A 230686-nucleotide genomic window follows, 5' to 3' on the forward strand; every position below is an offset into this window, starting at 1 on the left:
AGTCGGTCGACAGCGAGGCCTTCGTGATACCCAGCAGCACGTTGTCGTAGGTAGCCGGGATACGCTCTTCGGCAGTCATACGATCGTTGGCGTTCAGCAGTTCGGAGCGCTCAACTTGCTCGCCCGGGATGAACTCGGTATCGCCAGCATCAACGATGTTCACACGACGCAGCATCTGACGAACAATCACTTCGATGTGCTTGTCGTTGATCTTCACGCCCTGCAGACGGTAAACGTCCTGCACTTCGTCGACGATGTACGTCGCCAGCTTCTCGATGCCTTGCAGGCGCAGGATGTCGTGGGGATCGGCCGGGCCGTCCACGATCATTTCGCCCTTGTTCACCACTTGGCCGTCGTGCACCAGAACCTGCTTTTCCTTCGGAATCAGGAACTCGTGGCTCACGCCTTCCAGGTCGGTGATGACCAGACGCTGCTTGCCCTTCGTATCCTTACCGAACGACACCGTACCGGTGACGTCGGCGAGCATGCCGGCATCCTTCGGCGAACGGGCTTCGAACAGCTCGGCCACACGCGGCAGACCGCCGGTAATGTCGCGGGTCTTTTGCGATTCTTGCGGAATACGCGCCAGAACTTCACCCACGGCAACCTGCTGGCCGTCGCGCACGGTAATCAGCGCGCCCACCGGGAACGAGATGTTCACCGAGTGATCGGTGCCGGCGATCTTGACGTCTTCGCCGCTTTCGTTGACCAGCTTGATCTGCGGACGCATGACGATCTTGCCGCCACGAGTCTTCGGCGTGATGACGACGAGCGTCGACAGGCCCGTGACTTCGTCCACCTGCTTGGCAACGGTCACGCCTTCTTCGATGTTCTCGAAGCGGACGGCGCCACCGTATTCCGACACGATCGGACGGGTCAGCGGATCCCACGTCGCCAGACGCGCGCCAGCCTTCACGGCTTCGCCATCGCCCACCAGCACGGTCGCGCCGTACGGGATCTTGTGGCGTTCGCGTTCGCGGCCGTTGTCGTCGAAGATCGCCAGTTCGCCCGAGCGCGAAATCGCCACACGTTCGCCCTTGGCGTTCGTGACATAGCGCATCGTGCTGGCAAAACCGACCTGACCGCTGGACTTGGTTTCCACCGCGCTGGCCAGAGCCGAACGCGACGCCGCGCCACCGATGTGGAACGTACGCATCGTGAGCTGCGTGCCCGGTTCACCGATGGACTGAGCAGCGATAACGCCGACGGCTTCGCCCTGGTTGACCGGCGAACCACGACCCAGATCGCGGCCGTAGCAGTGTGCGCACAGACCGTGGCGCGTTTCGCACGTCAGCGGGGTGCGGACCTTGACTTCGTCCACGCCGATGCGGTCGATGGTGTCGACCAGATCTTCGTCCAGCAAGGTACCGGCAACGATGGCCGTTTCCTGCGTGTCCGGGTTGATGATGTCCACGGCGGCAACACGACCCAGGATGCGGTCGCGCAGCGGTTCGATGACTTCACCACCTTCCACCAGGGCCTTCATGTTGTAGCCCAGCGACGTACCGCAATCGTCCTCGGTGATCACCAAGTCTTGCGTCACGTCGACCAGACGACGAGTCAGGTAACCCGAGTTTGCCGTCTTCAGTGCCGTATCAGCCAGACCCTTACGCGCGCCGTGAGTCGAGATGAAGTACTGAAGCACGTTCAGACCTTCACGGAAGTTCGCGGTAATGGGCGTTTCGATAATCGAGCCGTCCGGCTTGGCCATCAGGCCGCGCATACCAGCCAACTGACGGATCTGGGCGGCCGAACCGCGGGCGCCCGAGTCAGCCATCATGTAGATCGAGTTGAACGATTCCTGGCGAACTTCTTCGCCGTGACGGTTCACAACCGGCTCGGTGGCCAGTTGTTCCATCATCGCCTTGCCGACCTTGTCCCCAGCCTTGCCCCAGATGTCCACAACGTTGTTGTAGCGCTCTTGGGACGTGACCAGACCCGACGAGTACTGCTTGTCGATTTCCTTCACTTCGCGGCTGGCTTCAGCCAGGATGCCTTCCTTGGCGGTCGGGATCAGCATGTCGCCCATGGCGATCGAGATACCGCCGCGCGTGGCCAGCTTGAAGCCGGACTGCATCAGCTTGTCGGCGAAGATCACCGTGTCGCGCAGGCCGCAACGACGGAACGACTGGTTGATCAGGCGCGAGATTTCCTTCTTCTTCAGTGCCTTGTTCAGCACCGTGAAGGGCAGGCCCTTCGGCAGAATTTCCGACAGCAGCGCGCGGCCGACCGTCGTCTCGTGACGGCGGATAACCGGTTGCCATTCGCCAGCCTCGTCGCGCTCGTGCTCTTTCAGACGCACGGTCACGCGGGATTGCAGCTCGACTTCGCCGTTGTCATACGCACGTTGCACTTCAGCGACGTCGGTGAAGAAGATGCCTTCGCCGCGGCCGTTGATGCGCTCGCGCGTCGTGTAGTACAGACCCAGCACGATATCCTGGGACGGCACGATCGACGGTTCGCCGTTGGCCGGGAACAGTACGTTGTTCGACGCCAGCATCAGCGTACGCGCTTCCAGCTGGGCTTCCAGCGACAGCGGCACGTGAACAGCCATCTGGTCACCGTCGAAGTCGGCGTTGAACGCCGCGCAAACCAGCGGGTGCAGCTGGATGGCCTTGCCTTCGATCAGGACCGGTTCGAACGCCTGGATGCCCAAACGGTGCAGCGTAGGCGCACGGTTCAGCATGACCGGGTGTTCGCGGATGACTTCTTCCAGGATGTCCCAAACCACCGGTTCCTGGCTTTCCACCAGCTTCTTGGCAGCCTTGATGGTCGTGGCCAGGCCCATCATCTCCAGACGATTGAAGATGAACGGCTTGAACAGTTCCAGGGCCATCAGCTTGGGCAGACCGCACTGATGCAGTTTCAGCTGCGGACCCACCACGATGACCGAACGGCCCGAGTAGTCGACGCGCTTGCCCAGCAGGTTCTGACGGAAACGACCGCTCTTGCCCTTGATCATGTCGGCCAGGGACTTCAACTGGCGCTTGTTGGCGCCCGTCATGGCCTTGCCACGGCGACCGTTGTCCAGCAGCGAGTCAACGGCTTCCTGCAGCATCCGCTTTTCGTTGCGCAGGATGATTTCCGGCGCCTTGAGCTCCAGAAGGCGCTTCAAGCGGTTGTTGCGGTTGATGACGCGGCGGTACAGGTCGTTCAGGTCGGAGGTCGCGAAGCGACCGCCGTCCAGCGGCACCAGCGGACGCAGGTCCGGCGGCAGCACGGGCAGCACTTCCATGACCATCCACTCGGCCTTGATGCCCGACTTCTGGAAGCCTTCCAGCACCTTCAGGCGCTTGGAAATCTTCTTGATCTTGGCTTCCGAGCTGGTGGCCTTCAACTCGCCGCGCAGCGTTTCCACTTCGCGGTCGATGTCGATGGTACGCAGCAGTTCGCGCACGGCTTCCGCGCCCATCAGGGCACGGAAATCGTCGCCGTACTCTTCGGTCTTGGCGAGGAAATCGTCATCCGACATGATCTGGCCGCGCTTGAGCGGCGTCATGCCAGGTTCGATCACGCACCAGGCTTCGAAGTACAGAACGCGTTCGATGTCGCGCAGGGTCATGTCGAGCACCATGCCCAGACGCGACGGCAGGCTCTTCAGGAACCAGATGTGCGCGACGGGGCTGGCCAGCTCGATGTGGCCCATGCGTTCACGGCGAACCTTGGCAACGGTAACTTCAACGCCGCACTTTTCGCAGATCACGCCACGATGCTTCAGGCGCTTGTACTTGCCGCACAAGCACTCGTAGTCTTTGATCGGGCCAAAGATCTTGGAGCAGAACAGACCGTCACGTTCAGGCTTGAACGTGCGGTAGTTGATGGTCTCGGGCTTGCGAACTTCGCCGTAAGACCACGAACGGATCTTCTCGGGCGAGGCGATGCCGATCTTGATGGCATCGAATTGCTCGTCTTGCGAGACTTGCTTAAATAGGTCGAGTAGCGCTTTCATTAGTTACGCTCCAAATCCATGTCCAGGGCCAACGAGCGGATTTCCTTCACCAGCACGTTGAACGATTCCGGCATGCCGGCGTCGATGACGTGGTCGCCCTTGACGATGTTTTCGTATACCTTCGTACGGCCAGTGATGTCATCCGACTTCACCGTCAGCATTTCTTGCAGGGTGTACGCGGCGCCGTATGCTTCCAGCGCCCACACTTCCATTTCCCCGAAACGCTGACCACCGAACTGCGCCTTACCACCCAGCGGCTGCTGCGTGACCAGCGAGTACGGACCCGTCGAACGCGCGTGCATCTTGTCGTCGACCAAGTGGTGCAGCTTCAGGTAGTGCATGTAGCCGACAGTCACGGGGCGCTCGAATTTCTCGCCCGTGCGGCCGTCAAACAGCCATGCCTGCGTACGCGAAGGCGTCAGTGCCATGCGCTCGGCGACGTCGTCCGGATAGGCCAGCTCCAGCATCGTGGTGATTTCCTCTTCGGTCGCGCCGTCAAAGACGGGCGTCGCGAACGGCACGCCGTTCTTGAGGTTCTGGGCCATTTCCATGACTTCTTCGTCGGTCAGCTCGTCGATGCGGGCGCCGGAACCGGTCGTGTTGTAGACCTTGTCCAGGTAGGCACGGACGTTCTTGACCTGCGCAGTGCGCTCGTCGCGCAGCAGATCGGCAATGCGGTGGCCCACGCCCTTGGCAGCCCAGCCCAAGTGCACTTCCAGCACCTGACCGACGTTCATCCGCGAGGGCACGCCCAGCGGGTTCAGAACGATGTCGGCCGGCGTGCCGTCAGCCATGTGCGGCATGTCTTCCACCGGGGTGATACGCGAAACCACACCCTTGTTACCGTGACGGCCTGCCATCTTGTCGCCAGGTTGCAGACGACGCTTCACGGCCAGGTAGACCTTGATCATCTTCAGCACGCCCGGGGGCAGCTCGTCGCCCTGCGTCAGCTTCTTGCGCTTCTCTTCGAAGGCCAGATCAAACTGGTGACGCTTCTGTTCCAGCGATTCCTTGGCTTGTTCCAGCACGACAGCGTGCGGCTCATCGGCCAGACGGATGTCGAACCACTGCCAGCGGTCCAGATCAGCCAGGTAAGCCTTGGTGATCGTGGCGCCCTTGGCCAGCTTGCGCGGGCCGCCGTTGACGGTCTTGTTGACCAGCATCTTTTCGATACGGTCGAACTGGTCGTTTTCAACGATGCGCAGCTGGTCGTTCAGGTCTTGGCGATAGCGGCGCAGTTCATCGTCAATGATGGACTGGGCGCGCTTGTCGCGCACGATGCCTTCACGCGTGAACACTTGCACGTCGATCACGGTGCCGGTCATGCCCGAAGGCACGCGCAGCGAGGTGTCCTTAACGTCGGACGCCTTTTCACCGAAGATGGCGCGCAGCAGCTTTTCTTCCGGCGTCAGCTGGGTTTCGCCCTTGGGCGTAACCTTGCCGACCAGCACGTCGTCAGCGCTGACTTCGGCGCCGATGTACGTGATGCCCGAATCGTCCAGACGGTTCAGTTGCGTCTCAGCCAGGTTGCTGATGTCGCGCGTGATTTCTTCCGGACCCAGCTTCGTGTCGCGGGCAACAACCGTCAGTTCCTCGATGTGCACCGAGGTGTAGCGGTCATCGGCAACAACCTTCTCGGAGATCAAGATCGAGTCTTCGAAGTTGTAGCCGTTCCACGGCATGAACGCGATCAGCATGTTCTGACCCAGGGCGAGTTCGCCCAGGTCGGTCGATGCGCCGTCAGCCAGCACGTCGCCCTTGGCGACCTTGTCGCCACGCTTGACGATAGGACGCTGGTTGATGTTCGTGTTCTGGTTGGAACGGGTGTACTTGATCAGGTTGTAGATATCGACACCGACTTCGCCGGCGACGTTTTCTTCGTCATTCACGCGAATCACGACGCGCTCGGCATCAACGTGGTCGACCAGGCCGCCACGCAGTGCTTGCACGGTCGTGCCCGAGTCAACGGCCACGGTGCGCTCGATACCCGTACCCACGACCGGCTTTTCCGGACGCAGGCAAGGCACGGCCTGACGTTGCATGTTGGCGCCCATCAGTGCGCGGTTCGCGTCGTCGTGCTCAAGGAACGGAATCAGCGAAGCAGCCACCGACACGATCTGCGACGGGGCAACGTCCATGTAATGCACGTTGGCCGGCGAGGTCAGCATCGTTTCGCCTGCTTCACGGCAAGCGACCAGGTCGTCGACGAAGGCGCCTTGCTCGTCCAGCGCGGCGTTAGCCTGTGCAATGACGTAGTGGCTTTCTTCGATGGCCGACAGGTAATCGATCTGCTCGCTGACTCGGCCGTCGATAATCTTGCGGTAAGGCGTTTCCAGGAAGCCGTACTCGTTCAAGCGAGCGTACAGCGCCATGGAGTTGATCAGACCGATGTTCGGGCCTTCCGGCGTTTCGATCGGGCAGACTCGGCCATAGTGGGTCGGGTGCACGTCGCGGACTTCAAAGCCGGCGCGCTCGCGGGTCAGACCGCCCGGGCCCAGTGCGGAAACGCGACGCTTGTGCGTGATTTCCGACAGCGGGTTGGTTTGGTCCATGAACTGCGACAGCTGGCTCGAACCGAAGAACTCCTTGATGGCAGCCGAGATCGGCTTGGAGTTGATCAGGTCGTGCGGCATCAGGTTTTCGGTCTCGGCCTGGCCCAGACGTTCCTTGACGGCGCGTTCGACACGCACCAAGCCGGCGCGGAACTGGTTTTCGGCCAGTTCGCCAACGCAACGCACGCGTCGGTTGCCCAAGTGATCGATGTCATCGATCTGGCCACGGCCGTTACGCAGTTCAACCAGCACCTTGATGGTTTCAAGGATGTCTTCGTTGGTCAGCGTCATCGGGCCGGTGATGTCTTCACCACGGCCCAGACGGCTGTTGACCTTCATGCGGCCCACGCGCGACAGATCGTACGTCTCTTCGCTGTAGAACAGACGTTGGAACAGCGCTTCCACCGCTTCTTCGGTGGGCGGCTCGCCAGGACGCATCATGCGGTAGATGGCGACGCGCGCGGCCATCTGGTCGGCGGTTTCATCGGTACGCAACGTTTGCGAGATGTACGGACCACGGTCCAGATCGTTCGTGTAGAGCGTCTGGATGTCGTAGACGTTCGAGGCGCGCAGGGCGCCCAGCACGCTTTCCGTGATCTCGTCGTTGGCGTTGGCGATGACTTCGCCGGTATCTTCGTCAACGATGTTCTTGGCCAGCACGCGGCCGTACAGGAAATCTTCCGGCACGGAGATGCGCTGGATGCCACCGGCAGCCAGGTCGCGCAAATGCTTGGCATTGATGCGCTTGTCTTTTTCGACGATGACCTTGCCATCGCGGTCCGAGATGTCGAAACGGGCCATTTCGCCCTTCCAACGCTCGGGCACGAACTCCATCATCGCGCCTTCGCTCTTCAATTCGAAGTTATCGAAGTCGAAGAAGTTGGCCAGGATGGATTCCGGCGTCATGCCGATGGCCTTGCACAGGATCGTGACAGGCATCTTGCGACGGCGGTCGACGCGGAAGAACAGAACGTCCTTCGGGTCGAATTCGAAGTCCAGCCACGAGCCGCGGTAAGGAATCACGCGGGCCGAGAACAGGAGCTTGCCGGAGCTGTGCGTTTTGCCGCGGTCGTGTTCGAAGAACACGCCAGGCGAACGGTGCAGCTGCGACACGATGACACGCTCGGTGCCATTGATGACAAAGGAACCCGTGCCCGTCATGAGCGGAATTTCGCCCATGTAGACTTCCTGTTCCTTCACTTCCTTCACGGTCGGCTTGCTGACTTCGCGGTCAAGCAGCACCAGGCGGACCTTGGCTCGCAGGGGCGAGGCATAGGTCAGACCACGTTGCTGACATTCCTTGACATCGAACACCGGTTCGCCGAGCACGTAGCTCACGAACTCCAAGCGCGCCATACCGTTGTGACTAACGATCGGGAAAATCGACGAGAACGCCGCCTGCAAACCGTCGGCTACGCGATCGGACGGGGCGGTATCCGCCTGCAGGAAAGTTAGGTAGGATTGAAGCTGTGTCGCCAAAAGGAAAGGAACGTTTTGAACGTCTTCACGCTTGGCGAAGCTTTTGCGGATGCGCTTTTTTTCGGTGTACGAGTAAGGCATGAGCACTCCGACTCGAGGTTGCATGGGCCGTCAACCACGGCCCTAGGTGATACGACTCCAGGAAACCCCCCTGAAAGGGCATACCCCCAGTAGGGGTTTCCTGGAAACGCAAAAGCCCGGGGACTGCAAACTGTGCTGTCCCCGGGCAGTTGACGCAGGTCTTACTTGACTTCGACCTTGGCGCCAGCTTCTTCCAGCTTCTTCTTGGCGGCTTCGGCGTCAGCCTTGGCCACAGCTTCCTTGACGGGCTTCGGAGCGCCGTCAACCAGGTCCTTGGCTTCCTTCAGACCCAGACCGGTCAGCTCGCGCACGGCCTTGATGACGCTGACCTTGTTCGCGCCGGCTTCCAGCAGGACGACGTTGAACTCGGTTTGCTCTTCAGCAGCGGCGGCAGCGCCACCGGCGGCGGGAGCAGCAACAGCGACAGCAGCGGCAGCAGCCGACACGCCGAACTTCTCTTCCATTTCCTTGATCAGCTCGGACAGCTCGAGCACGGTCATGCCAGCGATGGCGTCAAGGATTTCAGCTTTGTTAAGTGCCATTTTTAAGAACTCCAAATATTTTGGTAATGCCAGGGTTTGGGTGTCGCTTCGTCGTTCAGCGAATTCCGGACAGCAGGGCGATTAGGCCGCTGCCTTTTGGTCGCGCACAGCCGCGAGGCCACGGGCGAACTTGGTCGGAACTTCGTTGAGCGTACGCACGAATTGCGCGATCGGGGCTTGCATGGTGCCAAGCAGTTTCGACAGCAACTCTTCGCGGGACGGCATGGTGGCCAAGGCCTTCACACCATCTTGAGTCAGCAGGCTGTTGGGCAATGCGCCCGCCTTGATGACCAGCTTGTCGTTGCTTTTCGCGAAACCAGCGATAACCTTGGCCGCCGAAACCGGATCAGTGCTGATGCCATAGATCAGCGGACCGGTCAGTTGCTCAGCCAACGGCTCGAAAGCCGTGCCGGCAACAGCACGACGGGCCAGCGAGTTCTTCAGAACTCGCAGATACACGCCCGATTCACGCGCAGTTTTGCGCAGTACGGTGACAGAGGCGACGTCCAGACCACGGTACTCAGCGATAACAATCGATTGTGCCTTGGCGACTTCTGCCGAGACTTCCTCGATTACCACCGCTTTCTCTTGACGATTGAGACTCACGGTTTGAACACTCCATCAAAAGACGCCTGGGGCCTGAGCCTTGCGCGTCAACCGAATGCGGCGCCTGGTCGAGTTCTTCGTGTAAAGAAATCTTCCTGGGGACGCCGTCTACGCTGGATCCGAACTAGATGAGCTTCGGGATTAAGCGGGGCACCGGGGGTGTCAGACACCGATCCACCACCCTGCTCCAGCGGTCTTTGACAGCAACATCCGGAGGAATCCGGATGCAGCCCAAAGTACGTTTACTGCTGTTGGCTTAGTTGGAAGCCGACAGCGAGGCAATTTCAACGCGAGCACCGCCGCCCATCGTGGACGAAACGGCCAGCTTGCGCAGGTAAATGCCCTTGGCAGCTGCGGGACGGGCCTTTTGCAGGGCGTCGACCAGAGCAGCCAGGTTGGTTTGCAGCTGTTCCACGCCGAACGACGCGCGGCCGATCGTTGCGTGGATGATGCCAGCCTTGTCGGTACGGTACTGAACCTGACCGGCCTTGGCGTTCTTGACAGCGGTTGCGACGTCAGGCGTCACGGTGCCGACCTTCGGGTTCGGCATCAGGCCACGGGGACCCAGGATCTGGCCCAGGGCACCCACGACACGCATCGTGTCGGGCGAAGCGATGACCACGTCAAAGTCCATTTGACCGGCCTTGATCTGGTCAGCCAGGTCGTCCAGGCCAACGATGTCGGCGCCGGCGGCCTTGGCGGCTTCAGCCTTGTCGCCTTGGGCGAACACGGCAACGCGAACCGACTTGCCGGTGCCGGCGGGCAGAACGACCGAACCGCGAACCAGTTGGTCCGACTTCTTCGGGTCGATGCCGAGCTGCACGGCCACGTCAATGGATTCATTGAACTTGGCGACGGCGGTTTCCTTGACCAGGGTCAGGGCTTCAGCGACCGGGTACAGCTTGGTGCGGTCGATCTTTTGCGCAATAGCGGCTGCGCGCTTGGACAGTTTTGCCATGATTAGATCCCCTCAACCGTGATGCCCATGCTGCGGGCGCTGCCAGCGATCGTGCGCACAGCGGCGTCCAGATCAGCGGCGGTCAGATCGGGGCCCTTGGCCTTGGCGATTTCTTCAGCTTGAGCGCGCGTCAGCGTGCCGACCTTATCGGTATGCGGCTTGGGCGAACCCTTTTGTACGCCGGCGGCCTTCTTGATGAGGACCGTCGCGGGCGGGGTCTTCATGATGAAGGTGAAGCTCTTGTCCGCGAAGGCGGTGATCACCACCGGAATCGGCAGACCAGGCTCCATGCCTTGGGTCTTGGCGTTGAACGCCTTGCAGAATTCCATGATGTTCAGGCCGCGTTGACCCAGTGCCGGGCCAATCGGGGGGAGGGGTTAGCTTTACCAGCCGGTACTTGCAGCTTGATAAAGCCGACGATCTTTTTCGCCATGCTTTGCTCCTTGCGGGTTATATCGCCCCGGCGTTTTCAGCCTGGGCTCCCCGGGGGTTGAAATCAGGTCTTTTCGACCTGGCTGAAATCGAGTTCGACGGGTGTGGCACGACCAAAAATGGTGACCGACACGCGCACCTTGCTCTTTTCGTAATTGACTTCTTCGACGTTGCCGTTGAAGTCTGCAAACGGACCTTCCTTGACCCGAACCATCTCGCCCACTTCGAAAAGAATCTTGGGGCGGGGTTTCTCGACACCCTCTTCCATTTGGGAGAGGATCTTCTCGACTTCCTTCTCGGAAATCGGGGTCGGACGGTTGCCCGAGCCACCCAAAAAACCGGTGACGCGGTTCGTGTTCTTGACCAAATGCCACGTTTCGTCAGTCAGGTCCATTTCAACCAGGACATAACCAGGGAAAATGCGGCGTTCGGTGATCGATTTCTGACCACCCTTGACCTCGACGACTTCCTCGGAGGGCACAAGAATGCGGCCAAAAGACGTCTGCAAGGCCGCGCGCTCAATGCGCTCTACCAGGGCCTTGTGGACACTCTTTTCCATGCCGGAGTACACATGGACGACATACCAACGCTTACTCATTCGCCGTCCTTATTTCCAGCCCAACAACAGGCCGTAAAGAATCCATTCGATGCCCTTGTCGAGCACCCACATGAAAATGCCCATGACAGCCACGAACGCAAAAACGATACCCGTCATCTGGGTCGTTTCCTTGCGGGTGGGCCATGCGACACGCTTGACTTCGTTGTAGGACTCGCTGGCAAAGCTCAGGGTGCGGCGGCCGGGTTCGCTGAACCAGGCGATTACAGCTGCGATCACTAGGCCGCCGACGAACACGCCGATACGAGCAGGCATCGGCTGTGCGCTAAGCACGGAAAACCCGACGATGCCAGCAATAACGACGAGAACCGCCAGCCCGAGCTTGACCCGGTCGGCGGTACTGGTTACGGTTTCTACGCTGGTATTAGACATATTGCGACGCGAGCCGCCGTGAATGCGTAACTCGCGATGATCTCCCGCGGGTTTATCCTGGCGGTGGCAGGGGCAGTAGGAATCGAACCTACAACCTTCGGTTTTGGAGACCGACGCTCTGCCAATTGAGCTATGCCCCTAAAACACTACTGGCTTGCACTACATTCACTGACTTTCCCGGCCTTCGCATGATCAGCCTCTTGGGCTGTTCACTGCTTAAGGTTACGGAGCCAAACATCATAACACTTTTACGGCAAAAATGGGTAGAGGGACTTTTCGTCCTCTCTACCCACTTGGGTATTGCTTACTTCAGGATCTTGGCGACGACGCCGGCGCCGACGGTACGACCGCCTTCACGGATGGCGAAACGCAGGCCTTCTTCCATGGCGATCGGAGCCAACAGCTTGACCGTCATGGCCACGTTGTCGCCCGGCAGAACCATTTCCTTGTCGGCCGGCAGCTCGATCGTGCCCGTCACGTCCGTCGTGCGGAAGTAGAACTGGGGACGATAGCCTTGGAAGAACGGCGTGTGACGGCCGCCTTCTTCCTTGGACAGGATGTACACCTCGGACGTGAAGTCCGTGTGCGGCGTGATCGAGCCCGGCTTGGCCAGAACTTGGCCACGCTGGACGTCTTCACGCTTGGTGCCGCGCAGCAGAATGCCCACGTTGTCGCCAGCTTGACCTTGGTCCAGCAGCTTGCGGAACATTTCAACGCCCGTGCAAGTCGTCTTGACCGTCGGCACCAGGCCCACGATTTCGATTTCTTCGCCGACCTTCACGATGCCGCGTTCGATACGGCCGGTAACCACCGTGCCACGACCCGAGATCGAGAACACGTCTTCAACCGGCATCAGGAACGTGCCGTCCACGGCGCGCTCGGGCGTCGGGATGTACGAATCCAGTGCAGCGGCCAGAGCCATGATGGCTTGCTCGCCCAGTTCGCCCTTGTCGCCTTCCAGCGCCAGCTTGGCCGAACCCTTGACGATCGGGGTGTCATCACCCGGGAAGTCGTACTTCGACAGAAGTTCGCGAACTTCCATTTCCACCAGCTCGAGCAGCTCGGCGTCGTCAACCATGTCAGCCTTGTTCAGGAAGACGATGATGTACGGCACGCCAACCTGACGGCTCAGCAGAATGTGTTCACGCGTTTGCGGCATCGGGCCGTCAGCGGCCGACACAACCAGGATCGCGCCGTCCATTTGCGCCGCGCCCGTGATCATGTTCTTCACATAGTCAGCGTGGCCCGGGCAGTCAACGTGAGCGTAGTGACGCGCTTCCGTTTCGTACTCGACGTGGGCGGTGTTGATCGTGATGCCGCGAGCCTTTTCTTCAGGAGTCGCATCGATCTGGTCGTAGCCCTTGGCTTCGCCACCGAACTTGTTCGACAGAACGGTCGTGATAGCTGCCGTCAACGTCGTTTTGCCGTGGTCAACGTGACCAATCGTACCCACGTTCACGTGCGGCTTGGTACGTTCAAACTTGCCTTTTGCCATGGCTGACTCCTGACCTGGATTGCGCTTCAGACTGAAGAAAAGAACTTGGAAATTTGTGGTGCCCATGGCGCGGATCGAACGCGCGACCTCTCCCTTACCAAGGGAGTGCTCTACCACTGAGCCACATGGGCATTTAAAAATCTTGGAGCGGGTGAAGGGAATCGAACCCTCGTCGTAAGCTTGGAAGGCTTCTGCTCTACCATTGAGCTACACCCGCGGCATACCCATTCACCATCTCTATTTCCCAAACCCTCAAAATCAAGGCCCGGGGAACCTTACAACCTTCTTTGCGAAGGCCGCCCAGTTCCCTAGGCCTAATTTTAAAATCCAGGCAGACATCGCCTGGATTAAGAGTTGGGTCTCTGGTGGAGGAGATTGGATTCGAACCAATGTAGGCGCAAGGCCAACAGATTTACAGTCTGCCCCCTTTAACCACTCGGGCACCCCTCCAGCGGAGAACTTGAGATTATGAACACTTTCGAATCCGGTGTCAAACCTTCCGGCTGAAAATATTCAAAAACTTTTGTTCGACCACTCGCGTTTCCGCGCAGAGGGGGCGAAGTTTACAGGTTTCCGCGAATTGATGCTCGCAAAAGTTGCGAATAGTCGTCGGCGGTGAAATTTACCGGGTTAGCCGCGCCTGATGGATCTACGCTGGCCATGCGCCCTACCCGCTCGACCTGCCCCTCGTCGATGCCGATATCGGCCAACGTGTGCGGAATGCCGACGGCCTCGCGCAAGCGCAGCACCCAGTCAAGCACCGCGCCCGGCCCCGTGTCCGGCAGGTCCAGGTAACGCGCCAGCGCTTCCAACCTCGGCGCGACAGCATGCTGGTTCGCCTTGAGCACGTAAGGCATCAAGATGGCATTGAGCATGCCGTGATGTGCGTCGTACAGCGCCCCCAGGGGATGCGCCAGGGCGTGCATGGCGCCAAGGCCGCGCTGGAAGGCCGTGGCGCCCATGGTGGACGCCACAAGCATTTGCTGACGCGCCTGCACATTCGAGCCGTCCGCCACCACTTGCGGCAGGTATTCCTTGATCATCCGCATGCCTTCGATGGCGATGCCTGCGGCCATCGGGTGAAAGAACGGCGAGCAATACGCCTCGAGGTTGTGCGATAGCGCATCCATGCCGGTCGCGGCGGTGATTCTGGGCGGCAGGCCCAATGTCAGTTCGGCGTCCAGAATGACGATGGCCGGCAGCATCCGCGCGTGGAAGATGATGCGTTTGACCTCTGCGGCTTCATCCGTGATGACCGATGCTCGACCAACTTCCGACCCGGTGCCTGCTGTCGTTGGTACGGCGACCACCGGCGCCATGCCGGCCACGTTCACGCGCTGGTAGTTGTCGCCGATATCTTCGAAGTCCCACAAGGGACGATCCTGACCCACCATCAACGCGATTGCCTTGGCCGCATCCAACGCGGAACCGCCCCCGAAGGCAATGACACCGTCATGGCCGCCTTGCTGGTAGGCCACCACGCCATCTTCCACATTGCGACCGGTAGGATTTCCCTTGATCTCATGAAAGACCGCACACGCCAGGCCTGCCTGGTTGCACGCCTGCACGGCGTTTGCCACCATCGGCAAGGAGGCCAGGCCCGGATCGGTGACGAGCAGCGGACGCGTCATGCCAAGTTCGCGGCACCATTCGGGCAGTTCTTTCACGCGACCCGGGCCTGCCTTGATGGCAGTCGGATAGTTCCAGTTAACGCTGGGCACGGTCATGGTTAGATTCCTGAAGACGCCTTGGATCAGACGCTGCGCAGATGGAAGGATTTGGCCTGGGTAAGCTGTTCATAGCCAATGGCGGACAAGGACACACCGCGGCCCGTGTTCTTCACGCCCGTCCAGGCCAAGGCCGGATCCAGGTAGTCGCATCGATTCATGAAGAAGGTGCCAGTGCGCACTTGCGCACCAATCTCGAGCGCGGCCGCTTCATCTTGCGTGTACACCGCCGCCGTCAGGCCATAAGGACTGTCATTCATCAATGCGACGGCTTCGTCATCGCCCGAGACCGGCATGATGCCGACGACTGGCCCGAAGCACTCATCGCTCATGATGCGCATGCGATGGTTTACTCGCGTAAGAATGGCCGGCGCAACATAACACGAGCGTTCACTCGCATTATTGAAATGCGATGAATCCATCATATTCTGAGCACCTGCCGAAATGGCTTCGCCAATAACATCACGAATCTCCGCCGCGGCGCTGGCACGAACCACCGGTCCCAACGTCGTGGTTTCATGCAGCGGATTGCCCAGCACATAAGCCTTGGTCAGCGCCACGGCTTGTTCGACGAAATCGTCGTATCGCGCCTGCGCCACGTAGATGCGCTGAATACCGCAGCAGGACTGGCCAGAATTGAAGAACGCGCCGTCGACCAGGGATTCAACCGCGTGTTCCATATTGGCGTCGTCGCGCACATAGGCGGGATCGTTGCCCCCCAGCTCCAAGCCCACGCCGATGAACCGGCCCGCCGCGCTTTCCTCGACAATGCGGCCCCCGCGCACCGAACCCGTGAACGACACGTAGCCGATCTCCGGCGCGCGGATCAGCCTTTGCACCGTGTCATGGTTCGCATGCAGGTACTGGAATACGCCCTGCGGCACGCCGGCGTCGCGGAATGCGCGGTCAAGCAGTTCGGCGCACAAGGGCGTCTGATCGGAGTGCTTCAGGATCACGGTGTTGCCAGCCATCAAGGCCGGCACGATGCTGTTCACGGCGGTCAGCAGCGGATAATTCCAAGGCGCAATGGTCAATGCAACGCCAATCGGCTCGCGACGAATGAAGCGCGTGAAGCCGGTTTGCTCGGGCACCTGTATGGGCGCCAGCGCTTCGTCGGCAATCGAGATCATGTGGCGGGCGCGAGCCTCGAAGCCATCCACTTCGCCTGGCGTGTAACGCAACGGCCGACCCATCTGAATCGTGATGGCCCGGGCGATTTCATCTCTGGCCCCGACAAGCTGGTCAACGGCAGCTGATACGATGCGCCCCCGCTGAGCAATGCCCAGCGCCTGCCAGGCCGGTTGCGCGGACTGCGCCTGTGCCAGCGTTCGCGCGATTTGCGCCTCACTGGCGTAGGCACGCCGGACGACCTCGCGCCCGTCGATGGGACTGATGGTGATAAGTTCCTCGGTCATGGTGGCCCTATGCAAACAGTTGGACGCGGATCAGATGATCTCGAAATAGCGCGCCAGCTCCCAGTCGGTGACATGGCGCCGGAACTGCCGCTCTTCCCATTCCCGGGTTGCAGCAAAGTGTTCGACAAAGGCGTCGCCAAACAGGCGGCGCGCGGCCTCGGATTCGCGCAGGCGTTGCGCGGCTTCCCAAAGCGTGGTGGGCAAGCGCAAATGCGCGGGGAACTGCTGCGTGTAGGCGTTGCCCTGCACCATCGGTTCCGGCACCAAACCCAACTGAATGCCGTACAGCCCGGACGCCAAGGCGGCGGAAAGCGCCAGATACGGATTGGCATCAGCCGAACCGATGCGCACTTCCACACGCTGTGACTTGTCGCTGCCGGGGATGAGGCGCAACGCGGTGGTGCGGTTCTCCATGCCCCATGTCGCGTCCAGCGGCGCCCAATACCCCGGCACCAGCCGCGAATAACTGTTGATGGTTTGCGCGTACAGCGCCATGAACTCCGGCAGATAGCGCTGCACACCCGCCATGAACGACACCTGCACCGCGCTCATGCCATGCGGCTGCGATTCATCGTAGAAGGCCGAGCGGCCACTTTTCGTGTCGCGCAAGGACAGATGAATGTGGCCGCTTTGGCCGGGATGGTCGTGCGACCACTTGGCCATGAACGTCGCCATCAAGCCGTTCTGTTGGGCCAGCGCCTTGGTGAAGGTCTTGAACAGGAAAGCTTTGTCGCCAGCGGCCGCGGCCTTGTCCACCGCAATGGCCGCTTCCAACACCCCCGGCCCGGTTTCCGTGTGCAGGCCTTCGATGGGCATGTCCATGCGTTCGCACATGTCCAGAAGCTTGCGATAGAAGTCGCCTTCGACCGTGCTGCGCAGCATGGAATAGCCGAAGTTGCCCGGCGTCCAGTTCTCCATGTTGCGATAGTGCTTCGCGCGCACGGAGTGCGGCGTTTCACGGAACATGAAGAACTCATATTCCAGCGCGGCGTAGACGTCGTAGCCCATGCCCTCGGCAAGGTCCAGGGTACGTTGCAGCAAGCGGCGCGGGCAGATGGCGGCAGCATCGCCTTCGAACTCGGCCAGGAACAACAGCATGTCTTCGCCCCCCGGCCCTTGCTCCAGCGGCAGTCGGCGGCCGGTGTGGGGCAGGATGCGCAGTTGGGCGTCGGGATAGGCCGTGTGCCAACCGGTGTACTTGGTGTTGTCGTAGAGTTGGTCGTCCAGGTCCCAACCTAACACCACGTCGCAAAACGCCAGGCCCGAGCGCAACGCCCCCAGGAACTTGTCGCGCCGCAGGTACTTGCCCAGCATGACGCCGTCGACGTCGGACAAGCCCACCTTGATATGCGAAAGCGAACTGGCTTGCACCAGACGTTCCGCGTCTTCCACCGTTGCTACCCCTAGTGAATGCATGCTCGTTCACCTTGTGGCTAAAGCCTTGCGTTGGGCTGCGGGCAAACGCCGGGGCGTCCCTTGCCGGACAAGGGAATATCGCGTGGCGTGCTCTCAGGGTTTCTCCGAGTCTAGACACCTTGCGGTGAATTTGCAGCCTTGGGCATGCAGTAGTTTCCCTAGGTAGATCGCAAGCGATTCCCGCAGCGCATGGCCAACGCAGCAAGCAAAACAGGCAGCACATGGCCGCCTGTCGCTGACACCGCAAGCAAGTCTTAGTCCAGCGACACTCCCGCCGTCTTCACCATGTCGGCCCAGTACACCGTGTCTTCCTGCAGGCGCGTCTTGAACGCATCAGGCTGGCTGCCCACCGGCCAACTGCCACCGCTGTTGATTTTTGCAATCACCTTGGGCGACTTCATGGCCTGGCTCACTGCTTGCGCCAGATAGGCGACACGCTCGGGCGGCGTGCCCGCGGGCGCGAACAGGCCGTACCAATCGTCAGCCGTGATGCCGTCCAGGCCGCTTTGCTTCAGCGTGGGTGCGCCCTTGAAAATGCCGACACTGTTCTCATGGCTCAATGCCAGAATGCGCAGCTTGCCGGCGGCCACCATGGGTTCGGCCGAGGCCGGCGAGGTAATCAGCATGTCAACCGTGCCGCCCATCAGGTCGGTGATGGCCGGCGCCGCGCCGCGGTACGGCACATGCACCAGGGTCACGCCTGCTTTCTTGGACACCAGCGCCCCCATCAGATGGCTCATGGTGCCGTTGCCCGGCGTGGCGTAGGTGATGATGCCCGGTTGCTTGCGCGCGGCCTCCAGGTAGTCGGCCATGGTCTTGTACGGACTCTCGGTGCGCGCCACCAGCACAAGCGGCGCGGACGTGATCTGCGAGATCGGCATGAAATCCTTGACGGGATCAAAGCCCACGTTCTTGTACAGGCGCGGATTGACGGCCATGACGCTCGTCTGCGACATCACCAAGGTGTAGCCGTCGGGCTTGGCGCGCGAGACCTGCGCCGTGCCCACATTGCCCCCCGCGCCAGAACGGTTTTCCACGACGACGCTTTGGCCTGTGATGGCGCCCAATTCTTGCGCGATCAGGCGGGACACATTGTCGTTGCCGCCCCCAGGCGGAAACGGCGAAACCACCGTAATGGCCTGCTTCGGATAGTCGGCCGGCGCCTGCAGGGTCTGGGCTTGGGCCTGGACGCTCGCGCCCCCCATCACGGCGGCAACGGCCAACGCGGCGGCGCCGCAAGTGTGCAATGCGTGGTGCTTCATCTGGATTTCCCCTTGTCGTGAAGGCCGGATCCCCGGCCATCCTTTGCATTCCGGTTCGCCATGAACCGTCCGCACCCCGTCGGCACCTGCCGCCGGAGCGTATTAATCGGGTGATGCATCTGGTGTGCCGCGTAGTCTCTGTGGACCGTTGCGGCGTCGGCGCAATGTGGTGCGTTGTGGCGCTATTCGGCGTGCCGTGGCGCGTTCGCGTCAGCTCGCCGGGAAGCGGTACGTTGCCAACTCGCGTTCATCAATCTGCTTGACCAGGTTGGTCTCCCACGCCAGATACTGGCGCGCCGCAGCCTTGTTGCCGTCGTGGCGGTCATGCACGAAGAACAGGTAGTCGATGCACGCTTCGTCCGAGGGCACGGTGGGCGTGGCTTCAAGCGCGATGCCCGCCGCCGACCAACTTGCTGGCGTGCCGGTGTTGACCTTGATGTCCCGCACACCCAAGACACGCAGGTCCTCGGCGGCCCATGCGGCCAGGTCGGCGTCATCGGCCAGCAAGACGACGGGACGCGCCAGGTCCAGATTCAGGTGGTCCAGACGCGGGCGTATGGACCACTGTGCGCCGGCGATATGCCCGGCGCGATATCGCATGCCGGCGCGGATATCGACAGCCTGCGCTCCCTGCGACAAGCCTGCCGCCAGCGCCGCGTCGGTCAAGACGGAGAGGTGCGGCGTCCGCGGCTTCGGCGCCTCATGCGACAAGGCGGCATGAACGCCCTCTTCCAGCACGCTGGCGTCCCACCCCATCTGCCGCAGCCAGCTTGCCACGACCGGCGCGCGCACACCTTCGGCGTCAAACACCACGATGCGCGCGCCACGCACGGCCAGGTACTGGTCGGTGGCCTGCACCAGTTGTCCACCGGGCGTGTGTTGCGCCCCCGGCAAGGAGCCTTGCGCGAATTCTTCGGCGCTGCGCACGTCGCACAGGAACGTCGTGCGGGTGGGGTCGAGCAACCACGCCTGCACCGTGGGGGCGTCCACCACCGGCACATCATGGCGCTTGGCCAGTTGTGCGGATCGTGCAGCCAGCTCGGGCAACGCTTCCGGCGACACGCCATCGTCGTAGCGGCGGCGCGCACCGTGTTCCAGTTGCAGGTCTTCCAGATACCAGCCCTGCGTGCCGTTCTCCAGCGCGTAGACGGGGTTGGGCACCCCCAGGTTGATCAGCGTCTGGGCGCCGATGATGCTGCGAGTGCGGCCCGCGCAGTTGATGACGATGGTTGTGTTCGGATCCTTGACCAGCGTGTGCGCGCGCAGCGCCAACTCACCGTTCGGGCAGCAGATGCCGCCAGGGATGCTCATTTTCTGGTATTCGGCGTAAGGCCTGCCGTCCAGCACAATCAGATCGTCGCCACGCCGTTGGCGCTCTGCCAGTTCGCGGGCGCCGATGCGGGGGGTGTGGAAAACTTCTTCGGCCAATTCGCCGAAGGTTTTGCTGGGCACGTTCACACCGGCGAAAGCGGCGTAGCCGTCGCGCTGCCATTGGGCAATGCCGCCCGCCAGGCGGTGCACGTTGCCGTAGCCAAGCCGGGCCAAGGCGCGGGCGGCGCGTTCCGCTGTACTGTCGTCGCCGCCATTGTCGTAGACCACCACGCGCACGTCGGGGCGCGGGGCCAGACGCACGATGTCCACCTCCAGCCGGCTATATGGAACGGGTGCCGCGAAAAACAGATGAGACTCGCCGTACTGCCCGTGTTCGCGCACATCCAGCAAGGCAATCTCGCGGCCATCGTGCAGCCACTGCTTGAGCGTGTGAGGATCAACAGCTGCGATGGAAGGGACGGTAGTGGGATGCGTCATGGAATTCAAAGGGATCCGGGTAGATAAGTTCAGAACTGACAGGCCTTGGTCCAAATCATCGATCAGGTCTTGGGGGTCTTCCAGGCCGATATGCAGGCGCAGCATCACACCGCGCGGCGTCGGATCCGGCAGCGCGCGGGATGCAAGCTGCACCGGGATCACAAGACTTTCAAAGCCGCCCCACGACGCGCCGATGCCGAACAGGCGCAAGCTGTCGATCAGCCGTTCGGCGTCCTTGGCGCTGTAAGCGCCATCCAGTTCCACCGTCAGCAGACCATTGGCGCCGTTGCAGTCGCGCAGCCACACCGCGTGCGACGGGTCGCCAGGCAAGGCGGGGCACAGCACGCGAGCCACTTCGGGACGTCCCTGCAAAAAGTGCGCGACCTGCATTGCGTTCTTTTCGTGCTGCGCCATGCGCAGGGGCAGCGAGCGCATCCCGCGCAACACCAGGAAAGCGTCGTCGGCGCCTACGGTCTGGCCGAAGTCAATGGTGGCACGCTCAAGCGGGCGCCAGGCGTGCGCATTGACCACGACGGCGCCCATCATCACGTCGGCATGTCCACCGAGATACTTGGTGGCGGCCAGGATGGAAATATCAGCGCCTAGCGTGAGCGGTTTGTATATCAAGCCCGACGCCCACGTGTTATCCACAGCCAGCCAGCATCCGTGTTTTTTCGCGGCTGTGGATAACTCGCAAAGGTCCGGCATCTCGTAAGTCAGCGAGCCCGGCGTTTCGGCGTAGATCATTCGCGTATTGGGCTGGATCAGGGCGTCGATGCCGCGACCGTCGGGGCGATAGAACGTATGTTCGATACCCAGCCGCGTCAGGTGCTCCGCGCAGAATCGGCGCACCGGCTCGTATACCGCGTCGGTGATCAGGACGTGATCGCCCGTGCGCAGGTACGCGAGCAATACCGTGGTGATCGCCGCTTGGCCGGTGGGATACAGCGCGGCGCGAAAGCCCTGTTCCAGTTCCACCAGGGCGTCTTCCAGCGCATGCGTGCTGTCGGTGCCGCGCGCGCCATAGGACGGCAGACGCTCTTGTTCGCGGCGCTCGCGCGTGTCACGCCAGGCAGCAACGCTGTCGAAAACATAGGTGCTGGCGCGCGTAACGGGGGTATTCACCCACCCTTGGTGGGGACGCCCCGCACGCAGCAATCGCGTCGCGGACTGGTAGGGCTTGTTCATGATCAGCGGCGGGTCTTCACGCCAATCGGCATGATCTTGCAGGTGCCGGCGTCCAGGTCGAAGCCCAGGCGTTCGTCCAGCGTTTCCAGTGCGCGGCCATACATGTGCAGATGGCGGATGACGCTGTCGCCCTGGATTTCAACGGCATGGATATCGTCGGGCATCAACGCGATGCCGGCGCCCGGCCCCACCACCACGGTGCCCGTCTTTTGCAGGCGGCCCACGCCCGGCACGGAGCCGTCGTCGAGGCGGTCGTAGACGTAGTTGTATTCAACGCCTTCCACGGCGGCGATACAGGCCCAGGTGGTGTGGTTGTGCGGCACGATCTTGTTGCCAGGGCGCATGACGTTCAAGTAGAGCGCGTAGCTTTTGTCGTCGTCTTCGGCAATCAGGTAGCGGGCTTGGCGTTCGCCCTCTTCGGGCGCCGCATAGCGATCGCCCGTCCACCAGTCGGTATGCGCGGCCAGCCTCACCAGCTCTTGCAACACTTCGTCGAGGCTGTCTCGGTTCAGCTCCTTATTTCCTACAGTTTTTTTAATATTTCCGATGGCGGCATCGATACCGGTCTGATGAGGATGTGCAGTGCTCACGATAGTTTTCCCTCTTGTTTCACGAGTTATTAGGCTTAATGTATCGCCGTGATGTCGCGCCAACAATTTAAATTGCCTTAACATTCCATTAGCATCGCTAATACTTTGGGCACATCATGCGCAACCTGGACCTGGACCTGCTTCGGACACTGACGGCTATCGCGCGGCACGACACATTCTCGGAAGCCGCCAACCGGCTGCACAAGACGCAGTCGGCCATTACGCAACAGATGCAGCGGCTGGAAGCCAGTATCGGTTTGCCGCTATTCGAGAAGCAGGGGCGCAACAAAGTGCTGTCGTCGCATGGGCGCCGGCTGGTGGAATATGCGCGCCATATGCTGGCCATCAACGACGAGGCACTGCGTGCCCTGCAGGACGGCCCGCTGGAAGGAGATTTGCGCCTGGGCGCGCCGTTGGACGTGGCCGACACCATATTGCCGACGCTCTTGACGCACATCGCGCGTTCAGCCCCCCGCGTGAAACTCGAGATTCGCGTGGACCGCAGCCCTTTCCTGATGGATGCTCTGCGCGCCGGCGAGCTTGACCTGACGATCTCCACCCGCTTTGACCAGGATTTCGAGGGGGTTGCGCTACGCACCTCGCCCACCGTCTGGTTGGCATCCGCGGACTATATGCATGACCCGCACACCCCCGTGCCGCTGGTGCTGGCGGACGAGCCCAGCATCTTTCGCCGCCTGGCGTTAAATGCGCTGGAGCAGGCGCGGGTGCGCTGGCACACCAACTACGTGGCGCCGAACCTGGTGGGGATCAAGGCTGCGTTGCGCGCCGGACTGGGCGTGACGGCGCGCAGCGTGGAACTGCTGGGGCCGGAAATGCGTGTGCTGGGGGACAAGGAAGGCTTGCCGCCCTTGCCGGACGTCACCTACTTCCTGTGGATAAGGCGCGATCTGATCAATCCGCTGACGCGCCAGGTCTATGACATGTTGCGCAGCAACCTGGGACTGGCGCAGCAGGGTGATGCAGCGGCCGGACCGCCCGGCGCTCAGTAGCGGTCGAAAATGGCCTGTACCGCATCCGTATCGCGCGTGACGGACAGGGCCAGCATCAGCAAGATGCGCGCCTTCTGCGGATTCAGGTCACGCGCTGCAATAAAGCCCAGGCCGCCGTCATCCAATTCGACGTCGCGCGCGACGAAGCCGCTGCCCGTGCGGCTGGAACGCACCACCGCCACGCCATTCGTGGCGGCGCGGCTCAAGGCGTCGATGGCGACATCAGTGGCGTTGCCGTCACCCACACCGGCCAATACGATGCCGTCGGCCGAGTCGGCCAGGAAGCCAATCACGTCCGCCTGCAGGTTCGCATGGGCATAGACGATATCCACGCGCGGCCAGCCGGCCGATTCCAACAATGCGAGTGAAAACTCGCTTTGTGTCGAGTGCGTGGTGGTGTTGCGGGAATAGAAACATGGCACGCCGCCATGCATGACGCCTGCGCGGCCACGGTTGGGCGATGCGAACGCGCACAGCCCTGCGCTGGCGATTTTCTGAATCTCGCGCGCGTAGTGCATATCTTCGTTCATCACGACAAGCGGGCCTCGGCCGCGCGCGTCGGGATGGCGGGCAAGCGCCACCGCGTTGTAGAGATTCGCGGGGCCTTCGGCGCCCAGGGCTGTCGCCGGCCGCATGGCCCCAACCAGCACGACGGGCTTGTCGTGCTGCACAACCAGGCTTAGAAAATACGCGGTTTCTTCAAGCGTATCGGTGCCGTGCGTAATGACGATGCCGGCCACCGAGGCGTCCTGACAAAGCGTGCTGACACGTGCCGCCAGCGCGCGCCAGACCTCATGCGTCATGTTCTGGCTGCCCACGTTGGCAACCTGTTCAGCGCGGATCTCGGCAATGCGGGCCAATTGGGGTACGGCGTCCAGCAAGTCGTTGACGGAGAACGAGCCCGCTTTGTATCCCGCTGACGTGGCATCTGCCTGGGCGCCCGCGATGGTGCCGCCGGTGGCCAGTACCGCAATCACCGGCAATGCGCGATCAGGCATCGACCACTCCGGACAGGCCTTGGCGTTCAAGCAGCGAATTCAGGTGTTCCCAGCCGTGAAAGTCGATGACGATCTGGCCCTTTTCCTTGGCGCCCACCTTCAGGGCGACGCGCGTGCCCAAATGGTCGGAAAGCGCCTCTTCCAAGCGCGTCAGATCGCGCGAGACCCCATTGGCCTTCTTGCGCGGTGACGTGGCCGACTCCGCTTCCTTGGCGGTCTTGGCAACCAGCTTTTCCGCTTCGCGCACCGACAGGCGGCGCGCGATGATCTGGTTGGCCAGCTGGATTTGCGTGGCCGCATCCACGGCCAGCAGCGCACGCGCATGGCCCATGTCCACATCGCCGGCCAGCAACATCGTCTGCACAGGCGCGGCCAGGTTCAAAAGACGCAGCAGGTTGCTGGTAGCCGACCGCGACCGGCCGATCGCTTGCGCAGCCTGCTCATGCGTCAGACCGAATTCGTCCAGCAGGCGGCGCACGCCGTGCGCTTCTTCCAGCGGGTTCAGGTCTTCGCGCTGGATATTTTCAATCAGCGCCATCACGGCCGCATTTTCGTCGGCCACTTCGCGCACCAGCACCGGCACTTCTTTCAGGCCGGCCAGTTGGGCCGCGCGAAAACGGCGTTCTCCCGCGATGATCTCGTAATGGCCCGGCGCGGTTTCACCCAGTGCGCGCACAAGAATGGGTTGCATGATGCCTTGCGTGCGAATTGATTCGGCCAACTCACCCAGTGCGCCCTCGTCCATGCGCGTGCGCGGCTGATACTTGCCTGCGCGCATCTTCGAGAGAAGCAAGGTGGATGGCGGACCCTCGGGCTTGGCCGCGACGGCCTTGCCGATGTTGTCGATCGCAGGCGCATCCGCGCCCAGCAAGGCGTCCAGTCCGCGACCCAATCCCTTGGGTTTCTTGGTGGCCATAGTTAAATCCTCTTTCCTTCTGTTTTTGTATCCCGAGACAAAGCTCAGGCGCCCGGCTGCTCGGCAGGCAGCCGGTACCAATACGCGTAACAGTCTTTGAAACCGTAGCGGCCATACAAGGCACGCGCGGCTGTATTTTCCGGTTCGACCTGCAAATATGCCGTCTTGGCGCCGCCAGCGGCGCCCTCGCTCAATAGATATCGCACCAGGGCATCGGCATAGCCTTTACGCCGTTGGTCTGGGTCAGTGACGATGTCGAACAGGCCCAGCAGTTCATCGTCGCGGACGGCCAGGCCCGCGGCAACGCACTGCCCCGCCGCGTCGAAAGCCAGCACCGGCTGCTTATCCACAGCCAACCCTTGCAGACGCGCTTGATGCTCACCGATGTGCTCGAACGCCGAACCGCGCATGGCACCGACCGATTGCGCGAAGCGATCGGTATCGACCTTCCTGAAGGACAGGCCGCCCCGGACGCTGAGCGTGGGGGCGAGCGACATGCTCATGACTCGGGTCTCACCGGTGAAGGTATAACCACGGGCCTCCAGTTCGGCATCCAGGGAAAAATCGGGGCCGATGGAGGTGATGCGCAGCACCATGGGCAAACCATGGCGCGCATACAACGAAGAACAATACGCCAGCCGCTCGTCCAGCGGACGTGTGGATAACCCCAGCACATTCACACTGCGCGCGCGCTTGGCCGACGAATGCGCAAAGCGCACAAGCCAGCCATCATAGAGCACCTGTGCATTGACGGCCGTCGCGTTCAGCGCCGCTTCTTCCAGGCGCACGCGCAGGCGATCCCGCTCGTCCATGGACGGCGTATAAAAGGCCTGTGGCGCGGTGGGAGCAAGAAGCGTGGCTGCGGACATGAGTACGGCTTACTGGAAATCTTTCCTGACACGCTCGATCATTTCAGCGCCAAATGAAATATAGGCTTGCGCGCCGCGTGACGCGCGGTCATAGACAACGCCCGGCATGCCGTAACTGGGTGCTTCGGCCAAGCGCACGTTGCGCGGCACCACGGTCTTGAAGACCTTGTCGCCGAAGTGCGCTTCCAGTTGCGCGGATACTTGCTGTTGCAAGGTCATGCGCGGGTCGAACATCACACGCAGCAATCCGATGACACGCAGGTCGTCGTTGATGTTGCGATGCACGCGCTTGATGGTGTTGACCAGATCGGACAGGCCTTCCAGCGCGAAGTACTCACACTGCATCGGAATGATCACGCCATGGGCAGCAGCCAAGCCGTTGAGTGTCAGCAGCGACAGTGTCGGCGGGCAATCAATCAACACAAAATCGTACTGGCCGGAGACGGTGTCGATCGCCCGCTTCAACTGGCGCTCGCGTTCTTCCATCTGCACCAGGTCAATCTCGGCGCCAGAGAGTTCGCGGTTGGCAGGCAAGACATCGTAGCCACCGGACTCCGACTTCACACGGGCCTGCTCGATGGTAGCCTCGCCAATCAGCACTTGGTACAGATTCGATTCCAGTGCATTCTTGTCGATACCGCTGCCCATCGTGGCGTTGCCCTGCGGGTCCAGGTCCACCAGCAACACGCGCTGATTATGCGTGGCAAGGCCCGCCGCCAAATTGATGGCGGTGGTCGTCTTGCCCACACCGCCCTTTTGGTTGGCAATGCAGAAGACGCGGGCGTTTGTGCTGGGGGGTAAATTCTTCATAGGGTTCCTTGACTACGTCCTTCGCTGCGTTCTTCAGTGCGGCCTTCATTGCGGCGCATCCAGATCAGACAGCGTTCTGCTTGCAACTCCGGCACGCGAAGCGGCTGGATGTGGTCGACCTGCCATTCCCCGCGCGCATGCAACGCCTGAATTTCCTCTTCGGGGACCTTGCCCTTCATCGCGACGAGGGTACCATCGTTGCGCACGTGGCGACCCGCGAGCTGCGCAAAATCATCCAGGGAAGCGAAGGCTCGCGAGGTGACAATGTTGCATTCGGCCGGATCCAGCGTTTCGATACGCGCATGGCGCGCGTGCAGGTTCGGCAAGCTCAACGCGCCGCTCATCTGGCGCACGAATGCGGTCTTCTTTTCGACGGCGTCGATGCACGTCACGGACCATGCGGGTTGCATGATCGCCAGAACAACGCCAGGCAGGCCGCCGCCCGATCCCACGTCGAAGATCTTGGCCGATGCACCCGCGGCGCCCAGCGCTTCGCTGAACGGGGCGACGGCGGACAGGCTATCAAACAGATGCTGGATCAACATCTGCTGCGGGTCGCGAATCGCGGTGAGGTTGTACGTGCGATTCCAGCGCTGCATCTGCGCCAGGTAGTTCAGCAGCTTGACCTGGGCGGCAGCGTCAGCGTGCAGCCCCAGTTCCTCGCATGCACGAGAGAGACGGCCGGCCATGTCCGCGCCGGCCTGATGGGTAGTGGCGGTCATGCGGCTTGCTTGCGCGAGCCGTAGTGCAGGCGCTTCAGGTGGATAAGCAGCAACGAAATTGCAGCAGGCGTCACGCCAGAGATGCGCGCGGCTTGGCCGACGGTTTCCGGACGATGGGTCTTCAGCTTCTGCCGCACTTCAAACGACAGGCTAGTCACGGCGTCGTAGTCGACATCGGCTGGGATGGCTTGTTGTTCATGCGAGATCTGTTTCTGGACCTCGTCTTGCTGACGCGCGATGTACCCGGCGTACTTCACCTGGATCTCCACCTGTTCAGCCAGGATGTCGTCCGCGACCACGCCAGGACCTGCCAACAGAGAGCCTTCGGCGTTGCGCACGGCCATCAATGCTTCATAGGAAACATTCGGGCGCTTCAGCAGATCAGCTAGTGAGTACTCACGTTCAATCGCCTTGCCCAGCAAGGGCTCGGCAATTTCCACCGGCATGATGCGAGGATTCACCCACGACGATTTCAGGCGTTCGACTTCCGCCGCCACGGCGTCGCGCTTGCGGTTGAATGCATCCCAACGCGCGTCGTCCACGATACCCAATTGGCGGCCGATCTCGGTCAGGCGCAAATCCGCATTATCTTCGCGCAGGCTTAGCCGGTACTCGGCGCGCGAGGTGAACATGCGATAGGGCTCGGTCACGCCACGTGTAACCAGGTCGTCTACCAGTACACCCAGATAGGCTTCGTCGCGGCGCGGCGTCCATTGGTCGCGGCCCAGGGAAAGCAACGCTGCGTTCACACCCGCCAACAGTCCTTGGGCCGCAGCTTCTTCGTAGCCCGTCGTGCCGTTGATCTGACCGGCGAAGAAAAGCCCGCCGATCGCCTTGGTCTCAAGCGTGCTCTTCAATCCACGTGGATCAAAGTAGTCGTACTCGATGGCATAGCCGGGGCGCATGATGTGCGCATTTTCCAGGCCACGCAGCGAATGGATCAGATCAAGCTGGACATCGAACGGCAAGCTGGTCGACACGCCGTTCGGATAGACCTCGTGCGTATCCAGCCCTTCCGGCTCCAGGAAAACCTGGTGCGATTCCTTGTCCGCAAAGCGGTGGATCTTGTCTTCGATCGACGGGCAATATCGGGGGCCCACGCCTTCGATCACACCGCTGTACATCGGCGACCGGTCCAACCCGCCGCGAATGATGTCATGGGTACGGGCGTTTGTGTGGGTGATCCAGCACGGCAACTGCCGGGGGTGCATGGCCACATTGCCCATGTACGAGAACACGGGGATAGGATCCAGGTCGCCCGGTTGCTCTTCCAAGATGCTGTAGTTGATGGAGCGCCCATCAATACGCGGCGGCGTGCCGGTCTTCAGGCGCCCTTGGGGAAGCTTGAGTTCCTTCAAGCGCTGGCCCAATGAAATAGCCGGCGGATCTCCCGCGCGTCCGCCCGAATAGTTCTGCAAGCCCACGTGAATCAGGCCGTTCAAGAAGGTACCCGCAGTCAGGACAACCGTCTTGGCTCGGAACTTCAAGCCAACTTGCGTCACGGCACCTACTACCCGGTCCCCTTCCACCATCAGGTCTTCCACGGCCTGCTGGAACAGCCATAGGTTGGCTTGGTTCTCCAGCCGGCCCCGGATCGCTTGGCGATACAGCACCCGATCAGCTTGGGCGCGAGTCGCACGTACGGCCGGCCCCTTTGACCCGTTAAGAATGCGGAACTGAATACCCGCCTCGTCCGTAGCCAAAGCCATCGCGCCACCCAGGGCGTCGACTTCTTTGACCAGGTGGCCCTTGCCAATCCCTCCAATGGAGGGGTTGCAAGACATTTGGCCTAGGGTTTCGATGTTGTGCGTCAGCAGCAGCGTCCGGGCGCCGGCGCGCGCGGCAGCCAGTGCTGCTTCAGTGCCGGCGTGGCCGCCACCGACAACGATGACATCGAATTCGCGGGGATAGTCCATGATGGGGAGGATAGATAAGAAGGCGTTCGGTGCTCATTATAGAGGCAGGGATTGTATGTTTCACGTGAAACGTTCCGGACCCTGTGGACATGCCGCCATGGTCTGGGAAGCCGTAGGTAAATGGCAACGCCCCGCTAGAGCGGGAGCGAAATATGTCTGCATCTGCCGATGTCTTGAAGGTTTGTTCCACGTGAAACATCAACCGCAGCCTGCCGCGCGGACTATAGGTTAGACATGATCAACGTATGTTTCACGTGGAACATTCACTCTCTCAACACGGGTCAGCGTGTTTCACGTGAAACATAGCGCCCATGTTCGCATCCGGTAAGTCGGTCTGTAATGGGGCCACCATTGCATGTTTCACGTGGAACATCATCGCTGGCAGCGAGCGTTGAATCACTATCTCTGAAACTCTTAGGCATCCTAAATCGCAGTGTCGAAGAAGAATATCTATGTTTCACGTGAAACGCTCGATAGTAAGGAACGCACCGCGAGAGCGATCAGGATGAGAATATCTGTCCCCTTTCAACAAAAAGCCGGTTCAGAACACAGAAACGATGAAGCTCGCTGCGCACATCATGATTGGAAAAAAAGGCATTTTTTTACCCCTACCCTACCCCTTACCCAAAACAGACCTCAATTTCTAGAGTTTCACGTGAAACACGGTAAACGATGCCCGTACGGGGAACCGTCAACTTCACGTGCCAGGGATGTCTTTCAGGATTTGATGAGCCACCCAACTGCGGACCAACAAAATATCTGTAGTCTCGCCAACCCGATTCTGTTGATCCACGACAATGCAGACACTACTTATTCACAACTGTTCGTGGATATCTAGTGGGGCAATTTCTAGAACGCTGGCGTTTACGCAGCAAGCACTTATCAACAACGGATAGGCTAGAACGTCGGTCCGCGATTTCTCAAACTGCGCTGAATAACTTTGGGGATAACTTCTGAAATGCTGGCCCGGACGGGAGTCCGAAACGTGGGATCAGCCGTGCGTCCGCTCTTGGCGCATGGACCAGCACGCAGAGAAAGTTTCCCGTGCTTCTCATAGGAGAAAACACATTCTTAGGCAAAAAAAGGTGCCCAACTCCGTTGCGACAATCGCAACGACTCCGGCATACACCGACTCCATTTTTCACGTGGAGAACTTTGTGGATAAGATTAGAAAATCATCGCACTTAAGCTTCTCGAAACGACGCGGATGCCCAAATAGAATTGCCAATCAACACCGGGAACTCCGCAGCTTCGACACAGTCAAATTGCGACGAAATTCAGACCCAAAAATTGAGATCAGCGCTTATTCACACAGTGGCACCGCGCCACGCGTTTTTATCTCGCGTACTTCCCGCAGCGCGGGTCGCGATCTTTGACATCACAACTATCTTGCCCGGCAGCAAGCCAGCCCGCCATCATCCATATGGAGGAGGACATGGCTTCATGTGAAGGTTGTGGAAAAAGTGTGGGCAAGAATCCTGCACCAACCTGGGATACCTGTGCGGCCATGAATACAGCGCTTCGACGTTTGCGAAAACTCCACAAGCTTTCCTGCCGCCACATTGAAAACCCAAGATAAAGCCGCGCCCGGCATACCCTATCCCCATTTCTATCCACAGGCCAAGCGCCGCATTTTTAGGCCTTCAGCGGCAAATTCTGTGCATAACCAGGATGGGGATATCTTTGTGAACAACCACGAAGAGAAGCACAATGAACGGTATAAAACGCACAACGAAATGCGCTAAACGCCGGCTCACCGATCAGCCTTACCTCAATGGAATAAACCCTTAAACCCCCATTTTCACGGGGAAAACCTCAGGTTTCACAATAAGCACGCAGGTACAGGTAGCGCGCATGCCGGCGAAATGCCGCTCGCACCGACCTCAATGACGAAACCCATAAATCTGTGCAAAACCCTGTCTGAGCCAATGCCGCTGCTTCATTAATGAGCACATATTTCCTGATGCTCAAAAATAATTATCCACAGAGTTATCCAAGGCTGGAGGATATGTTAGTGAACACTAACAAAGGCACACGGAACGAGCCGGGCAAGCCTTCAGGCAGCGGCCTGCAACCGGCCCTCAAATGAAACAACGCCCCAGATCCGAGGATCTTGGGGCGTTGTAGCCAGGTTGAACCTGGCAGACGGGAAATTGGGATTTCCCGATTTAAAGCGGGCGAATTTCGGCCGCTTGAGGTCCTTTCGGACCATCCTTAACTTCGAATTCGACTTCCTGGCCTTCGTTCAGGCTGCGATAGCCGCGGCCCTGGATGGCGGAAAAGTGTGCGAAAACTTCGGTTCCGCCAACATCGGGGGTGATGAAGCCGTAACCCTTGTCGGCGTTGAACCACTTAACTTTGCCCTTCTGAGCCATTTTTTCTAGCGTCCTGTAATTAACTCGAAATGCAATGAATCAAGGACGCCGTGAGAACCGAACAACCGGTAGAAAACCCTGCGTTGCTGCTATGTTCCCGCTCGTCGTCAAGCAACAGAACGAGTCCGCGCTGCTTGAATCAACTGCGGAATCAGCATACTCATCCGGCATTGGCACCTCATATTGTTGTTTACCCCAATGTCGCATTTTTCAGACTCGGCCGAAGTACCGCCCTGCGGAATTAGGCTTGGCGGCGCGCCAGAAGCGCATAGATCGGACCCGTTACGATCACCACGAACACCATGCGCGTGACGTGAAACGCGGTCACCACGGGCACGCCTAGTTGAAGCACCTTGGCCGTGATGGCCATCTCGGCGATACCGCCCGGGGTCGTGCCCAGGATCAGCGTCGGTACGGGCGCCACCGACCAGTAAGACAGCAACGCGCCTAGCCCAAATGCCAGGCCCAACGAGGTCAAGGTAAAAACCGCCACGACCGAGATGAAGCGGGGCGCGGCGCGAAAGAAATCCGGACGGTAGCGGTCACCCAAGGACCAGCCGATAAGCAGTTGCCCCACCTTGGGCACGTAGTCCGGCAATGCCGACAATTCAAAGCTCCACGACGTCAACAACATGGCGATCAGCATCGGCCCCAATACCCAAGGATTCGGCAAGCGCAGCTTCATGAATGCCGTGCCACCCATACACGTCAGCACGACCAGCGCGGCCAGGCCAACGCCATCGACTGTCGTCGGACCCGGCACGGTCGGATCAAGGCCGGCTACGCCCCACCATTGAAAAATGAATGGCACCGTCACCACCACCAACAACACTCGCACGCTGTGAGCCGTCGCCACGCGGTCGATGCGTGCCCCATGGCGCTCCGCCAGGTTGGCCATTTCGCTGGCGCCACCGATGGCGGACGAAAACCAGGCGGTCTTGAGATCCGCGTCGGTGTAGCGGCGAAGCATCGCCGTTCCCATGAACGCAAGCCCTAGCGCAAACAGCATGCCGACGACGATGGGGCCTGCATTGCTGCCGATGTGGCCAATGACTTGCGGCGTGAAGTACAAGCCCAGCGACGTGCCAATCACCCATTGCCCACCATTGCGCGCCGGCCGCGGGCACACGGTGCCCACACCCGCGATCCGCGTGGCGGCGGTCACGAACAACGCGCCCAGCATCCACGGCAAAGGCAGGTGCATCCACACCGCCAACAGCGCACCGCCCAGCGCAAGCACCAATCCCCCAATTACCCTCAGCAACACGTTCTGACCCACCATTCCATCCACCTGCATCGCCCATGCGAAAACCGAATTATGAGTTAGTGGGATACTTACGAGAACTTACTCCGCCCATTGCGCACACCTTCGCGTTGACCATGATCCGATCCAAACTTCCCGACGTCGGCACCACCATCTTCACCGTCATGAGCCGCTTGGCCATCGAACACAAGGCCATCAACCTGGGCCAGGGCTTTCCTGACTTCGATCCCGACCCCGCGCTGTGTGCCTTGGTGACCCAAGCCATGGCCAACGGCCATAACCAGTATCCGTACATGCCTGGGGTCGCGCCCTTGCGCGAAGCCATCGCCGCCAAGACGCGCGAACTCTATGGCCACGCCTACGACCCGGAAACCGAGATCACGGTGACCAGCGGCGCCACCGAAGCCCTGATGGCCACGGTGCTGGCCGCCGTCAACAGCGGCGATGAAGTCGTCGTCATCGAACCCTGCTACGACTCCTACCTGCCCGCGATCCGGCTGGCGGGCGGCACGGCCGTGCCGGTGCCGCTACGCGCCCCCACGGAAGCCGACCCCTACTACCGCATCGACTGGCAGCGTGTGCGCGACGCCATCACGTCCAAGACGCGCTTGCTGATGTTGAACTTCCCGCATAACCCCACGGGTGCGGTGCTTGACGACAGCGACCTGGACGCGCTGGAAGCCATCGTGCGCGATACCGGTGTGCTGCTGGTGTCGGATGAGGTCTATGAGCACATCGTGTTTGATGGCAAGCCGCATGCCAGCGTGGCGCGCCGCCCGTTGCTGGCCGAGCACGCCTTCGTGATCTCGTCGTTCGGCAAGACTTATCACACCACCGGCTGGAAGATCGGCTACTGCTGCGCGCCACGGCAACTCAGCACCGAGCTGCGCAAGGTACACCAGTTCATGGTGTTCACGGTGCCCTCTCCGATGCAATTCGCGTTGGCCGAATTCATGCGCGATCCCAAGCCCTACCTGGATCTGCCGACGTTCTACCAAGCCAAGCGTGACCGCCTGTCGCAAGGCCTGGCCAACACGCGATTCCGCCCGCTACCGAGCCCAGGCACATTCTTCCTGCTGGCGGATTACAGCCAGATTTCCAAGCAGAATGAAGCCGACTTCGCGCGCGACCTGACGGTGAACCACGGCGTGACCGTGATCCCAGTTTCGGCCTTCTATCGCCAACCAGATGCTGCCGAATCCAACCACCATATCGTGCGCTTCTGCTTTGCAAAGAAGGATGCAACTCTGGATGCGGCGCTGGAAAGACTGGCGCAAGTTTGAGCCATTCATTAAATACGAGTAATTACTCATATTTATAAGATAAACACCGGGGCGCCTCCAAGCGCCCCGGTGCTTATCTACATGCCGCGCCACTTTTATTTACGAGGCATCAGCCACTTTCCTGGCCCGGCGAATCCGGCGCAGCACTTGCGGCACCACCACCACAGCCAACGCCGCGGCCCACAGCGACAACGAAACGGGGCTGGAGAACAGCACGACCACGTCGCCATCCGTGATCGACAGCGCACGGCGCAGGTTTTGTTCCATCATGTTGCCCAGCACCACGCCCAGCACCAACGGCGCCATCGGCACCCCGAACTTGCGCAGGAAGTATCCCAACGCGCCGATACCGGCAACCAGCAAGAGGTCAAACGTGCCCGAATTGATTGCATACACGCCGATATAGCTGATGCAGAGAATGCCGGGAACCATCAGCCAACCCGGCACCGACAGCACCTTCGAGAACAAGCGCACAAGCGGCACGTTCATGACGAACAACAGCACGTTCGCCACGAACAGCGACGCGATCAATCCCCATACCAACTCGGGCTTCGTGTCGAACAGGACCGGCCCCGGCGTGATGTTGTAGAGCGTCAGGGCGCCCATCATGACGGCCGTTGTACCCGACCCCGGCACGCCCAGCGTCAACATCGGCACAAAGGATCCGATGGCGGACGCCGTGGCGGCGGCTTCCGGCGCAACCAGACCCCGCATATCACCCTTGCCGAACTTGGCGTTCGGATCCTTCGCTTCGATGATGCGTTTTTCCTGGGAATACGCAACGGCCGCGGCCACGCTGGCCCCCGCCCCCGGCAACACGCCCACGCCAAAGCCAACCAGCGCGCTGCGCACCACGCTCCACCACGTGAACGCCAACTCTTTCAGGTTGAACAGTTTTCGACCGCTGGGCGTGACCTCAACGCTGTGCCCACGCACTACCTTTTCCAGCATCTCCAGCATTTCGCTGACCGCGAACAGGGCAATCACAATCACTACGAAATCAATGCCGTCAGCCAGATGCACCGATTCGAAGGTGTAGCGGTAAACACCCGAGTTCGCATCCACGCCCACCACCGAAATCGACAGGCCGATCATCGCGGCCAGCACACCCTTCACGGGCTGCTTTCCCAACAGGCTGGTCAAGCAGCAGAACGCGAAAATCATCAGCACGAAGTACTCGGCGGGACCGAAGGCCAACGCCCATTTCGCCAACAACGGCGCCAGCAAGATGATGCCCACTACCGACACGATGGCCCCAAAAAACGCCGACCACGCCGACAACGACAACGCAACGTTGGCCATGCCCTGACGTGCCAGGGGGTAGCCGTCCAACGTGGTCATGATGGCGCTGGCTTCGCCCGGTACGTTCAAGAGAATCGCCGTGATTCGCCCGCCATACTCCGCGCCCACGTAAACCGCCGCCAGCAAGATCAACGCGGTTTCTGGCGGCAGGTTCATGGCGAAGGCAATGGGTATCAGCATCGCCACGCCGTTGACCGGCCCCAGGCCGGGCAGCACGCCCACCATGGTGCCGATGAACGAGCCAATCATGGCCACCAGGATATTGGTGAGCGAAAACGCGACCCCGAAGCCGATTGAAAGATGATCAAGAATGCCGCTCATAGCAAGGTCTCCAGCAGGCCGCCGGGCAAGACAACGTCCAGCACTTTGTCGAACAACAAGAAAAACAGAACGCTCATGACGATGCCGCCGATGGCGCACTTGAGCCAGCCGCCGCCAAACAAGCGGCCCACAAAAACGGTCATCAGGCTGGTTGCGATGATGAAGCCCAACCATTGGAACAAAAAGGCATAGGCCACCGTGAATGCCATCATCAGCGCGATGCGTCCATTGGCCCCGGGCGGATTGGCTTCCACGGTGTGGCCGCCCTTGTAGACCAGCCACAAGCCGCATAGGCCGATGATTGCGGCCACCAGCAAGGGAAAGGCGCGCGGGCCGACGGGTTCGTAGGCGAACGGGGCTTCAATGCCCCATCCGGCCGCCGTCATGAAGGCAGCCAGCGCCAGCGCGCCGATGCCCAGTATTCGATCATTCATGATCCACTTTTCCGTTGTGTGGGAACGCGCGGGCGCAGCCGCCCCCGTCGCCACCTGCCAGGCCGGCGGCGCGGGGAACCCTTGCGGGGCGCGATAGAAAGGGAACGCCTTGCGGCGCGGCTTACTTCTTGGGCTTACTTCTTGATGAGGCCGAATGAATCCGCGAGCTCGCCGTAGACCTTGACGCGCTCTTTCACGTACGCATCCAGCTCAGGGCCTGTTTTGTTGAACGGAAACAGGCCCTGTTGCTGGCGCAACTTCTCGAATTCCGGCGACGCCGCGGTCTTGTTGAACGCATCGACCCAGAACTGGTAGTCCTTGTCGGAAACCTTCGGCCCCACATAGAAGCCGCGGATGATGGGCCAGACGATGTCATAGCCTTGCTCTTTGGCTGTCGGAACCGTATTCAGCTTGCCGGGCAGGCGCTGGTCGTTGAACACGGCCAGCACGCGGATGGGCGCGCCGCCTTCCAGCATCGTGAATGCTTCGGCCGCATCGCCCATGTAGGCCTGGATATGGCCGCCGCGCAGCGCGGTGACCGCTTCACCACCGCCTTCGAAGGCGACGAAGCGCATTTTCTTGAAGTCCACGCCGGCCGCCTTCGCGGTCAGGGCGGCCTTCATCCAATCCTGGCTGCCCACCGTGCCTCCCGCGCCCAGCACAATCTTGGTGGGATCCTGCTTGAAGGCCTCCATCAGGCTCTTCAGGTCGGTATAGGGCGAGTCGTTGCGGACCACGGCAACGCCGTAGTCGGTGCCGATGCCGGCCAGCCAGCGCACGTCGTTGACGTTGTACTTGCCAAATTTGCCCTGGGCCAGGTTCAGCAAAGATCCCCCGGAGAACGCGACGATGGTGCCGGGTTCATTGGGGTGCTGCGCCACGATGTTGTTGTAGGCCACGGCGCCGATGCCACCCGGCATGTAGACGATGCGCATCGAACTCTTGAGCGCACCGCTTTGCTTCAGCCCCTCGGTTGCCAAACGGCAGGTCAGGTCGAAACCGCCACCGGGCTGGGCCGGCGCGATGCATTCCGGGCGGCGAGGCTCATCAGCGGCCTGGGCCACGCCCAGGGACAAGGTCATCGCGCCGAGCGCCGCCAAGGCGGCCAGGCGCAGCTTCAGGCTGGTCTGCATTCTTGCGTCTCCGAGATTTATAGGTCTAGGTATGGCTGGTTGGCCGCGCCGGCGATGTCACGCCTGCACGAGCCCAGCGGACCCTACCGTACAAAATCGAAGCTTTCCAAACCCTTTCAAATCGCGCCCTTTTCATGACGCGGCGCAGCATTCGGCATGGGAGCCAGGGAAAACACCAGGGCCGCTCGCAATCCGGGTAAGGGGGCGCGGTTCTCCAGCACCAGCTTGGCGCCAAGGATTTCGGCAATGGTGCCCACAATGGCCAGGCCCAGCCCTGCCCCCGATGTGTTCTTGCCCGCCGCGCCCCGGCGAAAGCGCACACAGGCGCGGGCGATGTCCTCGGCCGACATGCCGGGGCCGTCGTCCTCCACCACCAACCTTGCCTCGCCCTCTTTCGCCTGTACGGTCACGGTGACCTCTCCGCCCGGCGACGCGTAACGGATCGCGTTGTCTACCAGGTTAGTGACCGCTTCGCGCAGCAACCACTCTGTACCGTTGACCGGCAACGGGCGTTGCGCGGCCTCCAGGCCTATGTCCAGTTGCCGGGCTCTTGCGGCCGGTAGCAGGTTGCGAATCACAGAGTCGGCCAATTCCGCCAGGTCGACGGGTTCCACCGTGAAACCGCTTTCGGCCAGGGAAGCGTCCTTGGCGCGCGCCAGGGCGAGCATTTGGTTGGTGGTGCGTACGGCCCTGTCCAGCCCCTCCTGCATCGCCAGAAGGGCTGTACGGACCTCCTGGGGGTCTGTTTCGCGCAGGGCATAGGCCGTTTGGGTCCGCAAAACCGACAGCGGGGTGCGCAATTGATGGGAGGCGTCGTCAAGGAACTGACTCTGCACCCTCGCCTGAGCCGCAAAACGGGCCATGTGGAGGTTTACGGCCGCAACCAAGGGCAGGACCTCACCTGGCATCTCCGAGTCGCTGACGGGGCTTAAATCGTCTCCAGAGCGCCCTTCCACTTCTTGCCTGAGCCGGGCAAGCGGGCGTAGCGCCATGAAAACCCCCAGGATGATGATGAGAACACTGATGACGATCACCGCCAGGTCACGTTCCACCGAGCGCAGCAGCACCTGGTGCAGGAACGCCTGACGGCCTTCCAGCCCCTCCGCGACCTGCACGATAACCCGTCCCCCTTTATTCGCGTACAGCGGCGGGTCCATGGGGCGCGCCAGTGCCGCCACCCGCACCGGCGTCCCTTGGTAAGTCGCGTAAAAAAAACGTGGTTCGCCGGATTTCAGCGGTTGATCGGGCATCGGCAGGTCCGGATGCCCTATTTCTGCCAGTCCGTCCTCGGTTGCTACTCGGTAAAACACGTTTCCATTGGCCGTCAGTTCAAAAAATTCCAGCATCAGGTAAGGCTGTTCCATGGCTAATCCACCGCTGGCTGTGGATATGTTGTGGTCGATTGCGCGCAGAGCTCCAGAAAGCGAACGGTCGTACGCAATGTCGATCTGGTTGCGCAGTTGATGGTTCGACAGCCATAACGCGCCCATCATCACCAAGACCAAGGTTGGAATCAGCCACCACAGCAACTGCGTCTTGAGCGTGTGATTGCGCTTTTTTGACGCGAAAAACCCGGTTTTTTTTGAACTTCTAGTTGTCAACAAGGTTCTCCAGGCAGTAGCCCATGCCACGCATGGTCACGATCTGCACACCGGTATTCGCCAATTTTTTGCGTAGACGGTGCACCAGTACCTCGATGGCTTCCAGGTTGATGTCCGCATCGTCCGACACGATGCGATCAAGAATCTGCTGCTTGTTGATGGGTTCGCCGCTTTTTTGGATCAGCACCCTCAGTACCGCGTGTTCACGTGGGGATAACTGCAAAGTCTGTCCAGAGACCGTGAATTTTTGAGCAGCAGTCTCAAAAACCAGGTTTCCCAGAGCCAAACGCGGATGTTCGCGACCACGGCTGCGCCGAATCAGTGCGATCAAACGCGCTTCCAACTCTTCCACAACAAACGGTTTGGGCAGGAAATCGTCTGCACCGAGGTGCAGCGTTCCGATTTTTTCGGCCAGTGAATCGCGCGCGGTCAAGACCAACACCGGCGTACGGTCGTCTCGCGCGCGAATTTTTGCCAGCAAGGCATGGCCATCCATGCCGGGAAGTCCCAAATCCAGGATGACCGCGTCGAATTCTTCGACTGCCAACCTTCTTTCGGCGACCAATCCGTCGTCAGCCCACTCAACGACAAAGCCCGCATGCCTGGCCAGGCTTCTGGAAAGCCAACGGGCAAGTTCGGCTTCGTCTTCTATCAGGAGGATGCGCATGGACGGAGTCCGGGGGGGAGTGGCTGGACGAAATGGGAAAGCATGTTTGGCTTTTCCTTTATTTCTCTTTATATAAAGACTAATGATTAATAAGGCCTGTGGATAACTACCTTAACCTTGAAAACCTGAATCTTTTCATCAGCTTGCAGCCGTTTTTGCCTGTGCAAGAACTCTGTGTGGGAAAAAAGTTGAAGTTGGACAACATTTCGGACACCCCCCAAAACCCCGGCTTGTTCAACTTGCCTCCACACAATGTGCACAACCTGGCTACTTAGGAGTTATCCACAGGCCTGTTTCTGCAAACGGGGTGGGAAAGCGGCACTTTTACCCTGAAAAACCGCCGCTTGCCTACCGGGTTTTTAGGCCTTGCAGGACCCCAAAAACGGCTCCAGGCGCGTTTGCCGAAGTGGCGATTCGAGGGGAGACCTCGTCTCGTTCTTGACGGTTGACTGAACAAAAAATGAGCAGTTTCAGCCGTAGAATTCGGCCATGGCTATCGAGATAAAAAACAGGAAATGGCGTTGGCTGAACGGTCTGCGAGACCGCTTTATTGCCGACAATTTGCCCGCCACCTTGTTCGCGGCGGCGTTGATGGGATTGTTCGGCGCACTCGCCACGGTGGTGTTTCGCGAGCTGTTGGGATGGGCGCAGATGGTGCTGGGCGGCGAAGATGCGCCGCATGGCATGGTGTCGCTGGCCCGGGGCCTGGACCCCTGGCAACGCTTTTTGATGCCTGCCATTGGTGGCGCAATTGCCGGCGTCATCCTGCAGATGGTCACCCGCTGGCTCCCCAAGCGCGGCGCCGCCGACTATATGGAAGCCATTTCCATCGGCCGTGGTGTCATCGGCTTGCGCCAGACACTTGCCCGCAGCCTGTCTTCCATTTTTTCCATCGGATCCGGGGCTTCCATCGGCCGTGAAGGCCCGATGGTGCAACTGGCGGCCATGTTTTCATCGCTGACGGGGCGGTTCCTGCTGTTGCCGCCCCGCCATCTGCGGCTATTGGTCGCTTGCGGGGCAACCGCGGGCATCACGTCCGCCTACAACGCGCCGATTGCGGGCGCGTTGTTCATCTCTGAAATCGTCTTCGGCGTGATTTCGTCCGCCACGCTGGTGCCGCTGGTGGTGTCGTCGGTGGTGGCCAATATCGTCACGCGCCAAATCCTGCACTACGACGCGGTGTTCCATATGCCGCACTTTGAATTCGTGTCCGGCTGGGAGGTGATCAATTACCTGGGGCTGGGTGTGGTCGCGGGCTTGGTGGCCCCCCAGTTCCTGCGCTTGCTGGACACGGCGCGCGCCACCGTTTCCTGCCTGCCCTTTCCGCTATGGGTACGCATGGCGCTGGGCGGATTGATCGTGGGGGCGCTATCGGTCATCAACCCCCAGGTATGGGGCAACGGCTACAGCGTGGTCAACAGCATGCTGCACACGCAATGGGCGTGGCAGGCGGTGGCGGCCATTTTGCTGATGAAGATCCTGGCCACGGCAGCAAGTGCGGGCTCGGGCGCGGTAGGGGGTGTTTTTACCCCCACATTGTTCGTGGGTGCGGCGTTGGGCGCGTTGTACGGCACTGGTTTGCAAAGCCTGATTCCGTTGGATGGTCTATCGCCGGTTTCCAGCTACGCCGTCGTAGGAATGGGCGCGTTACTGGCCGCCACGACGCATGCGCCGCTGATGTCGATCTTGATGATTTTTGAGATGACCTTGAGCTATGAAGTGATGCTTCCGTTGATGCTGGCTTGCATCACCGGCTACGTGATTGCGCACCAAATACGGCCGGAATCGGTGTATGCGAAGTCGCTTGCGAACAACCGCCGCGCGCAAAAAATCGTGGCAAAAACATCGCCGGATAAAGACGAGTAAATGCTCATATTTGTTGAGCGCTACATTGAAAGCAAGCTCTTGCGCATGAATATGCGACGCAACCCAAGCTCTTCAGCGCGGTGCGTTTCAACATAGCCATAGCGAAGGTAGATCGCTATGTTTTCCGTCATTTTTTCCTGCGTATAAAGACGGATATTTGCTAGCCCCGCTTCGCGCGCGCTGGTTTCCGCGAAGCGCATGAGGACGCGGCCAACCCCTTTTCCTTGCGCTGCCGGAGACACCGAAATGTTGTCCAACAGCAGGCAATCGGGTTCGGGAATCAAGACCAGCACCGCCTGGATGACGTCGGCCTCTTCCAGCACGTGGACCACCCCTTCGGCGACGCGCTTCGCGTAGTCGTCACGCATCGGACCCGGGACGGTTCCGATGCGCGCGATGTAGGGGGTGTAGGCGTCGGCAACGATTCGTTCAATGACGGGGATGTCGTTTGGGGTGGCAAGCCGGATCACGGATGGCATGGTGTGTGCGTCTTCTGAAGCGCGAGGTAAGCGGAAACTCCTCCTGAGACGAAGGATTAACCGAATCCTACTCCGGCCGTTATTTATGGCGCTTTTGGATGCAGAGCCAAGATCGTGCTCATCGCTCCATCAAATTGTTATGACCCCATTTTATGAAATGGGTGTAAATGGATGCGAATTTGGTGAACTGGTCTCGGTATTAATGGGTGTAAATGGGTTTACTATTGGGTGCATGATTCGTACAGGCTCCCTTCAGATCACCCCAGAGACTCTTAGCCTGATCTCCGGCATCGATGAGTTCAAGGGTGCGTGGCGTGCGCTCGGTACATTAGCCCCTGATCGGTTATCAGCGCTACGGCGTATTGCCACTATTGAGAGTATTGGTTCTTCTACTCGGATCGAGGGCAGCAGGCTGTCGGATCGGGAAGTCGAACGCTTGCTGTCCAACCTGCAGATCAAGTCGTTTGAAACTCGCGATGAACAGGAAGTGGCTGGGTATGCCGAGGTAATGGAACTGGTGTTCTCGTCTTGGCAGGACATCGCGCTGACAGAGAACCACATTCGGCAATTGCACCGTGACCTACTGACCCACAGTGACAAAGACGCCTGGCATCGCGGTAACTACAAGACCACCAGCAATAATGTGGTCGCGTTCGACGAACTCGGCAACCCATTGGGCGTGGTATTCGAAACCGCAGCCCCTTTCGATACGCCGCGGCTGTTATCCGAACTCGTGACTTGGTTCAACGAGCAACGCAGCGTTGGGCGTCTGCATCCCCTGTTGCTGATTGGCATCTGGGTTGTCGTGTTTCTGGAGATCCATCCTTTTCAGGATGGAAACGGTCGATTGAGCCGGGTCCTGACTACGCTGCTGTTGCTGCAATCGGGCTATGCCTACGTACCCTACAGTTCGCTCGAAAGTGTGATTGAGCAAAACAAGGAAGCCTACTATCTGGCGCTGCGTCAGACTCAAGGCAGCATACGCAGTGATGTTCCGGACTGGCAGCCTTGGCTCTTATTCTTCCTGCGCGCCCTGTCCCGCCAAGTCAGCCGGTTGGAGCGCAAGGTTGAGCGAGAGAAACTGGTATTGGCTAAGCTGCCAGACTTGGCACTGCAGATTGTTGACTTCACGCGCGACCATGGTCGGATCACCATGGCCGAAGCGATACGCCTGACCGGAAGCAACCGCAATACCCTCAAGCAGCACTTCCGCACGTTGGTGGAACAGGGGCATCTTATTCTGCATGGCAGCGGCCGCGGAACCTGGTACGAGCTGCGTTAAGACGTCTGCCGGCTGAGCGCTAGTGCTACTTCCCAATACAGAAACTGGAAAAAATCTCGCCCAGCAGATCGTCGCTGGTGAACTTGCCGGTGATGCTGGTCAGGCTGTCGTGCGCCAGGCGTAGCTCTTCTGCAAACAAATCCAGCACCCGGTCGTCCTGACCCGCGTGTTCACCCGCCAATTCCAGATGCTCGGCCGCTTGCTGCAGGGCGTGCAAATGGCGTTCGCGTGCCAGCCAGGGGGATTCGGCGCCGGGATTCCAACCCGCGATGTTCAGGAGCTCGGCGCGCAGCGCGTCCAGGCCCGCGCCGCGCTTGGCGGAGATGCCCAATTCGCCAGCGCCCGCCACGAAGCCTGTGGATAACAGGTCCACCTTGTTGAAAACCTTCAGCACCGGTGTGCGCGGCGGCAGACGCGCGGTGATCTGTGCGTCCAGCTCGTCGCCGGGTTGGGTGGCGTCTTGCAGATGCAAAATAACATCAGCGCGCTCGATTTCCTGCCAGGTACGGGCGATGCCGATGCTCTCGACGGTGTCCTCGGTTTCACGCAAGCCGGCCGTGTCCACAATGTGCAATGGAACGCCGTCTATATGGATTTCCTGCACCACTTTGTCGCGTGTGGTGCCCGCAATGGGGGTAACGATGGCGATATCGTCGCCCGCCAAGGCGTTCAGCAGGCTGGATTTTCCCACGTTGGGTTGGCCGGCCAGAACCACGTGCAAACCCTCGCGGAGGATAACCCCCTGGCGCGCTTGCGCGATCAGCCTGGAGAGGTCGGCGGTCAGTGCATCAAGCGTCGGCCGAGCATGATACTTTTCAAGAAAATCAATTTCTTCTTCGGGAAAATCCAGCGTTGCTTCGACCAGCATGCGCAGGTGGATGATGCGGTCGGACAGGTCGTTTACACGCGCCGAGAATTCGCCCGATAGCGAAGCCATGGCGCCGCGCGCGGCCGCTACCGATGAGGCATCGATCAGGTCCGCAACGGCCTCGGCTTGCGCCAGATCCATGCGGTCGTTGAGAAAGGCGCGTCGGGTGAATTCGCCGGGTTCGGCCAGGCGTACGCCAAGGTCACGGCCAGCGGCCAGGCAGCTTTCCAGCACCCGGCGCAACACGGCCGGACCGCCATGGCCTTGCAGCTCCAGCACGTCTTCACCGGTATAGGAATGCGGGGCGCGGAAGTAGATCGCGATGCCCTCATCCAGCAGCTCGCCGTCCACGGATTTGAACGGTAGATAGTGCGCGTGGCGCGGCGTGAGTTGGCGCTGGAACAGCCGGCGCACCAATTCGGACAAGTCCGCACCAGAAACGCGCACGACGCCGATGCCGCCTCTTCCGGGGGCGGTGGCAATGGCGGCAATGGGGGCGTAAGCGGACATATCTGAAGGGGACGGAAGCGAGAACAATAGGGGAATATAACTGTTGCGCAGCCCCTTGTTTGCTGGTTAATGTGGCCCCGAGGTTCAAAACCCGAATCTACTCAGGGAGATCACGATGGCATCTCGGTTTTCGCGTGTCTTGGCCTGCGGCTCAGCCGCGGTGATGTTGGCCTTTGGCACATTCAGTTCCGCAATGGCTCGCGATCTGGTGATCGCCCTGAAGACCGAGCCCTCGTCGATGGATCCGCAATATCACGCGCTGACGCCGAACACGCAGATCTCTCAAACCATTTTCGATACGCTGGTGGCTACCGACGCCCAGTTGAAGCCGAAGGCCGCACTGGCGGAATCCTGGACGGTGGATGGCAAGGTCTGGACCTTCAAGCTACGCCCCAACGTGAAGTTCTCGGATGGCACGCCGTTCACCGCCGAAGATGTGGTGTTCACGTATGACCGCGTGCCCAAGGTACCCAACAGTCCGTCTCCCTTCACGCTGTACCTGGGCTCGGTCGAGAAGACCGAAGCGGTCGACCCGATGACCGTGCGCATCACCACCAAACAGGCCGCCCCGAATTTGCTGGTGAACCTGGCGCAATTACCTATCTTGTCGAAAAAGGCCGCATCCGGTCCGGCGCCGGAAGGCAAGACGACAACCGAATTGAACAGCGGCGATGGCTTGATTGGCACGGGTCCGTACAAGTTCGTGTCGTGGAAACGCGGCGCCGAATTCGTGTTGGCGCGCAATGAAAACTACTGGGGCAAAAAGCCTGAGTGGGACCGTGTGGTGTACCGCCCGATCAGCAACGCCGCCGCACGCGTGGCCGCGCTGCTGGCCGGCGATGTCGACATGATCGAAGATCCCCCCACCGACGACCTGCCCAAGTTGAAGAGCGACAAAAAGCTCTTCGTGGAAGAGACGCCGTCGGTGCGTGTGGTGTATGTAGCGCTGGATCAGTACGCCGAGCCGTCGCCCGGCATCCAGGGCACCGACAAGAACCCGATGAAGGACAAGCGCGTGCGCGAAGCCTTGTCGCTCGCCATCAATCGCCAAGCGCTGGTTGAGCGGGTGATGGGCGGCGTGGCCCTGCCCGCCGGCAACATGCTGCCCTACCCCATGTTCGGCTCCAGCAAGGAACATTCCAAAGCGCCCAAGGCTGATGTTGAAAAGGCGAAGGCCTTGTTGAAGGAAGCTGGCTATCCCGACGGTTTCTCGATCACGTTGGGTTCGCCGTCGGGCCGCTACGTAAATGATTCAAAGGTGGCGCAAGCGATCGCATCGATGTGGACGCGCATCGGCGTGAAGACCAGTGTGGACGCGATGGCGCCCCCGGTGTTCTTCAAGAACCGCGACAGCTATGCGTTCTCGGCTTATCTGGCGGGCTGGTCGGTGACCAGCGGCGAGATGTCCAACGCGTTGACTTCACTGCTGGTGACGCGCAATCCGGAAGCGGGCCTGGGCACCACCAACCGCAGCCGCTATTCCAATCCGAAGATGGATGAGCTGGTGAAGGAAGCGTCGTCCACCATGGACGAGGCCAAGCGCGCCGAGTTGCTGTCCAAGGCCAGCAACATGGCAATGGACGACTACGCCATGCTGCCGATCCACTTCGAATTGTCGGTCTGGGCGATGAAGAACGACATCCGCTACCAGGGCCGTCCTGACCAGGTCACGCTTGCGCAGTTTGCAACCTTGAAGAAGTAACGCGCAACGCGGGCGGTTTCCAGTGCTGGCAACAATCGTAAGAAGGCTGCTGCAAACCATCGTCGTCATGCTTGTCATGTCGGCGTTGGTTTTTGCAGGCATATACATGGTGGGCGATCCAGTCTCGATGCTGGCCAGCCCGGAAGCAACCGAGGCGCAGCGCGCGGCCATCAGCGCGTCGCTGGGTTTGGACCTGCCGCTGTGGCGGCAGTACCTGATCTTCATGAGCCAGGCGGTTCAGGGCGATTTCGGCAACAGCTTTCTGACGGGCGAGCCGGCCATGCACCTGATCCTGGAGCGCATGCCGGCCACCGTCGAACTGGCCTGTGTGGCCATGCTGATGTCGGTACTGATTGGCGTACCGCTGGGCATCCTGGCGGGCTTGAAGCCGCAGGCGCCGGGTTCGCGCGCCATCATGACGGGGTCTGTGCTGGGCTTCTCCCTGCCCAACTTCTGGGTTGGCCTGATGCTGATCATGGTGTTCGCCGTGATGCTGGGCTGGGTGCCGGCGGGGGGGCGCGGCAAGACGGTCAGCATTGGTTCGCTTGAGCTGAGCGTGCTGACGCTCAGCGGCTGGATGAGCCTGGCCTTGCCCGCCGCCACGATCGCCATCGCCAAGTGCGCGATGATCATCCGCGTGACGCGGGCGGCCACGCGCGAAGCACTGCCCATGGATTACATCAAGTTCGCGCGCGCCAAGGGCCTGTCGGAAAAGCGGGTGTTGGGCGTACATCTGTTGAAAAACATTCTGATTCCGGTCGTGACGGTGGCGGGCCTGGAGTTCGGCCAGGTGATGGCGTTCGCCGTGGTCACCGAAACCGTGTTTTCGTGGCCAGGCATGGGCAAGTTGCTGATTGACTCCATCATCAATCTGGATCGTCCGGTGGTGGTGGCCTACCTGCTCTTGATCGTGTTTTTCCTGGTCATGTTGAACCTGGTGGTGGACATCATCTACACCGTGCTGGACCCCCGCGTACGTCTGGATAGCCGCCGATGAACACCAACGTCAATGCCCCAACCGTGCCGGACGCCGTGCGCAAGGAACAGACGCCCTGGCGCCGCTTCGTCACGGATTTCTTCGCCAGCAAGCTGGCCACCCTGGGCCTGGTGATGCTGGTGACGATTGTGGGCGCCGCCGTGTTGGCGCCCTGGATTGCGCCGCAAAATCCTTACGACCTGGCGGTGCTGGACATCATGGATTCCAAGTTGAAGCCAGGCAGCGAAAGCAGCGATGGCTCCATGCACCATTGGCTGGGCACTGACGGGCAGGCGCGCGACCTGCTGTCGGCCATTCTCTATGGCATGCGCACCAGTTTGATGGTGGCTACCGTGTCGGTGCTGGCGGCCTTTGGCATCGGCGCCACCGTGGGCTTGATCGCGGCCTATTTTGGCGGCCGGATCGACGCGCTGCTGATGCGGATTGTGGATATCCAGTTGTCGTTCCCCGCCATTCTTGTCGCGTTGATGCTCTTGGCGATTTTGGGCAAGGGTGTGGATAAGGTGATCATTGCGTTGATCGTTGTGCAATGGGCGTATTTTGCGCGTGCGGCGCGCGGCGCCGCGCTGGTGGAGCGTGGCAAGGAATACGTGGAAGCCGCGCGCTGTATGTCCCTGTCCTGGGGGCGCGTGCTGTTTCGCCATGTGCTGCCCAACTGTATGCCGCCGCTTATCGTGATCGCCACCATTGACCTGGCGCACGCCATTGCCTTGGAAGCCACGCTGTCGTTCCTGGGCGTGGGGGTGCCGGTGACCGAGCCGTCGCTGGGCATGCTGATCTACAACGGCTTCGAATACCTGTTGTCGGGCCAGTACTGGATATCGTTCTTTCCCGGCATTGCGTTGGCGCTGGCCATCATCGCCATCAACCTGGTGGGCGACCACCTGCGCGATGTGCTCAACCCGCGTCACGCGAATTAGGGGCGGACGCGATGCAGACAAACGCTGTGGAAACGCCCTTGGCCGAGCGCCCGAATGTTCTTGAGGTGCATGGACTGAAGACCCACTTCTTTACGCGCAATGGCGTGGTGAAGGCGGTGGATGGCGTGGACTTGACCTTGGCCGAAGGTGAAATCCTGGGTCTGGTGGGCGAATCAGGATCCGGCAAGAGCATCACCGGTTTTTCGCTGATGGGCCTGCTGGACGAGCCCGGCCGCATCGTTGAAGGAAACCTGCGGCTGAACGGTGAAGACCTGCGCGGTGCGACGCCGAACCGCTGGCGTCAGTTGCGGGGCCAGGAGATCGCGATGATCTTCCAGGACCCGATGATGACGCTGAACCCCGTGCTGCGCGTGGATACGCAGATGATCGAGGCGGTGCAGGCGCACCATAAGGTGTCGCGCGAACAAGCGCGACAGCGCGCCTTGCAGACGCTGACGATGGTGGGCATTCCGTCGCCGCAGGAACGCCTGCGCGCATATCCACACCAATTGTCTGGCGGCATGCGACAGCGCGTGGCCATTGCCATCGCACTCTTGAATTCACCGCGCCTGATCATCGCCGACGAGCCCACCACCGCGCTGGATGTCACGATTCAAGGGCAGATTCTTTTTGAAGTGCAGAAGCTGTGCCGCGAAACCGGTACCGGCTTGATATGGATCACGCACGATCTGGCGGTGGTGGCTGGCCTGGCCGACCGCGTGTCGGTGATGTATGCGGGCCGCGTAGTTGAAACGGGCAGCACGTATGACGTCATCACGCATCCCATGCATCCGTACACGCACGGGCTGATTGCATCGATCCCCACACCGGAATCGCGCGGCCGGCCGTTGGTGCCGATTCCCGGCATGACACCGTCGCTGTTGAATCTGCCGCAAGGCTGTGCGTTTCGCGGGCGCTGTCCCCGCGCCACCGACGCCTGTCTGATCGAACCGCAGCCTGTGGAAGTTCGCCCGGCGCAATGGGTGCGCTGCTGGCACGCCGGAGACCCAGACCCCAAATGAGCGCAGCAGAACGCGACGCCGCCACCCCCATCCTGTCCCTGCGTGACGTGGAACTGCGCTTCGTGCAGCCCGTGGACCTGGCCGGGCGCATTGCCAATTTGCTGGGGGCGGGCTTGAAGACACAGGTGGTGCACGCCGTGGCCGGCGTGGACCTGGATGTGCAGCCTGGCGAAGTCATTGGCATCGTGGGTGAATCAGGCTGTGGAAAATCCACGCTGGGCCGCGTCGTATCCGGCATTCTGCCGCCCTCGTCGGGCGATGTGCACTACCAGGGCAAGGCTGTACGGACGATGGCGGGGCCGGAGCGGCGCGCCTACGAGCTAGGCGTGCAGATGATTTTCCAAGACCCCTACGCCTCGCTCAACCCGCGCATGCGGGTGCGCGAAATCATCGGCGAGGCACCCGTGGCGCACGGCCTGATCCGCGCCCGCGACAAGGCGGAATACGTGGCCGGGCTGATGCGCCAAGTGGGCCTGGACCCGTCTTTCACGCAGCGCTACCCGCATCAGTTTTCAGGCGGGCAGCGCCAGCGCATCGGTATCGCTCGGGCGCTGGCGCTCAAGCCGTCCGTGATCGTTTGCGATGAAGCCGTGGCCGCTTTGGATGTGTCGATTCAGGCGCAGGTGCTGAACCTGTTTGAACAGTTGCGCGACGATCTGGACCTGACGTATCTGTTCATCAGCCACAACCTGAGCGTGGTCAGCCATATCTCGGACCGCGTGGCGATCATGTATCTGGGGCGCGTGGTGGAACTTGCGCCGACCGACACGGTTTTTCAGCGCGCCAACCATCCGTATACGCAGGCACTGTTGAAAGAGCTGCCGACCTTGACGCCCGGTCGACGCACGTATCAGCCGATCAAGGGCGAATTGCCGTCGCCGCTGGACCCACCCACTGGCTGCGCATTCCACCCACGTTGTCCCCATGCGATGGCGCGCTGCAAGGAGGAACGGCCTTTGCTGCGGGAAATCGCGCCCGGCCAGTTCAGCGCCTGCCACCTGAACGACACGCCCTGACTGGACGTTGTATCGGTAAAGAATGACACGCTCTGACTGGCGTTGTATCGGTAAAGAATGACACGCTCGGACTGGACGTAGGATGGGTGAAGCGCGAGAATCCCTTGACAAGAAAGCTGACACCAAGCGCGCGCAACCCATCAAGCAGAGCCGGAACCATGGCAGGAATAAAGAAGAACCTGACCGCGACTAAAGAAGCTTTTTTTGCGCATGCGCTTGTGGAAATTGAACCGTCGCTTGATGGGTTACGCGCATTTGGCACTCGCTTTTTTCTGACGTGCTGATCGCGCTTCACCCATCCTACGTCGCCTTGTGAATTCACTTAATTTGACTCTGACGCCATGAAAACCATTGCCGAAATCGAACGTGCGCATCCAGAACTGACCGCCTTGCGCCGCGACATCCACGCGCACCCGGAACTTGCCTTCCAGGAAACGCGCACGTCCAATCTGGTGGCGCAACGCTTGCGCGAATGGGGCCTGGAAGTGCATACGGGGCTGGGGAAAACCGGCGTGGTGGGCGTGCTGCGCGCAGGCAGCGGCAAGAAGATGATCGGCTTGCGCGCCGACATGGATGCGCTGCCCATGCCCGAGCACAACCGCTTTGCGCACAAGTCCACCATCAGCGGCCGCATGCACGGCTGTGGCCATGACGGCCATACCGCCATGCTGCTGGGCGCGGCGCAGTACTTGTCCACGCATCGCAACTTTGATGGCACGGTGGTGTTCATCTTCCAGCCGGCCGAAGAAGGCGGCAACGCCGGCGCGCGCGCCATGATGCAGGACGGCCTGTTCGACAAATTCCCCTGCGATGCGGTGTTCGGCATCCACAACATGCCTGGCATGCCGGTCAACCAGTTCGGCTTTCGTGCCGGCCCGACGATGGCATCCAGCAACCGCTGGGACATCGTCATCAAGGGCGTGGGCGGCCACGCGGCGCAGCCTCATGCCTCGGTCGACCCCATCATCGTGGCCGCCGACATGGTGCACGCCTTGCAGACCGTGATTTCGCGCAGCAAGAATCCGCTGGACCAGGCGGTGCTGTCGATCACGCAGATCCATGCGGGCGATGCCTACAACGTGATTCCCGGCGAGGCCGTGCTCCGTGGCACGGTACGCACGTATTCGGTGGAAACGCTGGACAAGATCGAAGCCGACATGCGCCGTATCGCCACCACCTTGCCGCAGGTATATGGCGGCACGGGCGAACTCGATTTTGTGCGTGCCTATCCGCCGCTGGTGAATTGGGAAAAGGAAACGGCCTTCGCGGCGAAGGTGGCCGAAGAGGCCTTCGGCGCTGAAAACGTGCTGCGCGATATGCCGCCCTTCATGGGCGCCGAAGATTTTTCCTTCTTCCTGGAAGCCATCCCGGGCGCGTATCTGTTCCTGGGCAATGGTGACGGCGATCACCGCATGGAAAGCTATCACGGCATGGGTCCGTGCCAGTTGCATAACCCGAACTACGATTTCAACGATGCGCTGTTGCCGGTGGGCGCCACATATTGGGTGAAGCTTGCCGAGGCCTTCTTGCCGGCCGCCTGATTGCCCGGCAACTACCGATAGGCTATATGCTTATTGGCGTTGTGGATGAAGCCGCGGGGGGTACTCCCGCGGCTTTTTCTATATGACGTACAGCTTTGATCAAACGCCGATAACTTCGTTTGAGATACCGGGCGTGGTTCCCATAATGGGTTGCTCCACAGCAAGCGGACACCCCAAGGATAAGGACTTATCCACAAGGAACACCATGCGCATGTCATCCGAACTCCAGGACCGGCTGGTCCAAACCGCTACCGCCACCGGCTTGGCGCTGGTGCTGGCCCTGTTGGCGCTGGCCTCGCCCACCCCCGCTTCGGCCGAAGCTGTGGATACCTTGTCTGCGTGCGTCGCCGCGTCGGCGAACTTGCCTTAAGCGTTGTTCGCGGCGCTGGCCAAACTGCTGCATTACATGACCAGCCCTGTGGATAACGTTGAAAACAGGCCACTTCCACGAGCTGTGGATAAGGTGAAGTACGAGGCTGACGGACGAAATCACCCACGAAATCACCCACGAAAGCACGTACGGAACACGGCGGATCCCGTACAAAAATACCGTTTCGCCTAGCGCGCAACCATGAAAAAAGGGCGGTTCCTGTTCGGAACCGCCCTTTTGCTATTCAGACTACGGGCATCCTCAGAGCTTCAGCCCCAGCGCCTTGGCCACGCCGGCCGCATAGGCCGGATCAGCCTTTCTGAAGTGTTCCAACTGACGGCGCTGGATCTCTTCCGGCACGCCCGCCATATGGCGGCCGATATTGCCGAACAGCAGTTCCTGTTTTTCCGGCGTCATCAAGCGGAACAAGTTGCCGGGCTGTGAATAATAGTCATCGTCCACGCGATGGTTCCAGCGCGCGGCGGCCTGGCCGTCCAGCGCCAGCGGCGGTTCGCCGGCGGACGGGGTTTCCTTCCACTCACCCGCGCTATTGGGCTCGTAGTTCAACGTGCCGCCCACATTGCCATCGACACGGCTTGCGCCGTCGCGGTGATAGCTGTGAAACGGGCAGCGCGGCGCGTTCACGGGGATCTGGTGATGATTGATTCCCAAGCGATACCGGTGTGTGTCGCCGTACGAGAACAAGCGCCCTTGCAGCATCTTGTCCGGCGAAAAATCGATGCCGGGCACCACGTTTGCCGGGGTGAAGGCGGCTTGCTCGACTTCGGCAAAGTAATTTTCGGGGTTCTTGTTCAGCTCCAGCACGCCCACTTCAATCAGCGGGTAGTCGCCATGGGGCCAGACCTTGGTCAGGTCGAACGGGTTGATGTGATAGGTCTCGGCTTCGGCCTCGGGCATGATCTGCACCTTCAGCGTCCACTTCGGGAAGTTCTTCTGTTCGATGTTCTCGAACAGGTCACGCTGCGAGCTCTCGCGGTCGTGCGCAACCACCTGGGCGGCTTCCTCGTCGCTCATACAGGCGACGCCCTGCTGCGACTTGAAGTGGAACTTCACGTAGAAACGTTCGCCGTCCTTGTTGACGAAGCTGAACGTGTGCGAGCCAAAACCGTGTTGCTGGCGCAGGTTCGCGGGAATGCCGCGGTCGCTCATCAAGATGGTGACCTGATGCAGCGATTCGGGGCTGAGTGACCAGAAGTCCCAGGCGGCGGTGGCGCTACGCAGGTTGGTCTTGGGGTCGCGCTTTTGCGTGTGGATGAAGTCGGGGAATTTCAGCGGGTCGCGAATGAAGAACACCGGGGTGTTGTTGCCGACCAGGTCCCAGTTGCCTTCATCGGTGTAGAACTTGATGGCGAAGCCGCGCACGTCACGTTCGGCATCCGCGGCGCCGCGTTCGCCGGCGACGGTGGAAAAGCGCAGAAACAGCGGGGTTTGCTTGCCAACCTGCGAAAAGATGCTGGCGCGGGTGTAGCGCGAGATGTCGTGAGTAACGGTGAAGGTGCCGTAGGCGCCGGACCCCTTGGCGTGGACGACCCGTTCCGGAATGCGTTCGCGGTCGAAGTGGGCCAGCTTTTCAATCAGCCAAAAATCTTGCAGCAGCGCCGGGCCGCGGGGGCCGGCGGTCAACGTGTTGTTGTTGTCCGGCACCGGCGCGCCCGAGGCGGTGGTCAAAGGCTTTTTGTCGGTCATAGCACACTCCGTACGTAATTCTGGAAGACGCGTGGCCGCTTGGGCCCCGCGCGGTGTTGTGAATATTCCCCGTGCGGTACCAGGGAATATGTCCGACACATCATAGGGGTCAAGGTTGCGTTTGTGAAGTTGATTGATATTTGTAAATCGATTGTCAAAAACTATCGAACGTTTTCCCGTTCAGGATGGAGGATCTGGATGGCGTGAACCTCGCACGCATAAAAAAACCGGCCGCTAGGGCCGGTTCTTGGAGGCTTGCAAGCGCAAGGCTTGACGATTGCCTTAACGGTTTGCCGCAGCTTCCGCCTTGCGCTGCATGGAGCGCGTAATGGACCACTGCTGGGCGATGGACAGGGTGTTGTTCACGCACCAGTACAGCACCAGGCCGGCCGGGAAGAAGAACATCATCCCGCCGAACACCAGCGGCATGATCATCATGACCTTGGCCTGGATGGGATCCGGAGGCGTCGGGTTCAGTTTGATCTGCAGGAACATGGTGGCCATCATGATGGCGGGCAAAATGAAGTACGGGTCGCGGATCGACAGGTCATGGACCCACAGAATCCAAGGCGCGCCGCGCATTTCCACGCTGGCCAGCAGTACCCAGTACAGCGAGATGAACACCGGAATCTGCACCACCATCGGCAAGCAGCCGCCCAGCGGGTTGATCTTCTCGGTGCGGTACATCTCCATCATGGCGGCGTTGAGCTTTTGCTTGTCGTCGCCGTATTTTTCCTTCAAGGCCTGCAGACGCGGGGCCACTTGCTTCATGCGGGCCATCGAGCGGTAGCTCGCGGCGGCCAGCGGGAAGAAGATGGCCTTGATCAGCACGGTCAGCGCAACAATGGTCCAGCCCCAGTTGCCCAGCAACGAGTGCAGCCAGGTCATCAGCGTGAACAGGGGCTTGGCGATGATGGTCAGCCAGCCGTAGTCCACCACCAGTTCCAGGCCGGGGGCGAGCGCCGCCATGGCCTTTTGATCTTGCGGACCCACCCACAGGTGCGAGTCGACACGCGACGCGGAGCCCGGGGCGATTTCACCCACGGCTTCGATGCTGCGGGCGGCGTACAGGTTCTTCTGCACTTCCAGCAGTTCGTTCGTGCGCGGCTTGCCTTGCGGCGGCACCCAGGCGGTGGCGAAGTAATGCTGCACCACGGCGATCCAGCCGTTGTCCGCCTGTTTGATGTAGTTGGCCTTCTTCTTCTCGATGTCGCTGAACGTGCTCTTCTGGAACTTGTCCTGCTCGGAGTAGACGGCGAAACCGGTGAACGTGTGATAGAAGCTGGACGTGTCGGCGGGGTCGTTGCCGTCGCGTTCCAGCTGCAGGTACAGCGCGGGCGTGACGGGGGCGGAACCGACGTTGGCCAGGTCGTGGCGCACGTCGATGTCGTAGCGACCCTTGTGCAGGGTGAACGTCTTGGTGACCTTCACGCCGCCCGACTCACCTTCGAAGGACACGACCAGGTTGTCGCCGGTCATCTGGCGTTCGGTGGACGTGACGCGGAAAGGCGTCTGGTGCGTGGGAAAGCTCTGGCCGTTGGGCGCGCCAACCACGCCGGACTGCACGACGTAGTTCAAACCAGCCGAACGGTCCAGCAGCACCGTGGGCTTGTCAGCCTGGCCGGTTGCCGGGTACTTCAACAGTTCGGCGCGCACCAGTTGGGCGCCCATCGTGTCGAAGGTCAGGCGCAGCACGTCGGTGGTGACAACGACTTCTTCCGAGCGGGCGGTAGCGGGCGCGGCGGCGCCAGGAACCGCCGACGGCGCGGTAGCCGTGGTGGTGGGCGCGCTGGGCACCGAAGGCGTGGCGTTATTGGCGCCGGCCTGCGGTTCAGCCGTGCTGGCCGCGGGCGTCGGGCCCCCGAACAGCGACGGCTTGCCGTTATGGATTTGCCAGTTGTTCCATAGGAGCAACAGCGAAAAGGAAAAAATCATCCAGAGGACGGTTCGTCGGATATCCATGGTGCCTACTGAAGTGAATACGGGCCAGCAAAGCCCGCCAGTTTAGCGTCAATCGTGCTCGGTGCGGTGGCTGTGGGAGCAGCACGGGGGGCCATTGGTTCCCTTGGACGGCGGAACCGGATCCCAGCCGCCCGGCGACCACGGGTGACAACGGCCAATACGCCGGACCGCCAACCAGAAGCCACGCCAGGCGCCGTGGCGTTCGATTGCTTCAATCGCGTACGCCGAGCATGTGGGGGTAAAGCGGCACTGCCTGCCGATCCAGGGACTCAGGAAGAACCTGTAGAAGCGGATCGGAAGAATAAGCAGTGCTTTGAAAATCATCGCGCAATCCGATCAAAGTGAGCGTCCACTTCGGCTCTGACCAAGCGTTTAAGCGAGGTGAGCGTGGCGGGAGCAACTTTGCTATGCAAGCGCACGACGTAATCCTTGGCCGGCAGCGCCAGACGCCGGTGGCGAAACGCTTCGCGGATGACCCGCTTGATGGCGTTGCGCGTACTGGCGTGGGCGGCGAACCGCTTGGCGATGATGAGCCCCAGACGGGCACAGGCATCCTGGCCGGGGGGCAGATCATTGGGAGCCGACGTCACAATGAATAACGCCCCTCGAGCAAGACGCCGGCCTTTTAGGGCAGCGGCGAACTCGGAGGGGCGATGCAACCGCGCCTCCGGGGGAAGCGTGGAGCGCGGCATGGACTGCGGGTCAGGCGTTTGCGCGGAACCAGAACGAGATTGCGAGAGGTCTTGCAATATGGCCGGTCCGTGCAAATAGTCACGGCTTTCCGGAAGAACCGGAAAACCAGAACTTAGACAGCCAGACGCTTGCGGCCCTTGGCGCGGCGGGCGTTCAGGATGGCGCGGCCAGCGCGGGTTTTCATGCGCACGCGAAAGCCATGGGTGCGCTTGCGGCGGGTGACGGAAGGTTGGTAGGTACGTTTCATGGACGATCCACAAAAAGAACAAAAGTCAGAAGGGACCTGCCCGGAGGGTTCCAGGACGCAAAATCAGAAGCGGGTATCTAGTGAGCTTTTTTGCAACAGGTGCAAAAAACAACTTATAGACGGGGCTCTGGACAAGGGATTTCTCCCCAGGCGACCTATTCAGCAAAGCTAAAAACCGGACAGTGCAGTAAGCGCCCAAACCTGTGAAAGGAGGGTACTTGCTACAACTCCGGCTAAGCTCTCTGTGAAACCTTCTGACAGACAGAATTCGGAAAAGCCCACCATTTCAGCAAGTTTTCCCTGTCTTGTCAAACAGTTAAGCCTGGGCAGTGTAGACGCTTATGTCCTGCCCTGTGGATAACCCCAGCCCAGGCAAGGTAGAATCGAGGTTTGAATAAGAGCGACATGAAAGAATTCTGGCAGACCTGCGTCAGTCGTCTTGAGCAGGAACTCCCCCCCCAACAAATCAGCGCGTGGATACGACCGCTGGTCCCGCTTGCGTACGACGAAACGCAGGCGGTGCTGCGCGTTGCCGCGCCCAACCGCTTCAAGCTGGATTGGGTGCGCAAGAACTTTTCCCACCAGATCGAAGCGTTGGCCGCGGAGTGGTTCAAGCGACCGGTACAGGTCTTGTTCGAGTTGCCCTCGCATGGAGCCGCCCCGCGCATGCCGGTCGCGCCCGTGCGTGCGCCGCAGCCCGACCAATCGCACCTGTCCGCTGCACAACCCTCAGGCGGCGCGCCGCCCATGCAGGCCCCGGCTCCGGCCGCCCCACCCCAGCCCGCCACGACGGTTGCGGCGCAGGCGGTGAACGCGGATGCCGCCAACATCGTGTACGAGCGTTCGCGCCTGAACACAGACCTTACCTTCGAGAATTTCGTGACGGGTAAGGCCAACCAGTTGGCGCGCGCCGCTGCGCTGCAGGTGGCCGAGAACCCTGGCACGTCCTACAACCCGCTGTTCCTGTATGGCGGCGTGGGCCTGGGCAAGACCCACCTGATCCACGCCATCGGCAACGCCATGGTCGCGGCGGGCACGGGCGTGCGGGTGCGCTACGTGCATGCCGACCAATACGTGTCCGACGTGGTGAAGGCGTACCAGCGCAAGGCGTTCGATGACTTCAAGCGCTATTACCATTCGCTGGACTTGCTGCTGATCGATGACATCCAGTTCTTTTCGGGCAAGAACCGCACGCAGGAAGAATTCTTCTATGCGTTCGAAGCGATGGTGGCCCAGCGCAAGCAGATCATCATCACCAGCGATACGTATCCGAAGGAACTGTCCGGCATCGACAGCCGCCTGATTTCGCGCTTTGACTCCGGCCTGACGGTGGCTATCGAGCCGCCGGAGCTGGAAATGCGCGTGGCGATTCTGCTGCGCAAGGCGGAATCCGAAGGCGTGCCCATGCCCGAGGAAGTGGCTTTCTTCATTGCCAAGCATCTGCGCAGCAACGTGCGCGAACTGGAAGGCGCGCTGCGCAAGGTTCTGGCTTACGCCCGCTTCCATGGTCGCGACGTGCTGACGGTGGATGTCTGCAAGGAAGCCCTGAAGGACCTGCTGTCCGTGTCCAACGGGCAGATCACTGTGGAAAACATCCAGAAGACGGTGGCGGATTTCTACAAGATCAAGGTCGCGGACATGTACTCGAAACGCCGGCCCGCCAATATCGCCTTGCCGCGTCAGGTCGCGATGTACCTGGCTAAAGAGCTGACGCAGAAAAGCCTGCCGGAAATCGGTGATCTGTTCGGGGGGCGCGATCACACCACCGTACTGCATGCCGTACGCAAGATTTCCGACGCCCGCGCAAAACAAGCGGAGCTCAACCATACCCTGCACGTGTTGGAACAAACTCTAAAAGGATGAACATGCAACTCGTACAAACCACACGCGATGCATTGCTGAAACCGCTGTCGACTGTGGCGGGCATCGTCGAAAGACGCCATACCCTGCCCATTCTTGCGAACATCCTGATGCGCAAGGAAGGCAATAAGGTTGCCTTCATTGCGACTGACCTGGAAGTACAGATCACCACCCATGCCGATTTCGGCGTGGGCCAGGACAACGAGTCCACCACGGTTGCCGCGCGCAAGCTGCTCGACATCCTGAAAGCGCTGCCGGACACCGGCGACGTGCGCCTGGCCCTGGCCAGCAACAAGCTGTCGGTGCAGTCGGCCAAGAGCCGCTTCGCGTTGCAGACGCTGGCCGCCAGCGAGTTCCCCACCGTGGCTCAGCCCGAGCAGTGGGACGTCTCGCTCACCATGCCGCAACGCACGCTGCGCCACCTGTTCAACATGGTGCACTTCGCCATGGCGCAACAAGATATCCGTTACTACCTGAACGGCATGCTGCTGGTGTTTGAACCGGGTCGTGTGCGCGCCGTCGCCACCGATGGTCACCGCCTGGCGCACTGCTCGACCGAAGCCGACGGCATCGCCGAGCGCCACGAAGTGATCGTGCCGCGCAAGACCGTGCTGGAAATGCAGCGCCTGCTGGAAGACTCCGACGAGGTGGTCTCCATTGATGTGGCGCCGGGCCAGATCCGTTTCCGCTTCGGCGATGTCGAACTGGTGTCCAAGCTGGTCGAAGGCAAGTTCCCCGATTTCACGCGTGTAATTCCCACGAACTACACGCGCCACTTCATGGTGGGCCGCGAAGCGCTTCAAGGCAGCTTGCAGCGCGCCGCCATTTTGACGACCGACAAGTTCAAGGGCGTGCGCCTGCAATTGGCGCAGAACCAGATGAAGATCTCGTCTTCCAACGCCGAGCAGGAAGAAGCGCAGGAAGAAATCGACATCGACTACGGCCATGAGGCCTTGGACGTGGGCTTTAACGTGGGCTATTTGCTTGATGTGCTGGCCAACGTGAAAGTCGACAGCATCCAGTGGTCGGTCATGCCCGATGCGAACGCATCGGCGCTCATCACCCTGCCCGAAGACGACCAGTTCAAATACGTCGTCATGCCCATGCGGATTTGATCCGCGTCCCACTCCTTTGTGGGTTTGTGCCGCTTGCGGGCCTGATGGCTCGCGGGCGGTCCGGCCGCCAGGCCGTTCTTTAAAGCGTTATCGAACCAGACATGTCAGATCAGCAGAACACCACTCCCGAGAACAGCGGCTACGGCGCAGACTCGATCAAGATGCTCAAGGGGCTGGAGGCCGTGCGCAAGCGCCCCGGCATGTACATCGGCGACACATCCGACGGCACCGGCTTGCACCACATGGTGTTTGAAGTCGTCGATAACGCCATCGACGAAGCCCTGGCCGGCCATTGCGACGACATCGTCGTCACCATCCACACCGACAACTCGATCTCGGTCACCGACAACGGCCGCGGTATCCCCACGGATATCCACAAGGACGACGAATTCCACCGCAGCGCGGCGGAAATCGTGATGACCGAACTGCACGCCGGCGGCAAGTTCGACCAGAACTCGTACAAGGTGTCCGGCGGCCTGCACGGCGTGGGCGTGTCTTGCGTGAACGCCCTATCCGAATGGCTGCGCCTGACCATCCGCCGCAACGGCCAGGTCCACCAGATGGAATTCCGCCAAGGCGCGCGCGTGGCGCCCCTGGCCGTGACGGGCACGACGGACATGCGGGGCACGGAAGTGCGCTTCCTGGCCGACCCGATCATCTTCAACAACATCGAATACCACTACGAGATTCTCTCCAAGCGCTTGCGCGAGCTCTCGTTCTTGAACAACGGCGTGAAGATCCGCCTGGTGGACCAACGCCACGGCAAGGAAGAGAACTTTGCGTTCTCGGGCGGTGTGAAGGGCTTTGTTGAATACATCAACCGCGCCAAGACCGTGCTGCACCCGAACGTGTTTTCGGTCAGCACCGAATCGGCCGCCGGTGGCGTGTCGGTGGGCGTGGAAGTGGCGATGCAGTGGAACGACAGCTACAGCGAAAGCGTGCTGTGCTTTACCAACAACATCCCGCAGCGCGACGGCGGCTCGCACCTGACCGGCCTGCGCGCGGCGATGACCCGCATCATCAACAAGTACATCGCCGATAACGAACTGGCCAAGAAGGCCAAGGTGGAAACGTCCGGTGACGACATGCGCGAAGGCCTGGCCTGCGTGCTGTCGGTGAAGGTGCCCGAGCCCAAGTTCAGCAGCCAGACGAAGGACAAGTTGGTGTCCAGCGAAGTGCGTCCGGCCGTGGAAGAAGCCGTGGCCCGCACGCTGGAAAGCTGGCTGCTTGAAAACCCCATCGACGCCAAGGCGCTGTGCAACAAGATCGTCGAAGCCGCTCGCGCGCGTGAAGCCGCGCGCAAGGCCCGCGAAATGACGCGGCGCAAGAGCGTGCTGGAAGGCGCCGGCCTGCCCGGCAAGCTGGCCGATTGCCAGGAAAAAGATCCGGCGCTGTGCGAGCTGTACATCGTTGAGGGTGACTCCGCAGGCGGCTCGGCCAAGCAAGGCCGCGACCGCAAGTTCCAGGCCATTCTGCCGCTGCGCGGCAAGGTGCTGAACGTGGAAAAGGCGCGCTTTGACCGCCTGATCGCCAGCGAACAGATCGCCACGCTGATCACGGCGCTGGGCACCAGCATCGGCCCCGATTTCAACGTGGAAAAGCTGCGCTACCACCGCCTCATCATCATGACTGACGCGGACGTTGACGGCGCGCACATCCGCACCCTGCTGCTGACGCTCCTGTATCGCCAGATGCCGGAACTGGTGCAGCGCGGCTATGTGTATATCGCCCAACCGCCGCTGTACAAGGTGAAGGTTGGCCGCGAAGAACGCTATCTGAAAGACGACCAGGAAGAAGCGCAGTTCATGCTGCAACAAGCCCTGAAGGATGCCGAGATCATCTCGGGCGGCAACATCATCCGCGGCGAAGAGCTGACCGACCTGGCCAGCCAGTACGTGGCGGCCGACGGCGTCATTGCGCGCCTGTCGAAGGTGTTCGACGTGGGCGCCTTGTCTGCCATGGCCGAAGGCGTGGAAATCAACCTGGAAACGGCCGAGTCGACCGCGGATTCCGCCAAGCGCCTGGCCGAGGCCATGCGCGACCCGATCAGCGGCAACGGCGTGGACGTGGTGCCGCAGTTTGACGAAGCCACCGAACGCCATCGCCTGTCGGTGCAGCGCATGCACCACGGCAACGTGCGCGTCAGCATCATCGACGCCGACTTCGTCAACGGCTCTGATTACGCCATCCTGTCCAAGGCCGCCAAGAGCTTCCTGGGCAAGGTGGGCTCGCGCTCGCTGGCCGCGCGTGGCGAAGGCGACAAGCGCAAGGAACAGACGGTGTCTGACTTCCGCGAAGCCATGCAATGGCTGCGCAGCGAGGCCGACCGCGGCATCTCCAAGCAGCGCTATAAGGGTCTGGGTGAAATGAACCCGGCACAGCTGTGGGAAACCACGATGGACCCGAAGGTGCGCCGCCTGTTGCGCGTGCAGATCGAAGACGCCATCGCGGCGGACGAAGTCTTCACGACCCTGATGGGCGACGACGTGGAACCACGCCGCGCGTTCATCGAGCGCAACGCGCTGTCGGCGGGCAATATCGACGCGTAAGCATTTTCCCCGCATGACCCGGGCCAGCCTGAAAGGGCTGGCCTTTGTTTTTTCTGACTGGTCGCACGCTGATCGTGCGGTGGCTGGCGTGCTTCAAGGATGCAGTGATGGGTAATCGCGCGTGGTTGTCGTTGCAGGCGGAACGGGATGGCCGCACGGTGTCATCGGAAGAAATCGCCGCCGCCAACGGCAACCTGCCCACGTTATGGCAGGTGTTGCTGGCCGACGGCAGCTTGCGGGATGCTGATGCGTCGCAGCGCGTGTTTGGCGATGCGGGCACGACGGCGCTGGCCGCTCCCGCGCAAGCCGCGCACGATCGCTTGCGCCAGGTGGCGGCATTCTTGCGGACGCATGCGGCAAGCGACGACGCGCCGCATTGCGTGCAGTGGGACGCGGCAGTGGCTTACCTGGCCGAACGGATCGATGCGCGGGGAGCGCGGGACGCGTCGGGCGAGCGGGACGATGCCGCCGGCTTGTGGATAAGCGCCAATCTTGATGAGCTGGCGTGGCTGCATGGGGATGGCGCGCAGGCGTATCTTGCCCACGCGTGCGCGCTGTGCACGGATCGCTGGAACGCTGTGCAGGACAGCATGCGCATGGGCGACGTGGTGGCCGTGTTGCGCTTGCTGGACGTACAGGACCCCGACGATGAATCGGGGTGGGCGTGGCGGGTCGGCCTGGGCGGTCTGGCGCATCCGTATTTCTTTCCGCAAGAACCCGCCCGGCGCGTTCGCTATGAAGACTTCGACGAAGACGAGGACGACAGCGGCGAAGACTATGCCGGCGACGAAGAAGATTCCGACGACGACACCGACAGCAATGGCGCCGCCCACGCCGCCCACACGTCCAAGCGCCGCGACACCCACCTGGGCGACGGCTTGCATCGCTTTGCTGTGGACAACTTGTGGGGCGTGCGCGAAGGACGCGGCGAAGACGGCCGCGTGGTGCTCGCCCCACAGTTCGATTCCATCTGGAGTTTCGAAGACGGCGTGGCGGCGGTTCTTAGGGACGACAAGTTTGGGCTGATCGATACCGACGGCCGCCTGTTGATGCCGTGCGAGCTGGACGAAGTGTGGAGTTATTCACAGGGTCTGGCGATGGCGCGGGTGGGCGATCGGATCGGCTTTGTGGATAGGTCGGGGGCGTGGGCGATACCCCCCGCATTTGAATCAGCGGGCGATTTTTCCCCCGGTGGCTTGGCGCCTGCATACGAGGCCGGGTGCTGGGGCTTGATCGACCGTAGCGGCGCCTGGGCAAGCGCGCCCGACTGGGACGACATCAATTGGGATAACGCGCTACATGCCTACGTGACGCAGCGCGGTGACCGTTGCGGCTTGATCGATGCGCAAGGTCGACTCGTGCTGGACGCCTTGTACTCGGCATTGGGGCCTGTGGACACGGAGTCCGATCCCGCCGGCCTGTGGATAAGCGGCCAGATGCAAATCCGGGTGCTGACCGGCGACGATCAGCGCGGCATTGTGAACGGCGAAGGCGAAGTCATCGTACCGGTGACCTATACCGATCTGGCCGACATCATCTGGCTACCCGCGCCCGATCCCGCCAACATCACGCCCCCGCCCGCGGGCCAGGCCGGCCGCTATCTGCGCGTGCTGCGCTGCGAGGAACACGGGGAATGGGACGAATGGTTCCAAGGCGCCTACGACATGCTCGAGCGCCGCGAGGCGCTGCCGTGCACGCAGCACATGGTGTTCGGCCTAATGTGGAAAGACACCTACGGCTGGCTGTGCGCCGTGGTGCCGGAACATGCCAGCGTATGCAGTCCGGATGGCCTGCACATCGGTATCGCACAAGCGGACGGCGCGTGGCTGCACGAACCGGTCTATGCCTGGATCGGCGTGCCGGCGTCGCTGCGTACCGGGGATGGCGTGCACGGCTGCCCGACGGCGATTGCGCAATGCTGGAGCCAGGGGCAGGCCGTGCCGGCCATGCATGCCGACGGCGCGATGCGCTATTTGCATGCGGACGGGCGGGTGCAAACCGAGCCGAAATAGCGCAGGCTGGGCTGTGCCGTTGGTCTTTTACTCTTCGCGCACGGCCAAGGATTTCATGTCAGCGGATCTGTAAAGAAGCAGCCCTTTTCTTGCTGCACTTGGCAGGCTTTACGTCGTTCAAGTTGCGAGCGGCCAAAGTGCGCGTCAGAATGCCCTTTTCTCCAAGCAGCGCATGCTTGGCTTGCACAAAATAGAAGTGGTCTTGCTGCGTGTCATGGATGATGAATTCGATACGTTCGCCACAGTGCGGATCCGGTTTGCAGGGGATGATGAACCAGTGTCAAACAATTGGAGGCTCCGATGAATGCCGAACTTGTGCTATATACAACGCAGGATGGAGACGCTCAGTTCTTCTTGCGTGCTGAAAACGGCACCGTTTGGCTGACCCAACTTGAGCTGGCCGAGTTATTCCAGACGACAAAGCAGAACATCAGCCTGCACGTGCGCAATGTGCTGGCAGAGGGGGAGCTTCAGGAGGGTTCAGTTGTCAAGCAAGACTTGACAACTGCCGCCGACGGCAAGCGCTACCGCACGCAGCAATACAACCTGGACATGATTCTGGCGATCGGCTACCGCGTGAAGTCGCCGCGAGGGACGCAGTTCCGTCAATGGGCCACCACCCATCTAAAGGAGTTCCTGGTCAAGGGCTTCGTTATGGACGACGAACGCCTGAAGGACGTGAGCCGCTGGGATTACTTTGATGAGCAGCTTGCACGCATCCGGGACATCCGAACGTCGGAGAAGCGCTTCTATCAGAAGATTCGGGATCTGTTTGCTCTGTCTGTGGACTACGCCGACGACCCAGCAGCGACGGGTCTGTTTTATGCGGAAGTGCAGAACAAGATGTTCTACGCGGTGACGCGGCACACGGCGGCCGAGCTAGTGGTTCGGCGTGCCGATCCCTCTCAGCCCAATATGGCGTTGCTGTCCTGGAAACAAGGGCGCGTGCGGAAGGCAGATGTGATCGTGGCGAAGAACTATCTGAATGCTGAAGAGCTGGACGACTTCAACCGCATCGCGAGCATGTTCATGGATTTTGCAGAGCTGCGCGCAAAAAAGCGGCAGAACCTGCGCATGGCCGATTGGCGTGCATATGTGGACAGCTTTATCGAGTTCAACGAGAGCCCGCTATTGAAGGGGGCGGGAAAGATGAGCCACAAGGCGATGACGACGATTGTTTATGACCGGTACGAGCAGTTCGATGCCGCGCGGCGGAAGGAAGAGGCTTTGGCGGCGGATCGGGAAGATTTGAGGGAGTTGGAACGGGTGGAGAAAATGTTGAATAGCCGGGAACGTGGTTCAAAAGGGACGACCGATGGTGCCTAGCGGTTGGGAATCACTGCCGCAGATGAACCTGGCGCAATGGCAGGCACTGAAGCAGTCTGGCGAAGCTGCCGACTATCTGGAAAGGTCCCTCATCTAGCAGGCGGCAAATGCCGGCCCCTTCACCGCGCCGCCCGCGCCTTCAAATCCGCCATCTCTTCATTCATCAGCTGATGCGCATACCTTGAAAACACGCTGACCAGCCGCGTGCGCGTGTGATACGGCGGATACAGCAATGCCACCGTCACCGGCACCGCGGGGCTGAACGGGCGGACCTCAACGCCGTTGGCCTCGTACTCTTCGCGCGCGGCCAAGGGGTTGATCAGCGCCACGCCCAGGCCCGCGCCCACCAGCGCGCATACCGATGATCCCAGCCCCGCTTCGGCCACCGTCTGCCGCTCCACCTTGGCCGACTTGAAGACGGCGTCGATCTTTTCGCGCAGCGGCGTGGCGCTGGGAAAGGCAACGAAGGGTTCGCCCGCGAAGTCGGCGGGTTTCAGCTTTTTCAGCTTGGTCAGGCGATGCCCCTTGGGCAGCACCGCCACGCAGTTCATCGTCATAACGGGTTCGACCTGAATGCCGGGGCTGTCGCCCGACAGCATGGCCAGCCCCGTGTCGCAAAAGCCCGAACTGATCCAGTTGTGCACCGCGCTGGCGTTGCCCGAATGGATGGACACCATCACGTCCGGGTACTCGGTCTTGAAGGCCGCGACGATGCGCGCGAGCATGCCGCCCGCCAGCCGTGGCATGGCCGCCACGCTCAGGCGGCTGGCGCTGAACGAGCGGATGCTGGCCGCCGCCGACTCCAGGCCTGCCAGGCCAATAAAGGTTTTTTCCACCTCTTGAAAGAAGCGCGAGCCGTCCTGCGTGGGGCTCAGGCGGCTGCCATTGCGGTCGAACAAGGGAAACTGGGTGATGGCTTCCAATTGCGCAATTAAGCGGCTAACGTGCGGCTGCGAGGTATGCACGCGCCGCGCGGCGGCCGTCATCGAGCCGGTCATCATGACGGCTCGGAAAGCCTCGATGTGTCTTAAGCCCATCCGTGGAATGGCCATATCAAATCCGTATAGAGGAATACCTGATTGGAACTGGATAAAACCATACTGCTAGTTGATACTTTTTGCCAGCCGCGGGGCTCATCGCGGGACGTGGCGGACGCCGGACAAACCGGCGCCGCCGATCGTGACTACAAACACGCGCCGGTTGCACGGCGCCAAGGGAATCAGATGAAAGCATTTGCCGCGATCTCCGTCGCTGCCGCCCTGCTGGGCAGCACGGCCACCGCCCACGCCGAAGGCACCAGCCGCCTGGACAAGATCCGCGAAACCGGCGTGATCACCCTGGGCCACCCCGAGACCTCGGTGCCCTTCGCCTATCTCGACGGCAACCAGAAGCCCATCGGCTATTCGGTCGAGATCTGCCAGGAAGTGGTGCAACACATCAAGACGGCACTGAAGCTGCCCAAGCTGGAAGTGCGCTACAACCCGACGACCTCCGCCACGCGTATCCCGCTGCTGGCCAATGGCACCATCGACCTGGAATGCGGCAACACCACCAACAAGCTCGACCGCCACAAGCTGGTGTCGTTCGCGCCCACGACCTTCGTGGCGCAGGTGGTGCTGGTGGCGCGCAAGGACGGCGGCGTGGACCCCAACAACCTGGAATCGTTCCGGGGCAAGACCATTGCCGCCCAAGCCGGCGGCCAGACTTTCCGCCTGATCTCGCAATTGAACGCCAAGGGTAACCTGGGCATCACGATGGCGCCCACCAAGGACACCGCCGAGACCATCCTGATGGTGGAATCGGGCCGAGCCGCCGGGTCGGCCAACGATGACGGCATCGCCTATGGCGCCGTGGCCTCGTCGAAGAATCCGGATGCGTTCGTGATCGGCACCAAGGGCCTGGAAATGGCGCCCTACGGCATCATGGAACCCAAGGACGACCCCGCATTCAAGAAGGTGGTGGACGATGCCGTGGTGGACCTGATGAAGAGCGGCAAGGTCGCGGCGATCTACAACAAGTACTTCAATTCGCCGATTCCCCCGAAGCAGATCAACCTGAAGTATCCGATGAGCGATGCGCTCAAGCGCGCGCTGGCCAACCCGACCGACTCGGGTGACCCGAAGGTGTACGAGTAAATAGCAAGTTGTCCGCGGGACGCCCAGGCGTCCCGCGGCGGTTTTGGGGCCAGGCGCCGCGAACGGCGCCGCCATCTAGGGCACGGGCATGAATTACAACTGGAGTTGGAGCGTCTTTCTGGAGATGTCGCCGGACGGCGTGCATAACTTCCTGGAAACGCTGCTGATCGGCGTGGGCTGGACGCTGGCGCTGGCGCTGACCGCGTGGGTCTTTTCGCTGTTGCTGGGATCCTGGCTGGGCGTGATGCGCACGGCGCAGTCTCGCGTGATGAATGTGCTGGGGGCGACCTACGTCGAGCTGTTCCGCAACGTACCACTGCTGGTGCAGATGTTCCTGTGGTATTTCGTGCTGCCAGAATTGCTGCCGCATGCCTGGGGCCTGGCGATGAAGCAGATGCCGCAGCCGTGGGGCCAGTTTGTGCCCGCCGTGCTGTGTCTGGGGTTTTATGGTTCGGCGCGCGTCGCCGAGCAACTGCGCGCCGGCATCCAGTCCTTGCCGCGTGGCCAGTTCCAGGCGGGGACCGCCCTGGGGCTGACCGAGGTGCAGGTGTACCGCTACATCATCCTGCCCGAAGCGTTTCGCATCGTGCTGCCGCCGCTGACGTCCGAGTTCATGGGCACCATCAAATATTCCTCGGTGGCGCTGACGATCGGCCTGCTGGAGCTGACCGGCCAGGCGCGTTCCATGCAGGAATTCAGCTTCCACATCTTCGAGGCGTTCTCCGCCGCGACGGTGATCTACCTGATCCTCAACGGCATGGTCGTGCTGGGCATGCGCCTGCTTGAACGGCATATCGCGGTGCCTGGCCTGATCGGCGCGGCCAGCAACGGCGCGGCCAGCAAAGCCGGTCCGGCCGCGGTCAAGACCGCCGCCCTGAGCCGATAGGGGATCGCGATGGGTAAATTTGATTTCGATGTGATCTGGACCGCGCTGCCCTATCTGTTCCAGACGGGCATGACGTTCACCTTGACGCTGACGGTGCTGGCCGCCGTGATGGGCCTGGCGCTGGGCACGCTGCTGGCCATGATGCGGCTGTCGCGCTTCAAGATTCTGTCGGTGCCGGCGGGCATCTACGTGAACGTGATGCGCTCGATTCCGCTGCTGCTGGTGATCTTCTGGTTCTACTTCCTGATGCCGTACATCGCCGCCTGGGTGGTGGGCTCGGCCACGCCCTTGCGCGTGGGGGCATTCAATTCGGCGGTCATCACCTTCACCTTGTTCGAAGCCGCGTACTTCTGCGAAATCATGCGGGCGGGGATTCAGTCGATTGCGCGCGGCCAGGTGTCGGCCAGCATGGCGATCGGCCTGACGCCGTGGCAGGGCATGCGCTACGTGGTCCTGCCGCAGGCGTTTCGCAACATGGTTCCCGCGTTGTTGACCCGCGTGATCATCCTGTTTCAGGACACGTCGCTGGTCTATGTGCTGTCGTTGACCGACTTCCTGGGCGCGGCGTCCAAGATCGGCCAGCGCGATGGCCGGCTGGTGGAGCTTTATCTATTCGTGGCGGTGGTGTATTTCGTGATCTGCTTCACGGCGTCCCGCCTGGTCAAACTACTGGAAAAGCGCACCCGTGTGCTGCGATAGGGTTTAACGATGCAACTATCTTCGACGCCTCCGATGATCGAGATCTCGCAGGTCAGCAAGTGGTATGGCGCCTTTCAGGTGCTGGATGAATGCACGACGACAGTCGGCAAGGGTGAAGTCGTGGTGGTGTGCGGGCCGTCGGGGTCCGGCAAGTCCACGCTGATCAAGACCGTGAACGCGCTGGAGCCCTTTCAAAAGGGCAACATCGTGGTCAACGGTATTTCGGTGGGTGACCCGCGCACCAACCTGCCCAAGCTGCGGTCGGTGGCCGGCATGGTGTTCCAGCACTTTGAACTGTTTCCGCATCTGTCGGTGACCGAAAACCTGTGCCTGGGCCAGACCAAGGTGCTGGGCCGGGGCAAGGAAGAAGCCCGCGCGCGGGCGCTGACGCTGCTTGAGCGCGTGGGCCTGTCGGCGCACAAGGACAAGCACCCGGGTGAACTCTCGGGCGGCCAGCAGCAGCGCGTGGCGATTGCGCGCGCGCTCTCGATGGACCCCGTGGTGATGCTGTTTGACGAGCCCACCTCAGCGCTGGACCCCGAGATGGTCAACGAGGTGCTGGACGTCATGACGGACCTGGCCAGCGAAGGCATGACGATGATGGTGGTGACCCACGAAATGGGGTTTGCCCGCCGCGTTGCCGACCGTGTGATCTTCATGGACGGCGGCAAGATTGTCGAAGACTGCGTCAAGGACGAATTCTTCGGCAATGTAGAGGAACGTGCTCCGCGCACGCGCCAGTTTCTTTCCAAGATTTTGCAGCATTGATACCCATGACCCAGCGGACTCCCGCCGACAATCCCGCCCTTCCCGTCGACCTGCGCAGCGACACGGTGACCCATCCGACGGCGGCCATGTACGAACGCATGCGCACCGCGCCGATCGGTGACGACGGCCTGGATGGCGACCCTTCCGTGCGCGCGCTGGAAGCCCATGTGGCGGCGCTGCTGGGCAAGGAAGCCGGGCTGTTCGTGCCCAGTTGCACGATGGCCAACCTGCTTGCCGTATTGGCGCAAACGCAGCGTAACGAGCAGGTGGTGCTGGAATCGTCCGCCCACATGTACACCTCGGAACGCGGCGCGGCCACGTTTACCGGGCTGTTCTACCAGGGCGTGTCCGGCACGGATGGCGCGATGGACCTGAACCGGCTGGACGAGGCCTTGCTGTCGGGCGGGCATCGGTTGAAGACGTCGCTGGTGGCGATGGAGACCTCGCACAACAACGCCGGGGGCGCCGTCCTGCCGCTGGAGCACATGCGTGCCGTGTACAGCATGGCCAACGCCGGTGGCATTCCCGTGCACCTGGACGGTGCGCGCTTGTTCAACGCGGCCGTGGCGCTGGGCGTGCCGGCGGCCGAGATCACGCAATATGCCGACACGGTGTCGCTGTGCCTGTCCAAGGGCTTGAGCGCACCCGTGGGCGCGGTGCTTGTGGGCACCAAGGCCGTGATGGCCCGTTCGCGCACGTTGCGCCGCATGCTGGGCGGCACGCAGCGCCAGTCGGGCATCATGGCGGCGGCCGGCCTGGAAGGCGTGCAGACGATGACCGGCCGGCTGGTCGAAGACCACGTCCGCGCGCGCCGCTTGAGCGATGGCATCAACCGCCTGGCGCCGGCCTTGTCGGCCACGGTGCCGCAGACCAATATCGTGCAGGTCGAGACCGCCGACTCCGGCATGACCAACACGCAGTGGGTGGCGGCCTTGCAAGCCGAAGGCCTGCTGACGCGCCCGTGGGGCCGCACGCGCCTGCGTTGCGTCACGCATCGCCACATCGAGGACGAGGACATCGACATCGCCGTGCAGGCCTTCGCGGCGGTGCTGGAAAAACGCTGAAAAGTGCTGAAAAAGTGCTGAACGCCAGCACTGAAAACTGGCCCTGAAACCCAGTGTTCATCGGCACCGCCGGCCCATTGCGGCGGTGCGATAATGCCGCATGTCCACGACTCACCTCACCCGAAAAGACTATTTCTGCGCGCTGGCGGTCGTGGTCATATGGGGTCTTAATTTTGTTGTCATGAAGGTCGGCATGCAGGGCCTGTCGCCCATGATGCTGGGCGCGCTGCGATTCGCGCTGGCGGCCTTTCCCCTGATCCTTGTCGTGCGCCGGCCGCAGCTGCCGTGGCAATGGATCGCGGCCTACGGACTGGTGCAGGGGCTGGGCCAATTCGGCCTGCTGTTCACCGCGCTGAAGTTCGGCATGCCGGCCGGCATGGCCTCGCTGGTCATCCAGACCCAGGCATTCTTCACCTTGCTGCTGGCGGCCCCCGTGCTGGGCGAACGCGCGCGGCGGCACCACTGGATTGGCTTGGGCGTGGCCGCGCTGGGGCTGGCCGTGATCGCGGGCGGCCGCGGCGAAGGCCCGGGCCAGATGACCATGCTGGGCTTTGTGCTGACGCTGGGCGCCGCGTTCATGTGGGCGGCGTCCAACATGATTGTGCGGCGTGCGAGCCGCAAGGCGCCCGGCTACGACCCCTTTGCCTTCATTGCCTGGAGCAGCGCCGCGCCGGTGCTGCCGTTCCTGCTGCTGGCCGTGCTGATCGACGGCTGGGAGCCCGTGGTGGGCATGATCACCGGCATCGGTTGGGGCGAGGCGCTGTCGGTGCTGTACCTGGCGGTGCTGGCGACGCTGGTGGCCTACACGCTGTGGACACGCTTGCTGACGCGCCATCCGGCGGCCAAGATCGCGCCGTTCTCGCTGCTGGTGCCGGTGGTGGGCCTGTGGGCGGCGTCCATGGCGTTTGGGGAACGGCTGCAACCGTTGCAGTGGCTGGGTGCGGGCTGCGTGTTGGCGGGCCTGATCATCAATCAGGTCGGCGGACGCTGGCTGCGCAGCCGCTGAGATAGCCGAAGAATTCGGCTTGCCAAGCTCGCCCGTGCCCCGCCTAAACCTCGCCTGGGGCCCCGCCTCAACCCCTCGGCTGACTGGACTACGGCTTAACGCCGAGGGCACTCTGCTTCTCAGACCCCGCCTACTCCCCGCCTACACCTGTTCGAAGCGGATGTAACGCTTGTCGGTGTATTCCCGGCGCGTCGTGATTTCTTGCACGGACGCGCCCGGCGGGCCGCGCCGCAGCCACTCAAGCATGTGGTCCACCTGGTCGGGCGTGCCCTGCACCAGGGCTTCGACCGTGCCGTCCAGCAGGTTCTGCACCCAGCCCGTCACACCCAGCATGTGGGCGCGCCGCACCGTGGCGTGGCGATACCCCACGCCTTGTACCGTGCCGCTGACTGACACGAGGACGGTTTCGATATGGGAGTCGGTTTTAGGGTCTTGCATGGATTTTTCCTTCGGATGATGCGCCGCCAATGGGATGAGTAGGCGGTTATGGCTACAGCGGATGGTCTATAGGCCCGGTGGGCATCGAAGCGATACGTTAGTGCTCATGTCAAAACGTGCCAACGGGAACACCCGCTACTAGAGCTTGGAGAAGCCATTATGGAAGAGACCAGTTTGTTGTCGGAAGCTGAGACAGCGCGCTACAGGGATCAGGGCTACCTGGCCTTGAAGGACATGTGCCCGCAGGATGAAGTTGGCTATATCCGTCGCACCCTGCTGGACTTGTTCGCGAACAAAACGGGATACAACGAAGGTGCGCAGTATGACTTCGTCAGCCGCGACGACCCGTCCAAGCCCGCGAAGTTTCCAAGCCTGCACGATCCGCGTCATTATGCCCCCGGTCTACTGAAGACGACTTACCACGAACGTACGCTGGACCTGGCGCGGCAGTTGCTGGGCGAAGAGGCGGCGCTCTATGGCGAGCACGCGCTGCTCAAGCCCGGTCCGTTCGGCCCGGAAACGCCGTGGCACCAGGACGAGGCGTTTCGCTCGCCCGACTTCGTCTACAACGAGCTGAGCATCTGGCTGGCGCTGCAACCCGCCACCGTGGAAAACGGCTGCATGCAGTTCATCCCCGGGTCCAACAAATGGGACGTGCTGGAGCATCGCTCGCCCGGCGGTGACAAGAGCCTGCATCCGCTGGAATGCTGCGGCGACTTTCAACGCGACCAGGCGGTGGCCGAACCGCTGGACCCGGGCGGCATCACCGTGCATGACGCCCGCACGCTGCATTTCACCGGGCCGAACACGTCGCCGTCGCCGCGGCTGGCGTACATCCTGATCTACAACACGCCGCCGGTCTACAAGCCGGGACGCCGCGAATTCCCGTGGCTGGAAGGCCGCTGGACCGACAGTCAGACGCGCAAGAAGCAGTGGCACAAGCGCGGCGGGCTGGCCGTGGACGTGATGCGCCGGCTGCCGGGTGCGCGGCTGACCAGCCCGCGTTGGGTAGCGTGGGCAACCATACGCGCGGTCAGCAAGGTCTGGCCGCGATAGCTCGGGCGACGGGGCCATAGAGCCCCAGTCAGAGGGGGGGCGAACGAGGCCGGCAAGCAACGCTTGCCGGCCTCGGCGCGTATACTGAGCGGCGCCGCAGGGCCTGTCGCCCACGCGTTGCGGCGCAGCCGCCCGCAGCCGGCGGCTCCAGATTCCAAGAATACGAAACGTAGCTGGCGCCCTTCCATCACTCCTCAGACCTCTCATGACCGCTAACCTTTCTACGATCACCTGCATCGAAGATCTGCGTGTCGTCGCGCAAAAGCGCGTGCCCCGCATGTTCTACGACTACGCCGATTCCGGCGCCTGGACCGAAGGCACCTACCGCGCCAATGAAAGCGATTTCCACAAGATCAAGCTGCGCCAGCGCGTGGCGGTGAACATGGAAGGCCGGTCGCTGCGCACCACGATGGTGGGCCACGACGTGGTGATGCCGCTGGCGATTTCGCCCACCGGCCTGACCGGCATGCAACATGCCGACGGCGAGATCCTGGCGGCCAAGGCCGCGGCGGATTTCGGCGTGCCGTTCACCTTGTCCACGATGAGCATCTGCTCGTTGGAAGACGTGGCCGAAGCCACCAGGAAGCCGTTCTGGTTCCAGCTCTACGTGATGCGCGACCGCGAGTTCGTGGCCAACCTGATCGACCGCGCCAAGGCCGCCGGCTGCACCGCGCTGGTGCTGACGCTGGACTTGCAGATCCTGGGCCAGCGCCACAAGGACATCAAGAACGGGTTGTCGACCCCGCCCAAGCCCACGCTGCGCAACCTGATCAACCTGGCGACCAAGCCGCGCTGGTGCATGGGCATGCTGGGCACCAAGCGCCGTACCTTCGGCAACATCGTCGGGCATGCCAAGGGCGTCAGCGATCTGTCGTCGCTGTCGGCCTGGACGGCCGAACAATTCGACCCGCGCCTGAGCTGGGACGACGTGGAATGGATCAAGCAGCGCTGGGGCGGCAAGCTCATCATCAAGGGCATCCTGGATGTGGAAGACGCGCAACTGGCCGCCAACAGCGGCGCCGACGCGCTGATCGTCAGCAACCACGGCGGACGCCAACTGGATGGCGCCATGTCGTCGATCGCCGCGCTGCCGGCGATTGCGGATGCGGTGGGTTCGAAGATTGAAGTCTGGATGGACGGCGGCATCCGTTCCGGGCAGGACATCCTGAAGGCGGTGTCGCTGGGCGCGCGCGGCACGATGATCGGCCGTGCCTTCCTGTACGGCCTGGGTGCGTATGGCCAGGCGGGCGTCACCCGCGCGCTGGAGCTGCTGTACAAGGAAATGGATACGACGATGGCGCTGTGCGGCCGCCGCAATATTGAAGTGGGCGACCGCAGCATTTTGCTGCCGGGTACGTATCCGACGTAATGGGGCAGGCCCGGCGATGTGGCTGGGTTGGTTCGGGTTCCGGCGTTGCTTGATGGGTTACGCGCGATCGTCATCTGCATTCTTGCCGCGAATCTTGCGCGCTTCACCCATCCTACGAGCTTCGTAGGATGGGTGAAGCGCGCGATGCTTTGCACAAGAACCCCATCGCCAATCGCGCGTAACCCATCACCCCCCCGCCAAGACACAGCCGGATTACTTCCGGTTCCACCGACGCCCACCCCCCAACATCACCCCCCGTTACCCGCGCCCAGGTACTGGCTGGGGCGGCGCAGAGCCGGGTCGAAGGGGTTGATCTGCGCGCCTACCGCGTCGGCCTCGCGGCGCAGCATTTCAACGATCAGCGGCAGGCGTTCGTCGTCGATGCGTTCGATGGGGGCGGCCACGCTTAGCGCCGCCACCGTGACGCCGTTGGGGTCGTAGACCGGCACCGCCAGCCCTGCGATGTTCGGGAACACGCCCTGCCCCTGGCTGCGCGCGTACCGCCGTTCCAGGCATTCCTTGATGCGTACCCGCATCGAAATCTCGTCCACAAACCCCAGATGGTGCAAGCGCGGAATGTTGAAGCGGATGACTTCTTCGCGCTCGGCTTCCGGCAGGCTGGCCAGCAACACCAGGCCGCCCTGGCCCATGCCCAGGGGCACGCGCCCGCCAATATCGCCGGTATGCGAACGCACCGGGAAAGCGCCATCCACGCGGTCCACGCAGACCGCGTCAAAGCCGCTGCGCACCAGCAGGAAGATGGTGTCGTTCAACATGCCCGACAGGCGCAGCATGGCCGGTCGGTACAGCGAGCGCAGGCTGGACTGGTGCGTGCCGGCCGCCGCGGCCAGTGAAAAGAACGCCACGCTCAGTTGATACCCCTTGCTTTGCGGGGGCTGCTCCACCACGCCTTCCTGCATCAAGCCCTGCAGCACGCGGTGCACCGTGGCCTGCGCCTGCCCGGTACGCGCCGCGATGTCGGTCAGGCGCAGCTTTTCCCCTTTTGCGTCTGCCAGCACGCGCAGCACGGCAAACGCCCGCTGCAACACGCCCTGGCCCCCAGATTCGTCCGCTGTCTCTGATTTCTTCATTATTGAATTCCGGTGATCAAAATACCTAACCGCATTTTTATCAGTAAATTCAGTCTAATGGAAATTTTAGATAAAAAATTCGATTCTTCGGAAAACCCTTATTGACCCGTCCTTTTCGCGAATCCTAGACTGCCCCATCAATAAGCCGCCGCGCCGGGAAACCGGTTCAACGGGCGGCACAACGCCCGCATCGGGCGACGGGGTTTGGAAAATGTCATTTCTGCGGCTGGACAACGTCTCGAAGAACTACGGCGACCTGCGCGTCGTTTCCGATCTGAACCTGACCGTTGAAAAAGGGGAATTCGTCTCGCTGCTGGGCCCCTCGGGCTGCGGCAAGACCACCACCTTGCAGATGATTGCCGGCTTTGCGGACGTGACGCAGGGCGTCATCACCCTGGACGGGCGCGACATCACCCATGCCAAGCCCAACACGCGCGGGCTGGGCATCGTGTTCCAAAGCTATGCGCTGTTCCCGCACCTGACCGTGACCGACAACGTGGCCTTCGGCTTGAAGATGCGCAAGGTCGAACGCGCCGAACGCCATGACCGCGTGCGTGAAGCGCTGGCGCTGGTGAAGCTGGACAAGCATGCCGACCGCTATCCGCGCGAGCTTTCCGGTGGCCAGCGGCAACGCGTGGCGCTGGCCCGCGCGCTGGTCATCCGCCCGCCCGTGTTGCTGCTGGACGAGCCCCTGTCCAACCTGGACGCCAAGCTGCGCGAAGACATGCAGTTTGAACTGCGCGGCATCCAGAAGAAGATCGGCACGACTACCGTGATGGTCACGCACGACCAGGCCGAAGCCTTGTCCATCAGCGATCGCGTGGTGGTCATGCAGGACGGCCGCGCCACGCAGGTCGACGCCCCATTCCGCATGTACGAACATCCGCAAAGCGAATTCATTTCGCGCTTTGTGGGCAAGACCAACCTGCTGCCCGGCCGCGTTACCCGCTGCGGCGAGCAAGCCGAAGTCGAGACCGGCGCGTTGCGCGTCCTGGTCGATGGCGAAGGCTTGCGCCACGGCGACAACGTGCAGTTGTCGCTGCGCCCGGAAAAGCTGGTGCCGGTGCCCCCGGGCCAGGGCAAGCTGGCCTGTGTGGTCAGCACGCGCTACTTCCTGGGCAGCCAGTGGATGTACGACCTGGATTCACCGGTGGGCACGCTGACCATCCTCACGCCCAACGACGGCCGCCGCCCGCACGACGACGGCGAGGCCATCGGGCTGGACTGGGCCGAGGGCGTGTTGCGCGTGCTGCGTGCCCCGGCCGCCTCGACCGTCCAAGAGGCCGCCTGACATGGCAACGCTGACGCACGCCGCGGCCGGCCCCAAGCCCCGCAACGACGGCCTGCTGGCCATCCTGGGCTCCATCCCGCTGACTATCGTTTTTTTGACGCTGGTGCTGACGCCGCTGGGGCTGACCCTGGTGCTGTCCTTCCGACCGTTCGACTACAGCACGGGTATCTTGCCGGGCCACACGTTCGAACACTATCTGGCGGTGGTCACCGACAGCTACTTCCTCGAGATCTTCTGGCGCACCTTCTGGATCGCCGGCGTGACCACGCTGATCTGCGTACTGATCGGCGCGCCCGAAGCCTACATCCTGTCGCGCATGGGCAAGCCCTGGCGCTCCATCTTCCTCTTGGTGGTGCTGTCGCCGCTATTGATCTCGCTGGTGGTGCGCGCCTTTGGCTGGAGCATGCTGCTGGGCCCGCACGGTGTCGTCGGCCGCGCCGCCGACGCCTTGGGGCTGGGGCCGCTGCTGTACACGCCCACCGCCGTCATCATTGGCCTGGTGCACGTGATGCTGCCCTTCATGGTGATCCCGGTGTGGACGTCGCTGCAAAAACTGGATCCCACCGTTGAGCACGCCGCGCTGTCCTTGAACGCCTCGCGCTTTCAGACGCTGACGCGCATTGTGCTGCCGCAGGCCATGCCGGGCATTCTGTCCGGCAGTTTGATCGTGTTCGGCCTGTCGGCAAGCTCATTCGCCATTCCCGCCTTGCTGGGCGGACGCCGTCTGAAGATGGTGGCCACCGTGGTGTACGACGAGTTCCTGACCGAGCTGAACTGGCCGCTGGGCGCGGCCATCGCCATCATCCTGCTGGTGGTCAACGTCGTGATCATGATGGCCTACAACCGCGTCGTTGAACGCTCTTACCGCCGCAGCCTGGGCTAAGGCGCCAAGGAACCAACATGCAGAAAAATGGCCCCTTCGCGCTCGCGTTCAACTTCCTGGTGGTGGTGTTCGTGCTGGCGCCGCTAGCCATCGTGTGCCTGGTGGCGTTCACGCCGGAATCGACCCTGACGGTGCCCACCACGAGCTTTTCGCTGCGCTGGTTCCGCGCGGTGTTCGAGCACCCCAACTTCATGCAGGCATTCCAGAACAGCCTGTGGCTGGCCTTCCTGTCGGCCACCATCGCCGTCTGCCTGGCCGTGCCCGCCGCCATCGCCATCACGCGCTACCGCTTTCCGGGGCGCGACGTGTTGAACGGTTTGTTCCTGTCGCCGCTGATGATTCCGCATCTGGTGCTGGGCGTCGCCCTGCTGCGCTTTTTCGCGCTGATGGGCATGGCGGGCAGCTTTCCCTGGCTGGTCGCCGCGCACGTCGTCGTCATCACCCCCTACGTGATGCGGCTGGTGATCGGCGCGCTGGTTGGCTTTGACCGTTCGATTGAACACGCCGCGCTGTCGCTGGGCGCCAGCCGCGCCACGGTGTTCTTCCAGATGACCTTGCCGCTCATCATTCCCGGCGTGTCGGGGGGCTGGCTGCTGGCCTTCATCAACAGCTTCGATGAGCTGACGATGTCAGTCTTCATCACTGCGCCGTCCACCATCACCCTGCCCGTGCGCATGTACATGTACGCCACCGAATCCATCGACCCGATGATGGCTGCCGTGTCCGCGCTGGTCATCGTGCTGACCGCCGTCACCATGCTGCTGCTGGACCGCGTGTATGGCCTGGACCGCGTGCTGGTGGGGCAAAAATGAAACCCTTGCCGATGGCGAATAGAGAGGCGCCGGCATCATGGCAATACTGAAACGCCTGGCCGAAACTGCCCGGCCCGCCGTGCCCTTCACGCTGGACGGGCAAGCCTGCCAGGCCTTGGCGGGCGACACCGTGCTGACCGCCGTGCTGACCCAAGCCGAAAGCCTGCGCCAATCCGAATTCAGCGGCGCGCCGCGCGCTGGCTTTTGCATGATGGGCGCCTGCCAGGACTGCTGGATGCAGTTGGAAAACGGCTCGCGCCTGCGCGCATGTTCCACCTTCATCGAACCCGGCATGCGCCTGCAAAGCGCGCCCCTGCCGCCCGCCGCCGTGCCCGGCACCTTGGCGGTGGCCGCCTGGCCCGAGGACGACATCGCATGAGCATCGTGATGCCCGTTATCGTCGGCGCCGGTCCTGCCGGCGTGCGCGCCGCCCAGGCGCTGGTGGCCCAGGGCCTGCGGCCTGTCATCCTGGATGAAGCCCCACGCGCCGGCGGCCAGATCTATCGCCAGCCGCCACCGGGGTTCCAACGCCACAAGCCCGCGCTGTATGGCTTCGAACATCGCAAGGCCGATGCCGTGCACCGCGCCATGAACGCCCTGCTGCCGCAGGTGGACTACCGCCCCGGCAGCCTGGTGTGGAACGTGGAAGGCAAGACGCTGGACGTGCTGCAAGACGGCGTCAGCACCGCCGTGCCGTATACGCACCTGATCCTGGCCACGGGCGCCACCGACCGCGTGCTGCCGTTTCCCGGTTGGCTGACACCCGGCGTCTACACCTTGGGCGGATCGCAAGTGGCCTTGAAGTTCCAGGGCTGCGCCATCGGGTCGCGCGTGGTGTTCATGGGCACCGGGCCGCTGCTGTATCTGGTGGCCTACCAATACGCCCGCGCCGGCGCGCAGGTGGCGGCCGTGCTGGATACGTCGCGCTTTGCCGACCGCCTGGCGGCCTTGCCCGGCATGCTGCGCGCGCCCGGCCTGTTGGCCAAGGGGCTGTACTACATGGCGTGGCTGCGCGCGCATGGCGTGCCGCTGCGTAGCGGCGTGCGACCAGTGGCCGTGCAAGGTCAGACGCGCGTCGCGGGCCTGAGCTACCGCCAGGGCGGCCGCGAACACAGCGTGGAATGCGATGCGCTGGCCTACGGGCTGGCCCTGCGTTCCGAAACCCAACTGGCCAGCCTGGTCGGCTGCGAATTCGAATTCAATGCGCGCGACCGTAACTGGACGCCTCGGCGTGACACAGCCGGGCGCGGCAGCGTGCCGGGCGTCTACGTGGCCGGCGACGGCGCGGCAATCGGCGGTGCGGACGCCGCTGAACTGGCGGGTGAGCGCGCGGCGCTGGCGCTGCTGGAAGACATCGGGCAGCCGGTCGATGCCCCGCGCGCGCGGCTGCTCGAAAGCCGCCTTGCCGCCAACAGCCGAATCCGGACAGCGCTGGAACGCGCCTTCCCCTTTCCGGAGGATTGGGCGGCAAGCATTGCCGATGACACCGTTATCTGCCGTTGCGAAGACGTCACCGCCGGGACCGTGCGGCGCGCGGTCCACGACACGGCGGCACAAGAGATGAACCGCTTGAAGGCGCTGACGCGCGTAGGCATGGGCCGCTGCCAAGGGCGCATGTGCGGCGCGGCGGCAGCCGAGGTGCTGGCGCAGGCCTGTGGCCGCACACCCGCCGAAGTCGGACGCTTGCGCAACCAACCACCGGTCAAGCCCGTGCCGGTGCGCGTGGTGTGCCTGGAGCGCCAGGAAAAGGTATCGGCATGACGCAGCGCATCGACACCGAAGTGGCCATCATCGGCGGCGGCATCGTTGGCGGCAGCGCCGCGCTGTTCCTGCGCCGCGCCGGCGTGCCCGTCGTGCTGTTGGAATCCGCGCTGTGCGGCGCGCGCGCAAGCGGCGTGAACTACGGCGGCGTGCGCCGCCAGGGACGCGGCCTGGAACAGATGCCCTTGACGCGGCGTGCACACGAACTCTGGGGCCAGTTGCCAGCGCTGATCGGCATCGACGGCGAATACGTGCGCTCCGGCCATTTGAAACTGGCGGCGTCCGACGCCGACATGGCGCTGCTGGAAGCGTATCGCGACCGCACGCGCGGCTTCGGCATGAACCTGCGGCTGCTTGGCCGCCACGACCTTGCCGACCGCTTCGGCTGGCTGGGCCAGGACGTGGTGGGCGGATCGCTCTGCCCGGAAGACGGCCATGCCAACCCCAGGTTGGTGTCGCCCGCCTTTGCGCGAGCCGCCGCCGCGCTGGGCGCCGACGTGCGCGAAGGCGTGCGCGTCACCACCGCTGAACATGATGGCTCGCGCTTCATCGTGCGCGCCGAAGGGCTGGAAGTGCGCTCGCGCTACCTGCTGAATTGCGCGGGCGCCTGGGCCGGACAGTTCGCCGACAGCTTTGGTGAAGCCGTGCCCGAAACTGCCATCCACCCCTTGATGATGGTGACCGAGCCGCTGCCCGTCTTCATGGACGTCAGCCTGGGCGTACAAGGCGGCGGCATCTATGCGCGCCAGGTGGCGCGTGGCAACTGCGTAATTGGCGGCGGGCGCGGCGTGTCATCCGGCGCCGACTACGCACGGCCCGGCCGCACCGGCCTGGGCGGGCTGATGGCCAACGCCATCAAGCTGCTGCCGGTGCTGCGCGGCGCGCAGGTCATCCGTTTCTGGACGGGCGTGGAAGGCAACATGCCCGACCACAATCCGGTGCTGGGACCCAGCGCCACCACGCCTGGCCTGTTCCACGCCTTCGGCCTGTCGGGCGCCGGCTTTCAGATTGGCCCCGCCGTGGGTGAAGTGTTGTCCGAACTGGTCGTGCGCGGCCAGTCCTCCATTCCTATCGATGCGTTTCGCATTGAACGATACGCGGTGGCCGCTCACGGCGCCGTGGCTCGGCCTGGACCTGTTCGTGAGCAAACGCTGGAGTCACCATGATGGATAAGAAACAGGGCGCATTGCGCCTGAGCAAGGGGAAGCGGTTGTTGGGCGCGGCGATGTTGATGATGCTGTCGGCAGGCGCGATGGCGGATCAGAAGACGCTGTACGTCGGCATGAACGGCGGCGACATGGAGCGCGCGTTCACGCAGTACGTGTTCCCGCCCTTTGAAAAAGCCAACAACGTGAAGATCGTCGTCGTGCCCGGCACCTCGACCGACGTGCTGGCCAAGGCGCAAGCCTACAAGGACAACCCGCAGATGCACGTCATGTTCCTGGACGACGGCATCATGGCGCGCGCCATTTCAATGGGCCTGTGCCAACAGCTTAACGACGACCCCGTCCTGAAAGAGCTCTACCCCACCGCCGTGATGAAGGACCGCATGGCGGCCGGCATCGACATCGGCATGACCGGCCTGGGCTACAACACCAAGATGTTCGCCGACAAGGGCTGGGCGCCGCCCACGTCCTGGATGGACCTGGCCGACCCCAAGTACAAGGGCAAGGTGGTGTTCCAGTCGGCCTCCAGCAGCACCTTCGGCCTGCATGGCTTCCTGATGTTCAACCGCATCCAGGGCGGCGACGACAAGAACTACGAGCCCGGCTTCAAGAAGTGGCCCGACACCATCGGCCCCAACGTGCTGGAATACATCCCCAACTCGGCCAAGCTTGCCGAGATGATCCAGTCCAACGAAGCCGCCATCTTCCCCCTGACGCCCACCGCCATCGCACGCCTGAAGAAGCGCGACATTCCGGTGGAATACGCGCAGCCCAAGGAAGGCTCGGTGATCCTGATGGTGGGGGAATGCGTCATCGCCAAGAACAGCGAGCCGGAACTGTCGCAGAAACTGGCGCTGTATCTGTTGTCCGCCAGCGCGCAAGCCAAGGCGCTGGAAATGGGCGGCCACTTCCCGTCGAACAAAAACGTGAAAGCACCGGCTGACACCGTCGACACGCTCAAGCGCTTTCAGGGCTACATGGAAAACGCCAAGATCCTGGATTGGGACGAAGTGAACAAGGCGCGCCCCGCCTTCAACGCCCGCTGGAACCGCACCGTCGAACGTTGATAAGATCTTGCGGCGCGGCGCCTGTGGATAAACCGCCGGCGCCGCGCGCAACCCGACCGGGCGACTCGCACGACTCGCCCGATGCGTTCGACACAAGGAAAGAGACCCATGCGGCTCATCATCAACTCCGGCGGCCCCCAGGCAATCGACGCCTGGCGCGCGCAGTTCCACACCTTTGCGCCCGGCCTGGACGTGGTGGGCTGGCATGAAGACGTCGATCCCGCCAGCGTGGACTACGCCCTGGTCTGGGCGCCCGACGCCGGCCGCCTGGCCACCTTTCCCAACCTGAAACTGATCATCAGCGCCGGCGCCGGCGTCGACCACATCCTGGCCGACCCGCAACTGCCACGCCACCTGCCCATCGCGCGCATGGTCACCGCCCGCACCCAGACGGAAATGGCCGAATTCGTGCTGACGTCCGCGCTGATGCTTACCCGCGATATCAAGCGCGTTGTGGATAACCAGGCACGCCGACACTGGGAGCTTTTCGATTCCCTGCGGGTGGCGGCCGATGTGCGCGTGGGCATCATGGGGCTGGGGCATCTGGGCGTGGCGGCGGCCCAATTGCTGTCGCGTGTGGGGTTTCAAGTCAGCGGCTGGTCACGCGGGGCCAGCAAGCTGGACGGTTTGCCGTCCTATGCGGGACAGGGGCAGTTTGGCGAATTTCTGGGCAATACCGATTTGTTGGTTTGTTTGTTGCCTGCGACCGAGGCGACGAAGGGCATATTGAACACCGCCACCTTGTCGCAGTTGCCGCGCGGCGCCAGCCTGATCAACGCGGGGCGGGGGGCGCACATGGTGACGCAGGATGTGATTGCGGCGTTGGATAGTGGCCAGTTGCATCAGGCGGTGTTGGATGTGTTTGAAGCCGAACCGTTGCCGGAGGAGTCACCGTTGTGGTCGCATCCGGGGGTGATTATTACGCCGCATTGCGCGGCGATTCCCGACCGCAAGGAACGCGCCCGTCATACGTCGTGGTTGATTGCGGCGAATGAGCGTGGGGAAGCGTTGCCGAATATTTATGATCCGGGGCGGGGGTATTGAGGTGGTGAGATGATGGGTTACGCGCGTTTGACGTTGTCGCCCTTGCGCAGACCCGGACGCGCTTCACCCATCCTACGATGTATGAGTCAGTCCAAGCATTGGCACATCGCGTAAGCCCCAAAAGGCCGCCCGCGCGGCCGGCCTGGGGCGGGCCCTGCAAGATCTTTCACGCCACCGCCATCGTGCGCAAAAATGCCAAGCACGCAGGCCTCCCCTGCTGACGCCAGATTGCCGCAATTCGAGCATGGTGGGGTGGTGGCTGGTGGGGGGCGGGGAGTCGATCAGCCCGAGGGAATCCGTAGGGAGCCGTAGGCGTACGAGGATGACGACGGGGGGGGCCGCCTAGGCGAGTCCGGAGCGAAGGCTCCGGACCGCAATCGTTGACCCGCTCCCCACCAGCCGCCGCCACGCCGTGCGCCACCAGAACGCACCACGCCGTGCGTCACCAGAATGTCGCCATTCGTGCAGCACGACACCGCCACCCACCCATCGTCAAAAATCCCCACACCCCCCCAAAAACCGCAAAATCCGCAAATCCACCAAAGCTACATTGCCCTCCAAGGAGCAAGCATGAAGCCCGAAACCCGAACCCTTTACATCGAACGCCTCGACCCCGTTTTGCGTTGGCTTGCCGCCCACCCTGACGCCGACCCTGATCTGCACCAGCTTGCCGACCTGGCTTGCCTGTCGCCGTATCACTTTCACCGGGTCTACCGCGCCATGATCGGCGAAACGGTCAACGCCACCGTCCAACGCCTCCGCATGCATCGTGCCGCGGCGGCCTTGGCGGATTCGCAGGCCTCGCTCAGGGACGTTGCACAACGCGCCGGCTACGACTCCGACGCTGCGTTCAACCGGGCCTTCGGTGCTTTATTCGGCATCCCGCCGGGCCGGTATCGCGCCGCGCGCTCCCAACCCCTAGCCTCCCAGGAGATTGCCATGTACCCCATCGTCATCGAAAACTTTCCCGGCGCCACCTTGGCCGTCCTGCCGCACCAAGGCAGCTACCAGGATATCGGACCCGTCTTCACCCGCGCCTTCCTGCTTGCCCTGGGCCGTGGCATCGCCAACCCCGAATCCACCGGCTTCGGTATCTACTTCGACGACCCCGAACAAGTGCCCGAACGCCAACTGCGTTCGCTGGCCGGCATGGTCGTTCAACCTGATGCCGACCTCGGCGACGAACTCGAACGCTTCGACATCCCCGCTACTCGCTGCGCCATCCTCACCTACACCGGCCCCTACAACGAAATGGCCAAGCCCTACCAATGGATGTTCTCGGAATGGCTGCCCGCCAGCGGCATGGTCCCCGCCGACATCCCCATGTTCGAGCAGTACCTGAACGACCCTCGCACCACCCCGCCCGCCCAGTTGCAAACCCGCATCTGCCTCCCGCTGAAATAGCACCCCACGCTACCCCAGCACGCCCGCCAGGTACTGCCTGAGCCAGGCGTGCGCGGGGTCGTCCTGATATCGCTCGTGCCAGTACAGCGACACCGCAATCGGCGGCAACGTCAGCGGCACCTTCTGCGTCACGATCCGCGCCGCGCCCGCCATCGCCCGCGCGATGCTGGCCGGCATCGTCGCAATCAGATCCGACCCTTCCACAATGAACGGGCAAACCAGATAACTGGACAGCGTCGCCACAATCTTGCGGCTGCGGTTTTGCCCCAACAGGATGCGATCGATCGCCGTACTGAAATAGCGCGTATGCGCCGCCAGATCCAGATGGCCATAGCGCAGGTACGCATCCAGATTCCAACGCTTGCGCAAACACGGATGGCCTTCCCGCACGATGCACACCGCCGGCTCCTGATACAAGAACCGCGTGCGCAGATCCGGCGCCGGATCCGGGAAATAACCCGCAATCAACTCCACATGATTCGTGTCCAGCATGCTCAAGCCATGCTGCGGCCGCGCCGGCACGATTTGCAACTGAAAATGCGGTGCGTCCACCGCCAGACGCGGAATCAGCTTGGGCAGCAAGGTGTATTGAACATAGTCCGTGGCATACAGCGACAGCGTGCGTGACGAATGCGCCGGGTCGAACGCCTCGCGCGTACGCGTCGCGCGATGCCAGCTTTCCAGCAAAGGCTTGAAGTTCTGATGCAGCTCCAGCGCGCGCGGCGTCGGCTGCCACGTGCCGCCCTCGCGCACCAACAAGGGGTCGCCAAACAATTGCCGCAGCCGGTTCATCGCCGCGCTCATCGCGGGCTGGCTGATGTTCAGCGTCTCGGCCGCGCGCGACACGTTGCGGCACGCCATCAAGGCGTCGAAATGCATCAGCAGATTCAAGTCCGGATTTTTCACGGCCGCGCACCTATAAATGGCATCTATACAAATATAAACCTGTAGGACTGCTGTCATTGAAGTCACAGGCCTAGGATGGCCCTGTTGTTGCAGCGAACCAGGACCGGACACGCATGATCCGGCCACCACGAAGTTCTATCAACAAGGGGAAACCAAGCCATGAACCAAGGGCTGATACGCAGTTGCTTCCGCATTGCCGCCGGGGTCGCGTTGTTTGCCGCCGCCGGCACCGCCACCGCCGCGTGGCCGGACAAGGTGATCCGCATCGTCGTGCCGTTTGCCGCGGGTGGGTCCACCGACCTCATCGCCCGCAAGATCGCCGACGGACTGGGCCAGCGCCTGTCCGCCAACGTCATCGTTGAAAACCGGCCCGGCGCGGGCGGCACCGTGGGCACCGAATACGTGGCCCGCCAGCCGGCCGACGGCTACACCATGCTGATGGGCTCGGTCAGCACGCACGGCAGCGCCCCGTGTATCTATTCCAAGCTGCCCTACGACGCCGTCAAGGACTTCACGCCCCTGACCGTGGTGGCCACCATTCCCAACGTGATGTCGGTGAACCAATCGGTGCCCGCCAACACCTTGAAGGAGTTCGTGGCGCTGCTGAAGAAGGAGCCCGAAAAATACTCGTTCGCCTCCAACGGCCAGGGCACGTCCAACCACCTGGCGGCTGAACTCTTCAAGTCCACCGCGGGCGTATCCATGGTGCACGTGCCGTATCGCGGCTCCGGCCCCGCCCTCATCGATCTGGTGGGCGGCCAGGTCAACATGATGATGGACGTGGTGATGACGTCGTATCCCTACATCAAGGACGGCAAGATCAAGGCGCTGGCCGTGACCTCGCCCGAGCGTTCGTCCCTGTTGCCCGATGTGCCCACCGTCGCGGAATCCGGTTATCCCGGTTACGAGGCCATGGTGTGGTTCGGCATGCTGGCCCCCGCCAACATGCCCGAGCCGCTGCGCCAGCAGCTCACGGACGGCCTGGTGCAGACCCTGCACGCGCCCGCCATGAAAACGTACCTGGAACAGCAGGGCGCGCAGGTGTCGGACGTGGCGGGCCCCGCGTTCGCCACGATGATCAAAAGCGAGATCAGCAAATGGTGCGGGGTGGTCAAGCAAGCCGGCATCCGCCTGGACTGATCTTCCCTGGCTCGACCTTTTCTTTGGAACACACGATATGTATCGCATAGGGATAGACGTCGGCGGCACGTTCACCGACTTCACGATGATCGACGAGGACGCGGGCGTGGTGCACTTCCACAAAGTGCCCTCAACCCCGCACGACCCGTCCGAGGCCATTGCCACCGGCATCGGCCAGATGCTGGCGGACCATGACGTGACGCCCTCGCAGGTGTCGCACGTGGGCCACGGCACCACCGTTGCCACCAACCTCATCATCGAACGCAAGGGCGCGCGTGTTGGCCTGATCACCACGCGCGGCTTTCGCGACGTGCTGGAGATCGGCCGGCAGACGCGGCCCCACCTGTACGACTACAGCGTAGGCAAGCCGCCCGTGGCCGTGCCGCGTGAGTTCCGCATTGAAGTGAGCGAGCGCGTGAGCGCGTCGGGAGACGTGCTCACGCCGCTGGATGAAGCCCAGGTGCTGGCCGCCGCGCGGCAATTCGAAGAAGCCGGCATCGAGGCCGTCACCGTCTGCTTTCTGCACGCCTACCGCAACCCCGCGCACGAGCGCCGCGCCGCGCAGATCGTGGCCGAGGTCATGCCGGACGCCTACATCAGCATGTCGTCCGATGTGCTGCCCGAGTTCCGCGAATACGAGCGCCTGTCCACCACGGTGCTGAACGCGGCGGTGGGGCCGAAGATGGCGCGCTATCTGGAACGCTTCCTGCAACGGGTGCGTGACCTGGACATCAGCCACGAGCCACACACCATCCATTCCAACGGCGGCTTGATGTCGATCGGCACCGTGCGCCAATACCCCGTGCGCACCTGCCTGTCGGGCCCGGCGGCGGGCGTGGTGGGCGCGGCGGCGGTGGGGCGCGCCATCGGCAGTCTGAACCTGGTCACCTTCGACGTCGGCGGCACCAGCACCGACGTGTCGCTGGTGTGCGACGGGCGTCCGCTGTTTACTTCCCATCGGCAGGTGGCGGGCTACCCCGTCAAAACGCCCATGGTCGACATCCACGTGATCGGCGCGGGCGGCGGCAGCATTGCCTGGCTGGACGACGCGGGCGCCTTGAAGGTGGGACCGCACAGCGCGGGCGCGGTGCCCGGGCCGGTCGGCTATGGCCGTGGCGGGCAGGAGCCCACCATTACCGATGCCGAAATCGCGCTACAGCGCCTGAACCCGATCGCCTTGCTCAACGGACGCATGCCCGTGCACGCCCAAGCCGCGCGCGACGTGATCGAGCAGCGTGTGGCGCAGCCACTGGGGCTGGAACCCGAGGCCGCGGCCGAAGGTATTCTGCGCATCGCGGCGGCCAACATGAGCCGCGCCATCCGCGCCGTATCCACCGAACGCGGCTACGACCTGTCCTGCTTCGCGCTCTACGCCTACGGCGGCGCGGGGCCCTTGCACGCGGTGGAAGTGGCCGAGGAATGCGGCATCCCCGTGGTCATCGTGCCGCAGGAGCCGGGCACCATGTGCGCGCGCGGCATCTTGCTGAGCGACATCTCGTTCGACTTCGTGCAAAGCGAAATCTCGCTTGCGTCCGACGACACCTGGCCCGCCATCGCCGCTATCTTCGACGGCTTGCGCCAGCAGGCCGAGCGCTGGCTTGAAACGGAGCGCGTGGACTCGGCGCTGCGTGTGTGCCACAGCGCCATCGATGCGCGCTATGAAGGACAGAATTTTGAAGTGCAGGTCAGCCTGGATGGCGTGGACATGGGCGCGAGCGGCCACGCGGAATTCGCGCGCCGCTTTGCCGAGGCGCACGAGCGCGAATACGGCTACACCGTTGATGACCGCAAGGTGCAGATCATCAATTGCCGCATGCAGGCCGTGGGCCAGGTGGTGAAGGCGCCACTTGCGCCGCGCTACATCGGCGGCGAGCTGGAAGACGCCAGCCTGGGGCGGCGCAAGGCCTACTTCGGCGCCGTGCACGGCTGGCGCGAGACGCCCGTCTACGACCGCGACCGTGTGCCCACCGGCGCATGCTTCACCGGCCCCGCCCTGCTTGAGGAAATGAGCTCGACCACGGTGGTGGGCGTGGGCCACGCAGCCAGCGTGGACGAGTACGGCAACCTGATCATCCGTTTGCAAGGAGGCTTGCATGACTAAGCCCGAAGACGCCAAGAGCGACACCGCCACGCCCGACAATGCCAACGCCGCTGTGGCGCTGGCCGACCCCATCGGCATGGAGGTCTTCTGCAACCGCCTGCTGTCCATTACCGAGGATATGAACAACACGCTGGTGCGCGCGTCGTTCTCCACCAACATCAAGGAACGCAAGGACTGCTCCGTGGCCTTGTTCGACGCGGCCGGCAGGCTGGTGGCGCAAGGCACGCAGATTCCGCTGCACCTGGGTTCGCTGGATGGGGCCATGGGCGCAATCTTGCGCACTTACGCCGTGGATGACATCCGCGAGGGCGACGTGTTCATCTGCAACGACCCCTATCTGGCCGATGGCAGCCACCTGCCCGACATCAACATCGTCACGCCCGTGTTCTGGGACGGCGTGCTGCGCTTCTTCGCCGCCAACATCGCGCACCATTCGGACGTGGGCGGCGCGGTGCCCGGGTCCATCGCAGGCGGCTTGAAGTCGATATTCGAAGAAGGCATCCGCATCCCTGCCTGCCGCATCGCGCGCCACGGCCAGAACGATGAAGACATGCTGCGCCTGATCTGCGCCAACACCCGCGACCCCGAAGAGCGCGTGCTGGACCTGCGTGTGCAAATGGCCACCAACCGCCGTGGCGCGGCCGCCGTGCAAGGCCTGATCCGCCAGATGGGGCTGGACGCCGTGCTGCGCTCAGTGGACGACGTCATTGCCTACACGCGGCGCCGCCTGCTCAACCGCATTGCCGAACTGCAAGCGGGCAGCTACACCTTTCGCAGCGATCTGGATGACGACGGCATGGGCGGCGATCCCGTGCCCATCCAGGTGACGCTGACCGTCAGCCACGACAACCTGCACTTTGATTTTGCAGGCTCCGGTAAGCAGGCGCGCGGCGCGATGAACCTGCCGATCAATGCCTTGCGCGCCTGCGTGTACTACGCCGTGAAGGCGCTGCTGGACCCCGACCTTGCCCCCAACGCCGGCTTGTTCGACCCCATTACGCTGTCGGCCCCGGTGGGCACGATCACCAATCCGGAACATCCCGCCGCCGTGGGCGCGCGGTCCATTACCGCGCAGAAAGTCGCGGGCGCCATCTTCGGTGCCTTTCGTGGCCTGCTGCCGCCGGAAAAGACCATGGCGTCCAGCAATGATTGCTGCCCCGCCATCGTGTTTTCAGGCCGCTGGCGCGAGCGCGCGGGCCACTTCGTGTACCTGGAAACACTGGGCGGCGGCGCGGGTGCGCGCTTCGATGCGGACGGCATGGACGCGGTGCACGTACACATGACCAACACGTCGAACCTGCCCGTGGAAGCGCTGGAAAACGAATACCCCTTGCTGATGGACGAGTACGCGATGATCCAGGACTCCGGCGGCCCCGGCCGCACGCGCGGCGGCATGGCGATTGCCAAGCAGATTCGCGCGGTGGGCCCCGGCATCGTGTTCTCGGCGCGGTCGGATAGCCATACGGTGGGCGTGGCAGCGGGTGTCGATGGTGGCGGCGACGGGCGGCGTGCCCGGCTGGTGCGCAACTTCGGCACGCCGCAAGAGGAAGAACTGTTTTCCAAGACCGCCAACATCGCGTTGGAAGCCGGTGAAAGCGTGCGTATCGAAACACCGGGCGGCGGGGGCTATGGGCCGCCCGCCGAACGCACCCAGGCACGCATCGCGCAGGACCTGGCCGACGGCAAGATCAGCTTGGATGCGGCCCGCGCGGCCTACGGCATGCCAGGCGTGCGCGCGGGGGCTGCTACCCCACGTTGAGGGTCATGGAGTACTTCATCTTGTCGTGCGGGAAGGTGGTGATGGTGGCCAGCAGCAGCAAGCCGCCATCACCGTAGTAGCGGCGGGTGATGACGAAGCCGGCCGTCTTGGGTTCCACCTTGAGCTGCTTGGCGATGGTGGCGTTGATGGGCGTGGCCGAGAACTCCTGGTTGACCTCGGTGATGCGGTCGCCGAAATGGTCTTCGATCAGGCGCAGCAGCGAAATGCGCGATTTGACGTCCACGCGCACGTCCGAATGCTCGGGGTCCGCGTAGATCAGCGTGCTGGCGGCGGCGGTTCCCTGGTCATCCAGCGTTTTGATGGAGTTGATATGCAGCCAGGACTTGTCGGCGGGGCAGCCGAGTGCTTCGGCCAGCCGCTTGGGCAGCTTGATGGTGCGCACGTCCTGTACCAGCAGGGCGGCATTGCGCGCGTACTGGAGCAGGTCGGGAAATTGCGAGATGCGTTGCGTGAAGCGCGTGCTGGCGCGTGCCGTTTCCACGCGGGTGCCGACGCCGGGGCGGCGCGACACCATGCCCGCCACGGTCAGCATGCGGATGGCTTCACGGATGGTGTGGCGGCTGGCGTCGAACTGGTCGCAAAGCTCGTGCTCGGTGGGCAGCAGGGTCATCACGGGATAGCGGCCGGCGCTGATGTCCTGCGACAAGGTTTGAAAAATGCTCTTGTAGCGGGGGCCGGCGTCAATATCCGGCGCTTGCGATTCGGGCTTGCCACGCGCTTGCCGTGCTCCACCGGGGCCGGTTGCGCGCTCGGAGGATCGGGTCATTGGGGAGGCTCCTTGACTTGTTATATGGGGTTTGTACGGACGATAACCCGATTGACAACGATGTCCGGTCGGATTCATTATTTGTCCGGACATTCATGTACGGACAAAGTGTACCAACAAATCGGGGGTTCTCATGAGCAAGGTACTTGCAGTACTCGCAGCGGCAACCGTGGCCGCAGGGCTCAGCGCCAACGCCATGGCGCAGCAGAAGTTGGTGGTGGCAGGTTATGGCGGCTCGTTCGAAGACATCATGCGCAAGGACATCTTCCCGCCCTTCGCCAAGCAGCACGGCGTTGAGCTGGACTATGTGGCCGGCAATTCCACCAACACGGTGGCACGCCTGCAGGCGCAGAAAAGCAACCAGCAGATAGACGTCGCCATCATTGATGACGGCCCCATGTACCAAGCCATTGCGCTGGGCTTTTGTGCCCCCATCAAGGGACTGCCCGCCGACGACCTCTACGCCACCGCGCGTTACAAGGACGACAAGGCGGTGGCCATCGGCATCGTGGCCACCGGCATCATGTACAACAAGAAGGCTTTCGAAGAGAAGAAGTGGGCCCCGCCCACGTCGTGGAAAGACCTGAAAGATCCCAAGTACAAGAAGCTGTTGGTGGTGCCGCCGTTGAACAACACCTACGGCTTGCACGCCGTGGTGGAATACGCCCGCGAAGGCGGTGGCGGCGAAAAGAACATCGACGCCGGCTTCACCACCTTCAAGAATGATATCGGCCCCAACGTGCTGGTCTATGAGCCCTCACCGGGCAAGATGACCGAGCTGTTCTCCAGCGGCCAGGCCTTGATCTCCGTCTGGGGCAGCGGCCGCGCCAAGTCGTTCGCCGATACCGGCTTCCCGGTGGGCTTCGTGTACCCCCAGGAAGGCGCCTACGCCTTGCTGTCATCCGTGTGCCCGGTGGCCAAGCCCAACGCCAACCCCGCCGCCCAGGCCTTCGTGCAGTACCTGGTGTCGCCCGAGGTGCAGGAAAAGCTGGCCTCCGCCTATGGCTACGGCCCGGTCAACAAGAAGGCCAAGGCGGTTGACGACCCGCGCGTGCCGCTGCCGATCGGCAAGCGCGCCGATGACCTCATCGTGATCGACTGGGACACCGTCAACCAGAATCGCGACGAATGGAACAAGCGCTGGACGCGGGAAGTCGAGCGCTGACGCGCAATCGCCGGTAGTGCAATACGGGGCGGCGCGGCGCGCCGCTCACGGGAGCCTTCATGACCTATCTAGTGTTGAACCGCCTTAGCAAGCGCTATGGCGAGACCACCGCTGTGCAAGAGCTGAGCCTGTCCGTGAACCGGGGCGAATTCATTTCGCTGCTGGGGCCCTCGGGTTGCGGCAAGACGACCACCCTGCAAATGATTGCGGGCTTTGTCGAACCCACGGGCGGCAGCATCGTGCTGGACGGCCGCGATGTCAGCCGCGTGCCGGCCAACAAGCGTGGCCTGGGCCTGGTGTTCCAGAACTACGCACTGTTTCCGCACATGACGGCGGCCGAGAACGTGTCGTTTGGTCTTGAGATGCAGCGGGTCAAGAAGGATGAACGCGAGTCGCGCGTGGCTGATGCGTTGAAGCTGGTGGGCTTGTCGCACCTGGCGGACCGCCATCCCGCGCAGATGTCGGGCGGGCAACAGCAGCGGGTGGCCTTGGCCCGCGCGCTGGTCATCCGGCCCAGTGTGTTGCTGCTGGACGAACCGCTGTCCAACCTGGACGCCAAGCTGCGCGAGGAGATGCAGCTGGAATTGCGCAGCATCCAACGCACCATCGGCACCACCACCATCCTGGTCACGCACGATCAGTCCGAGGCGCTGGCGCTGTCGGACCGCATCGTAGTCATGAACCAGGGCCGCGTGGAACAGGTGGCCGAACCCTTCCAGGCTTACGAAGGGCCGGCCAGCCATTTCGTGGGCGGCTTCCTGGGCAAGGCCAATGTGTTCACGCCCAAGTCCGAGCAGTACGAAAACGAAGCGCGCGCCCGCATCGGCGAGGCGCATATTCCGATGGCCGGCGCGCCGGTGCCGCAAGGCGCGGTGATCGTGCGGCCTGAAAAGATCCTGTTTTCCGAACCTGCCGCCTGTGCCCTGCCGGGCCGCATGAAGACTCGCGTCTTCCAGGGCAACCACTGGCTATGCCAGGTGGATACGTCGGTGGGCGAAGTGATGGTGATCCGCCAGAACGACGGCGTGCCGGTGCCCGCCGAGGGCGAGGCCGTGCATTTGCGCTGGCGCGCGCAAGACATGTGCGAGGTTGCGTCCGCGCCGCAGGGCCGCCCGTCATGAGTACGCGCACCAACCCCTGGGTGCTGAGCGCGCCGGCGCTGGTGGTGTATGCCACCTTCCTGGTGGTGCCGATGGCGCTGGTATTTCTCATCAGCTTTTTCGACTTCCAGTTCTACGGCGGAATGCAGGCCACGTTCACCTGGAAGAACTACTTCGAGATCTTCAGCGACGGCTATTACTACGAGATCTACGCGCGCACGTTCGGCGTGGCCGCCGCCGTGACCGTGGCCTGCCTGGTGCTGGGCACGGCCGAAGCGTATGTGTTGTCGCGCATGGCCAACCCATGGAAGGGCTTGTTCCTGATGGTGGTGCTGGGGCCGCTCTTGATTTCGGTGGTGGTCCGCACGCTGGGCTGGGCGCTGTTGTTCGGTTCCACCGGCCTGATCAACAAGGTGTTGATGGGCATCGGCCTGACCTCGACACCCGTGGACCTGATGTACAGCAACCTGGGCGTGGGCATCGCGCTGACGCACGTGCTGGTGCCCTTCATGGTGATTTCGGTGTGGGCGTCCTTGCAACGGATAAACCCGGCTACGGAAGCCGCCGCGCTGTCGTTGGGTGCGTCGCAGTTCACCGTGATCCGCCGCGTCATCGTGCCGCAGGTCATGCCAGGCATTCTGTCGGGCGCCATCATGGTGTTTGCGATGGCGGCAAGTTCCTTCGCCACGCCGGCCATCATCGGCGGGCGGCGGCTGAAGAACGTGGCGACCGCCGCCTACGACGAATTCCTGAATACGCTGAACTGGCCGCTGGGCGCGGCCCTGGCGGTAGTGCTGCTGCTGGCGACCGTGGTGGTGTTGCTGTCGGCCAACCGCATCATCGAACGCAAGTACGGCGCCGTCTTCAACCAGGCCGGAGGCTGAGATGCAATTTCGTAACGGCCCCATCGGCCTGGTATTCCACACGCTGTTCATCCTCTTCATCCTGGCGCCGATCGTCATGGTGTGCGCGGTGGCGTTCACCTCTGAAGGCTTTATCTCGCTGCCCACCAGCGGGCTGTCGCTGCGCTGGTTCCGCGCCATTCTGGACAATCCGCGCTTCATTGAAGCGTTCTGGTTCAGCCTGGGGCTGGGTACGCTGTCGGCAACGTTGGCCATCGGCCTGGCCGTGCCCAGTGCGCTGGCGCTGGCTCGCAACCGCTTCCCCGGCCGCGAGGCGCTGGTGGCCTTCTTCCTGTCGCCGCTGATGATTCCGCATGTGGTGCTGGGGTTGGCCTTCCTGAAGTTCTTCACCACGGTGGACCTGGCCGGCACCTATGTGGGCCTGGTGGTGGCGCACGTGATATTGGTGATGCCCTACGCGCTGCGCCTGGTGCTGGCGTCGGCCACCGGCATCGACCCCGCGCTGGAGCGCGCCGCGCAGTCGCTGGGCGCGTCCAACTGGACGGCGTTCCGGCGCGTGGTGCTGCCACTGCTGTTGCCGGGCGTGGTCAGCGGTTGGGTGATCGCCTTCATTACGAGCTTTGACGAATTGACCATGTCGATTTTCATTGCCTCACCGTCCACGACGACGTTGCCGGTGCGCATCTTCCTGCACATCGAAGACACGATCGACCCGCTGGTCACCGCCGTGTCGGCCGTGCTGATCTACGTGACCATCATCGCCATCTTCATCCTGGACCGCGTGGTCGGCCTGGAAAAGCTGTTTGTAGGAAAGGGACGCTAATGACGGACGAGAAAGAACTGGCGCCCCGCGCGCCCGTGCATCGCGGCATTTATGACGCCGTGGTGATCGGCGGGGGCTTGGTGGGTTCGGCCATCGCTTATGGCTTGCGGCGCGAACTGGATCACGTGGCCGTGCTGGACGAAGGCGACGTGGCTTACCGCGCGTCACGCGGGAACTTCGGGCTGGTGTGGGTGCAGAGCAAAGGCATGGGCCTGCCGCGCTACGGCGTGTGGACCATGACGTCCGCCTCGGGCTGGCCGCGCCTGGCCGCGCAACTGCTGGATGAGACCGGCGTGGACGTGCATCTGGAGCAACGCGGCGGCCTGCACGCACTGCTGAGCGACGAAGAGGTAGAGGCGCGCGGCACGTTCATGAAGACCCTGCTGGCACAGCCCGGCATGGCGCAGTACGACTGGAAGCTGTTGGACCGCGCCGAAGTGGCCGATCTTGTGCCGGGCATCGGCCCCGATGTGCGCGGCGCCACTTGGACGCCGGTGGACGGCATAGCCAACCCGCTCAAGCTGCTGCGCGCGCTGCATGCGAGTTTTGCACAGCGGGTTGTGGATTACCTGCCGCGCCGTCCGGCGCAAGGCATCAAGCAGCGCGATGGCGTGTTCGAGATCGCGACCCCGGGCGGCACGGTGCGCGCACATAAGCTGGTGCTGGCATCCGGCCTGTCCAACAAGGAGCTGGGCACGCAAGTTGGCCTGGACGTGCCCGTGCGCCCGCAGCGCGGCCAGATCGTGGTGCTGGAACGCACGCGCCGCATGCTGGAGACGCCGTTGTCCACCTTGCGCCAGACCGATGAAGGCACCTGGCTGATCGGCGATTCGCAGGAAGAAGCCGGCTATGTGGATAACCTGGTTGGCCTGCCCATCCTGGGTACGCTGGCCGACCGTGCCGTGCGCACGCTGCCGGCCCTGCGCGACGTGCGCGTGGTGCGCAGCTGGGCGGCGCTGCGCGTGATGTCCAAGGACGGCTTTCCCATTTATCAGCAATCCGAAACGTGCCCCGGCGCCTTCGTCGCCACCTGTCACAGCGGTGTGACGCTGGCCGCCGCGCACGCGCTCAATCTGGCGCCCATGATTGTGGCCGGCAAGCTTGCCGACGACATGGCGCCCTTCTCGACCCGGAGGTTCCATGTTCAAGAGGCTTGACGAGGCGCAGCGCCAGACGCAAAGCGCGCCCGTGCGCGTGACGGTCAATGGGGCCGAACTGCAATGCCGCCCGGGCGATACGGTGGCGGCGGCGTTGTTCGCGGGCGGCGTGTCGGCCTGTCGCGACACGGCGGTGAACGAAGTGCCGCGCGGCCCCTATTGCATGATGGGCGTGTGCTACGACTGCCTGGTCACCATTGATGGCCAGGCGAACCAGCAGGGCTGCATGACGGCCGTGCGCGAGGGCATGAAGATCGAGCGCCAGTTGGGCGCGCGCAAGGTGCAGGCATGATCGAAACAACGCAATGCGATTTGCTGGTGGTGGGCGCGGGCCCGGCGGGCCTGGCGGCGGCAACGCTGGCGGCCACGTTGGGCGTGGACACCGTGCTGTTGGATGAACAACCGGCGCCGGGCGGCCAGATCTATCGCGCCATCACCACCACGCCGGTCACCGACCGGGGCATCCTGGGCGAAGACTATTGGCATGGCGCGTCGCTAGTGGGGCCGTTCAAGCAATCGGGCGCGCGCTACGTGCCGGGCGCCACCGTCTGGGCCGTGGCTGAGCGCACGGCGCCGCAGCCCGATAAAGGGTTCGAGGTGGCGTATTCGGTGGCGGGCGAGGCGCGCATTGTGCACGCGCGCCGGCTGCTGCTGGCCACGGGCGCGCAAGAGCGGCCCTTCCCGATTCCGGGCTGGACGCTACCCGGCGTGATCACGGCGGGCGCGGCGCAGATTCTGCTGAAGTCGGCGGGTGTGGTGCCGGCCGACCGCACGGTGCTGGCGGGCAGCGGTCCGCTGCTTTATCTGGTGGCCTGGCAATACCTGAATGCCGGCGTGAAGATCGACGCGCTGCTGGAAACCACGCCGCCCGGACGCATGGGCCAGGCGCTGCCCAAAGTGTGGGGATTCCTGCGCTCGCCTTATCTGGGCAAGGGCTTGAAGCTGCTGCGCGCCGTCAAGGCGGCAGTGCCGATCACGCGCGGCGTGACGGCCTTGGAAGCGCTGGGCAATGGCAAGCTGGAAAGCGTGCGCTACACGGCGGGCGGCGTCACCAAGACCTTGCCCGCTGAACAACTGATGCTGCATCAGGGCGTGGTGCCCAACGTGAACCTGTCGCGCGCCGTGGGGGCGGAGCACCGCTGGAACGACGCACTGGACTGTTGGGAGCCACAGGTCGACGAATGGGGTTTGACGTCGGTGGACGGCATCGGCATGGCGGGCGATGGCGCGGGGATCGCGGGCGCGCTGGCAGCGGAGCATCGGGGCCGGCTGGCCGCCTTGCAGGCCGCGCATCTGCTGGGCCGCATCGATGCCCGCAAACGCGATAGCGAGGCCGTGACGCCGCGAGACGCGCTGGCTCGTGCCGTCAGGGGCCGCGAGTTCTTCGACGCGCTGTACAAGGCGCCAGACGCCTTCCGGCGGCCCACCGGCGACACTATCGTGTGCCGCTGCGAGGAAGTCACCGCCGCGCAAGTGCGCCAGACGGTCAAGCTGGGCTGCACTGGTCCGAACCAGATGAAGGCCTTTCTGCGTTGCGGCATGGGGCCGTGCCAAGGACGCTTCTGCGGGCTGACCGTGGCCGAGATCATTGCCGAGGAACGCGGCGTGCCGACGCAGGAAGTGGGCTATTACCGGCTGCGCTTCCCGACCAAGCCGCTGACCTTGGGAGAACTCGCGTCGCTGCCGCAGACGGATGATTCCCGCCAGGCCGTGGTCCGTCTGAAGAAGTAATGCCATGACCGATGCAACGCGGTCGGCGCAAGTCATCATCATCGGCGGCGGCCTGCATGGCAGCTCGGCGGCGCTGCATCTGGCGCGCGCCGGCGTGTCGGCCCTGGTGATCGAAAAGAACTACGTGGGGCGGCATGCCTCGGGCGTGAACGCGGGTGGCGTGCGCACCTTGTCGCGGCACTTGGCCGAAGTGCCGCTGGCGCTGGCCTCGCGTGAAATTTGGTATCGCATCGGCGAGCTGGTGGATGACGACTGCGGCTTCGAGCAGCACGGCCAGGTGCGCGTGGCCGAGGACGCCGCCGATGTCCAGGCGCTGCAAACGCGCTTGCGCACGATGACCGATCACGGCTACACGCACGAACAATGGATCAGCGCCGACGACCTGCGTGACATGATCCCGATGATTGCGCCCAGCATCCAGGGCGGCTTGATCGCGCGTGAGGATGCGGCGGCCGACCCCTACCGCACGACGCTGGCGTTTCGCAGTAAGGCCGCAAGCCTGGGCGCGCGTTTTCTGGAAGGCGTGCGCGTGGACCGCGTGTCGCAAGACGGCGGACAGTGGCGCGTGGACACCGATGCGGGCACCTACACCGCGCCGCAGGTGTTGAACTGCGCGGGCGCCTGGGCCGACCGTATCGCCGCGCAATGGGGCGAGCCGGTGCCGTTGTTGGCGATCAGCCCGATGATGCTGGTGACCTTGCGCATGGACCACTTCCTGGATCCGGTCGTGCTGGGCACGGGGCGCGCGCTCTCTTTCAAGCAGCGCACGAACGGCACGGTGCTGATCGGTGGCGGGCGGCGCGCCTGGGTGGATCGCGACGCGGAATGGACCGAGCTGGACTTTCGTTCCCTGGCCGAAGGCGCGCGCACGGTCTGCGACCTGTTTCCGCACATGCGCCACGCCGTCGTGAACCGGGGCTGGGCCGGCATCGAAGCGGCCATGCCGGACGAGATTCCGGTCATTGGCCGCAGCAGCCGCCACGAGACCGCCTTCCATGCCTTCGGCTTTTCGGCGCATGGTTTCGAACTGGGGCCGATCGTGGGTCGCATCATGGCCGACCTGATCACCACCGGCGCGACGGACATGCCGATTGAGCCATTCCGGATTGAACGTTTTTCGGACGCCACGATGGCGCCCACCCCATCAGAAAAGGAGCAAGACGTATGAACAACGATATCGTGCGCAAAGACACCAACCAGCGCCTGAGCCGCATCGTGATCCACGGCGATACGGTCTATGTGGCAGGCGTGACGTCAACGGCCGAGGGCGGCATCGTCCCGCAGACGCGCGACGTGCTGGCGAAGATCGACGGCTATCTGGCGCAGGCCGGCACCGACAAATCGCGGCTGTTGTCGGTGCAGATCTGGTTGAAGGATATCGACCAGGACTTCGCCGGCATGAACAGCGTGTGGGCCGAGTGGGCGTTGCCCGAGGCGATGCCCACCCGCGCCACCTGCGAGGCCAAGCTGGCCGCGCCGGAGCTGTTGGTGGAGATCATCGTGACGGCCGCCAAGCGGCCGGGGTATGTCAGCGGGCCGGTGTCTGAAAGCTGATCTGACCGGGGCGGCCCGGCAGGTTCAGGGTGGCCGTGGCGGGCGGCGTGGTCGCGATGACCTGGCCGGCGCGCAGCACCATCAGCCGGGTAGCACGCAGGCGTAGCGCCTCGACGGGGTCGCGCGCTTGCAGCAGCACCAGGTCGGCGCGCTTGCCGACCGCGATGCCCGTGTCGTCCAACCCCAGGATCTTGGCGGGCGTGGTCGTCACGGCCTCGAAACAGGCGCGCATGGCGTCCTGGCCCGTCATCTGAGCCACATGCAGGCCCATGTGCGCTACTTCCAGCATGTCGCCCGAACCCAGGCTGTACCAGGGGTCCATCACGCAGTCATGGCCGAAGGCCACCGGCACGCCGGCCGCCATCAATTCGGGCACGCGCGTCATGCCTCGGCGCTTGGGATAAGTGTCGTGGCGGCCTTGCAGCGTGATGTTGATCAGCGGGTTGGCAATGGCAGCCACGCCCGCTTCGCGGATCAGCGGGATCAGCTTGGACACGTAGTAGTTGTCCATCGAATGCATGGACGTCAGGTGCGAACCGGTCACGCGGCCATGCAGGCCCAGGCGCTGCGTGTGATAGGCCAGCGTTTCGATGTGGCGTGACAGCGGGTCGTCGCTTTCGTCGCAGTGCATGTCCACGCGCAGGCCGCGCTCGGCGGCCAGTTCGCACAGGATGCGGACAGATTCGGCGCCGTCCTGCATGGTGCGTTCAAAGTGCGGAATGCCGCCCACCACGTCCACGCCCATGTCGAGCGCGCGCTTCAGGTTGTCCAGCGCGCCGGGCGCGCGCAGCACGCCGTCTTGCGGGAAGGCGACCAGTTGCAGGTCCAGGTACGGTTTGACCTGCTCGCGCACGTGCAGCAGCGCTTCGGTGGCCAAGAGGCGCGGGTCACAGACGTCCACGTGCGAACGGATGGCCAGCAGGCCACGGGCGACGGCCCAGTCGCAATACGCCAGCGCGCGTTCCACCAGCGCTTCCTGTGTCAACAGCGGCTTCAGCTCGCCCCACAACGCGATGCCTTCCAGCAGCGTGCCGGACTGGTTCACGCGCGGCAGCCCAAACGACAGCGTGGAGTCCATATGAAAGTGCGCGTCCACGAACGGCGACGTCACCATCTGACCGGCCGCATCGATGGTCTGGCCGGCCTCGGCCTTCAACGCCGGTTCCACCGCCGTAATACGCCCCTGCGCCACGCCGATGTCGATATTCGTGCGGCCATCGGGCAGCGTGCAATTCTTGATGATCAGGTCGAGCATGGTTGGGTCCTAGCGAATAGTTTTAGCGTTCGCCCTTGCGGTAGGGCTTCATCAGAGCCTGCGGGTAGGCGGCGCGGCGCGCCATCACTACCAAGGCCAGGATGGACAGGATGTAGGGCAGCATCAAATACACCTGATACGGTAGCTCAGGCAATCCGGGCAAGGCCGCGCCGCCTTGTTGCAGGCGCAGTTGCAGCGCATCGAAAAAGGCAAAGATCAGCGCGCCCAGCAATGCTTTGCCCGGGCGCCAGGACGCGAACACCACCAGCGCCACGCAGACCCAGCCACGGCCGTTGACCATGTTGAAAAAGAAGGCGTTGAACGCGGCCAGCGTCAGGAAGCTGCCGGCAACCCCCATCAGCGCCGACCCCGCCACGATGGCGCCCATGCGCAGCCGCGTGACCGACAGGCCCTGCCCTTCGGCGGCGGCGGGGTTTTCACCCACCATGCGAATCGCCAGCCCGACCGGCGTGCGGTTCAGCACCCAGGCCAGAATCGGCACGGCGGCCAGCGCGATCAGCGTCATGGGCGTCTGCCCGGCCAGTACGGGCCCGATCAACGGAATGCCGTCCAGGAACTTCATTTCAGCAAACGGGGTGATGGTGGGCGGCGTGTTCACGCTGGGAAACGTCACGCGGTACGCAAAGTACGACAGGCTGGTCGCCAGCAAGGTCACTCCCAGCCCCGACACGTGTTGCGATAGCCCCAGCGGCACCGTCAACACCGCATGCAACAGGCCGAACACGGCCCCGGCGAACGCGGCCGCCAGCACGCCCACATACAGCGGTGCGCCCAGATACACGACCAGCCAGCCGGTGAAGGCGCCCGCGGCCATGATGCCTTCGATGCCCAGGTTCAGCACGCCGGCACGTTCGCACAGCAGCACGCCCAGCGTGCCCAGAATCAGCGGCGTCGCCAGGCGCAGCACGGCCACCCAGAAGGCCGAGGTGCTTAATAGATCCATCCATTCCATGGCGTGCTCCTCAAGCCAGATTGCGGCGCAGGCGGTACTGCGCGAATAGCGTCGCGACCAGCATGGCAAGCAACGAAGTGGCGACGATGACGTCGGCGATGTAGTTCGGCACGGCAATGGCGCGGCTCATGCTGTCGGCCCCCACCAGCATGCCGGCCACAAAGATGCTGGCCAGGATCACGCCCAGCGGATGCAGGCCGGCCAGCATGGCGACGACGACGCCGGTGTAGCCGTAGCCCGGCGACATGTCCAGCGTGACGTAGCCGGTGCGGCCCGCCACTTCAATGGCGCCTGCCAGACCGGCCAGCGCGCCCGACAGCATCGCGGTGCCCAGCATCACGCGGTTGACCGGCAGGCCCAGAAAGCGCGAGGCATGCGCGTTGGCGCCCACGGCCCGCATCTGGAAGCCGAAGACCGTGTAGCGGTTCAGCAGCCACAAGCCCAGCGCCAGCCCGGCCGCCCACAACAGCCCGGTATGCGCGCGCGTGCGTTCGATCAGCTTGCCCAGTTCCAGGTCGCCGTTCAGCGCCACGGATTGCGGCCAGCCCATCGCCATCGGGTCTTTCATAGGGCCGTCCAGCATCATGGACACGAACAGCAGCACGATGAAGTTGCCCAGCAAGGTGGTGACGACTTCATCCACGCCCAGCCGGGTTTTCAGCAGCGCGGGAATCAGCAGCAGCAAGGCGCCGGCCAGGGCCGCCGCCAGCATCATGCCGCCGAACAGCACGGGCACCGGCAGATCGAAACCGGTGCCGTCATGCAGGCCACCGATGGCCACCGCCGCTAGCGCGCCCAGATACAACTGGCCTTCGGCGCCGATGTTGTAGAAGCGCGCGCGAAACGCCACGGCACAGGCCAGGCCCGTCAACATCAGCGGGGTGGCGCGGGTCAGCGTTTCAGACAGCGCGAAGCGCGAGCCGAACGCGCCTTCGAACAGCAGCGCGTAGGTGCGGCCCACGGGCGCGCCGGCCCAGGCCACCAGCAAGGTGCAGATGGCCAGAGTGAAGAGGATGGCCGCGATGGGGGCCAAGGCCAGCGCCATGCGGCTGGGCTCGGGGCGGCGTTCCAGGATCAGTTTCATGCGAAGAATGCTCAATAGAAAAGGAAGCGGCGCAAGGCGGCGTGAACCGTCACGCGCGGGTTCCCGTCATGGCCAGGCCGACAGTGGCGGGCGTCCAGTCGGCCACCGGCTTGATGGCGACGAGCTTGCCGCCGCACAGCACGGCGATGCGGTCGGCCAGGGCGAAGATTTCTTCCAGGTCTTCGGACACCAGCAGCACGCCGGCGCCACGCGCGCGGGCGGCCAGCAACTGCTCGCGCACATAGGCCACGGCGCCGATGTCCAGGCCCCAGGTGGGTTGGTCGGCCACGATGAAGCGCGGTTCGCGCGCCAGCGTGCGTCCCAGGATCAGCTTCTGCATATTGCCGCCCGACAGGCTGCGCGTGCGTACGTCCAGCGACGCCGCGCGCACGTCGAACTGCTTGGCCAGCGATGCGGCGTATGCCCGGCCCGCGCGCGCGCGGATCAAACCGTAGCGTGCGAAGCGCTTGTCCTTCAGGTCTTCGACGATGGCGTTTTCCCAGAGCGGGCTGTCGCCGATCATGCCTTCGCCGTGGCGATCCTCTGGGATGCGGCCCACGCGGGCCGCGGTCCAGCCGGCAGGCGACGTGGGCGCGGGGGCGTGTTCCGCGCCCAGCCGGATCGTGCCGTCGGACGGTTGGGCCAAGCCGGTCAAGACCGACACCAGCGCCTGCTGGCCGTTGCCGGCCACGCCCGCGATTGCCACGATTTCATGTTTGTGAACGGTCAGGTCCAGGCTGTCCAGGCGCGGCGCGCCAGCGCGGCTGTCGCGCACGGTGACCTGCGACAGCGTCACCACGGGCGCCGCTTGTTCGCCGGCGGCCACCGCTTCGGCGCGCGGCATGACCACCTTGCGCCCGACCATCAGTTCCGCAAGTTCGGCGGGGCTGGTGGCTGCGGTGTCGCGTTCGGCCACCAGCTTGCCCTGGCGCAGCACCGCCACGCGGCGCGACACGGCCATCACTTCGTCCAGCTTGTGCGAGATGAAGATGACAGCCAGGCCGTCGTCGACAAAACCGCGCAGCGTGGCGAACAGGTCCTGCACTTCCTGCGGCGTCAGCACCGCGGTGGGTTCGTCCAGGATCAGCACGCGCGCGCCACGGTACAGCGCCTTCAGGATTTCAACGCGCTGCTTTTCACCGACGGACAAGCCGCCCACGCGCGCATCCGGGTCCACGCCCAGGCCAAAGCGTTGACCCAGTTCAACCAGGCGTTTGCGTGCCTTGCCACGGCCGGACGCCAGCTTCCACAGCGATTCCGTGCCGACCATGATGTTGTCCAGCACGGTCAGGTTGTCGGCCAGGGTGAAGTGCTGATGCACCATGCCCACGCCCGCCGCCAGCGCGGCGTCGGGCCGGCCGGGCGGCAAGGGCTTGCCGAACACATCGATGCTGCCGGCGTCCGCCAGATAGTGGCCGAACAGAATCGACACCAGCGTCGATTTGCCGGCGCCGTTCTCGCCCAGCAGTGCCAAGACCTCGCCCTGCCGCAGCGTCAGCGAGATATCGTCGTTGGCCGTCAGGCTGCCGAAGCGTTTGGTGATCCCCGTCAGTTGCAGGGCGAGAGGCGCTTGGTTCATCGTGCCGAGGACTTGGGTTCTTTATCGTTGACCTTGACGGTGAAGCTGCCGTCCAGAATGGCCTTCTGCTTGGCTTCAACCTTGGCGACGAGCTCGGCGGGAATCTTCTTTTCAAAGGTGCCCAGCGGCGCCAGCGACGAGCCCTTGTACTTCATCAGCGAGTACTGGCCATAGTCGTCGGCCTTGAACGTGCCGGCCTTGATCTGCTTGAGCGCCTCGTTGATGGTGGGCTCCATGCTCCACAGGGCCGATGCCACCACGGTTTCGGGGTACTGCGGCTGCGTGTCGATCACGTTGCCGATGGCCAGCTTGCCGCGTTCCTTGGCGGCATCCGACACGCCGAAGCGCTCGGCGTACAGCACGTCCGCGCCCTTGTCGATCATGGCGAAGGCGGCTTCCTTGGCCTTCGGGGGATCAAACCACGAGCCGATGAAGGTCACGGTGAATTCGGCCTTCGGGTTCACTTCCTTGGCGCCTTCGATGAAGGCGTGCATCAGGCGGTTCACTTCCGGGATGGGGTAGCCGCCAACCAGGCCGATCTTGCCGCTTTGGCTCATGCCGCCGGCGATCATGCCGGTCAGGTAGGCGGGTTCCTGGATGTAGTTGTCGAACACCGAGAAGTTGGGTTGCTGCGGCTTGCCCGAGGAGCCCATCAGGAAGGCGGTTTGCGGATAGTCCTTGGCCACCTTGCGGGCGGCGGATTCCACCGCGAAGGCTTCACCCACCACCAGCTTGTTGCCCTGCTCGGCGTACTGGCGCATGACGCGCTCGTAGTCGGCGTTGGTGACGTTTTCCGAGAACGTGTAGTCGATCTCGCCACGGTCGCGCGCAGCCGTCAGCGCCTTGTGGATGCGCGACACCCATTGCTGCTCGACCGGCACCGTATAGATGGCGGCAACCTTGGTCTTGGCGGGCGCCTGGGCTTGCACTGCGCCCGAGAACAGCAGCGCGCCGGTCGCGGCGGCCGCGGCCAGCTTGAGCAGCCCACGGCGGGCAATGCCGCCAGCGGACGGGGTGGACAGGGATTTCATGCGGGTGACTCCTTCGCGGGGGATGGAAACGTGATGGGATGGCAGCGATGCGGCGGCAGGATCGGCATCGCGGCCCATCCTGGCGAAGCAAGTTGTATGCCATGCGGCATTCCTCGCGACAAGTCGGGGAAACCTGATGGACGGGCAGGATTATAGGCACCCAGGGCGGGATCCGTGGCACCAATCTGGTGCCCATCGTTCCATGGGATGGACAGGGTCGCAGCGCAAAACGCAGTGTTCCCCTATCGGCCCCTCGGACTAAGCGCTGCGCAGGCGGCCACGCCATTAAAATCGCCGCTTCGGCCGCGCGTGGCGCGGCATGCTGGAAGATCCATGCAAGACATTCAATTGCTGCTCGAGCAGTACGGCGGGTGGCTGGTGTTCGCCAACGTCCTGGTCGAACAGGCGGGCCTGCCCGTGCCTGCCTACCCCATGCTGATTGCCGCGGGCGCGTTGGGCGGCGCGGCGGGTTGGCTGACGCCCTGGCTGGCCGCCACCGTGGCCTGCCTGTTGGCGGACACGCTTTGGTATGTGGCGGGTCGGCGCTATGGCGCGCGGCTGCTGGGCGTGGTGTGCAAGATGTCCTTGTCGCAGGACTCCTGCATCCGCCAGACGCAGCGGCTGTATTTGCGCATTGGTGTGCGGGCCTTGCTGGTCTGCAAGTTCCTGCCCGGCGCGGGCGCGCTGTCCACCGTCATGGCGGGCCTGACCGGCACGGCCTACCGCCGCTTCCTGCTGTATGACCTGGCGGGCGCCATGATCTGGGCGGGCTCCGGCTTGCTGCTGGGGGGCCTGTTCCACAGCGTGATCAACGATGTGCTGGACGTGCTGGGCACCTACGGCCCGATGGGGTTGGGCGTGCTGGGGGCGGTGCTGGCGCTGTACATCCTGGCGCGATTCCTGCGCCGCCGGCTTCTGTTGCGCAGCCTGCGCGTCATTCCCCGCGTGTCCGTCGACGAACTCATGCAATGGCGCCAAGATGGCCGCAACACGCTGGTCTTCGACGTGCGGCCCGACGTGCAGCGTGATGCCGCGCGCATACCCGGCGCCATCGCCGTGGATTTGAAGGCGCCCTTGCCCACGCTGGACGCGCAAGCGCTGGAGTCCGACATCGTGGTCTATTGCGCCTGCCCCAACGAAGTCTCGGCAGCACTGCTGGCCTCGCGCTTGCGCGCGGCGGGGTATCCGAAGACCTGGGCGCTGCGGGGCGGCTTCGAGGCGTGGACGGAACGCAATCACGAGGCCTGAGTCGCCGGGCTTGGGCTGGGCGATGTTCCGCGCCAAGCGCATAATTCCGTATCAGCCCGCCAAGCAGGCGGGCGGCTACAGGAGAGACGAATGCGGTTGTTGTTCTTGGGTGCTGGCGGCACCGGTGGATATTTTGGTGGGCGCGCGGCGCAGGCTGGCGCGGATGTGACCTTTCTGGTGCGCGAGCCACGCGCGGCGCGTCTGCGTGAACAAGGGTTGCGCATCCAGAGCCCGCTTGGCGATGTCACGCTGCACCCGAAGCTGGTTACGCAACAGACCTTGCAGGGCGCGTATGACGTGATTGTGCTGAGCTGCAAGGCGTATGACCTGGCCAGCGCCATCGATGCCATCCGCCCCGCGGTCGGCCCGGATACGGCGGTGCTGCCCATCATGAACGGCGTGCTGCAGTACGACGTGCTGGATCGCGAGTTCGAGCCGCATCGCGTGCTGGGCGGCCTGTGCCAGATCAACGCCACGCTTGGCCCCGAAGGCGAAGTGGTGCACCTGGGCAAGCACGCGAATATTGTCTTTGGCGAACGCGCCGGCCCGGCCCGCAGTGAACGTTGCGTGGCGTTGGAGCAGGCGCTGGCCGGGGGTGAATACGTCAGCCGCCTTAGTGAAGACATCCATCAGGACATGTGGGAAAAGTACGTCATGCTGACCACGCTGGCGGCCGCCACGTGTCTGATGCGCGGGTCGATCGGCCAGATCGCGTCCACCGATGACGGTATCGACATCCTGAAAAGCCTGTTGCAGGAATCGCAGTCCGTGGCGGCGGCGTCCGGCCATGCCGTGCGGCCTGAGGCCGATGCGTTTGTGCAGAACCTGATCAGCGACCGCACGCAGCCCATGACGGCTTCCATGTTCCGCGATTTGCGCCAAGGCCTGCCGGTCGAGGCCGATCACATCGTGGGCGACATGGTCAACCGCGCCCGAACCTTGGGCGTGAATGCAACGTATCTGCGCGTGGCGTATTCGCACTTGCAGGTCTATCAAGCGCAACGGGCGGCAGCTTGAGTTGCTGCATGGGATAGATGTATTGGTGCATGGATTGCAAAAAACTCGTCTGTTCTATTGGGTTTTTTGTTCGGATTTGACCGAATAGTATGGATTGCCGAATTCGGGGCGGCGCAGGGCATAGGCGCGTGGTGCGCCACCCGCCGCCCCGGTTTCCCTCCTAAGGAGCAAGACCATGAAAATCGCATTGATCGGCATTTCGGGCCGCGTCGGCTCGCGCGTGGCGGACGAACTGCTCAAGCGCGGCCACCAGGTGACGGGCATCGCCCGCAACCCGGCCGACGTCAACACCCAGCCAGGCTTGAGCGTGCAACAGGGCGACGCCACCGACCCTGAAACCCTGACCCCCCTGCTGACCGGCCACGATGCCGTGGTCAGCGCCACGCGCTTTGTGTCCACCGACGCCAAGCCCTTGCTGGCCGCCGTGAAGAACGCCGGCGTGCCGCGCCTGCTGGTGGTGGGCGGCGCGGGCAGCCTGCAAGTGGCGCCCGGCATGCTGCTGATCGACACCCCCGAATTCCCGGACGCGTACAAGCCCGAGGCGCGCGCGGGCGTCGTCTTCCTGGACACGCTGCGCCAGGAAAAAGTGCTGAACTGGACCTTCCTGTCGCCATCGGCAATGTTTGAACCCGGTGAGCGTACCGGGGCATTCCGGGTCGGCGATGACACCCTGCTGGCCGACGAGGAAGGCAAAAGCTGGATCTCGATGGAAGACTACGCGATTGCGTTGGCCGACGAGATCGAATCCCCCCAACACGCCCGCCGCCGCTTCACGGTCGGGTATTGACGCCGGCAATCTGAAGCCAGCAACCCTACCCCGCGACCCCATGTCCCCTATCGAACCCGTCGAACTGCCTCGCTCTTATCTGCTTCTGAACCATGGGCCCTCGGTGCTTGTCACCAGTGCCCATGGCGCGGCGCGCAACGTCATGGCCGCGGCCTGGGCGATGCCCTTGGACTTCAACCCGGCCAAGATGCTGGTGGTGGTGGACAAGAACACCTACACGCGCGAATTGATCGAGGCGTCCGGCGAGTTCGCACTGTGCATTCCGTCGCGCGCGCAGGCGGCCGCCACGCTGAAAGTGGGTTCGGAATCGGGCCGGGATGTGGACAAGTTCAAGGCGTGTGGCTTGAACACGTTTGCGGCCAGCAAGATCGGCGCGCCATTGGTCAGCGACTGCCTGGGCTGGTTGGAATGCAAGGTGGTGCCCGAGCCGCACAACCAACAGGCTTATGATTTGTTCATTGGCGAAGTCGTCGCCGCGTGGGCCGCGCCGGATGTGTTCTCTCAAAACCGCTGGCACTTTCCCGAAGACGAGCGGCGTTCGATCCACTACCTGGCGGGCGGCTCATTTTTTGCCACCGGCGAAGCCTTCAACGTTTCAGAATCGGAGTAGCCCTTATGCGCAGCGTGTATCTCGCGGGGTTCGACGTATTCCTGCCCGATGCCGCGGCGCATGGCCAGCGCCTGAAGGCGCTATGCGCCACCTACGGATTCGACGGCCTGTTTCCCTTGGACAACGCGGCACCCAAGGACTTGTCGGGGCCCGCGCTGGCGCAATGGATCTATCGCGAAAACGTCGCGTTGATCCGCCGCGCCGACATGGTGATGGCTAACCTGAATACCTTTCGTGGCGCCGAGCCTGATTCGGGCACGGCCTTCGAGGTGGGCTACGCCATTGCCTGTGGCAAGCCGGTCTGGGGCTACACCAGCCAGGCCGGGTCGCTGATCGATCAGGTGGCGGTGGGGGCGGCGGCGGACGACGGCGCGTCACGCATGGTGGATGCCGAGGGCTATACGGTGGAAGACTTTGGCCTGAACCTGAATTTGATGCTGGCATGCAGCGCGCGCATCGTCGTGGGTAAAGCGTCGGACTGCCTGGCCCTGATGGCGGCAGAGGCCAGCCGGTGAATCGCCTGCGCTAAGCAGGGATCCCCAGCGGCAAGCCTGCGCAGGCCGCTACTTCGCCGCCCTTTTGCGTGTCGCCTTCTTGGCCACCGGTGTACCCAGATATCCCATCACCGCGTCCACCACGGCTTGCTCAAGCTGCTCGGTGGAAAACCCCACGGGCGGCTCCAACGCCGCCGCATGCACTAACGACTCCATGATGCGCAGCACCACATAGGTGGCCAGGTCGCGGTCTTGTTGCGCGATCTCGGCCCGATGCAGCTCCAGCAGATGCCGCATGCGGCGGTGGATATCCTGGTCGGCCAGGCTGTGTTCGCGCGGCGTGTCGAACAGCGGAAACTCGCGTTCAAGCACCCGGTGCAGGGCCGGTTCCAGCAGATGCGCGTGCAGCATGGCCTGCACGATGGCGGCCACGCGTTCTTTCAAGGTCGCGGCAGGGTTGCTGTTCAGCACCTCGTCGATGACATCCAGCATGTCGTTGTCGTGGCGCTGATGCAGCGCGGCGATCAGCGCGTTCTTGTTCGGAAAATACTGGTACAGCGACCCGACGCTGACCCCAGCCGTTTCGGCGATCAGATTGGTGTTGGTTCCCGCATAGCCGTGCGTGGCCAAAATGCGAGCCGTGGCCTGCAGGATCGTGTCGACGGTGTGCTGGGACCTGAGCTGGCGCGGTGATTTTCGGGGCTGAGGGATAGCGGTCATGGATGCGTGGAAAGGCGAGTATCAAAGCTGAGCAATGGCTCATAAAATTCAGGGCAGGCAATCTGATTGTTCACCCGCAAGCGCGGATTATGCCATCGACGAATTCTCCGCGATGGTTTCAGATTGCCACAACCCTATCAAGGATTTCTCATGTCGAACGTATCGACGGCTGGGGCACCGCCCGCAGCCGGTGAACCCGTGCGCTCTGTATTTGTGCAGTTGTCGCCGTTGGTGGTGGTGGTGTTCATTGCATTTTTCATGGTCGGCCTGCCGATGCCGGTCTTGCCGCTCTACGTGACCGGCACGCTGATGATGAGCGCGCTGGTGGTGGGCGTGGTGGCCGGCCTGCAGTTTGCCGCCGCCCTGCTGTCGCGCGCCTATGCCGGCGCGCTGGCCGATCGCCAGGGCGCCAAGCGGGCGGTGGTGGTCGGCTGCCTGCTGGGGGCGGCGGCGGGTGTGCTGTATGTGCTGGCCGACGCCTTGTCGGCGCGGCCGCAAGGGGCGCTGACGGCGCTGTTGGCGGGCCGTGCGTTGATGGGCTGCGCCGAAAGTCTGATCGTCACCGGCGCGTTGAGCTGGGGCGTGGGCCGCGTGGGGCCGCAGCACGCGGGCCGCGTCATGGCCTGGGTGGGTGTCGCCATCTACGCCGCCTATGCCTTGGGCGCACCCGCCGGCATGCGGCTGTATGCCTATGCAGGCTTCGCGGGCCTGGCGTGGGCAACGGTCGTGATTCCGTTGGCGGCGCTGGCGCTGGTGTTGCCGCAACGCGCCGCGCCTGCGCTGGGTGGGGTGCGCACGCCCTTCTACCGGGTGCTGGGCATGGTGCTGTTGCCCGGTCTGGGGCTGGCCCTGACCAGTGTGGGATTCGGCGTGATCACCGCGTTTGTAAGCCTGCTGTTTGTGCAACGCGGCTGGGACGGCGCGGGATGGATGTTCAGCGCGTTCGGCGTGGGGTTCATTCTTGCCCGCGTCTTCTTCGCGGGTCTGCCTGACAAGCTGGGCGGCGCGCGCGTGGCGCTGGTGTGCGTGCTGATCGAGGCGGTGGGCCAGTGCCTGATCTGGCAAAGCGTCACGCCGATGTGGGCGTATGCCGGCGCATGCCTGACCGGCGCGGGCTATTCGCTGGCATTTCCGGCGTTCGGCGTCGAAGCGGTGCGGCGCGTGCCGGCGGCAAGCCGTGGCGCGGCCATGGGGGCGTATGTGGCGTTTCTGGACGTGGCGTTGGGTATCAGCGGCCCGCTGGCGGGCGGGCTGGCCGGCGCGCAAGGCGTGGGCGCCGTGTATGCGATGGGCGGCGCGTGCGCGTTGGCCGCGGTGTTCGTGGCCCTGGCGCTGCGGCGTCCGGCGCGGTAACAACCCATCGGGGCTGCGGCCCCGATGGGATGCGGTTCCCCTTAGACGGTGGCGGCCATTTCCAGGACTTCGTCGTCCACGGCTTCGGCGTTGCCGTCTTTCAGCTTTTGCAGATGGTCGGCCAGTTCGGCAATGGTCAGCGCGACCAGGCCGTGCTGGGCCGCGTAGCGCTCCAGCGAGGCGCCGCGCATCATGGTGCCGTCGGCGTTCATCAGTTCGCACAGCACGCCGGCGGGGCGCAGGCCGGCCAGCACGGCCAGGTCCACCGAGCCTTCGGTGTGGCCACGCCGCGTCAGCACGCCGCCGGGTTGGGCGCGCAGCGGGAACACGTGGCCGGGGCTGACGATGTCATCGCTTTGGGCCGACGGCGAGATGGCGGCGCGGATGGTGGTGACGCGGTCAACCGCCGACACGCCGGTGCTGACGCCTTCGCGCGCTTCGATGGACACGGTGAAGGCGGTGGCAAAGCGGCTTTGGTTGCGCGTGACCATGGGCGGCAGTTCCAGCCGGTCCAGGGTTTCGCCGGGCAGGCACAGGCAGACGATGCCGCTGCCGTCGCGGATCAACTGCGCCATGACGGGCACGGTGAGCTTGTCGGCGGCGACGATCAGGTCGGCTTCGTTCTCGCGGTCGAAGTCGTCCATGAGGATGACCGGACGGCCCAGGCGCAGATGATGCAGCGCGCGTTGTAAACGCGCGGCAAAGGGTTGCGAAGCCAGGCTGGGAAGGGACTGCGGGGTATTGAGGGTGGACATTGAAACGCTCTCGCAAAATAAAGTGGGCGAAAAACGTTTCAGGGCTAATCGACTGCCGAACGCAATACAACGTTCCAGGCGCATGGGCGCCTGGATAACGGGGTGTTGTGCCGGCACATCTTCTCTCATCCGGACTATGACCGTCGGCTCTGGCATCTCACCAGATCTGCTGACCCCGATGTCCGTGAAGGACGCCGGGCGCTCGCGGGCTCGCCACATTGCATGGCATACCGCCGGTGGGGAATTGCACCCCGCCCTGAAGACGTACTGCATGTCGTGTTAACGACATCGGCGATTGTACGCCTGTCTGCGCAGATCGCGGAACAGACCGGGCGGGACGTGAACGCGGATTTTCAGGGGACGGATTTGCCGGCCCGGGCGGGTTTGGTCGTCGTCTTCTTGATTGGCGGCTTCGTCGCCGGCTTCGTCGCCGGCTTCGTCGTCTTCTCCGGCGGCTTCTCGGTCGCCGGCTGCGTCGCTTTCTTCGCCGTCTTCTTCTTCGGCAGCGCCAGCATCGTGCCCCGGCATGGCGGCGTGCCGCACAGGCAGCGGTAGCCTTCCTTCAGCGCCTTGGTGATGCGGCCGTCCAGAACCAGACCGTAGTCATACGACAGTTCGGTGCCGCGCGCGATGTCCTGCAAGGCGACGATGTACACGCGCTTGCCGTGCTTGCCTTCCTGCGCCTCGCAGTTGGGCTCACAGGAGTGGTTGATCCAGCGGGCATCGTTGCCTTCGTCGCCGCCGTCGATCACGCGGCCCGAGCTGAGCGCGAAGAAGAAGGTGTGGAAGGGGTCGTCGGGGTTGGTGGGGTGGCGCCGGTCGGCTTCCTTGGCGCTGATGCGCGCGCCGCCGTATTCGATGATGCGTGTGCCGGCGGGGATCTTGCGGGCGGCGAAGACGCCGTTGCCATGCAGCTTCGAGCGGCGGACAACATGCCAGGGCTTGATCGGGGTGGCTTCGGTGGTCATGTAGGCGTTGGGGAAGGCGTTGGAGGAGCGTCGGGGCGCGCGAGACGAAACAGAATTATATCGACGCGCCTGTGACAGGATCACAGGCGTATAGTTGGCGCCGCCTGGTCCTTGGTTGATTTCATCATGATCGTCCGTCCGCGTCCCTCCGCGCTGGCCCTGTTCTTTGTGATGCGCGGTTCCATCATCCCGCGCATTGTCGGCAAGATCCTTGTCATCACGCTGTTGTCGTGCGTGGTGGTGTGGATGTACCACCGACTATGGTTTTCGCCCGCGCACCTGACGGCGGTGCCCTTCTCGTTGTTCGGCCTGGCCTTGTCGGTCTTCATGGGCTTTCGCAACAACGTCTGCTATGACCGCTGGTGGGAAGCCCGCAAGCAATGGGGCGACCTGATCGTGCAGGCGCGCAGCCTGGCCCGCGAAAGCGCGGTGCTGCTGGCCGCCAGCACGGCCAACCCGATTCAGGAACGGCTGGTGCGGCGCTGCATCGGCTTCGGCTACGGGCTGGCGGCGCGGCTGCGCGGGCAGGACATGGTGCAGGCCGTGCGCCCCTGGGTGCAGCAGGACGAGCTGGACACGCTTGCCGGTTGCCGCAATGTGCCGGACGCGCTGCTCATGGCCATCAACCGCGACCTGGCCGGCTGCCTGCGGCGCGGCGAACTCAGCGACATTCTCTACCAGGCGCTGACCCAGCGGGTAGCGCAGTGCGCCGCCATCCAGGCCGCCTGCGAACGCATCAAGTTCACGCCCTGTCCGTTTGCCTATTCGCTGCTGCTGCATCGCACGGCCTGGCTGTTCTGCCTGCTGCTGCCGTTCGGCCTGGTGGGCACGCTGGAATATCTGACGCCCGTGGCCGTCACCATCATCGCCTACACCTTCTTCGGGCTGGATGCCTTGGGCGACGAGCTCGAAGACCCGTTCGGCCTGGAAGAAAACGACCTGCCGCTGTCGGCCCTGGCGCGCGTGATCGAGATCGACCTGCTGGAAGGCCTGGGCGTGCGCCCGTTGCCGGACGCCGCGGTGCCTGAAGACTTCATCCTGCGCTGACGCCGGCTTAGCCCACTGGCCCGGTCAGCGGCAGCATGGTTTCTTTCAGTCGGCGCAGCACAAAGCACGACTTGCTGTGGCGTATGCCGGGGATGCGGTAGAGCTGTTCACGCAGCAGGCGTTCGTAGTCGCGGGTGTCACGCACGGCGATGCGGATGTAATAGTCGTAGTCGCCGGACACCAGGAACGCTTCCAGCACCTCGGGAATGGCCGCCAGCGCCCGGCCGAACTCGTAGAGCGTTTCTTCGCTGTGGCTTTCCAGCGTGACGTGGACGATGACCGTGTCCATGAAGCCCAGGCTGGCCGGATCGATGTCCACGGTGTAGCCGCGGATGACCCCGGCGCCCTCCATGCGCTTGATGCGGTTCCAACACGGGGTGGACGACAGCCCCACCGCCGCGCCGATCTCGTTCAGGCTGGCGCGCGCGTTGTCTTGCAAGACCTTCAAAATGGCCAGATCAAACTTGTCCAGGTTCATTTTCTTTGATTCCTCCAAATCAAAGATGAATTTACTCTGGATGGCCCTGATTCGTAGAAAAGAAGATAAAAATTCTTCGCCGCTCCGAATAAGATAGATAGCATGAACGATCGCCTGCACCCCACCGCCGCCGCCGCGCTTGCCGCCACTGAAACCGCCCCTGCAAACGGGGCCAAGATTCTGCTGGACACCTTGATTGCGAACGGGGTCGACACGGTCTTTGGCTACCCCGGTGGCGCGGTCCTGCCGCTGTACGACGCCCTGTATGCCGAGCCGCGCTTGCGCCACGTGCTGGTGCGCCACGAACAGGCCGCCGTGCATGCCGCCGAAGGCTATGCCCGCACCACCGGCCGCACGGGCGTGGTGTTCGTGACCTCGGGTCCCGGCATGGCCAACACCACATCGGGTCTGCTTGACGCCATGTGCGATTCGATTCCGGTGCTGTGCATCAGCGGCCAGGTGGCCACGGCCGCCATCGGCACCGATGCGTTCCAGGAGTGCGACGCCATCGGCATTTCGCGTTCCGTCACCAAGTGGAATACCCAGATCCGCGCCGTGGACGACGTGGCCAATGTGGCGGCGCGCGCGTTCGAATTGACTCGCCAGGGCCGCCCCGGACCGGTGCTGGTGGATTTTCCGAAGGACGTGCAACTGGCCGTGCCGCGCGACGCGGACGATGATGTGCCGGGTTTGCCGTCGCAGCAAAAGCTGGCCGCGCTGCGCGCGCGCCGGCAGTCCGGCAAGCTGGCGGCCAAGCTGCCGCAGTCGGCCGTGCGGCGCGCCGCCGCGCTGATCGCCCAGGCCAAGCGGCCCATCTTCTACGGCGGGGGCGGCCTGATCAATGCCGGCCCGGAAGCCTGCCAGGCCTTCACCGACCTGGTCCGCCACACCGGCGCGCCCTGCACCTTGACGCTGATGGGGCTGGGCGCTTTCCCCGCGTCCGACCCGCAGTTTGTCGGCATGCTGGGCATGCACGGCACGGTCGAGGCCAACCTGGCCATGCACAACTCAGATCTGGTGGTGTGCATTGGCGCGCGTTTCGATGACCGCATCACCGGCAAGCTGTCCGAGTTCTGCCCGCATGCGCGCAAGATCCATATCGACATCGACCCCGCTTCCATCAACAAGGTGGTGCGCGTGGACGTGGCGCTGGTGGGCGACTGCCTGCCGCTGGTACGCGCGTTGCGCGCCGAACTGGGCGATGCGCCGTTGGACGCCGCGCGGCTGGCGCCCTGGTTCAAGCGTATTGATACGTGGCGCGCGCAGGACTGCCTGGGCTTCACGCCCGCCGCCGATGCGATTTTGCCGCAGCACCTGATGGCAAGCCTGAACGCCGCGCTGGCCGACCGCGATGCGATCGTCTCCACCGACGTGGGCCAGCACCAGATGTGGGCCGCGCAATACCTGCGTTTCGACAAGCCGAACCGTTGGCTGACGTCGGGTGGCGCGGGCACGATGGGCTACGGCGTGCCGGCCGCGATTGGCGCGCAGGTGGCGCACCCGGACAAGACGGTGGTGTGCGTCAGCGGCGACGCATCGGTATTGATGAACATCCAGGAACTGTCCACCGCCATGCAGCACGAGACGCCTGTGAAGGTCGTGCTGTGCAACAACGGCTACATGGGCATGGTGCGCCAATGGCAAGAGCTGATCCATGGCGGGCGGTATAGCCACAGCTATAACGCGTCATTGCCGGATTTCGTGGCGCTGGCGCGCGCGTTCGGCTGGGGCGCGGCGCGCGTGGATGATCCGGCAAAGCTGGATGCGGCGCTGGCCGAATGCCTGGCGCACGATGGGCCTTACTTTTTGGACGTGGCGGTGACGGCGCAGGAAAACTGCTTTCCGATGATGCCTGCGGGGCATGGGCATCAGAAGATGATGTTGGCGGAAGGGGTTTGGTATCAGGACGAGACGACCTGATTTTTTTGCGGGGGTGATGGGTTGCGCGCGATGGGGGTGACCGTGCGCGGGGCGATTTTTCCGCGCTTCACCCATCCTACGAAGATGGCGTTGTCTCTGTAGGATGGATGAAGCGCGCACCGGTCTAACTGTTCCACGACGCCCGGTTTCGCGCGCAACCCATCACCACAACCCCCATCACCCCCACAACCCCATTCACCTCAAAACTGAATCGACAACCCCCCGTCCACTACCAACACGTGCCCGTTCACATACGACGCCGCCGGTGACGCCAGAAACACCGCCGCCCCGGCGATCTCCTCGGGCTCACCCCACCGCCCCGTCGGATTGCGCGCCGCAATACGAGGACCGAAATTCGGGTCCGCCACCATGGCCGCGTTCGTCTCTGTTGCGAACGTACCCGGCGCGATGGCGTTGCTGGTGATGTGGTGGCCGCCGAACTCCGCCGCCAATGCCCGCACCATGCCCGTCAGGCCCTGTTTGGCGGCGGGATAGACGGCGTCACCCGCGCGCGCCAGTTCGCCCACCACTGACGTGATGGCGATCAACCGGCCGCCGCCCTGGCGCATCATGCGCTCGGCGGCGAACTTCGCCAACAGCATGCCGGCCACCAGATCCGTATCGATCAATTCGCGGATCTCGGCGGGGCTGGTGTTGCGCAGCGTCTTGCGGTTGCGCGCGCCTACGTTGTTCACCAACACGTCCAGCCGGCCATGTTCGTCGTCAATACGCTGGAACGCGCGTTCCATGTCGGCGTCGTCGCTGACATCGAACGGCAAGGCATGCGCGTCCAAACCAGCGTCGGCCAGCTCGGCCACGGCCGCGTCCACGGACCCGGCGTTGCGGCCGTTGATCAGGACACGCGCGCCGCATCCGGCCAAGGCCCGCGCAATGCAAAAGCCCAGCCCGCGCGCGGACCCGGTCACCAGCGCGACCTGTCCGGTCAAGTCGAAGTTACGCAGATAAGGTAGTGTCGTCATCAGTGCTGTCCTGCTTCGTTCGTTCTCATTCCCTGAACTCCGGCGCCCAATGCAAAAGCCGCCGTTCCAGCCAGGTCACACAATAAACCAACACAATGCCCACGATGGACAGCAGCGTCACGGCCGCGAACATGTCGGTGGCGTTCAGCGTGGCCAGCGCGGTGATCATCAAGTACCCCATGCCCGTGGTGGACCCGACGAACTCGGCCAGCACCACGCCGATCAGCGCGAAGCTGATGGCATTGGGCAAGGCGGCGAACGTCCATGCCGCCGCGGTCGGGATGCGCACGCGCCACAGGATCTGGCGCGGCGAGCCGCCCAGCGTGCGGCAGAAGTCGACCAGTTCGCGTTCCACGCTGCGCCCGCCCTTGTAGGTGTTGAAGAACACCAGAAAGAACACCACGAACCACGAGGTCACCACCTTGGACGCCAGCCCCAGGCCGAAGAACATGGTGATGAGCGGCACGAAGGCGATGCGCGGCATGGAATTGAACGCCACGATAAAAGGGTTGAACACGTCGGCCAGAAAGCGGCTGCGGCTAAGCGTCATGCCGACGATGAAGCCGCTGCCCACGCCCACCACCAGCCCCACCATCGTGGCCTGCAAGGTCAGCCATAGATGCGGCCAGACCGAGCGCGGGCCGGGTTGCATCCATTCCCAAAGCCGCACCGCCACGCGCGACGGCTGGCTGATGAAGAAGGGGTCGAACAGGGTGTTCTGCGTGAACCAGGGGATGCGTGTCAGCGTTTCCCACGAGCCCAGGATGACGGCAAGAATCAGCACTTGCCACAAGGTGATGCGAACGCGGCGCTTGACGCCGGCGCGGCGGTCCAGCCGCAGCTGGTCCTGCAGCGAATCGGAAGTTTCAGTTGAAATCATGGTGCGAATCGGATCAGGCGGCGGCACGGAACTGCTGGCCCAGCACGCTCCAGAGGCTTTGCACGTGAGAGACGAACTGCGGCGTTTCGCGCAGCGTGAAGACGTCGCGCGGATGCGGAATGCGGATGCGCTCGTCCAGCAGCACGCGGCTGGGCGGGCCGGACAGCACCACCACGCGGTCAGACAGCAGAATGGCTTCGTCCAGGTCGTGCGTGACCATCACGATGGTCTGGCCCAGCTTGCGCCAGATCTCCATCAGTTCGCGATGCAGGTGCGTCTTGGTGTGCGTGTCCAGCGCGCCGAAGGGCTCGTCCAGCAGCAGGATGCGCGGCTCCACCGCCAGGCTCATCAAGAGCGCCACGCGCCGCCGCATGCCGCCCGATAGCTGATGCGGAAAGGCGTCGGCAAAGGCGCTCAAGTGGCCCAGTTCAAGCAGTTCGGCCACGCGGCGTTCGATCTTGTCGGCCGCCACGCCCTGGAACTTCAGCCCCAGCGCCACGTTCTTCTTGACGCTGAACCACGGCAGCAGCGTGTCTTTCTGAAAGATGTAGCCCAAGGCGGGCGGCACCTGCCCGTCGACTACCCGGCCGTCTACTTGGATCGTGCCCGTAGTGGGGCGCAGAAAGCCCGCGATCATGTTCAAGAGCGTGCTCTTGCCGCAGCCCGAGGGGCCCACGATGGAAACGAATTCGCCCGCCTCGACGGTCAGGCTGACCTCGCCCACCGCGTGCGTCGTGCCCTGGCGCGACTGGTACGCCTTGCCGACCTTGTCCAGCGTAATCATCAAAGGCCCCGCGCTTTGCGCACGAAGCTCATGTTCACGCACTTGGTGTAAGGCACGGTCTTGATCTCGTCGTTCGAGAACTGGCGGCCGTCGCCCATGATGGCCGTCATGCGGTTGTAGGCGTCTTCGGTGATGAGGTTGTCTTTCAAGAACACCGTGTCTTTGTAGACGCCCAGCGTCTTTTCGATGGCGGCGCGCGGAAAGGCGCTGAGGTAGTCGTCGTAGATCGCGTCGGTGACACCCGCGGCGCTGTTGGCGGTGATGAAGTCTTGTGCCTTGACCATGGCGGTGACAAAGGCTTGCACCACTTCCGGCCGTTTCTGGATGGTGTCTTCAAGCGTCAGCGCGGCAATGCCCGGCACGTCGCCGCCCATGAATTCATTCCATGAACTTTCCGTGGTGGCGTCGAAAATCGGCACGCCCCAGCCTTCCTGGCGGGCCTGTTCCATCATGGACATGGTGGCCATGCTGGCGGACACCGAACCTGTCTTCAGCGCGCCCAGCATCGTGGCCAGGTCACCCAGCGGGCGGATATCGACCTTGTCGGCCACGCCGGCCTTCTGCATCAGGTACAGCGCCATCAACCAGGTGCTGGACTGCGGTTGCGTGGCGCCCACGCGCTTGCCGGCCAGGTCCTTCAAGGACTTGATCTTGCCGCTGTCGAAGTCTTCGCGGCGCACGATGATGTTGGCGTAGGTTAGCTTGCGGTCAAAGCCGAACACCAGCGTGGCGGCCTTGCCGGCGATGGTGAGCGCGGGGGCGGCCGTGGCGGCGGTGGCGCCGAACACGATCTGGCCCGCCGCCAACAACTGGTTGGTGCGCGGGCCGCTTTGCGAATTCAGGTATTCGACGTCCAGCCCGCCTTCACCGAAGTAGCCTTTTTTCAACGCCACATAGCCCGCCGCGAAGAAGGGGTCGATGCTGCCTTGCCCGTAGGCCACGCGGCCCAGCTTGGGCTGGGCGAAGGCGATGCGCCCATCAAGCAGGCTGACGCCGGCCAAGGCCCCGGCGGCGGTCAGGATGCGGCGGCGGGCGGTGAAACGGGGGCTGTGGGTCATGTCGTCCTCGGTTGAGTTTGGGTGTTGCTGTTTTGGGTAGACGATAACGCAGGGGGTGGGGGGGCAACAATGGAAAACGCCCGGGGGGTGTGTGATGGGTTACGCGCGTTCTGCGGTTGGGTTCTTCTTTCCGGGTTTATCGCGCTTCACCCATCCTACGGGGTCTTTTTGGGGGCGGCTTTTTTGGCGGCGGTTTTCTTTACGGCGGCTTTTTTTACTGCCGTTTTCTTTACCGCGGCCTTCTTTGCCGGGGCCTTTTTCGCGGCCGTCTTTGTTGCCGTTTTGGTGGCGGTTTTGGACGGGGCGCGGCCGGGTTTTTCAGGACGCGGCTCGAACTCGAAGCCGATCTTTCCGTCGGGCTGACGCACCAGGAATGCCTTGAACTTGCGGTTGGTGCGGCTGGACACGAAGCCTTCAAGCAGGTCGGTGCGGCCGTTACCCAGCAGCTTGCCCATCTGTTCAGCCGAGATCTCCTGTTGCAGGATGACCTTGCCTGAACGGAAATCGCAGGTCTTTTCGGGGCCGACGGACTTTTCGCACACGTAGCTCATGCCGTGTTCGAACACGCGCGACTGGCACTTGGGGCAGGGGCCCACCGGCGTATGTCCGGAAAAGTCCACCGCTTCGGTATCGTCTTCGTCGTTCTGGCCGAAGTCGAATTCCAGCTTGTATTCGTCGCTGATGCGCAGGATGGCGGCAAACGGACGGCCCATCTTGCTGATGAAGCCTTGCAGCGGACCGATCTCGCGCTTGGCCAGCAGCTCTTCCACTTCCGGCAGTTCGAACGTGCGGCCACCCGGGTGCTTGCCAATCGAGAAGTCGCAGGCGGTGCAGGCGAAGCGGCGGTAGTTTTCCTTGACCACCGCGCCGCACTTGGGGCACGGCGTTTGCAGCGTGGCGTAGTCGCCCGGCACCGTGTCGCGCTCGTACTCCTTGGCGCGCTTGACGATCACTTGCGTCATCTGCGCGATTTCGCGCATGAAGGCTTCGCGGCCCAGGCCGCCCTGCTCGATCTGCTTGAGCTTGTGTTCCCACTCGCCCGTCAGTTCGGGCGAGGTCAGTTCGGTGACGTCCAGGCCCGACAGCAGCGTCATCAACTGGCGCGCCTTGGCGGTGGGCACCAGGTCGCGGCCTTCGCGGCGCAGGTAGACCTCGTTGAGCAGGCCTTCGATGATGGCGGCGCGCGTGGCCGGCGTACCCAGCCCGCGCTCGGACATGGCTTCGCGCAGTTCTTCGTCGTCCACCAGCTTGCCCGCGCCTTCCATGGCGGACAGCAAGGTGCCTTCGTTGAAGCGGGCGGGCGGCTTGGTCGACAGGCCGACGGCTTCGACGTCTTCGGTGCGCACGGTCTCGCCGTCGGCAACCGGCACCAGGTTGGCGTCTTCGCCCTGGGCTTCCTTGCCGTACACGGCCAGCCAGCCCGGGGTGACCAGCACCTTGCCGTCGGTGCGGAAGCGGTGCCCCTGCACTTCGGTCAGGCGGGTGGTGACGCGGTATTCGGCGGCCGGGAAGAACACGGCCAGAAAGCGCTTGAGCACCAGGTCGTACAGCTTGGCCTCGGCTTCGCTCAGGTCATGCGGGATTTGCAGCGTGGGGATGATGGCAAAGTGATCCGACACCTTCTTGTTGTCGAAGATGCGGCGGTTGGGCTTCACCCACTGCTGGCTGACGACGGTGCCCGCGTGGCGCGACAGGCCGCCCACGGCGTTCGAGCCGCCCGTGGCCAGCGCGCGCATCGTTTCCTGCACCGTGGTGATGTAGTCCTCGGGCAGGTAGCGCGAATCGGTACGCGGATAGGTCAGCGCCTTGTGGCGTTCGTACAGAGTCTGGGCCAGCGACAGCGTGGTCTTGGCCGAAAAGCCGAACCGGCCGTTGGCCTCGCGCTGCAACGACGTCAGGTCGTACAGGGCCGGCGACATCTGGGTCGACGGCTTGGATTCTTCAGTGACGTTGCCCGGCTGGTCGCGGCAGGCGGCCACCACGCTTTGCGCGGCGGCGGCCGACCACAGGCGCGATTCGCGCTTTTCCGGGTCACGGTCGTCTTTCTTGAACTGGGGGTCGACCCAGCGGCCTTCGTACAGGCCGGCGGCGGCGATGAAGGTGGCGCGCACTTCCCAGTAGTCGCGCGGCACGAAGCGGCGGATGCGCTCTTCACGCTCGGCCACGATGGCCAGCGTGGGCGTCTGCACGCGACCGACCGGCGTCTTGAAGAAGCCGCCGTCCTTGCTGTTGAAGGCGGTCATGGCGCGCGTGCCGTTGATGCCGACCAGCCAGTCGGCTTCGGCGCGCGAGCGGGCGGCCGCTTCCAGCGGCTTCAACTGGGAATCGTCGCGCAGGTTGGCGAAGGCTTCGCGGATGGCGGCCTGCGTCATCGACTGCAGCCACAGGCGCTGAATCGGCTTTTTCACGCCCGCATACTGAATGATGTAGCGGAAGATCAGTTCGCCCTCGCGTCCCGCGTCACAGGCGTTGATGATCGAATCCACGTCCTTGCGCTTGGCCAGGCGGACTAGCAGCTTCAGGCGTTCTGCCGATTTCTTGTCGGTGGGGCCCAGTTCGAATTCCGGCGGAATCACGGGCAGGTGCGTGAAGCTCCACTTTCCCTTGACCGGATCATTGGGCGCGACCAAGCTCAGCAGGTGGCCGATGCTGGACGCGAGTACGTAACGTTCGCTTTCAAAATAGTCGCCCTCGCGCGCAAAGCCTCCCAAGGCGCGTGATATATCAAGGGCCACCGAGGGCTTCTCGGCAATAATCAGCGTTTTATTCATGTGTATCCAGTGGCGGTAGTCCCGCCTTAGTAGCGCGGATAATAAGATCGGAGATTCGCCAGATGCAAGTCGGCACTGAAAGGCAAGCGGGATCCGAACTGCACGCTTGGCGTCAATTCTTGGCGCGAAGCACCCTGTGGCTAGGCGTTTTGCTGCTGGGCAGCGCTGCGATTTGCTGGGTCGCCGCCAACTGGCAGGACATGACAAAAGTGCAACGCTTTGCCGGCACGCAAGGCTTGCTGGCCATTTCGGCACTGGCCGCGGCCTGGGCCGGATTGCGCCTTCGTGGCAAGCCTGGCGTGCGACGCAGCGTCCCCGGCGCGCTTCTGGCTTTGGCCGGCATCTTGCTGGGCGCCTTGCTCGCGTTATTGGGTCAAACTTACCAGACTGGCGCCGATACCTGGGAATTGTTCGCCTGGTGGGCAGTTCTGCTGCTGCCCTGGGCATTGGCCTCGGCGAGTCAGGCCGTGTGGCTATTGTGGGCCCTGGTGCTGAACATGGCGGTTGCCCTGTGGCAGGGCGAGCGCGTCTTCACCTGGTACGCCATCTATGACGGCACGGGCCTGCCCAACCTGATCATGGCGGCCCTGAACCTGACTTTGCTGCTGGGCTGGGAATTGGCGGCACGCCGCTGGCGCGCCAGCACACTGATCGGCCCGCGCGTGTTGGCGGCCATTGCCATCAGCGCCTTGGTGCTGTCGCTGATGTTTGGCGACTTCATCCTGCGCGGGGTGGGTTCGCTGCACGGCATCGCCTGGCTGGCGGCAACGGTGGGGCTCGGCCTGTACTATCAGCGCGGCCGGCTGGACCTGGTCATTCTGGCCATGCTGGCGGCGGGCGTCATCTGCGTGTCGCTGCGGGTGGTGGGCGAATGGCTGCTGCGGCTGGAGCCCGGCGTGTGGGCCGCCCTGCCCCTGGCTGCCTTGCTGATGGCCGAAGCGGTGCTGGCGGCGCGCTGGCTGCGCAGGCTGGCGGCGGAACCGCAGGCACCCGTGGCCGCCGCGGATGCGGAACCGGCCTCGGCGTCGGCGGGCAATGCCGTCGAGCCGGGCGATTCCGGCGCCGCCGTGGCGCAACTGGCGCCCGTTGCCACGCCGCATGCCGAACCCCCCTGGTACGTGCAATGCCTGCTGGGCCTGAGCGCCTGGCTGGCGACCTTGCTGCTGCTGGTGTTCGTGGCGTTCTCGGGCATCGTGACGTCGGACGAAGGTGCGCTGGTGGCCGGGCTGGTGTTGTGCGGCGCGGGCGTGGCGGTATTGCGCAGCGACGCCGGCCCTTTCTGGCGCCAGTGCGGCACGGCGATGGCGTTCACCGGCCAGATCCTCATCATCTACGGCTTGTCCAGTTCTACGTCTTTCACCAGCGCCTGCTTCTTTGTGCTGTTGCTGGCGGCGGTGATCTACGCGCTGGGGCCTGACGTGATCCTGCGCTTTCTGTCAGGCCTGATGATCGCGGCGGCAGGCGCTGCCTTGATCTGGCGTGGCTTGTCGCCGGAGTTGATGCGCGACGACCTGCTGGACGCCTGGCTCTATTTCGACCCGGGGCGCGCCGGCTTTGTCTGGCTGCCCATCGCCGTCATCGGCGCCTGGGCCACTGCCGTCATCCTGACCTGGAGCCACCGCGTGGGCGGCAAGCGCGGCCACGCGCTCGAGCCGCTGGCCTGGGCCTTTTTGCTGTCCGTGCAGGGCATGGTGTGGTTGGCGGGCGGCGTCTCGGCCCTGCATCTGCCCGCCATGTGGCAACTGAACCCGCAAGGCGCTTTCCTGGTCGTGGCGGGCGCGCTGCTGCCGGCGGCGGCGGCCCTGTCGGTGCTATGGCCGCGCCGCCATGTGCTGACGGCCGGCGTGACCTGGGGCGTGCCGATCGCCCTGCTGGTGCTGGCGTTGTTCTGGTTGCCCAGCCCGGGCGTGGGGTTTGCGCTGGCCTGGCTGTTGCTGGGTTTTGGGCTGAACCAATTGCGCCTGGTCATTTTCGGGGTCTTGAGCCTACTGGCTTATCTGGGTGTCTATTACTACCAACTGGATGTGCCCTTGCTGCAAAAGGCCTTGTGGCTGGGCGGGGGCGCGCTGCTGCTGTTCGTGCTGCGCGGCCTGGTGTGGCTGGTGCCCAGGTTGATGCGTACGCAGGCGCCTCAACGGCGCGTGCCGTTGCCGCCGGTGTCGGCGCTGTTGCGCTGGCGCACGCTGGCCATCCTGGGCGGCCTGGCGCTGGTGCTGGTGGTGGCCAACGGCGGCATCTGGCAGCGCGAGAAGCTGCTGGCCACGGGCAAGGTGGTGATTCTGGAATTGGCGCCGGTCGACCCCCGGTCGTTGATGCAGGGCGACTACATGGCGCTGAACTTCGCGGCCAGCCGGGACATCACGCGTTTGCGGCTAAGCGCCGACCGCCCAGTGGACGATGACTCTGTTCTGGGCTTTGAGCCCGACGGCTACGTGATGCTGCAGGCCGATGCGCGCGGGATCGCCACGCCCCTGCGCATCCAGCCCGACGCGCAGCCGCATGCCGAGGACGAAGTGCCGCTGCGCTATCGCGTCCGCGATCGGGGCGTGCGTATCGTCACCAATGCCTATTTCTTTCCCGAAGGCCAGGCCAAGCGCTATGAGGTCGCGCGTTATGGCGAACTGCGCGTGGCTGAAAACGGTGAAGCGCTGCTGGTGCGGATGCTGGGCGAGGACTTGCAGCCGCTGTAGCGAATCAGCGGTTTGACGCGGCGTGCAGTGCGAGGGCAGAAGCGAGGACAGCGATTAGGACAGCGATTAGGCCAGCGACTGGGCCAGCGGAAAGCGCTGCGCCCATTGTGCGGCGGCCGTTCGAAGAAAGTCACCACGATCCGCCGCGGCGATGGGGCCGAACCCCAGGGCACGCCAGGCGTCGGCCAAGGCGGCCAGCGCGGCCATCGGCGTGCCGGTGTCGATGGCGGCGGCGCCATTCTGCTTGGACAGCTTCAAACCGCTGGCGGTGTCCAGGATCAGCGGCACGTGCAGATAGCGCAGCGGCGGCAAGCCCAGCAGGCGGCCCAGCACGCGCTGGCGCGCCGTGGAACTGAGCAAGTCCGCGCCCCGCACCACGTCCGTCACGCCCTGCTCGGCGTCGTCCACCACCACCGCCAGTTGATACGCCCACAGGCCGTCCGCGCGCCGCAAGGCGAAGTCACCCACGGCCGTGGCCACGTCCTGCTCCTGCGGGCCCAGCCATCGGTCTTCAAAGCGCTCGATGCCGTCGGGCACCCGCAAGCGCCAGGCGCGCGCTTGCCGGCCGGGCGGCAAGCCGTGGCGACAGGTGCCGGGATAGGGACGCTCTCCGTCGGCGCCCGGCGCGGTCTGGCCGCGCAGTGCGGAATCGGCGATTTCGCGCCGCGTGCAGCCGCAGCCGTAGATCAGGCCACGTGCGGCAAGCGTGTCAAAAGCGGATTGGTAAGCGGCGCTGCGTTGCGACTGCCACAGGACGTCGCCGTCCCAATGCAGGCCCAGCGCGTTCAACTGCGCCATGATGGTGTCGGCGGCGCCCGCGACGGTGCGGGGCGTGTCCACGTCTTCCATGCGCAGCAGCCAGCGCCCGCCGTGGGCGCGCGCGTCCAGCCAACTGGCCAGCGCGGCCACAAGCGAGCCCGCATGCAGCGGGCCGCTGGGGCTGGGGGCGAATCGGCCTACGTAGGTCACAGCAAAAGCAAGGGCCTGCGCGTCGGGTCAGTGCAACAGCCGCACGCCTTCTTCGTCCAGCAGCTCTTCCAGGACCAGGTTGTCGATCTCGGCTTCCTGGCTCCAGAGAACCATGAGGGCGATGATCTTGATCTTGGATAGCGGCACGGGCGTTTCGGGCGAAGCCAGGCCTCGGTCGATGACGATCTCACGCAGGGGCGCCGGCAGCACGCCGGCCGATTCCAGGAAGGCGATGAAGCCGATGGATTCGGTGCCGAGCTGGCTGTATTCGTTGTCGGTGTAGATCCGGGTTCCGGTGTTGGGCGCCTGAGCGAGGTCGACACATCGTTCGGTAGTCTCGGCCAGGCCATACAGCCAACCGAGAGCGTCGTCGATGTCTTCGTGCTCGAAACCGGCAGCGGCAAGCCGCTTAGCGAGCACATCGGCCGCAGGACAGGCTTGCGGCGTGTAGTAATTCTCGAACAGATAAACCAGGATATCGAACATATGGCGCAGTTTGTGCCTGTTTGCACAGTCGGCCCGCATATCGGCAGACCAGCAAACATGAATTTTACTTTACGCTGATTTATTTAGCCGGGCAACCGGCGAAAAGGCGGAATGTTGTATGGCGTCACCCTGTCGTTTGACGGCCCCCATTCTGCCCGTATTTGCTGACAAAATGCGTGATTGGACGAAAGAAAAGAGGGGCGGACTTAAGTGTCCGCCCCTCTTTTTTATCTTCTAGAAGATTGCAGCGGTCAGCGAGCCCTACGCCGGCTTGGCGTTGCGTTGCAGTTTCAATTCACCCAACTGGCGGATGAACACCGGTATGCAGACGGCCAGCCCGATCAAGCCGCTGGTCAGCCCCGGCAAGATGGTCAGCAAGGCGCCCAAGGTGCACAGCCAGCGTTCCCAGCTCTTCATCGTTACCAGCATGTAGCGCGAGAATGCCGCCGACAGCAGCACCAGGCCCACCATGCAGCCGAACAAGGTCACGAAGAACGCGTACCAGGTAAAGCCCTGCACCGAAATCAGCAGCGACGGCGAAAACACGAACACGAACGGCACGATCAGCTTGGTGATGCCCAGCCTGAATGCCGTGTTGCCGGTCTTGAACGGGTCGCTGCCCGCCATGCCCGCTGCCGCATACGCCGCCAGGGCCACCGGTGGCGTGATGTCCGCCAGAATGCCGAAATAGAACACGAAGAAGTGCGCCGCGATCGGCTGCACGCCCAACTGCACCAGCGTGGGCGCGGCCACCGCCACCATGATCAGATAATTGGCCGTGGTGGGAATGCCGCAGCCCATCAGGATGCAGACGATGCCCGTCATGATCAGCGCGGCCACCAGCGTCAGCGACTGCGTGTTGGCGATGGCTTCCGGGATCACCACCGATGCCACGCCCGCGATGGACTGCGCCGCCGAGATCACGATGTACGACACCTTGAAGCCCACGCCCGTCAGCGTGACCACGCCGATGACGATGCCCACGGTGCCGGCCGCGGCGCCCACGGCCAGCGCGTACTTGGCACCGGTTTCGAAGGCTTCGTAGAGGTCGCGCAGGCGCAGCCGCTGGAACGGATTCAGCAAGCCCACCACGATGCAGCCCGTAATGCCCGCGAACGCCGCCAGGTACGGCGTGCGGCCGCTGGCCAGTACACCGATCAGCAGGAACAGCGGGATCAAGGTGGGCCAGCGCATCTTGAGCGATTGCTTCAGTTTCGGCATTTCTTCGGCCGTCAGCCCGCGCAGCCCTTCACGCTTGGCCTCGAAGTGCACCTGCATGAACAGGCCGAAGAAGTACAGGAAGGCCGGGAAAACGCCGGCAATCGCAATCTGCTGGTAGGGAATGCCCAGGAATTCAATCATCAGGAACGCGGCCGCGCCCATGATGGGGGGCGTGATCTGTCCGCCCGTGCTGCTGGCGGCTTCGACGCCCGCCGCGAAATGCCGCGGGTAGCCGACGCGGATCATGGCGGGAATGGTCAGCGACCCGACCGTGACCGCGTTGGCCACCGACGAACCCGACAGCATGCCGAACATGGCCGAGCCGAACACCGACACCTTGGCGGGTCCGCCCGCGTAGCGGCCGGCAATCGTCGAGGCCACGTCCAGGAACAACTGGCCCAGCCCGATACGGGTGGCCAGCACGCCGAACAGCACGAAGTGGAACACGTAGGTGGCCACCACGCCGACCGCCACGCCGTACACGCCCTGGCTGGTCAGGTACATGTGGTTGACGATCTGGGACCAGGTGTTGCCGGCGTGCTGCAGCAGGCCGGGGAAGTACTGGCCGAACATGGCGTAGGCCATGAACACGATGGCGATGATTGGCAAGGGCCAGCCCATGGCGCGGCGCGTGGCTTCCAGCAGGCCGATCAGGAGGATCGACCCCATGAACACGTCGATGGGCAGTGGATTGCCCACGCGGAACGCCAGGTCTTCGAAGATGTACGGGATGTACATCACCGACAGCGCCAGCGCCACGGCAATGATCCAGTCATACAGCGGGATGCCGCCCGGCGCGTACCAGGTGGACTTCGGCTCGCGCTTGTAGTGCGACTTTGAAAAGCCGAACACCAGGAAAATCAGGCTGAGCACAAAGGCAAGGTGCACGCCGCGATGGGTGGCTTCGCGCAAGAGGCCAAAGCCGGCGGTGTAGTAGTGAAAGATCGAGAGCGTGACCAGCAGGCCGGAAACGATCCAGGTGGCGGTCTTGTCCAGGGGCCGGAAGCGGATTTCGGAATCGTACTTTTCCGCTAGTTGCTGGGTCTTTTCGTGGTCTATTTCCATCGACGTATTTCTCAGGTGAATCCGCAAACAGGGCCGCACTAGGCGGCCCTGCGCAATGCCGGCGCACCACCGGGGTGACCCGGCGCGCCGGCGTATCGCCGGTTGGAGATCGGCTTGGGCTTACTTCAGCAGGCCGATTTCCTTGTAGAACTTCTCGGCGCCCGGGTGGAACGGGATGCCGGCGCCCTTGATGGCGTTCTCGCGCGTGATGAGCTTGCCCTTGGCGTGGCCGTTGTCCAGCGTCTTGCGCGTGGCGTCGCTGTACAGCGCCTTGGTGACGTCGTACACCACTTGTTCGGACTGCTTGGCCGATGTGACCATTTGCGCGTTGACCGAGATGGTCTTCACTTCGCCCACGTTCTGGTAGGTGTTGGCGGCGATGGTGTCGGGCGTGAAGAATTCCTGCTTGGCGCGCAGGGCGTCGATTTCCGGGCCGACCAGCGACACGATCTCGATGCCCGCGCCGCTCGAGGCCAGTTCGGCGATGGCGCCGGCCGGTGCCCCGCCCACGAAGAAGAACGCATCCAGGCCGCCGTCCTTGAGCTTGTCGCCGGCTTGGTTGGGCTTCAGGTATTCGGCCTTGATGTCCTTGTCGGTCATGCCGTAGGCGCCCAGGATCAGACGCACATCAACCAGCGTGCCCGAGCCCGGTTCATCCATGGACACGCGTTTGCCCTTCAGATCGGCCACGCTCTTGATGCCCGCGCCCTTGCGCGTCACCAGGTGGATGCTTTCCGGGTACAGCGTGGAGATCAGGCGCAGGTCTTGCGCCTTGGGCTTGCCTTCGAAGGTGCCCGTGCCGCTGTAGGCCCAGTAGGCCACGTCCGACTGCGTGAAACCGGCTTCAAACGAGCCGCCCAGAATGCCGTTGATGTTGGCCACCGAACCGTTGGACGCCACCGCCGTGGCGACCAGCTTGCCCGGCTGCGACACGGCGTTGGCGATGATGCCGCCGATGGGGTAGTACGTGCCGGCCGTGCCGCCCGTGCCGATGCGGAAGAACTGTTGGGCCTGTGCGGAACCCACGGTGCCGACGGCGGCAACCGCGACGGTCAGGGCGGTGATCCAGTGTTTGAGTTTCATGTGTGCTTCTCCGGGTGTTGTTGGGTAGGGTTCGTGTGACGAAAATCGTCTTGTCATTCCTGCGCTTGGCGGTTCAGGAAAAGCGCCGCCTTGGCGCAGAAATGGGCCTCCCCTTGGGGGCCGTTTTCATGTTGAAATTCTGGCATGAGGGGGGTGCGTAGCCAATGGTTACGGAGCTATCGTTTACCTGGGGGTCAATGAACCCTTTGGTTATGGCTGCTCGTGCTTTGGTTATGGAGTCCTGCCCCCACGGTTACATCCCACGCGCTGTCAATAACGGAGTACCCCCGATGTCCCAGGAAGTCATACGCGGCATAGCGCTGCCCCCGGCCGCGCAACCCGGCGATCCCTTGGCCCGCGTCGACACCCCCAGCCTGGTGCTGGACCTGGCGCCGTTCGAGGCCAACCTGCGCGCCATGCAGGCCTGGGCCGACCGCCATGACGTGGCCCTGCGCCCGCACGCCAAGGCGCATAAATGCCCAGAGATTGCCCTGCGCCAACTGGCGCTGGGCGCACGCGGCATCTGCTGCCAGAAAGTCAGCGAAGCCCTGCCCTTCGTGGCCGCCGGCATCCATGACATCCATATCAGCAACGAAGTGGTCGGGCCGGCCAAGCTGGCCTTGCTGGGCCAATTGGCGCGCATCGCCAAGATGAGCGTCTGCGTGGACAACGCCAAGAATCTGGCGGACATTTCCCAAGCCATGGTGCATGCCGGCGCCGAGATCGACGTGCTGGTGGAAGTTGACGTCGGCCAAGGCCGCTGCGGCGTGTCTGACGACGCCTTGGTGCTGGCGCTGGCGCAGCAGGCGCGCGACCTGCCCGGTGTGAACTTCGTGGGTTTGCAGGCCTATCACGGCTCGGTGCAGCACGCCCGCACGCGCGAAGAACGCGCCCAGGTGTGCCGCCAGGCGGCGCGGATTGCGGCGTCCCACGCGCAACTGCTGCGCGAAAGCGGCATCGCCTGCGACGTCATCACGGGCGGCGGCACGGGCAGCGCGGAATTCGACGCGGCAAGCGGCGTCTATACGGAGCTGCAGGCCGGGTCCTATGCCTTCATGGACGGCGATTACGGCGCCAATGAATGGGACGGACCGCTCCGCTTCCAGAACAGCCTGTTCGTGCTGTCCACCGTGATGAGCGTGCCCGCGCCCGAGCGCGTGATCCTGGATGCGGGCCTGAAATCCACCACCGCCGAATGCGGCCCGCCCGCGGTCTTCGGCTTGGACGGCCTGACCTATGCCGCCATCAACGACGAACACGGCGTGGTGAGCGTGGCGCCCGGCGCGCAGGCGCCCGCGCTGGGTGATGTGCTGCGGCTGGTGCCCTCGCATGTGGACCCGACGTTCAATTTGCATGACGGCCTGGTGGTGGTGCGCGACGGCGTGGTGCAAGACATCTGGGAAATCGCGGCGCGCGGCTTTTCGCGCTGACGGTCGCCGCATGAGGTAAATGTTCGGCGTTCAACGCCGCCCAGCCATTCACAGGTTCGTCATCCCCAGGAATTGGCGCAGTTCCGGGGTGGCGGGCGCCGTGAACAATTCCTCCGGCGGGCCAATCTCATGCACGCGGCCCTGATGCATGAAGACGACGCGGTTGCACACTTCGCGCGCAAAGCGCATTTCGTGCGTGACCATCAGCAGCGTCATGCCGTCGGCGGCCAGTTCGCGCACCACCGCCAGCACTTCGTTGACCAGTTCGGGGTCCAGCGCCGACGTGATTTCATCGCACAACAAGGCCAGGGGCTGCATCGCCAGCGCGCGGGCAATCGCCACGCGCTGCTGCTGCCCGCCCGACAGTTCCTCGGGCCAGGCATCGAACTTGTGCGCCAGCCCCACGCGCGTCAGCATGGCGCGCGCCATGTCGGCCGCTTCCGCTTCCGGCATGCGCTTGGCCACCATGGGCGACAGCATCACGTTGCGCCCCACCGTCAGGTGCGGGAACAGGTTGAATTGCTGAAAGATCATGCCCACCTTTAGCCGCAGCGCGCGCAGCCGCAGTTCATCGTCGCCCAGTTGCGCGTCGGCCACCATGATGGCGCCGCCGTCAATCTGTTCCAGCCCGTTCACGCAACGCAACAGCGTGCTCTTGCCCGAGCCGCTCTTGCCGATGATGGCGATGACCTCACCGGGTTCGACGCGCAGCGTCACCCCCTTCAGGACTTCGTTGTCGCCGAATTTCTTGCGGACGTCTTCAAGGGCGATGAGGGGCATGCAACTTCCTTTCCAGCCGGAGGCTAAGGCGCGACAGGGGCCAGCACAGCGCGAAGTAGATCAGCGCGGCGCAGGCATAGACGGTGAAGGGACTGAACGTGGCGTTGGTGATCACCGTGCTGGCCTTGGACAGCTCGGTGAACCCGATGATGGAGGTCAGCGCGGTGCTCTTGACGATCTGCACCGCGAAGCCGACGGTGGGCGCAATGGCAATGCGCAGCGCCTGCGGCAGTACCACGTAGCGCATCTGCTGCACGTAGCCCAGCGCCAGGCTGGCGGACGCTTCCCATTGGCCTTTTGGAATCGCTTCCACGCAGCCGCGCCAGATCTCGGCCAGGAACGCGCCCGACCATAGCGTCAGCGCCGCGCCCGCGGCCAGCCACGGCGGCACTTCCAGGCCCAGCAGCGACAGGCCGAAGAACGCCAGGAACAGCTGCATCAGCAGCGGCGTGCCCTGGAACAGTTCGATGTAAGCCCAACTGGCCCGCCGCATCAGCGCCACGCGCGACGTGCGCATCATCAGCGCCAGCACGCCCATCAGCGCGCCGCCCGCGAACGCCACCAGCGACAGCACTATCGTCCAGCGCGCGGCCAGCAGCAGGTTGCGGACGATGTCCCACATTGAAAATTCAATCATCGCGCCGCCTTGCGAAACAGACGCCTGCCGGTCATGCGCAGCAATTGGCGCAAGATGATGGCCAGGGCCAGATAGATGCCGGTGGTGACCAGATACACCTCGAACGCGCGGAAGTTGCGCGACTGGATGAAGTTGGCGGCAAAGGTCAGGTCTTCAGCGGCAATCTGCGAACACACCGCCGAGCCCAGCATCACGATCACGATCTGCGACGACAACGCGGGCCAGATGCGTTGCAACGCGGGCTTCAGCACCACGTGCCGGAACACCTGAAAGCGCGTCATCGCCAGGCTGGCGCCGGCTTCGTACTGCCCTTTGGGCGTGGCATCGATACCTGCGCGGATGATCTCGGTGCTGTAGGCGCCCAGGTTCAAGGCCATCGCCAGGCAGGCGGCCTGCATTTCGCCCAGTTGTATGCCCAAGGAAGGCAAGCCGAAGAAGACGAAGAACAACTGGATCAGAAACGGCGTGTTGCGTATGACCTCGACATAGGCCGTGACAGGGGCGCGCAGCGCGCGTGGTCCCTGCGTGCGAATCCACGCGCAGGCAATGCCTAGCGCCACGCCCGCCACCGCGCCGAAGGCAATCAGCTCGACCGTGACGCCGATGCCCTTGATGAGCACCGGCGTGTAGTCGAACACCGACGCGAAGTCGTATTGATAAGCCATGATGGCCGCCTTCCGGACTTACAGGTCCTTGGGCAGCTCGGCCCCCAGCCACTTCTGCGAGATCGCCGACAGCGAGCCGTCGCGCTTGGCGGCGGCCAGAATGTCGTTGACCTTGGCGCGCAGCTTGGGCTCGTCCTTGTTCATGCCGATGTAGCAAGGCGAGTTCTTGATCAGGAACTTCGTTTCGGGCTTCTTGGCCGGGTTGCGCGCCAGGATGGCGGCGGCGACCACGTTGCCGGTGGCGATCATCGGCACCTGGCCCGACAGGAAGGCCGTGATGGTGCCGTTGTTGTCTTCATAGCGCTTGAGCGTGGCGGATGCCGGTGCAATCTTCGACAGCTCGATATCTTCCACCGCGCCGCGCGTGACACCGATGGTCTTGCCGGCCAGGTCCGCCGCCGACGATACCTTCAGGTCGGCCGGGCCGAACACGCCATTGAAGAACGGCGCGTAGGCATCGGAAAAGTCGATGGCCTTCTCGCGTTCCGCGTTCTTGCCCAGGCTGGAAATCACCAGATCCACCTTGTGGGTCTGCAAGTACGGTATGCGATTCGCGCTGGTGACCGGCACCAGCTCCAGCTTCACGCCCAGTTGTTTGGCGATCAGTGCTGCCGTATCGATGTCATAGCCCAGCGGCTTCATGTCGGCGCCCACCGAACCGAAGGGCGGAAAATCCTGCGGCACGGCGATCTTGATGGTGCCGGCTTTGACGATATCGTCCAGCGTGTCGGCATGCGTCAGCGGCGCGGCCAGCAGGGTGGCGGCGGTGCAAAGGGACAACAGCAAGGTTCTACGGTTCATGAGGGGACTCTCCAGGGCGCGCATCGCCCAGGGGTGGGTCGACGCGTTGCACACCAATTCGGTATACAAAACTGGAAAAGCAAATTCCGTGCCATTTGGGCCGCGCCCGGAGCGCAGCGCCAAGCGCTTGAACCCCGCCCCGATGTGGTGCGAGCCATGCGCCGAATGCGGGCACGAAAGGCACCAGGAAGATGCGAACGTCCGCTCCCTGCCGCGGCACACCTATCCGTTCAAAAATGAACAAGAAATACGCAGAAATGGCAGTTCGCAAACAACATTGTGGGCGTCATGATGGCTGCCAATCGTCGATGCCGACATCGACCGCGCCGCCCGCGGACTTGCTAATTCCCGAACTCCGGGCGGTCCAGTCTGGAACCTCTAGCCATGAATACCCAAGTTTCGCCCGTGATGGTCTATGCCCCGGACTCGCGCCGCTGGCTCGCCTTGCTTGTCCTCCTGACCGGCACCCTTTTGCCACCCCTGGACTTCTTCATCGTCAACGTGGCGCTGCCTGCCATCCGCGTGGGCCTGCAAGCCACGTCGGACGTCTCGCAACTGGTGATCTCGGTCTATGCCGCGGCCTATGCCGTCACGCTGATCCTGGGTGGGCGTTTAGGCGATCTCTACGGCCGAAAGCGGGTATTCGTGAGCGGCATGCTGGGCTTTGGCGTCGCGTCGGCACTGTGTGGCCTGGCGCCGTCGCCAAACCTGCTTATTGTCGGCCGCTTGCTGCAAGGGATATCGGCGGCAATCATGGCGCCGCAATCATTGGCGTCCATCCACGCCCTCTTTCCGGCCAGCGAAAAGAACCGCGCGCTAAGCCTGTATGGCGCGACATTCGGCTTGGCCTCCGTGGGGGGGCAATTGCTGGGGGGGGTGCTGGTGTCGACCAGCCCATGGGGACTGGGTTGGCGTAGCGTGTTTCTGATCAACCTTCCCATCATCGCGCTTGCCGTTCCCGCCGCGCTGTGGTGGTTGCGTGAAAGCCGAGCCGAGCGTTCGGCGCGCCTGGACGTGCCGGGTGCGTTGCTGCTGGCGGCTGGCTTGCTGGCGCTTGTGGTGCCGCTTATCGAAGGGCGCGAGCGCCACTGGCCAGTATGGTGCATGGCGCTGCTGATCCTGAGCATGCCCTTGCTGTGGTTCTTCTGGCGCTACGAAAAAGCGCAGGAACTTGCGGGCCGAACGCCCTTGGTCCTGCCCTCGCTTTTGGCCGCGCGCGGGCTGCGGCGCAGCCTGGCATCCACGTTCTTCTTCTATGCGCTTGCCGCGTTCTTCTTCGTGTTCGCGGTGTACGAACAGAACGGCCTGGGACACGACGCCCTGACGGCCGGGTTGGCGGTCTTGCCGCTAGGTATTGGCTTCTTCCTTGGGCCGCTGTGCAGCCCGCATATCGTCCGGCGAATAGGGGCACGTACCGCCGCACTGGGCATGATGCTGGAGGTGTTCGGCCTGATCATGGTTGCGGTCCTGGCCGTCGCCGATGGGGCTTCCTGGCTTGCGTTGCCCTTGTTCCTGATTGGCGCCGGGCAAGGCATTGCGCTTCCCGCGTTGGTGCGCTTGAACGTGGACCAGGTCGAAACACGTTGGGCGGGGCTGGCGTCGGGCCTGGTAACCGCGACCCTCCAGATCAGCGCCGCCGTAAGCGTCGCCATGGTCGGCGGATTGTTCATTGCCATCGCGCCTGATGGCGCCAGTGCTCAAGACGTTCGGCTAGGTTTTGCGGTGGCCTCGGTGGCCATCGGCGCGGCGCTCGCACTGGCCGCCGGGCTGATCTGGAAGCGTCGAGCAACGTGAAAGATCAACCGACCTTCAGCCGGCAACTTGACCTGGGTGGCTGAAGGCATCGGGAAATAAAAAAGCCGCCCTGGGATCTGAACAGACCCCGGGACGGCTTCCTGGCAACGCCTGGACGCTTAGTCCACCTGCGCGCCGGACTGCTTCACCGCGCGGCCCCACTTGTCCACTTCGGCGGCAATGAACTTGCCCGTGGCGTCGGGCGTCAGCGGCATCGGTTCGGCGCCACGGTCACGCAGGAATTTCTGCATTTCCGGGGTGTTGAGCGCGGCGCTGATCTGCTTGCTCAGGTAGTCCGTCACGGCGGGCGGCGTGTCGCGCGGGGCCAGCACGGCGGCCCAGCCGATGGCCTCAAAACCCGGATAGCCGGATTCAGCCACGGTCGGCACGTCCGGCAATTGCGGCAGGCGCTTGGCGGTGGTGACCGCCAGCGCCACGGCCTTCTTGCTTTGCACGTGCGGCAGGCCGGCAGTTACGGAATCCACCATCAGAGGCACTTGATGCCCCAGGAAGTCCGCTTGCGCCGGGCCGCTGCCCTTGTACGGAATGTGGCGAATATCAATATTGGCGGCCGCCTTGAACATCTCGGCCGACAGGTGTTGCGTGCCGCCGATGCCGGCGCTGGCATAGGCCAGTTCGCCCGGATTGGCGCGCGCCTGGGTCACCAGTTGCTTCAGCGACGTAATGCCCGAGGCCGGCGTGGCCAGGAACATCAGCGGCACCGAGAACACGCCCGACACCGGCGCGAAGTCCTGCGTCAGGCTGTACTTGATGTTCTTGTAGAGCGTCTGGTTGACCGCGGCCGCGCTACCCGCGATGACCAGCGTGTAGCCGTCCGGCGTGGCGCGGGCGGCCTGTTCCATGCCGATGTTGCTGCCGGCGCCCGCGCGGTTTTCCACCACGATCGGCTGCTTGACGGCGGCGCCCAGCTTTTCAGCCAGGGCACGGGCAAAGATGTCGGTGGCCTGCCCGGGCGGGAAAGGCACCACCAGGCGGATGGGGCGGTCGGGGAATTCGGCGTGCGCCGTGGCGCTGGCCGCCGCCAGCGTCAGGCCAGCGGCAAGACTGGAAAGAATACGTTTCATGATTGGTCAGTAAAAAGCGACAACGGAGGGCGCGCGGAGGGCGCGCCACTGCTCATAAAATAGAGCGCCCGATCAGGCGGCCCTTGTGAGGCGGCCCGGGGCGATTCGGCGGGGGGTGCGTCACGATAGCATTCCTCTGTCGGTGCTACATTTGCGTTTTCGCGCTTCCCCTTCGCGAACTTCTTCCTTCACCGCTGTCCTTACCCCCCGCAGGAACCGCCATGGAATTCAGCCAGTTCAACGTCAACACCCTCATGGATATCACTTCCCGCCCGGACCTCGTGTTCGTCAGCGGCAAGGGTTCCTGGCTGGAGGATCACGCGGGCAAGCGATACCTGGACTTCGTGCAAGGTTGGGCGGTGAACACGCTGGGCCATTCCGCCCCGGAAATGCAGCGCGCGCTGGTTGAACAGTCGCAAAAGCTGATGAACCCGTCGCCGGCGTTCTACAACATCCCCTCGATCGAGCTGGCCCAACGCCTGACCGGCGCGTCCTGCTTTGACCGCGTCTTCTTCGCCAACAGCGGCGGCGAAGCCAACGAAGGCGCCATCAAGCTGGCCCGCAAGTGGGGCCAGGTCAAGAAGAACGGCGCCTACAAGATCATCACCATGAACCACGGCTTCCACGGCCGCACGCTGGCCACGATGTCCGCATCGGGCAAGCCGGGCTGGGACAAGATGTTCGCCCCGCAAGTCGAAGGCTTCCCCAAGGCCGAACTGAACGACCTGGAATCCGTGAAGAAGCTGATCGACGACAAGACCGTCGCCATCATGCTGGAACCGGTGCAGGGCGAAGGCGGCGTCCTCCCCGCTACCAAGGAGTTCATGCAAGGCCTGCGCAAGCTGGCCGACGAAAACCAGCTGCTGCTGATCGTGGACGAAGTCCAGACCGGCATGGGCCGCACCGGCAAGATGTTCGCCTACCAGCATTCCGACGTCACGCCCGACATCATGACGCTGGCCAAGGGCATCGGCGGCGGCGTGCCGCTGGCCGCGCTGCTGGCCCGCCAGGACGCCTGCGTGTTCTCGCATGGCGACCAGGGCGGCACGTACAACGGCAACCCGCTGACCACCGCCGTGGGCGTGGCCGTGTTCGACGCCCTGGCCGCCCCGGGCTTCATGGACGCCGTCAACGCGCGTTCCAAGCAGTTGTCCGAAGGCCTGCTGGCCCTGTCGGCCAAGTACGGCATGAAGGGCGAACGCGGCCAAGGCCTGCTGCGCGCCTTGATCATGGACCGCGACGACGGCCCCGCCATCGTCGAAGCCGCCCGCAACCAGAACCCCCAAGGCCTGCTGCTGAACGCCCCGCGCCCGAACCTGCTGCGCTTCATGCCGGCGCTGAACGTCACGGCAGAAGAAATCGATTTGATGCTGACGCAACTGGACGCGCTGATCGCACAGGTGCGCAAGGCGTGATTGATGTAGGTAGGAAATGAGCAAGGGCCGCGGATTTTGCGGCCCTTGTTTTTTGGTGCTTGGTGCACGTGCAAAGCGTCAACAGCCGTTGATGCTTGTGCTCGTACTGCTAGCCTGTGTCGCCGCCCGCTTCCATTTGCAGTTGAAAATGCCGCCTCACCCAGCCCTCGCATTCTTCCCATAGCCGGGGCGCGCCCCTTTGGATGGCAGGTCCATACCGCGCCAACACCTGTTCAAGAGACACGCCGCTTTCTGTCCACGTGCCCCCACCCGTGTAGATATTAATCAGCAGCGGTTGAAAGCGATCAAGCGCTTTCGCAAACCTGGCGTCCTCTGTTTCCGCCCGCTCGAACTCCTGCCACAAGCCAAGGAATTCATCGCGTTGCGGCGGCGGCAACAAGCCGAACAAACGCTCGGCTGCCTTCTGCTCCAGCTCTGCCTGTAGTTCGCCTGACGATCCGCCGTGAATCGGAAAATCGCCGACATCTATCTCCACAATGTCATGCAGCAAGAGCATCCGCATGACCCGATCCGTATTCACGGCGCCGCTGGCGTACTCGTTCAGGATCAGGGCATACATCGCCAAGTGCCAGGAATGCTCGGCCGAGTTTTCCTTTCTGCTGCGATCAAGCAGCGAAGACTGCCGCACAACGGTCTTGAGCCTGTCGATTTCTCTTAGGAAGGCAAGCTGGCTTTCCAGGGGGCTTGGTGGCATGCGCGGCTACCCGTGATGTGGAACGTAAAGTGTACGGAAATGCTTGCCGGACGAACACGCCGTCCAAGCGCCCCGTCGCCTGCCTCAGATAGCCCCCCTCCAATCAGTTGTATTCTTTTGGTCGTTGTCATCATTCGCGAGGAAGCGCGCGTGCATTGCGAAACTTGTGGAGCCGCGTATCGCGGCCGTGGCCGTCTTTGCGACGAATGCACCAAGACCTTGTCCGGCTTTTCCGAGCCCAGCAAACTTCCGCCCCTTGGCGACTTCAATACCGATCAAACGTTTCCCGCGCCTCAGCCGCAACAGCCGCTACCCAAAGAGGGCGGCTGGAACGAGCCGAAAAAGCCGCTATCCAAGGAAGGCGGCTGGGATGAGCCGCAACTCGTTCGAACCGATGTCGTTCCCCTGACGCTGGCCGGCCGCCCAATCAAGCGGGGTTGGCTCACGGCGCTTGGCGCGGCTGGCGTGCTGATGACAATCGGCGAGATGGCCTTCAGATGGGGCGTCTGGTGGTTCTGGCTGGTCGTTCCAAGCGGTATCGCATTCCTGGTCGGCCGTGGCCTGATGCGCAAGGGCTTCGTCCGCTTGGTGGGCCTGTTCAACTTCGAAGCCGACAAGGCGGGACAGGTCTATCTCACCACCTTGGGTGGAGACTGCCCGGTATGTGACGGCGAGATCAAGTTGAAGGACATCGGCCCCAGTCGACACCTCAAGACCGTCATCCAATGCACGGAGAACAACACCCATCAGTGGGCGTTCAACCCCAAGCGCCTGGATAGGCTCTAGCCACGACGTCAGTGCGACGACACATACGTGGCGTCCGCAAACGACGCCGGAATCGCGAAACTTTCACGCATGCGCTTCGCCTCGGCCGCGGGCGTCAAGCCAAAAAGCCGCTTGAATTCCCGGCTGAATTGCGATGCGCTCGTGTAGCCCACGGCGTGGCCCGCCGCTTCCGCCGTCAAGTCCTGGCGCACCATCAACAGCCTGGCCTGATGCAGCCGCGTCGACTTCACGTATTGCATCGGCGACAGCTGTGTAATCGCCTTGAAATGGCTGTGGAAGCTGGGCACGCTCATGCCCGCCTTATTGGCAAGCTGCGCCACATCAAGCGGTTCGGCGTAGTCGGCATGAATCTGCCGTAGCGACATCCCTATCCTGCCGAACTGTCCTCGCATCGCCAACGCCTCGCGCAGCGCGCCCCCCTGTGGCCCGGTCAGCACGCGGAAGTACAGTTCGCGCAGCAGGCCCGGTCCCAGCACGGCGGCTTCGATTGGCTGGTGCATGGCTTCAAGAAAGCGCAGAACGGAGGCATGCATCCTGTCGTCCATCCGCGTCGACATCATGCTCTGCGGCACGTCTGCCCCATCGCCCATGCCTGCGTTGCCGATCTGCGCGGCCAGCTCGGCAGCCACCGTGAAATCAAGATGCAGATACAGCGCCAGCAACGGGTGTGCGGGTGTTGCATCGGTTTCCATGCTGAACGGAACCGGCACCGAGACGGCAAGATAATGATCCGCGTCGTACTGGTACAGCTGCCCGCCAAAGTAGCCGCGCTTACGCCCTTGGCACACGATCACAATGCCTGGGTCATACAAAACAGGGGTACGCGAAAGCGCGCGGTCGGAACGCAGGATACGTACGCTGGGCAGTGCGGTCAGGTTATAGCCTTCCGTGGGCGCCAAGTCGCGCAGCAGCGCGACCGTGTGCTTCCGCGTATCGGGCAGCGTGGTCGAATCCTGATCCGGGGTGTAGTCATGGCTCATAGCTTTATGCAAGAAATTCAGCGAATTCGGGCTGATAAGTCGTCTACCGCAAGAATAGTATGCAGTCTCTCTTTCGTATTCTGGAGACGCATCATGGCGTTGAGCAAGATATTTCTGATCACCGGAGTCAGCAGCGGATTCGGCCGCGCGCTTGCGCAAGAAGCGCTGGCCGCCGGTCACACGGTGGTGGGCACGGTAAGAAGCGCAGAGGCAAAGCGCGATTTCGAATCGCTTTCCGAAGCGGCCCATGGACGCATCCTGGACGTCACTCACTTCGACCGCATTGACGACGTCGTATCCGAAATCGAAACCAGCGTCGGACCTGTCGACGTCCTGGTCAACAACGCTGGCTATGGGCACGAGGGCGTGCTGGAAGAATCGTCGCTCTCGGAAATGCGCCGACAGTTCGACGTGAACGTGTTCGGCGCCGTCGCCATGATGAAGGCCGTGCTGCCCTTCATGCGCGCGCGACGACGTGGCCACATCCTGAACATCACGTCGATGGGCGGACACCTCACCATGCCGGGAATCGCCTATTACTGCGGCAGCAAATTCGCGCTGGAAGGCATTTCGGAAAGCCTCGGCAAAGAGGTCAAACCCTTGGGTATCGCCGTCACCGCCGTGGCGCCGGGTTCGTTCCGTACCGACTGGGCCGGCCGTTCAATGACGCGCACCCCGCGTTCCATTCCGGACTACGACGTCATCTTCGACCCGATCCGGCAGGCGCGCGAAGAGAAAAGCGGCAAGCAGCTTGGCGACCCGGTAAAGGCCGCCCGTGCGATGCTTACCGCGATCGACGCCGACAATCCTCCGGCACATTTGTTGCTGGGCAGCGATGCGTTGATGCTGGTGCGATCCAAGCTTGCCGCATTGGAAGGCGAGTTTCGAGAGTGGGAGGCGACTACGGTGTCGACGGATGGTTGAAGGCGGATTGGCGACGGAATTTGGCGGTTCAGGGTTCAGGTGTCAGACTGCAATCCACACATCCCTTCACAGGAACAACCTGGAGAACCGCCGATGAGCCGACCGGAATTCATCAAGCACTGGACCGAACTTGAAACCCCCGACGCGCATTCCTACCAGGGCGATACCGAACCCATGGCGCTGGACGCGCCGCTCTCCGCGGCGCTCGGCATCACTCGCATCGGCATTCATCACGTCAGGCTGCTGCCCGGTCGACGTACCTCATATCCGCACGCCGAAAGCACCGAGCAGGAATACGTCTTCGTGCTTCAAGGCAAGCCCGATGTCTGGATCGACGGCGTGCTGCATTCCATCGGCGAAGGGGATTCCGTTGCGTTTCCCGCTGGCACCGGCATCTGCCATACCTTCATCAACAACACGCAGGACGAAGTCAGGTTGATGGTGGTCGGCGAACCGACACGCGCCGACAACCTTGTGCGCTTCCCGCTCAACGAAGCGTACGAACGTACCCGCGTGAACCGCTGGGCAGACTGGCCCACCAGGCCGCTGGGCGACCATGACGGGAAGCCGGACTGAGTGCGTCTGAAACGGTATGACGCCATCGCCGAACGGCGTGCGCCAGCAGTCACATAGCCGCTATCGCGCAAAGACCTCGACGACGCGGAAGCGTTCGCACACCAGCATCATGTCCGGCGCATACCCGCCGTTGCGCTCGAAGTAGGCAATGTGCGCGTCGCGCCAGACGGGGTACGGGCCCTCGCCTTCCGCCAGCGCAAAGGCTTCGTCTACCTGGTCAAAGCGCTGGATCAACACACCGGTGGTTTCGATGACGCAGGCGGGGCGGCCCTGGCCATCCAGCACGACATCGCGCCGGCCCGCTTGCGGTACGGGTTCTTCGTCGTCGAAGTGATGCAGCGCGCCGCAAGTGGCCGTCTTCGTGCCCGCGAGCACCAGCGCGAGTAGTTCGTCGGCGAGTTCGGGCGAATCGCCGAACTGAAACGTCACGGCGTCTTCGTAGGGGGCGGGCGGCTTGATGCTTGGTTTGGTCATGGGAAGGGGATGAGGGATGAGGGATGAAGCGTCAGGCGGAGGACAGGCATTTCAATACCGCCCTGCCGGAAGGACGTCTGCAAGATAAGCGCGCGCGTCGGGCTGGGCCGTCAGCATATGCCGAACCCAGGCGTTGCGTTCATGCGTGGTTACGACCAATTCCCATACGCAGGCCAATGCCGGAGCGTTGACCGGCGTAAAAGCATCGGGCTGGGAAAGCGGCGCTGACAGCATGCGCTGGCACAGAATGCCGCCTGTGATCCACCAATCCACCAGCAGCCACACGGCCTCGTCGCCAACGTGGGCAATGCAGAAGCCAAGGCCGTGGCTACGTTCGTCGTCGGCATGTTGATGCAGTACGTCAAGCACGGCGGCACGCGCCGAGGCGATGGCGGGTTCGGAAAGGATGGGTTCAACTCCATCCGCGTCGCGATGCATGCCGTAGACCTTGATCGCATGGCCGGCGTCCTGCCAGGTGTCGATATAGGCAATGCGGCGGGGAAGATACGGTTCAGGTGGATGCGCCATCGTCAGCAATAAGGATGTCGTTAAGATTTGGTCAGAAAATGCAGTCTGACACATTAATCCGACACACTAATCTGACGATGTCGGCAGACGGTGCGGATGGCAATTAATCGGGTGTTAATCGGTGTTAATCGGGTGTCAGACTGCAATTCCTGATGCCCTGATGCAGTCTGAAACCTGGCGTTGCGGATCGGGGAACGTGGCGGGCCGTGCTGGGGGACGGCACCATGGGCGATATCATTTGTACATTGCCGGCGTCCCCACCGCGATCGCGCCGCGATTTTTACCCTGATCGCCTAGGAGATTTATTAGTGGTTCGATCCGCAACGACAGCATCCGCGTCTTACCTGTTCCGCAACCATGCCGCCAGTCTCTGGCGGCGCCGACGAGAAAGACCCTGGCTGGCGGCCCTGCTGCTGGCGGTGATGCTGAGTTGCCTGTCGATGCTGTGGCAAGCGCCCGCCACGGCCGCCATGCCCCTGCTGCAAGCCAAGGAACCCGCCGCTTCCTCTTCGGCGCTGACCCCAGCGGCGCTGGCCGACCTGCTGGAAAATCCCGAGGCGCGCAAGGCGCTGGTGGACGAGTTGCGAGCGCAGGCGTCAGGCACCAAGGCGGACCCCGCTAGCCAGTCTGCGGCGGCAAAATCAGGCGAAGCCGCCAAAGCCGCTGAAGCCAAACAAGACGCCGGCGTCCCCGGCTTGCAGGCGCGCATGGCCGATGGCGTGCAGCGTTTCCTGACCGGCGTTGCCGCCGACCTCGGCCAGGGCGTGGACGACATGCGCGCGCTGGCCTCGGGGCGCAACCTGCGGATGGACAGCGGCACGGCAGGCCAGGCCTTGATGCCCTTGGCGCTGGCCGCAGTGGCCACTATCGTTGCCTTCCTTCTGTTGCGCATGATCGCCATGCTGATCTACACCCGCATCGATCGTTGGGTGGCGCATCAGGGCGCGGGCGCAGCGGTCAACCCATCGCCGCAGCGCGGCGTACCGGCCCCAATGCGGGTGCTCATTCGGCGCGGCGGCGCCATTATCGGGGCGGTAGCCATCGATGCGGGCGTGGTCCTGCTGGCGGCCATGGCGGGCGGCGCGGCGGCGCTGTGGGGCACGCCGGGGCGCGGCGCGCTGGACACGCTGGCGGCGGTATTTCTGCAGGCTTTCGTGGCGGTGGAAATCGTCAAGGTGCTGGTCCGCACCGTATTCGCCGTGCGGCATCCGCATCTGCGCCTGCTGCCCATGGAAGACGAATTGGCCAAGTACTGGAACGGCTGGCTGGTGCGCGTGGTTGCCGCGGCGGGTTATGGCACGCTGCTGATCGACCCGGTGATCTCGGCCACCTTGTCGCCCGCCCTGGGCCGCCTGGCCAATATGCTCATCATGCTGGTGGTGTACGTGTATGCGGTGCGCGTCATCTGGCATAACCGCCACTCGGTGCGCGAACGGCTTAGCCGCCGTGCCGCCCATGCGACCACGTTCATGGGGTCGCGGCTGAATTTCCTGTCGCGCGTGTGGCACGTGCTGGGTATCGGGTACTTCACCATCCTGCTGGTGGTCAGCCAGATCGACCCGACCAACGCGCTGCCCTTCATGGCCCGCGCTACTGCCCAGACCTTGCTGGTCATTGGCGTGAGCAGTCTGCTGGTGCTGCTGCTGAACACCGTACTGGCCAAGCCCATTGCCTTGTCGGCCGACCTGCGGCGGCGACTGCCGATGCTTGAGGCGCGCGTCAACGCCTATGTGCCGGCCTTGTTGAAAGTGCTGGGATGGATCATCCGCATCGTCGCGGTGCTGCTCATCTTTGACGCCTGGCATGCGTTCGACCTCTCCAGCTGGCTGGCATCGGATGCCGGGGGCGCGGCGATCAAGATGGTGCTCAACATCGTCATTGTGTTGCTGATCGCGGCGCTGGTCTGGACAGTAATTGCCAGCGTCATCGAACACCGGCTCAGCCAAAGCGAAGGGCGCGGCATGCCGACCGCGCGAGAGCGCACGCTGCTGGCGCTGTTTCGCAATGCTGCCTTGATCGTCATTGTGACGATGACGCTGATGGTGCTGCTGTCGCAAATCGGTATCGACGTGGCGCCGTTGATTGCGGGCGCCGGGGTGGTTGGCCTGGCGATCGGTTTCGGCGCGCAGAAGCTGGTGCAGGACATCATCACCGGTGTCTTCATCCAGCTGGAAAACGGCATGAACGAGAACGACGTGGTGCAAGTCGCGGGCGTGTTCGGCACGGTTGAAAAGATGACGATACGCTCGGTGGGCATACGCACGCTGGACGGCGGTTACCACCTGGTGCCGTTCTCGTCGGTGGATGTGGTGGCCAACCACATGCGTGATTTCTCGTACCACCTGGGTGAGTACACCATCGCGCATCGCGAAAGCGTGGACGATGCCATTGAGCATCTGCGCGCGGCCTTCGCCGAGCTGATGACGGACTCGGTGCTGGGACCGGAAATCCTGGAAGAGATCACCATTGCGGGCGTCACGGCAGTCAATGACAAGGGCGTGACCATCCGCATCCTGATCAAGACCACGCCAGGCATGCAATGGGCCGTGCAGCGTGGCTACAACCGCTTGTTGAAGAAGCACTTCGACGCCGCCGGCATCGAGCTGCCCTATCCGCACACGGTCGTCTACTTCGGCCAGGACAAGCGGGGCTTTGCGCCCGCGGCGAACGTGGCGCTGCAAACCGAGCGCCCGGATGAAGGCGAGGACGCCCGCGCTGCCGGACACACCCGCCGCCGCCTGCAACCGGAAACCAGCGGCGACGATGCTGCCGAAGTGCTGGGCAACGAGTTGGAGTCGCGCGAAGAGCCGGACGCGGATTCGGAATCGCCGGATGCCTATGCCAAGCCGCGCAACCCGTGATTCGCGCCCGCTTGCCGAGGCATCGGCAAGCGGCTCGACCCGCCCGTTGGAGGATGCCGCGCTGCTGCGCCGCCTCTTGCGCGCCAAGGACCGCATGGATGCAGCCTCCGGCGAGGCTTGGCCGATCAGCCGCCTGGCCGAGGTCAGTGGTGTGTCGCAGGCCTATTTCGCGCGCTCGTTCAAGCGCGCCTTCGGGCTGCCGCCGCACCGCTATTTGCTCACCCGCCGGATCGAACGCGCCACCGCCCTGCTGCGGGATACCGACCTGAGCATTACGGAGATTGCGTTCGAGACCGGTTGGCAGAGTCTGGGCACCTTCGGCCGAATCTTCCATGACGTCACCGGCCTTAGCCCCGGCGGGATGCGCGTCCACGCTCAAGCCGAGCTCCAAGCCCGACCGACAGCGCTTGCCGGCGTTCCTGCCTGTTTGGTCAAGGCTGCGCAGCGCCCCGACCTGGACAGCGCAGTTTTGGAGAAGCGCCGTCGCGCCGCCGCCGCTACATTGCGCGAATCGACCAAGGAGGAGTCATGAACGAAGGTATCAATGTTGTCGGCTTGTACGTGAATGATCAGGACGAAGCGCTGGCGTTCTACGTGGAAAAACTCGGCTTTCGCGTTCACACGGATGTGCGCAATGGTGCCTACCGATGGCTGACCATCCAGCATCCGGACCAGCCCGCGTTTCAGCTTGGCCTGTTCAAGCCCGGCCCACCCATCCACGACGAAGCCACTGCGCAAACCCTGCTCGCGATGGTTGCCAAAGGCGCCATGCCGCCGCTGGTGTTGTCGGTGACGGATTGCCGCGCCACCTATGCCAGATTGCAGGCGCTGGGCGTTGAGTTCACCCAGGAGCCCACGGACCGCTACGGCAGCGTCGATGCCGGGTTCCGAGACCCGGCCGGCAACGGGTGGAAGATGATCCAGGCGGGCTAGCATCCCGCCTGTCCGCCGCAGCGGCTAAGCGACACCCGCGGCCAACTGGATGCCAAGTCCGACCAGCGCCAGGCCCGCAAATCGTGTTGCCAGCCGCCGGGCTCCGGGAAACGTCGCAAGGCGCAAGGCCACGGCGTTGCCGATGAGCACCAACGCGCCTTGATAAAGCAGGCTAAGCACGGTCACGTGCAGCATCATGACCGCCAGCGTCAGAGTGGATGCCGCCGGTTTGAGAAACAAGGGAAAGAACGCGACGAAGAACAAGATCACCTTGGGGTTGGTCAGGCTCACCATGAACGCCCGCCGGAAATACACCCAGGGTGATCGATCGCGTCCGCGTTTCTGCTCTTGCGCACCGGGGCGTGTGCGGATGAGTTGCGCGCCCAGCCATAAAAGATACGCGACCCCGGCCCATTGCAGGCCTTGAAAGACCATCGGATGCGTCCGCATGATCGCGGCCAGGCCGGCGGCGGCGGCGACCATGAACAGGAAGTCGCCCGCGATCGTGCCCAGCACCGCCGCCATGCCGGCGCCCTTGCCATGGCGCGCGGTGGCGTCAAGGATGGCGATGGTGCCCGCACCGGGAATGGCCTGGAATACCAGGATGGCCAGAATAAAGCTGCCGTAGTGCTGGATGTCGAGCATGTCGCGTCGGGGTCAGTGTTTGATCAGTACTGATTATCCCGTTCGCGATGTGGCCCAATACAGTGCATTCTTCCTGCTGATGATAAATTTGGCCATCAATTTTCTGGCGAAGGTGCGTTATGGCAAGAACAGATAAAAATGAACTGGACGACGTGGCCTGGCGCTTGTTGCGCGCGCTGCAGGCTGACGCGCGCGCGCCCTTGAAGACCCTGGCCGAGGCCGCTGGCTTGTCTGTCGCGGCCACGGCCGAGCGGCTCAAGCGGCTGCAGGATGCCGGCATTGCGCAACGGTTTACGCTTGAGGTCGATGCATCAAAAGTGGGCTATCCGGTGAAGGCGATAGTCGGTATCACCGCAATCCAGCCGGGCAAGAAAGCGCTGCTTGACCGGCTGCGCCATGCGCCCGAAGTGCTTGAATGCCACCATGTGGCCGGGGCGGATTCCTATCTGATGACGGTTGTCGCAACGGGCTTGATGGATCTTGAACGCTTTATCGGAACGATTAATCCATACGGGGAAACACGTACGTCCATTATTTTTTCCACCCCCATCGAGCGTCGCGGGCTGGTGCCGCCCGGCACGGCAAAACGGTAATGCGGCTATTAGGGATATGGGGAATTGTTTATATTGGGTATTAGTCGCCTGATAAAGCCATCGGACTAATCTGCGCATTATGGATTAATCCGTATCAAAGCGTATTTGCCCGTGCTAATGTTGACGACAGCGGTTTAGACGTCTCCCTTGTCGTGCAGGTAGCGCCCAATATACTGTTTGCCTGGCCGGCCAGGCCAAAGGGACATGATGCTCCGAACGGAATTCCCCATCGTGGCCCTTGGCGCTTCCGCTGGCGGAATCAAGGCATTTGAAGCGTTTTTTCGCGGCATGCCCGCGAACCCCGCCATGGCCTTCGTGGTGGTTTCCCATCTAAGTTCCAGCGACGAAAGCCAGTTGCTCGATGCCATCGCTCGCGACACCTCGCTGGCAGTCATGGTCGGCGTTGATAATCAGCAGCTTGAACCCAATTGCATTTATCTTCTGCCGCGCGACACCCTCATGTCTATCGGCCAGCGGCGTTTACGCGTGATCAAACGCCCTGAGAGTGTGCCGGTTCGCCGCCCTGTTGATTTATTCTTTTCCGCCTTGGCGCGCGATTGCTTGGATTATGCAGCGGGCGTGGTGTTGTCCGGCGCCAATGCAGACGGCACGCTGGGCATCAAGGCCATCAAGGAATATGGCGGCACCACCCTGGCGCAAGCCACGGACGGGGACGGCCCCATCAATCCCGACATGCCGGCCAGCGCCATCGCCAGCGGTTGGGTCGATTTTGTGCTGCCCGCCAACCAGATGGGGCAAAAACTGGTCCAGCTTGGCCTGGGCTTACCCGCACCGACCGAGGGGGGACCCAATCCGCACGAAGGCGGCGGCCCAGCCGGCCAGGGCGCGTCATGCCGGAAGATCCGTGAGTTGTTGCGCGCCAGCCATGGCCACGAACCCGGCGGCCACAATGACCGCGAGTTCATGCGCCGTGTGCGGCGCCGCATGCAGATCAAGCAGCTCAGCACGGTTGACGCCTACATTGACCATTTGAACCAGTGGCCTCAGGAGGCCATCGCGCTGGTCCGCGATCTGTCGGTCGGCAGCACGAACTTCTTCCAGGACCCCGCAGCGTTCGACGTGCTCGACCGGCTGCTTGTTCCGGCATTGCTGCAAGGCCGCGGAGCGGCGGATACCGTGCGCATTTGGGTGCCCGGTTGCGCCACCGGCGAAGAAGCCTATTCGTTGGCCATTCTTTTGCGCGAACACTTGGACACCATGGCGGTGACGCCTCGCGTGCGCTTGTTCGCCACCGATGTCGACGACTGGGCGCTGCTTGCGGCGCGCGCGGCAAGATACCCGGGCCAATGGCTTGAAGGGATGTCGCGCGAACGCCGTGATCGCCACTTTATTGCGGATGGCGACGGCTATGTGGTGAACAAGCACCTGCGGGACATGTGCATCTTCGCGCCCCACAGCGTGGTGCGCGACCCGCCCTTCGCCCGGATCGACCTTATTTCCTGCCGGAATCTGCTGATCTGTTCCGACCGCCAGATTCAACAGCAGATCATCCCGACGTTCCATTATTCGTTGCAGCCCAATGGCTATCTGCTGCTTGGCGCGTCTGAAGACGTGAGCGAGGTCGGCAGCCTGTTCAAGGCCATTGAGCGCCAGCATGGAATCTTTCAACGACGCACGGGCCCAGCGGTTGCGCCCCGCCTGGCTTTTTCGTCGTGGCCGTTGCAGGCCGCCAACCTTCCCAGTTTCATGCATCGCCCGGGTGAGGCCGTCGGTGCGACGTTGCACGCGGCGATCGAACGCCAGGTGTTGACCCGGCATGCCCCCGCGCATGTGGTGATCAATCGGGACGGCGACGTGCTGTATTACTCGAACGGCACAGGCAAATTCTTGCAGGCCGACATGGGAATGCCCAGCCATCAAGTGCTGACCCTGGCGCGCAAGGGCCTGCGGCCGGATCTGCGCGCCTTGCTGCACGAGGCGGCAGAAACGGGAAAGCGCGCGCGACGCGAGGACGTGGCTTTTGAAGACGACGAAGGGCGCTTGCAGCGCGTAGCACTCGAGGTCGAGCCGCTGTCTTGGCAGCGAGACTCTGAAACGCGATATCTGGTCCTGTTCTTTCAGTGCGGCGTCGGGGGCGACACAGGCGCCCATTCCCCTGCGCAGGCACGGCAAGACGGCGCTGCCCGCCACCTGGAATTCGAACTGCTGCAAGCGCGTGAACGCCTGCAATCCATGGCTGAGGAATACGAGGCCGCGCTCGAGGAATTGAGCGCGTCCAACGAAGAGCTGCTGTCCGTCAACGAAGAGCTGCAATCGGCCAACGAAGAGCTGGAAGCCTCCAAGGAAGAACTGCTTTCGCTTAACGAAGAGCTGCATACCGCCAACGAAGATCTGCATGGCAAGGTCGACGAGCTGGACCGCTGCAACAATGACATGAATATCCTGTTTGAAAAGGCCGCCATCGCGACGCTGTTCCTGGACCGAAATCTGGTCATCCGCAGCTTTACACCGGCGATAGGCGACGTGTTCAACATTTTGCCCAGCGACTGCGGCCGACCCATTATCGATTTGGCCAGTCGTTTCGACCTGCCCGCGTTTGCGAGCGATATCGAGCGCGTCTATACGGACTATCGGCCCGTCGAACGCCGCATTGCCAGCCCGCTGGATGGAAAGCACTACTTGCTGCGCATCGTGCCCCACCACGGCGCCGGCAATCGCGTGGATGGTGTCGTCGTCACGTTTATCGACATCACCGACATTACCCAGGTCGAGCGCCGCCACCGCCTTTTAATCGCCGACCTGCAACGACGCACCCGCAATATGTTCGCGATCGTGCAAGCCGTGGTGGGAGCCGCGCATCCGGGCCAGGGCCGCGAACTGCTCGAACAGACTCTGGATGCCGTGATGCGCGGGAAGGCGCGCCTGAATTTCCAGCCGGGCGGAGTCACATGCCAGATTGAAATGCCCTTGGATGACATAAGCGCCAGTCAGGAGGGCTCGGACTCCGTGGCTTCCTGACGGCCGGCGCGCAGCTTTTTCCACAGTGTTGTCCGCGAGATGCCAAGCCGCTTTGCCGCCAGCCCCATATGGCCGCCGGATTCGGAGATGGCTTGCTGGATGGCGCGTTGTTCGGCATCAAGGCGCGTCGTGGCCAGGTCCGGCTTTTGCGCGAGCCGTCTTTCGGGGAACAGGTCGCTGGCGCAAAGCGTGGCGCCCTCCATCATGACGAGGGCGCGCGCAATCCGGTTCTTCATTTCCCGGATGTTGCCAGGCCAGGCATGGTCACGCATTGCCTGCATGGCGTCCGGCGAAAACGTGATGCTCGTCGCCGTCGTGCGCAGCGCGTCCAGCAAGGTGCCGGCCAACGGGTCAATCGCGCCGGGCCGGCTTCTTAGCGGCGTGGTCGCAATTCTTGCCACGGCAAGCCGATAGAAGAGATCGGCGCGAAATGTTCCTTGCGCTATGGACGCTTCCAGATCCGCGCAGGTGCTGGCAAGTATCCGGCAATGCGTTTGCCGGCTGGAAGACTCGCCCAAGGGCCGGTACTCGCCGTTCTCCAGCACGCGCAACAGGGCGGCTTGCGCCCTGGGCGTCAGTTCGGCCACTTCATCCAGATACAGGGTGCCGCCTGCCGCTTGGGAAAACAGGCCATCCCGCGCTGCGCTGGCGCCGCTGAAGGCACCCTTCGCATGACCAAACAACAGGCTCTCGACCAGGTCCGGCGCCAGCGTGGCGCAGTTGACCGCGACGAAGGGGCCGGCTGAATACGCCGAGCGCGCGTGGACGTATCTTGCGGCACGGTCTTTGCCCGTTCCGGTTTCCCCTTCAAAGAGCACCGGCAACGCACTGGCTGCAAACCGCTCAAGCGCTTGCGCGACATCGTGCGTGGCAGCGTCAAGCGCGAAAGGGTTGTCCTGGACCGCGGCGTTGCCCCCGGCGGGCTGGGTGGCGATGAGCGCCCGTATGCGGACGATCAGCGCATCGGTGTCATAGGGCTTGGTCAAGTAGTCATTCGCGCCCGCGGCAACCAGGCGCACGGCCTGGGCAATGTCTCCGTAGGCCGTGGCAAAGACGACGGTAGTGCGGGCCAGATAAGGAATCAGGCGGCGATACAGATCTTCTCCTGATCCGTCCGGCAGCCGGATATCGGCAAGCAGGAACGCGGGCCGCATGCGCGTTCGGCGGAACAGCTCGACAGCCTGTGCGCAGCTTTGCACCCATTGCGCCGAGATGCCTTCCAGGCGCAAGCGCTGCAAGAGCGCGGCGCCCAGCAAGGCATCATCTTCAATGAGCAGTACCTGTATGTCGTTCACGGCAAGGGTTCCTCTGTGGCGAAGGGCAGGCGCACCGAGATGCGCGTGCCGCTTTCAACGCGCGTCACACGCAGACGGCCTTTCAGGGTGCTTATCAGGTCGGCGACGATGCGTAGCCCCATGCCGTCGCCCTCGGATGGGTGGCCAGCCAGCGCGCGTCGCGCCGCGATCGGCAAGCCGGAACCGCCGTCAGCGACGTGCAGCGTCAACGCGTCGCGCCGGGCCCGTGCCAGCACAAGCACCAGATCGCCCGGCGGAGAGGCCTGAATTGCGTTCAGCACCAGATTAAGCAGCACCTGCCGAACCGCTCCGGCGGGCAGCGTCAGGGGCTGCTCGTCGTGCATGCCTTCGCAATGCAGTTGTACTCGAACCCCCGCCTTGCCGGCCTGCGCGTCCACCATCAATCGGATGTCGGCAATGTCTTCCTGGCGCAGCCATGCGTTGCCAGGGCGAAACGTGCGTAGGCTGGCATCCACCACGGCTTGCAGCGCCTGCACACCGCGTTCGATGAAATCCAGTGACTCACTTCTGGCGTCCGGGCGTTCGCCGAATTGGCGCAAGGTTTGCACCGCCGTACGCAAGCCGCCCAGCGGGTTGCGTACCTCGTGGGCCAGCGCCGCCGACATGCGGCCCAGCACCGCTTCGCGTTCGATGCGCGCATTGCGTTCCGCAAGCGCCTCGCGTTCCAGCGCGCTGTCCACCATGCCGTTGTAGGCCGACAGCAGATCCGCGATCTCGGGGTCGGCCGTATGGATTTCCCGGGTGGCAAGGCGTTCCCGCGGTCGGGCGCGCATGGCTTCGGTCAAGGAAATGATGGGCCGTTGCAGCCGCTTGGCCATGCCGAAGCAAAGCGCCGCGCCAAACAGGCTGATGGTCAGACCCAGCAAGCCCAGCTCAAGCGCCAGTTCCTTGCGCTGCCGATGAAAGTCGCTGACGTCCAGGTTGGCCACCAAGGTGCCCAGCCGTGGTTGATCGCTGTCCAGCAGGCGCCACGTCCACACCCCTTCCGAGCGCGGGCTGATCAAGGTGCCGGACGGCGCGGCAAGTGCTTCCAGGGGAACGCCTTCCACATCGGGATAGCGCGCCACGTGCGCAAGCAGATGCTGGTCCGGCGTTACCACGGCAAGCGTCCGATCCACCACGCCCAGATGCGTGTCCAGCGCCCGATTCAGCACGTCGACCATCTGCGCGGTATCCGCCGCGCGCACGGCCGGCAGGATCGCGGCCGACAAGCCATCCAGATACACCTGGCCAAGGTTGGCGATCTGCCTGTCGAACTGCCTGGAAACGCCGTGCAGCGCCAAGGAGATAAGCGCGGCGGAAATCACAAGAAAAAGCAGGGAGACCGCGAGCGGAATGCGCGAGGTAAGAGACAGGCGGAACATGACGGCGCTTCTGGACCACGAAAACGGAATTATGCCTGGGTACATGTGGCTGCCGGATTTGCAAAAAATGGAAAGCGTGCGTCGCTCGGGAAAAATTCGTGCCAGCCATGAGTGTCGCTTGGCACGGCACTGTGGGTGAGGCCATGCGACCGCGCCGGGATGTTCACTTTTGTGAACATCGCCTGAACACGATGGTTCATTCGTGTTCAGGCGGGCCGGCAGCCGAACACCGCGTTCATGGTTATCCCGTAGGGTCGTCGGCCTGGCGTGAAAGCAGTTTGGAAGGCGCCCTCCTTAAAGTGCCCGCTCCTCCGGCATGCACGGTCGTGTGCCCGGAGCAGGTCAACAACAAACCGGGGAGCAAGCCGTGGGCAGCACCATATTCTCTAGAAAGCGCGATCTGTGGGGAGGTGCGTTCATAGCACTCTGCGGCGCGCTCACCATTCTTGAAGCGACGTCCTACAACATTGGAGAACTGGCCCGGATGGGGCCAGGCTACTTCCCCATGATGGTGGGCTGCTTTCTGGTGGCGTTGGGCATTCTGATTCCGCTTAGCCCGGACCCCGACGAGGTGCAGGAAGACCTGGTCGAAGAGCATCTGCCGCAACCGTCGCGCCGCGACCGTATTCGTGGCATGGCCTGCATCGCGGCGGGCATTGCGCTCTTCATCATCCTGGGCAGCTTCGTGGGATTCCTGCCCGCCACCTTTGCGCTGGTGTTCGTGTCGGCGCTGGGCGATACGTCGAATTCCATCAAATCCGCCGCCATTCTCGCCATTGCGATGACGGTGTTCGGCGCGGTTGTGTTCTCGTGGGCGCTGCAACTGCAGTTCCCGATGCTGCGCTGGGGGTAGGCCATGGATCTGTTCGATAACGTATTGCACGGCTTTTCCGTGGCGCTGCAGTGGGAGAACCTGCTGTGGTCGCTGTTCGGCGTGTTCATGGGCAACATGATCGGCGTGCTGCCGGGCATGGGCGTGCTGGCCGCCATTTCCATCCTGCTTCCGCTCACCTACGCGATGACGCCGGTGGCCGCATTGATGATGCTGGCCGGCATTTACTACGGTGCTCAGTACGGCGGCGGCATCACCTGCATTCTGCTCAATCTGCCGGGCACGCCGTCCCATGCGGTGACCTGCCTGGACGGCAATCCGCTGGCGCGGCAAGGCAAGTCCGGATCCGCTTTGTTCATGCTGGTCATGTCGTCATTCGTGGGCGCCAGCGTGGGCATTGTCATCATGATCCTGTTCTCGCCCTTGCTGGTTGAAGTGGCGTTTCAGTTCGGGCCGGCGGAGTACTTTTCCATGATGATGCTGGGCCTGTTCGCCGGGGCAACCCTGGCGAAGGGTTCGGCCATCAAGGGCATCGCCATGGTGTTTCTGGGGCTGCTGCTGGGCGTGGTGGGCACCGACGTCAACACCGGCACCATCCGCTATGCCTTCGGCGTCATTGAGCTCAGCGATGGCGTGCAGTTGGTTGCGCTGGCGATGGGCCTGTTCGGCTTGGCGGACTTCTTTGCCAACGTCAATCGCATCGGCAAGGCCACGACCGTGGGCGCTGGCCCCAAGATGTCGGTACGTCCGGAACCGGGCGACATCAAGAAGTCGGCCATGCCGATCGCGCGTGGCAGCGCCATCGGCGCCGTCCTGGGCATCCTGCCGGGAACGGGGGCGACCATCGCCTCGTTCATGTCCTACGCAGTTGAGAAGCGCGTGTCGAAGACGCCGAAGCGCTTTGGCAACGGCGCCATCGAAGGGGTGGCGGGACCCGAAGCGGCAAACAATTCCGCCGCGCAGACGAGCTTCATTCCGACCATGAGCCTGGGTATTCCCGGCGACTCCGTGATGGCCTTGATGTTGGGCGCGCTGATCATTCACGGCATCCAGCCTGGCCCGCAGATGGTGACCGAGCACGCCGATTTGTTCTGGGGGCTGATCGCCAGCTTCTGGATCGGCAACGTCATGCTGGTGGTGATGAACCTGCCTTTGATCGGCATGTGGGCAAGGCTCTTGAAGGTGCCCTACAAGTATCTGTTCCCGTCCGCGCTGTTCTTTGTCTGCGTCGGCGTGTACAGCACCAACAACAACCTGTTCGATGTGGGCATGGTGCTGATGCTTGGCCTGGTGGGGTATCTGTTTCTGAAGCTGCGCTTTTCTCCCGCGCCGCTGTTGCTGGGATTCGTGCTGGGCCCCATGGTTGAAGAGAACTTCCGCCGCGCCTTGTTGCTGTCGCGGGGCAGCATGAGCGTGTTCGTTGACCGCCCGATCAGCGCGGGCTTCATCTACGCCATCGCGGCACTTGCCATCTGGCTGGTGTTCTCCACGGTGCGCAACCGGAAGAAGGTGCGCGCGCTGGAGCAGGCGCAGGCTCAGGCCTGATCACGCCACGCAGGCAGGGCTGAACGGGGGGCCATTCGTGAGCCCCCTGTCGATTAACGGGAGGGCGTCGTGAAGCAATGGGCGCGCGGTCCACGCGGTGATGAGCCACGCGGGGCGTTGACGGTGGTGCGTGAGTTGGCCTTTGTTGAGCTGATTGAACTGCTTGAATTCAGCCATCTGCGCTTGGACGCGTCCCCTCAAGGGGCTGGTACGGCGTGGGTCGGCACGCAGGAATGGCAGCGCCGAATCGAAGGCGAATCCAGCGCCCCTGGCGCGGTCTACGTCTGCACCACGGTGGAAGCGCTACGCGACGCCGTCTTGGCGCCTGAACATGCCGAGCTGAAGATCGACATGCCCACGCAAAGCCGCGTCCGTCTGCGCACCCTGTCCACGCGGCAGGGGGCGTCGCAAGCGTGCCTGCGCGTGGACCTGCAAGCCCTGATCCGGCGTGTGCTGGTGCCGACGAGCGCGCCCACGCATCTGTTCGAGCTGGTCAAGCACGTTGTCATGACGCGGCTTTGGGTGGAAGTGGCGCGCGTTTGAGCCGGCGTTCCGTGTCCGGCAAGCCCGCGCATGGATTAAACTTTCCGCCATGCTACGCATCGACAATCTCAGCAAGCGCTACGGCGACTACCTTGTATTCCAGGGCCTGACCCACACGTTCCAGCCTGGATGCATGGCGCTGTGCGAAGAAGACAGCACCGGCAAATCCACTTTGCTGGGCATCATCGCGGGCGTGATCGCGCCGGATGGCGGTGACGTCTGCATCGACGGCCATTCACTGGCCAAGGCGCCGCAGCAGGCCCGCGCCCGTCTGGCCTACGTGCCGGATAACTGCATGGCGTTTCCCACGCAGACCGGGCGCGAATTCCTGCTGAACGCCGCCGCCGAAAAGAACGTGAGCCTGGACGATAGCGTGCTGGACCTGGCGTTCCGCCTGGGGCTGGAGCCGCATCTGGACAAGCGCTTCGAGCAGATGTCGACCGGGTCGCGGCGCAAGGTGTACCTGGCGGCAGCCGCGCTGGGCACACCGGCTGTCGTCGTTGCGGACGGCCCCAGCAGCGGCCTGGATGCCCAGGCGCGCGGGGTGTTGGCCGAGGTTTTCATGACCTGGGCGCGCGACCGCGTGGTGCTGTTCGCCAGCCATGACCCCGACCTGGTGCAGGCCTGCAACGCGCGTACGCTGAACGTTGCCGACCTGCGTCAGCCACGCCTCGGTTGAACTGGCCGATCCCCGTTCAAACCGGCGTTCCGATTACATGGGCTCTGCCCTGGCCTAACCCGCGCGTCAGCGCTTGGATGCCTGCAGGACCTCGATGAATGCCTTGCTGAACGCCGGGATGTCGTCGGGCTTGCGGCTGGACACCAGCGTGCCGTCAACCACGACTTCCTGATCCACCCAGTTGGCCCCCGCGTTGCGCAGGTCGTCCCGCAAGGACGGCCAACTGGTCATGGTGCGATCGCGCACTACGCCTGAGGACACCAGCAGCCATGCGCCGTGGCAGATGACCGCCACGGGCTTGCCGGCGTCGAACATGGCGCGCACGAACGCCTGCGCCTTGGGGTGCATGCGGATTTCATCGCTGTTGACGACGCCACCGGGCAATAGCAGCCCGTCGAACACCGAAGGTTCGGCTTCGGCTTGCGCGAATATCAGATCCACCGGAAAGCGGTCGCCGGGTTTGTCGTGATGCATGCCCAGGATCGGATCATTGCGCGCCGATACCAGTACCGTGCGGGCACCTTCGGCTTGCAGCCGGTCACGCGGACCGGTCAGTTCCACCTGTTCGAATCCATCGACGGCCAGAATGGCGATGTTTACCTCGTTGAGTGTTGCCATGATTGCTCCCTGTGCTTGGCCCCGTGCGAGCGATGCGCGGCGGGCCGGGGCGCGCTCGCCGAAGCTACGGTGCAGCAAGTGGCATGCCGAAGGGGGAGAGGCAGATGGGTTTCGCGCGGCATGCGGTAGCGTTCTTGCAACGATCAGCGCGCGCTACACCCATCCTACGGACACAGCCGTACGGACACAGCCGCAACAACCCGGGCGCAGTCGGCATCCCTGAACATGGCCCTGCGTCAACGGGCAAGGCCTACATTCGAACAACGGACAAGGCCTACATTCGAACAACGGGCAAGGCCTACATTCGTACAACGGGCAACGCCGTCATTCGTGCAACGGGCAAGGCCTTCATTCGTAGGATGGGTGAAGCGCGGCAAGTTCGTTGCTAGAACGCGATAACCAGCGCGCGCAACCCATCACCCCCCCGCCCACACGCCGCCTCAAGCCACGCCCGCGAAGCGCTTGTCCAGGTAGGCGATGATCTCGCTGGATTCATACATCCAGCGCGCGCCGCCGGCTTCTTCGATACGCAGGCAAGGCACCTTGACCTTGCCGCCGCCGGCCAGCAGTTGTTCACGGGCCTGGGGATCGTTCTTGGCGTCGTGCAGCGTGACGGGCACGTTCAAGCGATGCATGGTGCGCCGCGTCTTCACGCAGAACGGGCAGGCGTGAAACTGATACAGCGACAGCGCGGCGGCTTCCGCGTTTACCGTGGCCTGGCCTTGTGCTGAACGTTGTTGCGGGCGCGGACGTGTCAGCGCGTCGCCAAGAACGATCAGTTGACCCAGGCCGACACGCAAGGCTTTGACAAACATGGATGTTCAACTCAAACAAAGGAAAGAGGCGGTCAGTCTACTCTTTTGCCGATTCCTGGCCCTGCAGCGTCCTCAGCTTCCTTAATTCCGGAAACCAGCGCATCCACAAACCCGCGACCGCTATCGTGCCCATGCCGCCGATCACCACCGCCGGCACGGCCCCGAACAGCTCGGCCGTCAGACCGGATTCAAATTCGCCCAGCTGATTCGACGCGCCGATAAACAGCGTGTTCACCGCGCTGACGCGGCCCAGCATGTGGTCGGGCGTATTCAATTGCACCAGCGACGACCGCACCACTACGCTGACGGCGTCCGCCGCGCCCAGCACGACCAGCGCCGCTACCGACACGGGAATCGATGTGGACAGGCCGAACACCGTCGTCGCCAGCCCGAACAGGATCAAGGAACCGAACAGCAACCGTCCCACGTGCTCGCCTAGGCTGAGCCGGGCCAGGGTCAGCGACATCAGCGCCGCGCCGCAAGCCGGGGCCGCGCGCAAGGCGCCCAGCGCCCAGGGGCCGGCGTTCAGGATGTCTTTGGCGAAGATGGGCAGCAAGGCCGTTGCGCCGCCCAGCAGCACCGCAAACAGGTCCAGCGACAAGGTGCCCAGCAGCAGGCGGCGCTGAAAAATGAAGGTGATGCCGGCAAACAACGTGCGCCACGTCGTGGGTTCCTTGCGCGGCGGGGCGCGCTCGATGATCAGCGTGGCAATCGACGCAAACGCTGTCAGGTACAACGCCGCCGCCACGCAATAGATCCACCCGGCGCCCAGGCTGTAGCCAATGCCGCCCAGCGCGGGGCCGGCAATTTGTGCGATCTGCCCGCCCGATGACGCCAACGCCGTGGCGCGCGGCAGCCATTCGCGCGGCACAACGGCGGGGATCAACGTAGACAAGGTGGGCGCTTCGAAGGCGCGCGCCGAACTCATGATGATGATGGTGGCGTAGATCAGCGTCTTGCCGCCTACGCCGTGCAGCGCGGCAATGGCCAGCACCAGCGTCGCAAGCGTTTCCAGTGCCATGCAGGCGGCAACGATCTTGCGGCGGTCGTAGCGGTCGGCCACATGGCCCACCACCAGCGTCAACGCGGCCATGGGCAGGAATTGCGCCAGGCCGATCAGCCCCAGGTCGATGGCGCTGCCGGACAGCGCATAGATCTGCCACCCCACCGCTACCGATACGATCTGGAACGCCAGGGATGCGCTGACGCGGGCGAACAGGAAGTGCAGGAAAGGAGGGCGGGTAAGCGGACTGGGAGATGCGGGGGCAGGCATAAGGGCGTGCACAGCAGGCGCGCGGACGGCGCCGGAAGGCACATTCTAGTGACAGCCGGCTGACGCGAAACTAAAGCGTCAGCCGGCGCGGCACTACGCCCCGATGGACACCAGTTCCGCGCCTTCGGTCACCTGGTCGCCCACGCCATAGAACACTTCTTCGACCTTGCCATCGGCAGGCGCCGAAATCGTGTGCTCCATCTTCATGGCTTCCATCACCAAAAGCGGCTGCCCTTTCTCGACGGTGTCGCCCGCCTTGACCGAGATCGAGATGATCTTGCCCGGCATCGGGGCCGTGAGGCCGCCGCCGTGCTCGCCCTGGGTGTCCTGGGCATGCGCCAAGGGGTCGTACAGCTCCAGCACGTGTACGCCGTCGTCGCCAAAGACGTGGGCGCGGTCGGCATGCAACACGACGGTGCCGGCATGCTCATGGCCGGCCAGCGTGATGCGCAGGCCGTAGGCCAGATTGGGATTGGCGCTGGCATGCGAGCGCCACAGGAATGGTTGCGCACCGGTTCCGGCGTCCAGCGTCCATGCGTCGCCTTGGCGAGCCACGGTAACGCGGCGCGTTTCGCCGTTGTCCACCCATTGCAGGTGACGCTGGTACTGCCCGCCCAGGCGCCAGCCGTCGCGCGCATCCCAGGGGTCGGCGAGGCCTTTAACCGGGGATTGCGCGCCGGGCTGCGCCAGGCCCTGTCGCACCAGCACGGCGGCCGAGGCCAGCGCCAGCATGGCGGCGTTGGCCGCTTGCGGTTCGGGCAGCAAGGTGGCGCGCTGGCGTTCGATCAGGCCGGTGTCCAGATCGGCGGCGGCAAAGGCGCTGTCTTTCATCAAACGCGCCAGGAACGCCACGTTGGTCTGCACGCCCACGGCCTGTGTTTGCGCCAGCGCTTGCAGCATGCGGGCGCGGGCCTGGTCGCGGTCGGCGCCGTGCACGATCAACTTGGCGATCATGGGGTCATAGAACGGCGTGATCGTGTCACCCGTGCGTACACCGCCATCCACACGGATGTCGGCGTTGGTGAACGCGCTGTGCGGCGGCAGGCCCAGGTAAGCCAGGGTGCCGATCGACGGCAGGAAGCCCTTTTCCGGGTTCTCGGCGTAGATGCGGGCTTCGATGGCGTGGCCATTGATGCGCAGGTCTTCCTGGCGCGCGGGCAGCGGCTGGCCGGCGGCCACGCGCAACTGCCATTCCACCAGATCGTGGCCCGTGATCATTTCGGTGACCGGGTGTTCCACTTGCAGACGCGTGTTCATTTCCATGAAGTAGAAGCGGCCGTCCGGCTCGGCAATGAACTCCACCGTGCCCGCGCCCACATAGCCCACGGCGCGCGCGGCGGCCACGGCGGCTTCGCCCATGGCGCGGCGGCGTTCTTCGGTCATGCCGGGAGCGGGGGCTTCTTCGATCACCTTCTGGTGGCGGCGCTGCACCGAGCAATCGCGTTCGAACAGGTAGACGCAATTGCCCTGGGTGTCCGCGAACACCTGGATTTCAATGTGGCGCGGCTTTTGCAGATAGCGTTCGATCAGTACGCGGTCATCGCCAAAGCTGGATGCCGCTTCGCGTTGGCACGAGGCCAGCGCGTCCAGGAACGCGCCCGACGATTCCACCACGCGCATGCCTTTGCCGCCGCCGCCCGCGCTGGCCTTGATCAGCACGGGGTAGCCGATGCCGTCGGCCTGGGTCTTCAGGAATTGCGGGTCCTGATTGTCGCCGTGGTAGCCGGGCACCAGCGGCACGCCGGCTTTATCCATCAGCGACTTGGCGGCTGACTTGCTGCCCATGGCGGCAATGGCGGACGCCGGCGGGCCCACGAAGGCAATGCCGGCCTTTTCAGCGGCTTCGGCAAAGGCTTCGTTTTCCGACAGGAAGCCGTAGCCGGGGTGGATGGCGCCCGCGCCGGTATCCAGCGCGGCTTGCAGGATGGCGTCGGCGCGCAGGTAGCTGGCGCGCGGTTCCGATCCGCCGATGTACACGGCTTGATCGCAGGCGGCCACGTGGCGCGCGTTGGCGTCCGCGTCCGAGTACACGGCAACGGTGCGGATGCCCATGCGGCGGGCGGTGGCGGCGACGCGGCAGGCGATTTCGCCGCGATTGGCAATCAGCAAAGTGTCGAACATGAATGTCATCCTGGCTGTAATTCTTCTTGAACTGCGGGCACGAATAGCGCGATGGCGCTACATGCGGAAGACGCCGAACTTGGTGTCTTCGATGGGGGCGTTCAATGCGGCGGACAAGGCCAGGCCCAACACGCGGCGTGTGTCGGCGGGGGCGATGATGCCGTCATCCCACAGCCGCGCGGTGGCGTAGTACGGGTGGCCTTCGTGCTCGTATTGGTCGCGAATGGGCGCCTTGAAGGCGGCTTCTTCGTCTGCCGACCATTGGCCGCCGCGCGCTTCGATGCCATCGCGCTTGACGGTGGCCAACACGCTTGCGGCCTGTTCGCCACCCATCACCGAGATGCGGGCGTTGGGCCACATGAACAGCATGCGCGGCGAATAGGCGCGGCCGCACATACCGTAGTTGCCGGCGCCGAACGAGCCGCCGATCAGCACGGTGAACTTGGGCACGGCGGCGGTGGCCACGGCCGTCACCATCTTGGCGCCGTGGCGCGCGATGCCTTCGTTTTCGTACTTGCGGCCCACCATGAAGCCGGTGATGTTCTGCAGGAACACCAGCGGAATCTTGCGCTGCGCGCACAGCTCGATAAAGTGCGCGCCCTTTTGCGCGGATTCCGAAAACAGGATGCCGTTGTTGGCGACGATGCCCACGGGCATGCCCTGAATGTGCGCGAAGCCCGTGATCAGCGTGGGGCCGAAGCGCGCCTTGAATTCATCGAACTCCGAGCCGTCCACGATGCGCGCAATGACTTCGCGCACGTCGTAAGGCTTGCGGGTGTCGGCGGGAATGATGCCGTTCAGTTCGCTGGGGTCGTAGCGCGGTTCGCGCGGGGCGATGGTGGCCAGTTGTGCAGGCTTCTTGCGGTTCAGCCGCGCGACGGCGTTGCGCGCCAGTTGCAGCGCGTGCATGTCGTTGGCGGCCAGGTGGTCCACCACGCCCGACAGGCGCGTGTGCACGTCGCCGCCGCCCAGGTCTTCGGCGCTGACTTCTTCGCCCGTGGCGGCCTTCACCAGCGGCGGGCCGCCCAGGAAGATGGTGCCCTGGTTCTTCACGATGATGGATTCATCGCTCATGGCCGGCACATACGCGCCGCCCGCGGTGCAGGAACCCATCACCACGGCGATCTGCGAAATGCCTTGCGCGGACATCTGCGCCTGGTTGTAGAAGATGCGGCCGAAGTGTTCGCGGTCGGGGAAGACTTCATCTTGCTGCGGCAGGTTGGCGCCGCCCGAATCCACCAGGTAGACGCAGGGCAGATGGTTTTGCGCGGCAATTTCCTGCGCGCGCAAATGCTTCTTGACCGTCATCGGGTAGTACGTGCCGCCCTTGACGGTGGCGTCGTTGCAGACGATGACGCATTCGGTGCCCGACACGCGGCCGATGCCGGTGATGACGCCCGCGCCGGGCGCGTCGCCGTCGTACATATCGTGTGCCGCCATGGGCGACAGTTCCAGGAACGGGGTGCCCGGATCGATCAGGTTTTCAACGCGGTCGCGAGGCAGCAGCTTGCCGCGCGCCACATGCTTGGCGCGCGCGGCTTCACTGCCGCCCAGCGCGGTCTGCGCCAGCTTCTGATTCAGATCATCCAGCTGCGCCTGCATGGCACGCGCATTGTCGGTGAAATCTTGCGACCGCGGATTGATGCGGGATTCGATGATGGGCATGGGGTACCACCCGTCCTGCGAAATGAGGATTTGAAGGCGTAGGATGGGTGTAGCGCGAGAGAACAGAGGCAAGAACGCCAAGGTCTCAACGCGCGCAACCCATCAAACAGACGTTAAGTTGTGGCAGAAAATCAAAAGAACAGCGGTGCAGCAATGATGGGGTGTGGGGGCCATCGTTTTCTGGCTTAGGTTGCCTAGAAATTTGATGCTGCTTGATGGGTTGCGCGCGTTGAGGCGGTTGCGTTCTTGCCATCGGTCTCTCGCGCTTCACCCATCCTACGGCTTCACCCATCCTGCGAATTGGGCGGGACGTTGTCCCGCCCAATCCTCACACCATCTCGATGGCCATTGCCACGGCTTCGCCGCCGCCGATGCACAGCGTGGCCACGCCGCGCTTGCCGCCGGTCTTGCGCAGCGCGCCGACCAGCGTGGCCATCAGGCGGGCGCCCGATGCGCCGATGGGGTGGCCCAGGGCGGTGGCGCCGCCATGGACGTTGACCTTGTCATGCGGCAGCTTGAAGTCGTTCATGGCGGCCATGGTGACTACCGCGAAGGCTTCATTGATTTCGTAAAGGTCTACGTCCTCGGCCTTCCAACCGGTCTTGGCGAACAGGTTCTTCAACGCGCCGACGGGGGCGGTGGTGAACCAGCCCGGCTCTTGCGAGTGCTGGCTGTGGGCCACGATGCGGGCCAGCGGCTTCACGCCAAGCTTCTCGGCGGTGGACGCGCGCATCAGCACCATGGCGGCGGCGCCGTCGGAGATCGACGACGAGTTCGCGGCAGTGATGGTGCCGTCCTTCTTGAAGGCGGGCTTGAGCGTCGGAATCTTTTCCGGCATGGCCTTGGTGGGGGCTTCGTCGGTGTCGATCACGGTGTCGCCCTTGCGGCCGGCCACGGTCACGGGGGCGATTTCCCACTTGAAGCTGCCATCTTCCGTGGCGGCGCGGGCGCGGCGCAGCGATTCCAGCGAGAACTCGTCCTGCTGTTCGCGCGTGAATTCATATTTGGCGGCGCAGTCTTCGGCGAACACGCCCATGGCCTTGCCCTTGTCGTAGGCGTCTTCCAGACCGTCCAGCGCCATGTGGTCATACACGGTGTTGTGGCCGAAGCGGTAGCCCTGGCGCGCCTTCAACAGCAGGTACGGCGCGTTGCTCATGCTTTCCTGGCCACCGGCCACCACCACTTCGGCGCTGCCGGCTGCCAGCAGGTCGTGGCCGAACATGGCCGCCTTCAGGCCCGAACCGCACACCTTGTGAATCGTGGTGCAAGCCACGCCCAACGGCAGGCCGGCGCCGAGCGCGGCCTGGCGCGCCGGGGCTTGGCCCTGGCCGGCTTGCAGCACGTTGCCCATGATGACTTCGTCGACTTGTTCCGGCTTGATGCCGGCGCGTTCGATAGCGGCCTTGATGGCCACCGAGCCCAGCTCATGCGCGGCCAGGCCGGACAGGCTGCCCAGCATGCCGCCCATGGGCGTGCGGGCGATGGAAACGATAACGATGGGATCTGACATGACTAACTCCTGTGAGGGTCGGGACAGCGTCTGGGTGTCGGCACTGCGCGGTCGCCAGGAAGGCGTGCCGGACGCAGGCGTCTGTCTGTATCGTAAGGGAAAAATTCTTCAATCCGGCCCTGCGCCACGTGGGCGCGGCAGGCCTGCCACCAGTCCGGTTCCAGCAAGTCGGCATGGTGACGCATGAAGGCGCCGCGCACGCGCGGGTCGCCTAGCAGAAAGCGGCCGAATTCTTCGGGAAATACGTCGTTCGGTCCGATGGCGTACCAGGGTTCGGAGGCCATTTCCGCTTCTTCGTTCGGGGCCGGCGGGATGCGCCGGAAATTCATTTCGGTCATGCGCTGGATTTCGTCGTAGTCATAAAAGACGACGCGGCCCAGGCGCGTGACGCCGAAGTTCTTGTAAAGCATGTCGCCGGGGAAGATGTTGGCGGCGGCAAGCTGGCGGATGGCGTCGCCGTATTCGCGCACGGCGGGGTCCAGCAAGGCGTCGGAGGCCTGGCGCAGATAGATGTTCAGCGGCGTCATCCGCCGTTCGATGTAGACGTGGCGGATGACGACGGTGTCACTGGTTTCTTCGATCAGGCTGGGCACCAGGCGGCGCAGTTCGTCCAGCAAGGCGGGGGCGAAGCGGCTGCGCGGCAGCGCCACCTGTGAATATTCCCAGGTGTCGGCCATGCGGCCCACGCGGTCGTGCAGCTTCACCATCTGGTACTTGCGGCGCACGGTGGCGTGGTCCATGCCGTCTTTGTCGATGCGGTCCTTGATCAGCTTGAATACGTAGGGGTAGGACGGCAGCGTGAACACGCACATCACCATGCCCTTGATGCCGGGCGCGATGTCGAAGGCGTCGCGCGAATGGGCCAGGTGATGCAGGAAGTCGCGGTAGAACAGCGTCTTGCCCTGCTTTTGCAGGCCGATCATGGTGTAGAGCTCGGCCTTGGGCTTGCGGGGCAGCAGCGTCGCCAGGAAGTTGACGACGGCGGCGGGCGTTTCCATGTCCACCAGGAAATACGCGCGCGTGAAGCTGAACAGCGTGCTCAGGTCGTCGGCGCCCAGCAGCAGCGCGTCCAGCGTGACCTGCCCGGCCGGGTTGCGCGTGAGCGCCACGGCGAAGGGGTAGACGGTGGTCTGGTTGATCAGCCGGCCGACGATGTAGGCGCCTTTGTTGCGAAAGAACAGCGAGCCCAGCGCGTGGACCTGGCAGTCGCTGGCGATGCGCCGGCCCACGTGGCGCGGCAGCAGCGTACGCAATTGTGCAACCGCCGCGCGCGCCAGCATGCGGGTATCGCGCGGCAGGTCTTCAAAGGGCAGCGCCAGGCCGAAGTCGGCCACCATGCGGATCAGGCTTTTTTCCAGGCCGTCCGTCGCCGGGTAATACACCCGGTACGACGGCATGCTGCTGTCCAGATAGTCGGTAGCAACGGCGGGCCGCACGAAGAGGAAATCGTTATGGAAATAGTCGCGGTGCAGCAGCCGGCACGTGACCGAATTGAAGAAGGTCTCGGCGCATTCGGGCTGCTTGTGTGCGCCCAGCAGGCCCACGAATTCCTGTTTGATCTGTTGCCAGTAGGCGGTCTGGGCGTCGGTCAGGGCGGGTACGGCCGCGCCGTTGCCGTTGCCGTTGCCGCTGTGGCTGGGAATGTCGTCCAGCGCGCCTTCGGGCCGGCCACGCAGCACGCTTTCCAACTGCGTGGCGCATTCGCGCACGCGCATGTCGTAGTACTCGATGCGTTCGCGCGACAGGTGCTGGATGCCGTGCCAGTCGCCGGATTCAAACAGCGCCTTGGCGCGCTGCGCGCTGTAGCGAAACAGGGCGTAGTGGCGGTCAAAGCCGGCCAGGATCAGCCGCGCCACATCCAGCGGCGACGGCCCCGGGGCGGGGGCCTGCTCGATGTGCTGGACGTCGGACATGCGGATCATGGCGGGGCGCTCGGCCGAAGGATCAGGCGGTTTCGTTGAAGAGTTCGCGGCCGATCAGCATGCGGCGGATTTCGCTGGTGCCGGCGCCGATTTCGTAGAGCTTGGCATCGCGCCACAGGCGGCCCACCGGGTATTCATTGATATAGCCGTTGCCGCCCAGGATCTGCACGCCTTCGCCCGCCATCCAGGTGGCTTTCTCGGCCGTGTACAGGATCAGCGCGGCGCAGTCCTTGCGCACCTGGCGCACGTGTTCGGCGCCCAGCTTGTCCAGGTTCTTGCCCACCTGATAGCAGAACGCGCGGCTGGCTTGCAGGGTGGTGTACAGGTCGGCGACCTTGCCCTGGATCAGCTGGAATTCGCCGATGGCCTGGCCGAACTGCTTGCGGTCGTGAATGTAGGGCACCACCACGTCCATCACGGCCTGCATGATGCCCAGCGGGCCGCCGGACAGCACGGCGCGTTCGTAGTCCAGCCCGCTCATCAGCACCTTGACGCCGCCGTTGACCTGGCCCAAGACGTTTTCTTCGGGAATTTCGCAGTCCTGGAACACGAGTTCTCCCGTGTGGCTGCCGCGCATGCCCAGCTTGTCGAGCTTTTGCGCCACCGAGAAACCCTTGTAGCCCTTCTCAACCAGGAACGCGGTGATGCCGCGCTGGTGCGCTTCGGGGTCGGTCTTGGCGTAGACCACCAGGGTGTCGGCGTCCGGGCCGTTGGTGATCCACATCTTGGTGCCGTTCAGCACGTAGCGGTCGCCCTTTTTGTCGGCGCGCAGCTTCATGCTGACCACGTCCGAGCCGGCGCCGGGTTCGCTCATGGCCAGCGCGCCCACGTGTTCGCCGGAAATGAGCTTGGGCAGGTATTTGGCTTTTTGCGCCGCCGTGCCGTTGCGGTTGATCTGGTTCACGCACAGATTGGAATGCGCGCCATACGACAGGCCCACCGAGGCGCTGGCGCGCGAGATTTCTTCCATCACCACCATATGGGCCAGATAGCCCATGTTGGCGCCGCCGTATTCCTCGTCGGCCGTCATGCCCAGCACACCGAGTTCACCGAATTTGCGCCAGAGATCCATGGGGAACTGGTCGCTGCGGTCTACCTCGGCCGCGCGCGGCGCGATCTCGGCTTGTGCGAAATTGCGCACGGCGTCGCGCAGCATGTCCAGGTCTTCGCCCAGGTCGAAGTTCAGGCCGGGAAGGTTCATCGATGTCTCCGTGATAGTGGGTACTTACATTCTTATGGGCGCCTGTGGCCGGCGCCGCGCCGCGGTCGTGTGGCTCATCATGCGCCGATCACGCACCGCTATGCAATGATGCACCGCAAATATTACGTTTACGTAAACGTAAAGTGGAGTCGGGTAATCCCTAGGGAATGAAAATTCCCCGGCTAGAAGATCTGCTTAGGGTTTGACCGCCGGCTGGGTGGCGCGCCTGCGCGGCTTGTGCGGCACGCCGCGGTCGTCCACGGGCAGGTCCATTACCCGATACCGCATGACCGCCAGGGACTTGGGGTTGGTGATCCGCGCCATGTGCGCGCACTGCGCGCACCAGTGGCCCGCCCGGATCGACGCGAATGGCGCGTGCCAATCGTGCCCGCGATGGCACAGCCAGTGCATTTTCTTGGTGGTGTTCTGGTAGACGGAAGTCAGGCATTCACCGCCCCGATCTCGCGCCGCCTGGTGTGCGGCTTCGATGCCCAGGCGCTTGTTCAGGTTGGCGCACACGCCGCACCAACTGCCCAGCATGACCTTGCCGCCGGTGGTGAGCCATTCGTGGCCTTCGGCGCAACGGAAGCGGTAGCGCACCCCAAGCCCGCCATAAGCGTCGGCCAGACATGCGCCGCCGCGTTCGGCGGCCTTGCGCTGCAAGCGTGCCAGGCCGTCGGGATGCCGATAGCCTTCGACTTTGCGCAGCCGCGCGCACTCCGGACACCAGGTGCGCCGCAATACGTCGACACCGGCCGCTTCCCATTCATGGCCCGCGCCGCAGCGAAACAGGAATGTTCGTTGGCCACGGGGGCTTGCGGTGTCCAGGCATTGCCCGCCCCGCAAGGCCGCCGTTTGATGGATGCGCAGCAGAAGATCGTCGCGCCGGCGCCGGTAGCCGGCGTCGCGGCCGCAGACGGCGCAGCCGATCCGTTGCAGCGCCTTGTTGCCCTTGCGGTTCCAGGCGTGGCCGGCGTCGCACTGGAAGCGGTGCGGTGCATCCCATCCCAGCCAATGCGGTTCCAGGCAGGTCACGCCGTTCTGTCGCGACAGCTCGCGCAAGCGCCCGAAGTTGGACGCGGCGGCGCACAGCGGGCATTTGACCTCGAGCGCGCGGCCAAAGGTTTGCAGCGTGCGTTGGAACAGATGCCCTTCTCGGCAGTGAAAGCGATACATCGCTGATAAACCGCGCCAATCGGTGTCCAGGCATTCGAAACCGGCAGCGTCCGCGGCGGCGCGTAGCTGGGGTTGGCGGTCAAGGATGGGGTGAAGACGACGCTTGTGCATGAGGAATCCTGTTGCCAAAGACACCGCCATGACTGTCGTAAGCACCGCCGGACACCCATTGGGAAACAGGATGGGAGCAGGCAACGGGCACGACTTGCTCCGGACGATCGCAGCCGCGACGCGCCGGGATGGCGATCGCCGATCTTGCCTTTCCGTCGGACGCAAAGATATTGGATAAGTCTTATTTTTGGGCGGAACTGTCTGATCCGCCTGTCGCGCGCAGATTGCGGACTAGCCGTCCCGCATGGCGCGGGCAAGACATCAAGCGGCCTCTGGCCACAGCAGCGCCAGGTTGGCGCAGGCGCCGTCCGTTAAGGCTTTTTCGCGAGCAGCGCGCGGCAGTCGCGTTCCTGCTGGGCGATTTCCTGCAGGGTGTCTTCGATGTCACGGCGCTGTTGTTCCAGCGTGGCGCGATGCTGTTCCAGTACGCTCAGGTACTGGCGCAGTTGCACTTCGGTGTCGCCCGGGCTGTCGTACATATCGATCAGCGTCAGGATTTCAGACAATTGCAGCCCCAGGCGCTTGCCGCGCAGCGCCAGCTTCAGGCGCGTGCGGTCGCGCGGGCCGAAGATGCGGTTGCGTCCCTCGCGTGCCGGGCTGACGATTCCCTGGTCTTCGTAGAAGCGGATCGTGCGGGGCGTGACGTCGAACTCGCGGGCGAGTTCAGAGATGGTCCAGGTTGACGAGGGCATGCGACGTGTGGCAGTTTACGTAAACGTAAATTATGATGACTTGACGTGAACGTCAAGCGTGGAGCGCGAGGCAATGAACCCCAACGAACAGAAATTGCAGTACCCCTGGGCAGACTTCCAGCCCGAAGCCGGCCGGGCCCACGTGGTGGCCGAAGGCGTCAAGTGGATCCGGATGCCACTGCCGTTCGCGCTGGATCATATCAACCTCTGGCTGCTGCGCGACAACATCGATGGTCAGGACGGCTGGACCATCGTTGACTGTGGCATCTCGCGCGACGAAGTGAAGTCGCTGTGGGAAGACGTATTCAAGAACGAACTGGAAGGGCTGCCCGTGCTGCGCGTGTTGGTCACGCACATGCATCCCGACCACATCGGCCTGGCCCATTGGCTGTGCGAGCGCTGGAACGCGCGGCTGTGGATGACGATGACGGATTTCATGGTGGCGTCGTTGTGGTCGTCGCGCCGCAACGATGCTGGCGCCGGCCCCGGTGGCCAGTCGGCGGTGGAACACTTCGCCCGCCATGGCTTGACTGACCCCGACGCGCAAGAGCAGATCCGCCAGCGCGCCAACTACTTCCCGAACCTGGTGCCTGCCGTTCCCGCGCGCTACACGCGCATCATGCACGGCGATCAGGTCCGCATTGGCGGCCACGACTGGCGCGTGATCGTGGGCTATGGGCATGCGCCCGAGCATGCGTCGCTGTTTTCGCCCGACCTGAATGTGCTGATCTCCGGCGACATGGTCTTGCCGCGCATCTCGACCAACGTCAGCGTGTTCGACTACGAACCCGACGCCAACCCCCTGCCCCTGTACCTGCGGTCGCTGGACGGCTACGCCGGCCTGCCTCGCGACACGCTGGTGCTGCCGTCGCACGGCCGGCCGTTCAAGGGCCTGCATGAGCGCATCGCGCAGCAGCACGAGCACCACCGCGACCGCCTGGCCGAAGTGCTGGAGGCGTGCGCGGCGCAGCCGCAGTCAACCTCCGACATCGTGCCCGTGCTGTTCAAGCGCAAGCTGGACCTGCACCAACTGACCTTCGCCATGGGCGAGGCGCTGGCGCACCTGCATGCGCTTTATTTCGAAGGCAAGCTGAAACGCGCGACCGGCGCGGACGGCATCGTGCGGTTCACGGCGGCCTGAGCGGCAAGCAAGACGCGGTCGGCCAGACGCGGTCGGCCAGACGCGGTCGGCTAGACGCGGTCGGCCAGACGCGGCAAGCAAGACGTAGCAAGCAAGGCGGGTTCCAGGCGGAACCCGTCCCGGTCAGCGCGTGGCGGTGGCCAGCCTGACGGCCAGGCCCACGAACACCAAGGCGGCGATGCGGTTCAACCATCGCTTGGCCGTCACCGAGCGTTGCAGCAGTTCGCCAAAGGCGCCGGAAAAGAAGGCGATGGCGCCAAACACCAACAGCGTCGACACGATGAACACGGCGCCCAACTGCATGACCTGCAAGCCCACCGGACCCAGCGCGGGCGTGGTGAACTGCGGCAGGAAGGCAAAGAAGAACAGCAGCACCTTGGGGTTGGTCAGGTTCATGACGATGCCGCGACGGTACAGCGCGCCGGGTTTCAAGGGCTCGGGCGCCTTGCCGGCATCGGACTCCACCGGCGCGCGCAGGATCTGCCAGGCCAGATAGGTCAGGTACGCCGCGCCCGCCAGCTTCAGCGCCGTAAACGCCACGGGCGACGCCGCGAACACGGCGGCAAGCCCCAGGGCGACGGCGGCCGTGTGGCCCAGCAGCCCGGTGCATAGCCCCAGCACCACCAGCATGCCCGCCTTGCGTCCCCAGATGGCCGATTGCATCAGCACGAATACATTGTCCGGCCCGGGCGTCAGCGCGAGCAGAACGGCAATACCGAAAAATGCGGTCAGGGTGTCTAGGGGCAGCATGGGTGTGGCCTGTCAGGGGTGGGCGCCGGTCAGCAGGAGAATGGCATCATAAGGGCAAAATCCACACCGTTCAGCCCCGGCACGGGACACAAAGGACAGAGACACGCCATGACGACACACGCCGCGCAAAGCCAGCAAGCCCCTGAGGATGAAGCCGCAAAGCCTGACGCCGCGAAGCCTGACGCGCTCCTTGATGCGCACCCCGACGCCGTGCTGCAAGGCCTGCTGCTTGCCCGGCATAGTTGCCGCGCTTTCCTGCCCGCGCCGGTGCCGCGCAATGTCATCGAACGCATCTTGACGCTGGCGCAGCGCACGGCGTCCTGGTGCAACTGCCAGCCCTGGCAGGTGGCCATTACCGAAGGCGCCGGCACCGAGCGCTTGCGCGCGGCGCTGCAAGCGCGGGCGCAAGCCGTCAACGCCAGCCCCGGCTTCACGCCTGACTTCCCTTTCCCCCGCGAATACCGCAACGAATACCTGGCGCGTCGCCGGGAATCGGGCTTCCAGTTGTACGGCGCGGTGGGCGTGGCGCGCGGTGACCGCGACGCCTACCGCCAGCAGGAAATGCGCAATTTCCAGCTGTTCGACGCGCCGCACGTGGCCATCATCACCACCGATGAGGCGCTTGGCGAATACGGCGCGATGGACTGCGGCGGCTACGTCGCCAACTTCCTGCTGGCGGCCCAGGCCAACGGCGTGGCCACGGTGGCACAGGCTTCGCTGGCCATGTATCCGGAAGTGCTGCGCGAGGTGATGGGCATCGGCTCCGACCGGCGCGTGGTCTGCGGCATTTCCTTCGGCTACGCCGACGCCGCGCATCCGGCCAACAGCTACCGCACGCGGCGCGCCGAATTGCCGGAAATCGCAAGCTGGGTTTCTGGCTAAGCATGCGGGCTGAAGATCCGCCCTGAGGACATACGCCCTCACGCCTGATATGGTTCATGCTGTCTGCCGCTTGCCTGGCTCCGTTGGCCCCGTTCGGCCCTGTTCATTCCTCCAGCATTCCTCTTGAAGATGACCTCCAAACACATCGATACGGTATTGCAGCACGCGGGCACCGCCCCGTTCGACCCCGAAACCGGGACGGCACCCGTGCCGCTGCCGCCCATGCGCGCCAGCACCGTGCGGTTCCGGAACCTGGCCGCGTTGGAGCAGGCGCAGCACAGCAAGGCCGCCGGCGGCCGCGCCACCACCTACGGCCGCATGGGCATGGATACCCACGCCGCGCTGGAGGAGGTCTTCACGCAGCTGGAAGGCGGCACGCATTGCTATCTGGCCTCGTCGGGCCTGTCGGCGATGACGATGGTGATGATGGCGCTGTGCTCGGCGGGCGACCATGCCCTGATTTCCGATTGCGTCTACGGCCCGATGCGCGAGCTGGACGACGCGGTGCTCAAGCGCATGAACATCAGCATCACCTACTTCGCGGCCAGTGAAGACCTGGACGCCCTGGTGCAGCCCAACACCAAGCTGCTGTACGTGGAATCGCCGGGTTCACTGCTGTTCGAAATGCTGGACATGGGCGCGATGGCGGCCGTGGCCAAGCGCCACGGCCTGGTGCTGGCCACCGACAACACCTGGGGCTCCGGCTATATCTACCGCCCGCTGACGCTGGGGGCGCAAGTGTCCGTCATTGCCGGCACGAAGTACGTGGGCGGCCATTCCGACCTGATGCTGGGCGCGGTGGTGACGAACGACGAGGCCATCGCCAAAAAGCTGAACCGCACGCAGTATGCGATGGGCTATTCCATCAGCGCCGACGATGCCTGGCTGGCGTTGCGCGGTGTACGCACCATGCCGATCCGCATGGCGCAACACGCGCGCCATGCCATGCAAGTGTGCGAATTCTTCAAGAGCCGCCCCGAAACCGTGCGCCTGTTCCATCCGGCCTGGCCCGAAGATCCGGGCCACGCGCTGTGGCAGCGCGATTGCACCGGCTCCAACGGCATGCTGTCTGTCGAGCTGCGTCTGTCGCCTGCCGCGGCGGGCGCCTTCGTGGATGCGCTGACTTTATTCGGCATAGGCTTTTCGTGGGGCGGCTATGAAAGCCTGGTGCAACTGGTGTCGCCCAAGGACCTGTCCACGCATCGCTATTGGGGCGAAGGCGACAACGCGCTGGTGCGCTTGCACATCGGCCTGGAGTCGCCGGACGACATCATTGCCGACCTGACCCAGGCGCTGGAGAAGGCCGCGGCGGTCAGCGTATAACCCTGACGCCGCCGCGATGGCTTCACACCGACGCGGCACGTATCCATGCGCCGATACGGGCGGCGATGTCGTCGCTGTTGTCGTCCATCATCGGCATGTGGGAATTCCCGGCAATGCCCATCTGAGCCAGCCGCCACGTGTCGACCCGCGCGCCGTGGCGTGCCAGCGTGTCGGCATAGTCCTGGCCGCTGACGCACAGCCGTTGCCATAGCGGCGTGGCGTCCAGGTAGTCGCCGTAGACGAACAGAAACGGCTTGTTCGCCACGGCGGTGGTCGAGACATCGGCAGAGAATCCCGATGGTTCAATGCCGATGACGCCGCGCACCAGATCGGGCTGCGCGTGCAGCGCCCGATAGGCCACTTCGCCGCCGTGGCTGTGTGCCAGCACCAGGCAGGGGCCGACGCGGTCGAGCACCGCGCAGAAGCCCTGCAGCGCCGCGTCGTTATTGCCCAGCCAGCGTGGCACGGCGTGCCGGATGAAGTCGTCAAACGCGCTGACGGGAAAGCGTTGCCCCGTGAACGCCCGCCGCGCCTCGAAATCTTCCGGGCGGCCAAGCCTGAACAGCGACCAGCTTTCCTGCGCGGTTCGGATGATGGGCGGTTCGGGCCACACCTGCTCGAATGGCGCCCAGCCAGCACGCCCACGCTCCACGTTGTCCACCACATACACCGCGTGCCCCTGACGCAAAAAATGCTGCATCCAGCCTGTGCGGCCGTCTGGCGTCTGCTCCCACATCGCGCCCGTCATGCCGCCACCATGCAGCAGCACGATGGGCAGCGGATGCACTAATGGCGTCGGAATGAAGTACTGCACGTAGGCCTGTTCAAAGTGGTACAGGCCGTTGGGGTCATAAGCCAGCGACGCGCTTTGGGTGAACGCGATCTCGCGCTGCGGCAGGCCGGTGATGTTCACGGGCCTGCCGCCCGCATAGAAGCTGCCGAAGTCTGCCAGCGTGACGGATGGGGCCGGGGCTTGCGTCATCGCTTGACCAGCGGGCATTGGCTGTCCGACAGCGGCCAGGCCAGCGAATCGCCGGGGATATTGCGCACGATGTTGTAGTAGTCCCAAGGCCCCTTGGATTGCGCCGGCGTTTTCACCTGCGCCAGCATCATGTCGCGCACCACCAGGCCGTCTTCGCGGATGTGGGCGTTCATGCTGAAGGGGTCATCAATGGGCAGCGATTTCATTTTCGCCATGACCGCGTCGGCGTCTACCGTGCCGGCTGCTTTCACGGCTTGCAGGTAGTGACGCACCGAGCCGTAGACGCCTGCCTGCAGGAAGGTCGGTGGCCGCCCGACGCGCGCTTCGAACTTCTTGCTAAAGGCGCGCGTGCCATCATTCATGTCCCAGTACGACGGCACGGTCAGGTAGGTCTTCTGCGCCGCTTGCAGGCCCAGACTGTGTACGTCCGTAATCAGCAGCAGCATGGCCGCGAGTTGCTGCGCGCCGCCGATACCGAATTCCGCGGCTTGCTTGATGGCCGAAATCGTGTCGCCGCCCGCGTTGGCGATGGCGATGATCTGCGCCTTGGTTCCTTGAGCCTGAAGCAGGAAGGATGCAAAGTCCGATGCGTTCAGCGGATGGAACACGGTGCCGACGACTTCGCCGCCGTTGGCCTTGACCACGGTTTCGGTGTCGGCCGCCAGTTGCTTGCCGAAGGCGTAGTCCGACGCCAGGATGAACCAGCGCTTGTTGCCTTCGTTGACCACGGCGGTGGCCGTGCCGCGCGACAGCGCGTAGGTGGTGTACGTCCACTGCACACCGTAGGGTGAGCACTGCGCTTGCGACAGCGCGGTGGTGCCGGGGCTGGAAAACAGCACCAACTTTTTCTTTTCGCGTGCAATGCCCTGCACCGCCAGCGCGACGGACGAATTAGGCACGTCCACCACCACGTCCACGCCGTCGGTGTCGTACCACTTGCGGACCATGCTGCTGCCGATGTCCGGGCGGTGTTGGTGGTCGCCCGAGACCAGCGAAATAGGCTTGCCCAATACGGTGCCGCCCATTTCCTCGATGGCCAACCGGGCGGCTTCCACCGAGCCCTTGCCCGTGGCGTCGGCGGTGACGCCCGCCATGTCGGTAAGCACGCCGATCTTCACGCCTTCGGCCGTGCTGGCGTGTGTGGTGATGGCGCCGAACGCCAGGCACAGGCCCACGCCCAGGCTTAATGTCGCGCGTTTGCGCGGGAATTGCTGTTTCATTTGTCTTCCACCCATGTGATGCCGTCTTCGCGGCGAATTCTTGTGGCGAAAGTGTAGCGCCGCGAGTTTGATGGCGAGGAAGAATTTCTCAACGCATTCCCAAAAGAAAAGCGCCCCGGCCATGCGGCCAGGGCGCTCTGCCAGCGTTGCGCAAGCGGAATTACTTGTTGCGCGCCATCGGGATCAATTGGTTGACTTCCTTCAAGGCGCCTTCGTAGCTGTTGCCCGCCATGACCGGCGAGGTCATGAACTTGCCGCCAACGGCGAACGACGGCGTGCCGTCGATGCGGTAGGCGTCGGCCAGTTGGGTGGCGCGCTGCACCTGGGTCTGCACGCTGAACGAATCGAAGACGGAATCGAACTTGGCGCGGTCCACGCCTTGCGTGGCAACCCAGTCGCCCATGGATTTCTTGTCGAACAGGCGCTTGTGCTCACCGTGGATGGCGGTGAAGAACTTGGCGTGCAGGTCGGGGCGGTCGAGCGCCAGGAACGTGTAGTAGACCTGTTGCAGGGGCTTCATGCCGGCGTTGAACGCGATGGGCACTTGCTTGAGCACGACGTCCGAAGGAGCCGTCTTGGCCCATTCTTCAACCATGGGTTCCATGGCGGCGCAATGCGGGCAGGTGTAGGCGAAGAATTCCAGCACTTCCACTTTGCCCGGAGTGTCCGACGGCAGCGGCGGGTTGATTGCCACATAGGCTTGCGTGCCTTGCGCGTGGCTTACCGGGCTGAAGAACGCCGAGGCGGTCAGCGCGGCCGCGGCCATGATGCGAATAATCTTGGGGGACAACATGGATGAGAGGTTCCTGAGTAAAAAGTTACAGACAGGCTCGGGGCCAGATAAGTTCAATGCAAAAAATGGCGTCGGATAGGCTTACTGGCGCACCACGGCGGTTTCGATCTTGTTTTCGCCCAGGCGGCCACGCGCGCGATTCATGTCGTCCAGCCGCGCAAACGGTCCAACCCGCACGCGGTTGAGCGGCTTGCCATTGACTTCGGCTTTCTGCACCGCCACCGGCAGGCCCAGCAGGATGATGCGAGCCCGTAGCGATTCAGCGTCGCTTTCACCGCGAAACGCACCCGCCTGCAAGTAGTACGTGCCCGTTGCCGCCGGGGCCGCGGCCTTGGCGGCTGGCGCGGGTTTGGACAAGGGGGTTGGGGCTGCGCTGGCGCTTTGACTCGGCGCGGCGGCCTGCGGCTTGTTGGTGGACGGCAAGGTGGCGATCAGCGCACCCAGGTCATCCAGCCGGGACGGCGTTTCGTCGGGCTTGGACGGGGTGCCCGCACCCGGCAGCGGCATCGGGGCGGTGGCGGTGGGGCCGGTGGGCGGCGCGCCCGCCGCCCCGTCGCGGCCGTACAGTCCCGCGTTCGGGTCCGGCGCCTGGCGCGGGTCGGGCAGCTTGCCCGTGTCGCCCTGGCGGCTGGCCCGGTCCACGAAGGGCACGGGAGCCTTGGTGACGTAGAAGGCCACGACGGCGGCCACGATCAGGCCTAGGAGCAGGCCGGCGAGCGCCCCGTAAAGGGTGCTGCCGCTTTCGCCAGCGGAACGGCGGGTGGTTTTGCGCTTGGTTGCCATGAACCGATGTTACATCCGCTCGGGCGCGGACACGCCCATCAGCGCCAAGCCGTTGGCCAGAACCTGGCGGGTCGTGGCGGCCAGGCGCAGGCGGGCCAGTTTCAAGGCCACGTCGTCAACCAGCACGCGTTCGGCGCTGTACCAGGCGTGGAAGTCCGACGCGCAATCGCGCAGCCAGAAAGCGATGTGGTGCGGCGACAGGTCCTGGGCGGCCAGGGCCACCACGTTGGGGAATTCGGCCAGGCGTTGCATCAGCGCGAATTCGGACGGCGCGGTCAGCAAGGACGTATCGGCGGCGGCCACGTCGGCGGCGGGCATGCCGGCGTTGTTGATCATCGTGCAGATGCGCGCGTGGGCATACTGGATGTAATAGACCGGGTTCTCGTCGCTTTTCGACAAGGCCAGGTCCACGTCGAACACGAACTCGGTGTCGGCGCGGCGCTGGATCAGGAAGTAGCGCACGGCGTCGCGGCCCACCCAGTCGATCAGGTCGCGCATGGTGACGTAGCTGCCGGCGCGCTTGGAGATCTTGACCTCTTCGCCGCCGCGCATCACCTTGACCATCTTGTGCAGCACGTACGACGGGTAGTCCTTCGGGATGCCTTCGTTCAACGCTTGCAAGCCTGCGCGCACGCGGGCCACGGTGCCGTGGTGGTCGCTGCCCTGGATGTTCACGGCGCGGTGAAAGCCGCGTTCCCACTTCGCCTTGTGATACGCCACGTCCGGCACGAAGTAGGTGTAGCCGCCTTCGCTTTTGCGCATGACGCGGTCTTTGTCGTCGCCCGTGCCCAGCTCGGTGGTGCGCAGCCACAGCGCGCCGCCCTCTTCATAGGTATGGCCCCCGGCGACCAGCGCCTTGACGGTGGCCTCGACGCGGCCCGACGTATACAGCGAGCTTTCCAGGTAATAGTTGTCGAACGCCAGGCCGAACGCCTGCAGGTCCAGGTCTTGTTCGCGGCGCAGGTAGGCCACGGCGAAGACGCGGATGTCGTCCAGGTTGTCGATGTTGCCGGTGGCGGTGACGGGCTCGCCGTCGGACGGCTGGATGGTCTTGCCGGCCTGGAAGTCGCGCGCGATGTCGGCGATGTAGTCGCCCTTGTAGCCGTCTTCCGGCCAGTCGGGGGATTCGGTCGTCAGGCCACGGGCGCGCGCCTGCACGCTGATGGCCAGGTTGTGAATCTGATTGCCGGCGTCGTTGTAATAGAACTCGCGGGTGACGTCCCAGCCGATGGCGTCGTACAGGCGGCACAGGGCGTCGCCCAGCGCGGCCTGGCGGGCATGGCCCACGTGCAGCGGGCCGGTGGGGTTGGCCGACACGAATTCAACCAGGATCTTCTCGCCGCTGCGTGGGGCGCGGCCAAAGCTTGCGCCCTGCTCGGCCACGGTGGCGACGACGGCCTGGCGCGCGGCGGCGGTGATGCGCAAGTTGATGAAGCCGGGGCCGGCGACTTCGGCGCTGTCGACCAGCTCACGGGCCTCGGGGTTGGCCAGCAGCGTGTCCACGATGGCTTGCGCCAGTTCGCGCGGGTTGCGGCGGGCCGGCTTGGCCAACTGCATGGCCACGTTGGTGGCAACGTCGCCGTGGGCGGCAACTTTGGGGCGCTCGAGCAGCACGTTGGCCTGGGCGTCGGGAAGGCTCTGCGCAACGGCGGCCTGGATCAGGGAGATAAGCTGTTTTTGTTGCTCGGGGAGCATGGGCGTCTGGAGAAGTTCTGGGTAAGTGACCAAGGCGGGGATCAAGCAGACGGTGTCCGGGCCGGCGATGTCACGGGAATCATCCGGAATGATAGTTGATTTGGCGGTCCAACCGGCGGGCTCGGGGGCGCAAACTGTCCGGCAAGCGTTCGCGCGGACGGCGGAACTCTCAATAAAATCAATCGCCTAGGTTTGCGAGGGCGCGCCGACGGCAGCGGCCGCTGCACCCGCCCCATGGCGCCAGTTGGCATCGCTGGGTCGTTGCGGTAGTGTATGTAACGTATTCATTGAGGGAGACCGCACTATGCTGATTACTTTTCACTCCAAGGTCGTGGCCGAAGTTCTGATGGTGTCCGACCACGCCCTCCCCATTCTGCAGGCGGCGGGAAAGCCCATCGGCGACAAGATCCCCGAACGCGGTGTGTTCACCGCCGAGCAATTGGGCCCCGCGATCAACGGCATCGAGCGCGCCATTGAAAGCGCCGAACATCCCGACGAGGACGAAGACGACGAAGACAAGGTGCCCCGCTCGGCCATGGCGCGCGCGGTCGGCATGAAGGAACGCGCCTTTCCGCTGCTGGACATGATGCGGCAATCCCAGGCCGCGGGCGTTGAAGTTACCTGGGAAGCCTCGCGGGGCTGGTAGGCAATGTCGCCCGGCGGACAATCTGCCTGGCGTTTTTTGCCTACCCTTGCCGCCTGACGCCCTTTCAAGGAACCCCTTTATGCGCTGCGACATCACCATTGTTTTCGACACCCGCCGGTCGCTGGACCTGACCGCCACGGTGGAAACGTCCCCGCAACGCCAGAGCGACGCGCGCGACTGGTTCGACGGCGCCTGGGAAACCCTGGGCTGCGAACCGTTGCGCCCCAGCGGCAAAGTGCTGCTGCTGGACAAGGTACTGGGCGTGGCCGACGCCCTGGGCTACGACACCCTGTCCTCCGACGCCAAGGAAGCCCGCGAGTTCGCGGAGCACCTGGCCATGGCGCTGGAGCGCCCGCGCATTACGGTTGACCTGCCGGGTTTGACCGTCGGGTACTGACGGCGCCGGCGCGCAATGCGGCAGCAGGAAAACCTACCGAATCCCTGCCCGCATGAACGACTGCACGAACTGCCGCTGGAACAGCAGGAAGGCGATCAGCAGTGGCGCGGCCGACATCAAGGTTGCGGCGGTGATGACCGACCAGTCGATGCCCTGGTCGGTGGACGAGAACACCTGCAAGCCCACCGTCAGCGGCCGGGATTCGACCGAATTGGTGATGATCAGCGGCCACAGGAAGTTGTTCCAGTGGTGGCTGACCGACACCAGCCCATAGGCCACATAGATCGGCTTGGCCAGCGGCACGTACACCTTCCACAGAATCTGCATGGCGTTGGCGCCTTCCATGCGCGCCGCTTCCTCGAGCTCGCGCGGCACCGTCTTGAAGGTCTGGCGCAGCAGGAAGATGCCGAACGCCGATGCGAAGTACGGCAACCCGATGGCGAACACCGTGTCGCGGATGCCCAGTTGGCTCATCGAGCGGTAGTTCTCCACCAGCAGCACGTCCGGCATGATCATCAATTGCAGCAGCACCAGCATGAAGACGAAATCGCGGCCCCGGAATTCGAAGCGCGCGAAGGCGTAGCCCGCCAGCGTGGACAGCACCAACTGCGCCGCCAGCACCATCGTGACCAGCAGGAAGGTGTTCAGGAAGTAGCGCGGAAACGGCGCGGCCTGCCAGGCGCGCGCGAAGTTATCCAGCGTCAGCGGCGCGAACAGTTCGAAGCGGGTCGCGTAGGCGGGGGGGTGGAACGCCGCCCACATCGCATAGGCAAGCGGCAGGATCCACAACAGGCCCAGCGCCCAGGCGCCCAGGGTATCTAGCTTGTCTTTCATTGATAGTGCGTCCTGCGGTCCAGCCAGCGGAACTTGATCAGCGCGGTCAGCGCCAGTACCACCAGCAACACGACGGTCAGCGTGGCGGCGTAAGCCGTGTCCCAGAAACTGAAACCCACCTGGTAGATGTAGTACAGCAGCAAGGTGCTGGCGTTGTCCGGCCCGCCGCGCGTCATGACCACCACATGGTCCACCAGCCGGAAAGCGTTGATCAGCGCATTGATCAGCACGAACAGCGTGGTGGGCATCAAGAGCGGCCACAGGATGCGGCGGAAATACTGCCAGCGCGAGGCGCCTTCCAGCATGGCGGCTTCACGCAGCGACGGCGACACGGTCTGCAAGGCGGCCAGGTAGAAAATCATGAAAAATCCGGCTTCTTTCCACACCGTTACCAGCATCAGCGCCGGCAAGGCGGTCGCGCTGCTGCCCAGCCAGTTGGGCCCGGGCGCACCGAACCAGCCCATCACCTGCGCAATCAGCCCGTATTGCGGCGTGTAGAAGAACAGCCAGATGTTGGCCACCGCCACCATCGGCAGCACCGTCGGCGTGAAGTACGCCATGCGCAGAAAGCCGCGGCCGCTCAGATTGCGGTTTACCCACAGCGCCATGATCAGCGCGATGCCGATGGACGTGGGAATCGTGCCCAGCGCAAACCACAGGTTGTTCCACAATGACTGCCAGAACACCGGATCGTCGCGCATGAGGGCGTAGTTCTCCAGCCCCACGAACCGCGCCGGACGCGCGCCCTTGGGGGTGGAGAAAAAACTGTGCCATAGCGTCGCCACCGCCGGGTAATGCGTGAAGGCGGCGAGCAGCACGATGGCTGGCAGCAACAGCAGCCAGCCGTAAAGCGCATGTAAAGAGCGGCTCATCGTGCTTGTCGGTTTACTTGTAGGAACGCAGGACGCGGTCGGCCTCGCGCTGGGCGTCAGTCAGGGCCTGCTGCGGTGTCTTCGACCCGATCAGCGCTGCTTGCAGCGCATCGTTCAGGGTCTTGGTGACGCGCTGGTTTTCATGCGTGGAGAATTCCGCCACGCTGACCTCCAACTGGTCACGCGCGACCGTTGCGGCCGGCACTTCCTGGGCGTACTTCTTCATCTTCTCGGTCTGCCAGGCGGCCGGCGTCACGGCGACGTAGCCCGTGGCGATGCTCCAGTCGGCCGCGCGTTCCGGCGTGGTGGCCCATTGCGCGAACTTCAGCGCGGCCTGTTGTTGCGCCGGCGTGCCGCTCTTGAAGATGTAGAAGTTGCCGCCGCCCGTGGGGCTGCCGCCGCGCTTTTGCTTCGGCATCATCGCAACGCCGAACGGGAAGTCGGCATTCTTGCGGATGTTGGTGAGATTACCGGTGGTGGTCCAGACCATGGCCGCCTTCTTCTCCAGGAAGTCCTTCGGCGTGGTGCCCCAGTCGATCGTGCCGGTCGGCATGATCTTGTGCTTGGCCGACAGGTCGCGCCAGAACTGGGCGGCTTCCACCACGGCCGGCTTGTCCAGGTAGACCTCGTTGCCGGCCTCGTTCATCAGGATGGCGCCGTTGGGCGTGGTCAGCGCCTGGAACAGCCAGTACGCGAACGCGCCGCCCGACGGAATCTCGATGCCCCATTGCGTGGTGTTGCCCGAGGCATCCTGCTTGGTCAGCTTCTTGCCGTATTCAACCAGTTCAGCCCAGGTGGCCGGCGCGCGCTCGGGGTCCAGGCCAGCGGCCTTGAACAGGTCCTTGTTGTAGTACATGACGATGGTCGAACGCTGGAACGGCACGCCCCAGGTTTGGCCGCCCGTGCGGCTGTTCTGCATGAAGGCGTCATAGAAGCTGCCCAGCCACTTTTTGTCGGCATCGGACTTCGCCAGCGAATCGATCGGCACGATGGCGTCTTCGTCGATCAGGGTGAACATGTCGGTGGACAACAGCACGGCCAGTTGCGGCGGCGTGCCGCCCTTGAGCGCCGTCAGCGCCTTGGCGATGGAATCCTGATACGAGCCGGCGTAGATGGGCTTGATCTTGATGTCGGGGTTTTCCTTCTGGAAGTCCGCCACCATGTCGTCAACGATCTTGGTGATGGGGCCGCCCACGGCCACCGGGTAATAGAACTCGACTTCAACGGGTTTGTTCTGCGCCTGTGCTGGCAGGGACAGGCAGGCGGCGGCCAGGCTGGCGGCCAGGGTCTTCAGTACGATGCGTCGCATGGTGCGTTTCCTTTCCTGTGGATTGGGCGTCTTTCAGCGCCCGACGGTGTTGATGACCGCCGAATCGGCGGCAAAGAAATGCTGTTGCTCGTTCGGCCAGGACAGGCCCAAGGCCTCGCCGGCGCGAGCGCGCAGGTGGCCGCCAATTCGCACGGCGACGCCACTGGTGTCTCCAACGCGGCACACCACAATGGAGTCCGCGCCGAAGTACTCGACGCTTTCGACGATGGCGGGTATGCCCGCGCCGTCGATGCGGATGTGTTCAGGGCGCACGCCCAGCTTGACCGCGCCCGCCGGCGCATTCGCGATGGCCGGGCCATGCGTGCCGGTGATGACCGTCGAGCCATGCAGGCTGGTCAGCGCGATCAGGTTCATGGGAGGCGTGCCGATGAAGCGGGCGGCGAATTCGCTGGCCGGACGTGCATACAGGCCATCAGGCGTGTCGTGCTGTTCGATCTGGCCGCCGCGCAACAGCACCACCTGGTCGGCCATGCTCATGGCCTCGGTCTGATCGTGCGTCACATACACCATGGTGATGCCCAGGTTCTGTTGCAACGCGCGGATCTCGCGGCGCATCTCGTGGCGCAGTTGCGCGTCCAGGTTCGACAGCGGTTCATCCATCAGGCACACCGGCGCTTCGGAAATCACGGCACGGCCCAGCGCCACGCGCTGTTGCTGTCCACCCGACAATTGCGACGGCTTGCGGTCCAGCAGATGGGCCAGGCCCAGCAACGCGGCCACGCGCTGCAAGCGGCGGTCGAAATCGCGCGCGGGTTCCTTGCGCACCTTCAAGCCGAACAGGATGTTCTCGCGCACGGACAAATGCGGGAACAACGCGTACGACTGGAACACCATCGAGATGCGCCGCTTGGCGGGAGGCAGTTGCGTCACGTCGCGGTCGCCGATGCGGATGGTGCCCGACGTGGGCGTGTCCAGCCCGGCAATCATGCGCAAGGTGGTCGACTTGCCGCAGCCCGACGGGCCCAGCAATACCGTAAAGCTACCCGCCGGCACCGTGAAGCTCACGCCGTGGATGGCGGCGGCGTTGCCGTACTGTTTGGTGAGGTTATCCAGAACGATGGATGACATGCTGTCTCGAAGATCTAATTGTTAGATCCGCATTGTTGCCTGTTATGAAAACCTTTTCATTGTGCAGCGCAAACATGACGGATTCGTGGCAAGCTCTACGGCTTCAAACTGCGCGTCGCGTGTCAGGCGCAGCGCTCATGCAAAGGGATACGGGCCGGGGTAATCCCCGATAACGGCGTGATGCGTGACCAGGTTCGCGCCCTGCCACCAATGCAACTGATAGCCCGGCGGTTCCATGATGTATTGCAGCGTTGGACGGGGCCCAAGCTCCAGCGCCAACTGGTGCGCGGTGCCGGGACAGGTCGAGGCAATCGTGCCGCCGAAACGCTGGAAGATCGTGCGGTGCAAATGGCCGCACAACACGCGTTCCACCTTGGGAAAGCGCGACACGATGCGTTCCAGTTCCGGCGCGCCGGCCAACAAGCCGATAGCGTCCATGTGTTCGATACCGGTCAGGAACGGCGGATGGTGCATCAACACCAGCGTAGGGCGGTCAGGCTGTTCAGCCAGACGCGCCGCCAGCCAGTCCAGCCGGTCCTGGCAAAGCTCGCCATGGCTCTTCATCGGCACCACGGTGTCCAGCGCCAGCAAGCGCAGCGGATACGTTTCGATGGCGTACTGGATGAATGGGCCGCCGCCTTGCAGATAGTGATGATCGGGAAACGCAGCGCGCAGTTCCGCGCGGTCGTCATGGTTGCCCGGCAGCAGAAAATACGGAATCTCCAGTGCGCTCAAGTGGTCGCGCAGCACCTGGTATTCATGCGGGCGGCCCAGGTCGGTCAGGTCGCCCGTGATCAGCACGCAATCGGGGCGCGGCGTCAGCGCGTTCAACGCGCGCACGGCGGGTGCCAGGAACGCCGCGGAGTCGATGACGCCGTAGGCCTTGTCGCCCGGTGTGCGCATGTGCAGGTCGGTGATTTGTGCGATGAGCATGATGCGTGCGGAATATTGAAATTGAATGAAGGCAGCGGAATGAAATCCGGTCAACGACGGACGGACGCCGCGGTGCCGCCAACCACGATGCAATGTGGCAGGCGATTCGACTGCGGGGGCTGGCCGTGAATCTGCGCCAGCAGGTTCGAGCACGCCGTCTGCCCGATGCCGTCGCTGGGTTGCGCCACGGTGGTCAGCGGCGGGGTCAGCAAGGCGCCAAAGCGCATGCCATCAAAGCCGCAGACTGAAATGTCGCTGGGCACGCGCAGCCCCAGCGCAACCAGGTCGGCGATGACGGCGGTGGCCAGCAAGTCGTTCGAGCAGAACAGCGCGGTGGGCGCCTGCTTGCCGCGCAGCGCGGCCTTGAGCACGTCGGCGTCGCTGCCGGTGTGCGAGCTCATGGCGATGTGCTGCACGGTGTCCAGGTTCAGCTTCTTGGCGCAGGCGCGCGCGCCCATCAGGCGGCGGCGTGCACGGTCGGACGCGGTCAAGGGGCCGGTCACCAGCGCAATGCGGCGGTGCCCCAGCGCGGCCAGATGCGCCACCATGTCGCTGGCCGCGGCGCGATTGTCGACAGACGCGAATGGGTGGGTGGATGACTCGTTATAGACCAGCACATAGGGCATGCCGGCGCTGTCCAGATCGTCCAGCGTGGCGCTTTTGTTCACGTCGGCAACCGTAAGAATCAAGCCATCCACCTGGTGATCCATCAAGCCTTGCACCGCCGCCGATTCAACGGCGGGGTCATAGCCGGTGGCGGTCAGCATGACGCTGTAGCCGGATTCGCGCGCCCGCCGTTCCGCGCCTTCGAAGCATTCGGCAAAGACGGGATTGGACAAGGTGGGCAGAATCAAACCGATGGTGCGGGTGCTGCCCGACCGCAGGCTGCGGCCCACGCGGTTGGGCCTGAAACCGGCGCGCTTGGCCACGTTGCGGATATGCGCCAGCGTCTCGGGATGCACGATCTCGGGCTGGTTGAACGCGCGCGAAACCGTCGCCGGCGAAACGCCTGCCTTGCGGGCCACTTCAATAATGGAAAAGCGGGGCGACGGGCGCGTGGCCATATCTGGATGACTGTCGATTTGCTGAAAACGATTTCATCTTACAAGACAAATATGACCTTTGTGTTGCACGGGTTTGCGCTATGCTGACGTGAACGCAACAACATAAAGCCAGGGCGCGGCGCAGGCGGATTACCCGGGAAAACACGGTGTTTTCGGTGTTTTTCCCAATTGACGCGGCGCGCACAATGGCTGGGATCGGTCCGCTGAATTCGCGTGGCGATTGCGCCGCGCGGCAAGCCAGGACAGACCCTCGGTCAAGGGGACCGGGTGCGCTTCTGCAGCCACGCAATGCGCGGCGCCGGATAGAGGAAAAGAAATGTCTATTGCCTTGAACAGACTTGGCGCGCTGGAAGCGGCGCGCAAGCTGCAACGGCGCGAGCTAACCGCGGTGCAACTGGTGCGAGCGTGCTTCGCCCGCATCGAGCAGCGCGAGAACACCATCCATGCCTGGACGGCGCTGCAGAAGCAGGCGGCGCTGGACCACGCCCAAGCGCTGGATGACGGCGCCCTGCGCGGCCCGCTGCACGGCCTGCCCATCGGCGTGAAAGACCTGTTCGACACCGTCGACCTGCCCACCCGCTATGGTTCGCCCATTTATGAACGCCACCGCCCCGGCCTGGACGCCGCGTCTGTGGCGCTTTGCCGTGGCGCGGGCGCCGTTGTGGTGGGCAAGACGGTCACCACGGAATTTGCTACCTACCAGGCAGGTCCCACGCGCAACCCGCGCAACGAAGCCTATACGCCGGGCGGCTCGTCCAGCGGTTCAGCGGCCGCTGTCGCGGATGACATGGTGCCCTTCGCCTTGGGGTCGCAAACGGCCGGTTCGATCATTCGTCCGGCCTCGTACTGCGGCATCGTGGGCTTCAAGCCCACGTTCGGGGCGATTCCGCGCGCGGGGGTGAAGAGCCTGGCCGAATCGCTGGACACCGTCGGCGGGTTCGCGCGGTCGGTGCCGGACGTGGCGCTGTTTGCCTCGGTGATGATGCGCGATGCGCGCATGCTGAACCTGTCCTACGACGCCAAGCCGCGCGTCGGCATGTGCCGCACGTTGCAATGGCGGCATGCGCAGGCCGAAACCAAGGAAGCCTTCGCGCAGGCCGCGGCCACGCTGTCGCGCGCGGGCGCCGTGGTGCAAGAGGTGCCGCTGCCCGCGCAGGATTGCATGCTGGTGCAGTTGCACGCCGACATCATGGCGTTCGAAGCCTCGCAGTCGCTGGCCTACGAACGCCTGCAACACGCCAGCCAGCTCAGCCCGAAGATTCAGGCGGTGCTGGAAGCAGGGTCGCAGATCACAGCGGAACAACACATCAGGAATCTGGCCAGGGCCGAGGAATCGCGCGCCCGCGTCAATAGTTGGTTCGAGGACTACGACGTGGTGCTGGCGCCCAGCGCCGCCGGCGAAGCGCCGTTTGCTGACCTGGGCACCGGCGACCCGCAGTTCTCGCGGCCCTGGACCCTGTTCGGCCTGCCCTGCTTGAACCTGCCCTTCGCCACGGGCCCGCAAGGCCTGCCCGTGGGGCTGCAGTTGATCGGGCAACGCTACGACGACTACCGCACGCTGGCAATCGGCGCCTGGGTCCATGAGCGGCTGCTGGAGGCCAATGAAGCCGATATCGGCGCCTCCGACATGTGGCCGCGCGGCTGAACGCTATTCGGACAGTGTTGTGCAGAAAGCAGAAAGCCCGCCGATAAGGCGGGCTCTGTTTTGCCGGGTGCGCCAAAGAGAGGTGTGTCTTTGGGTGGTGGCCAGCCCATGTTTCGGGCTGGCTGTGGGCGTTCAGTGCAGCTTGTGCAGCGGGATCATGCGGCTTCGGCGGCTTCCTGCTCAGCGGACGCCACGGCGCCTGCGTTGATGTGGCGGTTGACGGCGCTCAGTACGGCCTGGAACGAGGCGGTCACGATGTCGCGGTCGATTCCTACGCCAAAGCCCGTGCCGGACTCGCCGACGCGCAGTTCCACGTAGGAGGCGGCACGCGTGCCGGTGCCGGTGCCAATGGCGTGCTCGTGGTAGTCCATGATGCGCACGGGCACGTCCAGCGCGGCAACGAAGGCCGAGATGGCGCCATCGCCCTTACCCGTGACGACCCGGCGTTCGCCGTTGTATTCCAGTTCGGCTTCGATGCTGAAGTGCTGGCCCTCGCCCGCCGACGGGTTGCCGTCGATGCGGTGGCGGATCAGCTTCCACGGCGTGTTCTGTTCAAGGTACTCACGATTGAAAATCGTGTGCACGTCGTCGGCGGTGACTTCGCTGCCGGTCTCATCCGTAACGCGCTGGATGGCGCGGCTGAATTCAATCTGCAGGCGGCGCGGCAAGACCAGGCCGTGTTCCTGTTCAAGCAGGTACGACACGCCACCCTTGCCGGACTGGCTGTTCACGCGGATCACGGCATCGTAGCTGCGGCCAAGGTCGGCGGGGTCGATCGGCAAGTACGGCACTTCCCAGACGGCGTCGGCTTGTTGCAGCGCAAAGCCCTTCTTGATGGCGTCCTGGTGCGAACCCGAGAACGCCGTGAAGACCAGGTCGCCCGCGTACGGATGGCGCGGGTGCACCGGCAATTGGTTGCAGTATTCGGCGCAGCGGCGCACTTCGTCGATGTCGGAGAAGTCCAGGCCCGGATGTACGCCTTGCGTGTACAGATTCAACGCGAGCGTGACGAGGTCGACGTTGCCGGTGCGTTCGCCGCTGCCGAACAGGCAGCCTTCGATCCGGTCGGCACCGGCCATCACGGCAAACTCAGCGGCGGCAACTGCCGTGCCGCGATCGTTGTGCGGATGCACGCTAAGCACGATGCTGTCGCGGCGCGCCAGGTTCTTGTGCATCCATTCGATCTGGTCGGCGTACAGGTTGGGGCTGGTGGCTTCGATGGTGGCGGGCAAATTCAGCACCATCTTGTGATCGGGCGTGGGCTGCCAGACATCGGCCACGGCATCCGACACTTCCAACGCGAATTCGGGTTCGGTGGTGCTGAACACTTCGGGCGAATACTCGTAGCTCCATTTGGTTTCGGGGCGCTGCGAGGTGTATTGCTTGATCAGGCGCGTGCCGGTGGTGGCGATGCCCTTGATCTCGTCCTTGGACATGTTGAACACGACCTTGCGGAAGGCCGGCGCGCAGGCGTTGTACATGTGGACGATGGCTTGCTTGGCGCCCGCGGCGGCTTCCACGGTGCGGCTGATCAAGTCTTCACGCGACTGCGTCAGCACGATGATGGTGACGTCATCGGGGATGCGTTTTTCGTCGATGAGCTTGCGCACGAAATCGAAGTCGGTCTGCGACGCGGACGGGAAACCCACTTCAATTTCCTTGAAGCCGATTTTCACCAGTTGTTCGAAGAAGCGGAGCTTGCGCTCGACGCTCATCGGTTCGATCAACGCCTGGTTGCCGTCGCGCAAGTCGGTGCTCATCCAGATCGGCGCCTTGGTGATGCGGCGGCTGGGCCAGGTGCGTTCGGAGAAGTCGCGGGCAAAGGGCGCGAAGGGGACGTATTTGGTGGCGGGGTTGGCAAGCATCATTACTACACCTCGATCGGTATCTTTTGAATCCCGTGAGCACTGAGTCTCGTCGGCGCCTGTGACCGGATGACGGTCTTGCGCCAGGGGTTGCCGTGATTAACCGGCAGGATTCACAAATAAATGGGGGAAATCGCGTGTGGCAAACGTGGCTGCCGAGCTACCACGGGGACACTAGGCCCGGCAACCGATCGGTAGGTATAGCGATAGCGCGGCGGCGAAGGAAGAGCGAGCGCGCAGGCCGGCGACCGGAGCGGCGAAGCGTCCGGTGGCAATCGCGGGGAGGGTGCGGTAAGCGGCCATAGGGTGCTAGTCAAACATACTTTTTCGACAAGCGCAAACAGAAACTGCCGGGATGGGGGTCAGCGCGCCGGGCCGATACGCGGTTCGACGTAGCGTTCGGTACGGGCGTCGCCACGTGGTTCGCGACGGCCATCATCTCGGGGATCCCGGGCTGGCAGGCTGGCCGATCCGTCCAGAATCTGCGCCTGTTCCGCCACCATGGAGATCTTGCCAATGCGATTGTGGCGAATTTCAGACAATGCGCGGCGCAAGTCGCCTACAGTGAAGGGTTCCTGGCGGTCGCCCCAGGTCCAGCGCAGCACGCCCAATGATTCTTCAGTCAGATTGGGGGCCAGGTCGGCCAGGACGTCGGTGCCTACCGGCGTCGCCGCGCCTGAGGCCAGGCTGGCCGAAAACCAGGCGCGCACGGAGAAGAAGACGATCAGGGTCCAGATACCGGCGACGACCCACCAGATGTAAGGATTGACCTTCTGCGCCATGTCCTGGGTGGGTTGGCCCAGGGTATGCAGGAAGTCGTAGTTCATGCGTCTGCCGAAATCCAGTATCCACGAGGCAATCAGATACCAAAGGACGATGGCGACGGCGATGACTATCGCGCGCACAACGATTCGGGGTAGCGCCAGTTTGAGCAGGGTCTGGCCGATAAGTCGGCTGTCCTGGCGAACGCTTGCGGGCGAAGTCAGATTCATCATGCAAAATATTGTACCTATGACCCGTCCAATTTTAGAACTGCGACCTGGCCAGCATTTGACGCTGACCCCTCAACTGCAGCAATCGATACGATTGTTGCAGTTGTCCACGCTCGACCTTGAGGCCGAGATCTCGCAAGTGCTGGCGGACAACCCGCTGCTGGAGCGTGAAGACGACACCCCCGCCGCCGAGGCGCAAGCCGAATCCGAGCGCGAATCCTCCGTGCAGGACGATGAGCCCGCGGTAGAGCGCGAGACGCCAGTGGACGAAATGCCCGGCTCGGGCGGGGTCTATTCGGATGATGATTCCGGCCTGCCCGAGGCGGCGCGCCCCGACACCCTGCGCGAGCATCTGCTGGGCCAATTGATGTTGACTCGGGCCGCCCCGCGTGACGCCGCGCTGGCTGCGCTGCTGATCGACGAACTGGACGAAAACGGGTATCTGGGGTCGCCGCTAGAGGAAATCCTGACGTGGCTGCCCGCCGACATGGAGCCGGACCTGGACGAATTGCGCGCTGCGCTGTCCTTGTTGCAGTCGTTCGACCCGCCTGGCATCGGTGCGCGAGACATGGCCGACTGCCTGGTGTTGCAATTGCGCCATCCCGACCTGTCCCGGTTGCCGGAAGCGGCTGACGGGGCGGTTTTAGCGTGCGCCCGGGTTATCTGCGCGCAGCATCTGCCCGTACTGGCCACGGGTAACGCCGCTCGCCTTTGCGCCGCCGTGGGCTGTGACGAGGCGACCTTTCGTGCTGCCCATTCGCTGATCCTGCGGTTGGAACCTCGCCCCGGACGGGCCTGGACGGTGCCGGCGGCTGATTACGCCGTGCCGGACGTCATCGTGCGCAAGACCCGGCGCGGGTGGCAAGTCACGCTCAACAGCGCTGCCGTGCCCCGGTTGCAGATCAACGGCCTGTATGCGCAGATGCTGGGCAACCAGAAGGAATCCGCGCACGCGGGCCTGCAGACCCAATTGCAGCAAGCCAGATGGATGATCCGCAACGTGGAGCAGCGCTTTGACACGATCCTGCGGGTCGCCCAGGCGATCGTGGAACGCCAGACCGCGTTCTTCAGCCAGGGGCCGTCAGCTATGCGCCCGTTGATCCTGAAAGACATTGCGGGCGAGCTCGGATTGCACGAATCGACCATTTCACGGGCTACAACACAGAAGTACATGCTCACTCCGTTCGGCACGCTGGAGCTCAAGCGCTTCTTCGGCACGGGCGTCTCCACGGACGGCGGCGATGCAACGTCCGCCACGGCGGTGCAGACGTTCATCCGCCAAATGGTGGCTGAAGAGAACCGTGCCAAGCCCTTGTCCGATAGCCAGATCATGCAGAAACTGGCCGATCAGGGGATAGTCATCGCCCGTCGGACGGTGGCAAAGTACCGCGAAGCGCTGCGGATTGCCCCCGCCACGCTGCGCAAGGCACAGGCTAGCGCGCGTTGAAATAGGGGACGATTCCGCGCGGATTCGTCCTTTGTTTCAAGGGCTTGCGTGACAATTCCGCTACAACTTTTTTTGGGTGCGGGGCTTGTCATCCGTCGAATAATTTTCGATAATCATTCGCATGTACATTTGCGTATGTAATGCCATCACCGAACGCCAAGTCCGCGCCAGCGTGGACGGTGGCGCGACGACGCTCTCCGACCTGCAATTCGAGCTGGGCGTGGCCACGTGCTGCGGCTGCTGCGCGGCAACCGCCGCCGAATACCTGCCGGGCGGCCGCTGCTCCAGCGTGTGCGACGTCCGCTCCATCGCCGTTCCGGTCAATGCTCCTGCCACTCTGGTTGAGTCGGGCGCGGCTGCCAACAACAGCAGCTTCCCCATTCCGCTGGTCGCCGCGGGCTGAGTATTGCCGTCCCATTCCGGCTCGCTGAGATTTCCCAGCGGGCCGCGCTGTTTTTCCCGCCGTTTTCCTGCAGCTATTCCCACTGTTTTTCCGTTGATCCCCTTTTGCCGGTCCTGGGTTGCAAAACTGCAACCTGATGGCATCAGTGCGTTTGCCACGGAAAACTCCCAGTCTTCCTCTCATTAACCGAGCCTCTGCGCGCAATATGCCGAGTGTTTGCGGCGGATGGGTGCGCGCCACGCCGCATCGTGCTTGTGTTGCATGCGCAAGGCATCAAGTACGCATACTCATTCTCATTGGCTTGTCGCTTTCTTGTAGCGGTCCTAAAGCGGTTTACCAAATGCAGAGCAAGGCTAGGCGCGGCCCCGCGGCAGGTGGTAGTCTGCCGGGGTTGCGTACGCGCGGCATCGTGCGCTCCTTTGTCGCGATGCACTCGCGTCGCGCCTGACTGCAAGGAGTCCATTATGAAAGGCGACAAAACCGTCATCCAGTTCTTGAACAAGCAACTGACCAACGAACTGACGGCCATCAACCAATACTTCCTGCATGCCCGCATGCTGAACCATTGGGGCTTCGACAAGCTGGGCAAGCACGAATACGAAGAATCCATCGGTGAGATGAAACACGCGGATCGCCTGATCGCGCGCATCTTCATGTTGGATGGCCTGCCCAACCTGCAAGACCTGCACAAGCTGCTGATCGGTGAAGACGTGCCCGAGCTGCTTGCCTGTGACCTGAAGCTGGAGCAAGCAGCGCACACCACCGTTGTGGAAGCCATTGCCTATTGTGAATCGGTGCGTGACTACGTCTCGCGCGATCTGTTCCAGGACATCCTGGACGACACCGAAGAGCACATCGATTATCTGGAAACCCAGATTGAACTGATCGACAAGGTCGGCATCCAGAATTACCTGCAAAGCCAGATGTCCGTGCCCGAGTAATCGGTCCGACAGCCAGGCAATGAAATGGCGCCCCACGGGGCGCCATTTTCATGGGCGGTGTAAAGACGACAGAGTTACTGCGGACGAGCCGGGCATTCGGCCATGGTGCCCCAGGCGCGATTGGGTGCGCAGTACTTGTTGCGCGCGTTCCAGGAGCAGGAGGGGCGCTCGAAGAAGCCTTGCGTGGCGCACTGGGCCAACTCGCGCTTCAGCGAGTCCTGCCAGCCGGGCACGCCGGGCGCGGGCGACGTGTTTGGGGGCGGCGGCGGCGCCTGGATCATTTGGGACGTGCCGTAGCCGCCGGTCTGCATCTGCCCGCCATTGATGGCGGTGGAGGTGCCAGGCACTTGCAGATCCATCGTGGTGACATCCGACGAGCCGGACGGTAGCGGCACTTCCGATGCCGCCGCGATTTCGCGGGCTTGCTCAGGCGTGATGCGTTCGCGCGAGAGCTGCACGGCGGGATCGCTGACAGTGTCGAACAGCGACACCGTATTGACCTGCCATTGTCGGTCAGCGGGCTTGTCCGGCACGCCCAGCGTGCCGTCAATGCGGGGCTGCGGCGGTTGCGCCACATAAGGGCGGCCGTTGGCGTCCAGCACAGGCTGCTGCGAAGCCGCCGCGTCCTGTCCAGGAGCCGGTGCCGCGGGCGGCGCGTGCGCTACCAGCCAGTCACCCAGTTGAATACCGCCCCAGGCCGACGCGCCAAGCGCGATCAGGAGCGTTGCGAATAATAAGCGCCAAGACATTGCTACCCTCATCTGCCGTGCGGAGCCCGAACGGGCCTACGCCTTGTCCCCGAAAACTTTGCCTCCATGCTCGCGCATGGCATGGAATTTAACCTCGGGATACAGATCCTCGGCTACGCGCAACTGCGCATGGGAACTGATCAAAAACGCCGCAGCATCGACGACATCATAGGCGATATGGGCGGCATTGGCATCCATGAACTTGCGCAGCGCTTTCGGGTTTTCAGACGTAATCCAACGTGCCATTGTGTAGCGCGAAGGCAGCATCCGGGCGTCCGCGCCGTACTCGGTTTTCAGGCGATGGGCGACCACTTCAAACTGCAATTGGCCGATGGCGCCCAGCAGCAGCGAGCCGCCGGCGGCTTCGGGGCGGAACACCTGAATGGCGCCTTCTTCGCCCAGTTGGGTCAGGCCGGTGCGCAGTTGCTTGGTGCGCAGCGGGTCCTTCACTTCCACCGCCTGGAACAGTTCCGGCGCGAAGAACGGCAGGCCGGTGAATTGCAGCGTTTCGCCTTCGGTCAGCACATCGCCCAATTGCAGCACGCCGTGGTTCGGAATGCCGATCACATCGCCGGCATAGGCCTCGTCCAGCAGTTCGCGTCGCTGCGACAGGAACGACACCACGTTGTTCGGCCGCATTTCCTTGTTGGTACGGGCTACCTTCAAACGCATGCCGCGTTCAAAGCGGCCCGAGCTGACGCGCACGAATGCAACGCGGTCGCGGTGGGCCGGGTCCATGTTGGCTTGCACCTTGAACACCACGCCGGTGAACTTGGGTTCTTCCGGCAGCACTTCGCGCTGCAGCGCCATGCGCGGGCCGGGGGCGGCGCATGGTCGACCAGCGCGTCCAGCACTTCCTGGACGCCGAAGTTATTGATGGCGGACCCGAAGAACACCGGGGTCTGCTTGCCGGCCAGGAACTGATCGCGGTCGAACGGGGGCGCGGCTTCGTTGATGAGCTCGATCTCACCGCTGGCCTGGTCAAACGCCGAGCCGTAACGACGGGCGATTTCGGGGTTGCTCAGGCCTTCGATGACGTCGTCATTGTCCGAGCGGCGTTCCTGCCCGGGGCGAAACACGCGCATGCGGTCGCGGCGAATGTCGAACACGCCGCCAAACGCCTTGCCCATGCCGACCGGCCACGAGAACGGCACGGCGTCCATGCCCAGGTGCCCTTCGATTTCCGACAGCAGTTCCAGCGGCTCGCGCACTTCGCGGTCCATCTTGTTGATGAACGTGATGATGGGCGTGTTGCGCGCGCGGCAGACCTGCAGCAGGCGGATCGTTTGCGGCTCCACGCCATTGGCGGCGTCGATCACCATCAGCGCGGCGTCCACCGCCGTCAGCACCCGGTAGGTATCTTCCGAGAAGTCCTGGTGGCCCGGGGTGTCGAGCAGGTTGATGACGCAGTCGCGGTATTCCATCTGCATGACCGACGAGGCCACGGAAATGCCGCGTTGCTTTTCGATTTCCATCCAGTCGGACGAGGCATGGCGCGAGGCTTTGCGCGCCTTGACGCTACCGGCGATCTGGATCGCGCCTGCGAACAGCAACAGCTTTTCGGTCAGCGTGGTCTTGCCCGCGTCGGGGTGGGAAATGATCGCGAACGTTCGGCGCCGCGCAACTTCTTGAGGGATATTCATGGTCGGGGAGATTGTACTTAACGCCGCTTTTGGAGCCGGCGCGGTACGGCATCGTGCATGAAAAAGCCTTGGGGCACGCGCTGTCGCCAGCGAGCACCGCAAGGCCCGAAAATTCAGGAATGGCGGCGGAACGACGCCAGGAATACACCAGCCAGAATGAACAGCGACCCGAAGGTGCGGTTCATCCAGCGGATGTGTTTGGCATCGCGCAGCAGGCGCAACACGCGCGCCGCCAACAACGTGTAGACACCCATGGCGACCAGGTCGGTTAAAGCAAGCGTACCGGCCAGCGCCATGTATTGCGGCGTCAGCGCCAACGTGGGGTCCACGAATTGCGGCACCACGGCCAAGAGGAACACCGTGCCCTTGGGGTTCATGGTGTTGATCAGGAACCCGCGCATGACGAGTTCACGGATCGAGGCCTGCTTGGGGTCGCCCGCGTCCACCGCGACGGGCGCGGCGTCGGTGCGAATCTGGCGCACGCCCAGGTAGATCAAATACGCCACGCCCAGATACTTGACCACATTGAAGGCCATTTCAGACGTAGCCAGCACCGCGCCCAAGCCTACGGCCACGACGACGAACTGGAACAGGATGCCCAGGATGAGGCCGGCCGTGTTCCAGTAGCCGCGTGCAAAGCCGTATTTCAATCCAGAGGACATCGCGGAAATCGCGCCCGCCCCGGGTGAGAACGAAATGGCCCAGGAGGCCAGGAAGAACGTCAACCAGGTGGATAAGGGCATGATGGCGCGGGTCCTTGGATCGCAGGAAAGAGGTGCCGGGATATTACTCGCTTGGCTTTACTTGCCCAGCAAGGCCGCACGCGGACGGCCCGAACCGCCATTGCCCGCCGGACGCGGGGCGCCTTCGGGACGGCGCGGGGCCTGCTGCGGGCGGCTTTCGCCGCGACCGGCGTGAGCCGGACGGTCAGCGGGCTTGCCGTCGCGCTGGCCACCGTTGCCACGACCTTCGCCACCGGCGCGAGCCGGAGCGGGGGCGCGGCCGCCGGTGGCGGCGCGGGCCTGGCCCTGGGCAGGACGCGAACGGCCGGCGCCAGCGTTGCCGCCGCGGCCAGCGTTACCGCCATTGCCGCCACGACCGCCGTTGCGGTTGCCGCCGCGCGGGCTGCGCGCGTCTTCATCGCGTTCCTGGCGTTCGAAGGCGGCGGCGCTGGTGGGCGACGGAGTCCAGCCTTCGACCGGCTTGCGCTCGATCGTCTTCTTGATCAGGCGTTCGATGTCCTTCAACAGCTTGATTTCGCTGTTGTCGACCAGCGAGACGGCAGCGCCCGTGGCGCCGGCGCGGCCGGTACGGCCGATACGGTGCACATAGTCTTCCGGCACGTTCGGCAGTTCGAAGTTCACCACCTGGGGAAGCTGGTCGATGTCCAGGCCACGGGCGGCGATGTCGGTCGCCACCAGCACCGTCACGGTGCTGTCCTTGAAGCCGGCCAGCGCGCGCGTGCGGGCCGATTGGCTCTTGTTGCCGTGGATGGCGGCGGCGGTCAGGCCGTCCTTGACCAGCTTTTCAGCCAGGCGGTTGGCCCCGTGCTTGGTGCGCGTGAACACCAGCACCTGGTGCCAGCCGCTTTCACGGATGATGTGGCTGATCAGGTCGCGTTTGTGATGCTGTTCCACCATGTGCACCGTCTGGGTGACCAGCTCGGTGGCGGTGTTGCGCGGGGTGACCGAGACTTCGCCCGGGTTGTTCAGCACGCCACGCGCCAGCGTGCGGATTTCGTCCGAGAACGTGGCCGAGAACAGCAGGTTCTGGCGTTGCTTGGGCAACAGGGCAAGAATCTTGCGGATGTCGCGGATGAAGCCCATGTCCAGCATGCGGTCGGCTTCGTCCAGCACCAGGATTTCGACGCCGGACAAGTCCACCGTCTTCTGGCCGCAATGGTCGAGCAGACGGCCCGGCGTGGCCACCAGGATGTCCAGCGGCTTGCGCAGCGCGGAGATCTGGGGGTTGATATTGACGCCGCCAAACATCACCATGGACGTCAGCGAGGTGTATTTGCCGTAGGTTTGCACCGATTCGGCCACCTGCGCGGTCAGTTCGCGCGTCGGGGTCAGGATCAGGCAACGGGGGCGGCCGGGCTTGCGCGCTTCCGGCTTTTGCTGCATCAACAAATGCAGGATGGGCAGCGTGAAACCGGCGGTCTTGCCGGTGCCGGTCTGGGCGGCGGCGAGCAGGTCGCCACCTTTCAAAACTTGGGGAATCGCCTGGGCTTGAATAGGCGTGGGTGCGGTGTAGCCGGTATCGGCAATGGCGCGCAACAGGGAATCAGCCAGCCCGAGGTCGGCGAAAGGGGAAGAGGTAGTCAAAACAACTCCAGCGGCAGCCCGTCGCTCAAGTTGAGAGACTCCAATCCAGGCGGACGAATAAGGAGAAAAGGGAAGCGCCCTGATGGGCGAAGCTTGGCAGCGAAGGGCCATAGCGGACGTGTGCAGATTGGCAAAGCACACTCGGCGATTGTAGCTGATGTGGCGGTGCAGCAGCGGATTGCTTTACCGGTGCTGTATTGCGACGTAACAACTTGCAGCGTATCAGAACGAAATACGTGTTTTCCCTAGGGCGCACTCCCTATAATCGCTGCGCATCTATCCATTCAAAGAAATAAAGGGTCGCTATGAAAAAATCGGCATTAGTGGGCGTCGTGGTTGTTCTGGGCGCGGTGTGGACCGGCACGGCCTGGTACACGGGCCAAAAGGCCGAGGCGTTCGTCAACCAGTCCATCGGCGACGCCAACGTTGAACTGAAGAAGTTCAGCGACCAATGGGGCATTGCCTCCGCCGTGGAGTTGATGTCGTTTGAGCGCGGCGTGTTTTCGTCCACCGCGCGCTATCGCGTCAAGTTCACCCTGCCGGCCGCCGAGGGCAAGCCCGCCGAAGAGCGCGACGTGGTGTTCGTCGAGCATTTGTCGCATGGCCCGCTGCCGATGTCGAACCTGAAGTCGGGTTCTTTCGCGCCGGCCATGGTGGCCAGCGACTTCGTGCTGGAAGAGACCCCGACGGTCAAGGAATGGTTTGCCGCCACCAAGGGCGCGGCGCCGCTGTCGGGCCACTACAGCGTCAGCTATGGCAAGGACATCACCGGCAAGTTCAACATGGCGCCGGCCGAGGTCGCGAAGGATGGCACCAGCCTTTCCTTTTCGGGCATGACGGGTAACTTCGACTACACGATCGACACCAAGCACGGCATTTTCGACCTGAAGACCGACAAGCTGGTGCTGGCCGGCCAGAGCGACAACAGCGACGTGGTCAACATGACCATGCAGGGCATTGCGCTGACCAGCGACATGACGCCGGCGTCCAACGACATGTACGTGGGCAACCAGAAGCTGACGCTGAAGGACTGGACGATCACGTCCAAGGAAAAGCCGCCTGTCCAGTTCAAGGACACGTCGATTGCCGTCGACATGACCGAAACCGGTTCGGCCATGGGCGCAAAGATGGCCCTGGATTTCGGCATGATCAACGTGCAGGCCAAGGATGTGGCCGGCATGAAGCTGGGCATCGACGTGCAGAAGCTGGACGCCAAGGCGTTCAAGGCGCTGAACGACGTCTATGAAGCCGCCTCGCGTCGCATGATGCAAAGCAATGGCGAAGAGCAACTGCCGCAGTTCACGCCGGAAGAGCAGCAGGTCATCAAGACCAATCTTGAACAGATTTTGGCGGGCAACCCGACGCTGGCCGTGTCGCCGCTGGAAGTGCGCACCGCCAACGGCACATCCACGTTCAACCTGAACCTGGACTTCGCCAAGCCGGCGTCCATGGACGGTGACATTGCCGATACGCTGACGCAAGCCGTGCGCAAGCTGGACGCCAAGCTGGTGCTGTCCAAGGGCAACCTGGGCGACCTGATGGCCATCGAGCCGCAGATGCGTGGCGTGCCGGCCGAACAAGCCGTGCAAACCGCCAAGGGCCAAGCCGAAATGGTCGCCACGATGGCCACCGCGATGGGCATGGCCAAGGTCGAGGACAACAACATCGTTACCTACCTGAACTACGCTGACGGCCAGGTCGACTTCAACGGCAAGAAGATGCCGGTTGAACAGTTCCTGATGATGGTCATGAGCGGCGCGATGGGTGGTGCGCGTTAAGCGTGTTGTGACCCCGCGGCGCCGATAAGCATCGGCGCCGTCGCGTAAAGACTGCTGCGCCGTAAAGGCGTGGCAGTTTTTTTTGCGCTTGGCGATTCCATCAAAACAAGAAAAATCTCGGAATCGGTATGAGCCGGACATGTGGAGTCACGTTCGCACATGCCCGGCGGGCATCCTGATACCGGTTGCTGTCCATACTGTGACCTCAGGTCATCGGGTATGGAACCATGAAGAAAATAGGGATTGCTGGCGTGCTGGGATTGGCGCTTGGCGCGACGATCGCCGGGGGGGCCTGGTACACAGGCAAACGGGCGGAAAGTGATCTGGACCAGACGCTGGGGCAGATCAACGGTGCGTTGCAGGCATTGGGCGCATGGGGCGGCCAAGCCGTGCCCGTCATCGAACTGATGGCATCCGAGCGGGGCGTTTTCTCGACCACGCGGCGGTACCGGTTGACGTTGGCGCCCGCCGCGGGGGAGACGGGCCAGTCGCAAGAGCTCAAGTTTGTCGAAACGCTGGACCATGGCCCGTTTCCGCTTCAACGCCTGAAGGCGGGAAGGTATGCGCCGGCGATGGTGGCGGGCCGCATTCGCTTGGAAGATTCCGCCTTCGTCAAAGATTGGTTTGCCGCCGCCAATGGCAAAGTGCCGGTGTCGGGCGAATACGACATTGATTACAGCAAGCAGTATTCGGCCCGCTTCGACGCAACGGTAATGGCGCTACAACAAGGCACGGCCATCATCCAGGCCTGGAACCTGACGGCCAACGTTGGCTACTCCACCGCCCGGCAACGGGGGGTTGCGCAGTGGCGCGCGGACAAGCTGTTGGTGTTGGGGCATCGGCATCCGTCTTCAAGCTTTGAGCTGATCGCGCCGAGTTGGCGCCAGGAACTGACCCGCATGCCGGCCGGCGAGTTTGCGACGCAACAAAAGCTGTCGTTCACAACGGCTGCACTGACCGAGCATGGCCAGCCGCTATGGGTGGCGCAGGACACGGCTCTTGCCTTGGGCGCCGCGCGAACCGGCCGTCTTTGGGCCATCGACGCAAATGTTGATATCGGCGCGTTGAAGGGCCGGGACACGGGGAATGAAACCGTCGGCCTGCAATGGGCCGCAGCCGTCAAGAACTGGGATCAGCACGCCTTCAAGTCCCTGGTCGATACCTCTCTGACCTTGGCCGACCGTGCCGGTGAAACGGAATACGGGGCGGGTGCGCAGCAATTGATGGCGTCGATGGCGCTATATCTTCAGCAGTTTCTTGCCCGCAAACCCACCCTGTTCTCATCGCTGACAGTGCGCTCGGCGTCGAACACGTCCACCCTGAAGCTGGATCTTGGCCTGGCCCCGGCCGACCCTGCGCAACCGCAGCTTCAGATTCCCCTGTTTGGCATGCTGAGGACGCTGGATTTCAGCATGACGCTATCCAAGCCCATGCTGCGCGACGTGATCGCTCTGCGGCAGCGTCCGCCTGGCGTAGAGGTTCCGCTGCGCATCCGCAAGACGATGGCCGCAAAGCAGGTCGACACTATTGCGGATGCGCTGCGTGAAATGGGGCTGGCCAGCATTGACGGCGACGCCATACTGGCCCGTGTGAGCGTGGCTGACGGCATGGTGGAAGCCAACGGCGCCGTCATGCCATTGGATACGTTCCTGGGCCGGCTTGGCGGCATGCTCGATCTTGGGAATTGAGGCTTGGCCTTCCACCATATCCACGCCTGTTCATGATGCGCATCGTTGCCGGCATCTGACTCCGACCGTTTCATCGTGCCTTCCCAGGCTCGGGACGCACCGGATTACAGCGGCAAAGCCCCAGCCGCCAATTCGCCATTGCGCAGCACCGCCACATGAAAGCGCTTGTCGGCCGCCTTCAGGATGTCTTCCGTCGGGTCGCCCTGCACCAGCAGCAGATCAGCGATCTTGCCGTCGGCGATGGCGCCGTGTTCCGTCAGGCCCATCAGGTCGTGGCCGCGTGAGGTGCCGGCAATCAGCGCATCGATGGCCGTCATGCCAAATTCCACCATGTAGGCCAGCTCCATGGCGTTTTCGCCATGCAGGTTGAAGGGCGTGCCCGCGTCCGTGCCCAGCGCGATGCGGCCGCCGGCCTTGTAGTACATCTGGAACGACTCACGATGCCGCTGTTCGACGGCGCGCGCCTTTTCCACCGCGTAGGCGGGGATGCCGTTGTCGGCGTTGGCGATGATGTTGCGCACCGCGGCGATGGTGGGCACCAGATAGGTTTCGGCTTCCAGCATTTCGCGCAGGCAATCGTCGTCCATGAAGATGCCGTGTTCGATGGAATCAATGCCTGCGCGCACCGCGTTCAGAATGCCCTGCGTGCCTTGTGCATGGCTGGCCGTGCTTTTGCGAAAGCGCTTGGCTTCGTGCACGCCCGCCTTCAACTCGTCGAAGCTGTAGTGCGCGTCCATCGGACTCACGCCCGGCGTCATGACGCCGCCCGTGGCCATGATCTTCACGAGATCGCAGCCGGCATGCACTTGTTCGCGTACGGCCTTGATGACGTCTTCACAGCCGTCGGCGACGCGGCCAATGCGGTTGCCGTGTCCGCCCGTCATGCAGATGATGCGGCCAGACGCCTTGATGGTGGGGCCGGGAAACACGCCGCGCGCAATCGCGTCGCGCACGCCGAATTCAAGGTAATCCTTGCCGCCACAGTCGCGCAATGCCGTGACGCCGCCGCGCAAGCTGGCTTGCGCGTTCTCCAGTGCGGTCAGTGTGATCTGCGCCGGCCCCTGCTTGCTTAATTGCGCATTGGGATCGGCGCCGCCCGTGTAGACCAGATGCACGTGGCAATCCGCCAGGCTGGGCATCAGCGTCATGCCGGTGGTGTTGACCTGCGGACCGGCATAGCCTTCGAACGCGCTCGCGGGTGCCACGCGCGCCACACGCTTGCCTTCGACCAGCACGCCGTGATCGCGCAATATCTTGCCCTCGCCATCGAATACCTGGCCGCCGATGAACAGGGTCTGTCGTGTCGCCGTCATGTCTCGCTCCGGTTGCGCTCAGGCGTCAGCCTTCCACCACATCCAAGCCTTCACGAGACATGGATTGCAGGCGGGGCATCAGTCCAAGCAAGTGCTGGCTGTACGGATGTTGCGGATGCTCGAACAGGCTTTCGGTTTCCGCCACTTCCAGCAATTCCCCGTACCGCATCACGCCGACGCGGTCGCACATCTGGCGGATCACCGGCAGGTCGTGGCTGATGAACAGCATGGTCAGGCCCAGCTCTTCCTGCAGGTCTTTCAGCAGGTTCAAAATCTGCGCCTGAATCGATACGTCCAGCGCCGACGTGGGTTCGTCGCAGATCAAGAAGCGCGGGCGAGTGGCCAGCGCGCGGGCGATGCAGATGCGCTGGCGCTGGCCGCCTGAAAATTCATGCGGGAAGCGTTCGGCGGCACGGTCGCCCAGGCCCACGACGTCAAGCAGGTTGGCGACGATACGGCGCGCTTCGGCCTCGGATGCCGCCAATTTATGGAAGCGGATCGGTTCGGCGATGATGTCCAGTACGCGCATGCGCGGGTTCAGCGACGAGAACGGATCCTGGAAAATCATCTGGATCTGCCGCCGGAACGGATTCATCTGCTTTTCGCCTTTCAGCGCGGTCAGGTCCGTGCCGCCGAACGTCACCGAGCCTTCCGACGGGGTGTACAGGCCGGATATCAGCCGCGCGACCGTGGACTTGCCCGAGCCGGATTCGCCCACCAGCCCGAATACCTCGCCTTCGCCTATGGAGAAGTTGACGCGCTTGACCGCGTCCAGCGTGCGCTGATTGCGTTTGAACAGCGCGCTCTTGAGCACGAAGCGCATCGACAGATCGCGCACCTGCACCAGCGGGCCGTCCGTCTGCGCGCCGAAGTCGCGCCGCTGGCCCAGCCAGTGCGTGGCCAGGTCCAGCGGTTGCGACGGCGTCTTGACGTCTTCGATGTAGGTGACCAGCGGAAAGCGCTTGAGCTTGATGTCCGGACGCGGCACGGCGGAGATCAGGCTGCGTGTGTAGGGGTGGTCGGGGTCGCCCAGGATCTTGGTGGTGGGGCCTTGCTCAACAAGCTTGCCGCGATACAGCACCGCCACGCGGTCGGTCACGTCCGCAATCACGCCCATGTCGTGCGTGATGATGATCATGCCCACCTGCTGTTCGCGGCACAGCTTCTTCAGCAGCTCCAGGATCTGCGCCTGGATGGACACGTCCAGCGCGGTCGTGGGTTCGTCGGCAATGATGACTTCGGGTTCGCAGCACAGCGCCAAGGCAATCACCACGCGTTGGCGCATGCCACCCGAAAACTGGTGGGGGTATTGCTTGACGCGCAGTTCCGGCTGGTCGATGCCCACTTGCACCAGCAGTTGCACCGCGCGCGTCTTGGCTTCGGCTTGCGTCAGGTTCAGGTGGACCTGCATGGTTTCCACCAACTGGCTTTCCACCGTTTGCAGCGGGTCCAGGGACGTCAGCGGATCCTGGAAGATCATGCCGATGCGGCGTCCGCGCACCTTGCGCTTTTGCGCGGGCGTCAGCGTGTCGATGCGTTCGCCGTTCAGCAGCACCGAGCCGCCCGCTAGGCGCCCGGGCGCTTCCAGCAAGCCGATCACCGCATTGCCGATGGTGGACTTGCCGGCGCCGGATTCGCCCACCACGCCCAGGATCTCGCCCTTTTCCAGAGCCAGCGATACGCCGTCCACCGCCACCATCGTGCCGCGGCGGCTGGGGAATTCGATGCGGATGTCTTCTATGTTCAACAGGGCCATGACGTCCTCAGCGCAGCTTGGGGTTGAGCGCGTCGCGCAGCCAGTCACCCAGCAGGTTGACCGACAGCACCAGCGCTACCAGCGCAATGCCGGGGAATATCGAAATCCACCACATGCCCGAGAACAGGTAGCTGTTGCCGATGCGTATCAGCGTGCCGAGCGACGGCGCCGTGGGCGGCACCCCCACGCCCAGGAACGACAGCGTGGCTTCGGTGATGATGGCGATCGCCAGATGGATGGTGGCAATGACCAGCACCGGCCCCATGACGTTGGGCAGAATGTGGCGGCGCAGGATGGTGATGGGGCCAATGCCGATCAGCTTGGCCGCCTGCACGTATTCCTTGTTGCGTTCGACCAGCGTGGAGCCGCGCACGGTGCGCGCGTACTGCACCCAGCCCGAGATGCCGATGGCGAAGATCAGCACGTACAGGGCCAGTTGGTCGTGCATGTCGCGCGGCAATACGCCGCGCGCAACGCCGTCGATCAGCAGCGCCACCAGGATGGCGGGAAACGACAGTTGCACGTCCGCGATACGCATGATGAAGCTGTCGACGCGGCCGCCGGCGTAGCCGCTGATGAGGCCGAGCGTGACGCCCAGCACCATCGAGAACATCACCGACGCGAAGCCCACCAGCAAAGACACGCGCGATCCATACAGCACGGCGGAAAGTATGTCGCGGCCCTGGTCGTCGGTGCCCAGCAGGAAGGCGGGGCTGCCACCCTCTTCCCAGGCGGGCGGCGTGTTGGCGTCCATGATGCTCAAGGAAGCCAGGTCAAAGGGGTTGTGCGGCGCGATGATGGGCGCGAACAAGGCGCCCAGCAGAATGGCCAGCGTCACGATCGCGGCGATGATGGCGCCGGGCGAACGCTTGAAGCTGTGCCAGATGTCGCTGTCGGCCGCGCGGGCAAACATGGGAGCGATGCGAGCAATCATGTTGATTCCTTTACTTGCTCTGCACACGCAGACGCGGGTCCACGGCGAAGTACAGCAGGTCGACGACCAGGTTGATGACCACGAACATGAAGGCGATCAGCACCAGGTACGCCGCCATGACGGGGATGTCGACCATGCTGATTGCCTGGATGAACAAGAGGCCCATGCCGGGCCACTGGAACACGGTTTCGGTGATGATGGCGAAGGCGATGATGGAGCCCAGTTGCAGGCCCGTGATGGTGATGACGGGCACCATCGTGTTCTTCAGCGCGTGGCGGAAATTGATCAGCCGTTCCGGCAGGCCGCGGGCGCGCGCGAACTTGATGAAGTCGGCGCGCAGCACTTCCAGCATCTCGGCGCGCACCAGGCGCATGATCAAGGTCATCTGGAACAGCGCCAGCGTGATGGCGGGCATGATGAGCGCCAGCCATCCGGATTTGGTCAGGAAGCCCGTGGTCCACCATCCCAGGCTGACCACGTCGCCGCGCCCAAAGCTGGGCAGCCATCGAAGCTGCACGCCGAATACCAGGATAAGCAGGATGCCGATCAGGAACGTGGGCAGCGAGATCCCTGCCAAGGACAGCGCCATGAAGGCCTTGGACAGGATGCCGTGACGCCTGAGTGCCGTGTAGATGCCCATGGGAATGCCCAGTGCCAGGGCCATTACGGCGGAGACGAACGACAGTTCCAGCGTGGCGGGCATGCGCTCTTCAAGCAGCTCGCTGACGGGCCGGCGCTGCCGGTATGAAATACCGAAGTCGCCCTGCACGGCGTTGCCGACGAAGCGCGCGAACTGCACCACGAAGGGGTCGTCCAGGCCCAGGCGCACGCGCAATTCCGCGCGTTGTTCGGGCGTGGTGTCCTGGCCGACCATGCTGGCGATGGGATCGCCTACGTAGCGGAACATGGAGAACGCGATCAGCGCCACCGTCAACATCACCAGCACCGACTGGATAAGCCGTTGCGCAATAAAGGAAAGCATTATCAGTTGCCCTCGTTTGCAGATAACGCCGGGCCGCGCTTGCCATGAAAAGCCGAAAAGCGGGGCTGGGCCGGGCGCGCCCGGATGGCTTGCGCCATCCGGGGCTCAGGTCGTCAAAGGATTACGACAAGAGGGGTTACGGCAACACCACGTCGCGCAGATCAAGCACGTCGTCGGCGCGCTGGATGACCTTGATGTTGTCCTTCACGCCCCAGGACATCGGCTGCTGGTGCAGCGGCAGGTAGCCGAAGTCCTTGCGCACGATCTCGAAGGCTTCCGTGATCATGGCGTTGCGCTTGGTCTGATCGGTTTCAACGCCGACCTTGTTGGTCAGGTCGTCCACCTTCTTGTTGCAGTAGCCACCCAGGTTGAACTGGCCGGCGGCGGTCTTGGCGTCGCGGCAGGCCGCGAGGTTCAGCAGCACGTTGTGCGCGTCGGTGGAGCTGGGCGTCCAACCCAGCATGTACATGCTGGTCTGGTTGCCGGCTTGCAGCAGGATCTTGCCGAAGTACTTGGACTTGGTCTGCGCCAGCAGGTTGATCTTGATGCCCACGCGCGCCAGCATGCCGGCGACCGCCTGGCAGATCTTTTCGTCGTTGACGTAGCGGTCGTTCGGGCAGTCCATCGTGACGGTGAAGCCCTTCGGATAGCCCGCTTCGGCCAGGAGCTTCTTGGCGCGTTCGGGGTCGGGCTTGAACGGCGCGCCGTAGGAGTCCGAGTAGCCGTTGATGGCGGTGGCCACCAGCGAACCCAGCGGCTTGGCCGCGCCGCGCATGATCTTTTCGTTGATGGCCTTGGTGTCCACGGCCAGCACGACGGCTTCGCGCACCTTGGCGTCCTTGAACGGGTTCTTGCCCTTGACGTCCGAGAACAGCAGTTCGTCGCGGTGCTGATCCATGCCGATGAAGATGGCGCGCGCCTCGGGCGCGGTCAGCGGCTTCACGCCCTTGGCGTCTTCAATGCGCTTCCAGTCTTGCACCGGCACCGGTTGCACCAGGTCCATTTCACCGGAGATCAACGCGGCGACGCGCGTAGCTTCCTGCGTGATGGGCTGGAAGATGACTTCGTCGACGTTGGTCTTGATGTTCTTGTTCCAGTAGCCGTCGTAGCGCTTGAGCACCGTCTTCACATCCGGCTGACGCGACACCAGCATGAAGGGGCCGGTGCCATTGGCGTTCAGGTTGGCGTAATTGCCCTGGTTGTCGCCCTTGACGTTGGTGGCTTCGGTGGTGTTGTGCTTTTCCGCCCACGTCTTGCTCATGATGTACAGGAACACCCATTCGCGCGGCAGGATGGGGTTGGGCGTGGGGGTCGTGACTTCAATGGTGAAGTCGTCGATCTTCTTGATGTCGGAAGCCTTGGCGCCGTAGCCCTTCATGTCGGACCCGGGGGTCAGGCTGCGCTTCCAGGAGAAGATGACGTCGTCGGCGGTGAACGGCGAGCCGTCGTGGAACTTGACCCCTTTGCGCAGCTTGAACACCCACTTGGTGGGCTCCGGGTTTTCCCAGCTTTCGGCCAGCAGGGGCGTCAATTTCAGGTCGCCGTCATAGCCGGCCAGCGTTTCGTAGATGTTGCCCTGGAAGCCCAGCGTGAACGTTTCGTTCAAGGCCATCGGGTCCATCGACGTGGCATCGCCTTGATACGCCCAGTGGAACGTCTTGGCGGACACGCCGGCGCTGAACGCCAGCGATGCGGCAATGGTGGCCGCCAGCGCAGCTTGCTTTAGGTGGGGAAAAGTACGCATAGCCCTCATGCTCCGTGTGGTGCGCGGATCGCGCGACAGAAGTGACAGAGCCCCGGCCCCAACGGGGTCCAGGGCATGGCGTTGCTGCTTACTGCGAAGGAAGGTGCGGGGTTGAGCGGCGCGCGGCGCGAACTGCGCACAGGCCGTGGAGGGCGATGCCGGGCATCACTGCAGAGGACTTCGACTTCACGATAGATCCAACCCCTTTTGATTGTCACGGCCGGGACGAGCCCGCGCCAATGCAGATCGAATCTTATAGACCCATTCGTTTAAGCGTCAATCGGTTTGGATTGGGGTTAGCCCGTGCTTGCCGTCTGCCTTGAATGGTGCAGGTTGGCGGCCTTTCATGCGGTGTTGGCGGGGCCGGCAGCAAGGGCGCGCGCCAGTTCCTGAACGATGCGTTTGCGGCGGTCGCTGTCTTCATGATGCTTGCCCAGTGCTGACCATTCGGGGCGGCTGCGTGCTTCTTTCAGCGCGTCGGGCAAAGGCCCCTTTTTCCAGGCGTCGTCATCCGGCAGGGTGAGCTTCAAGGGTTCGCGCGCGGCGTGGCCGCGGCGTTCCAGCGCGTCGATCAAGTGGCGTTGGCGCAAGGCAAGCAAGCGCAGCACGGCATCGTCGACACTGATCTCGCGCCAGCCGCGCAGCTTGCCCGCGACACGCTTGCCCAGCTTTTCCACGCCCTGCCACAAGCCGCCCGCCGCCGCGCCGACCAACATGCCGGTGCCCAGGCTCAGGCCCGCGCTGAACAGGTCCACCGCCGCACCGGCCATGGCGCCGGCGGCGGCGCCCATGCCCATCTGCACACCCATGTCCTTGAGCGCCTGCGGATGGAAGAGGTCCATGCCCCAGCGTTCGCCTTGCAGCGGCAGCGCGTCATCGCTGAAGTCGGACGCGCGGAAGTTGTAGAGCGCCAGCAAGGCGTTCACGCAAGCCTGTTCGCGTTGGCGCACGTGGTCGCGCAACTGGTTTGACGCGGCGGCCAGCGCGACGTCGTCGCTGGGGCTGGTGAGATGCAGCGCCGCGACGTCGATAAGCAGATCGGCCAGTAGTTCGTAGGCGGCGGCGTGGCGTTCGCGGCGCTGCGTGGACAGGCTGTCGGCCAGGCGCGCCAGTGCGCCGGCGTGGCGGTCCAGCAGCACGCCCAGCTTGGCGTAGAGCTGCTGTTCGCCATCCAGCGGCGGCGCCACGGTGTCGAACTCCACCACGGCATGCAGGCCCAGCCGCGCCATGGCGTCGCGCCATTCGTCGGCGCGGTGCGCGGGCGCGTTCACGAAATTCAACACGGGCAGCAAGGGGCGGCCGCAGGCGGCAAGAATGGCGAGTTCGTCGCGATGCTTGCCAAGTACAGGGTCGCGCGCGTCGATCACGTACAGCGCCGCGTCGCACTCCAGCATTTTTGCCAGCACGCGGGCTTCTTGTTCGAAACGGCCATGCGCTTCGGGCGTGTCCAGAAAGCGGCGGATGCGCGCGGGGCCGTCCAGCCGTTCGTCAGTGGTGCCCAGGCGTTCCAGGTATTCCAGCAGCGCGATGCTGTCTTCCATGCCAGGCGTGTCGAACCATTCCAGCACTGCGCGCCCGTCCAGGCGCAGGCGTGCGCCTTCCACGTGGCGGGTGGTGCCGGGGCTGTCGGCGACTTCTCCAAAGCCGGTGTCGCGCGTCAAGGTACGCAACAGCGAGGTCTTGCCGGTGTTGGTGTGGCCGACCAGGGCGATTTTGATGATGTCCTCAGCCATGGTGGGGCTCCAGCCATGTGAGCGGCAGCGTGGGCGTTTGCAGGATGGCGTCTGCCGGCAAACCCAACGCCAGCAAGCGTTCGCGCCACAGCGCGGCTCGCGTGGCCGCGCCGTCTTCGACGGAAGCGATCAGCCAGACGCCGGTGTGGCCCGCATGGGCGGAGAGTTCGGCGATCAGCGACAAGGTGCCGCGGTCTGGGGTTTGGCGCGCGTCGCAGGCGATCAGCAAGCGCGATGCCGCGGCTTGGGCCAAGGCGTCGAGCACGCGGTTGCGTTCTTCGCGCGTGTCCAGGTTGCCGGCCATCTGCACGCTGGCGGGCAAGCCAGTGGGTGGCCAGGCCATGTCGGCGGGCAGTTCCAGTGCCAGCAGCACGGGCTGCCCCGCCAGATCAGGAAGGGATGCGGCCTGCATGCGCGGCTGGTGCAGCGCGTCGACCGGGCGGTCGATGCCGGTGGATTGCGCGGGCGGCTCCAGGCGGTCGCGCAGTGGCGAGAAGCCGGCAAGCGTGGGGTCGATGCGCAAGTGGCGCAACGCACGCAGCGTGGCGCCAATGCACAACGCCGCGGCCAGCAGGCGCGGCAAGATGCCGTAGACCACCAGCACGCCGATCAGCCACCACGACCATTGCACCTGTGCTTCGGCCGCCAGCGTCTGCGCCCCGTCGCTGGCGCGGATGACGGCGGCATCCGGCATCGGAAAGCCCAGATGCGCGGGCAGCCAGCCAATGGCCTGGGTCAGCCAGACAAAGGTATCGGGCGCCAGCAGCGTGGTGGCCCAGACGAAGCGGTAACTGGCGGTGGACAGCGCCACCAGCAAGGCCACCAGCGCGGCGCACAGCGCGGTCAGCCACAGCAGATGGCTGACCGCGCCAAAGAGCCAGCGCAAGGCGCCCGCGCGGGCCAGCAGGTTCAGAAAGGCTTGCGGCACCAGCGCGCTGTCGGGGCCGCGCGCCAGCTTGCGGGTGGCCCAGAGCCAGAGCCGGCCCAGCCCGGTTGCGGCGGAGGGCTTGAGCAGAAAGCTGGCCAGCCACAGCAGGAAGGTCAGGGCGTGCAGACCCAGCAAGGCGCCCAGCGCCCACAGCACGTTCACGGATCGGGTGCCATCGCCCAGCGCGCCCAGGGCCACGGCAATGCCGGACATCAGGGCCAGCACGAACAGCGCCGCCAGGATGGCCTGGGCGCTGCGGCGCCAGCCATCCACCAGCGGGGCAAGGTTCTCGCGTTGCGCCAGCAGGTCGGCGCGGGCCAGGATGCGGGACGGCAGATCGGTGTCAAGCTGGCGCACGTGCCGGACCGCGTCCGCATCGTCCAGCGGACCCCAATGCGTTTCACGCAGGCGGATGAGTTCGGCCAGCCAATGCGCGCGCAAGGGGCGCTGGGTGGCGGGGCCAGGCGGGGGATCAAAAGCGCGAGAGGTCGAGGACGGCATCGCGTCGGTAGGCAGCGCGGTCGGACCGCGGCGTGAGGCCGCAAAGGGCGATGCGCCATTGTAGACCGGGCGGATTCGCCGACGGGGGCGGAAAGCGGTGCGGAAAGTGGGGCAGACAGCGGTCAGATAGCGGTCAGGCGGTGGGCTACACATTGGGGCCGGACAGCGAGCCAGACAGCGGGCTACTCATCGGACCCGGCAGCGAAATCGGAGACCGGCCGCGATCAGTGCTGGCGGTGCGCGTTGCGGTATTGGCCGGGGGTAAGGCCGATGGCCTCGCGGAACACGCGCGACAGGTGGCTGGCGTTGCCAAAGCCGCTGGCCTGCGCAATGCCGGCCAGATCACCCTTGCCCGCCGCCAGCAGCCCGCGCGCATGCGCCAGGCGCCGCGCGCGCACCCAGGCGTGCGGCGGCTCGCCGAACGAGGTGTGGAACATGCGGGCGAAATGGTAGGTGGACAAGGCCGCCACGCCCGCCAGTTGGTCCAGCGTCAAGGGTTCGTGCAGGTGCGCGTCCACATAGTCCATGACGCGCCGGCGCACGGCGGGCGCCAGGCCGCCGCGCGCGGGTTGCGGCGTCTTGCGCGCCACGCCCTGTTGCAGCAAATGGTGCAGCACGGTTTCGGCGGCGCTGCTGGCGGCCAGGCGGTCGGCGGGTTGCGCCCAATCGGTGCCCAGCAGTTGCCGGCACACGTCGATCAGCGAGGGGTCCTGGATGTAGGTGCGGTCGCGCAGTTCCAGCGCGCGGGGCTCGCAGTCCAGGCGCATGACGGCTTCGCGAGCCAACCGTTCGGGGGCGATGTACAGGTGCAGGAAATGAACCGTGTCGTTCATGCACCAGCGCGAATAGTGTTCGGCCGGCAGCACGCAGAATTTTCCGGCGCCGCCATGCAGCGTGTCGCGGCCTACGCGAAACGACTTGTCGCCGCCGTGCAGGTAGAGCGACAGCGTGTGATGGCCGGGCGTGTCGTAGCCCAGCGTTTCGTGCGCGCTGCGCCGCCATTGCGAGATGGCCATTCCTTCGCCCAAGGGCGACGCGCGTTCCAGCGTGGCGGTGGAACGCGACAGGGTGCGAAAGACGGAGAAGTCGGCGGGGGCCGAAGCAGCGGTGCCCATAGTGGCGAAATGCTAAGCGATCTTTCGCTTGCCGCGCTGCCGGGGCGCGCAAAAACAGCAAGATCCGGCAATCGCCTGGAAGGGCGGCGGCGCACACTGGCGTCCAGGTGGGCGGCCCATCGGTGGCTGCTTCGTGTCCCTTCTTTTGCGCATCGCATCGTGAACCTCTTTCTGTATTTCCTGACTGTCGTCATCTGGGGCACCACCTGGATCGCCATCAAGCTGCAACTGGGCGTGGTGGCCATTCCCGTATCGATCTTTTATCGCTTCGCGCTGGCGGGCCTGGTCTTGTTCGCCGTGCTGCGCTTGACCCGCAAGCTGCAGAAGCTGGACCGGCGCGGGCACTGGCTTTGTGTGGGCCAGGGGCTGTGTCTCTTCTGCTTGAATTTCCTGTGCTTCTACACGGCCACGCAATGGATACCGAGTGGCCTGGTGTCGGTGGTGTTTTCGGCCGCGACGCTGTGGAACGCGCTGAACGCCCGCCTGTGGTTCGGCACCCGGATTGCGCCACGCGTGATGGTGGCCGGAGCGATCGGCTTTTCGGGTCTGGTGCTGCTGTTCTGGCCCGAGCTTGCCAGCCAGCAGGCCAGCCACGAAACCTTGCTGGGGCTGGGCTTTGCGCTGTTGGGCACGTTCTGCTTTTCCACCGGCAACATGTTGTCGTCCTTGCAGCAGCGCGCGGGCGTGCGGCCTCTGACCGGCAATGCCTACAGCATGCTCTACGGCGCGGCCATCTTGCTGGCGGGTTGCCTGGTGGCCGGCCTGCCGTTTCAGTTCGACTCGTCGACGCCGTATGTCGGCGCCCTGTTGTATCTGGCGATTCCGGGGTCGGTGATTGCGTTCACGGCGTATTTGACGCTGGTCGGGCGCATGGGGCCGGCGCGCGCCGCCTACTGCACGGTGCTGTTCCCGGTGGTGGCGCTGGGCGTGTCAACGGTGGCCGAGGGCTACCAGTGGACGCCGCCCGCGCTGGTGGGCCTGGCGTTGGTGATGAGCGGCAACCTGTTGGTCTTTTCCAAGTGGTCGCCGTTTGTGCGGCGGGTGGCGGCGTAGATTGAAATCAGGCCAGAGCGCAGGCCGGATTTTCAGTCCGAAGATCAGGCCGGCGTCGATCGCGCCAGCCGGCCCAACGCATCCAGCAGGCGGTCAATTTCGTCGTCGTGGGTCAGGGGGCTGACCGACACGCGCGCAATCTGCGACAGGCCGCGCGCTTCCATGTCCAGCGGCGTGTAGGGCACGCCATTGCTGCCGATGGTGATGCCGCCCGCCGCCAGCGCGCGTTGCACGTCGGGGGCGTTCCAGCCTTTCAGATTGAACGCGATCAGGCCGGATTTTTCACGGCCCTGGTCCAGCACGGCAATGCCGGGAATGGCCGCGAGTTCAGCACGCAGCTTCTGGGCGGTGGCGTCCACGGTGGCGCGGATGCAATCCACTCCCAGTTCCAGCGCCTCTTGCAAGGCATGGGCCAAGCCACACCGCAGCGCCATCGAGGCTTCGGCAAACTCCAGCCGCGCGGCGTCCGCCCGCAGCATGGGCCGGCCGTCCACCCCCAGGGGGGCGGAATGCGTGTCGACGAACGCGGGCGTCAACTGGTCCAGGAAGCCGCGCCGCACATACAGCAGGCCGGTGCCACGCGGGCCGCGCAGCGCTTTGCGGCCCACGCTGCTGAGCACATCGCAGCCGATGTCGGCGACATCAATCGGCAACTGGCCAAGCGCTTGCGCCGCATCCACAAAATAGGGAATGCCGGCCTTGCGCGCGACGCGGCCGATGGCTGCGGCCGGGTTGATCAGGCCGCCGTTGGCCGGCAGCCAGGTCAGCGTGATCAGCCGCACGCGCTCGTCCAGCATGGCGGCCAGCGCGTCGGCGTCCACACAGCCGCTGGCGTCCGACGGAATGGTTTCCAGCACGGCACCCGCGCGCTCGGCGCTAAAGCGCATGGTGGCCAGGTTGCCGCCCCATTCATGGCGCCCAACCAGGATGCGGTCGCCCGGCCGCCACGGCGCAAGTGCCGCGAAGGCCGCACCCCAGCCGGCGGAATTGCCGCTGGTCAGGGCGATCTCGTCCGGCTGTGCATTCAGCAACTGGGCGGCCAGCGTGCGGGCGCTTTCCGTCAGCGCGCGCGCGGCCACGCCGGCTTCCATGGGGCCTTGGGTGGCCTCGCGATGCAGATGCGCCTGGATGGCTTGCACGGTGCCGGACGACGGCAGCGAGGAACCCGCGTGATTGAAGTGGACGCTGGTTTGCGTGCCCGGCGTCTGGGCGCGCAAGGCCTGGAGGGTGGCGGGACTGAGGGGGGCGGAACTTGGGGCGGAACTCGGGGCGGCGGACATGGTGGAGGTTATGGAAGGCTCAGGCTGAGGTCAGGGCGATGACGGCTTCGATTTCCACCGCGACGCCTTGCGGCAAGGACGCCACGCCGACGGCGCTGCGCGCATGGCGGCCGGCGTCGCCGAACACCTCCACCATCAGGTCAGAGGCGCCGTTGGCGATAGCGCTCTGGCGATTGAAGTCAGGCGTGCTGGCCACAAAGACACCCAGGCGCACGACGCGCGCGACACGGTCCAGGCGGTCGCCGGTGGCGGCGGCAATTTGCGCCAACAATCCCAGCGCGGACAGGCGGGCCGCTTCAATGCCGTCGGCATCGGAAATCTGGTTGCCCAACTGGCCCAGGTACTGGGGTTTGCCGCCCTTGCGCGAAATCTGCCCCGAGATGGTGAGCAGGTTGCCTTCCAGCACAAAGGGCACGTAGTTTGCGGCGGGCGCGGCGGCCGCTTCCAGGGCGTAGCCCAGTTCGCTGACGCGGCCGGAAATCGTTTGGGTCATGGTGGATCACCTGTGAAGAAGTTGAGGATGCATGCGGTGCGTGGGTCGCACGGCGAGTGCACGGAGGCAATTGTTGATGCTATCGGCCGCGCCGCCGCCTGACCAATCAATTCTTGCGCCCGACGCATGAGTCAAACTAATGCGTGCCGGCGTCGTCCGGGTCATCCGCCCGCGCCGCCTCGGCCAGCCAGTCGCGCAAGGCGAGGGCCGCGGGCGTCAGCGCTCCGCGTGGCGTCACAAACCACCAGCCTATGCGGGGGTCTTGCAGGACGGCATCGGGCAAGGCCTGCACCAGGGCGCCACTGGCCAGGTGCGGCGCAATCAGCCGGTGCCGGCCCATGGCCAGCCCTTGTCCCGCCAAGGCGGCTTCGACCACGATGTTGTAGTCATGCAGGCGCACCGTCTGGGCGCGGCCCAGGTCCATGCCGAAGCGCCGCGCCCAGGCATCCCATTCAAAGGGTTGCCTGGCGTGCGAGGTCAACAGGGGATGGCGCAGCAGATCATCCGGGGTGCGGGCGCGCTTGCGTCCCCGCCCAAGCGCTGGTGCGCAAACCACGGACAGGGTTTCCGTCATGAGCAGCCGCGCGCTCACCCCGGGCCATGCGCCGCGACCATAGCGTATGGCCACGTCCACCTCGCCGCCCGCCACGTCGGCCAGACCGATGTCGGGCTGCAATTGCAGGTCGATGCCGGGATGCGCGGCGGCAAACGCGGGTAGCCGTGGAGCCAGCCACCGCGTGGCGAATGAGGCCAGCAAGCCGACCTTCAGCGTGATGCGCGCGGCGGCGGGCGCACGGATCTGGTCGGTGCCTTGACGCAGCAGTTCGAATGCCGCGTGCACATGGTCGTAGTAGGCCTGCCCGGCGGGCGTCAGCGCCACCGCGCGCGTGCGGCGCTCAAATAGTGCAATGCCCAGTTCGCTTTCCAGCCGCTGGATGTGGTGGCTGATGGCGCTTTGCGTAACGAAGAGCTCCTGCGCCGCCAGCGAAAAGCTCAGGCGCCGCGCTGCCGCTTCAAAGGCGCGCAGGGATACCAGGGCGGGCAGGGATCGCGTGGAACGCATGAGGAAGGCGGTGGTGTCGCTCTGTGATGTCGCGCGGTGATGTGGATACGGATGCGCGTCATGCTACGCGCTTCGAAACCCGGAATGCAAAGCACGGGTGCAAAACGCGCTTGTGCAAGCCCCAATGCAAAAAGCCCGCAAACAGGTTGCGGGCTTTTTTAGGGGTACTGCTAGCGGTGCGGCTTTTACATGCACTGCTGAATTCTTGGCTCCCCGAGCTGGGCTCGAACCAGCGACCTGCGGATTAACAGTCCGTCGCTCTACCGACTGAGCTATCGGGGAACAGGTAGAGGGGCCGAATTATGCACAAAAAATGGGAAGAATGCAAAGCGGCCTGAAAATTTTGTTCAGGCGTGCTGGATTGCGTGGGCCGTGCGGAAGAGTTGCGGCACGATATCGCGCAGCAAGCGGTCGCTGGGATAGTCGTGACGCGGCGCGCTACGCAACCCGGCGTCGTTCTGCAACGTGGTGGGGCTACGCCCTTCGCCCGGCCGCGTGCCGCCAAGCTGGGCGAGCGCCAGGGCCAGACCGTCGTGATCGAGAACAAGCCGGATTGATCGGCTGAATGCGCCTGGCGCACACGCCGGAAATTGCCTATTCGTCCGGCAGTTCCGGCGTGACCGATGCGCGTCAGGCTAATCCCTTATCATGGCAACCAGAAGGCTCGCGACCTCTCTCGATTTTTCTGGATTACTCCATGTCTTCGTTCGACATTCAGTTGCTGCTCACCGCCCTGGTGAGCGTCTTGGTGCTGGTCGCTCTCATCGTTTCCCGCATACGCATGCATCCGCTGCTGGCGCTATTGATCGTGTCGATCGGCGTTGGCTTCGCCACGGGCATGGCGCCCACGACCATTGTGAAGAACCTGACCGACGGCGCCGGCAAAACGCTGGGCGCGGTCGGCGTGGTCATCGCGCTTGGCGCCATGCTGGGCAAGATCCTGGCGGATTCCGGCACCACCGAGCGCCTGGCCAACGCCATTTTGCGGCGCACCTCTGTTCGCATGATTCCGTGGGCCATGACGCTGGTGGCGTTTGTCATCGGCATCCCCATGTTCTTCGAAGTGGGCCTGGTGGTCATGCTGCCGCTGATCTTCAGCGTGGCGCGCAAGCTGGAAGGCCAGCAACGTTTCAAGGGATCGCCCTACATCTACGTGGGCGTGCCGGTCATTGCCGCCCTGGCCGCCATGCACGGCATGGTGCCGCCGCATCCCGGCCCGCTGACCGCCATCGCCACCTTGAAGACCACGGTCGGCCCCACGATGATCTACGGCTTTCTGGCCGCCCTGCCCGCCATGGTGCTAGGTGGCCCGTTGTACGGTGCATTCCTCACGCCGCGCATGACGACCCGCCCCGACGAAGCCTTGCTGGAGCAGTTCACCGCCACCACGGAACACGGTTCGGGCGCGTCTGCACCCAGCGTCGGCCTGGGTGTATTGGCGGCCTTGCTGCCCGCCCTGCTGATGTTGGTACACGCGCTGGCTGAGATGCTGCTGCCCAAGGATTCCAGCCTGATGCACGTGGCGGCCTTCCTGGGCAACCCGCTGGTCGCCATGTTGCTGGGCGTGTTGTTCGCCGCCGTGACGCTGGTGTTCATGCGCGGTGGCGACGCGGAAAAACTGCGAGACGGCTTGGGCAAAAGCCTGAAACCCATCGCCGGCATCATGCTGATCATCGCGGGCGGCGGCGCGTTCCAGCAGGTGCTGACCAGCGCCAAGGTGGGCGACGCCATCGTGCACCTGACGCATCAGTTCGCGTTTCCGCCCTTGATCCTGGGCTGGCTGATCGCCATGCTGCTATCGGTATCCACGGGTTCTGCCACCGTTGGCATCGTGGGCGCGGCGGGCCTGTTGGCGCCGTTGGCAGGATCGGACCCCACCTTGAACCTGCCGCTGCTGGCGCTGTCGATCGGCTGCGGCTCGCTGTTCTTCAACTACGCCAATCATGCCGGCTTCTGGATGGTGAAAGAGTCGTTCGGCATGACGATGGGCGAAGCCACCAAAACGATTTCGGTCGTGCAATCGATTGTGGCGGTGGCAGGCTTGATCATGGTGCTGCTGTTCAACATGCTGCCGGCGTTGGGTTGAGGGCGGCGGGATGTGGTTGAAAGCAAAAATCCCAACCGGATGGGTTGGGATTTTTTGTGGCAATCGCGCGGTAGTTTCTGGTGCCGGTGAAAGGAATCGAACCCTCGACCTTCTCATTACAAGTGAGCTGCTCTACCAACTGAGCTACACCGGCACGGCGTGCCGGGGCACGCGCAGGGTCTGCATTGTAATGAATATTGCGGCGTTTGTAAGGCCGGCAGCCCACAGGGGGAAAACGGGTCCGCCGACCTCCTTTATCGCTGAATCTCTTGCGGCTGGCCGTGATGCAGCGATGCTGTGATGGCGCGGGCAATACGCGTGGCTTCGGTGGCGTCTTGCAGTGACAGCGGCGAGGCGCCGTCCGTGCGGCAGGCGTTTACGAAAGCCGTCAGCTCATGACGAAAGGCATCGGAGAAGCGCTCAAAGAAATCGGCCGTCGCCTGATGCCGCACGCCGTGCTCGTCACTGCGCACAACATGGTCGCGCGGTGCGCCCTGTCCGATCAATAGTTTGCCCTCTGTGCCGATGATTTCGGTGTGTTGCTCGTGTCCGTGCGCGAATGTGCGCGAGGCGTAGAACACGGCTCGGGCGCCACCCTCGAATTCAACTATGGCCAGCCCGTTGTCCACGTCACCCATCGCGGCCAGGTCCTCATGAACCGCAATGGTGCCGCTGGCGAACGCGCGCGTGGCTTTGGGGTTGCCCAGCATCCAGCGCGCCAGGTCGACGTCATGCACGCTGCAATCCATGAAGATGCCGCCCGAGGTGGGCGCGAAAGCGAGAAAGCCGCCGTCCGGATCCAGGCGGTCGCAGGTTTGCGAGCGCACCAGGAAGGGCCGGCCGATTTCGCCTTGCCGAACGCTGTCGAAGGCGTGGGCGTGACTGGGGTCGAAACGCCTGACGAAGCCCACCATGGCGATCAGGTCGGGTCGTGCCGACGCGGCCGCTTCCACCCGCAGGCAATCCGCCACGTCTAGCGCCAAGGGCTTTTCGATGAAGACGTGCTTGCCCGCTTGCAGCGCGGCGATCGCCTGGTCGGCATGCAGGGACGTGGGGGTGACCAGCACGATGGCGTCAAGGTCGGGATCTTGCAAGAAGGCGTTGAAATCGCTGTATGTCTTGCCTACGCCCAGCGTGGCTTCAGCGTAGGCGCGCTCGGTTTCGACCGGGCTGCAGGCCGCGATCAAGACGCAGTCAGGCGTATGAAACGCCAGGTTTTCGGCATGCCGCCGCCCAAGCCGGCCCAGGCCGGCGATACCTACGCGCAAGGGTGCGCTTGCAGTGCTCATGGTGGCGCCTCTTAAAGTTCGACCGGCTGGCCGATGGACAGAGATTGGGTGGCGGCATCCGCGAGCCGTTGCGCGGCGACGCCATCGGCGATCGTGGTGCCCAGCGCGCCGCCCGAGCGCAATTGCGTGAAGAAATGGTCCAGCTCCAGTCGGTAGGCTTCCCGGTAGCGTTGCAGGAAGAACGGCTCGGGCACGTCCTGGATGAGCCCCGCCGCCGTCCAATGCTCAACCTCGGTGGGGCGATGGTTGTCGCAGGCCAGCATGCCGGCGGAGCCCAGGACTTCGAAGCGCTGATCGTAGCCATAGGCGGCCCGGCGCGACGCGTTGATCTGGCAGAGTTTGCCGCTGGCCGTGCGCAGCGTCACGGCGGCGGAATCGATGTCGCCGGCCTCGGCAATGCGCGGGTCCGTCAGGCACGAGCCGCTTGCATGGATCATCGTTGCCTCTTCGCCTAGCAGCCAGCGAAAGACGTCGAAGTCGTGGATCAGCATGTCGCGAAACATGCCGCCCGATTGGCGCAGATAAGCCTGGCTGGGCGCGCCGGGATCGCGGCTGGTGATGATCAGCATCTCCGGCGTGCCGATCGCGCCGCGCTGCAAGCGATCGTGGGCCGAGGCGAAGGTGGGGTCAAAGCGGCGTTGGAAGCCCATCATGCAGCGCACGTTCGCCGCGGCCACGGCGTCCTGGCAGCGGATGGCGCGCTCGGTGGACAGGTCCACCGGCTTCTCGCAAAAGATGTGCTTGCCGGCGTGCGCGGCGCGCAGGATCAAGTCGCTGTGGGTGTCGGTGGACGAGCAGATCAGCACCGCGTGTATGTCGGGGTCGTTCAGGGCGTCTTGCTCGCTTGCCCGGCGCGCGCCGTGCTTGCCCGCCAGCGCATCCGCCAAGCCGGTGGCGGGATCGCACACCGTCGCCAGTGTCAGGCCTGGCATGGCGGCCAGGTTGGCGGCGTGGATAGCGCCGATACGTCCGGCGCCAAAGAGTGCGACTTTCATGCTGCAGCCTCCGTGAAGGGGTCAGGGTCTGGCGCGCGCTTGCGCGGCGCCGGTTTCGCTGGCGTCAAACTTCAATTCCAGTTTGTAGGCCAGCGCGATGAACAACGATTGCACCAGGCTCATGGTGCTGGTCAGGGATCGGAATCCGAAGGTGGAGCTTTCCTGCACGACCAAGGTGGCGCTGGCTACGCGCGCGATCGGGCTCATCTGGCTGTCGGAAATAGCGATGACGCGCGCGCCGCGGGCCACCGCTTCCGTCACGGTGGCGACCGTTTCTTCGGCATAGGGAATGAAGGAGATGGCGATCATCACATCGCCCGCGCCCAAGCTGCGTAGCTGGCCCTCTTGCATGTGGCCCAATCCGCTCATCCAATGCACCGCCTTGCGGGTGTGCTGCAAGGCATAGGCCAGATACGCGCCCACCGGAAACGAGCGCCGCGACGCCACCACCCATACGGCCGGCGTCTCTTCCAGCAGGCATACCGCCGCATCGAAGGCCGTGGGATCCAGGTCGCGCGACAAGGCTTCCAGGCTGGCGATGCCACCGCCGATGACTTCGTGCGACAAGGTCGACAACGAGAGATTCTCGGGCGTGGATTCGATCAGGTCGCGAATCCGGTCCTGGTAGCTGCGGCCCGGCGCAATCTGCTGCGCCATGCCATCACGAAACAGTTGCTGCATGTCCGAGAAACCGGAAAACCCGAAATGCTTGGCGAAGCGGACGATCGCCGACGGCTGCGCCTGGCAACGCTCCGCCATGTCCTGGATGCGATCCAGGGCCACATGGTCGCGGTTTTGCTCAATGTATCTGCCCACCACTTTGAGCTGACGGCTCAGGCCCGGGTACTGATGCGAGATGTCGCCAAGAAATTGCGCGACGGTGGCGTAGGGGACGGGCTTGGTGGTGGATTTCGGCATGGCGGCTAGGCGATTGAGGAGACTTGGTATCAGGGGCGGATCGAAGGAATTATAGGAATCCATAGGATTATTTAGAAAATAATTTCCATAGGGTTTACACCCACAAATTAATTTCCATTCCGGCCTATGATCCCTGCACATTGATCGGCCAGACGCTGGAACGGCAAGGGCTTGACGACACAAGCCCGCCGCCCGGCCGCAACGCCGCACGGAGAAGACAGATGACGCACCCGCGATTCATATTCACACTGCGCGCCTTGTTGTTCAGCGCACTACTGCTGGGCGCCACGCAAGCAATGGCCGACAAATACGTCTTGATCAGCCACGCACCCGATTCCGATTCCTGGTGGAACGTCATCAAGAACTCGCTCAAGCAGGCGGGCGAGGACTACGGGGTGCAGGTGGACTACCGCAATCCCGCCACCGGCGATATCGCGGAAATGGCGCGTCTGATCGAACAGGCGGCCGCCGCCAACTATGACGGCGTGATGGTCACCATTGCCGATTTCAACGTGCTGCAGCGCGCATTGGAAAAGGTCCGGGCCAAGCGCATTCCGCTGATCACCATCAACTCGGGGTCGGCCGAACAGTCCGAGCAATTGGGCGCCATCATGCATGTGGGCCAGCCCGAATACGACGCCGGTTACGCGGCCGGCCTGCGCGCGAAGGCGGCTGGCGTAGAACGCTTTCTATGCGTGAACCACTACGCCACCAACCCCGTGTCCTTCGAACGTTGCAAGGGCTTTGCCGATGCCATCGGCGCGGACTTCCGGGCCAGCACGCTTGATACCGGGGGCGTGGATCCCAGTGCGGTGGAATCCAAGGTGTCCGCATACTTGCGCCAGCACCCCGACATACAGGGCATTCTGGCCTTGGGTCCGGATGCGGCTGGCCCCACCTTGCGTCTGCTGGAAAAGGCCGGGCTGACAAACAAAATCTGGTTTGCCTCATTCGACCTGTCCGACGAACTCGCTCGCGCCATCAAGGCCGGCACAGTGCAGTTCGCCATCGATCAGCAACCTTTCCTGCAGGGCTACATCCCCGTGGCCGTCATGGTGGCGATGAAGGCGGATCGCGCAGGCGGCGCCACGCCGGCCGAGTCGATTCAAGCCGCGCTGAAAGCCAACGCGAAAGCCGTCGCGCGCTTCGAGGAATACGGGCTGACGCCGGTGTACGGACCGCGTCATATCAGCTCGGGGCCGGGCTTCATCACCCAGGAGAATCTTTCCAAGGTGGAGAAGTACGCCGGCCAGTACCGCTAAGCGAAGGAGCACGACATGACAGAAGGCTCGGCAGTGATGCCGTCGTCGCCCGACGAGCGTGTGCAATCGCTGGCATGGCCACAGCGCCTGCTGGGCAGGCCGGAAGCGGCGTCGGTATCTGGAACGGTGGCGGTTTTCCTGGTGTTCGGCCTGGTGGCCGGCGGCTCCGGTATGTTCAGCGCCGAAGGCATCGTCAACTGGGCGACGGTGGCGGCCTTCATCGGCATTCTGGCCACCGGCGCGGCCTTGCTGATGATCGGCGGCGAATTCGACTTGTCCATCGGCTCGATGATCGGCTTTGCCGGCATGGGCCTGGCGATCCCCACGCTGTACTGGGGTTGGCCGCCATGGCTGGCATGCCTGTTCATGTTCGGCCTGTGCATCGCCATTGGCGCGCTCAACGGGTATCTGGTCATCCGCACCGGCCTGCCTTCCTTCATCGTCACCTTGGCGTTCTATTACATCCTGCGCGGATTGACGCTGGCCTTGTCCACGCTATTCACCGGCAAGACCATCATCAGCGCCAACGGCCCCTTGATCCTGCGCGACCTGCTGGAATCCGACTGGGTCATGCAGACGCTCTTCCAAGGCTATCTGCTGACCGGCCTGTTCGACGGGCTGGCGGCAATGGGATGGATCGACGCGCGCGACGGGGGCGGTGCGCTGGCCATTGGCCTGCCCAAGGTCGTGGCGTGGTGGTTGGGCCTGGCGGCCATCGGCGCGTTCGTGCTGGCCCGCACGCGCTTTGGCAATGCGGTGCTGGCGGCCGGCGGGCACGCCACGGCGGCCAAGAACATGGGCATCCCCGTTGCGCGGGTGAAGCTCATCCTGTTCATGATCATGGCCTTCTGCTCCGCCTTGTTCGCGGTCCTGCAAGTGGTGGACGCCGGCTCGGCCGCCGCGGATCGCGGTCTGCAAAAAGAGTTTGAAGCCATCATCGCGGCCGTCATTGGTGGATGCCTGTTGACGGGCGGCTTTGGCTCCGTCGTCGGGGCGGCGTTCGGCGCGCTGATATTCGGTGTCGTGCAGATCGGAATCGGCTACACCAGCATCGACAACAACTGGTACCGCGTATTCCTGGGCATCATGCTGCTGCTGGCGGTGGTCTTCAACAGCATCGTGCGCCGCCGCGTTGCAGTGGCCAGGCATTGAAGGAGCCCACCATGAGCGCACCCATCATTGAACTTGAAAGCATACGCAAGACGTTCGGCTCGGTTATTGCGCTGAACGGGGTGACCTTTCAATTGCGTGCCGGAGAAGTGCACTGCCTTCTGGGCGACAACGGCGCCGGCAAGTCGACGCTGATCAAGACGCTGGCGGGCGTGCATCCGCCGGATGAAGGGCGCTATTTTCTGGACGGCAAGCCCGCCGGCTTCACATCGCCGCGTGATGCGCTGAACGCCGGCATCGCCACGGTATACCAGGATCTGGCGCTGGTGCCCTTGATGAGCATCGCGCGCAATTTCTTCATGGGCCGTGAACCCACGCGCCGATGGCTGGGCGTGTTGCCGGTCATGGACCATCGCGAGGCTGCCAGCACGGCCCGCGAAAAGCTGGGCGAAATGGGCATCCGCGTGCGCGATCCCCAGCAGGCCGTCGGCACTTTGTCAGGCGGTGAAAAGCAATGCCTGGCGATCGCGCGCGCCATGCACTTCGGCGCCCGGGTGCTGATTCTGGATGAGCCCACCGCGGCGCTCGGCGTCAAGCAATCGGCCAATGTGCTCAAGCTAATCGCGACGGCGCGCCAACGCGGCATCGCCGTTATTTTCATTACGCATAACGTCAACCATGCCTATCCCGTGGCCGACCGCTTCACGCTGTTGAATCGGGGCCGATCCTTGGGCACCTACCGGAAAGACGCCATCTCCAAGGAAGAGGTGCTGGACATGATGGCAGGGGGGGCCGAAATGCAGGCCTTGATGCGTGATCTTGAAGGTGTGATCGTCTGAGGGTGCCATGAAACCACTTTGCTTTCCCGAGGACCGCCGTTATGACCTGGCCTGCCTGGGCCGTCTGGCCGTGGATTTGTATGCGCAGCAGATTGGATGCGCGCTGGAAGAGGTCACTAGCTTTGCGAAGTACCTGGGCGGTTCTTCCGCCAATATCGCTTCCGGCGCGGCGCGCCTGGGCCTGAAGTCCGCCATGATTTCGCGCGTGGGCAACGAGCAGATGGGGCGCTTTCTACTTGGCGCGTTGCAGGCCGAGGGGTGCGATGTCAGCCAGGTGCGGCAAGATCCGCAACGGCTGACGGGATTGGTGCTGCTTGGCATCAAGGACCGCGATACGTTCCCGCTGCTGTTCTATCGCGAAAACTGCGCGGACATGGCCATGGACGCGGATGACATCGACGCGGCCTTCATTGCGCAATGCCGGGCGCTGCTGGTCACGGGTACGCATCTGAGCACCGTGGGTGTGCGCCAGGCATCCCTACGCGCGTTGGAACTGGCGACGCAACATCGCGTGACGCGTGTTCTGGATATCGATTTCCGCCCGGTGCTGTGGGGCTTGGCGGAGCAAGGCGACGGAGAGCGCCGCTATGTGCCCGATGCCGACGTCAGCGCGCAGTTGCAGGCCTTGCTGGGCCAGTTTGACCTGATCATCGGCACCGAAGAAGAATTCCTGATCGCCGGCGGCGTGCCCACGGATCTGATGGCGTCGTTGCGGACGGTGCGCGCGCATAGCGCGGCCGTGCTCGTGATCAAGCTCGGTCCCTACGGATGCGCCATTGTGCCGGGTGACGTGCCCGAACGAATCGAGGACGCGCACACGGTCGTGGGTGAAGACGTGCAGGTCCTTAATGTGTTGGGGGCGGGGGACGCCTTCGCCGCGGGGTTGATGGCGGGTTTGCTGCGTGGACAGGGTTGGGAAGCGTCGGCGCGCATGGCGAACGCATGCGGCGCCATCGTGGTGTCGCGGCACGGCTGCGCGCCCGCCATGCCGACACAAGCCGAACTGCGCCACTGGTTATCGGGCAATAAGTCCCGGCGGCCGGACACCGACGTCACGCTGTCGCATCTGCACCGAGTTACCACGCCGCGTCCTGATTGGCACGAACTCTATGTGCTGGCTTTCGATCATCGTTCGCAGTTCTACGAGTTGGCGGCCAGCCATGGCAGGTCCGACGAAGACATTGCGGCGCTCAAGCGCCTGATCGTGCAGGCCGTGGATGTAGTGGCCGAGGCGCCCGGTGTGCAAGGCCGCATCGGGGTGCTGATCGACGACGTCTATGGGGAGCAAAGCCTGCACGACTCGACCGGTCGGGGCTGGTGGGTGGGGCGGCCCATCGAGCTACCGGGCTCGCGCCCCTTGCGCTTTGATGCTGGCCGTTCCCTGGCCTCGCATCTGCGGCAATGGCCGCGCGAACAGGTCGTGAAATGCCTGGTGCATTACCACCCCGATGACGACGCGGATTTGCGCGTTGCGCAGGAAGACCAACTGCGGCATGTCTGGGAGGCCACGCGCCATAGCGGCCACGAACTGCTGCTGGAAATCATTCCCCCTGACGACATGCTCTTGGGCGAAGCCGCCGATGATGCGGTGCTGCGCTCGGTACGGCGCTTGTACAACCTGGATATCCGGC

General features: G+C 63.6%; 197 protein-coding genes, 6 tRNA genes, 3 pseudogenes and 1 riboswitch (2 of these 207 cut by a window edge). Of the genes and pseudogenes, 87 read left to right on the forward strand and 119 right to left on the reverse strand.

Annotated elements, in window-relative coordinates; genetic code table 11:
• From rpoC to P8T11_RS19735, 20 genes and pseudogenes are all read right to left on the reverse strand, one after another.
• Nucleotides 1-3949, reverse strand: partial view of a DNA-directed RNA polymerase subunit beta' gene (gene rpoC, locus P8T11_RS19640; RefSeq protein ID WP_268080451.1) — the 5' portion only. 296 nt of this gene lie to the left of the window's left edge; 3949 of the gene's 4245 nt are visible here — the first part of the coding sequence; its start codon is at nt 3947-3949; its stop codon lies off the left edge, out of view.
• The gene (gene rpoB / locus P8T11_RS19645; protein ID WP_050450098.1) at nt 3949-8061 is read right to left on the reverse strand and encodes a DNA-directed RNA polymerase subunit beta; all 4113 of its coding nucleotides are present in this window, start codon (nt 8059-8061) and stop codon (nt 3949-3951) included. Before rpoB ends, rpoC begins: the two co-directional genes overlap by 1 nt.
• Nucleotides 8062-8222: 161 nt before the next feature.
• The gene (rplL, locus tag P8T11_RS19650) at nt 8223-8603 is read right to left on the reverse strand and encodes a 50S ribosomal protein L7/L12 (RefSeq protein WP_006216571.1); all 381 of its coding nucleotides are present in this window, start codon (nt 8601-8603) and stop codon (nt 8223-8225) included.
• Between the two features lie 81 nt (nt 8604-8684).
• Nucleotides 8685-9209 carry a 50S ribosomal protein L10 gene (gene rplJ / locus P8T11_RS19655; protein ID WP_006216572.1) on the reverse strand — a complete coding sequence of 175 codons (525 nt, stop codon included), beginning with the start codon at nt 9207-9209 and terminating at the stop codon, nt 8685-8687.
• Nucleotides 9210-9465: 256 nt separating this feature from the next.
• Nucleotides 9466-10167 carry a 50S ribosomal protein L1 gene (gene rplA / locus P8T11_RS19660; RefSeq protein WP_006392088.1) on the reverse strand — a complete coding sequence of 234 codons (702 nt, stop codon included), beginning with the start codon at nt 10165-10167 and terminating at the stop codon, nt 9466-9468.
• A 2-nt stretch (nt 10168-10169) separates the two neighbouring features.
• Nucleotides 10170-10600 (reverse strand): annotated as a pseudogene (gene rplK / locus P8T11_RS19665) (50S ribosomal protein L11).
• 63 nt (nt 10601-10663) lie between these two features.
• Nucleotides 10664-11197: a transcription termination/antitermination protein NusG gene (gene nusG, locus P8T11_RS19670; RefSeq protein ID WP_006216576.1), complete on the reverse strand. Its 534-nt coding sequence runs from the start codon at nt 11195-11197 to the stop codon at nt 10664-10666.
• A gap of 9 nt (nt 11198-11206) precedes the next feature.
• Nucleotides 11207-11587: a preprotein translocase subunit SecE gene (secE, locus tag P8T11_RS19675; RefSeq protein WP_006227004.1), complete on the reverse strand. Its 381-nt coding sequence runs from the start codon at nt 11585-11587 to the stop codon at nt 11207-11209.
• Between the two features lie 64 nt (nt 11588-11651).
• Nucleotides 11652-11727, reverse strand: a tRNA-Trp gene (locus P8T11_RS19680).
• Between the two features lie 164 nt (nt 11728-11891).
• A complete protein-coding gene (gene tuf / locus P8T11_RS19685; RefSeq protein ID WP_006221899.1) occupies nt 11892-13082 on the reverse strand; it encodes an elongation factor Tu in 1191 nt (396 codons plus the stop codon).
• Between the two features lie 56 nt (nt 13083-13138).
• Nucleotides 13139-13213: transfer RNA gene (locus P8T11_RS19690), tRNA-Thr, on the reverse strand.
• A 12-nt stretch (nt 13214-13225) separates the two neighbouring features.
• A tRNA-Gly gene (locus tag P8T11_RS19695) sits at nt 13226-13299 on the reverse strand.
• A 146-nt stretch (nt 13300-13445) separates the two neighbouring features.
• Nucleotides 13446-13532, reverse strand: a tRNA-Tyr gene (locus tag P8T11_RS19700).
• A gap of 113 nt (nt 13533-13645) precedes the next feature.
• Entirely contained in the window at nt 13646-14809 is a 1164-nt protein-coding gene (locus tag P8T11_RS19705; protein ID WP_268080450.1) for an iron-containing alcohol dehydrogenase, read from the reverse strand.
• Between the two features lie 26 nt (nt 14810-14835).
• Nucleotides 14836-16224: an aldehyde dehydrogenase family protein gene (locus tag P8T11_RS19710; RefSeq protein WP_268080449.1), complete on the reverse strand. Its 1389-nt coding sequence runs from the start codon at nt 16222-16224 to the stop codon at nt 14836-14838.
• Nucleotides 16225-16254: 30 nt separating this feature from the next.
• Nucleotides 16255-17640: a glutamine synthetase family protein gene (locus tag P8T11_RS19715; RefSeq protein ID WP_268080447.1), complete on the reverse strand. Its 1386-nt coding sequence runs from the start codon at nt 17638-17640 to the stop codon at nt 16255-16257.
• 254 nt (nt 17641-17894) lie between these two features.
• Complete coding sequence (locus P8T11_RS19720; protein ID WP_268080446.1) at nt 17895-18902, reverse strand: Bug family tripartite tricarboxylate transporter substrate binding protein; 1008 nt, start codon at nt 18900-18902, stop codon at nt 17895-17897.
• A gap of 210 nt (nt 18903-19112) precedes the next feature.
• Nucleotides 19113-20711 carry a rhodanese-like domain-containing protein gene (locus P8T11_RS19725; protein ID WP_268082317.1) on the reverse strand — a complete coding sequence of 533 codons (1599 nt, stop codon included), beginning with the start codon at nt 20709-20711 and terminating at the stop codon, nt 19113-19115.
• A gap of 48 nt (nt 20712-20759) precedes the next feature.
• Nucleotides 20760-21899: pseudogene (gene metC / locus P8T11_RS19730) on the reverse strand (cystathionine beta-lyase); the annotation flags it as partial.
• Nucleotides 21900-21901: 2 nt separating this feature from the next.
• Nucleotides 21902-22489: a cysteine dioxygenase family protein gene (locus P8T11_RS19735; protein WP_268080445.1), complete on the reverse strand. Its 588-nt coding sequence runs from the start codon at nt 22487-22489 to the stop codon at nt 21902-21904.
• 116 nt (nt 22490-22605) lie between these two features.
• Between P8T11_RS19735 and P8T11_RS19740 the strand changes: the two genes are divergently transcribed.
• Nucleotides 22606-23499 carry a LysR substrate-binding domain-containing protein gene (locus tag P8T11_RS19740; protein ID WP_268080443.1) on the forward strand — a complete coding sequence of 298 codons (894 nt, stop codon included), beginning with the start codon at nt 22606-22608 and terminating at the stop codon, nt 23497-23499.
• On the opposite strand, the gene P8T11_RS19745 is transcribed toward P8T11_RS19740, so the two are convergent.
• The 8 genes from P8T11_RS19745 to P8T11_RS19780 form a co-directional block, all read right to left on the reverse strand.
• The gene (locus tag P8T11_RS19745; RefSeq protein ID WP_268080442.1) at nt 23493-24497 is read right to left on the reverse strand and encodes an asparaginase; all 1005 of its coding nucleotides are present in this window, start codon (nt 24495-24497) and stop codon (nt 23493-23495) included. The two genes, P8T11_RS19740 and P8T11_RS19745, sit on opposite strands and share 7 nt — an antisense overlap.
• Entirely contained in the window at nt 24490-25413 is a 924-nt protein-coding gene (locus tag P8T11_RS19750) for a ParB/RepB/Spo0J family partition protein (RefSeq protein WP_268080441.1), read from the reverse strand. Before P8T11_RS19750 ends, P8T11_RS19745 begins: the two co-directional genes overlap by 8 nt.
• A 44-nt stretch (nt 25414-25457) precedes the next feature.
• A complete protein-coding gene (locus P8T11_RS19755; RefSeq protein ID WP_268080440.1) occupies nt 25458-26282 on the reverse strand; it encodes a GNAT family N-acetyltransferase in 825 nt (274 codons plus the stop codon).
• A 9-nt stretch (nt 26283-26291) separates the two neighbouring features.
• On the reverse strand, nt 26292-27092 hold the full coding sequence (locus tag P8T11_RS19760; RefSeq protein WP_050447337.1) for a ParA family protein: 801 nt from the start codon (nt 27090-27092) through the stop codon (nt 26292-26294).
• Nucleotides 27089-27814: a 16S rRNA (guanine(527)-N(7))-methyltransferase RsmG gene (gene rsmG / locus P8T11_RS19765; RefSeq protein WP_268080439.1), complete on the reverse strand. Its 726-nt coding sequence runs from the start codon at nt 27812-27814 to the stop codon at nt 27089-27091. Before rsmG ends, P8T11_RS19760 begins: the two co-directional genes overlap by 4 nt.
• Nucleotides 27811-29730, reverse strand: coding sequence for a tRNA uridine-5-carboxymethylaminomethyl(34) synthesis enzyme MnmG (gene mnmG / locus P8T11_RS19770; protein WP_268080438.1), 1920 nt, complete (start codon nt 29728-29730; stop codon nt 27811-27813). Before mnmG ends, rsmG begins: the two co-directional genes overlap by 4 nt.
• 2168 nt (nt 29731-31898) lie before the next feature.
• Complete coding sequence (locus P8T11_RS19775; RefSeq protein WP_046806066.1) at nt 31899-32105, reverse strand: cold-shock protein; 207 nt, start codon at nt 32103-32105, stop codon at nt 31899-31901.
• A gap of 241 nt (nt 32106-32346) precedes the next feature.
• Complete coding sequence (locus P8T11_RS19780) at nt 32347-33387, reverse strand: AbrB family transcriptional regulator (RefSeq protein ID WP_268080437.1); 1041 nt, start codon at nt 33385-33387, stop codon at nt 32347-32349.
• A gap of 98 nt (nt 33388-33485) precedes the next feature.
• On the opposite strand from P8T11_RS19780, the gene P8T11_RS19785 reads away from it, so the two are divergent.
• Nucleotides 33486-34652, forward strand: a complete 1167-nt coding sequence (locus P8T11_RS19785; protein WP_268080436.1) for a pyridoxal phosphate-dependent aminotransferase — start codon at nt 33486-33488, stop codon at nt 34650-34652.
• A 99-nt stretch (nt 34653-34751) separates the two neighbouring features.
• Here P8T11_RS19785 and P8T11_RS19790 read toward each other — a convergent pair whose 3' ends face one another.
• From P8T11_RS19790 to P8T11_RS19810, 5 genes are all read right to left on the reverse strand, one after another.
• Nucleotides 34752-36275 (reverse strand): tripartite tricarboxylate transporter permease, encoded by a 1524-nt coding sequence (locus P8T11_RS19790; protein ID WP_268080434.1) that lies wholly within the window; start codon nt 36273-36275, stop codon nt 34752-34754.
• Nucleotides 36272-36709, reverse strand: a complete 438-nt coding sequence (locus P8T11_RS19795) for a tripartite tricarboxylate transporter TctB family protein (RefSeq protein WP_268080433.1) — start codon at nt 36707-36709, stop codon at nt 36272-36274. Before P8T11_RS19795 ends, P8T11_RS19790 begins: the two co-directional genes overlap by 4 nt.
• 134 nt (nt 36710-36843) lie before the next feature.
• Nucleotides 36844-37842: a Bug family tripartite tricarboxylate transporter substrate binding protein gene (locus P8T11_RS19800; RefSeq protein WP_418910286.1), complete on the reverse strand. Its 999-nt coding sequence runs from the start codon at nt 37840-37842 to the stop codon at nt 36844-36846.
• A 116-nt stretch (nt 37843-37958) separates the two neighbouring features.
• The gene (locus P8T11_RS19805; RefSeq protein ID WP_418910326.1) at nt 37959-39443 is read right to left on the reverse strand and encodes a sensor histidine kinase; all 1485 of its coding nucleotides are present in this window, start codon (nt 39441-39443) and stop codon (nt 37959-37961) included.
• Nucleotides 39433-40110, reverse strand: coding sequence for a response regulator (locus P8T11_RS19810; protein WP_268080431.1), 678 nt, complete (start codon nt 40108-40110; stop codon nt 39433-39435). Before P8T11_RS19810 ends, P8T11_RS19805 begins: the two co-directional genes overlap by 11 nt.
• 489 nt (nt 40111-40599) lie before the next feature.
• Between P8T11_RS19810 and P8T11_RS19815 the strand changes: the two genes are divergently transcribed.
• Nucleotides 40600-41976: a ClcB-like voltage-gated chloride channel protein gene (locus P8T11_RS19815; protein WP_268080430.1), complete on the forward strand. Its 1377-nt coding sequence runs from the start codon at nt 40600-40602 to the stop codon at nt 41974-41976.
• Nucleotides 41977-41996: 20 nt separating this feature from the next.
• Here P8T11_RS19815 and P8T11_RS19820 read toward each other — a convergent pair whose 3' ends face one another.
• Nucleotides 41997-42455: a GNAT family N-acetyltransferase gene (locus P8T11_RS19820; RefSeq protein WP_268080429.1), complete on the reverse strand. Its 459-nt coding sequence runs from the start codon at nt 42453-42455 to the stop codon at nt 41997-41999.
• Between the two features lie 139 nt (nt 42456-42594).
• Between P8T11_RS19820 and P8T11_RS19825 the strand changes: the two genes are divergently transcribed.
• A complete protein-coding gene (locus P8T11_RS19825) occupies nt 42595-43737 on the forward strand; it encodes a Fic family protein (RefSeq protein ID WP_268080428.1) in 1143 nt (380 codons plus the stop codon).
• A gap of 25 nt (nt 43738-43762) precedes the next feature.
• Here the strand turns inward: P8T11_RS19825 and mnmE are convergent, their stop codons facing one another.
• On the reverse strand, nt 43763-45115 hold the full coding sequence (gene mnmE / locus P8T11_RS19830; protein ID WP_268080427.1) for a tRNA uridine-5-carboxymethylaminomethyl(34) synthesis GTPase MnmE: 1353 nt from the start codon (nt 45113-45115) through the stop codon (nt 43763-43765).
• Between the two features lie 115 nt (nt 45116-45230).
• On the opposite strand from mnmE, the gene P8T11_RS19835 reads away from it, so the two are divergent.
• The 7 genes from P8T11_RS19835 (at nt 45231) to P8T11_RS19865 (ending at nt 52683) form a co-directional block, all read left to right on the forward strand.
• Nucleotides 45231-46817, forward strand: a complete 1587-nt coding sequence (locus P8T11_RS19835) for an ABC transporter substrate-binding protein (protein WP_268080426.1) — start codon at nt 45231-45233, stop codon at nt 46815-46817.
• A gap of 22 nt (nt 46818-46839) precedes the next feature.
• Entirely contained in the window at nt 46840-47814 is a 975-nt protein-coding gene (locus tag P8T11_RS19840; protein WP_050447351.1) for an ABC transporter permease, read from the forward strand.
• Nucleotides 47811-48734, forward strand: a complete 924-nt coding sequence (locus P8T11_RS19845) for an ABC transporter permease (protein WP_268080425.1) — start codon at nt 47811-47813, stop codon at nt 48732-48734. The genes P8T11_RS19840 and P8T11_RS19845 overlap by 4 nt, the downstream gene beginning before the upstream one ends.
• A gap of 11 nt (nt 48735-48745) precedes the next feature.
• Nucleotides 48746-49756 (forward strand): ABC transporter ATP-binding protein, encoded by a 1011-nt coding sequence (locus P8T11_RS19850; protein WP_268080424.1) that lies wholly within the window; start codon nt 48746-48748, stop codon nt 49754-49756.
• Nucleotides 49753-50772 (forward strand): ABC transporter ATP-binding protein, encoded by a 1020-nt coding sequence (locus P8T11_RS19855; RefSeq protein ID WP_268080423.1) that lies wholly within the window; start codon nt 49753-49755, stop codon nt 50770-50772. Before P8T11_RS19850 ends, P8T11_RS19855 begins: the two co-directional genes overlap by 4 nt.
• A 341-nt stretch (nt 50773-51113) precedes the next feature.
• Entirely contained in the window at nt 51114-52313 is a 1200-nt protein-coding gene (locus P8T11_RS19860; RefSeq protein ID WP_100853690.1) for a M20 aminoacylase family protein, read from the forward strand.
• Between the two features lie 211 nt (nt 52314-52524).
• On the forward strand, nt 52525-52683 hold the full coding sequence (locus tag P8T11_RS19865) for a hypothetical protein (RefSeq protein ID WP_268080421.1): 159 nt from the start codon (nt 52525-52527) through the stop codon (nt 52681-52683).
• A gap of 261 nt (nt 52684-52944) precedes the next feature.
• Here the strand turns inward: P8T11_RS19865 and P8T11_RS19870 are convergent, their stop codons facing one another.
• The 5 genes from P8T11_RS19870 to rpmH all read right to left on the reverse strand — a co-directional run bounded on the left by P8T11_RS19870 (nt 52945) and on the right by rpmH (nt 57292).
• Nucleotides 52945-54390 carry a catalase gene (locus tag P8T11_RS19870; protein ID WP_268080420.1) on the reverse strand — a complete coding sequence of 482 codons (1446 nt, stop codon included), beginning with the start codon at nt 54388-54390 and terminating at the stop codon, nt 52945-52947.
• 282 nt (nt 54391-54672) lie between these two features.
• Nucleotides 54673-56352 carry a membrane protein insertase YidC gene (yidC, locus tag P8T11_RS19875; protein ID WP_268080419.1) on the reverse strand — a complete coding sequence of 560 codons (1680 nt, stop codon included), beginning with the start codon at nt 56350-56352 and terminating at the stop codon, nt 54673-54675.
• A gap of 48 nt (nt 56353-56400) precedes the next feature.
• On the reverse strand, nt 56401-56673 hold the full coding sequence (gene yidD, locus P8T11_RS19880) for a membrane protein insertion efficiency factor YidD (RefSeq protein WP_268082314.1): 273 nt from the start codon (nt 56671-56673) through the stop codon (nt 56401-56403).
• Complete coding sequence (locus P8T11_RS19885) at nt 56673-57044, reverse strand: ribonuclease P protein component (protein ID WP_268080418.1); 372 nt, start codon at nt 57042-57044, stop codon at nt 56673-56675. The genes yidD and P8T11_RS19885 overlap by 1 nt, the downstream gene beginning before the upstream one ends.
• A gap of 113 nt (nt 57045-57157) precedes the next feature.
• Nucleotides 57158-57292, reverse strand: coding sequence for a 50S ribosomal protein L34 (rpmH, locus tag P8T11_RS19890; protein ID WP_003816025.1), 135 nt, complete (start codon nt 57290-57292; stop codon nt 57158-57160).
• A gap of 405 nt (nt 57293-57697) precedes the next feature.
• On the opposite strand from rpmH, the gene dnaA reads away from it, so the two are divergent.
• From dnaA to P8T11_RS19915, 5 genes are all read left to right on the forward strand, one after another.
• Nucleotides 57698-59155 (forward strand): chromosomal replication initiator protein DnaA, encoded by a 1458-nt coding sequence (dnaA, locus tag P8T11_RS19895; protein WP_100853686.1) that lies wholly within the window; start codon nt 57698-57700, stop codon nt 59153-59155.
• 2 nt (nt 59156-59157) lie between these two features.
• Complete coding sequence (gene dnaN, locus P8T11_RS19900) at nt 59158-60267, forward strand: DNA polymerase III subunit beta (protein ID WP_039883733.1); 1110 nt, start codon at nt 59158-59160, stop codon at nt 60265-60267.
• 101 nt (nt 60268-60368) lie between these two features.
• Entirely contained in the window at nt 60369-62816 is a 2448-nt protein-coding gene (gene gyrB, locus P8T11_RS19905) for a DNA topoisomerase (ATP-hydrolyzing) subunit B (protein WP_268080417.1), read from the forward strand.
• A gap of 107 nt (nt 62817-62923) precedes the next feature.
• Complete coding sequence (locus P8T11_RS19910) at nt 62924-64828, forward strand: WG repeat-containing protein (RefSeq protein WP_268080416.1); 1905 nt, start codon at nt 62924-62926, stop codon at nt 64826-64828.
• A 300-nt stretch (nt 64829-65128) separates the two neighbouring features.
• Nucleotides 65129-66154 (forward strand): virulence RhuM family protein, encoded by a 1026-nt coding sequence (locus P8T11_RS19915; RefSeq protein WP_268080415.1) that lies wholly within the window; start codon nt 65129-65131, stop codon nt 66152-66154.
• A gap of 119 nt (nt 66155-66273) precedes the next feature.
• Here the strand turns inward: P8T11_RS19915 and P8T11_RS19920 are convergent, their stop codons facing one another.
• A complete protein-coding gene (locus P8T11_RS19920; RefSeq protein WP_278072148.1) occupies nt 66274-67206 on the reverse strand; it encodes a LysR substrate-binding domain-containing protein in 933 nt (310 codons plus the stop codon).
• Between the two features lie 171 nt (nt 67207-67377).
• On the opposite strand from P8T11_RS19920, the gene P8T11_RS19925 reads away from it, so the two are divergent.
• The 6 genes from P8T11_RS19925 to P8T11_RS19950 all read left to right on the forward strand — a co-directional run bounded on the left by P8T11_RS19925 (nt 67378) and on the right by P8T11_RS19950 (nt 72712).
• Complete coding sequence (locus tag P8T11_RS19925) at nt 67378-68289, forward strand: amino acid ABC transporter substrate-binding protein (protein WP_268080414.1); 912 nt, start codon at nt 67378-67380, stop codon at nt 68287-68289.
• A gap of 88 nt (nt 68290-68377) precedes the next feature.
• Nucleotides 68378-69175, forward strand: coding sequence for an amino acid ABC transporter permease (locus P8T11_RS19930; protein ID WP_268080413.1), 798 nt, complete (start codon nt 68378-68380; stop codon nt 69173-69175).
• Nucleotides 69176-69184: 9 nt separating this feature from the next.
• Nucleotides 69185-69874: an amino acid ABC transporter permease gene (locus P8T11_RS19935; protein WP_050447373.1), complete on the forward strand. Its 690-nt coding sequence runs from the start codon at nt 69185-69187 to the stop codon at nt 69872-69874.
• 33 nt (nt 69875-69907) lie between these two features.
• Entirely contained in the window at nt 69908-70642 is a 735-nt protein-coding gene (locus tag P8T11_RS19940; RefSeq protein WP_050447375.1) for an amino acid ABC transporter ATP-binding protein, read from the forward strand.
• Nucleotides 70643-70647: 5 nt separating this feature from the next.
• Nucleotides 70648-71706: a threonine aldolase family protein gene (locus P8T11_RS19945; protein ID WP_268080412.1), complete on the forward strand. Its 1059-nt coding sequence runs from the start codon at nt 70648-70650 to the stop codon at nt 71704-71706.
• Between the two features lie 100 nt (nt 71707-71806).
• Nucleotides 71807-72712, forward strand: coding sequence for an EamA family transporter (locus tag P8T11_RS19950; RefSeq protein WP_268080411.1), 906 nt, complete (start codon nt 71807-71809; stop codon nt 72710-72712).
• Between the two features lie 141 nt (nt 72713-72853).
• On the opposite strand, the gene P8T11_RS19955 is transcribed toward P8T11_RS19950, so the two are convergent.
• Entirely contained in the window at nt 72854-73150 is a 297-nt protein-coding gene (locus P8T11_RS19955; protein WP_268080410.1) for an acylphosphatase, read from the reverse strand.
• Between the two features lie 159 nt (nt 73151-73309).
• Here P8T11_RS19955 and P8T11_RS19960 point away from each other — a divergent pair, with 159 nt between their 5' ends.
• Both P8T11_RS19960 and P8T11_RS19965 read left to right on the forward strand, forming a co-directional pair.
• On the forward strand, nt 73310-74206 hold the full coding sequence (locus tag P8T11_RS19960; protein ID WP_268080409.1) for a phytanoyl-CoA dioxygenase family protein: 897 nt from the start codon (nt 73310-73312) through the stop codon (nt 74204-74206).
• 205 nt (nt 74207-74411) lie between these two features.
• Entirely contained in the window at nt 74412-75575 is a 1164-nt protein-coding gene (locus P8T11_RS19965; RefSeq protein ID WP_268080408.1) for an alpha-hydroxy acid oxidase, read from the forward strand.
• Between the two features lie 248 nt (nt 75576-75823).
• On the opposite strand, the gene P8T11_RS19970 is transcribed toward P8T11_RS19965, so the two are convergent.
• A complete protein-coding gene (locus P8T11_RS19970; protein ID WP_268080407.1) occupies nt 75824-76666 on the reverse strand; it encodes an IclR family transcriptional regulator in 843 nt (280 codons plus the stop codon).
• Nucleotides 76667-76877: 211 nt separating this feature from the next.
• On the opposite strand from P8T11_RS19970, the gene P8T11_RS19975 reads away from it, so the two are divergent.
• From P8T11_RS19975 to P8T11_RS20015, 9 genes are all read left to right on the forward strand, one after another.
• The gene (locus tag P8T11_RS19975; protein WP_268080406.1) at nt 76878-77957 is read left to right on the forward strand and encodes an ABC transporter ATP-binding protein; all 1080 of its coding nucleotides are present in this window, start codon (nt 76878-76880) and stop codon (nt 77955-77957) included.
• A 1-nt stretch (nt 77958) separates the two neighbouring features.
• Nucleotides 77959-78840, forward strand: coding sequence for an ABC transporter permease (locus P8T11_RS19980; RefSeq protein ID WP_268080405.1), 882 nt, complete (start codon nt 77959-77961; stop codon nt 78838-78840).
• Nucleotides 78841-78857: 17 nt separating this feature from the next.
• Nucleotides 78858-79652: an ABC transporter permease gene (locus P8T11_RS19985; protein ID WP_050447385.1), complete on the forward strand. Its 795-nt coding sequence runs from the start codon at nt 78858-78860 to the stop codon at nt 79650-79652.
• A 37-nt stretch (nt 79653-79689) separates the two neighbouring features.
• Nucleotides 79690-80031 (forward strand): (2Fe-2S)-binding protein, encoded by a 342-nt coding sequence (locus tag P8T11_RS19990; RefSeq protein WP_268080404.1) that lies wholly within the window; start codon nt 79690-79692, stop codon nt 80029-80031.
• Nucleotides 80028-81413, forward strand: a complete 1386-nt coding sequence (locus tag P8T11_RS19995; RefSeq protein ID WP_268080403.1) for an NAD(P)/FAD-dependent oxidoreductase — start codon at nt 80028-80030, stop codon at nt 81411-81413. The genes P8T11_RS19990 and P8T11_RS19995 overlap by 4 nt, the downstream gene beginning before the upstream one ends.
• Complete coding sequence (locus tag P8T11_RS20000; protein WP_268080402.1) at nt 81410-82579, forward strand: NAD(P)/FAD-dependent oxidoreductase; 1170 nt, start codon at nt 81410-81412, stop codon at nt 82577-82579. Before P8T11_RS19995 ends, P8T11_RS20000 begins: the two co-directional genes overlap by 4 nt.
• On the forward strand, nt 82576-83646 hold the full coding sequence (locus P8T11_RS20005; RefSeq protein ID WP_268080401.1) for an ABC transporter substrate-binding protein: 1071 nt from the start codon (nt 82576-82578) through the stop codon (nt 83644-83646). The genes P8T11_RS20000 and P8T11_RS20005 overlap by 4 nt, the downstream gene beginning before the upstream one ends.
• 108 nt (nt 83647-83754) lie before the next feature.
• Nucleotides 83755-84690, forward strand: a complete 936-nt coding sequence (locus P8T11_RS20010) for a 2-hydroxyacid dehydrogenase (RefSeq protein WP_268080400.1) — start codon at nt 83755-83757, stop codon at nt 84688-84690.
• A gap of 570 nt (nt 84691-85260) precedes the next feature.
• Entirely contained in the window at nt 85261-86094 is an 834-nt protein-coding gene (locus P8T11_RS20015; RefSeq protein ID WP_268080399.1) for an AraC family transcriptional regulator, read from the forward strand.
• Nucleotides 86095-86103: 9 nt separating this feature from the next.
• Here the strand turns inward: P8T11_RS20015 and P8T11_RS20020 are convergent, their stop codons facing one another.
• Nucleotides 86104-87057 (reverse strand): LysR family transcriptional regulator, encoded by a 954-nt coding sequence (locus P8T11_RS20020; protein ID WP_268080398.1) that lies wholly within the window; start codon nt 87055-87057, stop codon nt 86104-86106.
• 102 nt (nt 87058-87159) lie between these two features.
• Here P8T11_RS20020 and P8T11_RS20025 point away from each other — a divergent pair, with 102 nt between their 5' ends.
• The 3 genes from P8T11_RS20025 to P8T11_RS20035 are packed head-to-tail and all read left to right on the forward strand — an operon-like array spanning nt 87160 to nt 92000.
• A complete protein-coding gene (locus P8T11_RS20025) occupies nt 87160-88140 on the forward strand; it encodes a Bug family tripartite tricarboxylate transporter substrate binding protein (protein ID WP_268080396.1) in 981 nt (326 codons plus the stop codon).
• 37 nt (nt 88141-88177) lie between these two features.
• Entirely contained in the window at nt 88178-90241 is a 2064-nt protein-coding gene (locus tag P8T11_RS20030; protein ID WP_268080395.1) for a hydantoinase/oxoprolinase family protein, read from the forward strand.
• Entirely contained in the window at nt 90234-92000 is a 1767-nt protein-coding gene (locus P8T11_RS20035; protein WP_268080394.1) for a hydantoinase B/oxoprolinase family protein, read from the forward strand. Before P8T11_RS20030 ends, P8T11_RS20035 begins: the two co-directional genes overlap by 8 nt.
• On the opposite strand, the gene P8T11_RS20040 is transcribed toward P8T11_RS20035, so the two are convergent.
• Complete coding sequence (locus P8T11_RS20040; protein ID WP_268080393.1) at nt 91987-92787, reverse strand: GntR family transcriptional regulator; 801 nt, start codon at nt 92785-92787, stop codon at nt 91987-91989. The genes P8T11_RS20035 and P8T11_RS20040 overlap by 14 nt on opposite strands.
• 133 nt (nt 92788-92920) lie before the next feature.
• On the opposite strand from P8T11_RS20040, the gene P8T11_RS20045 reads away from it, so the two are divergent.
• From P8T11_RS20045 to P8T11_RS20085, 9 genes are read left to right on the forward strand one after another with little or no spacing between them, the layout of a single operon-like run.
• Nucleotides 92921-93952 (forward strand): ABC transporter substrate-binding protein, encoded by a 1032-nt coding sequence (locus P8T11_RS20045; protein WP_268080392.1) that lies wholly within the window; start codon nt 92921-92923, stop codon nt 93950-93952.
• A 59-nt stretch (nt 93953-94011) separates the two neighbouring features.
• The gene (locus P8T11_RS20050) at nt 94012-95073 is read left to right on the forward strand and encodes an ABC transporter ATP-binding protein (protein WP_268080391.1); all 1062 of its coding nucleotides are present in this window, start codon (nt 94012-94014) and stop codon (nt 95071-95073) included.
• Complete coding sequence (locus tag P8T11_RS20055) at nt 95070-95936, forward strand: ABC transporter permease (RefSeq protein ID WP_050447399.1); 867 nt, start codon at nt 95070-95072, stop codon at nt 95934-95936. Before P8T11_RS20050 ends, P8T11_RS20055 begins: the two co-directional genes overlap by 4 nt.
• Nucleotide 95937: 1 nt before the next feature.
• Nucleotides 95938-96738 (forward strand): ABC transporter permease, encoded by an 801-nt coding sequence (locus P8T11_RS20060; RefSeq protein WP_050447400.1) that lies wholly within the window; start codon nt 95938-95940, stop codon nt 96736-96738.
• Nucleotides 96738-97895 carry an NAD(P)/FAD-dependent oxidoreductase gene (locus P8T11_RS20065; RefSeq protein WP_268080390.1) on the forward strand — a complete coding sequence of 386 codons (1158 nt, stop codon included), beginning with the start codon at nt 96738-96740 and terminating at the stop codon, nt 97893-97895. The genes P8T11_RS20060 and P8T11_RS20065 overlap by 1 nt, the downstream gene beginning before the upstream one ends.
• Nucleotides 97879-98187, forward strand: coding sequence for a (2Fe-2S)-binding protein (locus P8T11_RS20070; RefSeq protein ID WP_100853655.1), 309 nt, complete (start codon nt 97879-97881; stop codon nt 98185-98187). The genes P8T11_RS20065 and P8T11_RS20070 overlap by 17 nt, the downstream gene beginning before the upstream one ends.
• Nucleotides 98184-99626 (forward strand): NAD(P)/FAD-dependent oxidoreductase, encoded by a 1443-nt coding sequence (locus P8T11_RS20075; RefSeq protein ID WP_268080389.1) that lies wholly within the window; start codon nt 98184-98186, stop codon nt 99624-99626. Before P8T11_RS20070 ends, P8T11_RS20075 begins: the two co-directional genes overlap by 4 nt.
• A 4-nt stretch (nt 99627-99630) precedes the next feature.
• Nucleotides 99631-100794, forward strand: coding sequence for an NAD(P)/FAD-dependent oxidoreductase (locus tag P8T11_RS20080; RefSeq protein WP_268080388.1), 1164 nt, complete (start codon nt 99631-99633; stop codon nt 100792-100794).
• Nucleotides 100791-101180, forward strand: coding sequence for a RidA family protein (locus P8T11_RS20085; RefSeq protein ID WP_268080387.1), 390 nt, complete (start codon nt 100791-100793; stop codon nt 101178-101180). The genes P8T11_RS20080 and P8T11_RS20085 overlap by 4 nt, the downstream gene beginning before the upstream one ends.
• Here P8T11_RS20085 and P8T11_RS20090 read toward each other — a convergent pair.
• Genes P8T11_RS20090 through P8T11_RS20110 form a run of 5 tightly spaced genes read right to left on the reverse strand, consistent with a single transcriptional unit; the run spans nt 101155 to nt 107102 of the window.
• The gene (locus P8T11_RS20090; RefSeq protein WP_268080386.1) at nt 101155-102435 is read right to left on the reverse strand and encodes an amidohydrolase family protein; all 1281 of its coding nucleotides are present in this window, start codon (nt 102433-102435) and stop codon (nt 101155-101157) included. The genes P8T11_RS20085 and P8T11_RS20090 overlap by 26 nt on opposite strands.
• A gap of 22 nt (nt 102436-102457) precedes the next feature.
• A complete protein-coding gene (locus tag P8T11_RS20095) occupies nt 102458-103408 on the reverse strand; it encodes an ABC transporter permease (RefSeq protein ID WP_127183055.1) in 951 nt (316 codons plus the stop codon).
• Nucleotides 103409-103418: 10 nt separating this feature from the next.
• Nucleotides 103419-104492 carry an ABC transporter permease gene (locus P8T11_RS20100; RefSeq protein ID WP_268080385.1) on the reverse strand — a complete coding sequence of 358 codons (1074 nt, stop codon included), beginning with the start codon at nt 104490-104492 and terminating at the stop codon, nt 103419-103421.
• A 49-nt stretch (nt 104493-104541) separates the two neighbouring features.
• Nucleotides 104542-106071 carry an ABC transporter ATP-binding protein gene (locus P8T11_RS20105; RefSeq protein ID WP_268080384.1) on the reverse strand — a complete coding sequence of 510 codons (1530 nt, stop codon included), beginning with the start codon at nt 106069-106071 and terminating at the stop codon, nt 104542-104544.
• Nucleotides 106068-107102 carry a BMP family protein gene (locus P8T11_RS20110; RefSeq protein ID WP_268080382.1) on the reverse strand — a complete coding sequence of 345 codons (1035 nt, stop codon included), beginning with the start codon at nt 107100-107102 and terminating at the stop codon, nt 106068-106070. The genes P8T11_RS20105 and P8T11_RS20110 overlap by 4 nt, the downstream gene beginning before the upstream one ends.
• 333 nt (nt 107103-107435) lie before the next feature.
• Between P8T11_RS20110 and P8T11_RS20115 the strand changes: the two genes are divergently transcribed.
• The 5 genes from P8T11_RS20115 to P8T11_RS20135 all read left to right on the forward strand — a co-directional run bounded on the left by P8T11_RS20115 (nt 107436) and on the right by P8T11_RS20135 (nt 111279).
• Nucleotides 107436-108350 (forward strand): DedA family protein/thiosulfate sulfurtransferase GlpE, encoded by a 915-nt coding sequence (locus P8T11_RS20115; RefSeq protein ID WP_268080381.1) that lies wholly within the window; start codon nt 107436-107438, stop codon nt 108348-108350.
• Nucleotides 108351-108440: 90 nt separating this feature from the next.
• Nucleotides 108441-109367: a 2-dehydropantoate 2-reductase gene (gene panE / locus P8T11_RS20120; protein WP_268080380.1), complete on the forward strand. Its 927-nt coding sequence runs from the start codon at nt 108441-108443 to the stop codon at nt 109365-109367.
• 175 nt (nt 109368-109542) lie between these two features.
• On the forward strand, nt 109543-110154 hold the full coding sequence (locus P8T11_RS20125; RefSeq protein WP_268080378.1) for an NAD(P)-dependent oxidoreductase: 612 nt from the start codon (nt 109543-109545) through the stop codon (nt 110152-110154).
• Nucleotides 110155-110194: 40 nt separating this feature from the next.
• Nucleotides 110195-110764 (forward strand): flavin reductase family protein, encoded by a 570-nt coding sequence (locus P8T11_RS20130; RefSeq protein WP_268080377.1) that lies wholly within the window; start codon nt 110195-110197, stop codon nt 110762-110764.
• Between the two features lie 5 nt (nt 110765-110769).
• Nucleotides 110770-111279, forward strand: coding sequence for a nucleoside 2-deoxyribosyltransferase (locus P8T11_RS20135; protein ID WP_268080376.1), 510 nt, complete (start codon nt 110770-110772; stop codon nt 111277-111279).
• Between the two features lie 48 nt (nt 111280-111327).
• On the opposite strand, the gene P8T11_RS20140 is transcribed toward P8T11_RS20135, so the two are convergent.
• On the reverse strand, nt 111328-111978 hold the full coding sequence (locus P8T11_RS20140; protein ID WP_268080375.1) for a TetR/AcrR family transcriptional regulator: 651 nt from the start codon (nt 111976-111978) through the stop codon (nt 111328-111330).
• A 150-nt stretch (nt 111979-112128) separates the two neighbouring features.
• On the opposite strand from P8T11_RS20140, the gene P8T11_RS20145 reads away from it, so the two are divergent.
• Nucleotides 112129-113331 carry an MFS transporter gene (locus tag P8T11_RS20145; protein WP_268080374.1) on the forward strand — a complete coding sequence of 401 codons (1203 nt, stop codon included), beginning with the start codon at nt 112129-112131 and terminating at the stop codon, nt 113329-113331.
• Between the two features lie 41 nt (nt 113332-113372).
• Here the strand turns inward: P8T11_RS20145 and ribB are convergent, their stop codons facing one another.
• Complete coding sequence (ribB, locus tag P8T11_RS20150) at nt 113373-114086, reverse strand: 3,4-dihydroxy-2-butanone-4-phosphate synthase (RefSeq protein WP_268080373.1); 714 nt, start codon at nt 114084-114086, stop codon at nt 113373-113375.
• A gap of 113 nt (nt 114087-114199) precedes the next feature.
• A riboswitch (FMN riboswitch) is annotated at nt 114200-114354 on the reverse strand.
• 85 nt (nt 114355-114439) lie between these two features.
• Nucleotides 114440-115054, reverse strand: coding sequence for an SET domain-containing protein (locus P8T11_RS20155; RefSeq protein WP_268080372.1), 615 nt, complete (start codon nt 115052-115054; stop codon nt 114440-114442).
• A gap of 126 nt (nt 115055-115180) precedes the next feature.
• Here P8T11_RS20155 and P8T11_RS20160 point away from each other — a divergent pair, with 126 nt between their 5' ends.
• Nucleotides 115181-116101, forward strand: a complete 921-nt coding sequence (locus tag P8T11_RS20160) for a bestrophin family protein (RefSeq protein ID WP_268080371.1) — start codon at nt 115181-115183, stop codon at nt 116099-116101.
• Nucleotides 116102-116108: 7 nt separating this feature from the next.
• Here the strand turns inward: P8T11_RS20160 and P8T11_RS20165 are convergent, their stop codons facing one another.
• Entirely contained in the window at nt 116109-116579 is a 471-nt protein-coding gene (locus P8T11_RS20165; protein WP_050447422.1) for an Lrp/AsnC family transcriptional regulator, read from the reverse strand.
• 93 nt (nt 116580-116672) lie between these two features.
• Between P8T11_RS20165 and ilvB the strand changes: the two genes are divergently transcribed.
• Entirely contained in the window at nt 116673-118499 is a 1827-nt protein-coding gene (gene ilvB / locus P8T11_RS20170) for a biosynthetic-type acetolactate synthase large subunit (protein ID WP_268082312.1), read from the forward strand.
• Nucleotides 118500-118699: 200 nt separating this feature from the next.
• On the opposite strand, the gene P8T11_RS20175 is transcribed toward ilvB, so the two are convergent.
• The 5 genes from P8T11_RS20175 to P8T11_RS20195 form a co-directional block, all read right to left on the reverse strand.
• Nucleotides 118700-119479 (reverse strand): SDR family oxidoreductase, encoded by a 780-nt coding sequence (locus tag P8T11_RS20175; RefSeq protein WP_268080370.1) that lies wholly within the window; start codon nt 119477-119479, stop codon nt 118700-118702.
• 25 nt (nt 119480-119504) lie between these two features.
• Nucleotides 119505-120359 (reverse strand): ABC transporter permease, encoded by an 855-nt coding sequence (locus P8T11_RS20180; protein ID WP_050447469.1) that lies wholly within the window; start codon nt 120357-120359, stop codon nt 119505-119507.
• Nucleotides 120360-120372: 13 nt separating this feature from the next.
• Complete coding sequence (locus P8T11_RS20185; RefSeq protein ID WP_268080369.1) at nt 120373-121143, reverse strand: ABC transporter ATP-binding protein; 771 nt, start codon at nt 121141-121143, stop codon at nt 120373-120375.
• The gene (locus P8T11_RS20190) at nt 121143-122201 is read right to left on the reverse strand and encodes an ABC transporter substrate-binding protein (protein ID WP_268080368.1); all 1059 of its coding nucleotides are present in this window, start codon (nt 122199-122201) and stop codon (nt 121143-121145) included. The genes P8T11_RS20185 and P8T11_RS20190 overlap by 1 nt, the downstream gene beginning before the upstream one ends.
• Before the next feature lie 155 nt (nt 122202-122356).
• Entirely contained in the window at nt 122357-124972 is a 2616-nt protein-coding gene (locus P8T11_RS20195) for a DNA topoisomerase III (protein WP_268080367.1), read from the reverse strand.
• 62 nt (nt 124973-125034) lie between these two features.
• Between P8T11_RS20195 and P8T11_RS20200 the strand changes: the two genes are divergently transcribed.
• Nucleotides 125035-127662: a GDYXXLXY domain-containing protein gene (locus P8T11_RS20200; RefSeq protein WP_268080366.1), complete on the forward strand. Its 2628-nt coding sequence runs from the start codon at nt 125035-125037 to the stop codon at nt 127660-127662.
• A 66-nt stretch (nt 127663-127728) separates the two neighbouring features.
• Here P8T11_RS20200 and gluQRS read toward each other — a convergent pair whose 3' ends face one another.
• The 4 genes from gluQRS to P8T11_RS20220 all read right to left on the reverse strand — a co-directional run bounded on the left by gluQRS (nt 127729) and on the right by P8T11_RS20220 (nt 132486).
• Nucleotides 127729-128631, reverse strand: a complete 903-nt coding sequence (gluQRS, locus tag P8T11_RS20205; RefSeq protein ID WP_268080365.1) for a tRNA glutamyl-Q(34) synthetase GluQRS — start codon at nt 128629-128631, stop codon at nt 127729-127731.
• A 27-nt stretch (nt 128632-128658) separates the two neighbouring features.
• Nucleotides 128659-129117, reverse strand: coding sequence for a DUF494 family protein (locus P8T11_RS20210; protein WP_050447430.1), 459 nt, complete (start codon nt 129115-129117; stop codon nt 128659-128661).
• Nucleotides 129118-129378: 261 nt separating this feature from the next.
• Complete coding sequence (locus P8T11_RS20215) at nt 129379-131403, reverse strand: TRAP transporter permease (protein ID WP_268080364.1); 2025 nt, start codon at nt 131401-131403, stop codon at nt 129379-129381.
• 120 nt (nt 131404-131523) lie between these two features.
• Entirely contained in the window at nt 131524-132486 is a 963-nt protein-coding gene (locus P8T11_RS20220; protein ID WP_268080363.1) for a TAXI family TRAP transporter solute-binding subunit, read from the reverse strand.
• Nucleotides 132487-132776: 290 nt separating this feature from the next.
• On the opposite strand from P8T11_RS20220, the gene P8T11_RS20225 reads away from it, so the two are divergent.
• A complete protein-coding gene (locus P8T11_RS20225) occupies nt 132777-133916 on the forward strand; it encodes a DSD1 family PLP-dependent enzyme (protein ID WP_268080361.1) in 1140 nt (379 codons plus the stop codon).
• Nucleotides 133917-133964: 48 nt separating this feature from the next.
• On the opposite strand, the gene P8T11_RS20230 is transcribed toward P8T11_RS20225, so the two are convergent.
• Genes P8T11_RS20230 through P8T11_RS20245 form a run of 4 tightly spaced genes read right to left on the reverse strand, consistent with a single transcriptional unit; the run spans nt 133965 to nt 136799 of the window.
• Entirely contained in the window at nt 133965-134696 is a 732-nt protein-coding gene (locus P8T11_RS20230; protein WP_050447434.1) for an amino acid ABC transporter ATP-binding protein, read from the reverse strand.
• Complete coding sequence (locus tag P8T11_RS20235) at nt 134677-135333, reverse strand: amino acid ABC transporter permease (RefSeq protein ID WP_050447435.1); 657 nt, start codon at nt 135331-135333, stop codon at nt 134677-134679. The genes P8T11_RS20230 and P8T11_RS20235 overlap by 20 nt, the downstream gene beginning before the upstream one ends.
• Nucleotides 135330-135998 carry an amino acid ABC transporter permease gene (locus tag P8T11_RS20240; RefSeq protein WP_268080360.1) on the reverse strand — a complete coding sequence of 223 codons (669 nt, stop codon included), beginning with the start codon at nt 135996-135998 and terminating at the stop codon, nt 135330-135332. The genes P8T11_RS20235 and P8T11_RS20240 overlap by 4 nt, the downstream gene beginning before the upstream one ends.
• Nucleotides 135999-136016: 18 nt before the next feature.
• Nucleotides 136017-136799, reverse strand: a complete 783-nt coding sequence (locus P8T11_RS20245; protein ID WP_268080358.1) for a transporter substrate-binding domain-containing protein — start codon at nt 136797-136799, stop codon at nt 136017-136019.
• A 384-nt stretch (nt 136800-137183) separates the two neighbouring features.
• Here P8T11_RS20245 and P8T11_RS20250 point away from each other — a divergent pair, with 384 nt between their 5' ends.
• Nucleotides 137184-138593 (forward strand): MFS transporter, encoded by a 1410-nt coding sequence (locus tag P8T11_RS20250; RefSeq protein WP_268080357.1) that lies wholly within the window; start codon nt 137184-137186, stop codon nt 138591-138593.
• Nucleotides 138594-138712: 119 nt separating this feature from the next.
• Here P8T11_RS20250 and P8T11_RS20255 read toward each other — a convergent pair whose 3' ends face one another.
• A complete protein-coding gene (locus P8T11_RS20255) occupies nt 138713-139678 on the reverse strand; it encodes a Bug family tripartite tricarboxylate transporter substrate binding protein (protein WP_268080356.1) in 966 nt (321 codons plus the stop codon).
• A gap of 221 nt (nt 139679-139899) precedes the next feature.
• On the opposite strand from P8T11_RS20255, the gene P8T11_RS20260 reads away from it, so the two are divergent.
• Complete coding sequence (locus P8T11_RS20260) at nt 139900-141093, forward strand: acetylornithine transaminase (RefSeq protein WP_268080355.1); 1194 nt, start codon at nt 139900-139902, stop codon at nt 141091-141093.
• Between the two features lie 109 nt (nt 141094-141202).
• Here the strand turns inward: P8T11_RS20260 and P8T11_RS20265 are convergent, their stop codons facing one another.
• A complete protein-coding gene (locus P8T11_RS20265; protein ID WP_268080354.1) occupies nt 141203-141808 on the reverse strand; it encodes an HD domain-containing protein in 606 nt (201 codons plus the stop codon).
• Nucleotides 141809-142027: 219 nt separating this feature from the next.
• Here P8T11_RS20265 and P8T11_RS20270 point away from each other — a divergent pair, with 219 nt between their 5' ends.
• Nucleotides 142028-142594 (forward strand): hypothetical protein, encoded by a 567-nt coding sequence (locus P8T11_RS20270; protein ID WP_268080353.1) that lies wholly within the window; start codon nt 142028-142030, stop codon nt 142592-142594.
• Between the two features lie 8 nt (nt 142595-142602).
• On the opposite strand, the gene P8T11_RS20275 is transcribed toward P8T11_RS20270, so the two are convergent.
• Nucleotides 142603-143574, reverse strand: a complete 972-nt coding sequence (locus P8T11_RS20275; RefSeq protein WP_268080352.1) for an AraC family transcriptional regulator — start codon at nt 143572-143574, stop codon at nt 142603-142605.
• 93 nt (nt 143575-143667) lie between these two features.
• On the opposite strand from P8T11_RS20275, the gene P8T11_RS20280 reads away from it, so the two are divergent.
• Both P8T11_RS20280 and P8T11_RS20285 read left to right on the forward strand, forming a co-directional pair.
• Nucleotides 143668-144498 carry an oxidoreductase gene (locus P8T11_RS20280; RefSeq protein WP_268080351.1) on the forward strand — a complete coding sequence of 277 codons (831 nt, stop codon included), beginning with the start codon at nt 143668-143670 and terminating at the stop codon, nt 144496-144498.
• 93 nt (nt 144499-144591) lie between these two features.
• Nucleotides 144592-145074 (forward strand): cupin domain-containing protein, encoded by a 483-nt coding sequence (locus tag P8T11_RS20285; protein WP_268080350.1) that lies wholly within the window; start codon nt 144592-144594, stop codon nt 145072-145074.
• Between the two features lie 60 nt (nt 145075-145134).
• Here the strand turns inward: P8T11_RS20285 and P8T11_RS20290 are convergent, their stop codons facing one another.
• Both P8T11_RS20290 and P8T11_RS20295 read right to left on the reverse strand, forming a co-directional pair.
• The gene (locus P8T11_RS20290; RefSeq protein WP_268080349.1) at nt 145135-145548 is read right to left on the reverse strand and encodes an ASCH domain-containing protein; all 414 of its coding nucleotides are present in this window, start codon (nt 145546-145548) and stop codon (nt 145135-145137) included.
• Between the two features lie 51 nt (nt 145549-145599).
• Nucleotides 145600-146076 (reverse strand): hypothetical protein, encoded by a 477-nt coding sequence (locus P8T11_RS20295; RefSeq protein WP_268080348.1) that lies wholly within the window; start codon nt 146074-146076, stop codon nt 145600-145602.
• Nucleotides 146077-146498: 422 nt separating this feature from the next.
• Here P8T11_RS20295 and P8T11_RS20300 point away from each other — a divergent pair, with 422 nt between their 5' ends.
• The 3 genes from P8T11_RS20300 to P8T11_RS20310 are packed head-to-tail and all read left to right on the forward strand — an operon-like array spanning nt 146499 to nt 149870.
• Nucleotides 146499-148937 carry a mechanosensitive ion channel domain-containing protein gene (locus tag P8T11_RS20300; RefSeq protein WP_268082311.1) on the forward strand — a complete coding sequence of 813 codons (2439 nt, stop codon included), beginning with the start codon at nt 146499-146501 and terminating at the stop codon, nt 148935-148937.
• Nucleotides 148915-149469: a helix-turn-helix transcriptional regulator gene (locus P8T11_RS20305; protein ID WP_418910325.1), complete on the forward strand. Its 555-nt coding sequence runs from the start codon at nt 148915-148917 to the stop codon at nt 149467-149469. The genes P8T11_RS20300 and P8T11_RS20305 overlap by 23 nt, the downstream gene beginning before the upstream one ends.
• Nucleotides 149466-149870 carry a VOC family protein gene (locus P8T11_RS20310; RefSeq protein WP_268080347.1) on the forward strand — a complete coding sequence of 135 codons (405 nt, stop codon included), beginning with the start codon at nt 149466-149468 and terminating at the stop codon, nt 149868-149870. Before P8T11_RS20305 ends, P8T11_RS20310 begins: the two co-directional genes overlap by 4 nt.
• Nucleotides 149871-149894: 24 nt before the next feature.
• Here P8T11_RS20310 and P8T11_RS20315 read toward each other — a convergent pair whose 3' ends face one another.
• Nucleotides 149895-150515: a LysE family translocator gene (locus P8T11_RS20315; protein WP_268080346.1), complete on the reverse strand. Its 621-nt coding sequence runs from the start codon at nt 150513-150515 to the stop codon at nt 149895-149897.
• Between the two features lie 119 nt (nt 150516-150634).
• Between P8T11_RS20315 and P8T11_RS20320 the strand changes: the two genes are divergently transcribed.
• Complete coding sequence (locus tag P8T11_RS20320; RefSeq protein ID WP_268080345.1) at nt 150635-151108, forward strand: Lrp/AsnC family transcriptional regulator; 474 nt, start codon at nt 150635-150637, stop codon at nt 151106-151108.
• Between the two features lie 204 nt (nt 151109-151312).
• Complete coding sequence (locus tag P8T11_RS20325; protein WP_268080344.1) at nt 151313-154087, forward strand: CheR family methyltransferase; 2775 nt, start codon at nt 151313-151315, stop codon at nt 154085-154087.
• On the opposite strand, the gene P8T11_RS20330 is transcribed toward P8T11_RS20325, so the two are convergent.
• Together P8T11_RS20330 and P8T11_RS20335 are read right to left on the reverse strand one after the other, a co-directional pair.
• Nucleotides 154057-155382 carry a sigma-54-dependent transcriptional regulator gene (locus P8T11_RS20330; RefSeq protein WP_268080343.1) on the reverse strand — a complete coding sequence of 442 codons (1326 nt, stop codon included), beginning with the start codon at nt 155380-155382 and terminating at the stop codon, nt 154057-154059. The genes P8T11_RS20325 and P8T11_RS20330 overlap by 31 nt on opposite strands.
• On the reverse strand, nt 155379-156767 hold the full coding sequence (locus P8T11_RS20335) for an ATP-binding protein (protein WP_268080342.1): 1389 nt from the start codon (nt 156765-156767) through the stop codon (nt 155379-155381). The genes P8T11_RS20330 and P8T11_RS20335 overlap by 4 nt, the downstream gene beginning before the upstream one ends.
• Nucleotides 156768-157134: 367 nt before the next feature.
• Here P8T11_RS20335 and P8T11_RS20340 point away from each other — a divergent pair, with 367 nt between their 5' ends.
• The 4 genes from P8T11_RS20340 to P8T11_RS20355 all read left to right on the forward strand — a co-directional run bounded on the left by P8T11_RS20340 (nt 157135) and on the right by P8T11_RS20355 (nt 160366).
• Nucleotides 157135-157620 (forward strand): tripartite tricarboxylate transporter TctB family protein, encoded by a 486-nt coding sequence (locus tag P8T11_RS20340; protein ID WP_268080341.1) that lies wholly within the window; start codon nt 157135-157137, stop codon nt 157618-157620.
• 3 nt (nt 157621-157623) lie between these two features.
• Nucleotides 157624-159144 (forward strand): tripartite tricarboxylate transporter permease, encoded by a 1521-nt coding sequence (locus P8T11_RS20345; RefSeq protein WP_268080340.1) that lies wholly within the window; start codon nt 157624-157626, stop codon nt 159142-159144.
• Between the two features lie 69 nt (nt 159145-159213).
• On the forward strand, nt 159214-159687 hold the full coding sequence (locus P8T11_RS20350) for a hypothetical protein (RefSeq protein ID WP_268080339.1): 474 nt from the start codon (nt 159214-159216) through the stop codon (nt 159685-159687).
• 49 nt (nt 159688-159736) lie between these two features.
• A complete protein-coding gene (locus P8T11_RS20355; protein WP_268080338.1) occupies nt 159737-160366 on the forward strand; it encodes an ABC transporter ATP-binding protein in 630 nt (209 codons plus the stop codon).
• A gap of 66 nt (nt 160367-160432) precedes the next feature.
• Here the strand turns inward: P8T11_RS20355 and P8T11_RS20360 are convergent, their stop codons facing one another.
• The 10 genes from P8T11_RS20360 to P8T11_RS20405 form a co-directional block, all read right to left on the reverse strand.
• On the reverse strand, nt 160433-160984 hold the full coding sequence (locus P8T11_RS20360) for a type 1 glutamine amidotransferase domain-containing protein (protein ID WP_277549771.1): 552 nt from the start codon (nt 160982-160984) through the stop codon (nt 160433-160435).
• A gap of 440 nt (nt 160985-161424) precedes the next feature.
• Nucleotides 161425-161799 carry a glutaredoxin family protein gene (locus P8T11_RS20365; RefSeq protein ID WP_268080337.1) on the reverse strand — a complete coding sequence of 125 codons (375 nt, stop codon included), beginning with the start codon at nt 161797-161799 and terminating at the stop codon, nt 161425-161427.
• 37 nt (nt 161800-161836) lie between these two features.
• A complete protein-coding gene (locus P8T11_RS20370; RefSeq protein WP_268080336.1) occupies nt 161837-163072 on the reverse strand; it encodes an MFS transporter in 1236 nt (411 codons plus the stop codon).
• Between the two features lie 93 nt (nt 163073-163165).
• Nucleotides 163166-165193 carry an acetyl/propionyl/methylcrotonyl-CoA carboxylase subunit alpha gene (locus P8T11_RS20375; RefSeq protein WP_268080335.1) on the reverse strand — a complete coding sequence of 676 codons (2028 nt, stop codon included), beginning with the start codon at nt 165191-165193 and terminating at the stop codon, nt 163166-163168.
• Between the two features lie 57 nt (nt 165194-165250).
• Nucleotides 165251-166858: a carboxyl transferase domain-containing protein gene (locus tag P8T11_RS20380; protein WP_268080334.1), complete on the reverse strand. Its 1608-nt coding sequence runs from the start codon at nt 166856-166858 to the stop codon at nt 165251-165253.
• A gap of 328 nt (nt 166859-167186) precedes the next feature.
• Complete coding sequence (locus tag P8T11_RS20385) at nt 167187-168368, reverse strand: acetyl-CoA C-acetyltransferase (RefSeq protein ID WP_127183099.1); 1182 nt, start codon at nt 168366-168368, stop codon at nt 167187-167189.
• 2 nt (nt 168369-168370) lie between these two features.
• Nucleotides 168371-170290, reverse strand: a complete 1920-nt coding sequence (gene aceK / locus P8T11_RS20390) for a bifunctional isocitrate dehydrogenase kinase/phosphatase (protein WP_268080333.1) — start codon at nt 170288-170290, stop codon at nt 168371-168373.
• A gap of 22 nt (nt 170291-170312) precedes the next feature.
• Nucleotides 170313-171491 carry an isovaleryl-CoA dehydrogenase gene (locus tag P8T11_RS20395; protein ID WP_100853595.1) on the reverse strand — a complete coding sequence of 393 codons (1179 nt, stop codon included), beginning with the start codon at nt 171489-171491 and terminating at the stop codon, nt 170313-170315.
• Between the two features lie 195 nt (nt 171492-171686).
• Complete coding sequence (locus tag P8T11_RS20400) at nt 171687-172778, reverse strand: hypothetical protein (RefSeq protein WP_268080332.1); 1092 nt, start codon at nt 172776-172778, stop codon at nt 171687-171689.
• Nucleotides 172779-173089: 311 nt separating this feature from the next.
• The gene (locus tag P8T11_RS20405) at nt 173090-173470 is read right to left on the reverse strand and encodes a MerR family transcriptional regulator (protein WP_268080331.1); all 381 of its coding nucleotides are present in this window, start codon (nt 173468-173470) and stop codon (nt 173090-173092) included.
• 73 nt (nt 173471-173543) lie between these two features.
• Between P8T11_RS20405 and P8T11_RS20410 the strand changes: the two genes are divergently transcribed.
• Complete coding sequence (locus P8T11_RS20410) at nt 173544-174611, forward strand: MBL fold metallo-hydrolase (RefSeq protein ID WP_268080330.1); 1068 nt, start codon at nt 173544-173546, stop codon at nt 174609-174611.
• Nucleotides 174612-174734: 123 nt separating this feature from the next.
• Here the strand turns inward: P8T11_RS20410 and P8T11_RS20415 are convergent, their stop codons facing one another.
• Complete coding sequence (locus P8T11_RS20415; RefSeq protein ID WP_268080328.1) at nt 174735-175361, reverse strand: LysE family translocator; 627 nt, start codon at nt 175359-175361, stop codon at nt 174735-174737.
• Nucleotides 175362-175469: 108 nt separating this feature from the next.
• Here P8T11_RS20415 and P8T11_RS20420 point away from each other — a divergent pair, with 108 nt between their 5' ends.
• Together P8T11_RS20420 and metC (P8T11_RS20425) are read left to right on the forward strand one after the other, a co-directional pair.
• Nucleotides 175470-176243 (forward strand): nitroreductase, encoded by a 774-nt coding sequence (locus tag P8T11_RS20420; protein ID WP_268080327.1) that lies wholly within the window; start codon nt 175470-175472, stop codon nt 176241-176243.
• Between the two features lie 129 nt (nt 176244-176372).
• Nucleotides 176373-177566 (forward strand): cystathionine beta-lyase, encoded by a 1194-nt coding sequence (gene metC, locus P8T11_RS20425; RefSeq protein WP_268080326.1) that lies wholly within the window; start codon nt 176373-176375, stop codon nt 177564-177566.
• 22 nt (nt 177567-177588) lie between these two features.
• Here metC (P8T11_RS20425) and P8T11_RS20430 read toward each other — a convergent pair whose 3' ends face one another.
• From P8T11_RS20430 to argS, 5 genes are all read right to left on the reverse strand, one after another.
• Nucleotides 177589-178566 (reverse strand): alpha/beta fold hydrolase, encoded by a 978-nt coding sequence (locus P8T11_RS20430; RefSeq protein WP_268080325.1) that lies wholly within the window; start codon nt 178564-178566, stop codon nt 177589-177591.
• Nucleotides 178545-179768: an ABC transporter substrate-binding protein gene (locus P8T11_RS20435; RefSeq protein ID WP_268080324.1), complete on the reverse strand. Its 1224-nt coding sequence runs from the start codon at nt 179766-179768 to the stop codon at nt 178545-178547. Before P8T11_RS20435 ends, P8T11_RS20430 begins: the two co-directional genes overlap by 22 nt.
• A gap of 160 nt (nt 179769-179928) precedes the next feature.
• Nucleotides 179929-180561, reverse strand: coding sequence for a thiol:disulfide interchange protein DsbA/DsbL (locus tag P8T11_RS20440; protein ID WP_268080322.1), 633 nt, complete (start codon nt 180559-180561; stop codon nt 179929-179931).
• Between the two features lie 81 nt (nt 180562-180642).
• Nucleotides 180643-181344 (reverse strand): SPOR domain-containing protein, encoded by a 702-nt coding sequence (locus P8T11_RS20445; RefSeq protein WP_268080321.1) that lies wholly within the window; start codon nt 181342-181344, stop codon nt 180643-180645.
• 9 nt (nt 181345-181353) lie between these two features.
• The gene (gene argS, locus P8T11_RS20450) at nt 181354-183039 is read right to left on the reverse strand and encodes an arginine--tRNA ligase (RefSeq protein ID WP_268080319.1); all 1686 of its coding nucleotides are present in this window, start codon (nt 183037-183039) and stop codon (nt 181354-181356) included.
• A gap of 304 nt (nt 183040-183343) precedes the next feature.
• On the opposite strand from argS, the gene P8T11_RS20455 reads away from it, so the two are divergent.
• On the forward strand, nt 183344-183685 hold the full coding sequence (locus tag P8T11_RS20455; RefSeq protein WP_268080318.1) for a DUF1840 domain-containing protein: 342 nt from the start codon (nt 183344-183346) through the stop codon (nt 183683-183685).
• Between the two features lie 79 nt (nt 183686-183764).
• Nucleotides 183765-184082: a hypothetical protein gene (locus P8T11_RS20460; RefSeq protein WP_050448864.1), complete on the forward strand. Its 318-nt coding sequence runs from the start codon at nt 183765-183767 to the stop codon at nt 184080-184082.
• 33 nt (nt 184083-184115) lie between these two features.
• Here P8T11_RS20460 and P8T11_RS20465 read toward each other — a convergent pair whose 3' ends face one another.
• From P8T11_RS20465 to P8T11_RS20490, 6 genes are all read right to left on the reverse strand, one after another.
• Nucleotides 184116-184916, reverse strand: a complete 801-nt coding sequence (locus P8T11_RS20465) for a carbohydrate ABC transporter permease (RefSeq protein WP_006224480.1) — start codon at nt 184914-184916, stop codon at nt 184116-184118.
• Complete coding sequence (locus P8T11_RS20470; protein ID WP_050448866.1) at nt 184913-185788, reverse strand: carbohydrate ABC transporter permease; 876 nt, start codon at nt 185786-185788, stop codon at nt 184913-184915. The genes P8T11_RS20465 and P8T11_RS20470 overlap by 4 nt, the downstream gene beginning before the upstream one ends.
• Nucleotides 185789-185801: 13 nt before the next feature.
• Nucleotides 185802-187097 carry an ABC transporter substrate-binding protein gene (locus tag P8T11_RS20475; protein ID WP_268080317.1) on the reverse strand — a complete coding sequence of 432 codons (1296 nt, stop codon included), beginning with the start codon at nt 187095-187097 and terminating at the stop codon, nt 185802-185804.
• A 33-nt stretch (nt 187098-187130) separates the two neighbouring features.
• A complete protein-coding gene (locus tag P8T11_RS20480; protein ID WP_268080316.1) occupies nt 187131-188186 on the reverse strand; it encodes an ABC transporter ATP-binding protein in 1056 nt (351 codons plus the stop codon).
• A gap of 135 nt (nt 188187-188321) precedes the next feature.
• Nucleotides 188322-189119, reverse strand: coding sequence for a phosphodiesterase (locus P8T11_RS20485; RefSeq protein WP_268080315.1), 798 nt, complete (start codon nt 189117-189119; stop codon nt 188322-188324).
• A gap of 50 nt (nt 189120-189169) precedes the next feature.
• Complete coding sequence (locus P8T11_RS20490; protein WP_268080313.1) at nt 189170-190183, reverse strand: LacI family DNA-binding transcriptional regulator; 1014 nt, start codon at nt 190181-190183, stop codon at nt 189170-189172.
• A gap of 316 nt (nt 190184-190499) precedes the next feature.
• Here P8T11_RS20490 and P8T11_RS20495 point away from each other — a divergent pair, with 316 nt between their 5' ends.
• On the forward strand, nt 190500-191828 hold the full coding sequence (locus tag P8T11_RS20495) for an amidase (RefSeq protein ID WP_268080311.1): 1329 nt from the start codon (nt 190500-190502) through the stop codon (nt 191826-191828).
• Between the two features lie 155 nt (nt 191829-191983).
• On the opposite strand, the gene leuA is transcribed toward P8T11_RS20495, so the two are convergent.
• A complete protein-coding gene (gene leuA / locus P8T11_RS20500; RefSeq protein ID WP_268080310.1) occupies nt 191984-193696 on the reverse strand; it encodes a 2-isopropylmalate synthase in 1713 nt (570 codons plus the stop codon).
• A gap of 359 nt (nt 193697-194055) precedes the next feature.
• Nucleotides 194056-194688: a hypothetical protein gene (locus P8T11_RS20505; RefSeq protein ID WP_268080309.1), complete on the reverse strand. Its 633-nt coding sequence runs from the start codon at nt 194686-194688 to the stop codon at nt 194056-194058.
• Between P8T11_RS20505 and rpoN the strand changes: the two genes are divergently transcribed.
• The 3 genes from rpoN (at nt 194687) to bfr (ending at nt 197476) form a co-directional block, all read left to right on the forward strand.
• A complete protein-coding gene (rpoN, locus tag P8T11_RS20510; protein WP_268080308.1) occupies nt 194687-196132 on the forward strand; it encodes an RNA polymerase factor sigma-54 in 1446 nt (481 codons plus the stop codon). The two genes, P8T11_RS20505 and rpoN, sit on opposite strands and share 2 nt — an antisense overlap.
• 121 nt (nt 196133-196253) lie before the next feature.
• On the forward strand, nt 196254-196535 hold the full coding sequence (locus P8T11_RS20515) for a (2Fe-2S)-binding protein (protein WP_050448875.1): 282 nt from the start codon (nt 196254-196256) through the stop codon (nt 196533-196535).
• Between the two features lie 464 nt (nt 196536-196999).
• Entirely contained in the window at nt 197000-197476 is a 477-nt protein-coding gene (gene bfr / locus P8T11_RS20520; RefSeq protein WP_050448876.1) for a bacterioferritin, read from the forward strand.
• Between the two features lie 74 nt (nt 197477-197550).
• Here bfr and P8T11_RS20525 read toward each other — a convergent pair whose 3' ends face one another.
• The 4 genes and pseudogenes from P8T11_RS20525 to P8T11_RS20540 form a co-directional block, all read right to left on the reverse strand.
• Entirely contained in the window at nt 197551-198237 is a 687-nt protein-coding gene (locus tag P8T11_RS20525; RefSeq protein ID WP_268080307.1) for a hypothetical protein, read from the reverse strand.
• Nucleotides 198238-198261: 24 nt separating this feature from the next.
• Nucleotides 198262-199868, reverse strand: a pseudogene (locus P8T11_RS20530) (peptide chain release factor 3).
• 113 nt (nt 199869-199981) lie between these two features.
• Nucleotides 199982-200611, reverse strand: coding sequence for a LysE family translocator (locus P8T11_RS20535; RefSeq protein ID WP_268080305.1), 630 nt, complete (start codon nt 200609-200611; stop codon nt 199982-199984).
• Nucleotides 200612-200668: 57 nt separating this feature from the next.
• Nucleotides 200669-202195 (reverse strand): DEAD/DEAH box helicase, encoded by a 1527-nt coding sequence (locus P8T11_RS20540; RefSeq protein WP_050448880.1) that lies wholly within the window; start codon nt 202193-202195, stop codon nt 200669-200671.
• Between the two features lie 305 nt (nt 202196-202500).
• On the opposite strand from P8T11_RS20540, the gene P8T11_RS20545 reads away from it, so the two are divergent.
• Complete coding sequence (locus P8T11_RS20545) at nt 202501-203973, forward strand: YdgA family protein (RefSeq protein ID WP_268080304.1); 1473 nt, start codon at nt 202501-202503, stop codon at nt 203971-203973.
• A 227-nt stretch (nt 203974-204200) separates the two neighbouring features.
• Entirely contained in the window at nt 204201-205661 is a 1461-nt protein-coding gene (locus P8T11_RS20550; protein ID WP_268080302.1) for a YdgA family protein, read from the forward strand.
• Nucleotides 205662-205765: 104 nt separating this feature from the next.
• Here the strand turns inward: P8T11_RS20550 and P8T11_RS20555 are convergent, their stop codons facing one another.
• The 8 genes from P8T11_RS20555 to P8T11_RS20590 form a co-directional block, all read right to left on the reverse strand.
• Nucleotides 205766-206974 (reverse strand): metal-dependent hydrolase family protein, encoded by a 1209-nt coding sequence (locus tag P8T11_RS20555; protein WP_268080301.1) that lies wholly within the window; start codon nt 206972-206974, stop codon nt 205766-205768.
• 25 nt (nt 206975-206999) lie between these two features.
• Entirely contained in the window at nt 207000-208730 is a 1731-nt protein-coding gene (locus tag P8T11_RS20560) for a dipeptide ABC transporter ATP-binding protein (protein WP_268080300.1), read from the reverse strand.
• Nucleotides 208731-208737: 7 nt separating this feature from the next.
• Nucleotides 208738-209664 (reverse strand): ABC transporter permease, encoded by a 927-nt coding sequence (locus P8T11_RS20565; RefSeq protein ID WP_268080299.1) that lies wholly within the window; start codon nt 209662-209664, stop codon nt 208738-208740.
• A gap of 10 nt (nt 209665-209674) precedes the next feature.
• Nucleotides 209675-210646 carry an ABC transporter permease gene (locus P8T11_RS20570; RefSeq protein WP_268080298.1) on the reverse strand — a complete coding sequence of 324 codons (972 nt, stop codon included), beginning with the start codon at nt 210644-210646 and terminating at the stop codon, nt 209675-209677.
• Between the two features lie 136 nt (nt 210647-210782).
• Nucleotides 210783-212390 (reverse strand): ABC transporter substrate-binding protein, encoded by a 1608-nt coding sequence (locus P8T11_RS20575; RefSeq protein ID WP_268080297.1) that lies wholly within the window; start codon nt 212388-212390, stop codon nt 210783-210785.
• 344 nt (nt 212391-212734) lie between these two features.
• Nucleotides 212735-214123, reverse strand: a complete 1389-nt coding sequence (locus P8T11_RS20580) for a GTPase/DUF3482 domain-containing protein (RefSeq protein WP_268080296.1) — start codon at nt 214121-214123, stop codon at nt 212735-212737.
• Nucleotides 214116-215552 carry a DUF2868 domain-containing protein gene (locus P8T11_RS20585; protein ID WP_268080295.1) on the reverse strand — a complete coding sequence of 479 codons (1437 nt, stop codon included), beginning with the start codon at nt 215550-215552 and terminating at the stop codon, nt 214116-214118. Before P8T11_RS20585 ends, P8T11_RS20580 begins: the two co-directional genes overlap by 8 nt.
• Before the next feature lie 224 nt (nt 215553-215776).
• Nucleotides 215777-216667, reverse strand: coding sequence for a helix-turn-helix domain-containing protein (locus P8T11_RS20590; protein ID WP_268080293.1), 891 nt, complete (start codon nt 216665-216667; stop codon nt 215777-215779).
• Between the two features lie 159 nt (nt 216668-216826).
• Between P8T11_RS20590 and P8T11_RS20595 the strand changes: the two genes are divergently transcribed.
• The gene (locus P8T11_RS20595; RefSeq protein ID WP_268080292.1) at nt 216827-217720 is read left to right on the forward strand and encodes a DMT family transporter; all 894 of its coding nucleotides are present in this window, start codon (nt 216827-216829) and stop codon (nt 217718-217720) included.
• Between the two features lie 44 nt (nt 217721-217764).
• On the opposite strand, the gene P8T11_RS20600 is transcribed toward P8T11_RS20595, so the two are convergent.
• The 4 genes from P8T11_RS20600 to P8T11_RS20615 all read right to left on the reverse strand — a co-directional run bounded on the left by P8T11_RS20600 (nt 217765) and on the right by P8T11_RS20615 (nt 220838).
• Entirely contained in the window at nt 217765-219000 is a 1236-nt protein-coding gene (locus P8T11_RS20600) for an aminotransferase class V-fold PLP-dependent enzyme (protein ID WP_268080291.1), read from the reverse strand.
• 19 nt (nt 219001-219019) lie between these two features.
• Entirely contained in the window at nt 219020-219493 is a 474-nt protein-coding gene (locus P8T11_RS20605; RefSeq protein ID WP_268080290.1) for a RidA family protein, read from the reverse strand.
• Between the two features lie 136 nt (nt 219494-219629).
• On the reverse strand, nt 219630-220556 hold the full coding sequence (gene gcvA / locus P8T11_RS20610) for a transcriptional regulator GcvA (protein ID WP_268080289.1): 927 nt from the start codon (nt 220554-220556) through the stop codon (nt 219630-219632).
• A gap of 206 nt (nt 220557-220762) precedes the next feature.
• A tRNA-Asn gene (locus P8T11_RS20615) sits at nt 220763-220838 on the reverse strand.
• Nucleotides 220839-220981: 143 nt separating this feature from the next.
• Between P8T11_RS20615 and P8T11_RS29140 the strand changes: the two genes are divergently transcribed.
• Entirely contained in the window at nt 220982-221113 is a 132-nt protein-coding gene (locus P8T11_RS29140) for a hypothetical protein (RefSeq protein ID WP_418910285.1), read from the forward strand.
• A 140-nt stretch (nt 221114-221253) separates the two neighbouring features.
• A complete protein-coding gene (locus tag P8T11_RS20625) occupies nt 221254-222642 on the forward strand; it encodes a GntP family permease (RefSeq protein WP_268080287.1) in 1389 nt (462 codons plus the stop codon).
• Between the two features lie 78 nt (nt 222643-222720).
• On the opposite strand, the gene P8T11_RS20630 is transcribed toward P8T11_RS20625, so the two are convergent.
• The 4 genes from P8T11_RS20630 to P8T11_RS20645 all read right to left on the reverse strand — a co-directional run bounded on the left by P8T11_RS20630 (nt 222721) and on the right by P8T11_RS20645 (nt 225844).
• A tRNA-Thr gene (locus P8T11_RS20630) sits at nt 222721-222796 on the reverse strand.
• A gap of 100 nt (nt 222797-222896) precedes the next feature.
• Nucleotides 222897-223931 carry a Gfo/Idh/MocA family oxidoreductase gene (locus P8T11_RS20635; protein ID WP_268080285.1) on the reverse strand — a complete coding sequence of 345 codons (1035 nt, stop codon included), beginning with the start codon at nt 223929-223931 and terminating at the stop codon, nt 222897-222899.
• Between the two features lie 11 nt (nt 223932-223942).
• A complete protein-coding gene (gene iolG, locus P8T11_RS20640; RefSeq protein WP_268080284.1) occupies nt 223943-224926 on the reverse strand; it encodes an inositol 2-dehydrogenase in 984 nt (327 codons plus the stop codon).
• A 21-nt stretch (nt 224927-224947) separates the two neighbouring features.
• The gene (locus P8T11_RS20645) at nt 224948-225844 is read right to left on the reverse strand and encodes a MurR/RpiR family transcriptional regulator (RefSeq protein ID WP_268080283.1); all 897 of its coding nucleotides are present in this window, start codon (nt 225842-225844) and stop codon (nt 224948-224950) included.
• Nucleotides 225845-226065: 221 nt separating this feature from the next.
• Here P8T11_RS20645 and P8T11_RS20650 point away from each other — a divergent pair, with 221 nt between their 5' ends.
• The 4 genes in view from P8T11_RS20650 to P8T11_RS20665 are tightly spaced (at most 15 nt apart) and all read left to right on the forward strand, a layout consistent with a single transcriptional unit that may run on beyond the window.
• Nucleotides 226066-227106, forward strand: coding sequence for a sugar ABC transporter substrate-binding protein (locus tag P8T11_RS20650; RefSeq protein ID WP_418910284.1), 1041 nt, complete (start codon nt 226066-226068; stop codon nt 227104-227106).
• Nucleotides 227107-227121: 15 nt separating this feature from the next.
• A complete protein-coding gene (locus P8T11_RS20655) occupies nt 227122-228258 on the forward strand; it encodes an ABC transporter permease (protein ID WP_268080282.1) in 1137 nt (378 codons plus the stop codon).
• 11 nt (nt 228259-228269) lie between these two features.
• On the forward strand, nt 228270-229055 hold the full coding sequence (locus P8T11_RS20660; protein WP_277549740.1) for an ATP-binding cassette domain-containing protein: 786 nt from the start codon (nt 228270-228272) through the stop codon (nt 229053-229055).
• Nucleotides 229056-229062: 7 nt separating this feature from the next.
• Nucleotides 229063-230686 carry the 5' portion of a bifunctional 5-dehydro-2-deoxygluconokinase/5-dehydro-2-deoxyphosphogluconate aldolase gene (locus tag P8T11_RS20665; RefSeq protein WP_268080280.1) on the forward strand. It continues 371 nt past the right edge of the window, so the window shows 1624 of its 1995 coding nt (coding positions 1-1624); its start codon is at nt 229063-229065; the stop codon falls past the right edge of the window.

The sequence above is a fragment of the Achromobacter spanius genome (assembly GCF_029637605.1).
Lineage (GTDB): Bacteria > Pseudomonadota > Gammaproteobacteria > Burkholderiales > Burkholderiaceae_B > Achromobacter > Achromobacter spanius_E.

Bases quoted from the DNA above. Each gene is read 5' to 3' on its own strand.
- rpoB (WP_050450098.1), bottom strand. From the start codon at position 8,061: ATGCCTTACTCGTACACCGAAAAAAAGCGCATCCGCAAAAGCTTCGCC.
- rplL (WP_006216571.1), bottom strand. From the start codon at position 8,603: ATGGCACTTAACAAAGCTGAAATCCTTGACGCCATCGCTGGCATGACC.
- rplA (WP_006392088.1), bottom strand. From the start codon at position 10,167: ATGGCAAAACTGTCCAAGCGCGCAGCCGCTATTGCGCAAAAGATCGAC.
- nusG (WP_006216576.1), bottom strand. From the start codon at position 11,197: ATGAGTAAGCGTTGGTATGTCGTCCATGTGTACTCCGGCATGGAAAAG.
- secE (WP_006227004.1), bottom strand. From the start codon at position 11,587: ATGTCTAATACCAGCGTAGAAACCGTAACCAGTACCGCCGACCGGGTC.
- tuf (WP_006221899.1), bottom strand. From the start codon at position 13,082: ATGGCAAAAGGCAAGTTTGAACGTACCAAGCCGCACGTGAACGTGGGT.
- P8T11_RS19705 (WP_268080450.1), bottom strand. From the start codon at position 14,809: ATGACCGTGCCCAGCGTTAACTGGAACTATCCGACTGCCATCAAGGCA.
- P8T11_RS19710 (WP_268080449.1), bottom strand. From the start codon at position 16,224: ATGACCGAGGAACTTATCACCATCAGTCCCATCGACGGGCGCGAGGTC.
- P8T11_RS19715 (WP_268080447.1), bottom strand. From the start codon at position 17,640: ATGCATTCACTAGGGGTAGCAACGGTGGAAGACGCGGAACGTCTGGTG.
- P8T11_RS19720 (WP_268080446.1), bottom strand. From the start codon at position 18,902: ATGAAGCACCACGCATTGCACACTTGCGGCGCCGCCGCGTTGGCCGTT.
- P8T11_RS19725 (WP_268082317.1), bottom strand. From the start codon at position 20,711: ATGACGCATCCCACTACCGTCCCTTCCATCGCAGCTGTTGATCCTCAC.
- P8T11_RS19740 (WP_268080443.1), top strand. From the start codon at position 22,606: ATGCGCAACCTGGACCTGGACCTGCTTCGGACACTGACGGCTATCGCG.
- P8T11_RS19745 (WP_268080442.1), bottom strand. From the start codon at position 24,497: ATGCCTGATCGCGCATTGCCGGTGATTGCGGTACTGGCCACCGGCGGC.
- P8T11_RS19750 (WP_268080441.1), bottom strand. From the start codon at position 25,413: ATGGCCACCAAGAAACCCAAGGGATTGGGTCGCGGACTGGACGCCTTG.
- P8T11_RS19755 (WP_268080440.1), bottom strand. From the start codon at position 26,282: ATGTCCGCAGCCACGCTTCTTGCTCCCACCGCGCCACAGGCCTTTTAT.
- P8T11_RS19760 (WP_050447337.1), bottom strand. From the start codon at position 27,092: ATGAAGAATTTACCCCCCAGCACAAACGCCCGCGTCTTCTGCATTGCC.
- rsmG (WP_268080439.1), bottom strand. From the start codon at position 27,814: ATGACCGCCACTACCCATCAGGCCGGCGCGGACATGGCCGGCCGTCTC.
- mnmG (WP_268080438.1), bottom strand. From the start codon at position 29,730: ATGGACTATCCCCGCGAATTCGATGTCATCGTTGTCGGTGGCGGCCAC.
- P8T11_RS19775 (WP_046806066.1), bottom strand. From the start codon at position 32,105: ATGGCTCAGAAGGGCAAAGTTAAGTGGTTCAACGCCGACAAGGGTTAC.
- P8T11_RS19780 (WP_268080437.1), bottom strand. From the start codon at position 33,387: ATGGTGGGTCAGAACGTGTTGCTGAGGGTAATTGGGGGATTGGTGCTT.
- P8T11_RS19785 (WP_268080436.1), top strand. From the start codon at position 33,486: ATGATCCGATCCAAACTTCCCGACGTCGGCACCACCATCTTCACCGTC.
- P8T11_RS19790 (WP_268080434.1), bottom strand. From the start codon at position 36,275: ATGAGCGGCATTCTTGATCATCTTTCAATCGGCTTCGGGGTCGCGTTT.
- P8T11_RS19795 (WP_268080433.1), bottom strand. From the start codon at position 36,709: ATGAATGATCGAATACTGGGCATCGGCGCGCTGGCGCTGGCTGCCTTC.
- P8T11_RS19800 (WP_418910286.1), bottom strand. From the start codon at position 37,842: ATGCAGACCAGCCTGAAGCTGCGCCTGGCCGCCTTGGCGGCGCTCGGC.
- P8T11_RS19810 (WP_268080431.1), bottom strand. From the start codon at position 40,110: ATGCGCATCCTCCTGATAGAAGACGAAGCCGAACTTGCCCGTTGGCTT.
- P8T11_RS19815 (WP_268080430.1), top strand. From the start codon at position 40,600: ATGGCTATCGAGATAAAAAACAGGAAATGGCGTTGGCTGAACGGTCTG.
- P8T11_RS19820 (WP_268080429.1), bottom strand. From the start codon at position 42,455: ATGCCATCCGTGATCCGGCTTGCCACCCCAAACGACATCCCCGTCATT.
- P8T11_RS19825 (WP_268080428.1), top strand. From the start codon at position 42,595: ATGACCCCATTTTATGAAATGGGTGTAAATGGATGCGAATTTGGTGAA.
- mnmE (WP_268080427.1), bottom strand. From the start codon at position 45,115: ATGTCCGCTTACGCCCCCATTGCCGCCATTGCCACCGCCCCCGGAAGA.
- P8T11_RS19835 (WP_268080426.1), top strand. From the start codon at position 45,231: ATGGCATCTCGGTTTTCGCGTGTCTTGGCCTGCGGCTCAGCCGCGGTG.
- P8T11_RS19845 (WP_268080425.1), top strand. From the start codon at position 47,811: ATGAACACCAACGTCAATGCCCCAACCGTGCCGGACGCCGTGCGCAAG.
- P8T11_RS19850 (WP_268080424.1), top strand. From the start codon at position 48,746: ATGCAGACAAACGCTGTGGAAACGCCCTTGGCCGAGCGCCCGAATGTT.
- P8T11_RS19855 (WP_268080423.1), top strand. From the start codon at position 49,753: ATGAGCGCAGCAGAACGCGACGCCGCCACCCCCATCCTGTCCCTGCGT.
- P8T11_RS19860 (WP_100853690.1), top strand. From the start codon at position 51,114: ATGAAAACCATTGCCGAAATCGAACGTGCGCATCCAGAACTGACCGCC.
- P8T11_RS19865 (WP_268080421.1), top strand. From the start codon at position 52,525: ATGTCATCCGAACTCCAGGACCGGCTGGTCCAAACCGCTACCGCCACC.
- P8T11_RS19870 (WP_268080420.1), bottom strand. From the start codon at position 54,390: ATGACCGACAAAAAGCCTTTGACCACCGCCTCGGGCGCGCCGGTGCCG.
- yidC (WP_268080419.1), bottom strand. From the start codon at position 56,352: ATGGATATCCGACGAACCGTCCTCTGGATGATTTTTTCCTTTTCGCTG.
- P8T11_RS19885 (WP_268080418.1), bottom strand. From the start codon at position 57,044: ATGCCGCGCTCCACGCTTCCCCCGGAGGCGCGGTTGCATCGCCCCTCC.
- rpmH (WP_003816025.1), bottom strand. From the start codon at position 57,292: ATGAAACGTACCTACCAACCTTCCGTCACCCGCCGCAAGCGCACCCAT.
- dnaA (WP_100853686.1), top strand. From the start codon at position 57,698: ATGAAAGAATTCTGGCAGACCTGCGTCAGTCGTCTTGAGCAGGAACTC.
- dnaN (WP_039883733.1), top strand. From the start codon at position 59,158: ATGCAACTCGTACAAACCACACGCGATGCATTGCTGAAACCGCTGTCG.
- gyrB (WP_268080417.1), top strand. From the start codon at position 60,369: ATGTCAGATCAGCAGAACACCACTCCCGAGAACAGCGGCTACGGCGCA.
- P8T11_RS19910 (WP_268080416.1), top strand. From the start codon at position 62,924: ATGGGTAATCGCGCGTGGTTGTCGTTGCAGGCGGAACGGGATGGCCGC.
- P8T11_RS19915 (WP_268080415.1), top strand. From the start codon at position 65,129: ATGAATGCCGAACTTGTGCTATATACAACGCAGGATGGAGACGCTCAG.
- P8T11_RS19920 (WP_278072148.1), bottom strand. From the start codon at position 67,206: ATGGCCATTCCACGGATGGGCTTAAGACACATCGAGGCTTTCCGAGCC.
- P8T11_RS19925 (WP_268080414.1), top strand. From the start codon at position 67,378: ATGAAAGCATTTGCCGCGATCTCCGTCGCTGCCGCCCTGCTGGGCAGC.
- P8T11_RS19930 (WP_268080413.1), top strand. From the start codon at position 68,378: ATGAATTACAACTGGAGTTGGAGCGTCTTTCTGGAGATGTCGCCGGAC.
- P8T11_RS19935 (WP_050447373.1), top strand. From the start codon at position 69,185: ATGGGTAAATTTGATTTCGATGTGATCTGGACCGCGCTGCCCTATCTG.
- P8T11_RS19940 (WP_050447375.1), top strand. From the start codon at position 69,908: ATGATCGAGATCTCGCAGGTCAGCAAGTGGTATGGCGCCTTTCAGGTG.
- P8T11_RS19945 (WP_268080412.1), top strand. From the start codon at position 70,648: ATGACCCAGCGGACTCCCGCCGACAATCCCGCCCTTCCCGTCGACCTG.
- P8T11_RS19950 (WP_268080411.1), top strand. From the start codon at position 71,807: ATGTCCACGACTCACCTCACCCGAAAAGACTATTTCTGCGCGCTGGCG.
- P8T11_RS19955 (WP_268080410.1), bottom strand. From the start codon at position 73,150: ATGCAAGACCCTAAAACCGACTCCCATATCGAAACCGTCCTCGTGTCA.
- P8T11_RS19960 (WP_268080409.1), top strand. From the start codon at position 73,310: ATGGAAGAGACCAGTTTGTTGTCGGAAGCTGAGACAGCGCGCTACAGG.
- P8T11_RS19965 (WP_268080408.1), top strand. From the start codon at position 74,412: ATGACCGCTAACCTTTCTACGATCACCTGCATCGAAGATCTGCGTGTC.
- P8T11_RS19970 (WP_268080407.1), bottom strand. From the start codon at position 76,666: ATGAAGAAATCAGAGACAGCGGACGAATCTGGGGGCCAGGGCGTGTTG.
- P8T11_RS19975 (WP_268080406.1), top strand. From the start codon at position 76,878: ATGTCATTTCTGCGGCTGGACAACGTCTCGAAGAACTACGGCGACCTG.
- P8T11_RS19980 (WP_268080405.1), top strand. From the start codon at position 77,959: ATGGCAACGCTGACGCACGCCGCGGCCGGCCCCAAGCCCCGCAACGAC.
- P8T11_RS19985 (WP_050447385.1), top strand. From the start codon at position 78,858: ATGCAGAAAAATGGCCCCTTCGCGCTCGCGTTCAACTTCCTGGTGGTG.
- P8T11_RS19990 (WP_268080404.1), top strand. From the start codon at position 79,690: ATGGCAATACTGAAACGCCTGGCCGAAACTGCCCGGCCCGCCGTGCCC.
- P8T11_RS19995 (WP_268080403.1), top strand. From the start codon at position 80,028: ATGAGCATCGTGATGCCCGTTATCGTCGGCGCCGGTCCTGCCGGCGTG.
- P8T11_RS20000 (WP_268080402.1), top strand. From the start codon at position 81,410: ATGACGCAGCGCATCGACACCGAAGTGGCCATCATCGGCGGCGGCATC.
- P8T11_RS20005 (WP_268080401.1), top strand. From the start codon at position 82,576: ATGATGGATAAGAAACAGGGCGCATTGCGCCTGAGCAAGGGGAAGCGG.
- P8T11_RS20010 (WP_268080400.1), top strand. From the start codon at position 83,755: ATGCGGCTCATCATCAACTCCGGCGGCCCCCAGGCAATCGACGCCTGG.
- P8T11_RS20015 (WP_268080399.1), top strand. From the start codon at position 85,261: ATGAAGCCCGAAACCCGAACCCTTTACATCGAACGCCTCGACCCCGTT.
- P8T11_RS20020 (WP_268080398.1), bottom strand. From the start codon at position 87,057: ATGACAGCAGTCCTACAGGTTTATATTTGTATAGATGCCATTTATAGG.
- P8T11_RS20025 (WP_268080396.1), top strand. From the start codon at position 87,160: ATGAACCAAGGGCTGATACGCAGTTGCTTCCGCATTGCCGCCGGGGTC.
- P8T11_RS20030 (WP_268080395.1), top strand. From the start codon at position 88,178: ATGTATCGCATAGGGATAGACGTCGGCGGCACGTTCACCGACTTCACG.
- P8T11_RS20035 (WP_268080394.1), top strand. From the start codon at position 90,234: ATGACTAAGCCCGAAGACGCCAAGAGCGACACCGCCACGCCCGACAAT.
- P8T11_RS20040 (WP_268080393.1), bottom strand. From the start codon at position 92,787: ATGACCCGATCCTCCGAGCGCGCAACCGGCCCCGGTGGAGCACGGCAA.
- P8T11_RS20045 (WP_268080392.1), top strand. From the start codon at position 92,921: ATGAGCAAGGTACTTGCAGTACTCGCAGCGGCAACCGTGGCCGCAGGG.
- P8T11_RS20050 (WP_268080391.1), top strand. From the start codon at position 94,012: ATGACCTATCTAGTGTTGAACCGCCTTAGCAAGCGCTATGGCGAGACC.
- P8T11_RS20055 (WP_050447399.1), top strand. From the start codon at position 95,070: ATGAGTACGCGCACCAACCCCTGGGTGCTGAGCGCGCCGGCGCTGGTG.
- P8T11_RS20060 (WP_050447400.1), top strand. From the start codon at position 95,938: ATGCAATTTCGTAACGGCCCCATCGGCCTGGTATTCCACACGCTGTTC.
- P8T11_RS20065 (WP_268080390.1), top strand. From the start codon at position 96,738: ATGACGGACGAGAAAGAACTGGCGCCCCGCGCGCCCGTGCATCGCGGC.
- P8T11_RS20070 (WP_100853655.1), top strand. From the start codon at position 97,879: ATGTTCAAGAGGCTTGACGAGGCGCAGCGCCAGACGCAAAGCGCGCCC.
- P8T11_RS20075 (WP_268080389.1), top strand. From the start codon at position 98,184: ATGATCGAAACAACGCAATGCGATTTGCTGGTGGTGGGCGCGGGCCCG.
- P8T11_RS20080 (WP_268080388.1), top strand. From the start codon at position 99,631: ATGACCGATGCAACGCGGTCGGCGCAAGTCATCATCATCGGCGGCGGC.
- P8T11_RS20085 (WP_268080387.1), top strand. From the start codon at position 100,791: ATGAACAACGATATCGTGCGCAAAGACACCAACCAGCGCCTGAGCCGC.
- P8T11_RS20090 (WP_268080386.1), bottom strand. From the start codon at position 102,435: ATGCTCGACCTGATCATCAAGAATTGCACGCTGCCCGATGGCCGCACG.
- P8T11_RS20095 (WP_127183055.1), bottom strand. From the start codon at position 103,408: ATGGAATGGATGGATCTATTAAGCACCTCGGCCTTCTGGGTGGCCGTG.
- P8T11_RS20100 (WP_268080385.1), bottom strand. From the start codon at position 104,492: ATGAAACTGATCCTGGAACGCCGCCCCGAGCCCAGCCGCATGGCGCTG.
- P8T11_RS20105 (WP_268080384.1), bottom strand. From the start codon at position 106,071: ATGAACCAAGCGCCTCTCGCCCTGCAACTGACGGGGATCACCAAACGC.
- P8T11_RS20110 (WP_268080382.1), bottom strand. From the start codon at position 107,102: ATGAAATCCCTGTCCACCCCGTCCGCTGGCGGCATTGCCCGCCGTGGG.
- P8T11_RS20115 (WP_268080381.1), top strand. From the start codon at position 107,436: ATGCAAGACATTCAATTGCTGCTCGAGCAGTACGGCGGGTGGCTGGTG.
- panE (WP_268080380.1), top strand. From the start codon at position 108,441: ATGCGGTTGTTGTTCTTGGGTGCTGGCGGCACCGGTGGATATTTTGGT.
- P8T11_RS20125 (WP_268080378.1), top strand. From the start codon at position 109,543: ATGAAAATCGCATTGATCGGCATTTCGGGCCGCGTCGGCTCGCGCGTG.
- P8T11_RS20130 (WP_268080377.1), top strand. From the start codon at position 110,195: ATGTCCCCTATCGAACCCGTCGAACTGCCTCGCTCTTATCTGCTTCTG.
- P8T11_RS20135 (WP_268080376.1), top strand. From the start codon at position 110,770: ATGCGCAGCGTGTATCTCGCGGGGTTCGACGTATTCCTGCCCGATGCC.
- P8T11_RS20140 (WP_268080375.1), bottom strand. From the start codon at position 111,978: ATGACCGCTATCCCTCAGCCCCGAAAATCACCGCGCCAGCTCAGGTCC.
- P8T11_RS20145 (WP_268080374.1), top strand. From the start codon at position 112,129: ATGTCGAACGTATCGACGGCTGGGGCACCGCCCGCAGCCGGTGAACCC.
- ribB (WP_268080373.1), bottom strand. From the start codon at position 114,086: ATGTCCACCCTCAATACCCCGCAGTCCCTTCCCAGCCTGGCTTCGCAA.
- P8T11_RS20155 (WP_268080372.1), bottom strand. From the start codon at position 115,054: ATGACCACCGAAGCCACCCCGATCAAGCCCTGGCATGTTGTCCGCCGC.
- P8T11_RS20160 (WP_268080371.1), top strand. From the start codon at position 115,181: ATGATCGTCCGTCCGCGTCCCTCCGCGCTGGCCCTGTTCTTTGTGATG.
- P8T11_RS20165 (WP_050447422.1), bottom strand. From the start codon at position 116,579: ATGAACCTGGACAAGTTTGATCTGGCCATTTTGAAGGTCTTGCAAGAC.
- P8T11_RS20175 (WP_268080370.1), bottom strand. From the start codon at position 119,479: ATGACGACACTACCTTATCTGCGTAACTTCGACTTGACCGGACAGGTC.
- P8T11_RS20180 (WP_050447469.1), bottom strand. From the start codon at position 120,359: ATGATTTCAACTGAAACTTCCGATTCGCTGCAGGACCAGCTGCGGCTG.
- P8T11_RS20185 (WP_268080369.1), bottom strand. From the start codon at position 121,143: ATGATTACGCTGGACAAGGTCGGCAAGGCGTACCAGTCGCGCCAGGGC.
- P8T11_RS20190 (WP_268080368.1), bottom strand. From the start codon at position 122,201: ATGACCCACAGCCCCCGTTTCACCGCCCGCCGCCGCATCCTGACCGCC.
- P8T11_RS20195 (WP_268080367.1), bottom strand. From the start codon at position 124,972: ATGAATAAAACGCTGATTATTGCCGAGAAGCCCTCGGTGGCCCTTGAT.
- P8T11_RS20200 (WP_268080366.1), top strand. From the start codon at position 125,035: ATGCAAGTCGGCACTGAAAGGCAAGCGGGATCCGAACTGCACGCTTGG.
- P8T11_RS20210 (WP_050447430.1), bottom strand. From the start codon at position 129,117: ATGTTCGATATCCTGGTTTATCTGTTCGAGAATTACTACACGCCGCAA.
- P8T11_RS20215 (WP_268080364.1), bottom strand. From the start codon at position 131,403: ATGGAAATAGACCACGAAAAGACCCAGCAACTAGCGGAAAAGTACGAT.
- P8T11_RS20220 (WP_268080363.1), bottom strand. From the start codon at position 132,486: ATGAAACTCAAACACTGGATCACCGCCCTGACCGTCGCGGTTGCCGCC.
- P8T11_RS20225 (WP_268080361.1), top strand. From the start codon at position 132,777: ATGTCCCAGGAAGTCATACGCGGCATAGCGCTGCCCCCGGCCGCGCAA.
- P8T11_RS20230 (WP_050447434.1), bottom strand. From the start codon at position 134,696: ATGCCCCTCATCGCCCTTGAAGACGTCCGCAAGAAATTCGGCGACAAC.
- P8T11_RS20235 (WP_050447435.1), bottom strand. From the start codon at position 135,333: ATGATTGAATTTTCAATGTGGGACATCGTCCGCAACCTGCTGCTGGCC.
- P8T11_RS20240 (WP_268080360.1), bottom strand. From the start codon at position 135,998: ATGGCTTATCAATACGACTTCGCGTCGGTGTTCGACTACACGCCGGTG.
- P8T11_RS20245 (WP_268080358.1), bottom strand. From the start codon at position 136,799: ATGAACCGTAGAACCTTGCTGTTGTCCCTTTGCACCGCCGCCACCCTG.
- P8T11_RS20250 (WP_268080357.1), top strand. From the start codon at position 137,184: ATGAATACCCAAGTTTCGCCCGTGATGGTCTATGCCCCGGACTCGCGC.
- P8T11_RS20255 (WP_268080356.1), bottom strand. From the start codon at position 139,678: ATGAAACGTATTCTTTCCAGTCTTGCCGCTGGCCTGACGCTGGCGGCG.
- P8T11_RS20260 (WP_268080355.1), top strand. From the start codon at position 139,900: ATGGAATTCAGCCAGTTCAACGTCAACACCCTCATGGATATCACTTCC.
- P8T11_RS20265 (WP_268080354.1), bottom strand. From the start codon at position 141,808: ATGCCACCAAGCCCCCTGGAAAGCCAGCTTGCCTTCCTAAGAGAAATC.
- P8T11_RS20275 (WP_268080352.1), bottom strand. From the start codon at position 143,574: ATGAGCCATGACTACACCCCGGATCAGGATTCGACCACGCTGCCCGAT.
- P8T11_RS20280 (WP_268080351.1), top strand. From the start codon at position 143,668: ATGGCGTTGAGCAAGATATTTCTGATCACCGGAGTCAGCAGCGGATTC.
- P8T11_RS20285 (WP_268080350.1), top strand. From the start codon at position 144,592: ATGAGCCGACCGGAATTCATCAAGCACTGGACCGAACTTGAAACCCCC.
- P8T11_RS20290 (WP_268080349.1), bottom strand. From the start codon at position 145,548: ATGACCAAACCAAGCATCAAGCCGCCCGCCCCCTACGAAGACGCCGTG.
- P8T11_RS20295 (WP_268080348.1), bottom strand. From the start codon at position 146,076: ATGGCGCATCCACCTGAACCGTATCTTCCCCGCCGCATTGCCTATATC.
- P8T11_RS20300 (WP_268082311.1), top strand. From the start codon at position 146,499: ATGCTGAGTTGCCTGTCGATGCTGTGGCAAGCGCCCGCCACGGCCGCC.
- P8T11_RS20305 (WP_418910325.1), top strand. From the start codon at position 148,915: ATGCCAAGCCGCGCAACCCGTGATTCGCGCCCGCTTGCCGAGGCATCG.
- P8T11_RS20310 (WP_268080347.1), top strand. From the start codon at position 149,466: ATGAACGAAGGTATCAATGTTGTCGGCTTGTACGTGAATGATCAGGAC.
- P8T11_RS20315 (WP_268080346.1), bottom strand. From the start codon at position 150,515: ATGCTCGACATCCAGCACTACGGCAGCTTTATTCTGGCCATCCTGGTA.
- P8T11_RS20320 (WP_268080345.1), top strand. From the start codon at position 150,635: ATGGCAAGAACAGATAAAAATGAACTGGACGACGTGGCCTGGCGCTTG.
- P8T11_RS20325 (WP_268080344.1), top strand. From the start codon at position 151,313: ATGATGCTCCGAACGGAATTCCCCATCGTGGCCCTTGGCGCTTCCGCT.
- P8T11_RS20335 (WP_268080342.1), bottom strand. From the start codon at position 156,767: ATGTTCCGCCTGTCTCTTACCTCGCGCATTCCGCTCGCGGTCTCCCTG.
- P8T11_RS20345 (WP_268080340.1), top strand. From the start codon at position 157,624: ATGGATCTGTTCGATAACGTATTGCACGGCTTTTCCGTGGCGCTGCAG.
- P8T11_RS20355 (WP_268080338.1), top strand. From the start codon at position 159,737: ATGCTACGCATCGACAATCTCAGCAAGCGCTACGGCGACTACCTTGTA.
- P8T11_RS20360 (WP_277549771.1), bottom strand. From the start codon at position 160,984: ATGGCAACACTCAACGAGGTAAACATCGCCATTCTGGCCGTCGATGGA.
- P8T11_RS20365 (WP_268080337.1), bottom strand. From the start codon at position 161,799: ATGTTTGTCAAAGCCTTGCGTGTCGGCCTGGGTCAACTGATCGTTCTT.
- P8T11_RS20370 (WP_268080336.1), bottom strand. From the start codon at position 163,072: ATGCCTGCCCCCGCATCTCCCAGTCCGCTTACCCGCCCTCCTTTCCTG.
- P8T11_RS20375 (WP_268080335.1), bottom strand. From the start codon at position 165,193: ATGTTCGACACTTTGCTGATTGCCAATCGCGGCGAAATCGCCTGCCGC.
- P8T11_RS20380 (WP_268080334.1), bottom strand. From the start codon at position 166,858: ATGCCCATCATCGAATCCCGCATCAATCCGCGGTCGCAAGATTTCACC.
- P8T11_RS20385 (WP_127183099.1), bottom strand. From the start codon at position 168,368: ATGTCAGATCCCATCGTTATCGTTTCCATCGCCCGCACGCCCATGGGC.
- aceK (WP_268080333.1), bottom strand. From the start codon at position 170,290: ATGATCCGCATGTCCGACGTCCAGCACATCGAGCAGGCCCCCGCCCCG.
- P8T11_RS20395 (WP_100853595.1), bottom strand. From the start codon at position 171,491: ATGAACCTTCCCGGCCTGAACTTCGACCTGGGCGAAGACCTGGACATG.
- P8T11_RS20400 (WP_268080332.1), bottom strand. From the start codon at position 172,778: ATGCACAAGCGTCGTCTTCACCCCATCCTTGACCGCCAACCCCAGCTA.
- P8T11_RS20405 (WP_268080331.1), bottom strand. From the start codon at position 173,470: ATGCCCTCGTCAACCTGGACCATCTCTGAACTCGCCCGCGAGTTCGAC.
- P8T11_RS20410 (WP_268080330.1), top strand. From the start codon at position 173,544: ATGAACCCCAACGAACAGAAATTGCAGTACCCCTGGGCAGACTTCCAG.
- P8T11_RS20415 (WP_268080328.1), bottom strand. From the start codon at position 175,361: ATGCTGCCCCTAGACACCCTGACCGCATTTTTCGGTATTGCCGTTCTG.
- P8T11_RS20420 (WP_268080327.1), top strand. From the start codon at position 175,470: ATGACGACACACGCCGCGCAAAGCCAGCAAGCCCCTGAGGATGAAGCC.
- metC (WP_268080326.1), top strand. From the start codon at position 176,373: ATGACCTCCAAACACATCGATACGGTATTGCAGCACGCGGGCACCGCC.
- P8T11_RS20430 (WP_268080325.1), bottom strand. From the start codon at position 178,566: ATGCCCGCTGGTCAAGCGATGACGCAAGCCCCGGCCCCATCCGTCACG.
- P8T11_RS20435 (WP_268080324.1), bottom strand. From the start codon at position 179,768: ATGAAACAGCAATTCCCGCGCAAACGCGCGACATTAAGCCTGGGCGTG.
- P8T11_RS20440 (WP_268080322.1), bottom strand. From the start codon at position 180,561: ATGTTGTCCCCCAAGATTATTCGCATCATGGCCGCGGCCGCGCTGACC.
- P8T11_RS20445 (WP_268080321.1), bottom strand. From the start codon at position 181,344: ATGGCAACCAAGCGCAAAACCACCCGCCGTTCCGCTGGCGAAAGCGGC.
- argS (WP_268080319.1), bottom strand. From the start codon at position 183,039: ATGCTCCCCGAGCAACAAAAACAGCTTATCTCCCTGATCCAGGCCGCC.
- P8T11_RS20455 (WP_268080318.1), top strand. From the start codon at position 183,344: ATGCTGATTACTTTTCACTCCAAGGTCGTGGCCGAAGTTCTGATGGTG.
- P8T11_RS20460 (WP_050448864.1), top strand. From the start codon at position 183,765: ATGCGCTGCGACATCACCATTGTTTTCGACACCCGCCGGTCGCTGGAC.
- P8T11_RS20465 (WP_006224480.1), bottom strand. From the start codon at position 184,916: ATGAAAGACAAGCTAGATACCCTGGGCGCCTGGGCGCTGGGCCTGTTG.
- P8T11_RS20470 (WP_050448866.1), bottom strand. From the start codon at position 185,788: ATGAGCCGCTCTTTACATGCGCTTTACGGCTGGCTGCTGTTGCTGCCA.
- P8T11_RS20475 (WP_268080317.1), bottom strand. From the start codon at position 187,097: ATGCGACGCATCGTACTGAAGACCCTGGCCGCCAGCCTGGCCGCCGCC.
- P8T11_RS20480 (WP_268080316.1), bottom strand. From the start codon at position 188,186: ATGTCATCCATCGTTCTGGATAACCTCACCAAACAGTACGGCAACGCC.
- P8T11_RS20485 (WP_268080315.1), bottom strand. From the start codon at position 189,119: ATGCTCATCGCACAAATCACCGACCTGCACATGCGCACACCGGGCGAC.
- P8T11_RS20490 (WP_268080313.1), bottom strand. From the start codon at position 190,183: ATGGCCACGCGCCCGTCGCCCCGCTTTTCCATTATTGAAGTGGCCCGC.
- P8T11_RS20495 (WP_268080311.1), top strand. From the start codon at position 190,500: ATGTCTATTGCCTTGAACAGACTTGGCGCGCTGGAAGCGGCGCGCAAG.
- leuA (WP_268080310.1), bottom strand. From the start codon at position 193,696: ATGATGCTTGCCAACCCCGCCACCAAATACGTCCCCTTCGCGCCCTTT.
- rpoN (WP_268080308.1), top strand. From the start codon at position 194,687: ATGCAAAATATTGTACCTATGACCCGTCCAATTTTAGAACTGCGACCT.
- P8T11_RS20505 (WP_268080309.1), bottom strand. From the start codon at position 194,688: ATGATGAATCTGACTTCGCCCGCAAGCGTTCGCCAGGACAGCCGACTT.
- P8T11_RS20515 (WP_050448875.1), top strand. From the start codon at position 196,254: ATGTACATTTGCGTATGTAATGCCATCACCGAACGCCAAGTCCGCGCC.
- bfr (WP_050448876.1), top strand. From the start codon at position 197,000: ATGAAAGGCGACAAAACCGTCATCCAGTTCTTGAACAAGCAACTGACC.
- P8T11_RS20525 (WP_268080307.1), bottom strand. From the start codon at position 198,237: ATGAGGGTAGCAATGTCTTGGCGCTTATTATTCGCAACGCTCCTGATC.
- P8T11_RS20535 (WP_268080305.1), bottom strand. From the start codon at position 200,611: ATGCCCTTATCCACCTGGTTGACGTTCTTCCTGGCCTCCTGGGCCATT.
- P8T11_RS20545 (WP_268080304.1), top strand. From the start codon at position 202,501: ATGAAAAAATCGGCATTAGTGGGCGTCGTGGTTGTTCTGGGCGCGGTG.
- P8T11_RS20550 (WP_268080302.1), top strand. From the start codon at position 204,201: ATGAAGAAAATAGGGATTGCTGGCGTGCTGGGATTGGCGCTTGGCGCG.
- P8T11_RS20555 (WP_268080301.1), bottom strand. From the start codon at position 206,974: ATGACGGCGACACGACAGACCCTGTTCATCGGCGGCCAGGTATTCGAT.
- P8T11_RS20560 (WP_268080300.1), bottom strand. From the start codon at position 208,730: ATGGCCCTGTTGAACATAGAAGACATCCGCATCGAATTCCCCAGCCGC.
- P8T11_RS20565 (WP_268080299.1), bottom strand. From the start codon at position 209,664: ATGATTGCTCGCATCGCTCCCATGTTTGCCCGCGCGGCCGACAGCGAC.
- P8T11_RS20570 (WP_268080298.1), bottom strand. From the start codon at position 210,646: ATGCTTTCCTTTATTGCGCAACGGCTTATCCAGTCGGTGCTGGTGATG.
- P8T11_RS20575 (WP_268080297.1), bottom strand. From the start codon at position 212,390: ATGCGTACTTTTCCCCACCTAAAGCAAGCTGCGCTGGCGGCCACCATT.
- P8T11_RS20580 (WP_268080296.1), bottom strand. From the start codon at position 214,123: ATGGCTGAGGACATCATCAAAATCGCCCTGGTCGGCCACACCAACACC.
- P8T11_RS20585 (WP_268080295.1), bottom strand. From the start codon at position 215,552: ATGCCGTCCTCGACCTCTCGCGCTTTTGATCCCCCGCCTGGCCCCGCC.
- P8T11_RS20590 (WP_268080293.1), bottom strand. From the start codon at position 216,667: ATGGGCACCGCTGCTTCGGCCCCCGCCGACTTCTCCGTCTTTCGCACC.
- P8T11_RS20600 (WP_268080291.1), bottom strand. From the start codon at position 219,000: ATGTCCGCCGCCCCGAGTTCCGCCCCAAGTTCCGCCCCCCTCAGTCCC.
- P8T11_RS20605 (WP_268080290.1), bottom strand. From the start codon at position 219,493: ATGACCCAAACGATTTCCGGCCGCGTCAGCGAACTGGGCTACGCCCTG.
- gcvA (WP_268080289.1), bottom strand. From the start codon at position 220,556: ATGCGTTCCACGCGATCCCTGCCCGCCCTGGTATCCCTGCGCGCCTTT.
- P8T11_RS20625 (WP_268080287.1), top strand. From the start codon at position 221,254: ATGTCTTCGTTCGACATTCAGTTGCTGCTCACCGCCCTGGTGAGCGTC.
- P8T11_RS20635 (WP_268080285.1), bottom strand. From the start codon at position 223,931: ATGAGCACTGCAAGCGCACCCTTGCGCGTAGGTATCGCCGGCCTGGGC.
- iolG (WP_268080284.1), bottom strand. From the start codon at position 224,926: ATGAAAGTCGCACTCTTTGGCGCCGGACGTATCGGCGCTATCCACGCC.
- P8T11_RS20645 (WP_268080283.1), bottom strand. From the start codon at position 225,844: ATGCCGAAATCCACCACCAAGCCCGTCCCCTACGCCACCGTCGCGCAA.
- P8T11_RS20650 (WP_418910284.1), top strand. From the start codon at position 226,066: ATGACGCACCCGCGATTCATATTCACACTGCGCGCCTTGTTGTTCAGC.
- P8T11_RS20655 (WP_268080282.1), top strand. From the start codon at position 227,122: ATGACAGAAGGCTCGGCAGTGATGCCGTCGTCGCCCGACGAGCGTGTG.
- P8T11_RS20660 (WP_277549740.1), top strand. From the start codon at position 228,270: ATGAGCGCACCCATCATTGAACTTGAAAGCATACGCAAGACGTTCGGC.